This window comes from Micromonospora sp. RL09-050-HVF-A (assembly GCF_019374995.1).
Taxonomy (GTDB): Bacteria; Actinomycetota; Actinomycetes; order Mycobacteriales; family Micromonosporaceae; genus Micromonospora; species Micromonospora antibiotica.
Genome location: NZ_JAGKQP010000002.1, coordinates 57,672 through 288,357 on the forward strand (window position 1 = coordinate 57,672; position 230,686 = coordinate 288,357).

General features: G+C 72.4%; 204 protein-coding genes and 5 pseudogenes (2 of these 209 only partly in view). 115 read left to right on the plus strand and 94 right to left on the minus strand.

The annotated features are described in order from the left end of the window. The 3 genes from J7462_RS00530 to J7462_RS00540 form a co-directional block, all read right to left on the minus strand. A protein-coding gene (locus J7462_RS00530) for an alpha/beta fold hydrolase (RefSeq protein WP_219460150.1) crosses the window boundary here: on the minus strand, positions 1-1,221 show its 5' portion. Its footprint begins 696 nt before the window's first position; the window shows 1,221 of its 1,917 coding nt (coding positions 1-1,221); the start codon lies at positions 1,219-1,221; its stop codon lies off the left edge, out of view. Between the two features lie 107 nt (positions 1,222-1,328). Continuing rightward, positions 1,329-1,556: a hypothetical protein gene (locus J7462_RS00535; RefSeq protein ID WP_219460154.1), complete on the minus strand. Its 228-nt coding sequence runs from the start codon at positions 1,554-1,556 to the stop codon at positions 1,329-1,331. A 38-nt stretch (positions 1,557-1,594) separates the two neighbouring features. Continuing rightward, entirely contained in the window at positions 1,595-1,819 is a 225-nt protein-coding gene (locus J7462_RS00540; protein ID WP_219460158.1) for a hypothetical protein, read from the minus strand. A gap of 159 nt (positions 1,820-1,978) precedes the next feature. Between J7462_RS00540 and J7462_RS00545 the strand changes: the two genes are divergently transcribed. From J7462_RS00545 to J7462_RS00555, 3 genes are read left to right on the plus strand one after another with little or no spacing between them, the layout of a single operon-like run. Continuing rightward, positions 1,979-2,455: an XRE family transcriptional regulator gene (locus J7462_RS00545; RefSeq protein WP_219460161.1), complete on the plus strand. Its 477-nt coding sequence runs from the start codon at positions 1,979-1,981 to the stop codon at positions 2,453-2,455. Next, on the plus strand, positions 2,445-2,957 hold the full coding sequence (locus J7462_RS00550; protein WP_219460163.1) for a hypothetical protein: 513 nt from the start codon (positions 2,445-2,447) through the stop codon (positions 2,955-2,957). Before J7462_RS00545 ends, J7462_RS00550 begins: the two co-directional genes overlap by 11 nt. A 15-nt stretch (positions 2,958-2,972) precedes the next feature. Continuing rightward, positions 2,973-4,151 carry an MAB_1171c family putative transporter gene (locus J7462_RS00555; RefSeq protein WP_219460167.1) on the plus strand — a complete coding sequence of 393 codons (1,179 nt, stop codon included), beginning with the start codon at positions 2,973-2,975 and terminating at the stop codon, positions 4,149-4,151. Positions 4,152-4,513: 362 nt separating this feature from the next. Here the strand turns inward: J7462_RS00555 and J7462_RS31605 are convergent. Then, positions 4,514-4,802 (minus strand): annotated as a pseudogene (locus J7462_RS31605) (hypothetical protein). Between the two features lie 305 nt (positions 4,803-5,107). Here J7462_RS31605 and J7462_RS00560 point away from each other — a divergent pair. The 4 genes from J7462_RS00560 to J7462_RS00575 all read left to right on the plus strand — a co-directional run bounded on the left by J7462_RS00560 (position 5,108) and on the right by J7462_RS00575 (position 13,132). Continuing rightward, positions 5,108-6,550 carry a hypothetical protein gene (locus J7462_RS00560; RefSeq protein ID WP_219460170.1) on the plus strand — a complete coding sequence of 481 codons (1,443 nt, stop codon included), beginning with the start codon at positions 5,108-5,110 and terminating at the stop codon, positions 6,548-6,550. 72 nt (positions 6,551-6,622) lie between these two features. Next, positions 6,623-10,408 (plus strand): AAA domain-containing protein, encoded by a 3,786-nt coding sequence (locus J7462_RS00565; protein WP_219460172.1) that lies wholly within the window; start codon positions 6,623-6,625, stop codon positions 10,406-10,408. Further along, positions 10,405-11,595, plus strand: a complete 1,191-nt coding sequence (locus J7462_RS00570; RefSeq protein WP_219460177.1) for a hypothetical protein — start codon at positions 10,405-10,407, stop codon at positions 11,593-11,595. The genes J7462_RS00565 and J7462_RS00570 overlap by 4 nt, the downstream gene beginning before the upstream one ends. A gap of 19 nt (positions 11,596-11,614) precedes the next feature. Further along, the gene (locus J7462_RS00575; RefSeq protein ID WP_219460181.1) at positions 11,615-13,132 is read left to right on the plus strand and encodes a phospholipase D-like domain-containing protein; all 1,518 of its coding nucleotides are present in this window, start codon (positions 11,615-11,617) and stop codon (positions 13,130-13,132) included. 151 nt (positions 13,133-13,283) lie between these two features. Here J7462_RS00575 and J7462_RS00580 read toward each other — a convergent pair whose 3' ends face one another. The 3 genes from J7462_RS00580 to J7462_RS00590 form a co-directional block, all read right to left on the minus strand. Next, positions 13,284-13,841 (minus strand): dihydrofolate reductase family protein, encoded by a 558-nt coding sequence (locus J7462_RS00580; RefSeq protein WP_219460185.1) that lies wholly within the window; start codon positions 13,839-13,841, stop codon positions 13,284-13,286. A gap of 106 nt (positions 13,842-13,947) precedes the next feature. Then, positions 13,948-14,178 carry a hypothetical protein gene (locus J7462_RS00585; RefSeq protein WP_219460189.1) on the minus strand — a complete coding sequence of 77 codons (231 nt, stop codon included), beginning with the start codon at positions 14,176-14,178 and terminating at the stop codon, positions 13,948-13,950. A gap of 2 nt (positions 14,179-14,180) precedes the next feature. Further along, positions 14,181-14,480: a tetratricopeptide repeat protein gene (locus J7462_RS00590; RefSeq protein ID WP_219460192.1), complete on the minus strand. Its 300-nt coding sequence runs from the start codon at positions 14,478-14,480 to the stop codon at positions 14,181-14,183. Positions 14,481-15,340: 860 nt separating this feature from the next. Between J7462_RS00590 and J7462_RS00595 the strand changes: the two genes are divergently transcribed. After that, positions 15,341-16,264 carry an AEC family transporter gene (locus tag J7462_RS00595; RefSeq protein ID WP_219460194.1) on the plus strand — a complete coding sequence of 308 codons (924 nt, stop codon included), beginning with the start codon at positions 15,341-15,343 and terminating at the stop codon, positions 16,262-16,264. A gap of 115 nt (positions 16,265-16,379) precedes the next feature. On the opposite strand, the gene J7462_RS33110 is transcribed toward J7462_RS00595, so the two are convergent. Beyond that, the gene (locus J7462_RS33110) at positions 16,380-17,795 is read right to left on the minus strand and encodes a transposase (RefSeq protein ID WP_219460198.1); all 1,416 of its coding nucleotides are present in this window, start codon (positions 17,793-17,795) and stop codon (positions 16,380-16,382) included. A 547-nt stretch (positions 17,796-18,342) separates the two neighbouring features. On the opposite strand from J7462_RS33110, the pseudogene J7462_RS00605 reads away from it, so the two are divergent. Continuing rightward, positions 18,343-18,897 (plus strand): annotated as a pseudogene (locus J7462_RS00605) (AAA family ATPase); the annotation flags it as partial. Between the two features lie 762 nt (positions 18,898-19,659). Here J7462_RS00605 and J7462_RS00610 read toward each other — a convergent pair. After that, on the minus strand, positions 19,660-20,574 hold the full coding sequence (locus J7462_RS00610) for an alpha/beta hydrolase (RefSeq protein ID WP_308290673.1): 915 nt from the start codon (positions 20,572-20,574) through the stop codon (positions 19,660-19,662). Continuing rightward, positions 20,571-21,260 (minus strand): TetR/AcrR family transcriptional regulator, encoded by a 690-nt coding sequence (locus J7462_RS00615; RefSeq protein WP_219460204.1) that lies wholly within the window; start codon positions 21,258-21,260, stop codon positions 20,571-20,573. Before J7462_RS00615 ends, J7462_RS00610 begins: the two co-directional genes overlap by 4 nt. 359 nt (positions 21,261-21,619) lie before the next feature. On the opposite strand from J7462_RS00615, the gene J7462_RS00620 reads away from it, so the two are divergent. From J7462_RS00620 to J7462_RS00695, 16 genes and pseudogenes are all read left to right on the plus strand, one after another. Next, positions 21,620-22,195, plus strand: a complete 576-nt coding sequence (locus J7462_RS00620) for a hypothetical protein (protein WP_219460212.1) — start codon at positions 21,620-21,622, stop codon at positions 22,193-22,195. A gap of 49 nt (positions 22,196-22,244) precedes the next feature. Further along, positions 22,245-22,513 (plus strand): annotated as a pseudogene (locus J7462_RS00625) (transposase family protein); the annotation flags it as partial. Positions 22,514-22,875: 362 nt separating this feature from the next. Then, the gene (locus tag J7462_RS00630) at positions 22,876-24,378 is read left to right on the plus strand and encodes an RCC1 domain-containing protein (protein ID WP_219460215.1); all 1,503 of its coding nucleotides are present in this window, start codon (positions 22,876-22,878) and stop codon (positions 24,376-24,378) included. Between the two features lie 230 nt (positions 24,379-24,608). After that, positions 24,609-24,766: pseudogene (locus J7462_RS33525) on the plus strand (SDR family NAD(P)-dependent oxidoreductase); the annotation flags it as partial. A gap of 12 nt (positions 24,767-24,778) precedes the next feature. Next, a complete protein-coding gene (locus J7462_RS00640; protein WP_219460218.1) occupies positions 24,779-25,087 on the plus strand; it encodes a hypothetical protein in 309 nt (102 codons plus the stop codon). A gap of 1,637 nt (positions 25,088-26,724) precedes the next feature. Continuing rightward, positions 26,725-29,595, plus strand: coding sequence for a helix-turn-helix transcriptional regulator (locus J7462_RS00645; protein WP_219460222.1), 2,871 nt, complete (start codon positions 26,725-26,727; stop codon positions 29,593-29,595). A 74-nt stretch (positions 29,596-29,669) separates the two neighbouring features. Further along, positions 29,670-29,906 carry a DUF5988 family protein gene (locus J7462_RS00650; RefSeq protein WP_219460225.1) on the plus strand — a complete coding sequence of 79 codons (237 nt, stop codon included), beginning with the start codon at positions 29,670-29,672 and terminating at the stop codon, positions 29,904-29,906. Positions 29,907-30,038: 132 nt separating this feature from the next. Next, positions 30,039-31,541 carry an acyltransferase domain-containing protein gene (locus J7462_RS00655; protein ID WP_219460228.1) on the plus strand — a complete coding sequence of 501 codons (1,503 nt, stop codon included), beginning with the start codon at positions 30,039-30,041 and terminating at the stop codon, positions 31,539-31,541. Continuing rightward, positions 31,538-37,474, plus strand: coding sequence for an SDR family oxidoreductase (locus J7462_RS00660; RefSeq protein WP_219460231.1), 5,937 nt, complete (start codon positions 31,538-31,540; stop codon positions 37,472-37,474). The genes J7462_RS00655 and J7462_RS00660 overlap by 4 nt, the downstream gene beginning before the upstream one ends. A 17-nt stretch (positions 37,475-37,491) precedes the next feature. Then, entirely contained in the window at positions 37,492-38,511 is a 1,020-nt protein-coding gene (locus J7462_RS00665; protein WP_219460234.1) for a 3-oxoacyl-[acyl-carrier-protein] synthase III C-terminal domain-containing protein, read from the plus strand. A 3-nt stretch (positions 38,512-38,514) separates the two neighbouring features. Beyond that, positions 38,515-39,969, plus strand: a complete 1,455-nt coding sequence (locus tag J7462_RS00670) for a cytochrome P450 (protein ID WP_219460237.1) — start codon at positions 38,515-38,517, stop codon at positions 39,967-39,969. 10 nt (positions 39,970-39,979) lie between these two features. Next, the gene (locus J7462_RS00675) at positions 39,980-41,188 is read left to right on the plus strand and encodes a Rieske 2Fe-2S domain-containing protein (protein ID WP_219460240.1); all 1,209 of its coding nucleotides are present in this window, start codon (positions 39,980-39,982) and stop codon (positions 41,186-41,188) included. A gap of 61 nt (positions 41,189-41,249) precedes the next feature. Then, complete coding sequence (locus J7462_RS00680; protein ID WP_255597531.1) at positions 41,250-42,140, plus strand: 3-hydroxyacyl-CoA dehydrogenase family protein; 891 nt, start codon at positions 41,250-41,252, stop codon at positions 42,138-42,140. After that, positions 42,140-42,442, plus strand: a complete 303-nt coding sequence (locus tag J7462_RS00685; RefSeq protein WP_219460244.1) for an acyl carrier protein — start codon at positions 42,140-42,142, stop codon at positions 42,440-42,442. Before J7462_RS00680 ends, J7462_RS00685 begins: the two co-directional genes overlap by 1 nt. Then, a complete protein-coding gene (locus tag J7462_RS33115; protein WP_308290674.1) occupies positions 42,435-43,568 on the plus strand; it encodes an acyl-CoA dehydrogenase family protein in 1,134 nt (377 codons plus the stop codon). Before J7462_RS00685 ends, J7462_RS33115 begins: the two co-directional genes overlap by 8 nt. A gap of 73 nt (positions 43,569-43,641) precedes the next feature. Further along, positions 43,642-44,751, plus strand: coding sequence for an HAD family hydrolase (locus tag J7462_RS00695; protein WP_219460247.1), 1,110 nt, complete (start codon positions 43,642-43,644; stop codon positions 44,749-44,751). 43 nt (positions 44,752-44,794) lie between these two features. Here J7462_RS00695 and J7462_RS00700 read toward each other — a convergent pair whose 3' ends face one another. Further along, complete coding sequence (locus tag J7462_RS00700; RefSeq protein WP_219460250.1) at positions 44,795-45,463, minus strand: O-methyltransferase; 669 nt, start codon at positions 45,461-45,463, stop codon at positions 44,795-44,797. A gap of 94 nt (positions 45,464-45,557) precedes the next feature. Further along, positions 45,558-45,773: a hypothetical protein gene (locus J7462_RS00705; protein ID WP_219460254.1), complete on the minus strand. Its 216-nt coding sequence runs from the start codon at positions 45,771-45,773 to the stop codon at positions 45,558-45,560. Between the two features lie 163 nt (positions 45,774-45,936). On the opposite strand from J7462_RS00705, the gene J7462_RS00710 reads away from it, so the two are divergent. Further along, complete coding sequence (locus tag J7462_RS00710) at positions 45,937-46,773, plus strand: IS5 family transposase (protein ID WP_219460258.1); 837 nt, start codon at positions 45,937-45,939, stop codon at positions 46,771-46,773. 311 nt (positions 46,774-47,084) lie between these two features. Here J7462_RS00710 and J7462_RS00715 read toward each other — a convergent pair whose 3' ends face one another. The 4 genes from J7462_RS00715 to J7462_RS00730 form a co-directional block, all read right to left on the minus strand. Continuing rightward, entirely contained in the window at positions 47,085-47,921 is an 837-nt protein-coding gene (locus J7462_RS00715) for an IS5 family transposase (RefSeq protein ID WP_219460258.1), read from the minus strand. A 655-nt stretch (positions 47,922-48,576) separates the two neighbouring features. Further along, complete coding sequence (locus J7462_RS00720; RefSeq protein WP_308290675.1) at positions 48,577-50,277, minus strand: helicase-associated domain-containing protein; 1,701 nt, start codon at positions 50,275-50,277, stop codon at positions 48,577-48,579. Positions 50,278-50,649: 372 nt separating this feature from the next. Then, positions 50,650-50,934 (minus strand): acyl carrier protein, encoded by a 285-nt coding sequence (locus J7462_RS00725; RefSeq protein ID WP_219460261.1) that lies wholly within the window; start codon positions 50,932-50,934, stop codon positions 50,650-50,652. Then, the gene (locus tag J7462_RS00730) at positions 50,935-52,530 is read right to left on the minus strand and encodes an amino acid adenylation domain-containing protein (RefSeq protein ID WP_219460264.1); all 1,596 of its coding nucleotides are present in this window, start codon (positions 52,528-52,530) and stop codon (positions 50,935-50,937) included. A 292-nt stretch (positions 52,531-52,822) separates the two neighbouring features. On the opposite strand from J7462_RS00730, the gene J7462_RS00735 reads away from it, so the two are divergent. The 5 genes from J7462_RS00735 to J7462_RS00755 are packed head-to-tail and all read left to right on the plus strand — an operon-like array spanning position 52,823 to position 57,556. Continuing rightward, the gene (locus tag J7462_RS00735) at positions 52,823-53,782 is read left to right on the plus strand and encodes a hypothetical protein (RefSeq protein ID WP_219460267.1); all 960 of its coding nucleotides are present in this window, start codon (positions 52,823-52,825) and stop codon (positions 53,780-53,782) included. A 19-nt stretch (positions 53,783-53,801) separates the two neighbouring features. Then, positions 53,802-54,044: an acyl carrier protein gene (locus J7462_RS00740; protein ID WP_219460270.1), complete on the plus strand. Its 243-nt coding sequence runs from the start codon at positions 53,802-53,804 to the stop codon at positions 54,042-54,044. Between the two features lie 7 nt (positions 54,045-54,051). Further along, on the plus strand, positions 54,052-55,770 hold the full coding sequence (locus J7462_RS00745; protein ID WP_219460274.1) for an AMP-binding protein: 1,719 nt from the start codon (positions 54,052-54,054) through the stop codon (positions 55,768-55,770). After that, the gene (locus J7462_RS00750; protein WP_219460278.1) at positions 55,767-56,801 is read left to right on the plus strand and encodes a hypothetical protein; all 1,035 of its coding nucleotides are present in this window, start codon (positions 55,767-55,769) and stop codon (positions 56,799-56,801) included. The genes J7462_RS00745 and J7462_RS00750 overlap by 4 nt, the downstream gene beginning before the upstream one ends. Then, positions 56,798-57,556: a hypothetical protein gene (locus J7462_RS00755; protein WP_219460282.1), complete on the plus strand. Its 759-nt coding sequence runs from the start codon at positions 56,798-56,800 to the stop codon at positions 57,554-57,556. The genes J7462_RS00750 and J7462_RS00755 overlap by 4 nt, the downstream gene beginning before the upstream one ends. Before the next feature lie 120 nt (positions 57,557-57,676). Here the strand turns inward: J7462_RS00755 and J7462_RS00760 are convergent, their stop codons facing one another. From J7462_RS00760 to J7462_RS00775, 4 genes are all read right to left on the minus strand, one after another. After that, positions 57,677-60,949, minus strand: coding sequence for an FG-GAP-like repeat-containing protein (locus J7462_RS00760; protein ID WP_219460286.1), 3,273 nt, complete (start codon positions 60,947-60,949; stop codon positions 57,677-57,679). A 184-nt stretch (positions 60,950-61,133) separates the two neighbouring features. Continuing rightward, entirely contained in the window at positions 61,134-61,445 is a 312-nt protein-coding gene (locus tag J7462_RS33120; protein WP_219460289.1) for a DUF664 domain-containing protein, read from the minus strand. Beyond that, entirely contained in the window at positions 61,445-62,083 is a 639-nt protein-coding gene (locus tag J7462_RS00770; protein WP_308290676.1) for a class I SAM-dependent methyltransferase, read from the minus strand. Before J7462_RS00770 ends, J7462_RS33120 begins: the two co-directional genes overlap by 1 nt. Then, on the minus strand, positions 62,080-63,144 hold the full coding sequence (locus tag J7462_RS00775; protein WP_219460294.1) for an alpha/beta fold hydrolase: 1,065 nt from the start codon (positions 63,142-63,144) through the stop codon (positions 62,080-62,082). The genes J7462_RS00770 and J7462_RS00775 overlap by 4 nt, the downstream gene beginning before the upstream one ends. Positions 63,145-63,224: 80 nt before the next feature. On the opposite strand from J7462_RS00775, the gene J7462_RS00780 reads away from it, so the two are divergent. After that, positions 63,225-63,812, plus strand: coding sequence for a helix-turn-helix domain-containing protein (locus J7462_RS00780; protein WP_219460297.1), 588 nt, complete (start codon positions 63,225-63,227; stop codon positions 63,810-63,812). Between the two features lie 103 nt (positions 63,813-63,915). Here the strand turns inward: J7462_RS00780 and J7462_RS00785 are convergent, their stop codons facing one another. From J7462_RS00785 to J7462_RS00795, 3 genes are all read right to left on the minus strand, one after another. Continuing rightward, the gene (locus J7462_RS00785) at positions 63,916-66,762 is read right to left on the minus strand and encodes a tetratricopeptide repeat protein (RefSeq protein ID WP_219460300.1); all 2,847 of its coding nucleotides are present in this window, start codon (positions 66,760-66,762) and stop codon (positions 63,916-63,918) included. 1 nt (position 66,763) lies between these two features. Further along, a complete protein-coding gene (locus tag J7462_RS00790) occupies positions 66,764-67,225 on the minus strand; it encodes a hypothetical protein (protein ID WP_219460302.1) in 462 nt (153 codons plus the stop codon). A 201-nt stretch (positions 67,226-67,426) separates the two neighbouring features. After that, a complete protein-coding gene (locus tag J7462_RS00795) occupies positions 67,427-68,047 on the minus strand; it encodes a CatB-related O-acetyltransferase (RefSeq protein WP_255597984.1) in 621 nt (206 codons plus the stop codon). Positions 68,048-68,131: 84 nt separating this feature from the next. On the opposite strand from J7462_RS00795, the gene J7462_RS00800 reads away from it, so the two are divergent. After that, entirely contained in the window at positions 68,132-68,764 is a 633-nt protein-coding gene (locus J7462_RS00800; protein ID WP_219460308.1) for a TetR/AcrR family transcriptional regulator, read from the plus strand. 46 nt (positions 68,765-68,810) lie between these two features. Here the strand turns inward: J7462_RS00800 and J7462_RS00805 are convergent, their stop codons facing one another. From J7462_RS00805 to J7462_RS00825, 5 genes are all read right to left on the minus strand, one after another. Next, positions 68,811-69,374: a hypothetical protein gene (locus tag J7462_RS00805; protein WP_219460312.1), complete on the minus strand. Its 564-nt coding sequence runs from the start codon at positions 69,372-69,374 to the stop codon at positions 68,811-68,813. Between the two features lie 302 nt (positions 69,375-69,676). Next, a complete protein-coding gene (locus J7462_RS00810; RefSeq protein ID WP_219460315.1) occupies positions 69,677-69,790 on the minus strand; it encodes an LPXTG cell wall anchor domain-containing protein in 114 nt (37 codons plus the stop codon). Positions 69,791-69,849: 59 nt separating this feature from the next. Then, entirely contained in the window at positions 69,850-70,413 is a 564-nt protein-coding gene (locus J7462_RS00815; protein ID WP_219460318.1) for an IPT/TIG domain-containing protein, read from the minus strand. Further along, positions 70,404-70,553: an IPT/TIG domain-containing protein gene (locus J7462_RS33530; RefSeq protein ID WP_219460321.1), complete on the minus strand. Its 150-nt coding sequence runs from the start codon at positions 70,551-70,553 to the stop codon at positions 70,404-70,406. The genes J7462_RS00815 and J7462_RS33530 overlap by 10 nt, the downstream gene beginning before the upstream one ends. Further along, a complete protein-coding gene (locus tag J7462_RS00825) occupies positions 70,519-71,220 on the minus strand; it encodes a hypothetical protein (protein WP_219460324.1) in 702 nt (233 codons plus the stop codon). The genes J7462_RS33530 and J7462_RS00825 overlap by 35 nt, the downstream gene beginning before the upstream one ends. A 382-nt stretch (positions 71,221-71,602) precedes the next feature. Between J7462_RS00825 and J7462_RS00830 the strand changes: the two genes are divergently transcribed. Together J7462_RS00830 and J7462_RS00835 are read left to right on the plus strand one after the other, a co-directional pair. Further along, on the plus strand, positions 71,603-73,009 hold the full coding sequence (locus J7462_RS00830; RefSeq protein WP_219460326.1) for an NAD(P)/FAD-dependent oxidoreductase: 1,407 nt from the start codon (positions 71,603-71,605) through the stop codon (positions 73,007-73,009). A 432-nt stretch (positions 73,010-73,441) separates the two neighbouring features. Continuing rightward, positions 73,442-74,659 (plus strand): chitosanase, encoded by a 1,218-nt coding sequence (locus J7462_RS00835; protein WP_219460330.1) that lies wholly within the window; start codon positions 73,442-73,444, stop codon positions 74,657-74,659. Positions 74,660-74,722: 63 nt separating this feature from the next. Here J7462_RS00835 and J7462_RS00840 read toward each other — a convergent pair whose 3' ends face one another. Beyond that, complete coding sequence (locus tag J7462_RS00840; RefSeq protein WP_219460333.1) at positions 74,723-77,077, minus strand: AbfB domain-containing protein; 2,355 nt, start codon at positions 77,075-77,077, stop codon at positions 74,723-74,725. 362 nt (positions 77,078-77,439) lie between these two features. Here J7462_RS00840 and J7462_RS00845 point away from each other — a divergent pair, with 362 nt between their 5' ends. Then, the gene (locus J7462_RS00845) at positions 77,440-78,450 is read left to right on the plus strand and encodes a LacI family DNA-binding transcriptional regulator (protein WP_219460339.1); all 1,011 of its coding nucleotides are present in this window, start codon (positions 77,440-77,442) and stop codon (positions 78,448-78,450) included. Between the two features lie 208 nt (positions 78,451-78,658). Here the strand turns inward: J7462_RS00845 and J7462_RS00850 are convergent, their stop codons facing one another. Further along, positions 78,659-79,273, minus strand: coding sequence for a DUF1062 domain-containing protein (locus tag J7462_RS00850; RefSeq protein ID WP_219460343.1), 615 nt, complete (start codon positions 79,271-79,273; stop codon positions 78,659-78,661). 487 nt (positions 79,274-79,760) lie between these two features. On the opposite strand from J7462_RS00850, the gene J7462_RS00855 reads away from it, so the two are divergent. After that, the gene (locus tag J7462_RS00855) at positions 79,761-80,537 is read left to right on the plus strand and encodes a maleylpyruvate isomerase family mycothiol-dependent enzyme (protein ID WP_219460346.1); all 777 of its coding nucleotides are present in this window, start codon (positions 79,761-79,763) and stop codon (positions 80,535-80,537) included. Positions 80,538-80,679: 142 nt separating this feature from the next. On the opposite strand, the gene J7462_RS00860 is transcribed toward J7462_RS00855, so the two are convergent. The 7 genes from J7462_RS00860 to J7462_RS00890 form a co-directional block, all read right to left on the minus strand. Beyond that, positions 80,680-81,888 (minus strand): iron-containing alcohol dehydrogenase, encoded by a 1,209-nt coding sequence (locus tag J7462_RS00860; protein WP_219460349.1) that lies wholly within the window; start codon positions 81,886-81,888, stop codon positions 80,680-80,682. A 195-nt stretch (positions 81,889-82,083) separates the two neighbouring features. Next, positions 82,084-83,544, minus strand: a complete 1,461-nt coding sequence (locus J7462_RS00865; RefSeq protein ID WP_219460352.1) for an NAD-dependent succinate-semialdehyde dehydrogenase — start codon at positions 83,542-83,544, stop codon at positions 82,084-82,086. Positions 83,545-83,775: 231 nt separating this feature from the next. Then, positions 83,776-84,852, minus strand: a complete 1,077-nt coding sequence (locus J7462_RS00870) for an ABC transporter ATP-binding protein (protein WP_219460355.1) — start codon at positions 84,850-84,852, stop codon at positions 83,776-83,778. Next, positions 84,852-85,919, minus strand: coding sequence for an ABC transporter ATP-binding protein (locus tag J7462_RS00875; RefSeq protein WP_219460358.1), 1,068 nt, complete (start codon positions 85,917-85,919; stop codon positions 84,852-84,854). The genes J7462_RS00870 and J7462_RS00875 overlap by 1 nt, the downstream gene beginning before the upstream one ends. Next, a complete protein-coding gene (locus J7462_RS00880; RefSeq protein WP_219460361.1) occupies positions 85,919-86,836 on the minus strand; it encodes a carbohydrate ABC transporter permease in 918 nt (305 codons plus the stop codon). The genes J7462_RS00875 and J7462_RS00880 overlap by 1 nt, the downstream gene beginning before the upstream one ends. Further along, positions 86,836-87,789 (minus strand): carbohydrate ABC transporter permease, encoded by a 954-nt coding sequence (locus tag J7462_RS00885; RefSeq protein ID WP_219460363.1) that lies wholly within the window; start codon positions 87,787-87,789, stop codon positions 86,836-86,838. Before J7462_RS00885 ends, J7462_RS00880 begins: the two co-directional genes overlap by 1 nt. After that, positions 87,786-89,171, minus strand: coding sequence for an extracellular solute-binding protein (locus J7462_RS00890; protein ID WP_308290677.1), 1,386 nt, complete (start codon positions 89,169-89,171; stop codon positions 87,786-87,788). The genes J7462_RS00885 and J7462_RS00890 overlap by 4 nt, the downstream gene beginning before the upstream one ends. A gap of 443 nt (positions 89,172-89,614) precedes the next feature. Here J7462_RS00890 and J7462_RS00895 point away from each other — a divergent pair, with 443 nt between their 5' ends. The 3 genes from J7462_RS00895 (at position 89,615) to J7462_RS00905 (ending at position 91,859) form a co-directional block, all read left to right on the plus strand. Further along, a complete protein-coding gene (locus J7462_RS00895; protein ID WP_219460370.1) occupies positions 89,615-90,358 on the plus strand; it encodes a GntR family transcriptional regulator in 744 nt (247 codons plus the stop codon). Between the two features lie 93 nt (positions 90,359-90,451). Beyond that, positions 90,452-91,021 (plus strand): DJ-1/PfpI family protein, encoded by a 570-nt coding sequence (locus J7462_RS00900; protein WP_208570275.1) that lies wholly within the window; start codon positions 90,452-90,454, stop codon positions 91,019-91,021. A 19-nt stretch (positions 91,022-91,040) separates the two neighbouring features. Then, positions 91,041-91,859: an alpha/beta fold hydrolase gene (locus J7462_RS00905; protein WP_219460376.1), complete on the plus strand. Its 819-nt coding sequence runs from the start codon at positions 91,041-91,043 to the stop codon at positions 91,857-91,859. A 162-nt stretch (positions 91,860-92,021) separates the two neighbouring features. Here the strand turns inward: J7462_RS00905 and J7462_RS33125 are convergent, their stop codons facing one another. Further along, complete coding sequence (locus J7462_RS33125) at positions 92,022-93,212, minus strand: TIR domain-containing protein (RefSeq protein ID WP_219460379.1); 1,191 nt, start codon at positions 93,210-93,212, stop codon at positions 92,022-92,024. Continuing rightward, complete coding sequence (locus J7462_RS00915; protein WP_219460381.1) at positions 93,209-94,726, minus strand: hypothetical protein; 1,518 nt, start codon at positions 94,724-94,726, stop codon at positions 93,209-93,211. The genes J7462_RS33125 and J7462_RS00915 overlap by 4 nt, the downstream gene beginning before the upstream one ends. A gap of 26 nt (positions 94,727-94,752) precedes the next feature. On the opposite strand from J7462_RS00915, the gene J7462_RS00920 reads away from it, so the two are divergent. Further along, positions 94,753-96,327, plus strand: a complete 1,575-nt coding sequence (locus J7462_RS00920) for a hypothetical protein (RefSeq protein WP_219460383.1) — start codon at positions 94,753-94,755, stop codon at positions 96,325-96,327. A 29-nt stretch (positions 96,328-96,356) separates the two neighbouring features. On the opposite strand, the gene J7462_RS00925 is transcribed toward J7462_RS00920, so the two are convergent. Further along, positions 96,357-97,244, minus strand: coding sequence for a macro domain-containing protein (locus J7462_RS00925; RefSeq protein WP_219460386.1), 888 nt, complete (start codon positions 97,242-97,244; stop codon positions 96,357-96,359). Positions 97,245-97,623: 379 nt separating this feature from the next. On the opposite strand from J7462_RS00925, the gene J7462_RS00930 reads away from it, so the two are divergent. Beyond that, on the plus strand, positions 97,624-98,160 hold the full coding sequence (locus tag J7462_RS00930) for a hypothetical protein (protein ID WP_219460389.1): 537 nt from the start codon (positions 97,624-97,626) through the stop codon (positions 98,158-98,160). Continuing rightward, positions 98,157-99,683 (plus strand): hypothetical protein, encoded by a 1,527-nt coding sequence (locus tag J7462_RS00935; protein ID WP_219460392.1) that lies wholly within the window; start codon positions 98,157-98,159, stop codon positions 99,681-99,683. The genes J7462_RS00930 and J7462_RS00935 overlap by 4 nt, the downstream gene beginning before the upstream one ends. Positions 99,684-99,829: 146 nt before the next feature. Here the strand turns inward: J7462_RS00935 and J7462_RS00940 are convergent, their stop codons facing one another. The 7 genes from J7462_RS00940 to J7462_RS00970 all read right to left on the minus strand — a co-directional run bounded on the left by J7462_RS00940 (position 99,830) and on the right by J7462_RS00970 (position 105,220). Further along, positions 99,830-100,480 (minus strand): DUF4291 domain-containing protein, encoded by a 651-nt coding sequence (locus tag J7462_RS00940; RefSeq protein WP_219469873.1) that lies wholly within the window; start codon positions 100,478-100,480, stop codon positions 99,830-99,832. Between the two features lie 739 nt (positions 100,481-101,219). Then, positions 101,220-101,573, minus strand: a complete 354-nt coding sequence (locus tag J7462_RS00945) for a hypothetical protein (protein ID WP_219460395.1) — start codon at positions 101,571-101,573, stop codon at positions 101,220-101,222. Positions 101,574-101,655: 82 nt separating this feature from the next. After that, the gene (locus J7462_RS00950; RefSeq protein WP_219460398.1) at positions 101,656-102,423 is read right to left on the minus strand and encodes a hypothetical protein; all 768 of its coding nucleotides are present in this window, start codon (positions 102,421-102,423) and stop codon (positions 101,656-101,658) included. A 219-nt stretch (positions 102,424-102,642) separates the two neighbouring features. Next, positions 102,643-102,975, minus strand: a complete 333-nt coding sequence (locus J7462_RS00955) for a hypothetical protein (RefSeq protein ID WP_219460401.1) — start codon at positions 102,973-102,975, stop codon at positions 102,643-102,645. Positions 102,976-103,192: 217 nt separating this feature from the next. Continuing rightward, positions 103,193-103,363, minus strand: a complete 171-nt coding sequence (locus tag J7462_RS00960; RefSeq protein WP_208570549.1) for a hypothetical protein — start codon at positions 103,361-103,363, stop codon at positions 103,193-103,195. A gap of 137 nt (positions 103,364-103,500) precedes the next feature. Beyond that, positions 103,501-104,331: a M23 family metallopeptidase gene (locus J7462_RS00965; protein WP_219460403.1), complete on the minus strand. Its 831-nt coding sequence runs from the start codon at positions 104,329-104,331 to the stop codon at positions 103,501-103,503. A 115-nt stretch (positions 104,332-104,446) separates the two neighbouring features. Then, complete coding sequence (locus J7462_RS00970; RefSeq protein ID WP_219460406.1) at positions 104,447-105,220, minus strand: SDR family NAD(P)-dependent oxidoreductase; 774 nt, start codon at positions 105,218-105,220, stop codon at positions 104,447-104,449. A 101-nt stretch (positions 105,221-105,321) separates the two neighbouring features. Here J7462_RS00970 and J7462_RS00975 point away from each other — a divergent pair, with 101 nt between their 5' ends. Further along, positions 105,322-106,191, plus strand: coding sequence for a helix-turn-helix transcriptional regulator (locus J7462_RS00975; RefSeq protein WP_219460408.1), 870 nt, complete (start codon positions 105,322-105,324; stop codon positions 106,189-106,191). 80 nt (positions 106,192-106,271) lie between these two features. Here J7462_RS00975 and J7462_RS00980 read toward each other — a convergent pair whose 3' ends face one another. From J7462_RS00980 to J7462_RS00990, 3 genes are all read right to left on the minus strand, one after another. After that, positions 106,272-108,704, minus strand: coding sequence for a DUF4132 domain-containing protein (locus tag J7462_RS00980; RefSeq protein WP_219460411.1), 2,433 nt, complete (start codon positions 108,702-108,704; stop codon positions 106,272-106,274). A gap of 1 nt (position 108,705) precedes the next feature. Further along, positions 108,706-109,098, minus strand: a complete 393-nt coding sequence (locus J7462_RS00985) for a hypothetical protein (protein ID WP_219460413.1) — start codon at positions 109,096-109,098, stop codon at positions 108,706-108,708. Between the two features lie 181 nt (positions 109,099-109,279). Continuing rightward, positions 109,280-111,007 (minus strand): aminotransferase class V-fold PLP-dependent enzyme, encoded by a 1,728-nt coding sequence (locus J7462_RS00990; RefSeq protein ID WP_255597535.1) that lies wholly within the window; start codon positions 111,005-111,007, stop codon positions 109,280-109,282. A 277-nt stretch (positions 111,008-111,284) separates the two neighbouring features. On the opposite strand from J7462_RS00990, the gene J7462_RS00995 reads away from it, so the two are divergent. Continuing rightward, positions 111,285-112,067, plus strand: a complete 783-nt coding sequence (locus tag J7462_RS00995; RefSeq protein ID WP_219460416.1) for an inositol monophosphatase family protein — start codon at positions 111,285-111,287, stop codon at positions 112,065-112,067. 31 nt (positions 112,068-112,098) lie between these two features. Here J7462_RS00995 and J7462_RS01000 read toward each other — a convergent pair whose 3' ends face one another. Beyond that, complete coding sequence (locus tag J7462_RS01000; RefSeq protein ID WP_219460418.1) at positions 112,099-114,711, minus strand: CHAT domain-containing protein; 2,613 nt, start codon at positions 114,709-114,711, stop codon at positions 112,099-112,101. Between the two features lie 782 nt (positions 114,712-115,493). Between J7462_RS01000 and J7462_RS33130 the strand changes: the two genes are divergently transcribed. Genes J7462_RS33130 through J7462_RS01015 form a run of 3 tightly spaced genes read left to right on the plus strand, consistent with a single transcriptional unit; the run spans position 115,494 to position 117,319 of the window. Further along, positions 115,494-116,210, plus strand: coding sequence for a S8/S53 family peptidase (locus J7462_RS33130; RefSeq protein ID WP_308290678.1), 717 nt, complete (start codon positions 115,494-115,496; stop codon positions 116,208-116,210). A gap of 28 nt (positions 116,211-116,238) precedes the next feature. After that, positions 116,239-116,880 carry an RNA polymerase sigma factor gene (locus tag J7462_RS01010; protein ID WP_219460421.1) on the plus strand — a complete coding sequence of 214 codons (642 nt, stop codon included), beginning with the start codon at positions 116,239-116,241 and terminating at the stop codon, positions 116,878-116,880. Beyond that, positions 116,855-117,319 (plus strand): hypothetical protein, encoded by a 465-nt coding sequence (locus J7462_RS01015; RefSeq protein WP_219460426.1) that lies wholly within the window; start codon positions 116,855-116,857, stop codon positions 117,317-117,319. Before J7462_RS01010 ends, J7462_RS01015 begins: the two co-directional genes overlap by 26 nt. 127 nt (positions 117,320-117,446) lie before the next feature. Here J7462_RS01015 and J7462_RS01020 read toward each other — a convergent pair whose 3' ends face one another. After that, positions 117,447-118,475, minus strand: a complete 1,029-nt coding sequence (locus J7462_RS01020) for a hypothetical protein (RefSeq protein ID WP_208570537.1) — start codon at positions 118,473-118,475, stop codon at positions 117,447-117,449. A 389-nt stretch (positions 118,476-118,864) separates the two neighbouring features. On the opposite strand from J7462_RS01020, the gene J7462_RS01025 reads away from it, so the two are divergent. Continuing rightward, on the plus strand, positions 118,865-119,362 hold the full coding sequence (locus J7462_RS01025) for a cellulose binding domain-containing protein (RefSeq protein WP_219460430.1): 498 nt from the start codon (positions 118,865-118,867) through the stop codon (positions 119,360-119,362). A 177-nt stretch (positions 119,363-119,539) separates the two neighbouring features. Here the strand turns inward: J7462_RS01025 and J7462_RS01030 are convergent, their stop codons facing one another. The 6 genes from J7462_RS01030 to J7462_RS01055 form a co-directional block, all read right to left on the minus strand. Next, complete coding sequence (locus J7462_RS01030) at positions 119,540-120,223, minus strand: lytic polysaccharide monooxygenase (RefSeq protein ID WP_219460433.1); 684 nt, start codon at positions 120,221-120,223, stop codon at positions 119,540-119,542. Positions 120,224-120,564: 341 nt separating this feature from the next. Continuing rightward, entirely contained in the window at positions 120,565-121,140 is a 576-nt protein-coding gene (locus tag J7462_RS01035; protein WP_219460438.1) for a hypothetical protein, read from the minus strand. A gap of 363 nt (positions 121,141-121,503) precedes the next feature. Next, the gene (locus tag J7462_RS01040) at positions 121,504-122,040 is read right to left on the minus strand and encodes an ATP-binding protein (protein WP_255597537.1); all 537 of its coding nucleotides are present in this window, start codon (positions 122,038-122,040) and stop codon (positions 121,504-121,506) included. 141 nt (positions 122,041-122,181) lie between these two features. Beyond that, positions 122,182-122,577, minus strand: a complete 396-nt coding sequence (locus J7462_RS01045; RefSeq protein WP_219460441.1) for an Imm7 family immunity protein — start codon at positions 122,575-122,577, stop codon at positions 122,182-122,184. A gap of 23 nt (positions 122,578-122,600) precedes the next feature. Beyond that, positions 122,601-123,149 (minus strand): hypothetical protein, encoded by a 549-nt coding sequence (locus J7462_RS01050; protein ID WP_219460444.1) that lies wholly within the window; start codon positions 123,147-123,149, stop codon positions 122,601-122,603. 338 nt (positions 123,150-123,487) lie between these two features. Beyond that, complete coding sequence (locus J7462_RS01055; protein WP_219460448.1) at positions 123,488-124,222, minus strand: DUF2470 domain-containing protein; 735 nt, start codon at positions 124,220-124,222, stop codon at positions 123,488-123,490. A 73-nt stretch (positions 124,223-124,295) separates the two neighbouring features. Between J7462_RS01055 and rpsD the strand changes: the two genes are divergently transcribed. Further along, positions 124,296-124,904, plus strand: coding sequence for a 30S ribosomal protein S4 (gene rpsD / locus J7462_RS01060; protein ID WP_219460451.1), 609 nt, complete (start codon positions 124,296-124,298; stop codon positions 124,902-124,904). On the opposite strand, the gene J7462_RS01065 is transcribed toward rpsD, so the two are convergent. Together J7462_RS01065 and J7462_RS01070 are read right to left on the minus strand one after the other, a co-directional pair. Further along, a complete protein-coding gene (locus J7462_RS01065) occupies positions 124,892-126,751 on the minus strand; it encodes an ABC transporter ATP-binding protein (RefSeq protein WP_219460455.1) in 1,860 nt (619 codons plus the stop codon). The two genes, rpsD and J7462_RS01065, sit on opposite strands and share 13 nt — an antisense overlap. Then, entirely contained in the window at positions 126,748-128,469 is a 1,722-nt protein-coding gene (locus J7462_RS01070) for an ABC transporter ATP-binding protein (protein WP_308290680.1), read from the minus strand. The genes J7462_RS01065 and J7462_RS01070 overlap by 4 nt, the downstream gene beginning before the upstream one ends. Positions 128,470-128,568: 99 nt before the next feature. Between J7462_RS01070 and J7462_RS01075 the strand changes: the two genes are divergently transcribed. From J7462_RS01075 to J7462_RS01105, 7 genes are all read left to right on the plus strand, one after another. After that, positions 128,569-129,606 carry an iron-siderophore ABC transporter substrate-binding protein gene (locus tag J7462_RS01075; RefSeq protein WP_219460458.1) on the plus strand — a complete coding sequence of 346 codons (1,038 nt, stop codon included), beginning with the start codon at positions 128,569-128,571 and terminating at the stop codon, positions 129,604-129,606. Continuing rightward, the gene (locus J7462_RS01080) at positions 129,606-130,646 is read left to right on the plus strand and encodes an iron ABC transporter permease (protein ID WP_219460461.1); all 1,041 of its coding nucleotides are present in this window, start codon (positions 129,606-129,608) and stop codon (positions 130,644-130,646) included. The genes J7462_RS01075 and J7462_RS01080 overlap by 1 nt, the downstream gene beginning before the upstream one ends. Continuing rightward, positions 130,643-131,677, plus strand: a complete 1,035-nt coding sequence (locus tag J7462_RS01085) for an iron chelate uptake ABC transporter family permease subunit (protein WP_219460464.1) — start codon at positions 130,643-130,645, stop codon at positions 131,675-131,677. The genes J7462_RS01080 and J7462_RS01085 overlap by 4 nt, the downstream gene beginning before the upstream one ends. Continuing rightward, positions 131,674-132,486: an ABC transporter ATP-binding protein gene (locus J7462_RS01090; protein WP_219460469.1), complete on the plus strand. Its 813-nt coding sequence runs from the start codon at positions 131,674-131,676 to the stop codon at positions 132,484-132,486. Before J7462_RS01085 ends, J7462_RS01090 begins: the two co-directional genes overlap by 4 nt. 35 nt (positions 132,487-132,521) lie before the next feature. Continuing rightward, positions 132,522-132,917 carry a hypothetical protein gene (locus J7462_RS01095; protein ID WP_219460474.1) on the plus strand — a complete coding sequence of 132 codons (396 nt, stop codon included), beginning with the start codon at positions 132,522-132,524 and terminating at the stop codon, positions 132,915-132,917. Positions 132,918-133,001: 84 nt separating this feature from the next. Next, a complete protein-coding gene (locus J7462_RS01100) occupies positions 133,002-133,646 on the plus strand; it encodes a hypothetical protein (RefSeq protein WP_219460477.1) in 645 nt (214 codons plus the stop codon). Between the two features lie 156 nt (positions 133,647-133,802). Further along, the gene (locus tag J7462_RS01105; protein ID WP_219460483.1) at positions 133,803-134,684 is read left to right on the plus strand and encodes a fructosamine kinase family protein; all 882 of its coding nucleotides are present in this window, start codon (positions 133,803-133,805) and stop codon (positions 134,682-134,684) included. A 68-nt stretch (positions 134,685-134,752) separates the two neighbouring features. Here the strand turns inward: J7462_RS01105 and J7462_RS01110 are convergent, their stop codons facing one another. Continuing rightward, positions 134,753-135,145 carry a nuclear transport factor 2 family protein gene (locus J7462_RS01110; RefSeq protein ID WP_219460487.1) on the minus strand — a complete coding sequence of 131 codons (393 nt, stop codon included), beginning with the start codon at positions 135,143-135,145 and terminating at the stop codon, positions 134,753-134,755. Positions 135,146-135,320: 175 nt separating this feature from the next. Between J7462_RS01110 and J7462_RS01115 the strand changes: the two genes are divergently transcribed. The 6 genes from J7462_RS01115 to J7462_RS01140 all read left to right on the plus strand — a co-directional run bounded on the left by J7462_RS01115 (position 135,321) and on the right by J7462_RS01140 (position 139,692). Beyond that, positions 135,321-136,829, plus strand: a complete 1,509-nt coding sequence (locus J7462_RS01115) for an MFS transporter (RefSeq protein ID WP_219460491.1) — start codon at positions 135,321-135,323, stop codon at positions 136,827-136,829. A 13-nt stretch (positions 136,830-136,842) separates the two neighbouring features. After that, positions 136,843-137,421: a TetR/AcrR family transcriptional regulator gene (locus tag J7462_RS01120; protein WP_219460494.1), complete on the plus strand. Its 579-nt coding sequence runs from the start codon at positions 136,843-136,845 to the stop codon at positions 137,419-137,421. Between the two features lie 136 nt (positions 137,422-137,557). Then, the gene (locus J7462_RS01125; RefSeq protein WP_219460495.1) at positions 137,558-138,232 is read left to right on the plus strand and encodes a hypothetical protein; all 675 of its coding nucleotides are present in this window, start codon (positions 137,558-137,560) and stop codon (positions 138,230-138,232) included. 216 nt (positions 138,233-138,448) lie between these two features. Beyond that, positions 138,449-138,859 carry a hypothetical protein gene (locus J7462_RS01130; protein WP_219460498.1) on the plus strand — a complete coding sequence of 137 codons (411 nt, stop codon included), beginning with the start codon at positions 138,449-138,451 and terminating at the stop codon, positions 138,857-138,859. Between the two features lie 136 nt (positions 138,860-138,995). Continuing rightward, positions 138,996-139,256 carry a hypothetical protein gene (locus J7462_RS01135; RefSeq protein WP_219460501.1) on the plus strand — a complete coding sequence of 87 codons (261 nt, stop codon included), beginning with the start codon at positions 138,996-138,998 and terminating at the stop codon, positions 139,254-139,256. Between the two features lie 175 nt (positions 139,257-139,431). Continuing rightward, positions 139,432-139,692, plus strand: a complete 261-nt coding sequence (locus J7462_RS01140; protein ID WP_219460505.1) for a hypothetical protein — start codon at positions 139,432-139,434, stop codon at positions 139,690-139,692. Between the two features lie 6 nt (positions 139,693-139,698). Here the strand turns inward: J7462_RS01140 and J7462_RS01145 are convergent, their stop codons facing one another. The 5 genes from J7462_RS01145 to J7462_RS01165 all read right to left on the minus strand — a co-directional run bounded on the left by J7462_RS01145 (position 139,699) and on the right by J7462_RS01165 (position 144,194). Further along, a complete protein-coding gene (locus tag J7462_RS01145) occupies positions 139,699-140,649 on the minus strand; it encodes a hypothetical protein (protein ID WP_219460508.1) in 951 nt (316 codons plus the stop codon). A gap of 9 nt (positions 140,650-140,658) precedes the next feature. Next, entirely contained in the window at positions 140,659-142,080 is a 1,422-nt protein-coding gene (locus J7462_RS01150; protein ID WP_219460511.1) for a DHA2 family efflux MFS transporter permease subunit, read from the minus strand. A 190-nt stretch (positions 142,081-142,270) separates the two neighbouring features. After that, on the minus strand, positions 142,271-142,969 hold the full coding sequence (locus J7462_RS01155; RefSeq protein WP_219460515.1) for a class I SAM-dependent methyltransferase: 699 nt from the start codon (positions 142,967-142,969) through the stop codon (positions 142,271-142,273). Then, entirely contained in the window at positions 142,966-143,787 is an 822-nt protein-coding gene (locus J7462_RS01160) for a glycosyltransferase domain-containing protein (RefSeq protein WP_219460519.1), read from the minus strand. The genes J7462_RS01155 and J7462_RS01160 overlap by 4 nt, the downstream gene beginning before the upstream one ends. Before the next feature lie 176 nt (positions 143,788-143,963). Further along, entirely contained in the window at positions 143,964-144,194 is a 231-nt protein-coding gene (locus tag J7462_RS01165) for a hypothetical protein (RefSeq protein WP_219460522.1), read from the minus strand. A 289-nt stretch (positions 144,195-144,483) separates the two neighbouring features. Between J7462_RS01165 and J7462_RS01170 the strand changes: the two genes are divergently transcribed. Continuing rightward, on the plus strand, positions 144,484-150,966 hold the full coding sequence (locus tag J7462_RS01170) for a type I polyketide synthase (RefSeq protein WP_219460525.1): 6,483 nt from the start codon (positions 144,484-144,486) through the stop codon (positions 150,964-150,966). A 178-nt stretch (positions 150,967-151,144) separates the two neighbouring features. Here J7462_RS01170 and J7462_RS01175 read toward each other — a convergent pair whose 3' ends face one another. After that, a complete protein-coding gene (locus tag J7462_RS01175; protein WP_219460528.1) occupies positions 151,145-151,423 on the minus strand; it encodes an acyl carrier protein in 279 nt (92 codons plus the stop codon). Between the two features lie 419 nt (positions 151,424-151,842). Between J7462_RS01175 and J7462_RS01180 the strand changes: the two genes are divergently transcribed. The 4 genes from J7462_RS01180 to J7462_RS01195 all read left to right on the plus strand — a co-directional run bounded on the left by J7462_RS01180 (position 151,843) and on the right by J7462_RS01195 (position 155,899). Continuing rightward, positions 151,843-152,826, plus strand: coding sequence for a ketoacyl-ACP synthase III family protein (locus tag J7462_RS01180; protein WP_219460530.1), 984 nt, complete (start codon positions 151,843-151,845; stop codon positions 152,824-152,826). 199 nt (positions 152,827-153,025) lie between these two features. Beyond that, complete coding sequence (locus tag J7462_RS01185) at positions 153,026-153,751, plus strand: SDR family NAD(P)-dependent oxidoreductase (protein WP_308290681.1); 726 nt, start codon at positions 153,026-153,028, stop codon at positions 153,749-153,751. Beyond that, positions 153,714-154,973 (plus strand): glycosyltransferase, encoded by a 1,260-nt coding sequence (locus tag J7462_RS01190; RefSeq protein WP_219460533.1) that lies wholly within the window; start codon positions 153,714-153,716, stop codon positions 154,971-154,973. Before J7462_RS01185 ends, J7462_RS01190 begins: the two co-directional genes overlap by 38 nt. Next, positions 154,970-155,899 carry an acyl-CoA thioesterase II gene (locus tag J7462_RS01195; protein WP_219460536.1) on the plus strand — a complete coding sequence of 310 codons (930 nt, stop codon included), beginning with the start codon at positions 154,970-154,972 and terminating at the stop codon, positions 155,897-155,899. Before J7462_RS01190 ends, J7462_RS01195 begins: the two co-directional genes overlap by 4 nt. A gap of 39 nt (positions 155,900-155,938) precedes the next feature. On the opposite strand, the gene J7462_RS01200 is transcribed toward J7462_RS01195, so the two are convergent. Next, positions 155,939-156,958 (minus strand): methyltransferase, encoded by a 1,020-nt coding sequence (locus tag J7462_RS01200; RefSeq protein ID WP_219460539.1) that lies wholly within the window; start codon positions 156,956-156,958, stop codon positions 155,939-155,941. Positions 156,959-157,358: 400 nt separating this feature from the next. Between J7462_RS01200 and J7462_RS01205 the strand changes: the two genes are divergently transcribed. From J7462_RS01205 to J7462_RS01215, 3 genes are all read left to right on the plus strand, one after another. Continuing rightward, entirely contained in the window at positions 157,359-157,943 is a 585-nt protein-coding gene (locus J7462_RS01205; protein WP_219460542.1) for a 4'-phosphopantetheinyl transferase superfamily protein, read from the plus strand. Continuing rightward, positions 157,943-159,271: an NAD(P)/FAD-dependent oxidoreductase gene (locus J7462_RS01210; RefSeq protein ID WP_219460545.1), complete on the plus strand. Its 1,329-nt coding sequence runs from the start codon at positions 157,943-157,945 to the stop codon at positions 159,269-159,271. The genes J7462_RS01205 and J7462_RS01210 overlap by 1 nt, the downstream gene beginning before the upstream one ends. A 469-nt stretch (positions 159,272-159,740) precedes the next feature. Next, the gene (locus tag J7462_RS01215; RefSeq protein ID WP_208570499.1) at positions 159,741-160,583 is read left to right on the plus strand and encodes an AfsR/SARP family transcriptional regulator; all 843 of its coding nucleotides are present in this window, start codon (positions 159,741-159,743) and stop codon (positions 160,581-160,583) included. A 76-nt stretch (positions 160,584-160,659) separates the two neighbouring features. Here the strand turns inward: J7462_RS01215 and J7462_RS01220 are convergent, their stop codons facing one another. Together J7462_RS01220 and J7462_RS01225 are read right to left on the minus strand one after the other, a co-directional pair. Then, positions 160,660-163,974 carry a BTAD domain-containing putative transcriptional regulator gene (locus J7462_RS01220; RefSeq protein ID WP_219460549.1) on the minus strand — a complete coding sequence of 1,105 codons (3,315 nt, stop codon included), beginning with the start codon at positions 163,972-163,974 and terminating at the stop codon, positions 160,660-160,662. 240 nt (positions 163,975-164,214) lie between these two features. Beyond that, positions 164,215-165,084 carry a hypothetical protein gene (locus J7462_RS01225; protein WP_219460552.1) on the minus strand — a complete coding sequence of 290 codons (870 nt, stop codon included), beginning with the start codon at positions 165,082-165,084 and terminating at the stop codon, positions 164,215-164,217. Positions 165,085-165,219: 135 nt separating this feature from the next. Here J7462_RS01225 and J7462_RS01230 point away from each other — a divergent pair, with 135 nt between their 5' ends. Further along, the gene (locus J7462_RS01230) at positions 165,220-166,011 is read left to right on the plus strand and encodes an SDR family NAD(P)-dependent oxidoreductase (RefSeq protein ID WP_219460555.1); all 792 of its coding nucleotides are present in this window, start codon (positions 165,220-165,222) and stop codon (positions 166,009-166,011) included. A gap of 181 nt (positions 166,012-166,192) precedes the next feature. On the opposite strand, the gene J7462_RS01235 is transcribed toward J7462_RS01230, so the two are convergent. The 6 genes from J7462_RS01235 to J7462_RS33535 form a co-directional block, all read right to left on the minus strand. Further along, positions 166,193-166,783 carry a hypothetical protein gene (locus tag J7462_RS01235; RefSeq protein ID WP_219460558.1) on the minus strand — a complete coding sequence of 197 codons (591 nt, stop codon included), beginning with the start codon at positions 166,781-166,783 and terminating at the stop codon, positions 166,193-166,195. Further along, a complete protein-coding gene (locus tag J7462_RS01240) occupies positions 166,780-168,174 on the minus strand; it encodes a hypothetical protein (protein ID WP_255597538.1) in 1,395 nt (464 codons plus the stop codon). The genes J7462_RS01235 and J7462_RS01240 overlap by 4 nt, the downstream gene beginning before the upstream one ends. Beyond that, the gene (locus J7462_RS01245) at positions 168,171-168,971 is read right to left on the minus strand and encodes an ABC transporter ATP-binding protein (protein WP_219460559.1); all 801 of its coding nucleotides are present in this window, start codon (positions 168,969-168,971) and stop codon (positions 168,171-168,173) included. Before J7462_RS01245 ends, J7462_RS01240 begins: the two co-directional genes overlap by 4 nt. An 82-nt stretch (positions 168,972-169,053) precedes the next feature. Beyond that, the gene (locus J7462_RS01250; protein ID WP_219460561.1) at positions 169,054-169,857 is read right to left on the minus strand and encodes a hypothetical protein; all 804 of its coding nucleotides are present in this window, start codon (positions 169,855-169,857) and stop codon (positions 169,054-169,056) included. Continuing rightward, positions 169,854-170,423 (minus strand): RNA polymerase sigma factor, encoded by a 570-nt coding sequence (locus J7462_RS01255; protein WP_219460563.1) that lies wholly within the window; start codon positions 170,421-170,423, stop codon positions 169,854-169,856. Before J7462_RS01255 ends, J7462_RS01250 begins: the two co-directional genes overlap by 4 nt. Next, entirely contained in the window at positions 170,420-170,767 is a 348-nt protein-coding gene (locus J7462_RS33535) for a hypothetical protein (protein WP_219460566.1), read from the minus strand. Before J7462_RS33535 ends, J7462_RS01255 begins: the two co-directional genes overlap by 4 nt. A gap of 132 nt (positions 170,768-170,899) precedes the next feature. Between J7462_RS33535 and J7462_RS01265 the strand changes: the two genes are divergently transcribed. Then, entirely contained in the window at positions 170,900-171,340 is a 441-nt protein-coding gene (locus J7462_RS01265; protein WP_219460570.1) for a hypothetical protein, read from the plus strand. A 112-nt stretch (positions 171,341-171,452) separates the two neighbouring features. Here the strand turns inward: J7462_RS01265 and J7462_RS01270 are convergent, their stop codons facing one another. After that, positions 171,453-172,190 (minus strand): isocitrate lyase/phosphoenolpyruvate mutase family protein, encoded by a 738-nt coding sequence (locus tag J7462_RS01270; protein ID WP_219460573.1) that lies wholly within the window; start codon positions 172,188-172,190, stop codon positions 171,453-171,455. Between the two features lie 461 nt (positions 172,191-172,651). Here J7462_RS01270 and J7462_RS01275 point away from each other — a divergent pair, with 461 nt between their 5' ends. After that, positions 172,652-173,824 carry a PQQ-binding-like beta-propeller repeat protein gene (locus J7462_RS01275; protein WP_219460576.1) on the plus strand — a complete coding sequence of 391 codons (1,173 nt, stop codon included), beginning with the start codon at positions 172,652-172,654 and terminating at the stop codon, positions 173,822-173,824. 121 nt (positions 173,825-173,945) lie between these two features. Here J7462_RS01275 and J7462_RS01280 read toward each other — a convergent pair whose 3' ends face one another. Both J7462_RS01280 and J7462_RS01285 read right to left on the minus strand, forming a co-directional pair. Then, entirely contained in the window at positions 173,946-174,449 is a 504-nt protein-coding gene (locus J7462_RS01280) for a PepSY domain-containing protein (RefSeq protein ID WP_219460579.1), read from the minus strand. Positions 174,450-174,525: 76 nt separating this feature from the next. Next, positions 174,526-175,827 (minus strand): HAMP domain-containing sensor histidine kinase, encoded by a 1,302-nt coding sequence (locus J7462_RS01285; RefSeq protein WP_219460582.1) that lies wholly within the window; start codon positions 175,825-175,827, stop codon positions 174,526-174,528. A gap of 196 nt (positions 175,828-176,023) precedes the next feature. Between J7462_RS01285 and J7462_RS01290 the strand changes: the two genes are divergently transcribed. Together J7462_RS01290 and J7462_RS01295 are read left to right on the plus strand one after the other, a co-directional pair. Continuing rightward, entirely contained in the window at positions 176,024-176,494 is a 471-nt protein-coding gene (locus tag J7462_RS01290) for a septum formation initiator (RefSeq protein ID WP_219460588.1), read from the plus strand. A 477-nt stretch (positions 176,495-176,971) separates the two neighbouring features. Next, complete coding sequence (locus J7462_RS01295) at positions 176,972-178,513, plus strand: RICIN domain-containing protein (RefSeq protein ID WP_308290682.1); 1,542 nt, start codon at positions 176,972-176,974, stop codon at positions 178,511-178,513. A 36-nt stretch (positions 178,514-178,549) separates the two neighbouring features. Here the strand turns inward: J7462_RS01295 and J7462_RS01300 are convergent, their stop codons facing one another. After that, positions 178,550-179,665 (minus strand): HAMP domain-containing sensor histidine kinase, encoded by a 1,116-nt coding sequence (locus tag J7462_RS01300; protein ID WP_219460593.1) that lies wholly within the window; start codon positions 179,663-179,665, stop codon positions 178,550-178,552. Next, positions 179,662-180,321, minus strand: coding sequence for a response regulator transcription factor (locus J7462_RS01305; RefSeq protein ID WP_219460596.1), 660 nt, complete (start codon positions 180,319-180,321; stop codon positions 179,662-179,664). The genes J7462_RS01300 and J7462_RS01305 overlap by 4 nt, the downstream gene beginning before the upstream one ends. Positions 180,322-180,506: 185 nt before the next feature. Between J7462_RS01305 and J7462_RS01310 the strand changes: the two genes are divergently transcribed. The 12 genes from J7462_RS01310 to J7462_RS33540 all read left to right on the plus strand — a co-directional run bounded on the left by J7462_RS01310 (position 180,507) and on the right by J7462_RS33540 (position 192,856). Next, positions 180,507-181,418, plus strand: a complete 912-nt coding sequence (locus tag J7462_RS01310; RefSeq protein ID WP_219460600.1) for a trypsin-like serine protease — start codon at positions 180,507-180,509, stop codon at positions 181,416-181,418. 161 nt (positions 181,419-181,579) lie between these two features. Beyond that, on the plus strand, positions 181,580-182,572 hold the full coding sequence (locus J7462_RS01315; RefSeq protein WP_219460603.1) for a Gfo/Idh/MocA family protein: 993 nt from the start codon (positions 181,580-181,582) through the stop codon (positions 182,570-182,572). A gap of 9 nt (positions 182,573-182,581) precedes the next feature. Next, positions 182,582-183,505: an ABC transporter permease gene (locus J7462_RS01320; RefSeq protein ID WP_219460605.1), complete on the plus strand. Its 924-nt coding sequence runs from the start codon at positions 182,582-182,584 to the stop codon at positions 183,503-183,505. 3 nt (positions 183,506-183,508) lie between these two features. Continuing rightward, a complete protein-coding gene (locus tag J7462_RS01325) occupies positions 183,509-184,456 on the plus strand; it encodes an ABC transporter permease (protein WP_219460608.1) in 948 nt (315 codons plus the stop codon). Between the two features lie 21 nt (positions 184,457-184,477). After that, positions 184,478-185,995 carry an ABC transporter substrate-binding protein gene (locus tag J7462_RS01330; RefSeq protein ID WP_219460611.1) on the plus strand — a complete coding sequence of 506 codons (1,518 nt, stop codon included), beginning with the start codon at positions 184,478-184,480 and terminating at the stop codon, positions 185,993-185,995. Between the two features lie 26 nt (positions 185,996-186,021). Next, a complete protein-coding gene (locus J7462_RS01335; protein ID WP_208570568.1) occupies positions 186,022-187,044 on the plus strand; it encodes an ABC transporter ATP-binding protein in 1,023 nt (340 codons plus the stop codon). Continuing rightward, a complete protein-coding gene (locus tag J7462_RS01340) occupies positions 187,019-188,041 on the plus strand; it encodes an oligopeptide/dipeptide ABC transporter ATP-binding protein (protein WP_219460613.1) in 1,023 nt (340 codons plus the stop codon). Before J7462_RS01335 ends, J7462_RS01340 begins: the two co-directional genes overlap by 26 nt. Next, entirely contained in the window at positions 188,038-188,928 is an 891-nt protein-coding gene (locus tag J7462_RS01345; protein WP_219460615.1) for an N-acetylglucosamine kinase, read from the plus strand. The genes J7462_RS01340 and J7462_RS01345 overlap by 4 nt, the downstream gene beginning before the upstream one ends. A gap of 76 nt (positions 188,929-189,004) precedes the next feature. Then, a complete protein-coding gene (locus tag J7462_RS01350; RefSeq protein ID WP_208570571.1) occupies positions 189,005-189,688 on the plus strand; it encodes an N-acetylmannosamine-6-phosphate 2-epimerase in 684 nt (227 codons plus the stop codon). After that, positions 189,688-190,395, plus strand: a complete 708-nt coding sequence (locus J7462_RS01355) for a GntR family transcriptional regulator (RefSeq protein ID WP_141723122.1) — start codon at positions 189,688-189,690, stop codon at positions 190,393-190,395. Before J7462_RS01350 ends, J7462_RS01355 begins: the two co-directional genes overlap by 1 nt. Beyond that, positions 190,395-192,029: an FAD-dependent oxidoreductase gene (locus J7462_RS01360; protein WP_219460618.1), complete on the plus strand. Its 1,635-nt coding sequence runs from the start codon at positions 190,395-190,397 to the stop codon at positions 192,027-192,029. The genes J7462_RS01355 and J7462_RS01360 overlap by 1 nt, the downstream gene beginning before the upstream one ends. A gap of 188 nt (positions 192,030-192,217) precedes the next feature. Continuing rightward, a complete protein-coding gene (locus J7462_RS33540) occupies positions 192,218-192,856 on the plus strand; it encodes a helix-turn-helix domain-containing protein (RefSeq protein WP_357533999.1) in 639 nt (212 codons plus the stop codon). Between the two features lie 45 nt (positions 192,857-192,901). Here the strand turns inward: J7462_RS33540 and J7462_RS01365 are convergent, their stop codons facing one another. Beyond that, positions 192,902-194,407, minus strand: a complete 1,506-nt coding sequence (locus J7462_RS01365; RefSeq protein ID WP_372444180.1) for an endo-1,4-beta-xylanase — start codon at positions 194,405-194,407, stop codon at positions 192,902-192,904. A gap of 529 nt (positions 194,408-194,936) precedes the next feature. On the opposite strand from J7462_RS01365, the pseudogene J7462_RS01370 reads away from it, so the two are divergent. The 7 genes and pseudogenes from J7462_RS01370 to J7462_RS01400 form a co-directional block, all read left to right on the plus strand. After that, positions 194,937-195,206: pseudogene (locus J7462_RS01370) on the plus strand (monooxygenase); the annotation flags it as partial. Between the two features lie 166 nt (positions 195,207-195,372). Next, positions 195,373-196,953, plus strand: a complete 1,581-nt coding sequence (locus J7462_RS01375; RefSeq protein ID WP_219460620.1) for a phenylacetate--CoA ligase family protein — start codon at positions 195,373-195,375, stop codon at positions 196,951-196,953. Between the two features lie 2 nt (positions 196,954-196,955). Further along, positions 196,956-197,396: a DUF4188 domain-containing protein gene (locus J7462_RS01380; RefSeq protein WP_204926595.1), complete on the plus strand. Its 441-nt coding sequence runs from the start codon at positions 196,956-196,958 to the stop codon at positions 197,394-197,396. After that, entirely contained in the window at positions 197,393-198,481 is a 1,089-nt protein-coding gene (locus J7462_RS01385; protein ID WP_219460650.1) for a GNAT family N-acetyltransferase, read from the plus strand. The genes J7462_RS01380 and J7462_RS01385 overlap by 4 nt, the downstream gene beginning before the upstream one ends. Beyond that, positions 198,482-199,456, plus strand: a complete 975-nt coding sequence (locus tag J7462_RS01390) for a nitroreductase (RefSeq protein ID WP_219460653.1) — start codon at positions 198,482-198,484, stop codon at positions 199,454-199,456. Positions 199,457-199,571: 115 nt separating this feature from the next. Beyond that, complete coding sequence (locus tag J7462_RS01395) at positions 199,572-200,138, plus strand: hypothetical protein (RefSeq protein WP_219460656.1); 567 nt, start codon at positions 199,572-199,574, stop codon at positions 200,136-200,138. Between the two features lie 114 nt (positions 200,139-200,252). Next, complete coding sequence (locus tag J7462_RS01400) at positions 200,253-202,865, plus strand: M48 family metalloprotease (protein ID WP_219460661.1); 2,613 nt, start codon at positions 200,253-200,255, stop codon at positions 202,863-202,865. A gap of 72 nt (positions 202,866-202,937) precedes the next feature. Here J7462_RS01400 and J7462_RS01405 read toward each other — a convergent pair whose 3' ends face one another. Next, complete coding sequence (locus J7462_RS01405) at positions 202,938-203,732, minus strand: class I SAM-dependent methyltransferase (RefSeq protein WP_219460664.1); 795 nt, start codon at positions 203,730-203,732, stop codon at positions 202,938-202,940. A 279-nt stretch (positions 203,733-204,011) separates the two neighbouring features. Between J7462_RS01405 and J7462_RS01410 the strand changes: the two genes are divergently transcribed. From J7462_RS01410 to J7462_RS01425, 4 genes are read left to right on the plus strand one after another with little or no spacing between them, the layout of a single operon-like run. After that, complete coding sequence (locus J7462_RS01410) at positions 204,012-205,055, plus strand: aromatic ring-hydroxylating dioxygenase subunit alpha (protein ID WP_219460667.1); 1,044 nt, start codon at positions 204,012-204,014, stop codon at positions 205,053-205,055. Further along, the gene (locus J7462_RS01415) at positions 205,052-205,258 is read left to right on the plus strand and encodes a hypothetical protein (protein ID WP_219460673.1); all 207 of its coding nucleotides are present in this window, start codon (positions 205,052-205,054) and stop codon (positions 205,256-205,258) included. Before J7462_RS01410 ends, J7462_RS01415 begins: the two co-directional genes overlap by 4 nt. After that, a complete protein-coding gene (locus J7462_RS01420) occupies positions 205,255-206,298 on the plus strand; it encodes a PDR/VanB family oxidoreductase (RefSeq protein WP_308290684.1) in 1,044 nt (347 codons plus the stop codon). The genes J7462_RS01415 and J7462_RS01420 overlap by 4 nt, the downstream gene beginning before the upstream one ends. A gap of 54 nt (positions 206,299-206,352) precedes the next feature. Continuing rightward, positions 206,353-207,081 carry an IclR family transcriptional regulator gene (locus tag J7462_RS01425; protein ID WP_308290685.1) on the plus strand — a complete coding sequence of 243 codons (729 nt, stop codon included), beginning with the start codon at positions 206,353-206,355 and terminating at the stop codon, positions 207,079-207,081. A gap of 18 nt (positions 207,082-207,099) precedes the next feature. On the opposite strand, the gene J7462_RS01430 is transcribed toward J7462_RS01425, so the two are convergent. Next, positions 207,100-207,567, minus strand: a complete 468-nt coding sequence (locus J7462_RS01430) for a MarR family winged helix-turn-helix transcriptional regulator (RefSeq protein ID WP_208570586.1) — start codon at positions 207,565-207,567, stop codon at positions 207,100-207,102. A gap of 82 nt (positions 207,568-207,649) precedes the next feature. On the opposite strand from J7462_RS01430, the gene J7462_RS01435 reads away from it, so the two are divergent. From J7462_RS01435 to J7462_RS01450, 4 genes are all read left to right on the plus strand, one after another. After that, on the plus strand, positions 207,650-208,576 hold the full coding sequence (locus J7462_RS01435; protein ID WP_219460679.1) for an SDR family NAD(P)-dependent oxidoreductase: 927 nt from the start codon (positions 207,650-207,652) through the stop codon (positions 208,574-208,576). Positions 208,577-208,654: 78 nt separating this feature from the next. After that, complete coding sequence (locus J7462_RS01440; RefSeq protein ID WP_219460682.1) at positions 208,655-209,557, plus strand: amidohydrolase family protein; 903 nt, start codon at positions 208,655-208,657, stop codon at positions 209,555-209,557. Beyond that, on the plus strand, positions 209,554-210,006 hold the full coding sequence (locus J7462_RS01445; protein ID WP_219460685.1) for a MaoC family dehydratase: 453 nt from the start codon (positions 209,554-209,556) through the stop codon (positions 210,004-210,006). The genes J7462_RS01440 and J7462_RS01445 overlap by 4 nt, the downstream gene beginning before the upstream one ends. 61 nt (positions 210,007-210,067) lie before the next feature. After that, positions 210,068-211,594, plus strand: a complete 1,527-nt coding sequence (locus tag J7462_RS01450; RefSeq protein WP_255597540.1) for a long-chain fatty acid--CoA ligase — start codon at positions 210,068-210,070, stop codon at positions 211,592-211,594. Here J7462_RS01450 and J7462_RS01455 read toward each other — a convergent pair. The 6 genes from J7462_RS01455 to J7462_RS01480 all read right to left on the minus strand — a co-directional run bounded on the left by J7462_RS01455 (position 211,518) and on the right by J7462_RS01480 (position 217,358). Continuing rightward, entirely contained in the window at positions 211,518-212,411 is an 894-nt protein-coding gene (locus tag J7462_RS01455) for a PaaX family transcriptional regulator C-terminal domain-containing protein (protein ID WP_255597541.1), read from the minus strand. The two genes, J7462_RS01450 and J7462_RS01455, sit on opposite strands and share 77 nt — an antisense overlap. A gap of 28 nt (positions 212,412-212,439) precedes the next feature. Then, positions 212,440-213,252, minus strand: a complete 813-nt coding sequence (locus J7462_RS01460; protein WP_219460691.1) for an ABC transporter ATP-binding protein — start codon at positions 213,250-213,252, stop codon at positions 212,440-212,442. Beyond that, positions 213,245-214,069: an ABC transporter permease gene (locus J7462_RS01465; protein WP_308290686.1), complete on the minus strand. Its 825-nt coding sequence runs from the start codon at positions 214,067-214,069 to the stop codon at positions 213,245-213,247. Before J7462_RS01465 ends, J7462_RS01460 begins: the two co-directional genes overlap by 8 nt. Then, the gene (locus J7462_RS01470) at positions 214,066-214,866 is read right to left on the minus strand and encodes an ABC transporter permease (protein ID WP_219460695.1); all 801 of its coding nucleotides are present in this window, start codon (positions 214,864-214,866) and stop codon (positions 214,066-214,068) included. Before J7462_RS01470 ends, J7462_RS01465 begins: the two co-directional genes overlap by 4 nt. Before the next feature lie 75 nt (positions 214,867-214,941). Then, positions 214,942-215,916: an ABC transporter substrate-binding protein gene (locus J7462_RS01475; protein WP_219460699.1), complete on the minus strand. Its 975-nt coding sequence runs from the start codon at positions 215,914-215,916 to the stop codon at positions 214,942-214,944. A gap of 269 nt (positions 215,917-216,185) precedes the next feature. Next, positions 216,186-217,358, minus strand: coding sequence for a 4-hydroxybenzoate 3-monooxygenase (locus J7462_RS01480; protein WP_219460702.1), 1,173 nt, complete (start codon positions 217,356-217,358; stop codon positions 216,186-216,188). A gap of 258 nt (positions 217,359-217,616) precedes the next feature. Here J7462_RS01480 and J7462_RS01485 point away from each other — a divergent pair, with 258 nt between their 5' ends. From J7462_RS01485 to J7462_RS01520, 8 genes are all read left to right on the plus strand, one after another. Further along, on the plus strand, positions 217,617-218,435 hold the full coding sequence (locus tag J7462_RS01485) for a CoA transferase subunit A (RefSeq protein ID WP_208570595.1): 819 nt from the start codon (positions 217,617-217,619) through the stop codon (positions 218,433-218,435). An 88-nt stretch (positions 218,436-218,523) separates the two neighbouring features. After that, positions 218,524-219,294, plus strand: a complete 771-nt coding sequence (locus J7462_RS01490; protein WP_219469901.1) for a CoA-transferase — start codon at positions 218,524-218,526, stop codon at positions 219,292-219,294. A 12-nt stretch (positions 219,295-219,306) separates the two neighbouring features. Then, positions 219,307-220,059: a protocatechuate 3,4-dioxygenase subunit beta gene (gene pcaH / locus J7462_RS01495; RefSeq protein ID WP_219460705.1), complete on the plus strand. Its 753-nt coding sequence runs from the start codon at positions 219,307-219,309 to the stop codon at positions 220,057-220,059. Further along, positions 220,052-220,624, plus strand: a complete 573-nt coding sequence (gene pcaG / locus J7462_RS01500) for a protocatechuate 3,4-dioxygenase subunit alpha (RefSeq protein WP_219460707.1) — start codon at positions 220,052-220,054, stop codon at positions 220,622-220,624. The genes pcaH and pcaG overlap by 8 nt, the downstream gene beginning before the upstream one ends. After that, positions 220,599-221,939, plus strand: a complete 1,341-nt coding sequence (gene pcaB / locus J7462_RS01505; protein ID WP_308290688.1) for a 3-carboxy-cis,cis-muconate cycloisomerase — start codon at positions 220,599-220,601, stop codon at positions 221,937-221,939. Before pcaG ends, pcaB begins: the two co-directional genes overlap by 26 nt. Further along, positions 221,936-222,709 (plus strand): 3-oxoadipate enol-lactonase, encoded by a 774-nt coding sequence (gene pcaD, locus J7462_RS01510; protein WP_255597542.1) that lies wholly within the window; start codon positions 221,936-221,938, stop codon positions 222,707-222,709. The genes pcaB and pcaD overlap by 4 nt, the downstream gene beginning before the upstream one ends. Further along, positions 222,709-223,089, plus strand: coding sequence for a 4-carboxymuconolactone decarboxylase (pcaC, locus tag J7462_RS01515; protein ID WP_219469907.1), 381 nt, complete (start codon positions 222,709-222,711; stop codon positions 223,087-223,089). Before pcaD ends, pcaC begins: the two co-directional genes overlap by 1 nt. Position 223,090: 1 nt before the next feature. Continuing rightward, complete coding sequence (locus J7462_RS01520; RefSeq protein WP_219460714.1) at positions 223,091-223,870, plus strand: IclR family transcriptional regulator; 780 nt, start codon at positions 223,091-223,093, stop codon at positions 223,868-223,870. A gap of 89 nt (positions 223,871-223,959) precedes the next feature. Here J7462_RS01520 and J7462_RS01525 read toward each other — a convergent pair whose 3' ends face one another. The 4 genes from J7462_RS01525 to J7462_RS01540 form a co-directional block, all read right to left on the minus strand. Next, positions 223,960-224,118 carry a hypothetical protein gene (locus tag J7462_RS01525; RefSeq protein ID WP_219460715.1) on the minus strand — a complete coding sequence of 53 codons (159 nt, stop codon included), beginning with the start codon at positions 224,116-224,118 and terminating at the stop codon, positions 223,960-223,962. 166 nt (positions 224,119-224,284) lie between these two features. Beyond that, positions 224,285-225,529 (minus strand): cellulose binding domain-containing protein, encoded by a 1,245-nt coding sequence (locus tag J7462_RS01530; protein WP_219460718.1) that lies wholly within the window; start codon positions 225,527-225,529, stop codon positions 224,285-224,287. Positions 225,530-225,785: 256 nt separating this feature from the next. Then, entirely contained in the window at positions 225,786-226,757 is a 972-nt protein-coding gene (locus J7462_RS01535) for a PaaX family transcriptional regulator C-terminal domain-containing protein (protein ID WP_219460721.1), read from the minus strand. A 118-nt stretch (positions 226,758-226,875) separates the two neighbouring features. Continuing rightward, on the minus strand, positions 226,876-227,313 hold the full coding sequence (locus J7462_RS01540) for a DUF6223 family protein (protein WP_219460724.1): 438 nt from the start codon (positions 227,311-227,313) through the stop codon (positions 226,876-226,878). A gap of 220 nt (positions 227,314-227,533) precedes the next feature. Between J7462_RS01540 and J7462_RS01545 the strand changes: the two genes are divergently transcribed. From J7462_RS01545 to J7462_RS01560, 4 genes are all read left to right on the plus strand, one after another. Continuing rightward, positions 227,534-228,652, plus strand: coding sequence for a sensor histidine kinase (locus J7462_RS01545; RefSeq protein WP_219460727.1), 1,119 nt, complete (start codon positions 227,534-227,536; stop codon positions 228,650-228,652). Beyond that, the gene (locus tag J7462_RS01550; protein WP_219460731.1) at positions 228,649-229,311 is read left to right on the plus strand and encodes a response regulator transcription factor; all 663 of its coding nucleotides are present in this window, start codon (positions 228,649-228,651) and stop codon (positions 229,309-229,311) included. The genes J7462_RS01545 and J7462_RS01550 overlap by 4 nt, the downstream gene beginning before the upstream one ends. 108 nt (positions 229,312-229,419) lie before the next feature. After that, positions 229,420-230,328 (plus strand): DUF2336 domain-containing protein, encoded by a 909-nt coding sequence (locus J7462_RS01555; RefSeq protein ID WP_219460734.1) that lies wholly within the window; start codon positions 229,420-229,422, stop codon positions 230,326-230,328. Positions 230,329-230,563: 235 nt separating this feature from the next. Next, positions 230,564-230,686, plus strand: partial view of a TetR/AcrR family transcriptional regulator gene (locus tag J7462_RS01560; RefSeq protein WP_208570612.1) — the beginning only. It continues 525 nt past the right edge of the window; only the first 123 of its 648 coding nucleotides appear in the window; the start codon lies at positions 230,564-230,566; its stop codon lies beyond the right edge, outside the window.

The following is a 230,686-nucleotide window of genomic DNA, read 5'->3' on the forward strand; positions in this document are numbered from 1 at the left end:
GGCCCGCTGGTAGGTGACCGTGGTGAACCGCTCACCGAGCGGACCGGCGATCCGCTCCCAGTGCTCGGCGGTGGCGGCCATCCCGCTCTCCAACACCACCACCGGCCCGTCACCGGCAGCCCCGCCGGACCGTGCCTCGGCCCCGCCGGACCGCGCCCCGGCACCGGTGGACCGGTCGGGTGGCGGGTTGCCGGCGTACCGGTAGGACAGGACATTGCCGGCGGCGGTGGTGACGGTGCGCTCGTCGCCGCGCCCCCGCTCGATCAGCCGACGCCGCCGGACCCGGGCGACCTGGCCGGCGGCGAAGAGCACCAGCCCGGCGGCCGCCGCCACGGCGGGCAGGGTGTCGTCGCGCCGGATGCCGGCCGCGTCGCCGGTGCGTTCCCGGGGCCGGGTGGTGTAGGCGACCGCCGGATAGGTGGAGGTGAACGCCCAGAAAAACCGACCGAGCCCCATCACCCGTGCGTTGACCAGGTGGAACGCCCCGGCGGTGGCGAGCAGGTACGGGGCGGGGCGGCCCTTAGCGGCGTAGGCCAGCGGAAACGCGCACTCCATCGCCAGCACCCCGTGGGCGGCGAGTTTCGTCAGCCGGGGGTAGCGGCGCATCAGCTGCCAGACCTGCGGGTCGCCGTAGGTGAGGGTCCGGGTGATGCCGGGCAGGGCGCGTCCGCTGCGCCAGGTCTCGCTGGGCAGCTTGGCCCAGCCGGAGACCGTGTACGACAGCACCGACTGCAGGGCGACGAACCAGAGGCAGGCGTCGACCACGGCGGGCCGGCGCTGGCCGGCGCGGGCGGCGGTGGTGAGCGCCTGGACCAGGAAGGAGACCTGGTCGGCGCCGTCGCTGCCGTAGAGGTGCTGGGCGTGCAGCGCGGCCTGGCTGCCGGAGAGCACCGCGTTCGCGGCGACCCGTTGCCGGCGGCCCAGCGGCAGCCAGAGCGCGGCCGCCGCGACGGCCCGGCTGACATGCAGCGCGGTGGCCACCCGGTCGTTGGCGGCCAGGTCCAGCGCCCGGGTCAGGCGGGGGGCGTGCTCGTGGAAGGTACGCCGGTTGACCGCCCAGTTGTTCGCCCCGCCCCGCTGCCGGTCCCGGCTGCGGGTGAGGTATTCCAGGCTGGCGAAGAGGTGGGTCACCGAGCTGATCCGCTCGGTCCAGTTCAGCACGGCGGAGCGGTCGAACGTGGCGGGCGGCCGGAGCCGGCGGTGCCAGGGTGCTCTCTTCATGGGTCAGCGCTTCCTGATGGTGCGGGGAGGACCGGGGCGGGACGGGTGGGCCGGTGGACCGCCGCGGCGGTCCACCGGCCCCGGGTGCTGCTACCGCGATCGGGTCATCACTTCGGGACCGGCCTGGTCCCGCCGAGGTTGCGCCCGGCGACGTAGCCGGCGCCGAAGAGCGCCGCCACCGAGCCGACCAGGCCGACTCCGGCCGCCACGGTGACGATGGTCGCCGGAGTGGCAAGCACCGGCATCCCGCCGACGTGGTTGCGCGCCTCGTCGCTGTGGATCGGGATGGTGGCGAGGGCGGGGTCCGCGTTCACCCTGTTGGCGAGAACGGACATGGATCACCTCCTGACTGGGGGTACGGGTTGTCGGGCGACTACTTCGGCTGTGGCCTGGTGCCCTCGGCCATGTTGCGGGCGATGCCCACCATGTAGCCGGCGTGGAACGCCACGGCGCCGACGGCGACGCCGAGCGCCACCGCCGTCGGGGTGGCGAGCACCGGGGTGAGTCCGGCCAGCCCGTGGGCGTTCCGGTCGGCCTCGGTGAGCTCACCGAACATCTCCAGGGAGATGTCGTTGGTGTGGTCGACAAGTGCGGTCATCTGGTTCACCTCCTCCGGAAGCTCTCAGCCAGTGTGAAAGGCGGCGCGCGCGCCGTTCATCTCAGCTAAAAATCGTGAATCGCTAGGATGTCCGAGGGGGTCGCCGCCGTCAACCACGGGAAACGGGGTCCACCCGATCCGACGAGGGGAGGGCACCACATGGACCACCCGACCACGGGCACCCTCGCCGAGAAGATCAACAGACTCTTCGAGGTGGTCCGCCGCCCCGACCGGGAGCAGTACCGCAACGAGGAGGTGGCCACCGCCTGCCGCGCGGCCACCGGGGAGAGCTTCTCCACCACGTACCTCTGGCAGTTGCGCAACGGCCGGCGGACCAACCCCACCAAGCGGCACCTGGAGGCCCTCGCCCAGTTCTTCCAGGTGCCGGCGGCGTACTTCTTCGACGACGAGCAGGGCGCGCGGATCGTCGAGGAGCTGGAGCTGCTCGGCGCGCTGCGCGACAGTGCCGTGCGGCAGATCGCGCTGCGTGCGGTCACCCTCTCCCCGGAGGGGCTGGACACCATCAGCGACATGATCGAAGCCATCGGGCGGCGGGAGGCACGCCGCGCCGGCCCGGCCGGCGTGGAGCTGCCCGGGCCCGGTACGGGCGGGCCGGTGGGGCGCGATGGCGGTTGATCGGGGCATGTGGCGTCGGTGCCAGCGGATCGTCGACGCGCTGTCGATCCCGACGCCGTTCGAGCCGACCCGGTTCGTCGACGCGCTGGCCCACCAGCGGGGCCGACCGGTCGAGCTGGTGCCGATGCCCGGTGGGGCCAGCCAGTGCGGCGCACTGGTCGCCACCGACCAGGCCGACTACCTCTTCTATGCCACCAGCACCACCCGGCTGCACCAGGAGCACATCCTGCTGCACGAGGTCGGGCACCTGCTCTGCGGCCACGTCGACGACCGCTCGCTGGCCGCCCTGCCCGCCCTGCTGCTGCCGAACCTCTCCACCGACCTGGTCCGCCGGGTGCTCGGCCGTTCCGACTACTCGGCCGCCCAGGAGCAGGAGGCCGAACTGGTCGCCTCGATGATCGCCCAACGCGCCCGCCGGGGCCCGACCGGCGGCGTCGGCCCGGTCACCCCCGAGGTCGCCGACGGGCTGGCCCGACTCGGCTCGATCTTCGACACCGGCTGACCAGGGCCGGGCACCATGCTGACCTGGCTCAACTTCACCGCCCTGGCGCTCGCCGTCGTGGTCGCCGCCTACAAACTCATCCCGGTACCCGGCCGTCGGCGAGCCGCCGGCACCCGGTACCTCTCCGCCTTCTTCCTCTGTATCGGCCTCGGTCTGGCGGTGATGGCCCACCCGGTCCTGATCGCGATCAGCCACGTCGAGCCGGTGCCGAACCTCGGCCGGCTGCTCGGCAACGGCCTGGAGATGCTCGCCGCGTATTTCCTCGGCGCGCTCGGCCAGAGCATCGCCTGCCCGGCCGGCACCCGGCGTTGGCTGCGCCGGCACGGTGTCCTGCTGGTCGGCGCGGTCCTGGTGATGGCGGTGCTGCTGGCGAACGCCGACACCACCTTCACCTTGAACTTCGTCAACGCGTACTCGCGGGATCCGGTCGTCGTCGGCTACCTCGTGGTCTTCTTCAGCTACATCGCGGTCTGCCTGGTCACCTTCATCACCAGCGTGGGCGGCTACCTGCGGCACGTGCCGGCTGGCGTACTGCGGACCGGACTCAGCTTCGTGGTCACCGGCACCGCGCTGGGCATCGTCTGGGCGGCCTGGTCCGGGGTCCGGCCGGTGGTCACCCTCCTCACCGGCCGGTCCCTGGCCACCACGCTGCCGATCGGCGCCACCCTGGGCTCGATCTGCATGCTGCTCTGGCTGATCGGGGCGACCCTGACCGCCTGGGGCGACCGGATCACCGCGCCACTGCGGTGGCTACGTGCGCTACACCGGCTGCGCCGCATCGACCCACTCTGGCGGGCGCTGCGGACCGCGCTGCCGCAGATCGCCCTCAACACCAGCGGCGGCTGGCCGTTGCCCGGCGCGGAGTTCGCGCTCTACCGGCGGGTGATCGAAATCCGCGACGCGCAGTTGACGCTGCGCCCCTACGCCCATCCCGACGTGCCCCGCTGGGTCGACCCGGCGGCGGACCCGGCCACCGTGGAAGCGGCGGTGATCGCCGCCGCCCTCGTCGGTCACGCGCACGGCCGGGACTACCGTGCCGAACACCCCTTCCAGGACGTGGACGCCTCGCTGGCCTCGGAGAGCGCCTGGCTGGCCCGGGTGGCCCGACAGTTCGCCAGCTCGGCGGAGGTGGCCCGGGTCCGCCAACGCGCTGCCGCCGAAGCCACCAAACCCCAGAACGCCGACCAGGCGTAGGCCTCTCGCAACTGGGTTTCGGCTGGCCGCTGAAGCTGCGGGTGTCCTTCGCCCGCGTCAACCCCGGTGATCCCCCCGGGCACACCGGCAGAACCGACGGTCCGGTTTGCCGGAATGGCACGCAGGGATGTCAGCGTGGCTTCCTGATCACAAGCTGCATCGCCAACGGTGAATGCCCGTATTGACCGAGCACTGTCCCGGCCTGATCGCCGCGACGGACTCGCTGATCTGCTGCCGTGCTGCCATCGGCCGCCGGGCACGCCCGTGTGGGGAAGCGCGATGGTGGGGTCGCTCGCAGAGACAGCACCGTACTCTCGGAAGCGAACAGCCTGGCAGGAAACGACTTCGCCCGGCTACCACCCTCAATGGCCTTCATGCGGTTGGCGGCTGCGCGCCAGGAGGCAGCCGGCAAAGGCCGGTCAGCGCCACGGCTGCCAACGTCGCGGACGGACCGACGAGTGCGCGGGAGCCCATCACGGCTCCGAAGGACTGGTCAGCCATCAATGACCAGCGAGACCGCCACGACAGGGCCGACCCGATCGAGAGCGCGACTCCGATGGACAGGACCGATCCGGCGGAGCCGATGCTGCCGACGGAGGCAATCGAGCCGACGCTGCCGATGCCTGCTGTGGAGATGTCGTGACCCGGGATGGGCCATGAGTCGTAGGAAGGGTCCGCGCGCGGACGGGCCGCGAAGCCGGCCCGGCACCGGCAGCCGGGATGTCGGAGATGCCTGATCGACAAGCTGTTTCTGGAGGATCGATCTGCGGGATCGGAGTTCGGTTCCCTGACGGTTCACCAGCAAGGTAAAGCCCTGAACTGGTGATTCCACTGGGTCCGAGCTTCTAGACCTACTGTATCGGCCGAGGTTCCTACGTTGCGCACCGATCACGTTCGAGCCGAGATAGGCGGCGGGTCTTGTCAGGACTACCCTCCGTGGGCTGGAATCATCAGCGATGACCACCTTCCTGCAGAAGCGCGACCGTATGCGGCGGATCTTCCGCGGCGAGGACACCTTCGGCGAGGGGACCGCCGCCGAGCAGGCGACCCGGTTCCGGCTCGCGGAGATGTATCCGGAAGTGATCGAGATAGCCCGACGGAATTCGCGGGACGTGGACTGCCCACAAGTAGATCTGCTGGTGAGCCTGGCCGGGTTTTCACCGGAGACGACCGTGCTGGCCTTCGAGCTACTGCGACCAGCCCGGTTGCTGGTGATCTCCTCGGACAACTCCCGGTCCAAGGTGAACGTCATCTCCGAGATGTTGAGCGGACGGATCACCTTCTCCGACTTCCAGCACCAGTACGTCGATCCTGTCGATGTGAGTGAGATCTACGACATCGTGAAGAAGGCGGTCTTTCCTCGTCCCGGGGCGAGGCCGATCTCCGCGATCATCGACATCACCGGCGGGAAGAAGGTGATGAGCGCGGGTGCCGCGCTCGCCGCCGCCCAGTTGGACCTCAGGATGTGCTACATCGACAGTGAGTTCGACCCGGAGATGCGGCAGGCCGTGCCCGGTACCGAGCGGTTGTGTGTGCTGCAGAATCCGACTGTCATCTTTGGCGACAAGGGCATGGACGCGGCCCGGGAAATGTTCCGCTCCGGCGTGTACGCGGGTGCTGCGGCCCGTTTCGGTGAGCTCAGTCTCTCCATGTCGGAGCCGGCGCAGGCCCGGTTCCTGTGCGACCTGTCAGCGCTGTACCAGGCATGGTGTGACCTGGATACGCCGGCACTGCCGGACCTGGTGGCGCGGGTCCGGACCCGGCTGGTCGACCAGCGATCCGGGCTGAAGCCGGAAGTCGGGCAGCGGTTGCTGCAGCAACTCGACTTCGTCCACCGGCTCGTCGAGCGCGACCGCTCTGCCCTGCTGCTCAACTACTTCCTCCTCGGTGAGCACTACCAGCAGTTCCATCGGTACGACTTCGCCGCGCTGCTGTACTACCGGACCATCGAGGAGAGCCTCTCCGAGCGGATGCGCCGGGCATACGGTGGATTCGAAGGTGGGCATCCCGACTACCGACTGCTTGACGCGGACGTCGACGGTTTGACCGCCCGCTACCAGGCGGCCAGCCGGGAGCTCTTCGGCGGCCGGAGGGGGACCGCTGCCCTGCCGTGGAAGGTCGGGCTGATCGACGCCCTGCTGTTACTGCACTGTGTGGATGATGCGCTGCTGCCTGCGGCCAAAGTTGCTGACCTGGGTGGTGTGGGGCACATCCGAAGCCTGGTGGAGGTGCGTAACCGTTCGGTTCTTGCGCACGGTGACATGTCGGTGACGGTAGACCAGTCCCGGATCCTGCGAGCTCGGGCCCTGCAGAACCTGCGTGCCTTCTGGGCCTTGCACCACCCGGAAGAGCGGATCGACCAGTCGATCGGCATCCTCCGCTTCCTCGACGAGGCATGAGGCGTGTCCGACACCCTGTTGGCATGCCCCGGTAGCTGGACGGAGCAGAGGCAGCGCGTCTTGATCGGCGAGATGACGATCAGTCGGCCACCGCATCTGTCACCGCCGCCCGACCGCTCCTGGGACGGCGTGGCCCGAGACCTGCTTGCCGGCTTCTGGTTGGCCCGGCGTCCATCCCGACATGGCGACGAGCTCTTCCAACTCGGCGGCACCGAGTTCGAGCTGCGACTGCGGCGACGGCAGGGCAAGAATTCGGGAGTCTGGCTGGCCGAGGCAGTATCGATCACGACCGCCACTACGGTGCCGCGGACCTTCCGGGCAGTACCCGAGCAGGTGACCTTCGGGATGGTCTGGGACGAGCCGGAATGCGACCTGGTCGAGATCGAAACCGCCCTGCTCGACCGGAAGCGGCAGGTCCGCAGTTCGCGACAACGCCCGTCCAGGCAGGGCAACGGCGACCTCCACGCCCAGGTGCGCCTGCAGTACGGCGAGCTGGGCACGCTGATCGACCTACTCAAGCAGCGTGCTGAAGAGCCCGAGGAGACGATCGGAGGGCTGGCCCGTCCGACGCACCCGAAGCCGGGCCGACAGGCGGCGATCTTGGTCGACTCGACCGATGACGGTGTGGACGGCTTCCGCGGTAAGCGGGTCCGGCTGACCCGGGCAGATGGCGGGGCGTACAACACCGAGGTTCTGTCGGTGCGGCGCGGCCAGGTCCAGGTGGCCCAGCCGTCCGACTGTGTGTTCGAGCGGGATGAGGCAGTCACCCTGTCGGTCGTCCGCCCCTTCGGCATGCGGCAGAACGCCGAGGCGCTGGCCCGGTTCCGAGATGAGAACGTGGAAGGCGCCTGGGACGACCTGGCCCGGCTGCTCTGTAAGCCACAGGCGTTGTCCCTCCCAGAGCTGGCCCCGCCCCCTGTCTACTTCTGCGACGACGATCCGGATGTGCCGGCACTCAACGACGAACAGCGTCGGGCAGTGGTCGGTGCGATCGGCAGCCCGCACGCCTTCCTCGTCCAGGGGCCACCGGGCACCGGCAAGACCGAGGTGATCGGCGAGGTGATCCGGCAACTGGTGGCCCGCGGTGAACGGGTGCTGTTGCTGGCGCCGACCCACGTCGCGGTCGACGAGGCCCTGCGCCGGATCGGGCGGAAGCCAGGCATCCGGCCGCTCCGGGTTACCTGGAGCGACGACCGGGTGGACGAGGATCTGCACGCTTTTCTGCCGAGCCGGGTCGGTGCCGAGCAGGCTCGGCGGATCATGCGCCCCGGCGACCACGGGCAGCGGGGGCGGTGGGAGCGCGAACTGTCCAGAGTGCGGGAACGGTTGACCGAGGTCGCGACAGCCAGCGCGGCGGTGCACCGGTTGACGGCGGCCCTGGCCAACCTGACGGCGGCCAGCCAACTGGCCAGTGAGGCCGACGAGCGGCTCACCGTCGGGCGGGACCGGCTCCAGCCGGAACTCGACCGCTTGCGGGTGGCACAGGAGCGGCAGGAGGCCACGTTGTCGGCCGCCGCTGACGCGTTCAACCAGGCGGCGGAGTGGGAGGCCAAGGAGCGGGCCGAGATCGAACCGACCCTGAGGATCCTGCGTAAGGCGGCTACCGACCTCGTCGCCGTGAGCGGTGCTCTCCCTCACCTGGCACAGGCGTACCGGTACGCCGACGGGGCGTGGCGAGCGTCGATCACGCGGCACGAGAATGCAGTGGCCCGGTCGACTGCCGCGATCGTGCAAACGGAGCGTGCCGTCGCCCATGCCGAGGAGGCGCTGTTGTCCGCTCGGGAGGTGGCGATGCAGGCACGGATGCACTTCGACGTGGCGAAGCAGTGGGCGACTCCGTTCGACCGGGTGGCGGACCGGCTGGGCCGCGGCCGGATCGCCCGGACACGGCGAGAGGACGCCAGGGCCGAGCGGGACGTCGCCAGATGGCAGGAGGCAGTGGTCCACCAGCAGGCGAGACGGCGATGGCTGGTGGAGACGCACGAACGGCTGCTGCGCGACGGCCGTGCCGAACGGACCCGGCTGGGAGAACAGAACGTGGTCGCTCGGGACAGGCTGCAGACCGCAAACTCCCGGTGCACCGCTGCGGTGGATGCCGTCGAAAGTGTGGTCGCGGCGCTCGGTGGCCAGCTGCCTCGACCCCCTCTCGGCGATGCCGTGGCCGTCCGGCGGATCGGCGATGCGTTGAACGCGCTCCTGGCCGTCGACGGCCGGCCGGCGTACGGGTCGGACCGTCAATCACAGGTCGGTCTGGCACCGGTCGTCGACATGGTGGGGCGACTCCGGCTGGCGGCAGCGCAGCGGCAGGCACACGATGACAGCCTCCACGCGGTCCGTCAGGCGTTCGACGAGTCGGTGACGGCACTGCGTTCGAGGGCGGAGGCGCTGCACGCGGAACTCGTCGACCTGGGTTGGCAGGCGGACATGGCCGTCCAGGGAGTGGCGGCGGCCCGGGCCGTGGTGGAGACGGCCACCCGGGAACGTGATCGGCTGGTGGCGGCCGGCGAGGATCCGGTCGAGCTCGAACGGCAGCTACAGCGCCGCCAGCATGTGCTGGAGCGGCTGCCGGCCCTGGACGCGCGCTGGCGCGAGTTGGTTGCCGAGCGCACCGACGAGCAGTTCGTGGACGATGTCACACAGTCCCTGATCCGAGCCACCAATCTGGTCTGCGCGACCACCAAGGGCATCGTGGGCCGTGGCAGCGACATCGTTCGGCACACCGACTACGACACGCTGATCGTCGACGAGGCCAGCCGGGTGACCGAAAGTGAATTCCTGATCGGCGCCGTTCGCAGCCGCCGCTGGGTGCTGGTCGGCGACGAACACCAACTTCCGCCGTACGTCGAGCAGCGGGACGAGCACTTCCTGCACGCGCTCACCGCGCTGCACCGCCTCGCCCGCACGGCGGCACCGACCCTCGACCGGGCGGTTGAAGACCTCGCCGAGCTGTGGCAGGAGGACGAACGGGAACGCGCCTTCCGGACGGATTCGGTGGGTCGGGAGGCCGCCGCGTTGGAGGCGTCGGGGCAGTGGGCCACCGTCTTCCGGCACCGTTTCGCCGAGGTCCACAAGCGGTTCAGCCGGAACGGGGACGAAACGGAGATCGACCGGCGCCTCCTCCTGTCGATGCGCCGCTACCTGGCGCAGAGCCTGTTCCAACGCGTGGTGGGGGTGTGCAGCCCGCGACTGCGACAGCCTCTGGTACTGCAACGTCGGATGATCGCCCCACTGGCCCGGATCGTGGACGGACCCGTCTACGGTGGCCGTTATCGCTCGCCGTCCGACGCCGAACTCGCCGCCGCCGGGGTCACCCCGCTGGTGCTCCCGCGTCGGTTCGAAAGACCCGCCCTGTTTTTGGACACCAGCCACTACCAGGATGCCGCCGATGAGCAGGTACGCCATGGGTTCGTCAACGTCCGCGAGCAGGAGATGATCGTTCGGGCGTGCCAGATCTACAACGCGGAGCTGCGGGCCCCGATCAGTGTCAGCGTCCTGTCGTTCTACCGCGCGCAGGCCCGGGCACTGGAGAACCGGTTGCTCGGCCTGCGGCTTCCGATGCTCGACTGGGAGGTGATCGACGTCGTCGACCGCATCCAGGGCCAGCAGAGCGACCTGGTGCTGCTGAGCTTCACCCGGGCCAGCCTGTCCCGGGTGGGACCCGGGTACGGCAAGTGGTTGCAGGACATACATCGGCTGAACGTGGCCTGCACCCGGGCCCGCCGCGCGCTGGTGCTGGTCGGCCACGGCCGGACACTGCGGCAGTTGCGTACTGACGACCGCGCCCGTCGGTTCTATGCTCACCTGCTCGACCTGTTCGACACCGACGACAACTTCCAGCGGATCGAGCAGTTGGGATGATCACCTTCAAGTGGACGCCCCCGATCCAGGTGCCCGAGAATGCGACGGTGGTGGTGCGAGAAGCCTTGGTGCCGATGCTGTTCTGGACCTCGGTGCCGGTCGTCCGCCTCGTCTACGAGGAGTTGACGGTCGTCGATCGCCTAGTCGTCGAGTCGGCGATCATGCTGGCACCGATGCGGCCCGAGGACGTCGCGGAGGTGACCGGGATACCGGCCGAGGTGGTCACCCGGATCGCCGAGCGGCTGACCGGACTGGGCCTGCTCGACGTGGACGGCGGCGGGTACCGGGCGGTCGCCGAGGTGGCCGGCGCGGCGCTGGCGCGGCTGACCGTCCCCGAGTACCGGACCGTCACCATGACTTTCCTGTTTCTGCCGCACACCGGTGACCTGGTCGCCTACTCGCCGGGATCGCGCGGCACCACGCCACCGCCGTTGCACCGGGGCGCCCCGGCCGAATATGCACCGATGCCGGGGGAGATGTCCGACTTCACTGATCTGCTGCGATCACGCATCCGGGCCAGGGACGTCATCGGACTGCCGGACGACATCGTCGACGCTGTCGAGCCGGCCGAGCCCATGAGGATCGAGGCCGACTGCCCGGCGTACCGTTGCTCCGGCTGGATCAGCGGTGCCGGTGTCGCGCGGAAGCTGGTCCTCAAGGTGCGGGAGTCTGGCGGGAAGGCACCCGTGTCGCTGCCGCTGGACGGGGCGACCCGGCAGGCGGCCGAGTGGACGGCGCTCGCGGACCAGGCAGCTCACGCGGGCTCTGCCTGGGTCGACTCCGGGGGTACGGTGACAGTCGAACGGGAAGGCCCGCTCGACTGGGTGTACCGCCTCGACGCCGCCGCAGCCGAGGCCGCGGGGTCGGAGCTGCCGCTCACACCCACCGTTGGGCTTGAGATTCGGACGGAAACCTGCGTTCTGGGGGTCAACGTCCGGCTGATCGCGGCCGAACCGGCCGCCCGGCGGGTCTTCGCGAGACACGACGCCGTCCGCCGGCTTCGCGACCCCGGACCCGGCTCACTCGACCCCGACGCCCTGCGCGGCGCTATCGAGCAGGCTCGCGCCGCATACGAGTTGGCGGCGGACGACGTCACCGAGGACGACGTGGTTGACCTGCTGTGGACAAGCGGACACTGGCCGCAGGTCTACGCGCTGCGCCGTGACCGGGACTTCTGCTATGACTGAGGCGGCTACCGACCGGCAGGTGGTCACGCTCGCAGACCGGGTGGTGACCGGTGGTTTCTTCGTCCACCGATCGTCCGCGCCGCGACGGACCCCGTTCGACGGCGCAGTTGCCGACCCGGCGGAGCCGTACCGCCACTGCTGGACGTACCAAGGTGGGGGTTCGACGATCCGCGGAGAGCTGCTGTCGATGCTCGACGGCGCTCGCGAGAAGATCTTCGTTGGCACCCTGTTCCTCGGCGACCGCGCGGTCCGCGAGGCGCTGGTTCGCGCCGCGACAAGGCTGCGAGGCGGCGTGTACGTGCTGTCCGCCCTCGACGACAAGGGCCTGGACAAGGCGATCAACGAGGTCGACGACGGTATGTCGATCGACGACCAGACCGAGTACCGGAACTTCAAGGAACTGACCCGCCAAGGCATCTACGTGCGCGGCCGGCCCGGTGTGCACGCGAAGTTCGTCGTGGTTGACGACCGTGTCGCGCTGGTCTCCAGCGCCAATCTGGTGACCCGGTCCTTCGACGTTGTGGGCGAAAACGGCGTGGTCGTCACCGACCCCGCCCACGCCGGATACCTGGCCCGACTCTTCGCTCGGTTGTGGGCGGAGAGCCCATGGGAGATGCCCCCCGACCGGGATCACTACCTGGTCCAGTCCCGGGCGGTGGACCGGCACGGCACGATCGCTGAGCCAGCTGGCAACGGCCCTATCTGGACGTACGGCAAGCAGTTCGCGATCCTCCAAGCGATCCGGGAGACCGTCGACAACGCCCGCAGCGACTTGCTGCTGGCCACCTTCAGCGTGGCGAACATGACGTACCCGCTGCTGCGGATGACGGCACGACCGGAGATCCTGTTCGAGCCGATTCGTCGGGCAGTCGAGCGCGGGGTGCGGGTCCGGTTGCTGATGCGCGGTCGAAACCACATCCGCGCGGCGCGTGCGGAGGCCACCGCCTTCGCCGCCGCTGGCGTTGAGATCCATGCCGACCGGCTCACGCACGCCAAAGCGGTGATCGCCGACGGCCGCGACGGTGCTCTGTTCTCGGCGAACTTCCTCACCGACTATGGCCTGCTCGGTGGGGCAGAGGTGGGCATGCGGCTAGACGGCACGGCGGCGTTGGCCGACGCGGACCGCTACTTCCGCCACGTGATCGCCGAGGCAGACCTGGAGTTCGTCCGCGATCCGACCCTCGGTCGACTCGCGGAGTCGATCTACGCCGAGGCGCTCAACACTAAGTGGCGGCCGTCGGTGGTCGAGGTGCAGCGCGGTCCGGGGTTGGCGGTGTTGGCTGCCGGCGACGGGCCGGTGCTGTTCGAGCAGCAGCCGGACAGCGCGGAGATCCTTCTGTACAGCGGTCGTGATCAGCTGATCCTGACGCCCTCGCGGGAACCCGGCGGCTATCAGCTCGATCTGCTGCCGGGTAGTACGCGCTCCTCGGCGGAGCAGTTGGAGTTGTGGCTGACTGCCGCCCGCCCGGCCCGGGCTGCGGGACCCAGCCCTCGTCGAGGCCTCTGCGCCTCCCCGTTCAGGGTGCGAACGCCCTGAACGGTTGACGTCTTGCCCAACCGACTTACCAACTTCGTCATTGCCAGTTCGCAGTTCAGGCCGTCCTGCAGGGGTACGTCGCTCCACGGGGCGAGCCGGGGTGCATTGGTGGATGCTCCACCGGTGCTCGGTTGCAGGCGGACTCCGGCGATCAGCCGGCGCGGCGGTAATGCAGGGCCACTACACCATTGCGCATCGGCTTCGCCGAGAGCAGTTCGAGTCGGCGTGTGCTGGGCAGCCCGCCCTGGTACAGCCTCGGGCCGTGACCGGCGATCCGGGGGTGCAGGAGCATCCTGTACTCGTCGATCAGGTCCAGCCGGTCCAGCTCGGTCGCGAGGTTGCCACTGCCGAGGAGGACCCCGTCCGGGGTCGCGTCCTTGAGCTTCTGCACGCCCTCGCGCAGATCGCCGACGATGTGGTGGCTGTTGGTCCACGGGAAGTCCGTGCGCGTCGACGACACCACGTACTTGGCTTTGGCCTCCAACTTGGCCGCCCACTCCTGCATCGCCGGCGGCGCCTCCTGGTCACCGCGGGCGACGGCCGGCCAGGCGCTCTCCATCATCTCGTAGGTGACCCGACCCCACAGCATCGCCCCGGCCTCGTCCATGAGCCGGGTGAAGAAGGCGTGCGTCTCGTCGTCGACGACCCCCTCCTGATGGTCGGCGCAACCGTCCAGGGTGATGTTGAGGCCAAAGGTGAGCAGTCCCATGGCCGGCGAGTCTAACGCCCCCGGTGTCGCAGTTCGGGCGCGACATGCAGCCGAGAACAGCACTGAAGGACGATGCACATAGTCGTGCGTTGCCGGAGCCCGTGAATCACACATCCGCGAAGGCGGGTACCGCCTTCCGTCGGGCCCGGGCAATGCCCTCATGCGCGTTTTCCTGCTCGTCGTGGTCACCGGTCGCGGTGGCGATCGACAACGCAACGGCGTACCGGGCTACCGCCTCGGTGGTACGCCCCGCGGCCGTCAGGACGTCACCCAGGATGTTGAGTGCGCTCGCCTCCCCGTAACGGTGCCCGATCGAATGCAGAATGCGGATCGCCACGGTCAGGTCACCGATCGCCCGCGCGTGGTCGCCGCGAGTGCCGTGCACCGGCCCAGGTTCGTCAGCGCGACTGCTTCGCCGTAGACGTGGCCGGCCGACCGGAAGATGTCACGTGCCGCCGACAAATGCCCGGCTGCCTCGTCGTGCCGCCGGAGGCTGGTGCACACGTCGCCGAGGTTCGTCAGGGCCGCGGCCGCTCCGACTACGGCGCCAGTCTCGCGGAACAGAGCGGCGGCGCGGAGCAACTGGTCGTACGCCTCGTCGAAGTGGCCCGGGCGGGTGTTGGCGTTGCCGAGGTTCACCAGCGTGGACGCTTCGCCGTATCGGTCGCCGACGCGGCGATAGGCGGGGAGCGTTGTCGAGAAGGATGAGCAGCCTGCGGCCTGCGGTCTCGGCCCGGTACCTGGCGGCTCGGCGGTCGAGGTCGGTCGGGATGCTGGTGGCGGGAACGCCGAGGGACTCCAGGAGGTGTCCGAGCGCGGCCCGCCGACGGCGGCCGGCGTACGCCGATCCCGGGCAAGGGCATCCTCCGACCGCTGTGGGATGTCGGCAGGCGCACGGCCGCGGGCGATCCCGATCTGCTCGTGGCACGCCTCTGGGTGGAGCCGGCAGCGACGCTGCCACCAGGCGCCACCGGGTCGGTCCGCCTTGGCCCGCTGTCCCCGCCCCTCTGGAGACACCTGCAGCCGGGCATGACCATCACCATGCACGAGGGTCGGCCTGCGGTAGGAACGGCCACCGTCATTGGGGCGTCGAATACGTTTTGACCTTGGCCACGACACCGAGGCGGGAACGATCGGGTTCGGCGACACGCGTAGCGGGCGTTGTCCGGCAGGCGTACACGTAGGTGATGAGCTCGCCCCGTGGAGCTGCGGATGAGTGGATGTTTGCCCGGTCCGGACGGGATGCGACGCTGAAGGCATGGTCTCCCGATCGACGTGCACGTGGGTGGCTTCGGGCTGCCCGGCGACTTCCCGGGCCGTGGATGCGTCGATGTCTCTGACGACCGTGACAGCGTGGTGGAGGGCCAGGGGACCGAGTCCACCCTGCGGCAGGTCGATGACACCCACGCCCGAGCGGAGATCGGGCTTCTCGGCTCGTCCGCCCCGAACACTCGCCGGTCACTGGATCAGCGCGACGTCCGCCCGCCGGTGACACCCGGATGAGCCTGGTGTCGGCGTTCGTGCCGATCTGGATTCTCACCGTGGTCGGCTATGCGGCCTGTCGGTGGGGTCTGTTGGGCGAGGCGGGGGCGGCGGTACTCGGCCGGTTCGTGTTCCAGCTGGCGATGCCGGCCGCACTGTTCCTGGCACTGTCCCGGATGCCGCTGTCCGGGTTCGCCGGCCGCCCGCTGCTCGCCTTCGCGGCGAGCACCGCTGTGGTGGTCGGGTTCGGGTGGTTCGGTGCGAGCCGGCTGTTCGGTCGCGAGCCCGGCGAGCGGCCGATCTGGGGTATGGCCGCCGGGTACGTCAACTCGGCGAACCTCGGCATTCCCATCGCCACCCAGGTACTCGGCGACGTGGCGTTCCTGGCGCAGGTGGTGCTGCTACAGGTACTGGTGGTGGCACCCGTGATCCTGGTCGCCCTGGACCGGCACCGCGACCCCGCCGGGCAGATACGGGTCCGGCGGATCGCCTCCCTGCCGGTACGTAACCCGGTGATCCTGGCGTCGCTGCTCGGTGTCGCCTGCTCGGCTGCCGGCCTGCGGCTGCCGTCGGCGGCCGACGCGACACTCACCCTGCTGTCGGGCGCCGCAGCTCCGGCCGCCCTGGTCGCGCTCGGCGCGTCGCTGCACCACACGACGCCGTCGCGCAGCGATCGGGCCGCGCCGGCCGAGCTGGCCGTGATCACCGCGCTGAAGCTCGTCGCGCAGCCGGCCGTCGCGTACGCGGCAGGGCTGGCCCTGCACCTGCCCGCGCCGCAGCTGCTCGCCGTGGTGGTGTGCGCGGGCCTGCCGACAGCGCAGAACACGTTCATCTTCGGCCAGGAGTACGACGTCGGCGAGGCGGTGACCAGCCGCGCGGTGCTGCTGACCACGACACTGTCGCTGGCCACCCTGGCCGCGGCAGCGGCCCTGCTCAGGTAGGTCCGTCGGCGGAGACGTCCGGTAACGATGCTGAGCGATACCGACCGTGGCGCTGGCGGCCAGACCTGCCGATCATCGCCCGGCGAGCTGGTCCGGAGAATCTGGCCGGGGGAGCCTAGCCCAGGATCGCCTCGATCAGGCGCATGGTGCCGTCGCGCTCCCAGGTCGACTGGTAGTTGGCGACGGTCGGGCCGGGTGGATAGTGCGCGGGCATGTTCGCCCAGGTGCACCCGGTGCGTCTGCGGTGGTAGATCGCTTCCACGATCAGCCGGCGGTCGTGCAGCCGGCCCCGATGCGAGTCGCCGCCCGGCAGGATCGCCGCGACCTGCCGCCACTGCTCGTCGGTGATGCCGGCCAGAGTCGACGGCCCGTGCTGCTCGACCCGCTCGGGCCGGCGGGACGGTGGTCGCGGCGCCTCGACGGCTCTCGGCGTCTCGACGGCTCTCGGCGTCTCGACCGGTTCCGGCGGTCCCGCACCACCCTGCCGGCTCTCCCTGGCCGACAGCCGGGCCCGCGCCGCCGCCGCGATCTGTTCCCGGACCGGCAACGGCTGGGCCGGCGGATATCCGGTGAAGCCGGGTTCGAGGGCGGCGGTGAGGAGCCCGCAGGCCTGGCGGAGCTGCTCCCACTGCGGGGCGAGGGCCAGCAGGTGGGCGGTCGCCGGATCGTCGGGCTGCCCCTGCGGCCCGCCGAACGCCTGGAGGCGACCCAGGATCACCGGTTGACGGTGGGCGTACCAGGCCAGGACGCGGGCGATGGCGTCGTGCACCGATGACCGGTACTCCTCCTGGTACGGCCCGGCCAGGCTGAACGCGTACGCCTGCGTGTTGTAGTCGGCCATGTCGGCGGCGAGGTCCGGGCAGTCCGCCAGCACCTGCGGGAACTGGTCGGGGTCCAGGTAGTCCAGCCACCGGGTCGCCGGCTGGTCGCCGCCGTCAGGTGCCGGGTCCCCGGGCTGACCGGGCAGGTCCGGTTGCGCGACGGTGGCGGTCAGGTACCACTGCCGCAGGTGCTCGTCGCAGGTTGCGGCGAAGTACGGCAGGTACGCCCCGGCGATCTCGCCGGCGAGGGCCTCGGCGGCCACCGACCAGAGGGCGAACGTGAACCCGGTGTCCACCTCGAACACCTGCGCCAACCGGGCGACCAGCGCGAACATGTCGTCGATCTGGGCGACCTCCGCGACGAGCGTCGGATCGACCTCCCCGAACGCCACCGCCAGGGGGTGGTCGACCCACGGCGGCCGGACGGTGTCCACCAGCGCGACGATGAGCTGGTCCCGGTCCAGCTGCCCACTGGCGTGCTGCTGGAGCAGCGTGATCGTGGCCAGGCTACGGCGCAGCTGGTCGACGCCGGTGTGGGCGGCCTGCTCGTCGGCCCAGGCATGGAACATCGCCAGGCAGGTGCTGTTCTGCTGGGTGTCGGCCCAGGTGAGGCGCTGGAAGAACGCCGGCTGGTGCTCGGCGATCCAGGCGAAGGTCGTGGCGAACGTGTGTTGCCATGGTGCCGGCTGGACGTCCTGATGCGGATGCACGCCTGTCTCCCGGTCGGTGGGCGGGTCCGCACCAGCGTGCGCCGGATCTACCGGCCCGTTCCCCGGTCGCCGGCCGGTCCTGCGGGCAGTCCGGGTTGCCCCTGCGGGCAGCGCGGCCACGGTCGGTGCGGGCGCGGCGACGTCGAGACACGGTACCCACCGCCGAAGGCCAGCTGGACAGATCTGTCGAGACGAGTAGGTCCGAAGTCGGGCCAGTGGTCGTAGGCGATCCAGACCTGGTCACGGGCTGGCCGTGGCCCGGTTGTGTCAGATCGCGGCGGTCATCGCGAGGAACTGAGGCCGGATGCGTACGCCGAGCGGATGGGCACGCGATGATGGTGGCGTGAAGGCGATCTACCCTGACGACGGCGGTGGCGACCGAAAGGCGGATCCCGGGGCCGTGCCCGGCCTGCGCCCCGCGCCCGAAGTTTCGGCCGACGCCGCGTCCCGCATGCCTGAGGTCGATGGGTAGACGTTTGTGCTCCGCTCGAACGGGCTGGGCGGCACCGACTACGCCTGGGTCAGCGGGATCGTGAAGGATGGGGCAATGAGGGTCGCGATCTCGGGGACGCACGGAATCGGAAAGACCACCCTTGTCGAAGCGTTGTGTGCGTGTCTGCCGGGACATGTCATGCGCGACGAGCCGTACTACCTCCTGGAAGAGCAGGGGTACGAGTTCGATTTCCCGCCGTCGCGGGAGGACTACCGGGCGATGCTGGCCTGCTCGGTGCGGAGCATGCGGTCGCTGTCACCTTCCAAGATCGTGTTCGACCGTACACCGCTCGACTATCTCGCCTACCTGGCCGCGACCGGAGCGGACCCGGTGGAGGAGGCTGACGCCTCCGCGGTGCGTTCCGCGTTCGCGACGCTCGATCTACTGGTCATCGCGGTGATCACGCTGGAGAGCGAGCGGGTTCTGCCCGCTGCGGAGCTGCCCGGCCTCCGCTCGCGAATGAACGACGCGCTTCGGGAACTCGTCTACGACGACCCCCTCGATGCCTGGAACGACACTCCTGTCCTGGAGTTGGGTGGACCGCTCGACAACCGGCTGAAGGCGGTCCTTGACGTCCTCGAACCACCAGCGGCGGGTCCAGGTCCGGGGACGACCGAAGGCGGGGCAGGAAGGCCCTGGCCAGGGTTTTCACCATCAGCCGCGCCTGTCCCACCCGGTGACCGTCAGCGCGGCGGACCAGCCTAGGGATCATCAGCGACAGCCACGAGTCGTCCCGGAAGCGGTCGGACCTCTCTCGCCGGTGCCCACAGCCGTTGCCCGGGGTTGGGCATCTTGAGCGGTTGTCATCGAGCTCAAGGGTTCCCGAGCAGGTGCTCAGCGGCGCGTCATTGCTTCAGGCAGGACGGAACCCCGGTAGGGCAGCGGTTGGCCAAGACGCGCTGCCGGGCACGGGGGCTTCGGTGCTGACTGTTCCTGCGAGCATTCCGCTGTCCACGTGCAGCCTGACCTGCCTGATCGAGCTCATCCGCGATCGACGTCGCACATTCGGCGGCCGCCGGCGCTAGCTACCGGGGCGGCAGCGCGTACTGATGGTCCTGAGCACCTGCGCGACGGCGACATCCCCACCGCCTCGCGGTCGGCTTCGCAGTCTCGGTGACTACCGGGTGGCGCTACCTGCTCCAGGCCGTCGACGCGTTCGCCGCCTGCGCCGACGACCTCACCGCCACCATGCGCCGGGCCGCACGGTTGGCCTACGCGGTCCTCGACCGCATGCCGATCACGATCGACCGGGTCGCCGACCAGCGGCCCTGCCGGTCAGCGCACGTGCCACGGGGTGCGCCACCCCGACCGCGCAGACCGTCATCGTCCTCCCCGCCGCCGGGGACGGCCGTCGCCCACGATGAACATGGCTCATTCTTCGGTGCGATGGCGGGCGGCAGGAGCGCGGGTGGCCAGCGCGGTGATGAACGCGACGATCTCGTCGGGGTTCTCCTCGGCCATGAAATGCCCGCTGCCGGTGGCCCGGTAGGTAAGGTCCGGGGCCCATGCGCGCCAGAGCGCGGAGGCGTCGAAGCCGAGCTGGGAGCCCCAGTCCTGGGAGATGACACCGACGGGCATCGTGAGTTGCGCGCCGCGTTCACGGTCGGCGATGTCCATGTCGAGGTCGATGCTGGCCGTCGCGCGGTAGTCGGCCACGATCGAGTCGATCGCGGCGACGGAGCTGTCGACGTAGTAGTCGCGCTCTTCGCGGGTGAAGGTGGTGCCGGTGGGGTCCCAGGCGTCGAGGAAGGAGCCGAAGAACTCGGGACCGACGGCGGCGATCATCTTCTCGGGCAGGCCGGCTGGCTGGGCCATGAGGTAGAGGTGCCAGGCGACCTTGGCATTGACACCGTGCAGGACGGCCCAGGTGTCCAGGGTTGGCAGGACGTCGAGGATACCGAGGTAGCGCACTGCTTCGGGGTGGTCGAGCCCGGTGCGGACGGCGACGAGCGCACCGCGGTCATGGCCGATGAGCCCGAAGTGGTCAAAGCCGAGCTGACGGGTGATGGCGATGACGTCGTTGCCCATCGTGCGCTTGGAGTAGGTGCCCGGGTCGTCGGCGGCGGGCTTGCCGCTGGCTCCGTAACCGCGAAGGTCGGGGATGATGACGGTGTGGTCGGTCGCGAGTTTCCCGGCGACGTGGCGCCACATGTAGTGGGTCTGCGGGAAGCCGTGGAGCAGCACGACGGCCGGCCCCTGGCCGCCGACGGCGACGTTGAGGTCCACGCCGGTGTCGCCGGTGATCGTGCGGTAGGTGACGTTGTCGATCACGAATGGTGTGGTCACGAATCCTCCTGGGGTCGGTTGGTGGCGCGGGTTTCGGGATGGCCGGAGAAGAGGCCGGCAGGCAACGTGGTGGCGCTGGTGGAGGAGGCGACGAGCGCAGGGATGATCACGGTGTCCAGGAGCGCGGACAGGTAGGCGTCGTCGACCGCAAGGCCGTTCGCGTGACGGAGCAGCAGCACCGACCCGACGACCTCGTCGAAGGCGAACGGGCTCGCACCGGTGGGCAGCTCGCCACGAGCAACCGCGGCGTCGATGACCGCCTGCGGCAACCTGGCCCCCGTGGGACCCGCGGAACTCTCGATGGCGTCGCACAGCTCAGGGTCTTTCAGCCCCGCTTGAAGCAGCATCAATGCGGTGCCGATGTCGGCGGCAGCCATCGTGCGTTCCAGCCGCCGCACCAGGCTCAGGAGGTCCTCGCGCAGGGTTGCCCCCTGCGGTAGCGGGGACGTCGAGTGCTGGGCGGGCCCTGCCTTCACTGCGGCGATGACCATGTCCCGCTTGGATCCCCATCGCCGGTACAGACTGGCCTTCGACGTCTGGCAGCGTCGAGCTACCGCCTCGAAGGACAGGTCCTCGTACCTGTGCTCAGCGAGTACCTCGAGTACGGCCGCGGTGATCCGACGCTCAAGCTCGGCATCGCGCGGTCGGCCGCGGGCCCCTGACGACTCCTCATTCCGATACGCCACGTGTCGTATCGTATACCAGGATGTGGGGACCGTCGACCGACACCCCCGCCGGTACCTCGCCCGGAAGCGCTGATCGTGCAGCTCACCGCATCAGAGGGTGTGGCCGGGCGGCCTGTCTCCCGGCATCCGTGCTGGGAGGTGACGTCTGTCGGGTAGACGACGGCCGTTTCACCACCCAGCAATCCAGGGCGGACGCTGAGAGCGAGACGAAGCCCTTGATCGGAGGCACGAAGCCGCGGCAGCGGCGCGCCGGGGCGGAGGGTGGCACCGCTCGGTCACGCTGGGTGTTGGCTGACACGGCAGGTGGCAGCCCCGGACCTGAGCGCGGGCAGACCCGTGCAACGAGGAAGGCGGTTGCCATGCTCAACTCGTTTCTCCAGGCCCTTGCGACCAAACTGGTCGAGGAGATCCTCAAGCGGCTCGTCGAGTGGCTTTCGCCGAAGGTCCTGCACGCCGTGCCGCACCGTGCGTCGCCCAACTGCCCTCGCTGCGGCGGGTACGGCGTCCGCCGATGGGCCACCGGCGGCATGTGGGTGTTCCTGCCGTCGGTGCTGGCCTTCGCGTTGGGCTTCGGGTTCACCCTGCTCGGTGTGCCGCTGGCCGTGTTCACGGTCGTCGCCGCATTGGTAACGGACGGGGCCGGCGGGATCGTGCCCGCCCTGCTCGCGCCGCTCGGTCTTCTGGTCCCTGCCACCCTGATGATCGCAGGCGCGTTCGGTCTTGCCCACTACAACAGCTACCCACCGAAGTGGTGCGCCCGCTGCCACGCCCGGTGGCCGCGCCGTGAGCGAAACGAATACCTGCGGGCGTCAGCCCCGGTGTTGACCTGCGATTGCGGTCAGCGACTGCGGGTGCCCCGCACGGCTGCCGGAACGCGACTGCGCTGCCCCCGCTGCCGAACCGAACACGCCACCCCAGCCCCGGCCCGCCCCTGACACAGGGTCAGCGGTGCCACCGTACCGTTTGGCCCCTGGACCTGGCGGTGTGGGCGCACTCCGCACTCGGCCGGTCCGCCAGGAGGGGATCATCCCGTTCGCTGGGCTGGCCCCCGACCAGTTCCGCAAGCTGATCCGTCTCGTCGCCGAGCGTGACGGGGACGGGATCGCTGACGGTCGGCCGGGCCGGCAGTGGCCCTCGATCTGCCCGGCCGGGTGCTGCTGGTGGCCGTCTACTGGCGTAGGAACCTGGCGATGCGGCAGGTCGGGCCGTTGTTCGTAGTGTCGCATCCCGCCGCGCGCCGAGTCATCGACACGGGTGAAGATCTGCGCCGGCATTCGACGTCGAGCGGCCGGGGTCGGGCGCGCGGTGGTTCGACGCGAGAAGGACACGCGACCGTTCGCGAGCATCTAACTCATTCGACTCGGCTATTTATCTCCACGTTGTACGGGTCTATATTCTGGTTCACGAATCCCTGTTGCCTGAGCCGCCTGCCAGGGAGGTGATATCTACTCAAATTCTCGTGTTATCCCTGCCGCCCCTCACCCCTATCCCCGTTCTGGTCTTGCCTGTGCGGCCTGCCGGATTCGGGGCCCGTGCAGCTGTGCGCCTGATCCGCCGCCAAGGTCCGGGCAGTCAGGTGGCCAGGAATTGAATTTGTCTCGGTCAGGAGAGGGAGATGGGTAAATTCTGTTTTCCCGAAGACATGTCCGCCGTGATGATCGGCAGTGCCCGACGCGCTGCCGTCACCAGCGTGCTGGCGGTGCTGACTCTGGTCGTGGTGGTCGGTGACGCCTCGGTCGGTGGGGCGAACGGGAAGCCGGTCGGTCGAACCGCCGCGCCTGCGGTGGCCCAGCGACTGGTGGCCCAGCGACTGGTGGCCCAGCGACTGGTGGCCCAGCAGGCTCCGGCCGAACTCGGCGCAGTGACCGCCATCGCCGCCGGTTACGGACACAGTCTTGCCCTGCGCTCGGACGGCACCGTCCTCGCCTGGGGCCGAAACAGTGAAGGTCAGCTGGGTGACGGCAACCTCGACCCGAGTGTCACTCCGGTGCGGGTGTGCGCCGTCGGTCAGGCCGCCCCCTGCACCCGGTTCCTCACCGGTGTGATCGCCATCGCCGCCGGGTTCGTGCACAGCGTGGCCCTGCTCCGGGACCGCACGGTCGTCGCCTGGGGGCAGAACGTGACAGGTCAGCTTGGTGACGGCACCTTCACGAGTCGTTCGGTTCCGGTGCGGGTGTGTGCGGTGGGGGAGGTCGCACCGTGTAGCCAGTTTCTCAGCGGGGTCAGGGCCATCGCCAGCGGCGACTCAGACCACAACCTCGCTCTGCTGGGCAACGGTGCTGTCGTCGCCTGGGGTTTCAACGCCTTCGGTCAGCTCGGTGACGGCGGGTACGCCGGGAGTCCGGTTCCGGTGCGGGTGTGCGCGGTGGGGGAGTCCGCCCCCTGCGGCCGGTTCCTGACCGGGGCCAGGTCCATCGCGGTAGGTGAAGGGCACAGTCTGGCCGTCGTGGGGACCGGCCACGCCGTCGCCTGGGGCTTCAACGGCGCCGGTGAAGTCGGCGATGGCACCAGCGACAATTTCCGTACCATTCCGGTGCGGGTGTGCGCGGTGGGGGAGACCGCCCCCTGCGACCGGTTCCTGAACGGGGTGAGCGCCGTGGCGGCTGGCGCTTTCCACAGCATGGCGTTGCTGGGCAGCGGCAGTGTCGTTTCCTGGGGCTACAACGTCGAGGGTCAGGTCGGTGACGGCACACGCGATAACCACCGGCTCGTTCCGGTGCGGGTGTGCGCGCAGGGGCAGGTCGCACCCTGTGACCGGTTCCTGTACGGGGTGCGGCACATCGCCGCCAACGGTTTTCACAGTATGGCGCAGCTGAGTAGCGGTGGCGTTCTGGCGTGGGGCTACAACGGCTATGGACAGCTCGGCGACGGCACTCGCGTGAATCGTCTGACGCCGGTGCGGGTGTGTGCGGTGGGGGAAGTCGCGCCCTGCGGTCGATTTCTGTACTTGATTCGGGCGATCGCCGCCGGCATCGATCACAATCTCGCGCTACAGCCGAACTACACCGTCGTCGACTGGGGCTTGAACAACCACGGCCAGCTGGGCGACGGCACTACTAGTGACCGTCCCGTTCCGGTGCAGGTCCTGGCACCCCAGGGCCCGGCTGTCGTCAGGTGATGCCGGGTAGTGCCAGCGGGCGGATGCCGTCTCGGGCGTGATGTCGGGTGGTGGCGGCGATGTTGGTGACGCTGGTTGAGTTCCCCCCGCTTTGATGGAGCAGAGGAACGGTTCGGCGGAATCGACGTGCTCGTCAACAGCGCGGGCCGTGGCTGGTACGGCTCGATCGAGGGGGCCCCGACGAGACCATCCGCCGCACGTTCGACCTCAACCTGTTCGCCGTCGTCGAGGTGATCCGCGCGGTCCTCCCCGGCATGCGGGCACGCGGCGACGGCTGGATCGTGAACATGTCGTCGGTGGCCGGCCTCGTCGGCGCACTGGGTTCGGCTACTACGCGGCGGCGAAGTTCGCGATCGAAGGACTCACCGCGACACTGCGCGAGGAAGTCGAGCCGTTCGGGGTGCGCGTGCTCGCCGTAGCGCCGGCAGCCTTCCGCACCAGTGCCTTCTCCTACTTCCAGAACGAGACCGTCGACGCCTACGTGCCGATGGTCGAGGCCGTCAAGGCGGCGTTCGTGGACGCTCACGGCAAGCAGGCAGGTGACCCCGTTCGTGGCGTGCAGGCAGTGATCAGCGCGATGAACGCACCCGTTCCACCGCACCGGATCGTGCTCGGCAACTCCGGCTACGACGCCGTAGTCGCGATGCATGAGAACGCACTCGCGGAGCTGCGCGCGAACGAAAAGCTCTCACGCAGTGCGGACTTCTGAGCCTGTCGCCACAGCGGTGCCGGAGACCCGCGAGGGCTGCCATGCCGCGACCAGGAGGAGGGATCGAGTCACCTACACAGCCGACCCGATGAAATGCCCCGCATGTCTGTGCCGACCTGACCCTGGTCGGCGCCTCAAGCCAGTCCCGTGCTGCGCGGCCCGCATCGTGCCGCTGAGGTACCGCAGGGACACACCAGCACGCCCTCGCGTCCTGGCACCGAGAAACCGGAGAGTGGAAATGAATGACATCACGCTGCCCAACGTGGTCGAGAACTTCATCGCAGCCACCAACGCGCACGACGCGAACGCGCTGGCCGCGGTCTTCAGCGACGGGACCACCGTGCGCGATGACGGGAAAACCTGGACCGGCGGGACCGAGATCCGCGAGTGGATCCAGGGACACCTGATCACCCCAAGATCGTGCTCACACCGACCTCGTTCGCGGACGACCGGCTGGTGGCCTCCGGGGACGGCGACTTCCCCGGCGGGCCACTGTCCTTTTCGTTCGAGTTCGGCATCACGGACGACCAGGTTACCGACCTCGCGATCGCCCCCGCAGGCAAAGGTCGGCCGACACCCCCGCCGTCAGCTGTCGGAGCGGGTGGACGCTGAGGTGCAGCCACTACGCCGCGCTGGCCTGCGCAACACCGCGTCCCGGCGCGGGAGCGCTCGACCAACTCGCCCACGCCGTAGGCGGCGACTGCGGCAGCAGTCGGCCGAGGCAGGCGCGGGGCTGCCGACGCACCAGCATCCCGGAGTGTCTCGGTGACACAGTGCGCGCCGTACGCCGCCGGGTCCGGCGCAAGGGGAACGGCGGTGTGGGGCAGGTTGACCGCCACAACGATCATCGCGGCACCCTCGAACCCTGCCGGCTGCGGAGGAAGGAGGGCGGCTGGGTCTTCATCCGTCCGCCCTGGCCCGGTCCGCTGTCCTGCCCGGTCAGACGATGCGGACGGGGCCCGCCGCCTGCGTTCGTTCCACACGTTCACGGCGAGGGACGGGGGAGTGGTCGGTGGCCGTTACCGAAGGTGGGTGAAGATTCACTCAGGGCTATCGGATTCGACGGGCAGCGTTGTAGCATCGAACTCGACCTTGGGAGAGCAAGCCCCTTTTCGAAGTGGCGATTGGTGTGCTGATTCGGTGACCTCGCCGGAATCGACGTGAAGGCGGGTGGGAATTCGGGAATTCCTCGCGATGACGATGTGAATTCACCTCGCCCGTCTCGCGTCCTCCGGGTGCGGCGTAGGGCTGCTCGGTGGTACGGCACCGCCCGTGCGCCGACCCGGCGTCGGCCGACCATCACAAATTAACCTGACCGAAACGTATTGTGTGATCCGGCAACTGCCCTGTTGGTTCGCCGGGAGGCGACTCCCTGCGGACTCGACGAGCTTCCCTTGATTTTTCGACTAATTCCTATCAGGATGGCTCATCGTAGGGTGTCGGAACGAATGATCTCAGGCATTTCGTTGATCTGGTGGAGGTCGATCAAGGCCGCCTGCCAGCGTATTGCGGGCCCGGTGCGGCGGCCACCATAGAGTTGATTTCCCGGTCGACACGGTGTGACGGTAGTCGGCTCGGCCGGGAAAAGGATATCCGTCGTCGGGGAGATTCCCGGCGGCAATTCACCTTCGATGGGAATGCTGAGAATAGGCCCGGAGTCCGGGTCCGAGGTATGGGTCGGGCGAGCGCGTGAGCGGAACCTCACGCAGACAGCGCTGACCCGGCTGGCGCGGGGAACCGGCGCGGCGCTCCGGCTGGTGGGTGAGCCGGGCATCGGCAAGACCTCACTGCTCACCATCACCGCCCGGGCCGCAGCCGACCGCGGCTACCAGGTGTTCCACGCCGTCGCCGACCAACTTTCCCAGCAGTCACCACTGAGCGTCCTGCTCGCCTGCCTCGGAGTCCGCCAGCGGCCGGACGACCCGTCCCGGGCGGAGATCACCCAGACCCTGGTCGGCCAACCGCCAGCCTTCCCCGCCAACGGGTCGGCCCTGGCTGCCGTGGCCGAGATGCTGGCCTCCCTCGTCGACGACCTGTGTGCGACGGGCCCCACCGTCCTCATCGTCGACGACGCGCACTGGATGGACGAGGCGTCGACCGTGGTCTGGCGACGCCTTGCCGCCAGCGTCGAACACCTGCCCCTACTCCTGATCGCCGCGCACCATCAGGACCCGTCCCGTCCGACCCGTACCCCGGCCAACACCCTCCGGGGCCACGAACACCTGCTGAGCCTCATGCCGCTGGACGAAGCGGAGGTCTCGCAGCTACTGACCGGGCTGCTCGGAGCGCCACCCGGCCCGACCCTCAGCCGGTGGTCGGGCGCGGCGGTGGGTAATCCGCTCTACCTGCGTGAGTTGGCCGACGTCCTGGTGCGGGAGGACCTGGTCCAAGTCGTGGCGGGACACGCGGACCTACGTGACGACGACGACCGGATACCTCCCGCCCTCACCGCCGCGTTGACCAGCCGGCTCGGTCTGGTGCCGGACGCCGGGGACGTGTTGCGGACCGCCGCACTACTCGGCACCGAGTTCACCGTCACCGACCTGAGTGTCGTGCTGGGCCGGCCGGTGCGGGTCCTCGCCGACGTGCTGCAGCGGGCGGTCGCGGCCCGGATCCTCGCCGGCTCCGGGGAACGAATGACCTTCTGCCATCCGCTGATCCGCCAAGCCCTGTACGACGCCGTCGCGCTGCCGTTGCGTCGGGCGCTGCACCTCGACCTGGCCCGGGAGTTGGCCGCCGCAGCCGCCGAGCCGCTCACCGTGGCACACCAACTGGTGGCGGCGGGCGGCGTCGAGAACCGGTGGGTGCCCGACTGGCTCCACAGGTCCGTCCCCGCGTTGGCGGACACCGACCCGGGACTCACGGTCCGGCTGCTGCGCGCACAGCTCGGACAGCTTCCGGCAAAGGACCCGCACCAGCCTTCGCTGAGCGTCGCGCTGGCCCGCTCACTACAGATGCTGGGCCGGTGGGAGGAGGCCGCCGACCGGGCCCGCGAGGCCCTCGCGTCGTCGACCGGGCTGGACGCGCACGGCGAGCTGCACTGGCTGCTGATCCGCGCGCTCACCAACAGCGGGAAGACCGACGAGGCCGAGCTGATCCTGCGGCAGGTGCTCACCCGACAGGCGATACCCGAACCGTGGCGCGGACGCCTCCTGGGCACCCTGGCCCTGATCAGCCGGGCCGGCACCGGCGGGTCGGACGAAGCCGAGGCACTGGCCGGTGAGGCCCTCGACGCCGGTCGCCGCTCCGGCGACGACTGTGCGATCGCGGGCGCCAGCGTCGTGCTGTCCCTCACCCGCTCCGACCGGCGTGACCACCCGGCCGCACTGCGGCACGCCGAACAGGCACTCACCGCCCTCGTCGGTCACCCCGACCACCCGGAACTGGAAATGTTCGCCCTGCACTGCCGGGTGGTGAGCCTGCAGAACATGGCCCGGTGGAGGGAAGCCGACAGGGTGCTGCGGCTGTCCCATGAGATCCGCCGCCGGGCACACGACGTCGCCGCCGGGTCCATCGGCGTCACCGAGGCGATGCTGCACTACTGGCTCGGCCGCTGGGACGAGGCGTTGACGGCGCTGACCCCGGTCGCGGACGATCCCTGCGGGCCCTTCTATCCGGGTCTGCACCGGGGTGGACCTGCGCTACTGCGGCGGGGCGTCACCGCGCTGATCGCCGTCCGCCGTGACGACCGCGCGCTCGCCGAGGCGCACCTGCACCCCGCCACGCACGTGTCGGCCGACCGCAGCACCGACGAGGACAGCGAGGGTTTCCTCCTCGCCGCCCGGGCCGTACACGCCGAACAGCAGGGCGAACCGGAACGGGGCGCCGCCCTGCTCGCCACGATGCTGCAACACCGCCCCGACTCCGGCACGGGCCCCCACCACCCGTGGTTCGCCGACCTCATCCGGATGGCGGCGGCCTGCACGGACTCCTCGACCGTGACCGCTGCCCTCGAACTGACGCGGGTCTGGACCGAGGCCGAGCCAGTGCCGGGGCGGGCCGCGACCATGCGTCAGCGCTGCGTGGGCCTCGCCACCGAGAACCCCGAGCCGCTGCGTACGGCCGTGCAGCACTACCGGTCGGCCGGCCCCCGCACCGAGCTGGCGGCGACCCTTGAGGACCTCGCGGTGGTGCTGGCCGGCCACGGTGCGACCGACGAGTGCCGGGCGGCCGCCACCGAGGCGATCGACCTGTACACCCGGGTGGGCGCGACCTGGGACGTCCGACGCACCGAGGCGCGGCTGCGGGGCAGGGGCGTACGCCGAGGGGTCAGCGGCCCCCGCGCAGCCCGGCCGGTCTCGGGCTGGGCGGCGCTCACCGCCACGGAACGACGCGTCGCCGTGCTCGTCGCCGAGGGCCGTTCGACGCCCGAGATCGCCGCCGCGATGCTCCTGACCCGCCGGACGGTCCAGACGCACATCTCCCGCGCCCTGCACAAGCTCGGGCTGCGCAGCCGTAACCAGATCGCCCAGGAGGTGCTCCGCAACGCGGGTCCCGATGACGGATGACTCGACGAACCCGGGCCGGTTTTGTGGGTCAGCTGACGCATGTCTCGTTCGTCCTCCCCGGGGAAGCTATCCGCATGACCGTGTCCCCCCAGCCGGACGACACCACAAACCCCTGCACCACCGTCCTGATCGCACTCGAAGGCGGCCCGGCGAGCCTCCCGCCCGAGCTTCGCACCCAACGGGTCTCGCCGGACGCACCGAAGGTGAAAGTCCCGCACAACGGTGGCTACGAGCACTTCGAACGCCCCGACGACGGCGACGGTGAGCCGCTCGTCTTCCGCTGGGCGTACCGGTCGCGGATCGCGGAATAGCCGGCCGGAACCTGCCCGGCCGGGGGTGACGGCAGGGCACACCGGACCCGCAGGTCGCACGTCGTCGATTGTCCCTGCGCCGTCACGGCGCGCCAGAGCCCGTTCACCGGGACGGAAACGAGGGTGACGCACATGGTGGATTCTGTCTTCGTCATGCCCGGCACAGTGGCTGCTCCCCGTACGGGCATCCTGCGTGACCTGCACAGCCGCTACGAGACGGTACGGGAGGCACTGACCCGCATCGACAAGGCGGCCCGGGAACTGGGGTTGCCCGACATCAGCACCCGCCTGATCGAGGACGTGGCCGGCGAACGCCCCTACAGCCCCGAGGTGCAGTACCTGGAGATCTTCGCGGTCAGCCTCGCCACGTACCACCTGCTCCTCGCCGAGGGCGTCGAACCGGTGGCGATCGTCGGACAGAGCATCGGGGAACTCTGGGCCCTGGCCGCCGCCGGACACGTGTCGGTCGGCGACGCCGCGCGCCTGGCGGTGGCCAGGTCCCGGGCACTGACCCGGCAGGCGTGGCCGGGCATGATGCTCGCCGTCGGGGTGGACGGCCGCCGCGCGGAGTCACTCGCCGGGCTGATCGGCCACCCACACCTGGTGCTGGCCTGCGAGAACACACCCCGGCAGAGTGTCCTCAGCGGTCCGCGGCGGCAGATCGACGAGGCGGAGCGGGTGGCCGAGGCGCTCGGCTGGCCGAGTGTCCGCCTCGACGTTCCGCATCCCACCCACACCCCGGCGGTCGCGCAGGCCGCCCGGGACCTGCTGGCCACCGCCCCCCGGGTGTCCTACGGCGGTGGACGGTGGCGGGTGTCCTCACCGTGGCTGGGCCGGGACATCGGCGACGAGGACCCGGTCGAGCTGGTCGCCGGCGCGCTCACCGCCCAGGTGAGGATGTTGCACACGGTGCGTGCCCTGCACGCCGCCGGCGCGGACACGTTCATCGAATGCGGGGAGTGGCCGGTCGTCACCCGGTTCGTCGAGGCGTCGGTCCCGGGCATCCATTCGGTGGTGCCGCTGAGCGAACACGACCCGGTCGCGGCGGTCCGGGCGCTGGTCGCCGGCCGAACCGAGACGATGTCACCGCAGGCACGGACGCCAGCGTCGCCGCCTGTCCTGGCGGCCCCTCCACCCGTCACGTCCGCGCCACCGACGCCGCCGCGACCGGCTCCCCCCGTCGTGGTGCCGCCACCCGTGGCGACCGCACCCGCCCCAGCGGTCGCGGCAGTGCCGGTCGTCCCGGCGGCCCCAAGCGCCCCGGCCGCACCCCCTATCCCGTCCGTCCTGGCACCGCCGACCCCGCAGTCACCGGTCGCACCGGCCTCCCCAGCCACGGTGGCCCCCTCAGTCTCCACATCGGACACCGAGGGGCGGTACGCGGTGGTGCTGAACGAGATCCGGGCCCTGTACGGCGACTACCTGGGCTATCCGCCGGAGCTGCTCGGCGACGACGACGGCCTGGAATCCGACCTGGGCGTGGAGTCACTCAAGCAGGTCGCCCTCCTCGGCCGGGTCGCCGACCGGTACGGCCTGCCGGACCTGCGGGCCAACACCTCCCTGCTGACCGTCGGCACCCTGGGGCGGATCGCGCAGGCCGTCGTCCAGGCCCGGGGGGAGGCGACCGCCCGATGACCGACACACCAAGCCTGCACGGTCGGATCGCGTTGGTGACCGGCGCGGCCAAGAGCCTCGGCGCGGACATCGTCCGTCGACTGGCCACCTGCGGCGCACACGTCATCGTCAACTACTTCCACTCCGTCGAGCAGGCCGAACTGCTGCGCGCCGAGCTGGCGCAGGCCGGCCTCAGCGCGGAGTTCATCCGGGCCTCGGTGGCCAAACGCACCGAGATCGACAAGATGTTCGACCTGGTCCGGCAGCGGCACGGCGGCCTCGACTTCCTCGTCAACAACGCGGCCGGCGGGGCGTTCCTGCCCCTGTTCGACGTCGACGACACGTACTGGCAGCGGGCCTGGTCCACCAACGTCATGGGCGCCTACCACTGCTCCCGCCGGGCGGCCGAGCTGATGGTGGGCCGCCCGGGAGCAGGCATCCTCTGCCTGTCCAGCGTCGGCGCCCACCAGCCGGTCCCCGGGTACGGCCCCGGCGGCGTCACCAAGGCCGCCCTGGAATCCATGGTCCGGTACCTGGCACTGGAACTGGCCGACCAGGACATCCGGGTCAACACCGTGCTGCTGGGCTCCGTGGCCAGCGAGATCGTCGTCAACCTCGACGACCCGGCCGCCGCGCTCGGAGACTCGCCGCGCACCAGCGACCTGATGCGCCGCACCATCTCTACCCCCGAAGCGGCCCGGCTGCTCGTCCACCTCCTGCACCCGGACACCGGATTCATCACCGGGCAGACCCTCGTCGCCGACGGCGGCATCAGCATCGGCGGCATGCAGAGCCTGCGACTGCACAGCAAACTCGCCGCGCAGGTCGGTGTGCCCACCCGCACCCCACCGGTCCGCCCCACCGCAGCAGCCACGGCACCCGAGACGCACCCCGCGACCACCGAGGCCGCCGCCGTACCCGAGGCCGCCGCCGTGCCCGAACCGGCCCCGGCCGCGACACCACGTCCGGTGCGCGACCCGCAGCCGCGCCGACCGGAGGTCGGCCCCGGCCCCGGCGGGCACGACCCGGACGCCATCGCGGTGGTCGGCCTCGGGGTGGTCCTGCCCGGCACCAACAACCCCGCCGACCTCTACGACCGGCTCCGGGAGGGCGCCCTGCTGGCCAGCGAACCGTCCGCGTTCGACCTGCGGCACTTCTGGTCGGCCAGCGCGGCGGAGACCGACAGCTTCTACATCCGGGAAGCCGGCTACGTGCAGGGCTTCGTCCCCGACCCCGCCTCGATCACCGAACCCGACGGGTTCCTGGAACACCCCGGCTGGCCACGCACCACCCGATGGCTCCGACACTGCACCGTCCAGGCCCTGGCCGGAGTACACCGCCGGTCCGGCGACCGGTGGCTGGCGGCGACCACCGGCATCCACGACCAGACCGGGCTCGGCACCCAGGGCGTCGTCCTCGGCGACGAGTACCAACGCCTGATCCGCGACGCCATCCAGAGCAGCGGCGGCGACGACTGGCTGGCCGAACTCGCCGACCACGCCATCAGCGCCCACTACGGCGGCGACGGCGGCAACCCGCTGGCCTACCTGCCCGCCTCAGTCTCCCGCAACGCGCTACGCGGCCTGATCCCGGACGACGCCCAACACCTGACCCTCGACGCGGCCTGCGCCACCGGCCTGTTCTGTCTCGACGCCGCCGTCAAGGCCCTCCGCGAGGGAAGCTGTGACGTGGCGCTGGTCGGCGGCACGTCGGTGATCGAACCGATCGGCTTCACGCTGTTCTGCCGGGCCCAGGGAATCACCGTCAGCGGCCGGATCCGCCCCTTCGACCAGGCGGCCGACGGGACCCTGATCGGTGAGGGCGCCGTCATGCTCGCGCTGAAACCGTACGCCCGCGCGGTGGCCGACGGCGACCACATCCACGGCGTCGTCCTCGGCACCGGACTGGCCGCCGACGGCCGCGGCAAGGGCATCCACGCCCCGGCCGCCCGGGGACAGGAACTCGCGATCGGTCGGGCCTGGGCCGACGCCCGCGTCGACGCCTCCGACGTGGACTGGGTGGTGGCCCACGGCACCGGCACCCCCGTCGGCGACGAGGTGGAACTACGCTCCCTGCTGTCACGACTCGGCGAGCGGGACCGACCGTGCCTGTTGACGTCGAACAAACAGGTCTTCGGCCACACCGGTGTCCTGGCCGGGCTGGTGTCGGTGGCGCACGCACTGGTCGCCCTCGCCCACCGCACGATTCCCGGCCACACCGTGGTCACCGATCCCCACCCGCTGCTGGGCGACGGCACCCGCCTGACGGTGCCCGTCACCGATGCGCCCTGGCCCGTCGACGAGGCCCGCCCCCGGATGGTCGGGGTGTCCTCGTTCGGCCTCGGGGGAGCCGACGCCCACGTGGTGCTCGCCGACCGGGTGCCGTCGACCCGACCCGCGCCCCGACCGTCGGTGCCCGACCGCACCCCGGACACCGAGGACCTGGTCGTGGTGGGCTGGAGCACCCACCTGCCCGGCCTGGACCGCGACCGGGTGCCCGGCTGGCTCGCCGGCGACGGCCCGGCCCCGCAGCTCAGCTTCGGCAGCCCGTACCCGCTGCCGTCCCCCCTCGACGTGCGGATCCCACCCCGGACGATGCGGCACATGGACCCCGCCCACCTGATGATGCTCCAAGCCCTCGGGCCGCTCCTGGCCGACCTCGGCGAACCGGGAACCACACTGCGACCCACCACCGCGATCCTGGTGGGGGCGAGCCTGCCGACCACGCACAACGCCCGCGCCGCCCTACGGGTGCACGCACAGGAGTGCGCCTCGACGTTCGACCTGCTACCCGACCCCGGGCAGGCCCAGACCCTGCGGGAGTACCTCGCCAAGGCACTCGCCGACGCCGGCGACGTCATACCCGACGAGCTCAACGAGGACGACTTCACCGGCGCCGTCTCCTGCATCCTGTCCGGCCGGGCCGCCAACTACTACGACCTGCGGGGCTTCGGCACCAGCGTCTACGCCCACCGCGACTCCGCCCACAGCGCCCTCGACCTGGCCCTGCGTCAACTCCGCCACCGGGCCTGCGACCTGGCCCTCGTCGGCGCGGTCAGCCTGCGACCGATCAGCGGATGGGACCGGCACCTGGACACCCTCGTACCGGCAGGCCGGTCGGTCGCCGAGGGCGCCGCCGTCGTCGCCGTCGCCCGCCGCTCCACCGCCCGGGAACACGGCCTGCCCATCCTGGGCACCCTCGGCACCGCACCCGGGGGCACCGCCGACGACCCGGCGCACACCCTGCCCGCACCGGCCGGCACCGACCGCACCTACCTGGCCCTCGACGCCCTGCTGGCGGTGCTCCGGGCCGTCGTCACCGGCACCGACACCGTCGTGTCCCCGGCCGCCCCCGGATCACCCACGATCCGGTTCACCAGGCCGGCCGGTCCCGACCCGGACCCGAGCAGGCCCGTCCCGGAACCGGCCGAACAGCCGATCGGCCGCCGGCAGACCCTCCACCTACGCCCCCTGACCCCACCCGACCCGGACGGGCCGGCGATCCCCGCCGGGAGCATCGTGCTCACCGACGCCGCAGACCTCGCCGCCGCGGTCACCGGACCGGACATCGCCGTCTGGTCACCGCAGCCAGGAGTCGACGCCGCCACCCACGTACCACCCGACGCCGCCGCCGACGCGCTGGCCGACCTGCCGTTCGTCCCACGCCACATCCGGATCCTCACCCGGCTCGAAACCCCCGACGACGGCGCCGACGACACCCAGGCCGCCCGGTCGGAGGACCTCCAGGACCTGGCGTTCACCACCATCCAGGCCGCACTGCCCGCGCTGCGCGCCGGCGGGTCGCTCGCCGCGTTGCTGCTCGCCGCCCTGCCGCAGGGAACGACCCACCCGCTCGCCGGTCTGTTCAGCGGACTCGTCCGCTCGGTACGGGCCGAGGTCCCGCAGTGCAGCGGGAACACCCTGATCACCGACGCGTCGCAAGCCCCGACCGCGCTGGCACAGCTGGCCCGGGCGGCGACCGCCCGGGTGCCGACGCACACCCTGGCCTGCCACGGGCAGACCTGGTCCGAACTGGCCGTCGGCGACGACGAGACCCGACCACACCACACGGCAGAACCCGCCCTGCCACCCGGAGCGATCGTGGTCGCCTTCGGTGGCGCCCGCGGCATCACCCCCGAACTCCTCGACGCCGTGGCCCGCACCACCGACCGACCCCACCTGTACCTCGTCGGCCGCACCCCGCTACCCGAGACCGACGACGAACTGCCACCCCAGGCCGAGTTCATCGCCGCCGGACGCCGGGAACACCCCGACGCGTCGGTGCGGGAACTCAAGACCAGCTACGAACGCGCCCAGGCCCGCCTGGAGGTACGCCGCACCGTGAACCGGCTCGCCGAACTCTGCGGCCCGGACCGGGTCCACCACCGGGTGTGCGACGTCCTCGACGCGGACCGCACCCAAGCCGTCCTCGACGAAGTCATCGACCGGCACGGACGCATCGACCTGCTCGTCAACACCGTCCTCGACCTGCGCTCCCGGGCACTGCACGCGAAGACCCTTGCCGACTTCCGGGCGGTACGGGCCACCAAAGCCACCGGCTACCGCAACCTCAAACGCGCCCTGGCCGGCCGGCCGCCCCGGACCTGGTGCAACTTCAGCACCCTGGCCACCCTCGCCCCCGCCCCCGGAGACGTCGACTACTGCGCCGTCAACGAATACCTGGCGTACGCGAGCGCCTGGGCCGACCGACACGCACCCGAGGGACACCGCGAACTCGCCATCCTCTGGAGCGGCTGGCGGGAGGTCGGCGTCGCCAGCAGCACCGCCATGCAGGAAACCCTGCGCCGCAACCGGATGGACGCCTACATCAGCAGCCGGCAGGGCGCCGCCCAGTTCCTCGATGCGGTGACCCGGCCCGGCAGCGGGGCGGCGGTCTTCTACCTCCGGCAGGAGGAACGCGTACTGCTGGGGCAGCGGGGAATCAGCACCGACACCACCAGCGGCCGGCTGCCACTGCCCGTACCCGACGCACCACCACCGACCCCACCGGACCCCTCCCTGGCCACGCCGCTGCTCGACGGCGTACTGCTGCGCGGCCGCCGCTGGGCGGTGTTCACCAAAACCTGGGAACCACACACCCTCGCCGAACAGGACGGCCGGTGGATGCGCCACCACCGGGTCAACGGGGAGTACGTCCTCCCCGGCACCTTCGCCCTCGAGGCCGCCGCCGGCGCCGCCGGACACCTCTGCCCCGACCTCGTCGTCACCGGATTCCGGGACCTGGTCTGCCGGACGTCGGTGACGGTCAGGTCCGCCGGACCACCCCGCACCATCACCGTGGAGGCCCAACTCACCGACCGGTCCCCGGACCGGGCCGTGGTGGCAGTCCGCATCACCACCAACCGGGTCGGCCGCAACGGCAAGATCCTGCGCTTCAACGACCTGCTCTGCGAGACGACCGTCATGCTGGCCGACCGGCACCCCACACTGCCCGCGCCGACCGACCAGGTGACACACCGCCCCGAACCGGACTTCACCATGCCGGTCTACTCCGCCGACCTGCCGATCACCCTCAGCGGCCCGTTCGCCGGAACCGGCGAGTACGCCCGTGGACCGGACGGCACGAGCGCCACGTTCCGCCTGGACCATGAGGCGTGGAACCCGGCCCTGGCCGGGATGACCGTACCGGCGATCCTGCTGGACGCGATGGTGCACCTGCTGCTCCTGCCGCCACCCGGCGACCGGCCACCACTGGTCGGCCCGATGGCCGGCATCGAGGCGGTGGACCTCGGCGGACCGGGCAACGACTGCCAGCTCAGCGCCGCGCACCCGACGATCCGGCTGCACTGCCGGTTCGCCGACGGCGCGTTGACCGCGTCGACCACGGACGGCCACGTCCTGGCCCGGATCACCGGGGTCAGCGCGCACGCCACCGACCACAGCGGGAGGTTGATCCGGCCGCACGCCGACATCCCCCAGCCGGCCCTTCCCTGACAGTCGAGGAGACAGCGGTGTTGTGGCACGACATCACGATCGCCGGAACCGGTTCCTGGATACCCCCGATCCGACCCGAACACGACCCGTGGGACGCCACCCGGGCCGGTCCATCGTCGTTGGCCTCGGCCAACGGGTTCACCTCGGCGGCAGTCTCCACCGGGGAGACCGCCACCCAGATGGCGGCCCGGGCCGCCCTGCTGGCCCTGCGCCACGCCGAGGTCCCCAGCGCCGATGTGAGCCTGCTGGCCCACGCCACCTTCCAGGACGAGGACCACTACACGCCCGCGCCGTACCTGCTGCGGGTCCTCGGAGCCACCCGTACCACCGGCATCGAGGTCGGCGCGGCCAGTGACGGCGGCGCGGCCGCCCTGGTGACCGCCGCCGAACACCTCACCGCCCAACCCACCGCCCCGGCGGCCCTGGTCACCGCCGGAGCCCGCTTCCCCCACCAGCGGTGGGGCCACGTCCGCGACATCGGCTACGTCGCCGGTGACGCCGGCGCCGCCGCGGTACTCACCCGGGGCACCGGCTTCGCCCGGCTGCTGGCCACCGCGCAGGCCACCGAACCGGAGCTGGAGGTGCTGACCCGCGCCGGTGAGCGGGGCACCGCCGCCGGCGACGGCCGACGGTTCCTCGCCGAACAGACCGGACTCCTGCCGCACATCGGGGCGCTGCAACGCCGCACCCGCCACTGTGTCGACACCGTCCTCGACGAGACCGGCCTGGCCGCAGCCGACATCTCGCACGTGGTGGCCATCGCGATCGGGTCAGCCGTGCTCGACCTGGTGCTCTCCGGACCCCCGCTGCACCGCCGCGCCACCGACAGCAGCTGGACCTTCGGCCGCCACCTCGGCCACGCCGGCCCCTGCGACGTGCTGCTCGCCCTGGACCGGATGTTCCGCACCGGCGCGCTGCGGGTCGGGGACCACGTCCTCGTCGTGAGCTTCGGCCTCGGCTTCCGCTGGACCACCGCGCTGCTCGAGATCACCCGCCCACCGCCCGGTGCGACGACGTCGGACCGGAGAACGAGGTAACCCATGACCGAGACGACCACGACGACCACCGCGTCGATTCCCCTGGCACCAGGCGCACTACCGCTCCTCGGACACGCGTTGCCCCTGTTGCGGGATCCACTGGCCTTCATCCGTTCCCTGGCCGGCTACCCCAGGATGGTGCGGGTCCGGTTGGGCCCGACCTCCGCGGTGCTGATCTGCGACCCGACCCTGACCCGGCACATCTTCGTCAACGACCGGACCTTCGACAAGGGCGGCCCGATCTACGACCGGATTCGGGAGGTCATCGGCGACGGGCTGTCCACCTGCCCGTACCCGCTGCACCGGCGACAACGGCGACTGTGCCAACCGTCGTTCCACCCACAGCGCCTACACGGGTACGCGGCGGTGTTCGGCCGGGCCTCCCACGCCACCGCCGGCTCCTGGCACGACGGTCAGGTGCTCGACGTCACCCGGGAGATGATGACGCTGACCACCCAGGCCACCATGGAGACGATGTTCAGCGGGTCCCTCCCCGCGGACACCCTCCGCCGCGCCCTGGCCGACACCAACACCGTGGTCAGCGCCTTCTTCCGCCGGATGATGACCCCGGCCCTGCTACGCCGGCTGCCGACCCCCGCCAAACGACGCTACGACCAGGCCCGCAGCCGGCTCTTCGCCACCATCACCGAGATCGTCGCCGCCCGCCGGGCCGACCCCACCGACCACGCCGACCTGCTCTCCGCACTGGTCGCGGCCGTCGACGTGGAAAGCCGTGACCACGAGCAGCGGCTCAGCGACTCCGAACTGGCCGACCAGGCCCTCACCTTCTTCCTCGGCGGCATGGAGACCACCGCCATCACCCTGGCCTGGGCACTGCACCTGTTGGCCACCCATCCGGAAATCCAACACGCACTACAGGCCGAAACCGACACCGTCCTGGCAGGCACGCTCCCCGGCCCCGAACACCTGCCCCGGCTCGACCTGGCGACCCGGGTGGTCACCGAAACCCTCCGGCTCTACCCGCCGGCCTGGATGATGACCCGCACCGTCGCCCAGGAGGCCGAACTCGACGGGGTACGGCTACGCCGCGGCGACACCCTCGTGCTCAGCCCGTACCTGATTCACCGGCGGCCCGACCTGTACGCCGACCCGGACCACTTCGACCCGGACCGCTGGCGCGGCACCTCACCCGACCGGACCGGCTACGTCCCGTTCGGCGCCGGCGCCCGCAAGTGCATCGGGGACCAGTTCGCGCTCACCGAGGCGATCCTGGCCCTGACCGCGGTGGCGGCCCGCTGGGAGTTGTCCCCCGTCGGCGAGGAACCCTTCCGACCCAAGGTGGAGACCAGCCTCAGCTCCCGAGGGCTGCGCCTGCGGCTGCGGCGTCGCCTGACGGAGCCCTCCGGGACCGACGCGCCGCCGGTCGCCACGTCGCAGCCCCTACCTGTGCCGTCGCCCCCCGGACCGGGCCCTGACGCCTGCCCGGTCGCCCACTAGGAGAACAACCATGAGATCACTGGTCAAACAGCTGCTCCGCAACCGTGAGATCCGCCGGCACACCGCCGCACCCGCCGACCGGCTCCACCCGCCCACGCGTCCCGACCCGAACGGGTGGTTCTGCGTGGCCTTCTCCGACGAGGTCCGCCCCGGGGCCATCACCACCCGCCCGTTCATGGGGGGCGAGGTGGTCGTCTACCGGACCCCCCGCGGGTTGCTGCGGGCGGTCCGCCCACGCTGCCCCCACCTCGGGGCACACCTGGGCGTCGGTGGAACACTCGACGGTGAGGAGATCGTCTGTCCCTTCCACCGGTTCGCCTTCGACCCCTCCGGGGCCTGCGTACGGACCGGGTACGACCTGCCACCGCCCAAGGCGACCCTCACCCAGTTCCCCGTCTGCGAGGCCAACGGGTCGATCTACGTGTGGCGGCACGCGCTCGGCCTCGCACCGCAGTGGCAGGTGCCGATCTTCGGCCTGGACGAGCGGCAACCCTTCAGCCACAACACCTTCGACATCGCCGGTCACCCGCAGGACGTCATCGAGAACGCCTTCGACTGGGGGCACCTCCCGGCGCTGCACGGGCTGCGGGACCTGGTCATCGAGGGCACGCCGGTGATGGGGGAGCCGATCAGCACGGTCACCGCGACCGCCCGGGGAACGGTCATGCGCCAGAGCCGCCAGTCCTACACCCTCACCGTGATCGGACTGGCCACCATCGCGGCCCGCACCCGGTTGCCCAACGGCGCGGGCGATCTCCACGTCATGCTGCACGCGACCCCCACCACCGCCGGTCGGATCCAACTGCGGTTCGGCACCAAGCTGGAGCTTGCCGGTCTGCCGTTCCTGCCCGAGCGGGCCGCCCGCGCGACGGCGATGCCCGTCGCGCGGCTGCTCGGCGCGATCGCCCAACGGGTGGCCTCGGTCGACACCGGCGCGGACCTGCTGATGTGGCACCACCAGGAGCACGTCGAACAGCCGAAGCTCGCCCGGGGCGACGGCCCGATCGGGCGGTACCGGCAGTGGGCGCGGCAGTTCTACACCGACCCCACCCCGTCCGGTGATTCCACCGACGCCGCCGCCTCCAGGACGTCCACCACCAACGGTTCGCCGGCTGTCAACGGATCGTCGGTCGCCAACGGATCGTCGGCTGTCAACGGCTGGCCGGTCGCCAACGGATCGTCCCTCGACGAACGGAAGGCCGGCCGCTCCGAGGTGTGACCGTGGCCGTCGTGGCCTGCGAACCGTGCCGGTGCCGTCGCGGCAACGAAGGGAGACCCTCTTGACGGGGCAGAACACAACGCCGGGTGCCGCGCAACGACTGGTGGTGCTGGGCGCGGGAGTGATGGGGACGGGCATCGCCGCACTGGCGGTCGGGCACGGGATCGCCGTGTCCATGATCGACGTGGACCGCCGTCGCCTGGCCGAGGCCACCGACCGGGTCGACCGGCAGGTCCGGACGGCCCGGCTGATGGGTGCCCTACCGGAGGACACCCGACCCGGTCCGCTGGACGTCGGACTGTCCCTCGCGGACGTCCCGACCGGGCGGACCGGCACCTTCACCGCGGTGGTCGAGGCGGTCACCGAGGACCCCAACGCCAAGGCGAAGGTACTGGCGGACGTCTCCGCCCTGGTGGCACCCGGCATCCCGGTGGTGTCGAACACCTCCTCGATCCCCATCGGCGAACTGGCCCGGTCGGTGGCACGACCGGAAGACCTGATCGGCAGCCACTTCATGAACCCGCCCTACCTGATCCGGACCGTCGAGGTGATCCGCGGCCCGCGTACCGGTCCGCACACCCTGGACGCGGTACGCGGGCTGCTCACCACCCTGGGCCGGGAGTCGGTGGTGGTCGAGGACGCCCCGGGCTTCGTCACCAGCCGGATCCTGCACCCGATGATCAACAGTGCGGTCCGGGTGGTGGCCGCCGGCACGGCGAGCGTCGAATCCGTCGACAGACTCCTGCAGGGATGTCTGGGGCATCCGACCGGTCCGCTGCGTACCGCCGACCTGATCGGCCTGGACAACCTGGTCGACTCCCTGTGGGTGCTGCACGAACGCACCGGCGACGAGAACTGCCGCCCCTGTGAGCTGCTGCTGACCAAGGTCCAGGCCGGCCACCTCGGCCGCAAGAGCGGACGGGGTTTCTACCACTACGAGGGAGACCTGTGATGACTGTGCCATCCGACCAGGAGGTGTCGGACACCGGCGACCGGGTCGACACCGCCGCGCCGGAACTGGTGCGCTTCCTGACGGCGCGTACCGGGCGGACCTGGCCGCCGGACACGGACCTCTTCGCCACCGGTGGGCTGTCGTCGCTGTTCGCGATGGAGTTGGTCGTACACCTGGAGCAGACGTACGGGGTCTCCGTACGCGGCACCGACCTGCGGTTGGACAACTTCCGCACGGTGCGCCGGATGGTGGCCCTGGTCGATCGGCTCCGCACGAGCGAACCCGGCGACCACGGTGCCTGAGATCATCGCCGCCACCACGCCCACCGTCACGCCCGCCCAGGCCGCCACGCTCGTCGCCCGCCTGGTCGGCGACCGGGCGGGCGACTGGGACCGGGCGGGCCGGCTACCCGTGGACGTGGTGCGCGCACTCCACACTGCCGGCCTGCTCGCCCCCCAGATCCCGACCGGGTACGGCGGACCGGGCTGGAGCAGCCTGGACAGCGGCGAGTTCACCGCCCGGGTGGGCAGCCTGTGCAGCTCCCTGCGCAGCGTCATGACCTCCCAGGCGATGGCGGCCTGGACCATCGAACGGGTGGCCGACCAGACCCAGGCCAGGTCGCTGCTGCCCCGCCTGGCCGCCACGGACACGGCCGCCGTGGCCTTCAGCGAACCGCAGGCGGGCAGCGACCTGTCGGCGATGACCACCACCGTCACCATGACGGGCGACACCCTGCGCCTCGACGGCCACAAGGTGTGGGTGACCGCCGCCGACCACGCCGACCTGCTCCTGGTCTTCGCCCGCCTCGGCGACCAGGGAGCCGTCGTGGTGGTGCCCCGGGCCACCCCGGGGGTACGGGTGCACCGGCGGGCGGATCCGCTGGGCTGCCGGGCCGCCGGCCACGCCGACGTGTGGTTCGACGCGGTACGGCTACCCGCCAGCAGCCTGCTCGGTGCCGGCGGGCAGTCGCTGTCCCTGCTGGTGACCACGGCGTTGAGCTACGGCCGGATGTCGGTGGCCTGGGGGTGCGTGGGGATCCTGCGGGCCTGTGTGGCGGCAGCCGTCGCACACGCCCGTTCCCGCCACCAGTTCGGCCGCCCGCTGGCCCGACACCAGCTCGTCGCCCGGCACCTGGCCGACCTGTGGGCTGCCGAGCAGGTGGCCACCCGGGTCTGTGAGCACGCCAGCCGCTGCTGGGACACCGGCTCACCCGACGTGGTCACCGCCACCGTCCTGGCCAAGTACGTCAGCGCCGGGCACGCCACCCGGGCCGCCGCCGACGCGGTCCAGATCCTGGCGTCGGCCGGTGCGGTCGACGGGCACCCCGTCGCCCGGGCGTACCGCGACGCCAAGCTCATGGAGATCATCGAAGGCAGCACCGAGATGTGTCAGCTGATGCTGGCCGACCACGCGGTGAACCGCCGGTGACCCCACCGCCGCGCCGCCCGCCCGCCCACTCATCCCATACTGCCCAAGATCGGCAGTCCACGAAGGAGTCGAGGTGACCGACACCGTCCCGACGGTCCCGCCCGTGACCGTGAAGTGCCTGGTCTGGGATCTGGACGACACCCTCTGGCAGGGTGTCCTGCTGGAGGACGAACAGGTCGTGCTCCCCGACCCGATCCGGGCGGTGATCACCGGGCTGGACGCCCGGGGCATCCTCCAGTCGGTCTGCAGCCGCAACGACCACGAGCCGGCCTGGGCCCGGCTGCGCGCGCTCGGTGTCGCCGAGTACTTCGTGGCACCGCAGATCGGATGGGGACGCAAGTCCGACGCGGTCCAGCGGATCGCCGACCGGCTGGGCTTCGCGCTCGGCACCGTCGCCTTCATCGACGACCAGCCGGCCGAACGGGCCGAGGTCGCCTTCCACCTCCCGCAGGTACGCTGCTACGACGCCGACGCCGCCACAACCCTGTTGGACCGGCCCGAGTTCACTCCGACGTCGGTGACCGTGGACGCCCGGCGACGCCGGCAGATGTACCAGGCCGGTCAACGGCGGGCAGACGAGCAGGCCCGGTTCACCGGCCCGGCGGAGGACTTCCTGCGCTCGCTGGAACTGGTGATGCGCATCCGGCGCGCCGACGCCGCGGACCTGTCGCGGGTCGAGGAGTTGACCCTGCGGACCAGCCAGATGAACGCGACCGGAGTGCACTACCCGGACCAGGCGTTGCGGGCCCTGTTGGCCGACCCCCGGTACGAGGTCCTGGTCACGACGTTGACCGACCGGTTCGGGCCGCACGGCGCGGTCGGTGTGCTGGTCCTGGAGAAACACCCCGGAGTGTGGCACCTGCGGCTGCTCGCCACCTCGTGCCGGGTGGTGTCCTTCGGCACCGGCACCGTCCTACTGACCTGGCTGGTGGACCAGGCCGCCCGAGCCCACGTGCACCTGATCGCCGACTTCCGCCCCAACGACCGGAACCGGATGATGGAGATCGCCTACCGGTTCGCCGGCTTCGACGAGGAGCCCTGCGCATGCCGGGACCGCATCGCCGTCGACGGCGACCGGGCCGTCCAGCGACTGCACCTGGCGGCACGCCGGCAACCGGCACCGTCGACGTTCCAGCTGACCGCCCCCGACCTGGCCGGCCCGGCGACCGTCGGCGCGGGTTGACCGCCCGCGCCCGGCCCCCACCGGCCGGGCGGCGGTGTGGAGGTCAGCCGGCCCGCCGGCGGGCCAACGTGATGCCGTCGGCCATCGGAAGCAGACACACGTCCACCCGTTGGTCGTCGCGGATCATGGCGTTGACCCGCCGTACCCCGGCGGTGTCCGGATCACCGGCGGTCGGGTCGACCACCCGGCCGAAGAACAGCGTGTTGTCCACCACCACCAGTCCACCGGGGCGTACGAGTTGCACCGCCAATTCGTAGTACTGCGGATAGTTCGCTTTGTCGGCGTCGACGAAAACGAGATCGAAGCTGCCACCGGTGCCTTCGTCGAGCATTTTTTCCAGGGTTTTGACGGCCGCGCCGATGCGTACCTCGATGCGGTCGGAAACCCCCGCGCGGTGCCAGTACTCGGCACCGATCTCCGGCCACCGTGCACTGATGTCACAGGTCACCACCCGGCCGTGCGGTGGCAACGCCCGGGCCATGCACAGGGTGCTGTAACCGGTGAAGGTGCCCACCTCCAGCACCCTCGTGGCCCCGACCAGGGACACCAGCAGCGCAAGGAGTTGTCCCTCCTCGGCCATCACCTGCAGGGACTGACCGCCGGGCAGCTCACCGGTGTGCGTGCGTAACGCCCGAAGGACGTCGTCCTCCCTGAGTGAGAATTCCCGGACATAGGCCAGAAGCTCCGGGCCGACCCCGATCTGATTAGCCATGCCAGCAATTTTAGAGACAATTTGCCGCCGTACTCAAGGTGTGGCACAAGCCATTTTGGTGGCTCCCGAGAATGCGGCGGGGACGGTGGGTAGCTCAGGGTAGAGCGGCGTGGGCCTCGGTGAGGAAGTTGTCGCGGTCGTCCCCGTGGGCGATCGCCGCATCGCGGACGGTATCGATCGTGGCGGCCAGCGGGTCGTGGTTGGCCAGCGCGACCAGGGCGGGGAATGCGACAGCCTGCCGAAGCACCTCGGTGACACCGAACGCGCTGAACACCGGGTCCGGCGAGAGGGAAATCGTGGTGTGGGGCACCTCGGGGTCCGACGTCAGCCGACGGTACGCGGCGGCAGCACTCTGCTCGGTGAGGGCGCGCGGCAGTGGGCGGCCGGCCTCAGAGCGCGTTTGGGATGTGTGTTGGTCGGGTGTGTCGCACAGTGGGTGCGATCGATGAGCCGGGCTCGGTCGGTAGACGGGTATGGATCGTGTGCGGCGGTACCCGTCTGATCTGACCGATGCCGAGTGGGAGATCATCGAGCCGATGCTGCCGTCGCCTCAGTGGATGGGCAGGCCGGAGAGGCATCCTCGTCGGGCGGTCGTTGACGGCATCCTGTACGTGGTGCGTACCGGGTGCGCGTGGCGGTATCTGCCGGTGGACTTCCCGCCCTGGCAGACGGTGTACTCCCACTTCCAACGCCTGAACCGGCGGGGTGTGACCGAGCGGATCCTCACCGAGCTGCGGGAGCAGGTCCGCCTGGCCCACGACCGGGCGGCCGAGCCCACCGCCGGGATCATCGACTCCCAGTCGGTCAGGGCCGCGGACACCGTGCACTCCGACACCCGTGGCTACGACAGCGGGAAGAGGGTCAACGGCCGGAAGCGGTTCATCGTGACCGACACCCTGGGTCTGCTGGTCACCGTCTGGGTCCTGGCCGCGTCGTGGCAGGACCGTGACGGCGCGAAGGGCGCACTGCTCGCCACCTATGTGGCGACGCCGATCCGGCACGTGTTCGCCGACTCCGGGTTCTCCGGCCGCCTGGTCGACTGGGCCCGCGACATCCTGCGCACCACCCTGGAGATCGTCCGGAAGCCCCCCGACCAGCAAGGTTTCGTCGTGCACCGCCGCCGGTGGGTGGTGGAACGGACCCTGGCCTGGCTCACCGCCCACCGCCGCCTGGCCCGCGACTACGAAACCCAACCCGCGACCTCGGAAGCCATGATCCGCTGGGCCGCGATCGCCGGCATGCTCGCCCGCCTCACCCGAGGCGGACCCGCCACCCGCCAACAACGCCGCACCCTCAACACACCCGACTGACAGACATGCAAAACGCTCTCTCAGGTGGACCCGGCCCGGCCGACGTGGTCGGGTAACCTGTGGCTCAGCGGGCCGTTAGCTCAATGGCAGAGCTGAGGACTTTTAATCCAGAGCAATGTCCGCCAGCACTGAGACGATCATGCAACAACCTGCGCGAATGCCGCGCTCTTAATCGACTATGGATCCGTGATGCTCGCGGGTTGCTCGCTTGCCATACGGAACGTGCCCGCCACCTGTGACAGGCGCACGGCGCTGGTTGAGCTCAGGAAATGGGGTACCGGTTTTCCCTAAGAGAGCGTTTTGCATGTCTGTCAGTCGGGTGTGTTGAGGGTGCGGCGTTGTTGGCGGGTGGCGGGTCCGCCTCGGGTGAGGCGGGCGAGCATGCCGGCGATCGCGGCCCAGCGGATCATGGCTTCCGAGGTCGCGGGTTGGGTTTCGTAGTCGCGGGCCAGGCGGCGGTGGGCGGTGAGCCAGGCCAGGGTCCGTTCCACCACCCACCGGCGGCGGTGCACGACGAAACCTTGCTGGTCGGGGGGCTTCCGGACGATCTCCAGGGTGGTGCGCAGGATGTCGCGGGCCCAGTCGACCAGGCGGCCGGAGAACCCGGAGTCGGCGAACACGTGCCGGATCGGCGTCGCCACATAGGTGGCGAGCAGTGCGCCCTTCGCGCCGTCACGGTCCTGCCACGACGCGGCCAGGACCCAGACGGTGACCAGCAGACCCAGGGTGTCGGTCACGATGAACCGCTTCCGGCCGTTGACCCTCTTCCCGCTGTCGTAGCCACGGGTGTCGGAGTGCACGGTGTCCGCGGCCCTGACCGACTGGGAGTCGATGATCCCGGCGGTGGGCTCGGCCGCCCGGTCGTGGGCCAGGCGGACCTGCTCCCGCAGCTCGGTGAGGATCCGCTCGGTCACACCCCGCCGGTTCAGGCGTTGGAAGTGGGAGTACACCGTCTGCCAGGGCGGGAAGTCCACCGGCAGATACCGCCACGCGCACCCGGTACGCACCACGTACAGGATGCCGTCAACGACCGCCCGACGAGGATGCCTCTCCGGCCTGCCCATCCACTGAGGCGACGGCAGCATCGGCTCGATGATCTCCCACTCGGCATCGGTCAGATCAGACGGGTACCGCCGCACACGATCCATACCCGTCTACCGACCGAGCCCGGCTCATCGATCGCACCCACTGTGCGACACACCCGACCAACACACATCCCAAACGCGCTCTCAGCGGCGGCGAGAGCGTCGGCGATCCAGCCGAGCTGCTCCAGCCCGGCCACCCGCATCGCACGGCGGGCCGACCAGCAGGCCACCTCCCGCTGCCGATCGGCGGGCAGCGCGTCGATGCGGTCGAGTAGCCGGCGGTCGATCCGCGCCAGGGACTGCGCGTGTCCGAAGAGTCTGCGGACCCGATCCGACGGGGGAGGACCACCCCACCGCGCGGCTTTCTGTTCGGCCCGGAGCCGGCGGACCTTCTCGGCCCGAGCGGTCGCCTCGGCGGCCTGCCCCCGCAGGGTCTCGACCCACGGGAGTGTCCCGGAGCCGTCGAGCAGATGGTCCCAGATCAGGCCGAGGGCGACGGCGTGCCGGCCCCGTACTCCCTCATGCCGCAGCGTGACGCCGTCGGGACCGGTCGTCAGCCGTACCGTGGTGGGCTCGTCGTCCGGCAGGGCGGTCAGCGGGGCAGGGAAGAGCGGATCTGGTATTCAGCCCCCGCGCTCTCCTCGACGCCCGGTCACCCTCAGCCCTCAAACCCGGAACTCTGCCGACAGAGGAGTGAACCAAGGTGTTCCCCGGCTCGTCAGGCGCGATGGCGGCGGGTCTTCTCGATGACGTCGCGGCCGTCGGCGTCCTGCTGGCGGGGTGCGTAGCCGGCCTTACGTAGGGTGGCCATCGTGTCGGCCGTGGTGGCTTGGCTGGCGAGCACGGTCGGGGCGAGCAGCCGCAGGTTGAGCTTGTCCAGCCGCTTGTCGGCGACGATCTGGGCCAGCAGCGCGGTGTCGTCGCTGACCAGGGTGCTGGCCACGGGCGTGACCCGTACCGACCCGTGTCGGCGGGCGACATCGGCGAGCAGGTAGACCAGTGGTTGTGGCAGTCCGCCGTCGGCGATTTTCCTCAGGGCTCTGACCAGGCGCTGCTCGGTCCAGCCCGCGTCGTATGCGCCGCGTACCGTCGCTGGGCTGAAGCGCCAGGTCGTCGCTGTGCCCCGGGACTCGACGACGGCGGTCGCGCCGAGGAGTTCAGCCAGCTCCGGGCTCGGTGTTCCCGCCACGACAGCGGTCAGGTCCGCCTGCAGCCGGGCCGTACGGGCGACCTCACCCAGGTCGCCCACCGCCTTGGCGATGTCCGTGCCGGCCAGCAGCGCCTGCCCGGCCGGGCTCACGGCCCCCGCGCCGAGCGCCCCCAACGTCGCGGCCTCGTCCAGCAGGCCACGTACGGTCGTGGTACCGCCGAAGGCCAGCGGCTGCCACCACCATATCCACTGCGCCGCGTGTTCCAGATCTGTCGTCGCCCGGTCGCCCAACGCCTGCAGTACTGCCATCCGGGCGCGGGCCGACCAGTTCTGGTGGTGCTCCGCAACCCACGGCCCGGTCTGCGACGACGGCAGATAGTCCAGGTCGCGCCACGCCTTCAGCATCACCGCGAGCCGCTGCTGCAGGCCGAGCTTGAGCCAGCGGTCGTACGCGGCCGTCGGGACCACGCGTTCATCGAGGTCGGCCAGCCCGGCCTCATGGGCCACCGCCAGTAGCAGCCGGGCGGTCGGAACCGTCACGCCCAGCGTCTTCGCCGTCCGGGTCAACTCGCGCACGCCCACGCCGCCAGCCTTGACCGTAGCGAGGGGCTCCCGTCCCGCCCCGTCCAGCAGCGCCGACAACAGGCCGACCACAGCGATACCCTGGGCCTGTGCGTCGCGGCGCACTGACGCAGGCTGCGGCGTATGCCAGGCAACCAGCGGCTCCTGTGGCTGGAACGGAGCGCGGTAGTCCGCTTCTCGCACAGCGAGTGCGACCTGACCTGCCAGCTGATAGTCCTCCCAGGTCACGCGGTAGACCAGCCCGTGCTCCTCGGCCCAGTCCAGCGGATGCATCCGCCGGTAGCGGTCCGTGAACCGACTCCGGTGTGCCATGCTGCTGCCCCCGTAGCGACGGACCTGTCCACCGTCGCGGTCAGCCTCCTCCACCGCCGCCCGGGTCGCGGCCGGCATCCGCTTCACCAGAGCGTGCACGTTGTCCATGTCGTGGAAGAACTCCTCCACCTCCGCCAGCAGTTCCGCCTTACGGCCCTTCGCGGCCAGCCCCAGGTTGCGCGCCACCACCTTCAGGTCATCGGCGCTCAACGCGGCGGCGAGCTGACCAGCGGCCGGGCCGACACCCAGCGGCCGGGAGAAGACCTCTCGCACGACGCCGCTCACCGTGAGTCGGCCCCGCAGTCGCCTGACGAGCCCCGCATCGGTGGCGCGCTGCAGGTACGGCGTCGCGTCGGCGCCGACCAGCGCCGACACCTCCGCCTCGGTGACCAGGCCACCCAGCGCCAGAGCTGCCTCCAACACCTGAAGGGTCGGCAGGTCAAGGCCAGCAAGCTGATCAAATGGACTCACGACTGCACTCCCAGAACATCCGGCGACCCCTGGATCCAACCGCACGAACCCGTTGCGCGTGACGGGACCCGCCCGGCAAGGACACCGCGCGGCCAGGGGCGACCTGGGCCGGGTCCGGCTGCTGGTCGTAGGCCAGCGGCACGGTCGACGCGAACAGGTGCTCGGTCGCCAGGCGTGGGTTGCCGATTTTCCGGAGGCCGACCTCCACGAATTGGTGATCCGTTCGACCGCGACCGGACGGGTCCAACCGCACCGGAGCCGTCTACCGCGCCCGGATCAACCCACGGTCTGCCCGGTGCGCGAGGAGGGATCGTCCATCAGATCCTGGACCACGGTCCACAAGTGGCCGGCACCGGAGAACAACGCGGGGTCGAGCACCTCGTCGCCGAAGTCGACACCGAACTCCTTCTCCAACTCCGCCAGGAGCGCTGTCGCCCGCAACGAGTCCAGGCCGAGGTCGACGAGAGGCTCCGCCGGGATGTCCTGAGCCGAGGAGAGCGCCGCCAGGTAACGGCGCAGGATCGCCTCGAACGGCGCCGGCCAGGTGGTGGGTGACGACATCTAGGTCTCCGTCCTGGGCGGGGCCGCATCGGCATGGTCGAGGAACCGTCGGGTCAGCGCCGGATAGTCGATCTTGCCGTTGCTGTTCGTGTCGATCGCGTCCACCGCGAGCCATCGCGTCGGCAACATGTAGGGGGGCAACGTCCGGGCCAGTGCGGACCGTACCGCCGCGTGGTCCGGCGGCCGGTCGCCGGCGGCCACGTAGGCGATGCCGATCTCGCGCCCGGCGGCCTCGGGTGAATCCACCGCCACGATCGCCACGTCGGCGAACTCCGGCAGTTGCCGCGCCACCCGGGCGATCTCGTCCAGTTCGACCCGGTAACCGCGGGACTTGATCTGCCGGTCACCACGACCGTGGAAGTAGGCGAGTCCCTCCTCGTCGAGGCTGGCCCGGTCCCCGGTGCGGTACCAGCGGGTGGAGTCGTCACCCTCGACGGTGCCGAACACCGCCGCCGTCTCCGCCGGGCTTCGCCAGTACCCCGGACTGAGTCCGACCCCGGCGATGTGGAGGTCACCGACCACGCCGGTCGGCACCGGCCGCCGGTGTTCGTCGAACACTCCCAGGCGTTCACCGGGCAGCGCGGTGCCGATCGGCACGTCGGCACCCGGTGCCGGCATCGACCCGACGTCGTAGTAGCTGCTCGCGACGGTGGTCTCGGTAGGTCCGTAGAGGTTGGTGAACCGGACGTGCGGCAAATTCGCCATCCAGTGGCGCAGGCCGTCGACCGGAAAGGCGTCCCCGCACCAGATCAACCGGCGAAGCTCCGGCATGTCCCGTACCACCCCACGGTTGGCCATCGCCATGAGAACTGACGGCACGGACGACCACTGGGTCAGCCGCGACTCACGGATGAACCGCGCCAGCAGATCAGGTACGAGGTTGTAGTGCGCCGGGACAAGGTGCAGCGACGCGCCGGCCGCCACGGCCGAGTAGATGTCGAGCACGGAGAAGTCGAACGACAGGGCCGAGTGGCAGGAGAGCCGGTCCACGTTGGTCAGTTGGAAGTGTTCCCGTGCCCAGGAGGCCAGCCACAGCACGCTCTCGTGCGTGATCGGCACCCCCTTCGGCACCCCTGTCGAACCTGAGGTGAAGAGCAGGTACGCGAGGTCGGTGGGGGTCGGTTCGGTGGCCGGTGGCGTGGCCGGTGCGGCGGCGATCTCGGCCGCCACGACGTCCTGCGGTCGCCGGGCCTCCGGCGGCGGGTCGGTGAGCCAGACCGTCACGGCCGACGGACCGTCCCAGCACTGCCGGAGCAGGCGGTGGGTGGAGGCATCACCGATGGTCAACCGTGGCTCGGCCGCGACGATCCGGGGCCGCAGCCGGGCCGGCGGACCGGCGGTGTCCAGCGGAACGTAGACGCCACGGCATTTCAGGACCGCGAAGATGGCGCAGATCGCCGCGGCGGACCGGGGGAGCAGGAGGACGACCCGGTCACCCGGCCGGAGTCCACGGGCCGCCAGGACGTGGGCGAGGCGGCTGCTCTCCCGCTCCAGATCGCCGTAGGTCAGCACACCGCCCTCGTCGGCCACCGCCACACTCGACGCATCACGCTCGGCCTGTTCGCGGACCAGATCGACGAGGCTGCCACGTGCCACGGCCGGTATCCCCATGGCGGGCCTCCCCTCCGGACCTCGTAGTCGGTGACGCCGACGAAAATTCCTGCCTTTCTACCACACGAACATGTCTACAGAGGACGCGGAGAAGCACGGCCAGAGCACAGCGAACTCGCTGCCCGAGCAGTGCCCGAGACCCTGCTTGACACCCGGCACCCGCTCGCCGATTCTCTAGGTGACCACTGGTCGATGCCGTTCCTCGGGCCGGTCCAACTGCCGGCTGCCACCGGTGCGGCCCCGTGACGCAGGGCGGCCACGGGAAAGGAGTCCCACGGTGACGGCCGTTCTCGACGAACAGCTCATCGACGACCGGGAGACCACTCCCGAGAGCCTGTACCTGCGCTGGGAGCGGCAGAACTGGTCCACCCAGGACCTGGCGATGGCCGCCGACCGACCGGCGTGGCAGGCGCTGCGGCCCTTCCTCCACCAGGAACTCAGGGCCGCTCTCGTCGAACTCGCCGTCGGTGAGGTCGCCGTCGCCCGACTACTGACCCCCCTGGTGTACGCGGCCCCCACCCAGGCCGCCCAGTTCTACCTCTCCAGCCAGCTCGTGGACGAGAGCCGGCACAGCATCTTCTTCCTCGGCTACCTCCAGGCGGTGGAGGGATCCACCGAGCCAACCCACGCGTACGCGCGACGGTGCCGGGCGGACGCCTCCGCCGCCACCGTGGAGCTGTTCGACGCGTACCTGCTGGAACAGACCGAACGGGTACGCCGCGACCCGGACGACCTCGACGCCTGGTACGCCGCGGTGACCACCTACCACGTGGTGGCCGAGGGGGCCCTCGCGTTGGTCGTGCTCCGCTCGGTGGCCGAAGCGGTCCGCCGTTGCGGGCAGTTGCCCGTGCTGGCCGAGGGACTGCGCAACGTGATCCGCGACGAGTCCCGACACGTCGGTTTCGGCGTCTGGGCGATGCGCCACGCGGTGGTCGACGGCCGCCGCCGGCTCGTCGGCGACCAGGTCCTCGACGCCGTCCCGTACGTGGTCCACGTGCTGGTCGGACCGGAGCGGCGCAACCCGTCGGCGCTGCCGATGGTGGTGCGGGCCCGCGGCCGGCAACTGCGCGACCAGTGGGACACCGCCCGGGACGCGCTGCTGCGCCGCGTGCGCGCCGCCGGTCTCGACGACGTCGACGCACAGGTCACCGAGGTGTGGCATGCCGCCGAGGAGCGGGCCGTCGCCGACTACGAGAACCGTCACGGCGTGCCACATCCGATCCGGAGCCTGAGCTGAGGAAAAAGGAGAAATTCCGATGGCAGAGCCCGTCGAGGTGACGGTCCGCCAACTGGTGGCCAGCATGGCACCCCACCCGGCCGGGGACGTCACCGACGGCCAGCGACTCGTCGACGACCTGCACTTCGACTCGCTCGCACTGATCGAACTGGCGGTCGCGTTGGAGAGAAGGTTCGACCTGGCACCGATCTCCGACGACGAGGCGATGGACGTCGTCACGGTCGCCGACGTGGTGGCGCTGGTCAGCCAGGCGACCGGATGACGACACCATGAGCCTGACCGGCTGGCTCACCGAGCCGCGCACCGGCCACGGGCTGCGGGTGGCCACCGACGACGCCGGTTGGGCCCGGCACGACTTCCCCTCGCTCGCCGCCGCCGCACTGACCGTGGCCGGACTGCTGCGCGACACGGGACTGCGCCGGGGTGAGGTGGTCTCGCTCCTGCTGGTGTCACCGGAGACGTTCCTGGCCGGCTTCTTCGGGGTGCTGGCAGCCGGTGGTGTGGTCAACCCGATGCCACCGCCCGCCGGCCTCGGCGCGGGTGCGGCGTACCCGGAGCAACTGACCCACCTGATGCGGGTCGCCGGCACCCACACCGTGCTCGTCGACCCGCACCTGGCCGGGACCGCCCGCAGCGCCGCAGCCGCCGCCGGACTGGCGGTGACCGTGCTGACCGTCGCGGGTCCCGACCAGCCGGGCGACGTGCGGCCGGGCCGTCCCGCCACGCCTGCCGTCGACGACCCGACGCCACCGGCCGGGGACGAGGTGGCACTGGTCCAGTTCACCTCCGGATCGTCCGGCCACCCCCGGGCGGTGGCGATCCGCGCCGACAACCTCCTGGCCAACATCACCGCGATCCGCCGCTGGCTCGACATGGGCGCTGCGGACGTGACGGCCACCTGGCTGCCGACCTACCACGACATGGGGCTGATCGGCTGCACGTTGGCCCCGGTGCTCAATCAGAGCGACATCCTGGCCATGCGACCGGACCAGTTCATCCGTTCGCCCCGACGCTGGCTGTCCTGCTTCGGCGAGCAGGGGGCGACGCTGACCGCCGCACCCACCTTCGGCTACGCCTACGCCGCCCGGCGGATCGGCCCCGACGAGCTGGCCGGGATGGACTTCAGTCACTGGCGGGCCGCGATCGTCGGAGCCGAACGGGTCAGCCGACGCACCCTGGAGTCGTTCGCGGCGCTGCTCGGCCCGCACGGGTTCCGCACCCGGGCCTTCCTACCCGCGTACGGGCTGGCCGAGAACACCCTCGTCGCGACCGGCCTGCACCTGGCGCCACCACCGGTGGCGCTCCGGGTCGCCGGCGAGCTGAGCCCCGGCGAGCCGGTCGAGGTGACCGCCGTCGAGGAGGTCGGGACCGACCCGTCGGCCGACGACGACTGGCTGATCGGCTGCGGCGATGCCCGCGACGGTGTCGCGGTGACCATCGTCGACGACGAGGGCCGACCGCTGCCGCCCGCCGTCGTCGGGGAGATCGCACTGACCGGCCGGTCGATGGCCGCCGGATACCACGGGGCCGATGCCACTGACGCCGCCTTCGTCAGCGGCCGGCTGCGCACCGGCGACCACGGCTTCCTCCACGACGGCCAACTGTTCGTCCTCGGCCGGGCCGGCGACAGCCTCAAGGTACGCGGACGCAACCTCTACGCGGAGGACCTGGAGGCCCGCCTCGCCGGCGTCGACGGCCTCTCCCCGGAACGCGTCGTGGTCCTGGCCGGTTCCGCCGGCCACACACCCGTACTGCATGCGCTGATCCGGCAGCGGCCAGGTCCGTGGGCCGCGGAGGTCGCGCGGATACTCGGCCGGGAGGGCGGCCCCGGCGTACGGGTCCGGGTGCTCAGCGTGCCCGCGCCCGCGGTGGCGCGTACCACCAGCGGTAAACCACGACGGCGGCCCATGTTCCGGGCCGCCACGGACGGCTCCCTTCCCGGCGAGGTGCTCTACGACTCCGCCGACCCCGGGGCGTGGCCGCGGTGAGCGCGGTCACCGTGGCGGAGACCGACAGGTGGCTCGCCGCGCTGCGCCGCATCACCCTCGTCCCGCCGGCCCACCGCGAGGTCACCGTCGACCAGGCGGGCGCGCTGGGGCTGCTGCGTTGCTCCGCCGAGACGCTGGAGCTGCTGGTCGAAGCCGGGCTACCGGTCACCGGCGCGGGCGACGAACGGCGATTCTGCCACTACGACCTCATCAATCTGGGCCTCTACTCGGGCACCGGGAACAGCCTCCCGGAGATCGGCTGGGAGTTCGCGTTCCGGTTCTCCCTGAAGCCCGCCGCCACCTGGACGGAACCGAGGTCCTGGCGGATGACCGCGACGATGAGGTGTCCGGACGGCGGATGCGGCACGGGCCCCGGCTGGCTGCTGCACCGACCGGTGCCGGAGCGTAGCGGTGGCACGGCCTCCGGCTGGACCAGCGCCGCCGGGCCCGTGACCCTGACCGACGACGAGGTACGGCTCCCGGCCGTGCCCGACCTGGTCGCCGTCGAACTGGACCTGGTCACCGCCGGCCGGGCGGACCGGATCGTCTCCCCCCGGTTGGCCCGGCTCTTCGCCGGTATCCGCCATGGCGGGCCGCGTTTCCAGATGCTGCCGTCCAGTTGGCAGGTCGACCCGGACGACACGCTCGCCAACGGGGTGGTCAACTGCGTCTCCGCCAGCCTGTATCTCGAACGGGAGTGCCGGGCCATGGGCTACGAGGCGTACGCCCGGCGGGGTTGGCTGATCGGGATGATGGACCTCGACCACGCCTGGCTGGAGGTGCGCGACGACGACGGCCGGATCAAGGCGGTGGACCCGGTGATGGCGCTGCTGGCCCGCCTGCTTCCCGGCGACCGGACCGCCTACGAGGATTTCTGCATCGGCTCCAGCCTCAACCGGGTGTTGCCCTGCGCCTGCCGGGCGGAGGGCCCGATGGCGGTACACCACTGCGGGGGCCGGACCCGTCCGGTCGCGGTGAGCACCACCATCAAACCGCGGCGGCCCGGCCGACCGCAGGGGCAGCTGCCGTGACCGTCGGGTCCAGGGTGTACCGCGCGGGCACCGAGGCGCGCTATCCGGCCATCACCCAGCGGGGCACCCTGAAACCGACCCAGCTGGTGCACCTCCTCGACGAGGTCTCCGCCGGCTGGTGGCAGGAGATGGCCGGCCTCGACCGCTGGTCCTACTTCGAACGGCACCGGGTCCGTGCCGTGGTGCGGTACGTGGAGGCGTACACCCCGCCGGTGCGGGTGCTCCCCGGAGCGCCGCTCGACGCCGAACTGGCCGTCACCCTCGGTCCTGACCGGCGTGGCTGGTACGGCGGGCACGACGAGCTGACCCTGCGCGCCGCCGACGGCACCGTGGTAGCGGTGTGGACCAGCAGGTGGACCTGGCTGGACAGCGGCACCAGCGCACGACCCACACCGCGCACCGAGGCACCCCCGGGCTTCGGCGGCGACTCGCCGCTGCTGCCGGAGTCGCCGCGACGACCCCGCAGCGGCGGAGCCGAGACGGCGGGCTTCACCTTCAGCGACCGCGAGACGGATCTGAACGACCACGTCTTCTTCGCGTGCTACCTGGAGCGCGGCGAGAACGCGCTGGCCGACGCGGGGGTGCCGCCCGGCCGTACCGACACCAGCCGGTGCTGGTACCTGCGACCGGCGCGGGCCGGTCAGTCGATCACACCAGCGGTCACCAGGACCGAACGCGGGCATGTCGTCGAGCTGCGCTTCGGCCCGGGCGGTTTTCCGGCGGCGGTCTGTGAGTACACCAGCATCGAGCCGTGACCGACCCGGAGCCGTGGCGGGCCGGACAGGATCACGCCGAAGGCGACGCGATCCTGCGGAGGCGGGCCGGCTGGTCGGGGAGGCGCGGAGGTTGCCGCGCCTCCCCGACGGGTCAGCCCGTCAGTGCGGGCACCGGTTCGCGACGCAGAGCGGCAGGACGTTGGTCTGCCGGGATCCGTTGTCGTTGGGGGGAGCGGGGGTCGGGTCGCCCGGCATCACCGGGGGGTTACCCGGCGCCGGGCCACCGGCAGCCTCGTTGTTGAACCAGGCCCGTACTCCGCCCTGGTCGTCCAGGACCAGGTAGTCGGCACGGCGGTCGCCGTTGATCTCCGCCAGCTCGACCTGGCTCCGCGGGTACCCCACGCCCGAGGCGATCTCGCCCCGGGAGAGCCAGGCGCTGCCCGGCCCGCCCCGGTTGTTGATCCACGCCCGGACCTGGCCGTACTCACCCAGCACCAGGTAGTCGTCCCGGCGGTCGCCGTTGAGGTCGGCGAAGGTGACCGTTGCCCCGGCCGCACCGAAGCCCGAGGTGACCTCGCCCTGGGACGCCCAACTGACGGTGTTGCCGGTGCCGGCGTTGAGCCAGGCCTTGACCTGGCCCTGGTCGCCGACCACCAGGTAGTCGTCCCGGTTGTCGCCGTTCACATCGGCGAACCGGATCTGGTCGCGCGGGCCGGAGCCGGCAGCCACCTGCCCGATCGACGACCAGGCGACCGCATTGCCGGTGCCGGCGTTGAGCCAGGCCTTGACCTGGCCCTGGTCGCCGACCACCAGGTAGTCGTCGCGGCCGTCGCCGTTGAGGTCGGCGAACCGGATCTGCTCACGCGGACCCGAACCGGAGGCCACCTCGCCCCGCCAGTCCCAGCCGACACCACCGCTGTCCCGGACGTTGAACCAGGCGCTGACCTGCCCCTGGCCGCCGACCACGAGGTAGTCGTCGCGGCCGTCGCCGTTCAGGTCCGCCCACCGCACCTGCTGACGTGGAGCGCCGCTGCTGGCGATCAGCCCCTGCCAGGCCCACGGGTCCGGGCGGCCGTACCGGTCGTTGAGCCAGGCGGTGACCTGGCCGCTCGCGCCGACCTTGAGGTAGTCGTCGCGGCCGTCGCCGTTCAGATCGGCCAGGTCCAACTCGGCACTGGTTACGCCGGCCCCACCGGCGACGGTGCCCTCGTAGCCCCACGGTCGACCGCCGGTGCCGATGTTGTTGAGCCAGGCGCGGATCCCGGCCTGCTCGTCGACCACCAGGTAGTCGTCCCGGCCATCACCGTTGAGGTCGGCGAAGCGGACCTGGTTGCCGTTGGCGCCGACGCCCGAGGCGATCTCACCGAGCCCACCCCACGGGGAGCCGGCACCACCGATGTTGTTCTGCCAGGCCCTGACCCGACCCACGCTGTCCACGACCAGGTAGTCGTCGCGGCCGTCGACGTCGATGTCGGCGAACCGGATCTGGTCGCGGGTCGCACCCACGCCCGAGGCGATCTCACCCTGGGCGGCCCAGGCCACCCCGTCGCCGACGCCGACGTTGAACCACGCCTTGACCTGACCCTGGTCGCCGACCACCAGGTAGTCGTCGCGGCCGTCGCCGTTGAGGTCGGCGAACCGGATCTGCTCGCGGGGCCCGGATCCGGAGGCGACCTGCCCCCGGCTCTGCCAGCTGACGCCGTTGCCGACACCGGCGTTGAGCCAGGCCCTGACCTGGCCCTGGTCGCCGACGAGCAGGTAGTCGTCGCGGCCGTCGCCGTTGAGGTCGGCGAACCGGACCTGCTCACGCGGGCCGGCCCCGGCGGCGACCTCGCCGACGTAGTTCCAGCCCTCCGGTCGAGGACCGGTCGGCGGCGGGGTCGTGCTGGGCGGCACACCACACGCCCCGGGATCGCCCGTACGCGGCGGCCGGATCAGTCCTTCGGTCAGCGCGCTGTCGATCGCGCCGTCGAAGGCGTCGGCCATCTTGCGGTACCCGGTGTTGTTCGGGTGCAGCCCGTCGGTCATGTCGGCGGCAGTCACCGCGCTCATGCTGACCAGCCGCACCGGCCGTCCGACGGCGCGCAGTTCGCCGACCAGGCTCACCACCTGCGCGTTGTACTGCTGCACCCGCGCGTTGATGTCCGGCGACAGCGACGGCACCAGGGTGGCCACGAAGACGGTGGACTCCGGGCCACGCCGGAGAGTGGTGTTGATCAACGTGCGCAGCTGCCCCACGGTGGCCGGGATGTCGACGGCGCTGCGCAGGTCGTTCGTCCCGATGTGCAGGGTGACCACGTTGGGGCGGTAGCGGGCCACCGGGCAGTCACGCACCAGGCTGTTGATCTGGTTGATCTTCCAGCCTGGGTGACCTTCGTGGTTGGTGTCCGGCAGCTCACCGGTGTCCACCGAGCCGACGAAGTCCAGTGCGCCCGGCTGGTCCGACAGCAGGTCCCACAGCCGGGCCCGGTAGCCGGTCCCGGCCGGGCTTCCGCCGACACCCTGCGTGATCGAGTCACCCAATGGCATGACGCGCAGCGACAGCGGTGGCGGTGGCGGCGTGGGTGCCGGAGGCCGCTGTACCGCCGCCCATATGTCGCCCCAACGGGCTGCCACCCAGTCGGCGGTCGCGGAGATGGTGTCGGCGAGGGCGGGCCACCACGAGTTCCTCCACTTCGCCGCGATCGCCTTCATTTGCTTCAAGACCCACTCTCGCCCCTCGCCGGACCTGATCCAATCACCGAATCGGGACTCCCAGAACGCCTGGAACGTGCCGGCGGCGGCCCCGGCCAGGCCGGCGGCGAACGCGTAGAGATACTGGTGCCAGTCGTCCAGCCGGTTCTCCCAGTGGGCCTTGATGATCCAGGTGGTGAACCCGGCGAGGAACCCTCCCACCGCCCCGCAGGTCAGCACGAAGGCCGGAACAATGAGCCCGCAGATCGCCGTCAGGGCCCACTGCAGGCCCCACCCGATCGCGGCCAGAATCAGGTCCTGATACCAGGTCAGATCGGGATGGTCGTCGTCCGCCTCCAGGGTGAACACCAGGCTGGTGCTTGTCAGCGTGACCTGACCGTCGACATCGACCCAGTGTAGAGCCCCACCTCCCGGCGGTAGATCCGGCTGGTAACGCTCGATCTCCTCCCGGATCGTGTCGCTGAACAGCGGATTGCGGTTGTTGAGTTCGTTGACCCTGGCCGCCAACACGGCGCGGTCGACCTCGGCATCCAACGGGATCTCGACCGTTATGGTGTCGGGCACCGCATCGGCCAGCCGCGCCCCGAATGTCGCCAGTTTCGCCTGGAAAGCCGCCTTCGCCGCGGCTCTGGCCGGTTCTCCCACCCCCGCCCGGCCCGGCCCGGCCAGGCCGGCCACCAGTGCTGATATCAGAATTGTTGCCAGGAAGAGGAATGTCCTTCGATGTCTACGGAGCATGGCACGGAGAATAATTTCGATCGACATCGAAGTCCACTGTGCTGTGTGGCACGTCCACTCGGGCCGGATTAATTGTGTTTCCGAGCGACTGTCGAGGATATTTAACGGGCATTTTACCGCCCAGCCATTAATTATCGGCGCTTTCAGGCTGGCTGAGGGAGCTGAGAGTTGGCCGCAGTGGCTGTCAGCGGCCGGTGGACCCGTCGATCCTCTCGCGGATGATGTCCGCGTGCCCCGCGTGGCGTCCGATCTCCTCGATCATGTGGACCAGCACCCATCGCTGCGACGGCGGCAGGGCGCCACGGCCGGGCGGCCGGCGTGCCGGCTGGGTCAGCTCGGTCCAGGTCTCGAACTCGGGCTCCGGTACGCCGGCGACCTTGTCCATGATCGCATTGCGGAGGTAGTCGATGAAGCCGACCAGAGTGTCCTTCTCCCCGGGGGCGGTCCATCCGGGCCCGGTGTCCTTGCGTTTCCTGGTTCGGGTGGTCGGCGGCATCAGCTTCTCCGATCATGTCGTTGGATGAGCAGAACGTTGTCGGTGACGGTGGCGCTCCGGCCTTCCGGTCCGGTGGCCCGGCGGCGCGGCATGTCGGCGCGTACGACGGACCACCGGGCCGGGTCGAGGGCCAGCTCGGCTGCGGTCTCGCCGGGTGAGGGGTAATGCGTGTCGGGATCTCTGTTCCACGACCAGGGCGCGGTCGAGCCGTGGTCGACGATCAGGAGATGACCGCCGGGGCGCAGCGCGTGCGCCGCGGTACGCAGTACTCGCCCGCGGTCCAGCGCGAAGGGAGTGTGCAGATACTGCGCGGAGATCAGGTCGAACTGCCCGTCGGGGAAGCTCCGGGCCAGATCGTGCTGTTCGCCGGTCACCCGGCCGTCGACGCCGAGTTGCCGGGCGCGTGCCCACACCCGTTCCACGGCGGCGGTTGAGATGTCCACAGCGGTGACCTGCCAGCCGTGCCGGGCAAGCCAGATGGTGTCGCCGCCGGCGCCACATCCCAGGTCGAGGGCATCGCCGGGAGGCAGTGTCCCGGCTGTCTCCTCCAGCACCGGGTTGGGGTTCCCAGCGGAGCCGCCGCGCCGGGCGCGGTGGTGCTGTTCCCAGAACGACTCGGCATCGAGTGCACCGGTCACCGGTCCGCCCCCCTCGCGAAGAACGTCACCAGTTCGGTGGTGACGAATTCCGGGTTCTCCTGGATCAGCCAGTGCCCGGCCCTGGGCACCTCCACGGCGCGGGTGATGGTGGGCATGAGGGGCCGGACCGTCGAGCGGGTGAAGTCGAGCGTGCCTTCGGCCGTCAGCAGCATCGTCGGCATGGTGATCGGCTTCGCGGCCTTGTTGTCCCGTTCGTCCTGGTCCAGGGTGCGGTAGAGCTCAAACCCGCCGGTCAGGACTTGCGGGCGCTGGTACGTGCGGGCGTACTCGTCAATCTGTTGTGCGGTGAAGGGAGCCTTCGCGCCCGGCCCGCCGAAGCTGACCCCACCGTAGGCAACATACCCGTAGAAAAGAGACAGGTAGTCACGGACGTCGTCGTCGACCAACAACTCGGGGAACCCGTCCTGGTGGTGGAACGACATGTGCCAGCTCGCCTGCCGGTAGGCGCTCGCGCTGAGGGCGGGGCCGGGCATCGGATAGTCGAGGTGGGCGTACTTGACGACCTCGTCCGGGAACTGTGTGGCGTACTGGAACGCCACTCCGGCACCGAGATCGTGGCCGGCCAGGTTGATCTTCTTCAGCCCGAGCTTGTCGACGAGCAGCCGGTGGACGTAGCGGGCCAGGGTCGCCTTGTCGTAACTGGACGGCGCACCCTCGCTGTCGCCGAGTCCCGGCAGATCAAGCGCATACACGGTGTACTTCTCGGCGAGCGCCGGCATGATCTCGCGCCACGAGTACCACGACTGGGGCCAGCCGTGCAGGAGGACGAGCGGCTCGCCGGTGCCGCCGGTGACGTAGTGCATCGTCACGCCATCGACGTCGGCTGTCTCGTGGGTGAATTGACGGTTGAACGGGGCATCATCCCGGGTGGCCGCATCGTGACCTGCCGTGATGGTGGCGCTCGCCTGCTGTGCCGTCGTGTTCTGCGTCCTGCCGCCGGTGGTCGTGCACGCTGTCGCCAGGACGAGCGCGGCCGTGGCGGCCGCGACGGTGCGCGACCACCGTGTTGCCGGTGTCGAAGTTGCTGCTGATGTGAGCATCGGTTACCTACCTCCGCCACCAGCATGACCAGCAGCGTTGCCTATTTGCGAGAAACGTTGCGGATCCGCATCATGAATCCATGAACGTCACGTCGCACGACGTCCTCGCGGGCGTCGGCCCGCGCCTGCACGCACTACGCAAGGCCCGGAACATCTCCCTGGCCGCCCTGGCGGCAGAGACCGGCCTGACCGCAAGCACGCTGTCGCGTCTCGAGAACGGGAAACTGCGCCCGACGCTGGAGCAACTCCTGCCGCTGGCGCGGGCGCACGGCGTCCCGCTCGACGAACTGGTCGCGGCCCCGCCCACCGGCGATCCACGCATCCACCTGCGGCCGGTACGGCGGTCCGGCTTCACCGTCGTGCCGCTGACCAGACGTCCCGGAGGCATCCAGGCCTACAAGGTGATCTATCCACCGGCCGGCAGATCGGCTACGACGACACTGCAGACCCACGATGGGTACGAATGGTTCTACGTACTCAACGGACATGTCAGGCTCGTCCTCGGTGACCAGGAATACCAGCTGGGCCCCGGCGAAGCCGCAGAGTTCGACACCCGCATCCCGCACCAGATCGGCAGCGCCGACGCTCAGGCCGCAGAGCTGCTCACCCTCTTCAGCGCCCAGGGCGAACGCGCCCACCTGTCGCCCTCCCTGACATCGCCCACCTGAACGACCCGGCTCCGGAGCAGACACCTCACCCGAGCCAGGCCGAGGGTGGCGCGACCAGCCACGGCATCCTTCGCAGAAACGCCCAGGAGCTCGGCTACCCCGCCTACCTGCCGTCCGGCACGCCCGGACCGCCCCGCAGCGACCTGCCCGACCGGGCATCGGCGAACATGAGCCCCATCAGAACGACGAACGCCGCCTGATGGAACTCCGGCGGGAAGATCCCCGGCGGGATCGTTCCCGGGTGAAGATTGCCGAGCCACCGCTGCACCAGCGCGACGCTCTCGTGTTCGTCGACGCCGGCGAACACCTCGACCGCCCGTTCATAGTGGCGTCGAACCTCGTCGGCCGGCCCCGTGTCGAGCAGGGCCAGGCAGAGGCCGAGCAGCGCTTTGCCTTCGCGGTACCGGTCGCCGACCGTCCGGAAGATGCCGGCGGCCCGGGAATGGGCGACGGCCGCGTCCCCGCACCGCCCCGCCGCCCGCAGATTGTTGCCGAGGTTGTTCGAGGCGACACCCTCGCCCGGCCGGTCACCAGCCTCGCGACACGCCCCCACTGCCTGTTCGTAGGCCTCGGTGGCATCGTCGAACCGCTCCGCGTCCTGCAGGGCCACACCGAGGTTGCTCAGCGCGATGCCCTCGCTGCGCCGGTCGCCGGCCTCGCGGTACGCCTGCGCCGCCCGGGTGTGGGCGGCCGCCGCCTCGGCACACCGTCCACCTCTGCGCAGAGTCAGGCCGAGGCCGGTCAACGCCAAGCCTTCGTCGTCCCGGTCACCGCTGTCCCGGAAGAGCTCGACGGCCCGGGTGTGTGCGACGACCGCCTCGTCGAACCGCCGCACCGCCCGCAGCGCCGAGCCCAGATGGTGCCGTGCCTCAGCTTCGTGGTGCCGGTCGTCGAGCTCGCTGAAGATGTCAGCGGCTCGGGTGTGCACGGCGATGGCCCGCTCGTGCTGCTGCATCCCCTGCAGGTCCGCGCCGAGGTTGTTCAGGGCGAGGGCCGCACCCTGCCGATCCCCGGTCTCGCGACAGATCCCGGCGGCCCGGGTGTGGGCGGTGACCGCCTCGTCGAACCGCCCCACCGCCCGCAGCGCCTGGCCGATATTGTTCAACGCCGTGCCCTCGCTGTGCCGGGCGTCGATCTCACGATAGATGTCCAACGCCCGGGTGTGGGCGGCGATCGCCTCGTCGAACCGCTCCACCGCCCGCAGTGCCAGGCCGAGATTGTTCAGCGCCACGCCGACGTCGTGCCGGTCACCGGTCTCCCCGATGAGCTCGACCGCCCGGATGTGGGCGGTGACGGCCTCGTCGGACCGGCCCGCCTCGTTGAGGGCCGCGCCGAGGTGGCTCAGCGCCATGCCTTCGCCGTGCCGGTCCCCGGCCTCCCGGCAGAGGGCACGGAAGCTGTCGGTGACCGTGATCAGCTCCGACAGATACCGACGGAACGACAGGAACGTGTACAGGAGCGACGCCAGTCCGATGCTGGCCGTGCGGTGCCCGTGCGTCGCCGCGGTCGTACAGACGGCAATCAGATTGGGCCGTTCGATCTCCAACCAGGCCAACGCCTGTGCCCGCGTGGAAAAGGTGACCGTGACCGGGGGCGGCTGCATCTGCCCGGCCGCGGCGTAGGTGGTCTCGATCCGGGCCAGGGCGTCCGCCGGGACGGAGCGCGCGGCGAGCGCGGCGGCGACCGACGGAGGCTCCAGTTGGACACTGGCGGCGGCGGTGGTCGCGACGTAGTAGGTGAACAGCCGGGCACGGGCGGCATCCGGAGCATCGGCTCCGGCAGCCGAGTCCGACTGCTCCTCGGCGTAGAGGCGGACCAGGTCGTGCATCCGCCATCGCCCCCAGCTGGGGCCGGCCGCGACGAGGTGGGCCCGGGCCAGGTCCGCCAGCAGCGTCTCGGCCCGCTGCGCATCGGTGTCGACCAGGCATGCGGCGGCCTCCGTACCGACCTCGGGGCCGGGGTTGACCGGCAGCAGTCGGAACAGGCGGGCCTGGGTGGGGTTCAGCTGCCGGTAGGAGAGGTCGAACGCGGCGCGCACCGCACGGTCCTCCCGGGTCAGCCGGTCCAGCCGGGTGTGTGCGGCGGCGCGCAACGCCCCCGCGAGGGAGGCCAGCGTACGGGTGCCGGGATCGGCCAGCAGACCGGCGGCGATGTGCAGCGCCAGGGGCAGGCCCGCGCACAGTTCGGCTATCTCGGCAGCGGCCTGCGGCTCGTCGTGCCCCCTGCTGTCGGCCGGGCCGCGCAGCTGTCCCAACTGGTCGACCAGGAGCCGAACGGACGTCTCGACGTCCAACACGTCGAGGTCGTGCAGTCGGGCCCCGACCGCCAGGGTGTGTCGGGAGGTGATCAATGTGGCGGTGCTGTCGTCGCTCGGCAGCAGCGGGGTCACCTGGGCGGCGGTTGCCGCATTGTCGATCACCAGCAGCAGCCGCCGGTCCTGTGCGGCATAGGCGGCCAGCACGCTGCGGAACAACGCACTGCGGTCCTGCTCGCCCGCGGGGATGTACTCACCGGGCAGCCCCAGTGCCTGCAGCAGGCCGAGCAGCGCCGCGCCGGGCGACAGGCTCCGTTGCGGGTCGTAGCCGGACAGGTCCACGAACAGCACTCCGCCCGGGAACCACCCCGGCTGTCGTCGGGCCCGGGTGGCGGCCTGCACGACCAGCTCGGTCTTGCCGACCCCGGCCAGACCGGCCACCGCCGAGACCGGTCCCGCTCCGGTGCTCCCGCCGGGAGCCAGCTCCCTGAGCAGCAGCTCGACCTCGGTTTCCCGACCGGTGAAGGACTTCGTGGCCCGGGGGAGCCCGGCGGGGGTGACCTGCGGCGGCAGGGTCACGTTGATGGTGTGACCCTGAATCACCACGTTGAGGAACACCCCACCCGTGATCGTGTTCGAGGTCGCTCCGTCCGTCCGCCGGCCGAAGAGCCGGCGTCCGAACCTGTCGCCCTTCACGTCACCCCGCCCGGGACGGGTCGGCACCGTCGTCGGCAGCCGGCGGGTCGGCTGGCTGCCGGACGACGTCACGGGCCTGGATGACCGGGCCGCGGTACGTGCCGGCCGTGATCGTGTTGGTCACCGCACCGTCGGCGGCCGCCCGGGATGCCGGGGCGGGCGGAACCCCGAGCGTCAGGTCACGGGCCTGGATGACCGACTGGGTGAACTCGCCACCCTGGATCGTGTTGTCGACCCGACCGGCCGGCCCGGCCCCGGCCTGCGGCGTGGCCCTAGGGGTCGCCGCCGCGGTGTAGGCCGTCAGCGCCAACCCCAGCACGGTGGCGAAGATCCCCAGCGTGCTGGCCCACTTGTCGGCCTCCGTCACGCCGACCCGGACGAACGCCACGCCGAGGCCGACCAGGCCCAGCGAGCAGAGTGTGCCGGCCGCCCACCCGGCGATCTTCGTGTTACGACGGGTCATCGTTGCATTGTCTAGGGTCACCGCCACTGGTGGAACACAGCCGGGGCGGCGGGCGACGTTCGGCCGGCGGCCGGTGGTCGCCGCTTCGGCGACGAGACCGCGGAGGATGAGGGCGAGCCCCGCCTCGAAGGCGGTTTCGTGGCCGATGGGCGGCAGGCCCGCGCTGTGTCGGCCACGGCGCATTCCCGCAGGGGGCGGACTTCACCGGGCCGGTGCCAACCCGTTCTCGACGGCGATGCGTTCGATCTCGGCGGGTGTGCCCGTCATCAGGGCGCGGCAGTGCCGGTTGACCAGGTCGGCGGGCCAGTCCCACCACGCGGCCCGTCGCAGCCGGTGGATGTCGTCGTCGTCGAAGCGCTGCCGGATCGGCCGCGCCGGGTTACCGCCGACGATCGTGTAGGCCGGCACGTCGGTGGTGACCACCGCACCGGCGGCGATGATCGCCCCGTCGCCGATCCGTACGCCCGGCATGACCGTCGCCCGGTAGCCGAACCACACGTCGTTGCCGATGACGGTGTCACCCCGGCTGGGCATGGCGGTCACGACGTCGAGGGTCCGCTCGGCCCATTCGCCGCCGAAGAGGGTGAACGGGAAGGTCGACGGACCCGTGACCGGGTGGTCGCCCCCGGCCATCAGGAACCGGGTGCCTGCCGCTATCGCGCAGAACCTGCCGATGACCAGCTGTTCCGGTCCGAAGTGGTAGAGCACGTTGCGCTGCTCGAAGCCGGCAGCGTCGTCGGGATCGTCGTAGTACGTGTAGTCCCCGACGGTGATCTTGGGGGAGGTGACCAGCGGCTTGAGGAACACCACCCGGGGATGCATCGCCACCGGGTGGAGGGTCGTCGGGTCGGGCGGCATGGCGGACCTCGCTCGTTAAGGCTACGGCTGTAGCGATAGCATCGTGGCATGGCGTCGCCACGACCGACAAGCGATCACCCCGACGAGGCGGTGACCGACCGCGCGCGCCGACCCGGCGGACGCAGCGCAGCGGTCCGCCGCCGCGTACTCGACGCCGCGCTCGCCCAGCTGGTGCAGCACGGCTACGACTCCCTGAGCATCGACGTGGTGGCCGAGCGCTCGGGTGTCCACCGCACGACGGTCTACCGACGCTGGCGGGATGTCGGTGGCCTGCTGGCCGACGTCCTGAACGAGGCGAGCGTCGACGCCTGGCGCCCACCCGACACCGGCTCACTCGAAGGTGACCTCGTCGCGGCCAACCACGAGGTGTACGCGGCACTGACCACCGACCCGGTGACCGTCGCGCTCATCGGCGCGTCCTTCCGGTCCGACCAGGCCGCCGAGGCCCTACGCGCCTTCTGGGTCGACCGCTACGACCGTTGCGCCGACATCACCCGGCGTGCCGTCGAACGCGGTGAGATCCCGGCGGGCACCGACAGCCGTCAACTGCTCGTCGCCGCAACCGCCCCGCTGTACCACGAACTCCTCCTCCTGCGGGCGGCCAGCGACGCCGACCTTCCCGAACGCGTCGCCCGCAGCGTCGCCACGGCCGCCCGCGCGGGCGCCTACGCCCACCGGTAGCACACACACCATCGAACCCGGGCCGGACCCGCAGCGATCACGCGGGTCAGTCGGGACGACGCTCACCCCCGGCGTCGGCCAGACCGTCGACGAGCAGCTGCGCCTCGTCGGTCGAGATGGCCATCGTGGTGCTGAGCAGGTCGACGGCCTGCTCGCGGTGCCCGGCCTCCACGAGTGCCGCGATCCGCAGCCAGGCGAACGCGTCGACCATCGCGTCGGGTGTCGGGGATCGCCCGTACAGCGGGGCGGTGGGGTCCTGAGTCGGCCGGTCCGCCGCCGGACGATCCGCGGTGGCGGGGGAGGCCGTGTCCGCGGCGGACGCCGCAGCAGTCGGCGGGTCGGACGGGACGTCGTCAGCGGCGGGGGCCCGGGCGGCGGCTTCGTGTCTGCGGGCGTCGGCGATCCGGGTGGCCGCGTCCCACTGGCGGGTGTCCGCGCTCGGGGACGCGGCGGCGGCCCGGGCCCGCAGCTCGCGTACCTGGGAGCCCAGCAGGTCCCGGCTGCCGCCACGGCGACGCAGGATCATCGTGATCACCGTGATGAGCACGACCGCGACGACGAACCCCAGCACCAGCTCCAGCAGGCTCACGTCGGTACCACCGGGACTCATCAGGTCACACGGTCCCGGCCCGGATCACCGCAGCGCGCAGGTGCTCGTCGGAGGCGGCGCTGGCCGGCCGGTGGGGGACACGTCCGACGACAGGCTCCGGGCTGCCCGGGCCACCGTGGCCCATTGCAGGTCCCGGTGGAACGCGGCGGTGCGCGGTCCGGCCGAGGGACGCGGCCGGCAACGCCACCGTCGGCACCGCTGCGGTCTTCCACCACATGCGGGGCATGGTAGTGCCGCAGCGGCACCTGCCCGACCGTGCGTCCCGGCCAGGGTCCGGTCGGACCCTGGCCGGGAGCATCCGGTCAGCCGATCCGGCCGGCGCGCTGCCGGCGGCGGGTCAGCAGGAGGAGGACGATGCCCAGGAGCGCGAGCATCACCCCGACGGTCAGCGGCGCGACGATGGCGTCACCGGTCACCGGCAAGGATCCGCGCCACGTAACGGAAGGTAAACCCGTTGGACGTGCCCCGCCGGTGCTTACCACGACAGTGGTGTCACCGGCCGCGCAGGGCGGCGTACGGAAGGTCGACGAGCGACCGTCCGGTGCCACCGTGACCTGCTGGCCGGGATGGTCGTGGCGCGGATGGTGACCGTGGTGCCGCCCGGCACGAACCCGGAACCACTGACCGTCACCGTGGTGCCGCCACCGGTCGGCCCCTGCCCGGGGCTGACGGTGTCGATGCGCGGCGGGACGGGTTCGTAGGTGAACCCGTCAGGCGCGGTGACGTCGTCGCCGGGCAGCAGGACGGTGACGTCCACCGCGCCGGGCGAACCGGGTGGGGTGACCACGGTCAGCGAGGTGCCGTTCGGGTTCACCACGAGGTTGGTGCCGGCCGGGTTGACGGTGAACCCGGTGCCGGGCACCCCGTCGAAGGTCACCCCGGTCGCTGCGGTGAACCCGGTCCCGGTGATGGTGACCGTGGTGCCACCCGAGGTCGGCCCGCTCGTCGGGGTCAGCCCGGTCACGGTCGCTCCACTGCCGTCGGGGAGATAGGTGTAGCCCAGCGGCGCTGCCGTACCGCCGCCGGTGGTCACCACCACGACGGCCGGTCCGACCGTGTGGGCGGGGTGACCGCCGTCAGCGCGGTGCCGCCGGGACTGACCGTGACATCGGTGGCGGGCACCCCGTCGAAGGTGACTGTCGTGTCACCGGGGACGAAGCCGGTGCCGGTGATCGTCACCGTCTGGCCGCCCGACTGGGCCCTCGTCGGGGTTGATCGTCGCGGTGGTCGGTGCCGCCGCCGGATGCTCGCAGATGGCCTCGGCCACGATCACGATGCCGACCGGGATGGTGACCGGGACGACGAGGACGGTGCCCGACAGGGTGAGGACGGCCCGCACGGTGATCGCGGTGGCGCCGGTGGCGGTGGTCGTCTCGACGCGGGTCAACGAGGCGTTCAGACTCGCGCCCAGCAGCCCCGGCACCACCACTGCCGCGCTGCCCACGACGGCGGGAGTGTTCGCCGTCAGCGTCACCGTCGTGCCGAACAGCTCCAGCCCGACGAGCGTGGTGTCGGCGCTGGTCGCGCCGACCTGCGGGCAGACGGCGGTGGCGGTGACCTCGGCGGCGTCCAGCACGTCGATGCCGAGCACGGTCAGGTTGAGTCCGTTGACGCTGGAGGACGCCGACGACCCGTCCGCCGCCCGGGTGGCGGTGACCTCCTCGACGGTGCCGCTGGCGGTCACGCCGAGCGCACCCGGTATCGAGATCGCCAGTAGCGTCTCGGTGTCGGTGCCCCCGGCGGCCGGCGCGGTGGCGGTGCCGATGGTGGCGCCGGCGGTGATCACTGCTATCCCGGCCACCTCGGCGGACAGGTCGACTGAGCACGGTGCGTCCGCCCCGGTCATGCCCCGGTCGACCTGGGCGGGATCGCGTCCCCACCCGATGGCGCGTCCCCGTCGACCGCGGCGGGCGGCAGTTTGTTCACAGCATTGGAATACCGGAGTTAACCCGGTTCTCGGTTTATCGCGGAATCAAGACGATCGTCGATACCTTCATGTACGATCGTCTATCGGTGACGTGCGAGGACGGGGTCTTCTGTGCTGCATGGCCGGTACCACCCCTGATGTCGGCTGCGGCCCTGGTCGCACCAAATGGAAGCGCTCCGCCGGTGTCCGCCCGGGCCAGCTGTCGCGGCTGGCTGAGCCGCAGTTCGACTCCCGGAGAAAGACGTCGTCGTCGCATCGTCGGCGACCCCATACACGGCCAGAACGGCGAGGTGGCAGTGACATGAAGGTTCTCGTAATCGGCGGTGGCCCGGCTGGTAGCACCGCAGCGACAGCGATGGCCCAGTCCGGACTCGACGTGCAGCTCATCGAGAGCTCCCACTTTCCGCGATACCACGTGGGTGAGTCGCTCACGCCGTCGTGCCGGGTGGTGCTGGACGTCATCGGCATGTCGAAAGTCATCGACGACTATGGTTTCGTGAAGAAGAACGGCGGCGTCATCCACTGGGATGACGACCAGTGGGCGTTCGACTGGCAAGAACAGTCCGGAGTGCAGTCGTGGCAGGTGGATCGCAGCGAGTTCGACACGCTGCTGCTGGAGCACGCCCGCCAGAACGGGGTTGCCGTCACCACCGGCGTCACCGGTCGTTCAGTTCGGTTCGCCGACGGCCGGCCCGTGGCCGTGGAGTGCTCCTCGGAGCACGGTGAATCGTTCACCGTGGATGATTTCGACTTTCTGGTCGACGCCACCGGCCGTAACGGGCTGCTCAGCACCCGTCACTTCGGCAACCGTGAGCCGCTGAGCAACCTGCGGAACGTCGGCATCTGGGGCTACTGGACCGGCGCCAGGCTGCTGCCCGAAACGCCGACCGGAGGAATCAACATCATTTCCTCGCCAGAGGGTTGGTACTGGGTGATCCCCATGGCGGGCGGACGGATGAGTATCGGTTACGTCACCACCAAGGACGCCTTCGCCCGTGACCGTTCCGAGCATCCGTCGTCGGACGACCTGTACCGGCACCTGATCACCGCCTCGCCGACCGTGGCGGACCTGACCGCCGGGGCGGCGTTCCTGGGCACTACCAGGGTCGAGACCGACTACTCGTACATCGCGGATCAGTTCTGCGGGCCGGGTTACGCGATCGTGGGCGACGCCGCATGCTTCCTGGACCCGCTCCTGTCCACCGGCGTGCATCTGGCGCTCTACAGCGCTCTGACCGCGGCGGCGTGCGTCGCTTCGATGGACCGTGGCGAGGTCAGTGAAGCGGAGGCCCTCAGGTTCTTCGAATTTGCCTACCGTCGTGCGTACATGCGTCTCTTCGCGCTGGTGAGCATCATGTACGAGCGCTATCTCGGTAAGGACGGCTTCTTCCTCACGTCCGACCGGTTGATCGGAGACGAGCAGGCCGTGCAGGCGGATGAAGGCGTCTCGTCCCGTTCCTTCGCGGAGATCATCGGTGGCCTGTCCGACCTGCGTGAGGCGGCCAACTCGTCCACCCGCGTCATCACCGATCAACTGCGTGACGAAGCGGTGCGGGTGCAGATGCGGGCCGTGCGCGCACCGGACTCCGTCGGGCCCGACTTCACCCCGGTCCGTGGCAACCCGCTCTCCGATGCGGAGTCGGCTGACTACCGCCTCGTCACCAGCCCGCACCTCGGCCTTGAGCGGGTCCGTGAGACGCCTGCCTGAAGGCGCTCACGGTCGCTCCCACCCTGTCCCGACGGTCCGCGCCTGACCCGGGCTCGGCAGGCTGCGCGTGACCCGGGCTCGGCAGGCTGCGCCTGACCCGGGCTCGGCAGGCTGCGCCTGTCGTACGGGTCGTGACGTGCCGACTGTGCGCGCCCGGGTCCATGGGGGCGTGGCTGACCGTGGTTGCCCTGGTCGTGCGGCCAGGGCAACCTGGGGGCTGTGCGGCCAGGGCGACCCGGGGCCGTGCGGGAGGGGGACGCCGGGTTGGGCCGGCGTTGCGGACTCGTGCGGTCTTCCTCCCTGTTTGACAGCCGATGGACGTACTGCTAGTTGTTAATAGAGTTTCCTAATTCTTGCGGTGCCCGCCTGGGCGAACGTCGCGTCCGGGCACCGACCGGCCGGCGGCCTGCCGCCCTTCCCCCGAGGAACGCCATGGTGCGCAGAAGAACAGTCGCCTACGCGGTGGGCACCCTGCTGACCGGCATCGCGGCGGTCGGCTACGGCCTGCCGTCGGCCAGCGCCGCAGCCGCCGGCCCGATCACCGGTCTGGCCGGCAGGTGCGTCGACGTGGCCGGTGCCAACCCGGCCAACGGCACGGCCGTGCAGCTCTACGACTGCAACGGCACGGCGGCCCAGACGTGGACGGTGGGCAACAGCGACAGCTCGATCCGTGCGCTCGGCAAGTGCCTCGACGTCACCGCCGCGTCGACCACCAACGGCACCAAGATCCAGCTGTACGACTGCAACGGCACCGGCGCCCAGAAATGGACCGCCGCCGCTGGCGGCGCCCTGGTCAACCCCGCCTCGGGCAAGTGTCTCGACGTGACCGACCACAGCACCGCGAACGGCGCCCGACTACAGATCTGGACCTGCGGTGGCACCGCCAACCAGCAGTGGACCCTCCCCGGCGGCGGCACCCCGACCCCGACCCCGACCGCCACCGCCCCGGCCGGCACCAACCTCGACGACCCGGCGAAGAAGGACGTCGCCATGCAGCTCGTCTCGGCGGCCGAGAACTCCTCGCTCGACTGGCGTGCCCAGTTCTCCTACATCGAGGACATCGGCGACGGTCGTGGCTACACCGCCGGCATCATCGGCTTCTGCTCCGGCACCGGCGACATGCTCGAACTGGTCCAGGCGTACACGAACACCAAGCCCGGCAACGTGCTGGCCGGCTACCTGCCGGCGCTGCGCGCCGTCAACGGCACCGCGTCGCACGCGGGCCTCGACCCGAACTACCCCCGCGACTGGCGCACCGCCGCCAACGACCCGGTGTTCCGCGCCGCCCAGGAGGCCGAACGGGACCGGGTCTACTTCACCCCGTCGGTCCGCGACGGGAAGAACGACGGGGTCCGGGCACTCGGCCAGTTCGCCTACTACGACGCGGCCGTCATGCACGGGTACGAGGGCATGCGGCAGATCCGCAGCCGCGCCCTCACCCGGGCGAAGCCCCCGGCGCAGGGCGGCAACGAGCGGACCTGGCTCAACGCGTTCCTCGACGAGCGGGTCGTCGAGATGAAGAAGGAGGAGGCCCACTCGGACACCTCCCGCGTCGACACGGCCCAGCGGGTGTTCCTCGACAACGGCAACTTCGACCTGAACACGCCACTGGTCTTCGCCGTCTACGGCGACCAGTTCCGCATCGGCTGAAACGTGTCGTGCCACGGTGTGGTCCAGGGCGTCGGCGCGGTGCCGACGCCCTGGACCGTTCCCTCAGGGTGCCCAGGGTGTCGCGATGTTCCAGGTGCTGTCCGCGGCCCACAGCACGGGTGTGTTCCACGCCGAGCCGCCCGTGCCGTCACTCAGCCAGACCTCCGAGTTGAAATGCCGCAGGTACCTGCCCCGGAAGTTGTAGGACTCCAACGAGACCCCACCCCCGCCGACCCCGACCCGGGCACACCAGGTGGCATCCGCGCGCAGCAGCGCCGAGCCGTCGTCCGGCGAGTTGCGTACGCGCGACTCCTGGTGCCGGAGGAACTGCCCGGGGAAGTTGACCGACTCGAACGAATAGCACGCCGCGTCGGCCAGACCCGCCCGGACCGTGTACGTCGCGTCGTTCCTGAGCACCGCCGAGCTGTTGGCGTCCACGACCTCGGTGTAGGCGAGGCTGTCCCGGTGCCGCAGGAACCGGTTGGTGTACCCGGGAGTCGTCACCTGTAGGGAACGGCGGGTGTTCAGCGGCAGCGCCACCGGTGCCGAGCTGCCGACCGTCCTCGACGCGGCGATGAGGGCCAGGTTCGCGGCCCGCACCCGGGCCTGGTCCATCTTGACCACCTGCCGGTCGTAGGTGAGGAATCCGTTCAGCTCACCCTCCTGGTCGGTGATCTCGGTGTAGACCGAGGCGCTGAGCCCCTTGCCGATCATGAGGTTCTGCGTGCCCTGCACCAGGCCGACGTAGCGGTCGGTCAGCACGGTCGCGTTCGGCTGCCACTCGTAGGCGAAGAAGCTGCCGTTCGGGCTCCACTCGTGCCCGGGCGCACGCAGGCCGAGGCCGCCGAACTCACCGAGCACGGCGATCCGGCTCCCCGACGGCACCGGTGAGCCCGGCCCCAGATAGACGTGCCAGTCGTCGATGTCGCCGTTGCCGGGATCGCCCAACGACTGGCAGCAGTTGTGGCCGCTGTGCGCGTTGACCAGCCGGGTCGGGTCCTGGGTCTTGACGGCCTGGGCGACCCGGCGGGTGTCGGCCAGCGCCCGCTCACCCCACCCCTCGTTGTAGACGGTGTAGGTGACGACGGCCGGCGAGCTGCGATGCTCGTTCACGATCTCGCGGGCCTCGGCTTCGAGCTGCGCCTGCTGCGCGTCGGTCGCGTTGATGTCCTGCGCGGTCAGGGACGGGACGTCCTGCCACACCAGCAGACCGAGCCGGTCGGCGTGGTAGAACCAGCGCTGCGGCTCGACCTTGATGTGCTTGCGCACCATGTTGAAGCCCAGGTCCTTGTGTTTTTGCAGGTCGAAGGCGAGCGCGGCGTCGGTGGGCGCGGTGTAGAGCCCGTCCGGCCAGAAGCCCTGGTCCAGCGTGCCGGCCTGGAAGACAAACTGGCCGTTGAGCTTGGGCCGTAGGACACCGTTGACCACGCCGGTGCTGATCTCGCGCATCCCGAAGTAGTGGGTGGTCCGGTCGACCTGACCGCCCGCGGCATTACGCAGGGTGATGCGCAGGTGGTAGAGGAACGGGTCGTCGGGCGACCAGCGGCGGGCGTTCGGCACGGGCACCGCGAACTCGGTGAAACCGCCGGTGGCGGAGCCGACCACGGTGGTGCCGTCGAGCGCTTCGGCCAGGACACGGTGACCACTGACGTCCCCCCGGGTGGCGACCCGGACGCGCAGGGTGTCGTCGGCCAGCCTCGGTGTGAGGTCGACGCTGCTGATCGAGGCCGTCGGCACCGGTTCCAGCCACACGGTCTGCCAGATGCCCGAGCTGGGCGTGTAGAAGATCCCGCCGGGCTGCTTGGTCTGCTTGCCGATCGGCGGCAGACTGCCGTTCTGCCGGCTGTCCGTCGGGTCCCACACCTTCACCACGATCTCGTTCGCGCCGCCCCGCAACGGCGCGGTGACGTCGAGGGTGAAGGCGTCGTAGCCACCGGTGTGACCACCGACGGCCACCCCGTTGACCCAGACGGTGGTCTGCCAGTCCACCGCGCCGAAGTGGAGCAGCACCCGGCGTCCGTGCCAGCTCTCGGGCACCGTCACCACCCGCCGGTAGAACAGGTAGTTGCGGTTGTCGCCGGCGGCGCGCTGCACCCCGGACAGGGCGCTCTCCACCGGGAACGGCACGTTGATCCGCTCGGGCAGCTCGGTGCCGAACGCCGGGGCGTCGTCGGTGGCGGACTGGCGTAGCTGCCATTCGCCGTTGAGGTTGAGCCAGTCGGACCGGGTCATCTGCGGTCGCGGGTACTCCGGCAGTGGCGTGCCGACGAGTGCCTGGGCGGTCCAGGGGGTGGTCAGCGGTGGGTTCTTGGCCGGCACGGCGCGCGCCGGGCTGGCCGGCGCGGCGAGCAGGCCGGCGATCAGGGTGAGAACGAGTAGCAGGGGGGCGGCGAGGCGGACGGGATCGGGACGTGTCATGCCGTCTCCATCGGACGGGCCGTCAGGGCCGAACTGCGCCGCCGGCGGCTGGCAGTGGGTGTCGGGCGGCCGGTCAGGTCACGTCCGGTCCCCAGGCCGGGCGCGGACGTCGGGGGGAAGTCCCGGGCGGCAGGTGGCAGTCGGCAGAACTTCCGGGCGGTGTGTATAACGTTATAGATCCCCGACGGACAACACGTCAATCCCCATCCGTCGATGCGTTGCCGCCCGCGCGTCCGCCACCCGGATCGGTAGCCTCATCTCCGCACCGCCGCGCTGTGCCCGGTGGACGTCGGCGTCGCTGCGGCGGCTGCGTGGCGGCGGTGCCGGCAACCGGTCGACGGCGCAGGAGGCGGGGACGGCAGATGGGTGTCAGCCTGAAGGACATCGCCGAGCGGGCGGGAGTCTCCCTCGCCACCGTCTCCAACGTGGTCAACGGCTACCGGCCGGTGGGGGAGGGCACCCGGCAACGGGTGCAGCGGGCCATCGACGAACTGGGCTACACCCCCAACCTGAGCGCCCGGCACCTGCGCCGTGGCCGTACCGGGTTGATCGCGCTTGCCGTTCCCGAGCTGACCAATCCGTACTTCGCCGAACTGGCGGACGTGGCCATCCGCGAGGCCGCCGGACTCGGGTACACGCTGCTGATGGAGAACACCGCCGCCGAGCGCGGTGCCGAGCTGGCCCTCCTGGAGGGGGCGCAGCGGCACCTCATCGACGGTCTCATCCTCAGTCCGGTGGCGATCGGTCGGGAGGAGGTGCTGGCCCGGCGGGCCCGGATGCCGTTGGTCCTGATCGGGGAGGGGGTCTACGACGTGCCGTACGACCACGTCGCGATCGACAACGTCGCGGCGAGCCGGACGGCGACCGCGCACCTGGTCGCGCTGGGCCGTCGGCGGATCGCGTTCGTCGGCGCACCGCCGGGGGGCGACCGGCAGTCCGCGCACCTGCGCATCCGTGGCTACCGGGAGGCGCTCGACGCGGCCGGGATCCCGTTCGACCCCGGTCTCGTCGTACCCACGGAGCAGTTCGGCCGGGCGGACGGCGAGCACGCGATGCGCCACCTGCTGAGCCTGGACCATCCTCCCGATGCCGTGCTCGCCTACAACGACCTGACCGCCATCGGCGCCCTGCGAACGCTCACCCGGTCCGGGGCGGGAGTGCCCGACGACGTGGCGGTGGCCGGCATCGACGACATCGAGGAGGGACGCTTCAGCAATCCCACCCTGACCACCGTCGCCCCGGACAAACGCGCGATCGGCCGGTCGGCGGTGCGCCGGTTGGTGTCCCGCATCGAGGGGGAGGGGGGTCCGCCGATGCACGTGCAGCCCTCCTTCCACCTCGTCACGCGGGAGAGCACCGGGCCGGTGCGCTGACCGGTCGTCCCTTCCGGGGTGCGCCACGTCGACCCCGGAGCCCTACCCCGAGGCCGAGTTCGAGCGGACCTACCGGTGGCTGGTGAAGTGGGGCCTGATCACCCCCGAGTCGACGTTCACCTCCCTCGTGGACAACCGGGTCGTCACGGTCCGACCCCCGCGCGGGGCCGGCCCGGACGACGACGTCCGGGCCAGCCCCGCGCGGGGGTCAGCCCCCGTCCGACGCCGAGACCGCCGGGCGGGAGCCGCGCCGGCCACCACCGCCTCCGACCGACGCACCCCCGCCGGGACGTGCACCGACAGCCCCGGGTGACCGGGGCGGGGCGACGACCAGGAAGGTGAAATCCTCGCGGGCCCTGGCTCCGACGGGCAGGGGCAGGCGGATGCGCCCGGAGTCCACCATGCCCCGCAGGGCGGGACGACTCAGGCCGAACCCGGCGGTGAGCAGCTTCTCGATCCGGACGGGCGCCGGCAGCTCGAACCTGACGACGACCTCCAGTGGCGCGGCGTCCGCATCCTGGAGGTCGTAGAACGGCAGGTCGGTGTCCAGCTGCCAGGTGCCGGTCCAGTCGAGCTGGTGGCCGGCCCGATGGGCGAGTGTCGCGTCCATGGTCAACTGTCGCACCACGGCCGGATCGTTGTTCTCGAACAGCCGCAGCCGATCGTTGTCCAGCGCCCGCACGTTGACGCGTTCGTGGACGGGAATCTTCGACGTGCGACCGCACCGGTCGCAGCAGATCAACAACCACACGTCGAGCAGCTTGTGGTTGGCGTTGACCCGGACCTTGCCGGTGGGGTGGTGCCGGGTGGACCTGCACGACACGCAGGACCTGACGATGGTGGGTAGTCCGAGCTCGCTGACCACCCACAGCGCTTTGCGGTCGATGCCGGGCCCATGGCCGTGGGCCGGCACGCGGAGATGGCGGGAACTGTTCATGACTTCGGCGATTCCAGGGTCTAGGCAGGAGACGCCCGGGGGTGCGATGGCACGCCGGGGGTGCATCCCGGATCCGGTGGCGGGCAGCCGGCATCTCGGCGGGGAGCATGCCGGCTGGCGCGACGTCGCAGATCACGTCGCGTGAAGGAAGCCCGCACCGGTCACCCGGTGCGGGCTTCGAGTGGCACGACGAATGAGACGGGGAGCTGACTCGAACCCGTCGTCATCGCGCACGTGCGCCACTGGTCACCGACCCATGCGCGTCAGCATGGTCAACCCGCGCGACGAGGGACAACCGGTTTTCCGTGCGACCCCGCCGCCCGGAAGACGAAATCCCCTGTCGGTTGTGGCCGGGAGCTAGTAGAAAGCTGCCGTGGAAGAGACTCTGGAGTTCGCTGACCTGTTGCGCCTGATGGACGAACGATCATGCGCGTTCCGGGCGGCGGTCGCGACGGCACCCAGCCTCGACGTGCGGGTACCGACCTGCCCGGAGTGGACGCTGTTCGACCTGGTGCAGCACCTGGGCGAAGGGCGACGCAGGTGGGCCGCCATCGTGGCCGCCGGCCCCGCCGACGCTCCACCGGCGATGTCCGCCCCGGTGGTTCCCCGGGAGCGCGACGCTCTGCTGGACTGGTTCGCCGCGTCGACGGAGCAACTGCTCGACGCGCTGCGCGATGCCGGCCCGGACCGCGGTTGCTGGACGTGGTGGGGTCCGTCGCAGTCGCCGCAGACGACCGGTGCCGTCGCCCGGCACCAACTCCAGCAGGTCGCCGTGCACACCTACGACGCCCAGGCCGCCGTGGGCACCCCGCAGCCGCTGCCGGACGAGGTGGCCCTCGACGGTGTCGACGAGTTCCTGACCACCTGCGTCGCGACGACCATCGCCTGGCCGCACCAGCCCGCGGTCGTCGACTACCACGCCACCGAGGGCCGGTCATGGCGAACCTGGTTCTCCGCCGACGGCGCCCGGACCGCCCGCCTCCCCACGCCGGTCGCCGTCGAGGACCCGCAGATGGCCTACGTCTCCGCCCGGGGCACGGCCCATGAGCTGGTCATGTTCTGCTACGGCCGGATTACGATGGATTCGCTGCGGGTCGACGGCGACCGGCGTGTCTTCGACCAGTTGATCGCCTGGGAGCCGGAGGAGTAGCACGCGACGACGGACCCACCCGCCGTGCGCCGGCCTCGGCGCACGGCGGTGGACCCTGCCGGCCCGGCCCGGACAGCGGACGGGGCCGCGCCGCGACGACCTCCCCGACGGGGGCCGCCGCCCACGCAGCACCGGCGCCGGGTCAGGCCCGGTCCCCGGCCCAGGCCGCCTCCAGGATCGCGGTCAGGCTCGCGGTGTCGGTCGGGCCCGGGTGGTTCTGGATCAGGCGGGTGACGCCACCTGCCATCTCCGCGAAGCGGGGAAGATCGGCGCGGGCCACCCCGATGTCGGCCAGGGTGGGCGGGATGCCGATGTCGGCAAGGAGCCCGTCGAGCCAGCTGAGGAACGTGTCTGCGGCCTCGGCATCCGAGGCGTCGGCGACGTCGAGCCCGCACACCCCGGCGAGGACGGCCAACCGGTCGCCGACAGCGTTTCTGGCCGCACGCAGCGCGTAGGGCAGCAACAGTCCGACACCCAGACCGTGCGGCGTGTGCGTGGCCGCGCCGATGGGGTACTGGAGCGCGTGCGGGGCCGCGTTGCCCGCGTGGGAGAAGGCGAGCCCGGCGAGCACCGACCCGTAGGACATGTCCGCCCGCGCGTCGGTGTCGCCGCCGTCCCTGACGGCACGACGCAGGCTCCGGGCGATCCGCTCGGCGGCCCGGAGCGCGTAGTGGTCGGTGACCGGGTTGCGACCGAGGAACACCTGCTCCACCGGATCGCGCGGTCCGTGGGCCCGGGGCCGCGCCGTGTAGCTCTCCACCGCGTGGCAGAACGCGTCGATGCCCGAGTGTGCGGTGACGGTCGCCGGGCAGGTGTAGGTGAGTTCGGGGTCGACGATGGCGAAGTCGGGCACGATGTGGACGCTGGAGACCCCCACCTTCAGCGCACGGTCCGGGTCGGTCAGCACCGAGACGGGGGTCAGCTCGGAGCCGGTCCCCGACGTCGTGGGGACCGCGACCAGCGGAATCGTCGGCCCCGGCACCCGCGCCTCGCCGTAGAAGTCGCGCGGCGTCCCACCGTGCCGCCGGATGACCCCGACGATCTTGGCGAGGTCGATCACCGTGCCACCCCCGACGGCGAGGATCACGTCGGCGTCCACCGCGGCGGCGGCCGAGACCGCCAGGTCGACATCGGTGAGTGGTACGTCCGGGGTCGCGTCGGAGAACACCTCGACGACCTCGACCCGCTCCCGTACGGCGGCCACGATCCCGGCCACGCCCGGCTGCCCCAGCAGGATCCGGTCGGTCACGATGAGGACCCGCGAGCCACTCTCGGCCACCACCCGGGGGATGTTCTGCGCGACCCCTTCGCCGACTATCAACTGGCGCGGTCCGCGGACGGTCTCAAGCATGTCGGTGCCTCTCCGGAACGTCGGCGGCGATGTGCTGGGCGGACCGCCAGGTCACCTGCGGGACCCCGACGGCGTCGGTGAGGTCGGCCGCCCGGGCGGCCTGAGCGGCCCGGACGCCTCCCGGGCGGGGACCGGGCAGGGCGGACGGGCACCGGACGCGACGATCTCCGGTGGATGCCCGGGGCGGGAGGCCGGTCACGGGAGGTCGATCGCCGCGTAGGTGAGGTCGAGGTACTCCAGGATGCCCTCGTGCGACCCCTCCTTGCCGATCCCGGACTGCTTCACGCCACCGAACGGGGCCGACGGGTCCGAGATCAGGCCACGGTTGATGCCGACCATCCCGGTTTCCAGCCCCTCGGCGAACCGGAGCGCCCGCCGCAGGTCACGGGTGAAGACGTACCCGACGAGGCCGTGCTCGGTGTCGTTGGCCCTCGCCAGCACCTCGTCGTCGGACGTGAACGAGATGATCGGCGCCACCGGGCCGAAGATCTCCTCCCCCAGGATCCGCGCCTCCCCGGGCACGTCGACGAGGACCGTGGGCGGATAGAAGTGCCCCGGCCCGGCCGGACGCTCACCACCCACCAGGACCCGGGCGCCGCGATCGACCGCGTCGGTGACCAGCTCGTCGATCCGGGTGACCGAGGCATCGTCGATCAACGCACCGACGTCCACACCGTCGTCGAGACCGGGGCCCACCGACAGCGCACCCATCCGCTCGACGAAACGCGCCGTGAACTCCTCGCGTACCGGCTCCTCGACGTAGATCCGGTTGGCCGCGACGCACGACTCCCCGATGTTGCGCATCTTGGCCACCATGGCACCGTCCAGCGCGACGTCCAGGTCGGCGTCGGCACACACGATCAGGGCCGCGTTGCCGCCCAGTTCCATCGAGGTACGCAGCACGTTGTCCGCGGCCTGCCGGAGCAGCACCCGCCCGACCTCGGTCGAGCCGGTGAACGACAGCTTGCGGGTCCGGGCGTCGGCCAGCAGCGCGGAGACCACCGCGCCGGAACGCCTGGTGGTGACCACGTTGACGACCCCCGGGGGTACGCCGACCTCCGCCATGATGCGGGCCAGCAACAGCATGGTCAGCGGTGTCTGGGCGGCCGGCTTGGTGATCGTCGTGCAGCCTGCGGCCAACGCAGGGGCGATCTTGCGGGCACCCATGGCCAGCGGAAAGTTCCACGGCGTCACGAAGACGCACGGTCCGACCGGCTTCGGCACGGTGAGGATGCGGTATCCACCAGCAGGGGCGGTGCTGTAACGCCCCTCGACCCGTACCGCCTCCTCGGCGAACCACCGGAAGAACCCGGCGCCGTAGGCCACCTCCGCCCGGGCCTCGGCGAGCGGCTTGCCCATCTCCAGCGTGATCAGCCGGGCCACCTCCTCGGACCGTTCGGTCAGCACCCGGTACGTCGCGGTCAACAACTCCGACCGTTTCCGTGGCGGGGTCGCCGCCCACTGCGCCGCCGCCCCGCTCGCCGCTTCCAGGGCGGCCAGCCCGTCGGCGACGTCGGCGTCCGCCACCTCGGCGATGGTCCTGCCGGTGGCCGGGTCCTCGACGGCGAAGGTGACGCCGCCCGCGGCGTCGCGCCAGGCGTCGCCGATCCGCAGCCGCCGGTGCTCGGGGGCCAGGACGTCCATCGGGTCACTCATTGCGTCGCCTCCTGTGCTCGTCGTGGTGCTGTCCGGGTTGCCCGGCGATCGCGCCGCGCGCAGTCGGACGGGTCACCCGCCCCCGGCGGGGCGCGGTTCGAAGATGGCTTCGTCTGCGGTGCCGCCCGCACCACCGACCGCCCTCGCGGGCGCTGGTCGTCAGGCCGTGCTCACCGGTGACGCGCCGCGGGGTACGTGGCGGCGCCTGGTGCCGGTGCCCGCCCGACGTGGCTACCGCCCGGCCTCGGACAGCGACAGCCCGGTTCCCGCGTCGAACAGGTGCGCCCGGTCCAGGTCGACCGCGACGAGCACCTGTTCGCCAGGCGTACCGGTGATGGTGGGTCGGGACTTGACCTTGAGGATCTGCGCACCGACCCGGACGTCGACCACCGTCCGGTCGCCGAGCGGCTCCAGCCCGTAGAGCTCTCCCGGCAACGTGGCGCTTGCGCGCCGCTCGACGGACAGGTCCTCCGCACGCAGACCCAGCAGCAGCGGGCGGCCGTCCTGCGCGGCGGCCCAGCGGGGCCGCGGCAGCGTCCAGCCTGCCGCACCGACCAGGCGGTCCCCCTCGGCGTGGCAGGGGAGCAGGCTGATCGGCGGGCTCCCGACGAATCCCGCGACCCACTGGTTGGCGGGACGCTCGTACACCTCGGTCGGGGTGCCTACCTGTTGCACCTTCCCCTCCTTGAGGACCGCGACCTGATCGGCCATGGACAGCGCCTCGACCTGGTCGTTGGTCACGTAGACGAAGGTCGCCCCGAGGCTGCGGTGGATGCGGGTGAGCTCGGTACGCATCTCGACGCGGAGCTTGAGGTCGAGATTGGTCAGCGGCTCGTCCATGAGGAACGCGCGAGGGCTGCGCACCAGCGCCCGGGCCAACGCGACCCGCTGCATCTCACCGCCGGACAACTGCGCGGGACGACGGTTCAGCAGACGCCCGATGTGCAGCAGGTCCGACATCCGCTCGACGGCGGCGGAGATCTCGCCCGACGGACGGCGCCGGGCCCGCAACGGTGATGCGATGTTTTCGTACACCGTGTGTCGCGGGTAGAGGGCGTAGTTCTGGAAGACCATCGCGAGATCACGGGCGGCCGGGGCGTCGGTGGTCGCGTTCCTGCCGTCCAGGTGCACCGTTCCGGCGTCGAGCCGGTCGAGGCCGGCGATCGCCCGCAGGGTCGTCGTCTTGCCCGCCCCGGAGGGCCCGAGCACCACGAAGAACGCGCCGTCCGGCACGTCCAGCGTCACCCCGTCCAGGGCCTGGACCTTACCGAAGGACTTGCACAGCCCCTGTACCGCAACGGTTCCCATCAGGCCACCAGCTCTTCCGTGCGTACGTCGTAGACCGCCGGTGTCCCGCCGGTGTGCCGCAGCCCGACCTGGGCGTCGGCGGCGAACCGGACCGTCGGTGGCATCCGGACCCGGACGTCGCGTCCGCCGCTGTGGTCGACCACGTAGATGATCTCGTCGCCCAGCCACTCCGCCGACACCACGCGGGCCGGAACCGACCGGTCCGCCCCCGGCGCGGTGACCTCCAGCGCCTCCGGCCGGACCCCGGCGACCAGTGGGCGGTCGCGGGGCAGGCCGGGCGGTGGCGTGAGGACCAGTCCGCCCTGACCGCGCAGCTTCCCGTCGGCCACCTCCACCTCGATGAGGTTCATCGGTGGGGAGCCGATGAACGCCGCGCAGAACAGGCTCGCCGGCCGGTCGTACACCTCGAGCGGGGTGCCTATCTGCTCGACACGGCCCTTGTTGAGGATGGCGATGCGGTGACCGAGCGACATCGCCTCGACCTGGTCGTGGGTGACGTAGACCATCGTCGCCCCCAGCTCCCCCTGCAGGTGCTTGATCTCGGTGCGCATGTCCGCCCGCAACTCGGCGTCCAGGTTGGTGAGGGGTTCGTCCATCAGGAAGGCGCGCGGCCGGCGCACCAGGGCGCGGGCGAGCGCGACCCGCTGCTGCTCTCCGCCGGAGAGCTGACGGGGCCGCCGGTCCAGCAGCGGACCGAGCCGCATCAGCCGGGCCGCCTCCTCGACCCGCGCCTGCACCTCGTGCTTGGGCAGTCCCTCGGCCCGCAGCGGGAACGCCAGGTTGTCGCGGGTCTTCAGGTGCGGGTACAGCGCGTAGAACTGGAACACCATGGCGATGTCGCGTTCGGCCGGCGGCAGGTCGTTGACCAGCGTGTCGCCGATGCGGATGTCGCCGCTGGTCTGCCGCTCCAAACCGGCGACGGCCCGCAGCGTGGTGGTCTTGCCGCACCCCGACGGGCCGAGCATCACGAACAGCTCGCCGTCGCCGATGGACAGGTCGACGTGCTCGACGGCGACCGTGCCGTCCGGGTAGCGCTTGTGCAGGGCGCTCACCTCGATGCCCGCCATCAGCGTCGCACCGCCCCGAGGGTCACACCGGCGACGAGGTGCCGGCGGACCAGGTAGGCGAAGACGAGCACCGGCAGGGCGAACACCACCGAGGCGGCGGCCACCAGACCCCAGTCCACGGTGGTGCCGCCGATCAGGCCGGCGATGGCCGGTGGTGCCGTCCGTACGTCGTCGCTGGAGGTGAGGAAGATGGCGAACACGAACTCGTTCCACGAGAAGATGAGCGCAAAGACCGCCGTCGCGGCGATGCCGGGCACGAGCAGGGGCAGGGTGAACTTCCCGAACGCCTGCAGGCGGCTGTAGCCGTCGAGCATGGCGGCGTCCTCGTACTCGGCGGGCACCTCGTCGACGAATCCCTTCATCATCCAGATCGTGAACGGGACGTTGAAGGCGGCGTAGATGAGGATCAGACCGAGCTTGCTGTCGATGAGTCCGACCTGGCGGTACATGAGGAAGATCGGCACCACGACCACCACCGGCGGCATGAAGCGGGTGGACAGGATGAAGAACAGCTGGTCCTTCTTGGCCTTCAGGGTGAAGCGGGAGTAGGCCCAGGCCGCCGGCACCCCCAGCACGGTGGCCAGCACCGTGGACACCCCGGCGACCACCACGGAATTGAGGAACGCCACGGACAGTGCCGAGCGTCCACCGTCGGCGCCGACGAAGACGTCCCGGAAGTGGTCGAGGGTGACCGTGAAGCCGAAGAACTCGGCCGGCACGGCGTAGACGTCCCGGTTCTCCTTGATGGACGTCTCGATCATCCAGAGCACCGGGAAGAGCATCACGACGGCCAGCACGGTCAGCAGCACGACCTCCAGCACCGACCGGCCACGGCCCCGACGGCGTACCCGGCGTGCGGGGGGCGGGCGGTCCGGGGTCGGGCCCGCGGACACGGCCTCGTCGACGGAGACGGCCATCAGCCCTCCTTGAGCTTGTTCAGGTAGCGCAGGTAGAGCTGCGTCAGGACGATGACGACGAGGACCATGAGGATGCCGTACGCCGAGGCGGTGCCGGTGTTGAAGCCCAGGAACGCGACCTTGTAGACGTGGAACGACAGCGTCTCGGTGGAGACCCCCGGTCCTCCGCTGGTGAGGATGTAGACGAGGTCGAACAGCCGGAACGCCTCGATGGCCCGGAACAGCACGGCGATGAGCAGCAGTGGCCAGACCAGCGGAAGGGTGATGGTGCGGAACCGGAACCACTCGGACGCCCGGTCGATCGAGGCGGCCTCGTACAGGTACTTCGGGACGGCGGTGAGGCCGGCGAGCGCGATGAGCATGATGAACGGCGTCCACTGCCAGGTGTCGACGACGATCAGGGAGACCAGTGCGGTGCGCTGCCGGGTGAGCCACTCCACCTGCCCCAGACCCAGTGAGCCGAGCATGCTGTTGACCACGCCGAACTGCGCGTCGAGCATGAACCGCCAGAACAGCCCGACCACGACCGGCGACAACATCATCGGCACCAGGAACAGGGTGGTCAGCACTCCGCGCCCGTGCGTACGGCGGGAGATCAGGTAGGCGATGGAGAAGCCGAGCACGGTCTGCAGGGTGACCGCGCCGACCACGTAGATCAGCGTGGTCAGGGCCCGCTGGTGGACCTGCGCCGAGGTCAGGATGGCGGTGTAGTTGCCGAACCCGACGAACCGGGCGGGCCCGCCCCGGGTGGCCGAGTAGTCGGTGAACGACAGGTACAACGCCCACAGCAGCGGGAACACCGACATGCCGAGCAACAGCAGCAGCGCGGGGGAGACGAAGACCACGGCGAGGCCACGGTCGCTGAGCCGGCGGCGGGACCGGCCCGGTGCAGGTGGCGTCGCGGACACCACCTGCCCGGGGCGGTCGGTCGTCAGCGGGACGGGGTCTTTCACAGCCCGCCGCCGCCCTTGCGGTTGCTGGAGTCGAGCACGCCCTGCTGCTCCCGGGCGATGTCGTCGAGCGCGGCCTTCGGGTTCTTCGCACCGTTGAGGGCCGCGTTGACGCCGGTGTTCTCGATGTCGACCAGCCGCGCGTACTCGGGCACGTTCCACATGTCCCGCATCCGCGGCACCGAGTCGGCGTACACCTGGTTGAACGGCCCGGCGTTGAGGAACTCGGGTGACTGCAGGGCATCCGTACGCGCGGGCACGCCACCGGCCGCGGCCCACTTCTTCTGCACGTCGGCCTGCTCGAACCACCGCATGAAGTTCAGCGCCTCGGCCTGCTGCGCCGAGGGGGAGTAGGCCGACACGTGCATCCCCATCCCGCCGAGCGGGACCAGGTTCGTCTTCTGGGTGGGCAGGGTGGCGAACCCCAGCTTGCCGAGGATCTGCTCCCGGCTGGTGCCGAGCGTCGACTGCTTCGGGTCGAGCAGGCCGCCGCTGGCGGCGATCCAGTTGAACGCGATGCACGCCTTGCCCTGGGCGACCGCGGCGTTAACCTCGTCGATGAACCAGTTGCCGGAGCCCTTGGCGGTCAGCGGCTTCATCTTGTTGACCAGGACGTCCATCGCCTCGTGGCCCGCCGTGTCGTTGAGGACGCCGTCGATCTTGCGGTCCTTGGCGTTCCAGAGGTTGCCGCCGTAGACGCCGTTGACCGTGTTGTAGGTGACGGCTGCCGCGTCGGAGCCGTTGGCCTGGTGGAAGGCCAGCCCGCTGACGCCCGGGTTGTCCGCCTGGCACTTCGCGGCGACCGAGATCATCTCGTCCCAGGTCTGCGGGGGCTTGTCGCCGATCAGGTCCTTGCGGTAGATCATCGTCCAGGTGTCGCCGAGCAGCGGCAGCCCGTACAGGCTGGCGTTCTCGTCGCGCTTGCCGGTCTCGGCCTGCGGGAACTGGCCGTACGCCGCGAGCAGGTACGGGTTGTAGGCGTCGACGTCGATGTTCTTCTTGACGAAGTCGGTGAGGTCGAGGATGTTGCCGTTCGTCACGGCCTCGCCGATGTGCTGCGAGTCCAGGATCGCGATGTCGAAGTCGGTCTTGCGCGCGGCGAACTGGGTGAACATCGCGTCGTGCCAGTTCGCGTTCGGCACGGTGTTGACCTTGATGGTGGCGTTCGGCCGTTCCTTCTTGTACTCCGCGTTGGCGAAGTCCTCCAGGGCGTGGGCGGGGGGCCAGTCGAACCAGATGAAGCTGAGGGTCAGCGGGTCCTTGGTGAGTTCCGGGATGGTCGCCGGTGCCTTCGGGGCGCTCGTCTTCGTACCGTCGTCCTGGCCGTCGCCGCAGGCGGCCAGGGTCGTGGCCAGCAGGAGCATGGCCGCCGTCGCCAGCCGCACCTTTCGGCCGGAAACGGATGTTCGTCCAACTCGCTTCGGATGCCGCATGGGGGTTCCTGCTTTCTGGGGTGGTGGGGACTTCTAGAGCCTCGCTAGGTGCCTCGCCGAGCAGGTGCCGGGTCGTTCAGGCGTGGTGCCGGGCCGGCGCGATGGTCGACCCGTGGACGGTGGTCACGGACCGCCGCGACGTGCCGGTCGTCAGCTGTCGAGAAGGGGTACGTCGGCCCATCGGTGGCCCGGTGGCGAAGCGGGCCGGACGTCGAGCATGCTCATGGGAGCTCCAGATGATCGAGTGGAGCGATGGCAGGCGTTACGGCGACGGTGCAGGATGACGGGCGTCCGTCACGTTTCCTATACGATCGGGTGGGGGGCGTCAGCATGTCGCAGCGTCGTGACTGATGTCAACAGGTTCCCGCAGGCGCAAGAGAGGACCCCACGTCACGATGGACGACGAAGCGACGGCCGCGCGGGGCCGTAGGGTCGTGCCGGGCGCAACGTCGCCGGGACGAGCTGGCGGCCGCCTTGCCGACGAGGTGTACGACACGCTGCTCGGACAGCTGATGTCGCTCCGGATCGAGCCCGGCTCCCGCGTCACGATCGACGTCCTGGCGCGCGAGTTGGGGGTCTCGCAGACGCCGATCCGGGACGCGCTGAACCGGATGGAGGCCGAGGGGCTGGTCGTGCGGGTGCCCCACGCCGGCTACCGCATCCCGCCCCAGATCACCCGGCACCGCTTCGAGGACATGCTCGAGGTCCGCCTGCTGCTCGAACCGGCGGCGGCGCGCAGATCCGCCGAACGTGCCACCCTGGCGCAGGTCGCCGGCCTGCGGCGGATGCTGGAGGAGATGGCGGAGCTGGAGGGTGGCAGCGGACCCACCGCCTACGGCGCGTTCGGGCTGCGCGACGCCGCCTTCCACGATCTCGTCGCGCAGAGCGCGGAGAACCAGGTCATCCGGGAGTCGCTCGCCCGGCTGCACAGCCACGTTCACCTGTTCCGGCTGCACCACGACACGCAGGTCACCCACCTGGCCATGGCCGAGCACGAGGACGTGGTGGCGGCGATCGCCGCGCGGGACCCCGACGCCGCCGCCTATGCGATGCGTCGGCACATCCTGCGCTCCGGCGAGCGTTTCCGGCGGCTGTTCGACGAGATCGAGGGCGCGGAGGCGATGGCCGTGCAGGCTTGACGGGCGGGCGGGGCGGAGGAATGCTAGCTCAATCGGATTGGATCGGATTGGATCGCGTCCACCTCACCGCCACCACATTGCGAGGAGAAGCAGATGCCCAGAGCGCTGCTCCTGACCGGCGACGCCGCCGAGGAACTCGACACCATGTATCCCTACTACCGCGTGCAGGAGGGCGGCTGGGACGTCGACGTCGCGTCACGCACGCTACGTGACGTGCAACTGGTCATCCACGAGTTCGACCCCAACTCCGACGCCTACGTGGAGAAGAACGGCAGGAAACTGCCGGTCGACGTGCCCTGGGCCGAGGTCGACGTCGAACGCTACGACGCCCTCATCATCCCCGGCGGACGGGCACCCGAGTGGATCCGGGTCGACGCCGACGTCCGGCGCATCACCGAACACTTCTTCGCCCGCAACCTCCCCGTCGCGCTGGTCTGCCACGGCGCGCAGGTCCCCGCGGTGTACGGGCTGCTCAAGGGTCGCAAGACGGCCTGCTTCCCGCCCATCACCGGTGACATGGAGAACGCGGGCGCGACCGTCATCGACGCGCCCGACGTCGTCGACGGCAACCTCGTCTCCTGCCGGGGATGGCCCGACATGCCGCAGTTCGGCCGGGCGATGATGGAACTCTTCGCGAAGTCCGTCGACTCGCCCGCGGCGTGAGCGCACCCGGCCCGTCCCGATGACGACACCGCGGACGGTCACCGTCGACGGCTCTCCCGTCCACGTCTTCGACAGTGGCGTCGGGCCGGCGGTGCTGATGCTGCACGGCTCCGGACCCGGCACGACCGGGTCCGGAGCCTGGGCGGCGACGGCCCAGGCCCTGGGCCCGTCCTGGCGCGTGCTCGCCCCTGACCAGGCCGGGTTCGGCGGCACCCCCGTCCCGGCGGGCTCCCGGGGTGGACTCCGGCTGTGGACCCGGCAGGCCGCTGGACTGATGGCTGCTCTCGGTATCGAGCACTACGCCGTGGTGGGCCACTCCATGGGCGGGGCCGTGGCGCTGGCCCTGGCGGCCGCGTACCCCCGGCAGGTCACCCGGGTCGTGGCGGTCTCGACGATGGGTGCCCCCGGGGCACCGCTGTCGGCCGACCTCGACGCGCTCTGGGCCGCCCCCGCCGGCCCGGTCGGGGCACGGGACATGCTCAGTCGACTCTTCCTCGACCAGACGCTGGTGACCGACGCGGCCGTCGCCGCCCGCGCGGACGCGATGCGGGCGGGAGCCGCCGCGTACGCGTCGTTGTTCCCGCCGCCCCGCGCGCGCTGGGTCGACGACCTCACCCTCGGGGTGCGGACGCTGGCCGCGATCCGCGCGCCCGTCCTGCTCGTCCACGGTGCCGATGACCGGGTCACCCCGCTCGCGACGGCGACCCGACCCCTGCTCGACCACCTGGCCGACGTGCGTCTGCACGTGTTCGGCCGCTGCGGACACGTGCCGGCGATCGAGCACCCGCACGAGTTCCGGCACCTGCTGTCGTGCTTCCTCAGCCCGGACCGGACGTAACGCGCCGGCCGCCGCGGCAGGTCCCCGCCCCGGCGGGCAGGTGACGCGGCCCTGTCGGGTGCCGCCGCGCACAGCCTGAGGTGCCACCGGGATCACCGATGTCGCATCGTCGTGCGCAAACGACCGGCCTCCGGACCCGGCAACAGGGTGCCGGTGTGCCGGTCAGGCCGGGCGGCGGGTGAAGGTGTCGAGCCCTTCGAACCGGGTCGGACGCCGCCACTCGGTGCCCCGGTCGTCGACGACGCAACCGGCCCGGCGAAGCCGCTCCACGAGTTTCGCCCGGGACGGCTCGCGGCCGTCGAAGTCGATGTAGTTGATCCCGCCGAGATCGGCGATCGGCCGGATCGCCCCGGCCCGGACGATGACCGTCCGGTCGGCGAAACCGTACAGGGCGCCGCCCAGCTCGATCAGGACGTTGGGTCGGGGCTGACCGGCCGGGGTCAGTTCGTGGCCGTCCTCCTGATCGCGACGCAGATTGGGATGTAGGTGGACCACGTCGTCCGGGGTCAGCAGCACGACCACGGCCTGCGCCCGGGACAGCCCTTCGCGGATCACCTCGTGTAGGACCGGTGCGGGTCCCCGGTCTGCCGCCGCGACCAGCGACTCCCATTCCATCGGGCGCAGGCCGAGGAGGCTGAGCAGCTCGAACATCCGCCCGACGAAGGCGTCGTCGCGGCCGTGGACGACGAAGACCCGCTGACGGTGCTCGTGGGAGGTGTCCGGGGCGTCGGGTAACGCCGCCGACATCGCGGCTGCCGAAGGGGCACGGGCGACCAACCGGAATCCGCGTCGGGCGTTCGCCGCGCGGAGGTTGACGCCGGTGCCGGTCCATTCGACCAGGCCGATTTCGTGCAGGCGCAGCGCCACCGCCGCGAACTCGGTCAGCGTCAACTCGTCCCGGACATCTGCGGGCAGCGCTGCGTACAGGGCCGCCACGCTCTGCGGGTCGCCGCTGGCCGCCGCCGCGCACAGCCGGGCGTGCACGACCACGTCAGCCTCGGCGACCTCGACCTGCTCGACGTGCAGCAGCGCCCCGGCGGCCAGGCCGAGCAGTACCCCGGGCAGCGAGCCGACGTCCAGCAGTTGGAGCACCGCCGCGCCGACCAGCCCGGTCACCGCCGAGACGGCGACCGCCGGGAGAAGGTTGACGCGCCAAGCCCCCGACCGCATCTCGAACGCCGCCAGCGGATGCTCCTGCTCGATCAGTCCGCGCATCCACACGCGGGTGTCGTCCGGATCGAGACCGAGGGTGTCGCCGAGCCGGTTGACCGATGCGGCGTCCACCGGCACCGTGCCATCGACGGTTGGCTCCGTCGCGCCGAGCAGGGCCAGTGGCCAGGAGCGGGCGGTCACTCGACAGCGTCCTGGTCGAACACGTGCCAGGTGTCGAAGACCCTGGTGAGAACGGCGTTAACGACGCTCGCCTCAGTGCTCAGGAGCGCGCCGTCGATCACCAACCGCTCACCATGCCGTTGCCGGAGCCGCTCCACCAGTACCGACACTCCCACCTTGCCTCCCACCGCGAGGAAACGAAGCCCGGGTCGGCGGTCGATCGCGAACACCGCCAACCACAGCTCGACGCCACCGAACGGCGAGTCGAGCGGCGTCGGCGCCAGCCGGACGGTGGCGCCCTGCCTGAGCCAGTCGGCTACGTGCCAAGCTACCGGAAGATCCATCAACACGAGGACCGGCGAGGACCGCCGCAGCAGCGCGTCGGCCTCCGGGACGGCGAGCGTGAGGTGGGTGGTCAGCGCCACGACCGGCACCGGTCCGAGCCACGTCTGCACCTCACCGGGTGTCATGCCGTCCGGCAGCAGTCCGAGCCGTACGACCGGCTCCGTTCCACCGCCGTCGATCAGAGCCGCCACCAGATCGGGCAACGGAGGCGTCGCCGGAAGCCGGAACTGTTTGGCCAGTACGTCTTGTCTCATCCAGACGGCGCAGACGAATGACCCACCAAAGGACCGGCTGGCCTGCTCGGCATCGGTCAGGATGCTGACCTCGGCGGGCAGCCGATCGCGCAGGACGACCTTCTGCCGGTCGTATTCGAGGCCGTCGTCGAGCAGCGGACGCCGTCCGGTCACGATGTTCAGCCGGGCCGCCAGGTCGGTGTCCACTGCGCCGACCGCAGCCCGCAGCGCCTCGGCCACCTCAGCCTGGTCGGCCCACGCGACCGACGGCAGGCCGACCCGGTCCAGGACGTGCCGCGCGTGCTCGTACGTGGCCCGCATCAGCTCCCCCTCCGGAGCGCCAGCCAGGTCCCGCACCATCCGGCCGAGCTCAGGACCGGCGCGGGCGGCGCGGAACCGATCCAGCCGGACGTCCGGGGTGAGGTCGTCTGCCGCCAGGTGCTCCCGGGAGAGGCGGCGGAACCCGCTGGAGATCAGGGTCGAGACGCCGGCAGGCGCCATGCAGCAGCGCAGCACCGCGGCCGCGACCGTGGCCCGCTGAGGCTCGGGCACGCCGGGACCGGCGAGTCGCAGGCCGGTCTCCAGGTGTCCTGTGTAGTCGGTGTTGTCGGACAACAGCCGCCGGGTGAGATCGACGCCGACCACGCCGGCCGCCAGGGTGGTAGCGAACACCTCGTGGACCTGCCGGGACCGGACGACCATCTCGTGAAACACCTCGCGGAGCCGGTAGCGGGACACCCCCCGCCCGGACAGCCGGGCGGACAGCGCGGCGACCAGTCCGTAGCCGGTGGAACTCTGTAGCTCGTGGTGGAGTCCCTCGTGGGTCTCGACCAGCAGTTGTTCGTCGTCACCGCGGATCTGGGGCGCGGCGATCGACCACGATCCCGCACCGTCGTACCCGCCGAGCAGCACGGCGGCCAGGCCGTCCCGCGAACAGGCGAAGGTCTGGGGGATCACCGGTCACCAAGGTGCATCATCGGTACATGGCCGGCGAAACCCTGAGCTGCGGACGAGATCACCTCTCCGATGTCCTTCGCTTCGATCAGTACGGCGCCTACGACGGGTCGGACAGTTGGGCCCTGACGATGGGAAGCCTGACCGGGCCGGCCCAGGTGTCCATGACAGAGTTGCACGAGGCGCTCCATCACGAGTTGCAACGGTCGTCCGGATGGGGGCTGCTGGCGACCGGTGCGGGAATTCTAGCCCGCTCCGGATTCCGGCGGCACACGCTGCGCGAGGTCTTTCTGCGTCTGGTCGACCAGTCGAGAGACAGCCACGAGACGTACGCGACGACGCTCTCCGCCATCGTGACCGGTGTCGACGCCGCACGCGAACTGCTGGTCGGTAACCGCGAGTACCTGGCGTACCTGGATCGAGGGCTTGCCCTCGTCGACGTGGCGGGCGACTGGCCCTGGCAGTTTCGGATCAGCGCCATCGACGCGGTGCTGCGAGTCTGCATGCGCCCTGCGATGTCACTCGACCTGGTGCACCGCGGGTTCCGCCAACTCGCCAGTGACGACGTGGCGGCTGGCCGGGACAGCCCGGACCGGCGTCTGGCGGTGTTCGAGCAGACAGGCGGGCCGCAGTCCTGGACACAACTGTTCGCGGCGGTGCGCGCCGAGTTCCCGGAACGGGGCGGTGACGACGGCGCGGCACGTCCGAGGGCCGGCTCGCCGGGATTCGAGCGGCTGCGCCAGTTCGAGGAGGAGGTCCTCGGTCCCCGATGCCACGCCCATGTGTGCGAGGTCCTGGACCGGGCCGGCCTCGGCTCGGTCGGGTCCCACCAGCAGTCCGCGCTGGCCACCGCGTACCGGGACGCCGTCGCCGAGGTCGACCCGGAGACAGCTGCGTTGATCACGGTGGCCCGGGAGCGTCTGGCGGCGCACGAGGACGGGCTCGAACTGCACCGGCAGCGGGTTCTGCTCCGGGCGCCGCTGACCGCCGAGTTCGCCTCCGTCGCGGAGTCGGCCGGCGGCGAGGACCATGTCTGTGGGCTCTGGCTGGACGGCGCCGTGGCGAAGGGCCAGTTCACGTTCGGCGAGCAGGCCGTGCCGGAGCGGTTCGCCGCGATCGCCAGCGTGAGCGGTGCCACGATCCGGCTCGGGCTACTGCCTGACGGGGCTACGCCGACGCAGTGCCAGGGCATGGTGGCGAACCGGCCGCTACTGGCCCTGACCACCCATCACACGCTGGCCCGGCACGGTGACCTGCTGGCAATGCTGCAAACCGTCGAGCCGGTGTTCGTGTTGATGGACCTGCCGGTGGAGCGGCATGTCGCGCAGTGGACGGCCAGCGGGATCCTGGTCCGCACGGCAACCCGCGACATCGGCGACGTCACCTTGCTGATGCTCGCAGTCACCCGCAACCACCCGTTCCGATTCCTGTGCATCGGCACCCCGGCAGGCATGTATCTGCTCACCGACCGCCTCCGCCGCCGCCACCCCGGGCAGGTCGTGCTGGAGCCGACGCTGCTGGAGGAGCACCCGGCGGCGACCGGCTTCGCTGTGGACTTCGTCCTGAACGCCTGGCACCTGCTCAAACAGGGGGGCCCGACCTGACGTCCGGGCCTTCGACCGCCGTCCCCCGGTCACAGAGCCCGGAGAAAGGCCCGGACCTCAAGAAGATTCACGGAGTGCAGGTCGTCGGGATGAACGATGATGCGTAGCTCCCGGCAGATCGGCGTCTTTCGGGACCGCGCCAGGAAAGAGATGAGAATCAATTTCAGTAGGGACTCGCGGTCGAGCTGATCGATGCGCGCCAGCCCCGAACCGATGATGGGCATCGCGAGCGGGCGTCGTTCGGCGCGCTCGTAGACGGCGTCCCAGAGCCGGTTCAGGCTGACCCACATATCGTCCACTGACGAGCGTGGTACGAGGTCGTTGCCGAGACGGCTGTACGCCACGGCGAAGATCTGCTGCCCCGGCCGGCCGGCGACGGCAACTGTGCCGATCGGGTACCGTTTGCGCTTGCCGGGCTTGCTCCCGGGTGGCTCTGTCGCGATCGGTGCCGCACGCCGCAGGGCGGCTGCCAGTTCCTGGTCGAGACGCCGCTGGTCGTCACCGTAGCGCCGGTGCAGAAGCTGCCCCTGCACGGCGGCACCACTGATGATGCGGTCGTCGCCCACCGCCGTGTCGAAGGTGTCGGTGAAGCCGACCACGAGGTGGGTCTCCTGCTCGAACAGGTCACCGACCTCGACCCGGACCGTGGTGTCCGGCGTGCTGAACTCGCGCTCGATCCGGGAGCGGGGATAGGCCTGGGCGACAGCCCAGGCGAAGCAGCAGAAAAGAGTGACGGCCGTGACGGCGACTGGCGCCGGGAATGCCTGGTTGAAGAACATCTGCCCGAGGAACTGCACCACTGCCGACACCAGGCCGACGGCCGCGAGAAAGTGAGCGAGCAGGGTGCGTAGTCCACGGCGGGTGCGGAAGATCGCGCGGCTGGCACAAGCCGGGCCGACAACCGAGAGGTTCTTCATGATGACATTGTGTTCAGCTCGCACCAACGGTTGCCCTGCCGTGGTCGCTGGGGCCGCCATGGCACGGGAGGCCGGACCGGCGGAGCCGAAACCAGGGGCACCGTTCAGTCGATGGTGCACCGTAGGAGACCAGTCGTCTTCGACCCGGCTCGCCGGCCCCGGCAACGGGCACCGGTGCGGTGAAGTCTCTGTCGGCATCTAGACACCGTCGCCGCCGCAACGGCCGGAAACCACCGTGACCTCGGCCGACACGTCCACCCCCCGTCGCGGCGAGCGCGCGGCCCCGGTCGCGATCGTGGGACAGTTCTGGTCGTCGGCCGGAGCGCTCGGCCGACGACCGCCTACCGCAAACGTTCATCGAAATATGGGGAATCAGAGCATGAGTGCCGACTCGGACTGGGGCGACTTCCTGACCACCGACACGCCGATCGGGGACACCACCCCGACCGAGGCGGTGGTGGCGCTACCGGAACCCTCGGCGTCCATCGTGGAAAGTGAGATCAGCGGCGCGGTCGGCGACCAGGACTGGTCGAACTGGCACGCGGACAGCGGTGACGACTGGGCCGACTCCGCCCAGGACTGGGCCGACTACGCCGTGGAGAACGCCGCCGCCGGCAACATCGACGTCGCCGAGAGCGCCATGGCGCGGGCGGCCGACCACGCCGACATCGCCGAGAACAACTACACGGTCTCCGCCGACTACTCCGACGCCGTCGTGGACCACGTGGAGACCGCAGCCGCCGAGGTCGACTGGGCCACCAGCGGCACCGACACCAGCACCTCCTACGACACCAGCACGTACGACGCGACCTCCTACGACGCCAGCACGTCGTACGACACCTCCTACGACGCCGGGGGCTACGACGCCACCGGGTCCAGCTTCGACACCAGCGTCTCCTACGACGTAGCGGAATGAGCTGGGCTGACACCGGTGGACCCGGAGCCGTGCCGCCGGTCGTCGCGGCCGGGCTGGAGCCCGGCCGGCTGGCGGCCGGCGCGCAACGACGGCTCGGCGCCCCGCCGAGCGTGGCCCGCCAGCAACTGCTGCGCAGTCTCCGTGAACTCGCCTTCGAGCTGAAGACCGAGCAGCTCAGCCTGCTGGAGGCGGTACGCGGCTCCCGCCTCGGTGGCGTCACCCTCTCGCCGACCCAGGTGCCGGTACAGCTGCGCATCACCCTGGAGGCCGACGGCCCAGGGGCACTGGTGGGCGTGCTGCTGGTCGACCGATGGCCGGGCCGGCTGGGGCGGAACTGGGGCGTGACCTCGGTGTACGTCGGTCTCTTCGAGTCCGTGCTGAGCGCCTTCGACGCCGTACTCGGTCGGCTCGACCCGGCGGCGGCCACCTCGTTCAGCCCATGGTGGCGGCAGACGGGCCCGGGTGACGTGGCGATGATGCAGCACGCCGCCGGCCTGGCCAACCGCGCGCAGGCGGCACTGTCCCGGCACGCGGGCCGGCTGCTCGACGGCGACGGGCAGGCGCACCGGCAGGCGGTCGTCACCCGTACCGGCGGCGCGACCTTCACCTTCGAGACGGCCGATGCCGTTGCCGAGGTCCCTGCCAACCTGGCCGACGGCATGCTGATGGTCGGCACGCTGATCGTCAGCCGGCCGGGCGGTATGCCGCCGAAGCTCGTCGGGCAGGTGCAGTCGCTGGTGTTCCGGGTCGAGGAACGCCTCGCGGCGGGCGGGGCCGACCGGATCACCGTCGAGCCGGCGGACGTGCCGGCGGTGACCTTCCTGCACCAGCAGGCCCGGCTACGTGGACTGCTGCCGGTGCGGACCCTGCGCACCTGCACCACCTGCCGGCTGGAGAAGGTCGCCAACCCCGAGATGGAACGCATGCAGGAGCGCACTCGACGAACCCGGGACCTGGCCAGCAGCATCGGCGGGCTGGTCACGCCCTACGTGCTCGCCGGCCGGCTGGTGCAGCTCAACAACAAGGGCCCCAAGTTCGCCTGCCCCCGCTGCCAGGGGATGGACGCCGACGAGACGGTGGTGACCTACTGCCAGAAGTGCGGTGACCGCCGCGCCGAGACCGCACTGCGCACCTGCCCGAAGTGTCAGTTCGACTTCCGCAGCCTGATCGGCGGGGAGCAGGTCTGGCGGCCCCGGGTTGCCGTACCGGCGCTCCCGGGGCCGCAGCCCACCGGCCACCGGCCACCAGCGGCGCGGCCTGCCACCCCACCGATGGACGCGCCGGGTGTCCCGGCCGAGCCCGGCGTGGCCCGGCCCGTGGTCGGCGTCGCGGCTGCGCCCCCACCGGGCGGCGCTCCACCCGTGGCCGGGGTCACCGTTCCACCCGCCGCCGGGGCGCACGGTCCGGGCCCGTCCGCCGCGCCGCCGTCCTCGGTACGCCCACCCGCCGGGCAGCCGCCACCGGGCTACCGGCCCGACCCGGAGGCGGAGCAGTGGCCCCGGCCGCCGGGTTTTCCGCCCTGAGCCGGACGTGACGCCTGGCGCCCGTCGGCGGCGGTCCGGGCCCGCGGTGGAGCACCGTGCGCCCCGGGCCAGGGGAGCACGGTGCGGCGGCGGTCGAAGCCGCCGGAACGTCGGCGGGTGATCTGCTGCGGCCAGGCCGCAGGGCGTCAGTTGCCCCTGGCGGTGCCGTCGAGCGGGACTCCCGGCGCAGCGGCGACATCGGGGCTGGCCGCGAGGCCGACGGCGATCCGGTCCGGGAGCGGATAGCCGCGCTCGGCGGGCAGGCGTGCTGCCGCTGCCTGCTCGTCACCCCGGCGCAGCAGGTCCCGGATCTGCTCGACGGCGGGGGTGACGTCCTCGACGGCGACGATCCAGTCGTCGACGTACCGGTGGACGGCCTCGCAGGACAGCCCGACCTGTAGCGACCGGTACGGCAACGCGGCCAGACGCAGCGACCGCTCCGGGTCCCACTGCACCCGGACCGGGCTGGTCTTCACCTGCTGCGCCCAGGTCGCCGCGTCGCCGTGCAGGTCACGGTCGTAGTGGCTCAGGCAGGCGTGTGCCAGCGCCCACTCGAAACCCGCCCGGGTGATCTCGATGGACAGCACGCGTTCCTGCCCGGGCTTGGTGGCCCAGCCGCAGCGGTACATCATCCACAGGAACGACGGTTTGATCCACGTCATCCGGTCCCGTTTGAAGGGGGCCACGAAACGTCCGGCGGACACCGCCGGCAGCGCGATCTGCGGCGGGTACGCCTGGTACACGGTGATCGTCGTGGTCGAGTAGCGAGCACGGATCTGACGTACGGGTACGGACATCCGCCGATCCTCGACGATCAGGAACCGGTAGGTCCACCGGATTCGCGCCTCCACCGAGCCGCATCATCCCCAGTGGACCGTGCCGTCGCGCCGATCGCCGCCACGAAGGAGAGTGTCTGTTGCTCGCACCTTGCGTACTGAAAACCCGGGTCGGCTGAGTCGTCGCTCGGCCAGACGTCACCCCCGGCCCCGACGCCATCTCCACCAGGGACGCCGACTTCTGACGCATCGACCGGACCGGAGACGACGACTCCACCGCCGACACGAAGCAGTCCACCTCCCACCCGGACGCCCTCCACGACGGCTCCGACACCGTCCAGGACCCCGTCGGTGCGCTTCGCGATCACGAGTGCGACGGTCGTGCCGAACTGCTCGGACGTCTCCGGCACGGGGGACGAGCCGGCAGCGGGACGAACCGCCGTGATCTTCGTGCGCGCGGCCGGTGTCCAGGGCTACTCCTACGAACAGCCGCTCCACTTCCCCACCCCGCACACCTGGCCGGCGAACCGCGTCGTGGTCGGCGACGACAGGTCACCGGGGCAGAGCTTCGAACTGCGCGTCCACGCCGTCAGCGACGCGTACGCGAAGACGCTCAAGCAGTCCGACGGCAGCCCCTACCTGGTCACGGTGGTGCCCGGCCAGCTGCTCACTTGGACCGCTGTGACACGCAACGACAAGCCCGGAAACTGCCGAAGGTGCCGGGTGCCACCTTCCCCCGGCACCCCTGCCGCGTCCGCCCTCAACGACCCTCACCCGGATGGCGGCTGCGGGTCAGGAGGTAGCCGGCGTAGGCGGCCAACGCCACGGCCGCCACCGTCGCCGTCGGACCGACCAGCGTGCGGGCGCTCTCGCGGGAACCCATCGCGGCCCCCGAGGAACGGTCGGCCAGCAGCGACCAGCGGGACCGCCACGACAGGGCCGACCCGACCGAGAGTGCCGACCCGATGGACAGGACCGATCCGGCGGAGCCGACGCTGCCGACGGAGGCGATCGAGCCGACGCTGCCGATGGACAGCACCGAGCCCCGCGACCCGATCGACAGCACCGAGTCGGTGGACCACAACGACAGCCGCGACGATCCGGTAGAGGTCATGGGAGCATTGTCCCGCACCCCGGTCGCACCCGAGGACCGTTCGGACCCGTCCCCGGTCGATACGCGGGGAGACCGCGTGCTGCTAGGCGTCCGGTCGCGGCACCCACCAGTCACCCAGTGACTGGTGCAGGACCAGCAGCACGGCACCGATCAGAACCGACGCGAGAGCGCCGACGCCGAAGCCGAGCACGCCCCGGTCCCGTGGGTACGTCGGGCTCCGCGTGGTCACCGCCGCCGTGGACCTCGACCACGGGTGGTCCCGGGCCATCCAGAACAGCAGTCCGAGGCCGTACGGGGCGAGGCAGATCAGCCAGAACCAGAACCACCGGGTGCCCCGGACCGGAGCCGGGCCGGCGGCGACGACGACGAGCGCGACGACTGCGACGAGGAGGCCGGTCCCGCTGACGACGGTCATCGGTGAGTGGACGCCACCGGCGCGGTGTTCGAGCCCGGCGACCCGCAGCTGCTGCGCGATACCGACGGCACCGGGTCCCGAGTAGGTCTCCTGCTCGACGGTCCCGGTGGTGCTCACCTGTCCGAACCGGTCGGTGTTCGTCCAGTGCACCCGCCCGTCGGGTGTTCTCCACGCGAACAGCGGCCCGGAGGTGCCGGAGGCCCACAGGGTGGCGGAGCCGAACCAGGGTGGCGAACGGTCCACCTGCCACCGGTCACCCCACTGGTACGCGACCACCCGGCCCGCGACCACGTCCACCCTGGCCCGGTCGTAGCCCTGCTGGCGCGGAGCGGTCCACCACGTCGTCGCCGCCCCGAGCAGCCACAGCAGGACCAGGGCGATCCGTAACGCTCCCCACCACCGGCCGGACGACACGCCGGGCACACCCTGACTCATGGGCGCAGTGTCCCAGCCCCGCGCCAGTTGCGGGAGTCGATGCGTGGTGCGGTCAGCGGGTGATGCCGAGGGTGGCGATCAGGTCCTCGTGGAGTTCGAACCAGACGTGGTGGCACGAGTCGACCTGCACGCCGGTGATCCACGCCAAATCGTCGCCGGCCCGGGTGAGCGCCCGGGTGACCCGGTCGTGGTAGCCGGCGAAGCGGGCCAGGCACGCAGTCAGGTGTCGTTCGAGGTCGCGGAGTTCGTCGGCGAGGCCGGCGAGGTGACGTAGCGTCCCGGTGGCCTCGCCCGGTGTCGCAGCTGCCAGGCGGTGAAGACCCGGGTCGCCCCGCCGTTGAGGGTCAGGAAGAGTTCGTGGGTGTCGGCGACGGTGCCGTGGGCGCGGACACGGTCGAGTTCGGCGCGCAGTTGCGCCTCGTTGCGCCGGCGTCCCGCCGTGGTGAGCGACCATCCGGCCTGCTCGGCGAAGGACGATCTGCCGACCCAGCCGTACGGGCAGCACCCGGTCCGTAACCCTGGGAAGCTCGAAGGGTGGCGGCGCAGTCCCACCGGTCGGAGCCGCTGACCTACGCCCCCCGTCGGCGCGGCGGCGGGGGCGTCGACATCACGTCTGCGGCCCCCGACCGTCGCCTGCGCCGACCGGGACGTGAGCAGAGCGACCGGGACGTGACCGAAGGCTACCGAGACGTGACCGAAGGTGGCCGGGACGTGACCGGCGGCGGCCGGTGGAGGCGCGCACGAGCGGCCGGCCCGTCCGCGCTCGCCGTCAGGCCGGCTCGGGCACGCCGCCCGGCTCGCCGTCGTCGGGCATCGGCTCGACCGGTGCCTCCGGCAGCTCGCCGGGCGTATCGGGGAGGAGTTCGCCGGCGTCGTCCGGCACCGGCTCACCGGGGTCCAGGGGTGGGTAGACGTCGGGGTCGAGGTCTGGATTTGTCATCGGGCAATTATCCGCCATGGTCGCATCGGGCACCCACTTGCCTCGGCCCACCCTTCATGGTCGTCCCGGTCCGCCTTCGGCGGGGACGACGGCGGCGCGGGCGGACGGCCGGTGACCGGAGGAGATCCCGGGCCAGCTCAGCCGATGCCGTCGACCGCGGCCCGGAGCGCGTTGATCGACGGGTCCCAGCTGAAGTTCAGCACGGGAAGGCCGGCGGCGGCGGCGTTGCTGTCGCCACCCAGGACCACCGCCCGCGGCTTACCGGTCCCCTGGGGGACTATGAGGTACCAGCTACCTTTCACGTTCGCGATGAACACCTCGTCTACCTCCTGGTCCGGCGGGTTCGGGTTGGCGACGTCTCCGACGTGGTTCTCGAAGTCCACCGTCGCGGAGAAGTTCGTCGGGCTTGCGGTGTTCAGCCAGAGACTCGTGTGCACGTGCGGTCCGACACCGTGGTCACTGCCGTTCGCCGAGGAGCCGGAGTACGCGATCGGCTGGTCTCGTGACACACGTTGACCGACGGAGACGGTGATCGTCGACAGGTGCAGGTGCCGGCTGTAGTTGCCGTCGTCGTGGGCCATTCCCACGACGCGCCCGGTGGCGGTGGCGGTGTCGGTCTTCACGAAGCGGATCGTGCCGTTCGCCGCGGCCATGACGGGAGTGCCGGTGCCGACCGCGTAGTCGGTGCCCGGCTCACCCGAGGGCGGCGTCCGGTTGCGGTGGTCCTGCCAGGAGCTGGAAATCCGGACGTTTCCGCACGGTCGCAGGTAGCCACCGGCAGCCCGGGCGGAGTCGGGCAGCAGCGCGAAGGCGGCCGACAACCCGGATGCCGCCAACGCGGCCGCCGTGATGAAGCCCCGCCTCGACAGCCCCCGCAGATAGGCGACGCCATCGAGATCCTCGGGCCGCGGAGCGCCGGCCCCGGCGTTCCGCGGAGGGTCAGGGTGCGGCTCACCACTGAGGATCATCAATGTAACCTAAGGTCATCTCCGTTGCGGGGCAAGGGATTCACCCCGATCGTTTGGGAGCGTCGATGACCTTCCGGCGAGCACACCCGGCGTCTTCGGGCCTGCGTGACGGCACTCAACCGGGACGGGTCGCCGTGATACCTCCGTCGACGGCGATCTCCGCGCCGTGGACGTAGCCGGCCTGCTCCGAGAGCAGCCACGCCACCGCGTCGGCGGTCTCGTCGGGGGTCCCGGGTCGTCCGGCGGGGGTGCCGGCGGTCATCCGGGCGATCACGTCGCCGTCGCCGGCGTTGATCGGGGTACGCGTCGCCCCGGGGGAGACGGTGTTGACCCGTACCCCGTGGGGACCGAACTCCGCGGCCCAACTGCGGGCGAGTTGGATCTCCGCGGCCTTGGTCGCCGAGTACAGCCCGACGAAGGGGTGCCCGACGTGGGCCATCCACGAGCCGATGACCACGATCGCGCCGTGACCGCGTGCCGCCATCGCCGGAGCCAGGGTGGCGGTCAGGACGTGCGGGGCGCGGACGTTGACCGCGAGCGTGGCCTCCAGGTCGGTGTCGGTGAGGCGTACGGTGTCGACGGCCGGGCACAGCGCGGCGTTGTGGACCAGCGCGTCCAGGTGCCCACCGGCGGCCTCGCTGGCGGCGCGGGCGAAGTCCCGCAGCACTGCGGGCGGGCCGGTCAGGTCGGAGGCGACGAACACGGCGTGTCCGCCGGTGCCCTCGATGTCGGCGACGACGGCGGCACCGCGGGTCCGATCGCGGCCGGTGACGACGACGCGCCATCCCCGCGCCGCCAGTATCCGGGCGGTGGCGGCACCGATGCCGCTGGTGGAGCCGGTGATCAGGACGGTGCCGATCCGCCCGGCAGGAGTCTCGGGGTGGGTCATGGTCACCATCCCAGGGCAGGCACGCGGCCCGCACCAGGGCGCGTGCTGCCCGGTCACCGCATGACCAGGCTCGCGCCGAGGTCCGCTCCTACACTGGGTGGGTGCCTGCCGACCGCACTGCCCTGGGGGCGTTCCTACGGTCTCGGCGGGACCGCCTGACCCCCGCCCAGGCCGGCATCGAGGCATTCCCCGGCCCACGGCGGGTGCCGGGTCTACGCAAGGAGGAACTCGCCGTGCTCGCCGGGCTGAGCCCGGACCACTACAGCCGCCTGGAACAGGGACGCCAGCACGTCGTCACCGACGAGGTGGTGCAGGCGTTGTCGCGGGCGCTGCAGCTCGACGAGATCGAACGTGCCCACCTGCGGGATCTGGCCGCGCCGACCTCGCGGCGGCGGTGGGTGGGGCCGGAGGTCGCGCAGCGACCCGACCCGGGGATGCTGCGCCTGATGGGAGCGCTGAGCCACGTCCCGGTGCTGCTGCTGGGACGCCGTACGCAGGTGCTGGCGCGCAACGGGCTGTTGAGCGCGGTGCTGGGGTCCGCCGCCGAACCGGGGTCGTCGTTCGCGCGGTGGCTGTTCCTGGACCCCGACGCGCGGGTGCGGATCGTCAACTGGGCCGACTTCGCCGCCGCCGCGGTCGGAGCGCTGCGCTACGAGGTGGGACGCCACCCCGACGACCGGCGACTCGTCGAGCTGGTGCAGGAGCTGCGGGACGGCGATCCCGACGTGGCGCAGTGGTGGGACGACCAGCGGGTCACCTTCCGTACCTCGCTGACCAAGCAACTGGTCCACCCGACGGCCGGACCGCTCAGCTTCGGCATCGAATCCGTCGTCGGGCCGCACGATCCCGAGCAACGGCTGGTCGTCTACACCGTCGAACCCGACTCACCCACGGCGCGGGTGCTGCCCCTGCTGGCCAGCTGGACAACCGAGCCGCAGGCGGCACCCGGTGCGGGCCGATCCACCACCTGAACGAGCCGCCGGCTGATCGGCATAGGCGTGGTGAACGCGGCGATGCGGCGAGAACGACGTCGCGGCCCGCCCCCGCCCGGTCATCGGGCGAGCTGCCGCAGCACCGTGGGGTCGGTGATCGTGTCGTCGGCGGCGAGCATGATCGCCTTCGACAGGATCATCGACAACATCGGGTCGTCCTCGAACGGCAGGTGCAGCCGGCCGGTGCCCCCGCGCGCGGGGACGATGCACAGGTACACGTCGTGGGGCTCCATCAGGATGTTGCCGGAGCCGAGGTGGATGCGGTAGCCGCGCAGGTTCCCGCGTACGTGCAGGTAGCGGTCCGTGAGGGTGACCCGTTCGGCGATGGCCAGGCGGGGGAGCAGCCGGGCCAGGGCGTCGCGACGAATCTCCGCCGACGGGGTCAGTGCCCCGACCACGGTCCGGTGCCAGTAGTCCCGGAACCGGTCCTCGCCCCGGTCGGCCCACTGCGGGTCGGTGGCGATGGAGGTGACGCCGACGAACAGGTCCACGTCCCGCATCGCCTCGGTGAACACCAGCGGCGGCACCTCCGCGACCGGCACAGGTCGCCAGGTCGCGCCGTCGGAGCGGGCGAAACGCACCTGATCGGTGGCACAGAGGTCCACGTCGTGGTGGTGGGGATCGCCTGTGCCGACCAGGTGGTGGTGGAAGGACGCCCGCCACGCACCGCCGCCGAAGAGCTTCGTGGCTTCGCTGTCGTACCCGCCGTCCCAGGTGCCCAGGTAGCCGGCCTGCCAGCCACGGGCGCGCATGAGCGCGTTCGCCTGGCGGTAGCGCAGGATGTGCGCGGCGAACCGGTTGGAGTAGGAACCGGTCCGCTCCTCGGCCGGGGTGAGCAGGTAGACCTCGCGGAACGCCTGCTTGAACGGCTGCGTCAGGCCCGTGACGAGCACCCGGTCACGCCAGGCGAGGGCCTCGTCCATCCCGGCGCGGACAGGGTGCCACAACCGGACCCGGCCCCCGCGTGCCGGCCGCCCGTCGAGACCGACGACCACCCACCCGTCGGCGTCCTCGCGGGGCAGGCCCGCCGACCAGTCGTACCCGTCGGTGCTGGTCTCCCAGAGCAGCCGCCGCCCGTACGCCCCGGTGACCGGGTGGTCCAGGAAGCGGGACACCCAGTCCGGGTACGCCCAGGTGCGCTCCTCGGACAGCAGCGCCTCCAGCCGTTGGCGCTCGGCGGTCAGCGTCGCGTTGACGGCCTTCACCGAGTCGCGTAGCTGTTTCAGCTCGTCGGCGTGCGTCTCCTTGAGCACCGCGGGAACGCCCTTGAGCCCGACGTCGCCACGGGAGAAGGTCAGGCGGGCCTGCTCACCCTCGATCCGTACCGTCGCCTCGTACGGGCCGACCGGGGTCCGCCGGGTCCCGGCCGGGTCGAGCCCGTGGTCGTCGACGGCGAGTTCCAGCACCTCGCTCAGGGACCACCCCCGCAGCGCGCCGAGGCGGGTCAGCGCGGTGTGCACCCGACCGCGTACCGCCTTGTTCTTCACGGTCACCGCGAGCCGTGCCAGGGTCCGCAGCGGCGTCTCACCGTCGCGCCCGGCGAGCAGTTGCACGGCCGCGATCGCGGTGCGCTGGGCATGGGGGAAACCCGCCGCCTGGCGGGGTGCTGCCGAGGCGGCAGCGGTGACCCGGGCCAGCAGGTCCGTCGCCGCCGCTTCCGACTCCCGCGACAACGCCCACACCAGGCCCCGCAGGAGGCGGTCCGAGTCGTCGTGCACCGGGTGCCGGTGGGCGGCGAACACCTCCAGGATCCTACGGACCGCCCTCCTCCCGTCGGGGGCGGTCGTGAGCTGCTGGTCCAGGCCGCGCAGCCAGGTCGCCGACGCCGCCGGCCTGCCGAGCGAGGCACAGTGCACCAGCAACCCGGGCACGCCCGGCGCGGCGAGGACGTCCCCCAGGTCGGCGCGGACGAGCGGACCGAACTCGTCCCCGTGGTGCAGCAACCACGACGGCACACGGCGACCCGTGGCACGGTCGAGCGCCTCCCCGATCAGCGTGACGACCCGACGTCGGGGGCCGGCCGTCGGGAAGTTGCTGGCGGCGAGCTCGTCGAACAGGCCCGAGAGCACCGGCGCGAGATCGGCCAGGTCGGCGGGAGCCAGGTGCGCGGCGATCGCCGCCGGCAACTCCAGGCGGACGCCGAGGTCGTAGTCGAGCCCCTGTCCGACAGCCTCCAGACACCACAGAAGATCCGCCCGGGTCCAGTCGTGCTCACCGTCGGCGAGACTACGTACGACGTCGTTCAGCACCGACGGCATCGAACTGGCCACCACCTCCCGGTGCATGGCCAGCGCCGCACAGCGGCGAAGCTCGGACGGCCACGACCCGGTGACGGCCCACTGCGGGGTGCGGGTCACCGACGACGTCCAGTGGTGGGTGCTCGCCAGCCGGAGCAGCGGCCGAACCTGGGCATCGGCTTCGGCGACCCCGGTCTCCACCCGCCGGCGATCCGCCGCGCCCAGCGGGGGCAGCAGCAGTGCCCAGTCAGCCACCTCAGCCACCCACCAGGGCGACGAGCCGCACGAAGGCCACCTCGGGCTCCGCGAGCAGGTCGATCTCCTCGGCCAGGTCCTCGACCTGGCGGTCACCCACCAGCAGCACGAAGCCGTTGCGGGCGAAGGCGGCACAGGCCGCGTCCGCCTGGCGCTCCCAGTCCAGCCGCCTACCCTGACCGACCCGGTAGCCGTTCCACGTCGCCTCCGCGTCGGTCGGCCGCACCAGACCCCGGAAGAGGTCCGTCCGGTCGGCGTTGAACCGCGCCACCTCCTCGCGGACGCGCAACCGGACCAGCTCGCGCGCGGAGATGCGCTCCGGCAGGCCGGCCAGCGGCCATTGGTCGATCGCCCTGCCGGTCGCCGTCTCGTCCCGAACCGTCACCGTGGCCATTGCGCCGTGCTCCTTGCCTTGGGTGAGCGGCATCATGGCACGACGGTCCGACGGGACCGTCCGGTCAGCCCGCCGGGCAGCGCTGTCGCCGCGCGCAGCAGCGTGCCGGCAGCCGGGTACCGCGGCGTACGCCCGGGGGGGCGATCTCGACGCGTGACACGACCAGCGCCACCACCGACACTCACCCTGCTCGGCGCGAGGACGGCCCGTTCGGGGCGGTCACGCAGGCCGGCGGTAGGTGGAACCAGCGCAGCGCCTCCACGCCGGCCGGCAGGCCGGTGGGTCCCTCGTCGACGTGGTCCCCACGCCCGGCCAGGATCTCGCGCGCCTCGTGCAGGTGACCGGCCAGGGCGTCCTCACCGGCCCACCGCCGCGGCGGGACCGGCTGGTCGTCGCCGGTGAACAGGCCGCCCAGCTCGGCCAGGCGCAGCGACTGCCCCGGGCCCCGGTGGTGGTGCCACAGACCGCTGCGGGCATCGAAGTGGTAGTCGGGCAGCAGGCGGTGCCCAAGGCGGGCGACCAGGTCGACCGCGTCGATCAGATGGTCGGCGACCAGGTCGGAGACGAAGTAGCCGAAGCTGATCCGGGTCCACCCGGGCTTGATCCCCTCCCAGCCCAGGGCGATCTGCTCCCGGAACGCCCGGGAGCGCTCCTCGTCGATGCCCAGCAGGCGGTGCCCGTAGGGGCCCGCGCAGGAGCACCCCCCACGGGCCTGGATGCCGAACAGGTCGTTGAGCAGCGCGACGACGAAGTTGTGGTGCAGATGGCGGCTGCCGTGGCGGATCTGCACCGACACGATGGGCAGCCGCCGCGCCCGGGGATTGCCCAGGACCACGATCCCCGGATTGGCCGACCAGCGGCCCAGCGCCCGCGACCACAGCCGCTCCTCGCGGGCCTGGATGACGTCGGCGCCGACGGACTGCTTGAGGGCGAACACCAGGCCCGCCCGGATCGACTCGACGATCGCCGGAGTGCCGCCCTCCTCGCGGGCCACCGGATCGTCGAGGTACCGGTGCCCGGCGGGGTCGACGAACGCCACGGTGCCCCCACCGGGGACCACCGGGACCCGGTTGCGCATCAGATCCCGCCGCACCACCAGGACACCGGGGGTCTGCGGGCCGCCGACGAACTTGTGCGGGGACAGGAAGACCGCGTCCTTGCCGTCCGCCGCGCCCGGCGTCGACTCACCCATCCGGATCGGCATGTACGGGCCGGCGGCGGCGTAGTCCCAGCACGACAGTGCCCCGTGGGCGTGCAGCAGGGCCGCGATCGCGTCGGCGTCGGACAGGATGCCGGTGACGTTGGAGGCGGCGGAGAAGCTGCCGACCCGCAGCGGTCGGTCCGCGTACCGGACCAGCCGGTCGGCCAGTTCGACGCGGTCGATGTGCCCGTCGGCGTCCGCGCCGATGACGACCACGTCGGCGTACGTCTCCCGCCACGGCAGCTCGTTGGAGTGGTGCTCGTAGGGGCCCACGAAGACCACCGGGCGCTGCGCCACGGGGATGCCGTCCAGCAGCTTGTGCCGGTGCGCCGGGCCGGCGGGCAGCCGCAGTTCGAGGAGCCCGACCAGCTTGTCGACCGCCGCCGTGGCCCCGGAACCGCAGAAGAGCACCGCATGCTCGTCGGTGCCGCCGACGGCGTCGAGGATGGTCCGTCGGGCGTCCTCGCGCAACCGCCCCGTCGCCCGACCGGTCGCGGAACTCTCGGTGTGGGTGTTGGCGTAGCGGGGCAACACCCGGTCGCGGATGGTGTCCTCCACGAAGTCCAACGCCCGGCCGGAGGCGGTGTAGTCGGCGTAGGTGATCCGGCGTGGCCCGTAGGGCCCGTCGAGCAGCTCACCCTCGCCGATGACCCCGTCGCGGATCCGCGCCAGCAACCGGTCCACCCTGGACGTGTCCACCGTACCCATGTCGCGCTGCCTCCCCACGGCGATGGCGACGGGGCGGGTCGACGGCGCGTCGGCGGGCGTCGGTGTCCCGACCGCTGTCCACAGTGTGCCCGACCGGCCGCCCCCGCCGCTCGCCGCCCGGGATGCCGACCCGCACGCCCCGGGGCCACGCCGGGCGGCGACCGGGAGCCGGCCGGTCGGGCAACCGGCGTCCGTGCCCGCGCCGGGATGCTGGCGCCCGCGCCCGTACGGGTGCGACGATTTCGACCGGCCCTGCCGACGACCCGAGGAGAACGCGATGGCCACCGGTGCCGAGCTGGACGACTGCCGGCGGGTCGCCGAGGAGGCGGCTCGCCTCGGTGGCCGGGAGCTGCTACGGCGCTTCGGCGACCACGGCCGCGTCGACTACAAGACCGCCTCCACCGACCTGGTCAGCGAGGCGGACCGGGCCAGCGAGGCGCGCATCGTCGAGCTGCTGCGCACCCGCCGGCCCCGCGACGGCATCCTCGCCGAGGAGGGCAGCGACCACCTCGGCGACTCCGGGCTGCGCTGGGTGCTCGACCCCCTCGACGGCACCGTCAACTACGTCGCCGGAATGCCGTTCTGGTGCGTCAGCGTCGCCTGCGAACAGCAGACACCGGACGGCTGGCAGCCCGTCGTCGGGGTGGTCCACGACCCGGTGCACGACGAGACGTTCCGTGGCGTCCGGGGCCGGGGCGCGTTCCTCGACGACACGCCGCTGATCCGGCCCGCCGGGATCACGCTCGGCGAGGTCGTCCTCGCCGCCGGGTACGCCTACGACGTCGCCCACCGCCGGGTGCAGGCGGCCGTGGTCACCGACCTGGCCGGTGACGTACGCGGGGTGCGGATGCTGGGCTCGACGGCCCTGGCTCTGGCCTGGATCGCGGCGGGCCGCTGCGACGCCTACGTCGAGGACCGCACGTTCCGCTGGGACTGGGCCGCCGGTCTGGTGATCGCCGTCGAAGCCGGTGTCGCCGTCGAGGTGAGCGGAAGTCGGGTGCTCGCCGCCCCACCGGAGCTGATCGACGGACTGCGTCCCCGGGTCGCCACGCTGGGCTGACACCGCGTCCGCCGGGCGGCTCGGCGCGGCCTCAGCCGGCACCGAGGCAGACGAACGCCGCCGCCGTGGCCCCGGCGGTGCCGTCGCCGGGCACGGCGAAGGCCTGCTGGGCGTCGGCGAGCGCCTGCGCCGGGCGGACCCCGCCCCGCATCCGTCGGTGCAGGTCCAGCATCAGCGCGGTGGTGGGTTCGGCCGGCACCGGCAGCACGGTGGCGATCAGGCACCGTGCGCCCAGGGCGAGCAGCACGGCGGTGAAGCCCATCACCTCGTCGCCGGGCCGCACCCCGGTCAGCCCCGAGTCGCAGGCGGAGAGCACCACGCAGCCGGGCGGCCGGGCGACCCGTTCCCACTCGTAGGCGAACAGCGGTCCACCGGCCAGCTCCAACGTGGAGAACTGCGGGTTGTCGGCGCGGAAGGTGCCGTGGGCGGCGATGTGGACCAGGCCGGCCCCGTCCAGGGCCGTGGTCAACGCGTCGGCGGTGGCGTCCGCACCGGTGAGCAGGGTGGCGTCGGGCAGGACCTGCCCGAGTCGGCGTACCTCGGCCAGGCCGGCCGGCAGGCGCGGCCCGCAGGCCAGCACCGAGGGCCCGGCCGGCGGACACCGGCCGTCCGCCCGCAGCCAGGCGGTGGCCGACGGGGCGACGGTCACCGCGCGCCCGGCGCAGGTCGGCAGACCCGACCACGGCACCGCGTGCAGGGCCCCGACCGGCACGATCACCAGGGGGCGGTCGCCGAGGTGCCGGCGCAGCGGCTCGAAGAGCTGCCGGTCCAGCGTGGCGGCGGCATGGCGGGCCCCGGCCTGCGCGGTGGGCGTGTCGCCGGTGGTGACCAGCCGGCGCAGGGCGAACCGGTGCCACCGGGTCAGGTGCACCGCCTCCGCCAGCGGGCCGAGGTCGTGCAGGCTGGCCCGGCCGTCGCGGACCAGCACCGCCCGCAGCCGCTCGCCGTGGGCGACCAGCTCGACCAGCACGCGGGAACCGAGCCGCCCGGCGAGCACCCCCACGCCGGGCGGGGTCACCACGCCACTCCCGCCGGGCACCCGGCGGGCCAGGTCCTGGATGCGCTGTTCCAACCGGGCCTGCCGGCTGCGTAGGGCATGGGCCGGCCGGCCGGCCAGCACCTCGTCCTCCAGCAGGCTGCTGACGAGCCGCAGCTCGGTGAGCGCCGCGAACAGGTCCGGGTCATCGGGAGGCAACGCCGGGCGCATCCGCAGCGTGTTGGCCCGCCAGCGTTCGGCCCAGGCCAGCGTCCGGGCCGGGGAGCCGGCGCGGACTGCGATGTCGAGGCCCTCGGCGGCCAGCTCCTGCCCGTACGTGCCGCTGTGGGCCCGCAACTCCGTGGCCCCGAGCGACGTGCGGTGCCGGTCGAGGACGGCCAGCCCCCGGCGCAGTGCCCGGGCCGCACCGGCGTCGTCTCCGGTGAGCCGCCGCGACCGGGCCAGGGCGTACCACCCCTGGGCACGGCGGGGGGCGGTGCCGCGCCGGCGGGCCAGGGCGGCCACGTCGAGCAGGGCCACGGCCCGGTCGACGCGACCCGCTGCGGCGGCCAGCAGACCGGCTTCGATGCGGGTGGTCAGCGCCGGACCCGACCACCCGGTGGCGTCGAGCTGGCCGGCGGTGCGCACCATCGCGGCGAGCAGGGCCGGCGTGCGGGTGCCCCGGCGGAACTCGGCGCGCAGTTCGACGTGCCTGGCGAAAACGGCCCAGGTGCGTCGGCCCTGCCGCCGGAACCGGACCCGGGCCTGGGCGGCGGCGGCGGTCGCGGTGTCCAGGTCGTCGGCGAGCAGCGCGGCCCGGGCCTGGGCGAGCAGCGCCTCGGCGAGGTCCGAGGCCATCCCTCTGCGGTGCAGCTCGCGGACCGCGGCGGCGGCGACCTCGACCGCCTCGTCGAGCAGCGGCACCGACAGCAGCAGCTCGAACCGGTCCAGCAGCAGCGCCGGTCGGGGCACGGCGAGCCGCCGGTACTCCTCGTCGACGTCGGCGAAGCAGCGCAGCGCCATGGCGATCTCGCCGCGTTGCCCGGCGGCGATACCGCTGTTCCAGCGGGCGTCGGCCGCCGCGAGGTCGAGGCCGAGCCGGCGGAAGGCCGCCGCCGCCCGGGAGAGGTCGTCGTCGGTGCCGCCGGGGGAGCCCCGGTGGGCGTTGAGCAGACCACGGTTGTTGCGGGCACGGGCCTCCAGCAGCGGGTCGCCCTCGCGCTGGGCGATGTCGATGGCGATGCCGTAGTCGCGCACCGCCTCGGCGTAGCGTCCGCGGTAGTGCAGCACCACCCCCCGCTGCATCCGGGCCCGACCGGCGTCGGCACCGGTGAGCTGGGGCAGCGCGGCGGTCACCGCCCGCAACGCCGCAGCGGTACGGCCGGCGTTGGCCAGCACGTACCCGAGGCTCATCCGGGCCAACGCCTGGGTACGGGGGGTGCCGGCGGCCCGTACCGCCCGCCGGAGGTGGCGCAGTGCGCCGGTCAGGTCGTTCAACTCGCGCAGGGCCAGACCGATGGCCCGCTCGGCGGTGGAGCGTTCGTCGTCGTCGGCGGTCTGGCCGGCGAGCACCCGGTGGGCGATCGTGATCGCCTCGGGTGGGTATCGCTGGACGGCGTCGAGTGCCGCCTGGGCCGCCGTGGCACCGGAACCGGTGCTGTCGGACATGCCCTAGAGAGTCCACGACGGACAGCCGCGAGTCAACGTCGAGAATCCGTCGCGGGAATTTCGTCAATGGGTGTCCTGCTTGGTTTCACAATTGACAACCGGCGATGGTCCGGAATAATTGGCGGTCGGGGAATTCGCCGCGTCCACCATCGGTGGGCGCGCTTCTCTCACGAGCATGGAGGATCCGTGCCGCCGTCCGACCACCCCACCGTGCCGGGTCCGGCCGGCCGGCTGTCCCGACGGCGGGTCCTGGCGCTGTCCGCGCTGGCCGTGGCGGCACCGCTCGGCGTCGTGCCGCGCCCTGCCCCGGCGGTCGCTGGCGACGCGGACGCCAACGCCTACCAGAAGGCGTTCGAAGCGGCGCTGGCCGCCGACCAGAATGTGCGTCGGTACACCGTGCCGGGGCGGGAGATCCTCTACCGGCCCCGGCAACTGCTCGCCGCCGCCGCCGACGCCAAACGGGTCACCACCTGGCTGCGTGCCCACGACTATCCGGTGACCGTCGGCGCCGGCTTCGCCGGTGTCACCCGGCTGTTGTTCGACCGGGAGACCGACATCCCCGGCGTCGTGGGGAAACTACGCGACCCCCAGCAGTGGCCCGGTCAACCGGTGCCGGCGGTGCAGCCGCACCACGTGCTGCTCGGCCTGGGCAACATCATGGGCAACCCGGGCACGCCGCCCGCCCGGCGGCGGCGCTGCCGCCGCCCGACCCGACCCGGCTCGGTGAGGGGGCAGGCGTCACCGTCGGGATCTGCGACACCGGGATCTGGCAGCAGGCCGGCGTGTGTCACCCGCAGTGGCTCGGCGGCACGTACCTGCCGCAGCCCGACGACGAGGACCCGCTCTACGTCCACACCGACGTGCTCGCCCCGCAGGGCGGGCACGGCACCTTCGTCGCGGGGGTGGTCCGGCAGGCCGCGCCGGGGGTACGCGTCGACCCGGAGCAGGCCCTGGACCCGACCGGGGTGGGGGACGAGGCGACCGTGGTGGCCGCCCTGAGCCGGCTCGCGCCGCAGGTGTCCGTGTTCAACCTCTCCCTGGGTGGCTACACCCTGGACGACCAGCCGTCGCTGCCACTGGCCAACGCGTTGGCCGCGCTGCCGACGACGAGCGCCGTGGTCGCGGCGGCCGGCAACGCGGGCACCAGTCGTCCGCTCTGGCCCGCCGCCCTGGACCGGGTGCTGGCGGTCGCGGCGGTCGCCCAGACGTCCGGCGGTCTGGTGCCGGCGGTCGACAGCTGCTTCGGCCCCTGGGTGGACGCCTGCGCCCTCGGCGAGCGCCACAGCACCTACGTCGAGGGGCAGCTGCCGCTACCCGGGCGGCCGGTACGCCAGTTCCACGGGTTCGCCGTCTGGGCCGGTACCTCGTTCGCCACCGCACACGTCTCCGGGCGGCTCGCCGCCCTGATGACCGCCGGGGGCCTCAGCGCGGACCAGGCGCGTACGACCCTGCTCGCCGCCCCCCGGTGGCACCCCGACTACGGGGTGCTCGTCGGATGAGCCGTGTGACGCCCCGGGCGGTGGCCCGGTGACCGGTGCCAGCACGACCAGCCTGTTGTCCGCCGCCGCCGGTGGGGACGAGTCGGCCTGGGCCGAACTGGTCCGCCGCTACACCCCGGTCGTCTACTCGGTCATCCGGGCGTACGACCTCAGCCGGGCCGACGCGGCGGATGTCAACCAGACCGTCTGGCTCCGCCTGGTGGAGCAGCTCGGCCGGGTACGCGAACCCGAGGCGTTACCGGGCTGGCTGGCCACCACGGCGCGGCGCGAGTGTTACCGGTTGTCCCGCCTCAGCCGTCGGGCCCAGCCCGTCGACCCGTACGACCAGTCGTTGCAGACCTATCACGGGCTCTCCCGGGAGCTGGCGGCGATGGCGCCCGCCCCGGACGACGAGCTGCTGCGCGCGGAGCGGCGGCAGGCGTTGCGCGAGGGTTTCGTGCAGCTCCCGCCGCGCTGCCAGGCGCTGTTGGCACTGCTGACGACCGACCCGCCGATGAGCTACCGGGAGGTTGCCGAGCGGCTCGGCATTCCGATCGGCAGTATCGGACCCACCCAGGCCCGCTGTCTGCGTAGGCTGCGGAGATGTCCGGCGATCGTCGAGTTTCTCGGAGCGTCCGCCATCGGCACGAACGGGGGTGAGCCGGATGGAGCCGTGGCCGCCGGTCGATGACGACGCGCTGACGACGGAGCTGGGCGCGGCGCTGTGGGACACGGGGCCGGTCTCGGAGGCCTACCTGAGCGCGGCGTTGGCCGCGTTCACCTGGCGTACCGCCGACGCGGAGCTGGCCGTCGCCGAGCTGACCTTCGACTCGGCGGTCGACGCCGAACTGGTGGGCATGACCCGGTCTGCCGCGTCCGCGCGGACGCTCTCCTTCCGCAGCGGGTCGGTGCTGGTGGAGATCGAGGTGAGTGACGCCGGGATCGTCGGGCAGCTCTCCCCGTCCGGTGGCGGACGGGTGAGCGCCCGCACGGCCGCCGGCACCTACGACGAGGCGTCGGTGGACGCGATGGGCTTCTTCTCGTTGGGCGCCCCACCGCCGGGTCCGGTCCAGTTGTGCGCGCGTACCGTCGGGTATGCCCTGTCCACCGCCTGGGTCTGTCTGCGCTGACCGGCGCTCTGCTCCCGGGAGGGCGGCGCGGGCGGTGCCGCGCGTCCGGTGTCCGACCCCGACCGACGACGGTGGGGCGTGGGCCGGACGGCCCACGCCCCACCGTCGCAGGTGGCGACGACCCGGGTTATCCCCGCTGCCCGTCCGCCAGCAGGTACTGCACCCCGCCGAGGTCGGCGCGGGCGGTGCCGTCGGCGTCCGGCCCGAACTGGGTCACGTTGAGCGCGGTCTCCTTGGCCAGGGCGGTCTCGGCCGAGAAGGCCAACGAGAACTCGAGGCGCTCACCGGGCTTCAACACCAGCCCGCTGATGCTGGCCTTCGTCGGTTCGACGATCTCCAATTCGGTCTTGCCGACCTGGCGGATGCCCGTGCCGACCTTTCCGGTGGACTGCCAGCGCTCGAACAGGGTCGGGCCGAGGTCGACGAAGACCCGGGCGCCCCGGGCCTGCTCCGCCGGCTGGGTGAAGACCAGGTCGTTCTTGGTCTCCGCGGTGGTCACGTTGCCGATGGCGAACGGCCGCACGACCCGCGGTCCGCCAGCGACGAGCCGGACCGAGTCGACGTTGCGCCAGACGATGTTGTTGTTGTGCTGGGTGTTGACGCTCGTGCTCGGACCCTCGAAGGTCATCGGGTCGGTGGGTGACACCCAGCGCGCCAACAGGCAGAAGTGACCCGGTCCGGGCACCCCGGTCCACGGGATCGTGACCGTGGTGACGCCGGGGTAGACGGGCACGCTGACCGCGCCGATCTGGGTCCAGTGCGTCGGCCAGGTGGCGCCGCCGCCCGGGGTCGTCCGGTAGACCCGCAGCACCCCGTTGTCGATGCCCGAGCCGTACGGTCCGTTGTTGCGCACCTTCAGGAAGAGATAGTTGGTGACCCCGACGATCGGGTTCTGGCTGACGGCACACTCGACGGCGGTCGGGCAGACCTTGATGTCGGGGCTGGCCCACAACGGGCCGTACGAGTGCGGCTGGACGCCGGTGTCGGCGGCGACGTCCTTCATGTAGACGTCGGTGCGGGCCGCCGCGGCGGCCTTGCCCTGCGGTGCCTCGCCGGGTGCCGCGGCGGCTGCGGTGACCGCCAGCAGCCCGGCCAGCGCCGCACCCGTGAGTACGGCCAGCGTGGAGCGGCGGACGCGCTTTCCTACCTTGCCCATGACAGGTTTTCTCCCATCGGCGGGGGACGTCGATCACGACGTGTTTCGATGTCGTGTCGGCGCGATGACGTAGTTGAGGAGTTGGCCATGCGCCGGGAAATACCGTCCCGGGTGCCTGCCGTCAGATGGCGCGAGGACCGGCAAAACGACAGCCATCGATGTGTGTGTGGGGGGTCGACCGCCCGTCTCGATGGCCGCGATCGATCCCGTGGCCCGCCCCCGGGGGTGTCCGGCCCGTCGGCGGCGGGGCCGGCGCGATGCCTTTGACAATCGACTGTGGTGAATTAATGTTGGGGCTCGCGAACGTGCGCCGGGCGGTCATCGGGGCGGCTCGCGCCCCGTGTCCCGCCGCCCCGCCGTGCGCCGACCCCCGGGAGGGAACCGCCGCCATGAGACTGAGGAGCAGTCATCTCGGTGCCGCTGCGGCGACCCTGACGCTGGCCGCCGCCCTGGACGGCGTCAGCGTCCCGACCACCGTGCCCGCCAGCATGAGCCCACGACCCGGCACGGCGGTGCCGGGCAGCCCACCACTCGGTACGGCGGTGCCGGGCAGCCCGCCGCCCAGCGGGGCGGCGTGCACCGTCCGGTACTCGGTCTACACCTGGGACACCTTCCTGACGAGCAGCATCACCATCACCAACACCGGTGCCAGCGCGATCACCTCCTGGAGGCTGACGTTCCCGCTGCCGGCCGGGCAACGCATCACCACCGACTGGAACGCGGTGTACTCGCCGTCCAGCGGCACCGTCACGGCCCGTGGACTCGACGACCACGTCATCCTCGGGCCGGGGGCCTCGATCGCCATCGGGTTCGTGGCCGAGCACACCGGTGACACCGGCAGCCCGTCCTCGTTCACCCTCAACGGGACGCCCTGTTCGCTCACCTGAGGCGGAGTCCCGCCGGCCGGGCCGGGTCCCCGCCGTGGCGGTCGGCTGCGTGCCGGAGAGCGTCGGTTGACGGCGGCCCGCCGCCACCACCAGCGTCACGCGGTGCCGCTGGAGGACCCCGAGACGGGCTCCGGCCCAGGACGGTGACGTCCTGGGCCGGGAGTACCGCGTCGCCGATCAGGCGATCTTGACGTCGCTGCACCACATGTAGGTCTGGTCAGCGTGCGACGCCTTCCAGATGAAGAACAGGACGTGGCTTCCGCTGCGCGAGGACGGAATCGAGACGTTGAACGAGATGTTCTGTGCCGGCGCGTACCGCCCGGTCGTGGTGATCAGGTCCAGGTTGCCCCACCCGACCCGCTGGGTGGCCGGGTTGAACCCCTGCTTGGTGACGTAGACCCGGAAGAAGTCCGCACCGTGGCTGGCCTGGTCGTACATCTGGACGGTGAGGTTGCGGCCGACGGTGGTCGCCTTCCACGCCCCGGGCGTGTTCAGCGAGTTGTTCCGGGACAGGGCGTTGCTGCACAGCTGCCCGTCCGGGGTGCTGGGCTGGTACTGGCCGGCCAGGCCGTCGCGCAACGCGCTCATCCAGTTCCACATGGTGTCCGGGTTGGCCTGGAACGCCTGCCAACACATCGGGTCCTGCTGCTGCATGGCCGGGTTGGTGTGCTGGCTGCCCCAGGTCTTCCAGCACTGATACGCCCGGGTCGCCGGGTTGATGATCGTCCCGTGGGCCTGGGCGGGGCTGGTCAGGGGCAGGGTGCCGACCACCATGGCGAACATCAGGACGAGCGCCTGGAGGGACCGGCGGACGGTTGACCGGGGGCGTCCGCCGGATCGGTCGGACTGGTGTGAACGCACTGTTCATCCTCCATTCGTCGGTACGGGACATCGAGTGGTGAATGCTCCCGAATCCACTGTTGCACCCATGCAGCCAAATATCAATGTTGATCGATATTTAGTCGGATTGGATCGAGCTGTCGGATGTGGAGCGAGCTGTCCGAGATCGCCGCATCGCCGGCGGGCGGCCGGGCCGTGGACCCGAGGTCACCGCAGGTCCGGGTCCGGGCGGCCGGACGGCGTGGTGTCGGGCCGACCACCGGGGGCGGCAACCGGGCGTCGGCCACCCGGCACGGTGACCCCGGGTCGGCCGCCGGGCGGTCACCACGTGGCGGGGCGTGCCGGCCTGTCGGCCGGACGGGTCACAGCTTCGCTGCGGCGTCGTACCTCCGGCGCAGGTCGGCCATCTCCGAGGCACCCAGCGCCTCCTGCTGCGCGATCGTCGCGTACGCGGGCGGGAACATCTCCCGGAGCCGGTCGACGAACCTGACCTCCGCGGTCGCCTCGACGACCTGGATTCCCGGCGGATCGGTGGACATGTCCATGATCAGTGGGCCGGCCAGCTTGACCGCCACGTCCCAGGGGCGCTTCTGCTCGGCGATGCCGCACAGATGGAAGCCGTAGATCTTCTGGACGTCGGTGAACGTGGTGGCCCCGGCCGGTTCGAAGCCGTAGACGCGGACCCCACAGATCACCGGCGGCTTCTCCGTGGTGGCGCCCTGCTGGGCGTCGTGCCCGGCATGCTGGTGCTGCCCCGGATCCGCCTTTTCGAGCGTGGTACGCATCCGGGCCACGATCTGCGCCTGCAGATCCGCCGGCTCCGCCCCCGTGCTGCTCCGGTTGGCCAACACGACAGTGCCGACCGACACCACCAGCAGGATCACCGCCACCCACACCAGGCGGTGCCGGTACCACGCGGAACTCTCTGGGGAACTCATCGCTTCTCACCTCGTCGCCGGTTGTGGTGCTCTGGCAGGCCCGTCAGGCGACCCCGGGCAGGCGTCGAGCGTGTCGACCGTCGGGGCGCGTGGCGGCGGATACGTGTGGCGGGCGGGAGTGCCCACCCGGCGGGGTGCCCGTCAGCACGGCGATGGCCCGTCGAGGCGGTGTGCGAGCGTCCGTCGAGGCGGCGCGCTGTCGATGCCGTGCTGCTCCCGTGCTGGCCGTTCTCAGTGCGGTTGCCCCCGCGCTGCGGCGATATGAGCTATTCCAACACGTCTGGATGCACTCTGGCAACATTGACGGATCTCAGTGGGCTTTCGACCCGCTCGGGTACTTGCGGCACGGCCGGTCGGCGGGGGTCAGTGGACCGAGGGCGGCCAGCGGTGGGTGCGCCACTCGTACCAGGTCGGGAATCCCGCCGGGGGGTCGTCGATGGGCTCGCCGCCGTCGAGCTCGCCCGGCGTGGGGACGTCGAAGCGGGCGGCCCACTCGACGAGTTCCCCGTCGGACATGGGCCACGTCGTGTGCGGTTCCTCGGCCTGGCGTTGGTCACGTCGTTTCCGCTGCTCGGACGGGCTGAGAGCGAAGTAGTGCAGTTCCACCGTCGCGCCGACGTCAAGCGCCGCGCGGCGCAGGGCGGAACGCTCGTTGCGGTCCCACAGGCCGTAGTCGAGCACGACGTTGGTGCCGAGTTCGAGGGCGCGCAGCGCGATCTGGATGAGCCTTCCCTCGATCACGGCTCCCGCCAGGGGCGGATTCCCGGGCCCGTAGAGAGCCTTCACCCACTCGTCCTTGGTCAGCCGAAGTGCTTTCCGTTCGATCTCGATGCGTCGGGCAGCCGTGGTCTTCCCGGTGCAGGGCAGGCCCACGGTCAGGAACAGTGTCGGTTTCTCCATCAACATCCTCCGGCCGGACGCCCCCATCATCGCGCACCGCCACCCGGGCCGCTCCCCCGTTGGCCGGTGTTCCCCGCCGTGCTGACGTACGGCGACGGGTGGACGGGCGGTGTCACATGGTGCGGGCGGGCCTCGCCATGGTCAGCCGAGGTACTCGTCTTCGAGGGTGGGGATCACCGGGGACAGCAGGCGGTCGGCGTGTTCGGTGACCGTTGCGCGCGCCAGCCGGAAGACCCGGAAGGCCAGTTCGTGCCCGGGGTCCTCGTCGTCGTGCACGTACAGCAGCCCGTAGGACCCGGGGGCGAGCTGACCGATCCTGGTGAACAGGTCGAGGATGTCGGCACCCGACGTGCCCCGGTGGTTGGGGAACCCGCCGAGATGGACGTGGTACGCGCCGTTGACCGGGCGTAGGTCGATCAGCCCGTGGCCGGTGAGGCCGTCGAGCAGGTGCTGGATCTCGTCGAGGCGCAGGGGTGGGTCGTCGTCGACCGCCTCGGCTGTCGAGCGGAGGGTGATCCACCCGTGGTACTCGAACATGGTGGCAGTGTAGGTGCACCTCCTCAGGTCGCGGTGCCGTCGCCTGGCGTGCCGGTGCGGCGTAGCTCGCGTAGTACGCCGTGGCGGCGCAGGGCCCAGGTGAGGCGTGGAACGCTCGGGTGCCGGATGAACAGCACGGCGACGCGGCGGGCCAGGCCGACCCGGTCGGCGTCCACCTGGTTCTCGACCGCCTGCCAGACCAGCTCGCGCACCCTGGCGTCGTCCAGCACCGCCCGTACCTCACGCCGCACCCTGGGGTCCTCGGCCGCCGAGGTGATGGCGGCAGCCTGACCCGGTCGGTCGGCACGCGGTCGAACCACCGCCGCGAGGAGCGGTCGGCGTACCTCGTCGCGTTCCAGCAGCAGCAACACCGCTTCCCGGATCTCGGTCGTGTCCAGACTGGACCGCAGCAGCCGCAGCAGGCTGCGTTCCACCTCGCGGTCATGGTCCGCAACGGAGAGTGTGGCCAGCAGCAGCGCCACCTCCTCGAGGTCGACGACGTGGCGTACCCCGTCGCGGAACTCCGGCAGGCCCCAGGCGGCCTGCAACGCCGTCACGAGATCGCGGTTCACGACCAACCGCTACCCGCAACCGGCGACCGGTGAAACCCCGGACCGATCGGGTCCACCCCGTCGGGCCGCGGGCCGGCCAGGTGGCGGTGTGAGGGCGGCCGCCGAGCAGGTGGTGCAGGTGGGTAGCTGGACTGCGGGGCGGCTCCGGACCCCCATCGGCGCAGGAAGCCCTCGAACCGTGGCGTTGCCGCCTCCGTGCAGGGGACGTTCCCGGTGAACCGCACCACCGTATCCGGCAGACCGGGTTGCAGGCGTGCCAGGAGCCGTCGTGCGTCGAGGACGTCCTGGGCGTGCCGGATCCGGGATGGGCGGTGGGCGTCAGCGTCGTCGCGACGGGCTCAGGCGGCTGCCTGCCGGGGGCAGAGCATCGGGTGCAGCAGCCGGGACAGCTCGGCGACGTCGGCGACGGGTCGCGCGAAGCTCACCCTCGCCCGTCGGGCCGCGCCGGGCTGGCCGTACGCGACCAGCAGGCCGTACCGGTCGATCCGGACCACCCGTGGCGACTCGGCACCGGTGAGCTTCAACTGCCGGCGCAGGTGGGCCGCGACCTGCTCGGCGTGGTGGTCGGCGAGGTCGGCCAGCAACCCCGCCTCGGCCGCGTGCAACGGGTCGGGCTCGGCCTGTGCGTACGCCTGCGGGTCGATCGGGCGCGTTGCGCCGGCGCGTTCCCAGCGGGCCTCGGTCACCTCGAACCGGTGCAGCTGGAACCTGCTGCCCACGTCGAGCAGGTCGCCGGTGGGCCGGGTGGCGGCGAAGTCCATCGCGGCCTGCCGGGCCGCGTCGCCGTCGAGGCGCTCGGCCCAGCCGGAGACCCAGGCCCGGCCGAGCGAGGGGGCACCGGCGGTGGGCGGCAGGTCGAGCACGTCGAGGACGGCGGCGACGGCGGTGTCCCCGGCGGGCGGTGTGAGCGCCGTGGCGAGGTCGCCGGGCGCCGGCACCAGCAGCAGCACCCGGCCGGCCGGGTCGGTGGCGTGCCGGACCTGGTGCGGGCCGGTGCTGCCGGCCAGCTGGGCGAGGGCCGGCAGCCCGCCCGCGACGAGGGTACGCACGATCTCCGCCGGGCTGGGTCGCATGATCCCTGACTCCTCAATGTAGGTTAGCCTTACCTAAGTTGCAGGCTAGACCATTCGATCGGAGACGTCGAACGTGAACCACCCCCGCCCCAAGGCCCGGCTCTCCCGCGCGCTCGGCATCCCGCTCACCCGCAAGTGCGTGCGGTACTTCGAGCGACGTCCCTACCCGCCGGGTGTGCACGGTCGCAACCGGCGCAAGACCTCCGACTACCAGGTCCGGCTGCTGGAGAAGCAGCGGCTGCGCCACCAGTACAACGTCAGCGAGGCCCAACTGCGCCGGACGTTCGACGAGGCCGCCCGGGGCGCCGGGAAGACCGGTGAGTCGCTGGTCGCCCTCCTGGAACGGCGACTCGACGCGGTGGTGCTCCGGGCCGGGCTGGCCCGCAGCATCTACCAGGCACGCCAGCTCGTCGGACACGGCCACTTCACCGTCGACGGGCACAAGGTCGACCGGCCCTCGTACCGGCTGCGGCCCGGCCAGGTGGTCGCGGTACGCGAGCGCAGCCGCGCCCTGCCACCGTTCCAGCTCGCCGCCACCGGTGCGCACGCCGACGACCGACCCCGCCCGTACCTGTCGGTGGAGCTGACCGGGCTGCGCGCCACGCTGCTGCGCGAGCCCGCCCGGCACGAGGTGCCGGTGGTCTGCGACGAGCAGCTCGTGGTGGAGTTCTACTCCCGCTGAGCGGTCAGCGGCGGCCCGTCCCTCCGCACCTGCCGCCGCTGCGGCACCGGCGGGTCGCCGCTGCCCACCACGGGCCCCGCAGCGGCGTCGGTGCGGGTCGGCCCGGGACCGTCGGCGGCCCGGGCGGTCCACGCCGCCCACAGCCGGGCGTAGCTTGCCCCCGCACCGACCAGATCGGCGTGCGGACCACTCTCGACGATCTCGCCATGGTCCATGACGATGATGTGGTCCGCGGCCACGGCCTGGGTGAGGCGGTGGGCGACGACCAGGGCGGTGCGTCCCGCCAACGCCGCGGCGGCGGCCTGTTCGAGGTCGCGCGCACCCGCGCTGCCCGCCTCGGCGGTCGCCTCGTCCAGCACCACCACCGCGGGGTCGAGCAGCACCACCCGGGCCAGCGCCAACTGCTGCGCCTGCGCCGCAGTCAGCGGGTGGCCGCCCTCACCGACCACCGTGCCCAGGCCCTCGGGGAGCGCGAGCACCCAGGTCAGGGCACCGACGCGGGCCAGGGCCGCGGTGAGTTCCTCCGGCGTGGCGTGCGGGCGGGCCAACCGCAGGTCCTCGTCGAGGGGCCCGGCGAACACGTGGGTCTCCTGACTGACCAGGGCGACCGTCCGGGCGGGCAGCTCGGTGACGGGTACGCCGCCCAGGGTGGCCGTTCCGTGCCCGGGGCGCAGGGCCCCGGCGGCGATCGACGCGACCGTGGTCTTCCCGGCGCCGGTGGACCCGACCAGCGCGACGACCTGGCCCGACCCGACCCGCAGGGAGACGTCGCGCAGCACCGGCGTGGCCCCGTCGTAGCTGAAGCCGACGCCGGTCAGGACGAGGTCGTGCGCCGTCGGCGCGGTGCCGCCGCCACGGCCTTCGGGGTCCGTGCCGAGCACACCGACGAGACGGGCCAGGCTCGCCCCCGCATCCTGGGCCTTGTCGAAGGTGACCATCAGGTGCAGCACCGGGCCGAACAGGCGGTGCAGCAGCAGCGCGGCCGCGGAGACCTCGCCGAGAGTGACGGCGTCCCGGCGGACGAGCAGGAATCCCACCGCCAGCACCGCGCCGAGCCCGGCCAGCTCCGCCCCGTGGATGCGGCCCACGAAACGGGTGTAGAGGGCGAACACGCTCGTCGAGATGTCCCGCGCGCGGGCCGAGACCGCCGTGATACCGGCGAGGTGCCGGTCCTCCAGCCGGTAGGCGTGCACCGTACGGATGCCCTGCACACTCTCGACGAACTGCTGCGACCGCTGCGCGATGGCGACCCGCTCCGCCGCGTAGGCCGGCGCGGCCCGGGGGAGGTACCACCGCAGGCCGAGCACATGGAGCGGGACGGCGACCGCGCCGGCCAGCCCCAGCTGCCAGTCGATGCCGATCATCGTGCCGAGGCTGATCGCCGCCAGCAGCAGGGCCGAGATCAGGGTGGGCAGAACCTCGGTGACGGCCCGGTCGATGGCGCTGACGTCCGCACCGACCCGCGAGACCAGGTCGCCCCGGCCCGCCCGGTCGAGCACCGCCGCCGGCAGGCGCAGCGCGGCGTCCAGGGCGCGTTCACGCAGGTCGGCGAGGATCCCCGCACCCAACCGGCGGATCAGGTGGGCGCTGACGCCGGTGGCCACCCCGCCGACGACCGCCGCGGCCACGATGACCACGGCGACCGGCACGAGCGCGTCGGTGCCGCCACCGGCCCGGACCCGGTCGACCAGCAGGCCCAGGGCGTATGCGGGGACGATCGCCGTGGCGGCGGCGAGCAGCCCGACGACCAGGGTGCCGCCGGTGCCGCCCGGGCGGGCCCGTAGTTGCGCACCGAGCCACGCCCTGCTCGCGTGCGGGCCGGCCACGGGCAGGATCGGGTGGGTCACCGCAGCACCGTCCGGCGGTAGCTGTCGTCGTGGCTGACGAGTTCGGCGTGCGTACCCTCGGCGGCGACGGCGCCGTCCCCGATGAACACCACCCGGTCGGTGGCGGCCAGCAGCGTCGGGCTGGTGGTGATGACGACGGTGCCGTAGCCGGCATCCGAACCGTGCCGCAGGGCGCGGATGCCGTCGGCGACGGCCCGTTCGGTGACCGCGTCGACGGCGGTGGTCGGGTCGTGCAGGACCAGCAGCGGCGGCGCGGCGAGCAACGCGCGGGCGAGCGCGACACGTTGACGCTGGCCGCCGGAGAGGTTCGCGCCGCGTTCGGTGACCGGCATGCGTAGGCCCTCCGGGTGCAGGTGTGCCACCTCGGCGGCGGCAGCGGCGCGCATGGCCTCGTCGAGCCGTCCGCCGTCGTGCCGTCCGTCGTCGTGCCGCCCTCCGTCGTCGCGCAGGGCGATGTTCGAGGCGAGGGTGCCGGTGAACAGGTCGGTGCGGTGCGGTTCGCTGTGCAGCACCTGCCGCGCCCGGCCCCGGTCCACGGCCTCGAGCCGTTCGCCGCCGAGCAGGACGTCACCCGTGTGACCGTCGGGCACCGCCAGCAGCCGCGCCAGCGCCTCGGCGTCCGCCGGTCGGCGAGCCACCACACCGACGAACTCCCCGCCGCGCACGTGCAGGCGCAGCCCGGCGAGCGGGCCGTACGTCACGTCGGTCAGGCGCAGCTCGTGGCCGCTGCTGCGGGGCACGGCGGCACCCGGCGGCAGGACCACGTCGGCCCCGACGACGGCGGCGACCCGCTCCGCCGCCGCGCGGGCGGCAGCGGTCCAACTGGGTACGACCGCGAGCACGCCGAACGGTTCGACGAGGAACTGCGCGGAGCCGATCACCGTGATGAACTGGCCGACCGTGATGCGGCCGGTGAGCGCGAACCAGCCCGCCATGAGCGCGATGCCTCCGGACAGCAGGGCGCTCAGCATCGTGGACGCGCCCAGGTAGGCGTTCTGGGTCCGGGAAGCGCGCAGCGTGGCCGCCAGGGCGTGGCGGCTCACCCGGTGGTACCGCTCGACCGCGGCGTCCTGCGCGCCGATGCCGCGCAACGCCCGCAGCCCGGTCACCAGGTCGGTGGCGAGCGCGGTGGCCCGGCCGGCCTGATCCTGTTGCTCCTTGACACGTCGGGCGATCAGCGGCGCGGTGCGGTTGAGGACCGCCAGCACGACCGGGATGGCGACCAGCACGGTCAGTCCGAGCGGTGGCGAGATCAGCAGCAGCGCGACCGCGCTGACCGTGACCGCCACCAGGGCGCTGGTGATCCGGGGGATGTGGTCGAGCAGGTAGGAGGTGTACTCGGCGTCGGTGGTGGTGACCGCGAGCAGGTCGCCGGTGTGCCGTTCGGCCCGGAGCACGCGTGGGTGCAGGATCCGCGCCGCCAGCTCGACCCGCAGTTGGTGACCCTCCTCGGCGATGGCCCGTTGCAGGCGTCGCGCGCCGAAGCGGTAGGTCACCGCCAGGACCAGGTAGACCGCCGCCAGGACGGCGATCCAGACGAGCAGTGCGGTCAGGTCGCCGGTGGCGACGCCCCGGTCGACGATGACGCCGATGAGGATCGGCACCAGGGCCGCGCAGAGCTGGTAGACGCCGGCCAGTGCCGTTCCGCTCCAGAGGCGTCGCCCGTTGCGGGCGACCGCCCTACGCAGGATGACGGTGCCAGCACTGATCTTGCTCACTGCCTCATACCCCCTGGTCAACGGCTCAGGAACGTGGAGTACTTTACCGATCAAGTATTAGGTAAGCCTGTCCTTACTATGTGAGTTGGAGTACTCCGTATGCGCCCCTCCCGGTTGCTCACCGGAATCGTCGCGGTCGCCACCACGCTCGCCCTCGCCGCCTGCGGCGGGTCGTCCGACCCCGACGGGAAGCCCGCCGCGTCCGGGCCCGCGACGGCGACCTTCCCGCTCACCGTCACCCACGCGCTGGGCACCACCACGATCGACAAGAAGCCGGAGCGGGTCGCCACCGTCAACTGGGCCAACCACGAGGTCCCCCTCGCCCTGGGCGTCGTCCCGGTCGGCTACGCCAAGGCCAACTTCGGCGACGAGGACGGCGACGGGCTGCTGCCCTGGGACGCCGCACGACTCAAGGAACTCGGCGCGTCGACCCCGGTGCTGTTCGACGAGACCGACGGCATCGACTTCGAGGCGGTGGCGAACACCAGGCCGGACGTCATCCTGGCCGCGTACTCCGGCCTGACCAAGCAGGACTACGACACCCTGACGAAGATCGCGCCGGTCGTCGCGTACCCGCAGGCGCCCTGGGCCACCTCGTGGCGCGACAGCATCAAGCTGGAGAGCAAGGCCCTCGGCCTGGCCACCGAGGGTGACGCGCTGATCGCGAAGATCGAGAAGCAGATGAAGGACGAGGCCGCCCGCTACCCGAAACTGGCCGGCCGGTCGGCGATGTTCCTGACCCACCTCGACCCGACCGACCTCAGCAAGATCAGCTTCTACACCACGAACGACACCCGGGCCCAGTTCTTCACCGACCTCGGCATGACGCACCCGCAGAGCATCGCGAAGGCCTCCGCCGCGACCAAGGAGTTCAGCCTCACCCAGAGCGCCGAGCAGGTGCAGAACCTCAGCGACGTCGACATCATCGTGACCTACGGCGACGCCGACGGCACCACCCTGGCCACCCTCCAGAAGGACCCGCTGCTGTCCAAGATCCCCGCGATCAAGCGCGGCTCCTTCGTCACGCTGCCCGGCAGCACCCCCGTCGCCACCGCCGCCAACCCGACACCCCTGGGCGTCTCGTTCGTCCTCAAGGACTACGTCGATCTGCTCGGCAAAGCCGCCGACAAGCTCTGATGACCGGTGCAGCCACCTCCGGGCCGGACGTCGCCCTGCTGCGACGTCCGGCCCGGACCCGCCTGACCTGGCTCCTGGTCGTCCTCGCCGCGCTGACCCTGGCCCTGATCGCGTCGGTCGCCTTCGGTTCCCGGATCGTCGGCTGGGCCGACATCACCGCCGCACTCGGCGGCACCCACGACACCCTCGACCAGGCGGCCGTGGTCAAACGCCTGCCCCGGACGGTGCTCGCGGCCCTGGTCGGCGCGGCACTGGCCCTGTCCGGGGCCGTGATGCAGGGCGTCACCCGCAACCCGCTCGCCGACCCGGGGATCCTCGGGGTGAACATGGGCGCGATGCTGGCCATCGCCGTCGCCATGACCACCGTCGGCCTGTACACCGCCACCATGTACATCTGGGTCGCCATCGCCGGAGCGGCGGTGTCCGCGCTGTTCGTCTACGCGGTCGGCTCACTCGGTCGCGGCGGCGCCACCCCCCTCAAGATCGCCCTGGCCGGGGCGGCCACCTCCGCCGCCCTCGCCTCGCTGGTGGTCGCGGTCGTGCTGCCGCGTGGCGACATCGCCGAGAACTTCCAGTCCTGGCAGGTCGGCGGCGTCGGCGGGGCCAGCTGGGACAGCATCGGCCAGGTCCTGCCGTTCCTGCTCGCCGGGCTGGCCATCTGCCTGCTGTGCGCCCGGGCACTCAACTCCCTCGCGCTCGGCGACGAACTCGCCGCCGGCCTCGGCGAACGCGTCGCCCTGGTCCGCGGGATCGCCGCCGCCGGCGCGGTGGTGCTCTGCGGCGCGGCCACCGCGGTCGCCGGACCGATCGCCTTCGTCGGCCTCATCGTCCCGCACCTGTGCCGGCTGCTCGTCGGACTCGACCACCGTTGGCTGCTGCCGTTCGCGACCCTGGTCGGCGCGGTGCTGCTGACCGTCGCGGACGTCGCCGGACGGGTGGTGAACCGCCCCGACGAGATCGAGGCCGGGATCATCACCGCCCTGATCGGCGCCCCCTTCTTCATCTACATCGTCCGCCGGCAGAAGGTACGCGAACTGTGAGCACCACGACCCTGAGGGCCGTCACCCGCGGCCGGGTCCGACGCAGCCGACGACGCCGTGCCGTGCTGACCGCACTCTCGGCGGCGGTGGCCGCGCTGGTCGTCGTCTCGCTGATGGTCGGGCAGACGTTCTACCCGCCCGGCGACGTGCTGCGGGTGATCCTCGGCGAGACCGTGCCCGGCGCGTCGTTCACCGTCGGTGAACTCCGGCTGCCCCGCACCGTCCTGGCCCTGGCGACCGGGCTCTGCTTCGGCATGGGCGGCGTCACCTTCCAGACCATGTTGCGCAACCCGCTGGCCAGCCCCGACATCATCGGCATCAGCTCGGCGGCGAGCGCCGCGGCGGCCTTCGGCATCATCGTGCTCGGCCTCGGCGAGACCGGCGTCTCGATCTTCGCCATCGTCGCCGCGCTCGGCGTCGCCGTGCTCATCTACCTGCTGTCGTTCACCGACGGGGTGGCCGGCACCCGGCTGGTGCTGATCGGCATCGGCATCGCCGCCATGCTCAACAGCGCCACCTCGTACGTCCTCAACCAGGCCGGCCAGTGGGACCTGCAGGCGGCGACCCGCTGGCTCAACGGCAGCCTCAACGGCTCCACCTGGGACGAGACCGTTCCGGTGCTGGCCGCGCTGGCCCTGTTCGGCCCGGTGCTGCTGAGCCAGGCCCGGAACCTGACCATGCTGCAACTCGGCGACGACACCGCCGCAGCGCTCGGCACCCGGCTGGAACGTACCCGGCTGGTCTCGATCGTCGCGGCCGTCGGCCTGATCGCGTTCGCCACCTCGGCCACCGGGCCGATCGCGTTCGTGGCCTTCCTGGCCGGGCCGATCGCCGCCCGGCTGGTCGGCGTCGGCGGCTCACCGCTGGTGCCGTCCGCCCTCGTCGGCGCGTTGCTGGTGCTGGTCGCCGACTTCCTCGGCCAGTTCGCCTTCGACATCCGCTTCCCGGTGGGGGTGATCACCGGGGTGCTCGGTGCCCCGTACCTCATCTACCTGCTCGTCCGCACGAACCGCGCCGGAGGCTCGCTGTGACCACCGACCACGCCCTGACGACGGAGAAACTGACCGTCGGCTACGGCGACCGCGTCGTCATCGAATCGCTCGACCTGCTCGTCCCGCCCGGCCGGATCACCGCGATCGTCGGCGCCAACGCCTGCGGGAAGTCGACGCTGCTGCGGTCGATGTCGCGACTGCTCGCCCCGCGCGCCGGTCACGTCATGCTCGACGGCCGGCAGGTGCACCGGACGCCGGCCAAGGAGCTGGCCCGCACCCTCGGCCTGCTGCCCCAGTCACCGATCGCCCCGGAGGGCATCACCGTGGCCGACCTGGTCGGTCGGGGCCGCAACCCGCACCAGCGACTGCTGTCGCGCTGGAGCGGGGACGACGACCGTGCGGTGGCCGCCGCCCTCGACGCCACCCACACCGCCGACCTGGCCGACCGGTCGGTCGACGAACTCTCCGGCGGGCAGCGGCAACGGGTGTGGATCGCGATGGCGCTGGCCCAACAGACCGAACTGCTGCTGCTCGACGAGCCGACCACCTTCCTCGACGTCAGCCACCAGGTCGAGGTGCTCGACCTGCTCACCGACCTCAACGCCACCCGCGGCACCACGATCGTGATGGTGCTGCACGACCTGAACATGGCCGCCCGCTACGCCGGCCACCTCATCGCGCTGGCCGACGGTGGCCTGTACGCGGCGGGGCCGCCGACCGAGGTGCTGACCGAGGAGTGCGTCCGGGCCGTCTTCGGCCTGGACAGTCGGGTCATCGTCGATCCGGTCTCCGGCCGGCCGTTGATGCTGCCGATCGGTCGCCATCACGTCTCGGCCGCTCGCACCTAGCCCCACGACGAGCCCTCCCGGTCGGCCGGTACGGGTTGCGGAGGTCCCCTGTCCCACCCTCGCCGTCGTGGATCTGCACCCGGTGGTTCGGCCCGAGTGCGCTGCGGGTGGCCCGCCGCTACCGGCTGGACCTGCACCTGGAGGTCGGCGGACGGCCCGATTCGCGCGGGTACGCCACCACGGTGACCCGCGACCTCGACCGGGCGCTGCGCGACCGGGGCCTGGGCCACGCCGAGCAGAGTGGCAGCAGCATGCGCCGGGACGCCTCCGGTGGCTACGTCACCCACGCCGTCAGCGTGGACATCGCGGTCTTCGACGATCTCGCCGCCGGCACCGACCTCATCCGGCACACGCTGCTGCGCCACGATCCGGCACCGGAGACCGTGCTGCGTCACCAGGGGGGCACCGACGCAGTGGTGGCGCTGCGGTGACCCCGGCGGGTCGGCAAACGGCCGACCCGCCGCCGGCCGGACGGCACTATGCTGCGACCAGTCCCCGTCGAGCAGGGAGATGACGTGTCGCGTCGTACCGGTAGGCCCTCGTATCTGCTGGCCGCGTCGCCTTCACCACGCCGCCGGCCGTCCCGGCTCGCCGTCGTCGCCGCGATCGGGCTGGTCGTCGCCCTGGTCGGTGGCGGCATCGGATACACGGTCGGTCGACCGGACGCCACCGAGTCGGCCATCGCCGACCTGCGCCGGGCCGAGGCGAAGCGGGACGCCCAGCAGATCACCGAGCTGACGGCCACCGCCCGACGCCTCCGCGACGAGATCACCCCCGTGCTCGACGCCCTGCGGGCCGGGCCGACCGCCGACCAGCAGCAGGCACGCCAGTGGCAGCAGACCGTGCTGCGGGCGGCGGAGCCGTTCGCCGACCCACCGTCGGGCAGCACGGCGACCAACGTGGCACGCGGTGGTCTGCGTGGTGCCGTGGAGCAGACGTCCCTGGCCGTCGAGTCGTACCTCCTCGCGGTCACCGGGCCACCCGGGCAGCGGGCGGCGCTGACGGCACTGGCGAAACGGCAGGCGGAGCAGGCCGCCGCCGCCTGGTCCGTCGCCGCTACCCAACTCGATCAGGTCAACGTCGACGCCGGCCACGGCCACCAGCACGTCTACCTGGACGGCGACCAGCACGACGGCGCGCAGGAGGGCACCGGCGGGTGACCGGGGCCGGGCCGGGCCAGCCACCCGGTTCGGTCCGGCGTACCCGCGCCACCCGGGTCGTGCCCGTGCGGCGTCGACCGGCCGGCGGGGCTGCGGTGCGCGACGGGGAATGCCATGGTGGACCCGCCGCACCCCCGACCCGGACGGAGCGCACCGATGCCCGCGACGGAACTGCTCGCCGAACGGTTGGTGCGGGCCGGGATCGGGGACGTCGTCACGGTCGAGCCGGTGAGCGGTGGCCTCGCCGCGCTCGCCGGGATCGCCCACCGCAGGGACGCGCCACCGGTCTTCGTCAAGACCTTCGCCGATCCACCCGACGGCGACGCGTTCGTCGCGGAGGCCGACGGGCTGACGGCCCTGCGGGAACTGGGCGGCCTGGCGACCCCCGACGTGCTCGTGGCGAACCACGAACTGCTGGTGCTGTCGCTGTTGTCGCCGAGGCCGCAGGACGGGGCCTTCTGGGAGCGGTTCGCTCACGCGCTCGCCCACCTGCACACCAGCACCGTCCATCCCCGCTTCGGCTGGCACCGCGACAACTGGTTGGGGCGTCGCCGGCAGGTCAACACCTGGGCCGACGACGGCTTTGCCTTCTTCGCCGAACGCCGTCTGCTGCGCTGGCTCTCCGAGCCCCGGGTCGAGGCGGCGCTCGGTGCCGCCGACCGGGCCGCGATGCAACGGCTGTGCGCCCGGCTGCCCGAGCTGCTGCCGGACCGGCCGGCGTGCCTGACGCACGGCGACCTCTGGTCGCAGAACGTGCTGTCCACCGGGGACGGACAGGCGGCGTTGATCGACCCGGCGGTGTCGTACCTGTGGGCTGAGGTGGACCTGGCCCACCTGTGGACCACGGCTGCGCCACCGCAGTCGCGTCGGTTCTTCGCCGTCTATGCCGAGCTGACCGGCCTCGACGCCGACTGGCGGGACCGCATGCCGATCATCCAACTGCGGCAACACCTGGCGGTGCTGGCCCAGTTCGACGACGACTGGGGTGCCGCCGAGACGATCCGCGCCACGCTCGCCCCGTTCCGGTCGCGGGCCTGACCGGCCGCGATCGTCGAGCACCGGGAACGTCCCGGGAGCCGGCGGCCGACCCGGGCGGCCGGGCGCCGTCACGATCCCGACGGCACCGCGGGCGGCTGCCGATCCGGCCAGAACGGCCATTCCTCGAACGACCGGCACCGCCCGTCGTCGGCGAAGCGCATCACCCACAGGTCGCGGTACTCCTGCCTGACCGGGTCGCCGTAGTGCACCTCGTGGCGGGACACGGCGGTGTCGCCGTCGACCGCGACGATCGCGCTGGTCATCCGGAACACCTCGTCGGGGCCCTTGCGCTGCGCCTCCCACATCCGGGCGATGGCCGGCAGACCCACCACGGGGGTCAGGTAGGGCCCCTGCTGGTAGCTCGCGTCCTCGGTGAAGAGCGCGCCGAGGGTGTCCGTACCCGGCGTCCGCCAGGCCCGCTCGTAGGCGACGAGCCAGTCGTCGACATGCTTCCTGTCCATGCGCCCCACCCTGCCATCCGGCAGACGATGGAGTGCCGCACACCGCCCACACCGCGGGCAGCGGACCGGCGGCGCTGCCGCCGCGATCGCGCCGGGAGCGGCCGGGAAGGCCGACAGGCGGGAGTGCGGTACGTCACCCTGACAAACTGTACCGGCTGGTCGGTACAGTTCCGGCATGATCACGCCCTCGACCCCGGTCGCCGCAGCGGCGCTGTCGACCCGCCGACGGTGGGCGGCGCTGGCCGTGCTGGCCGCGGCGGTGCTGCTGCTCGCCGTCGACGGGACGGTGCTCTCCCTGGCGGTGCCGGCGCTGACCGCGAGCCTGGCACCGACCGCGGAACAGGTCCTCTGGATCGGTGACATCTACTCGCTGACCCTGGCGGGGCTGCTGGTGCTGATGGGCAACCTGGCCGACCGGTTCGGACGCAAACGGGTCCTGCTGATCGGTTCGGTGGCCTTCGGTGCGGCATCGCTGCTGGCCGCGTTCGCCCCCAGCGCGCCCGCGCTGATCGGGGCGCGTCTGCTGCTCGGTGTGGCCGGCGCGACGCTGATGCCGTCCACCCTGTCGCTGATCCGCAACATCTTCCCCGACAGCGGCGAACGGACCCGGGCCATCGCCATCTGGTCCACCGCCTTCGGGGCCGGGTCGGCGATCGGGCCGCTGGTGGGCGGGTTCCTGCTGGAACACTTCTGGTGGGGCTCGGTGTTCCTCATCAACGTGCCCGTGATGGTCCTGGTGGTGGTCTCCGGTCTGCTGCTGCTCCCGGAGTCCCGGGACCCGCGACCGGGCCGCTTCGACGTGCTCTCCGCCGTGCTGTCCATGACGGCGGTCGTGCCCCTGGTGTACGCCGTCAAGCACGTGGTCGGGGCCGGCCTCGACGGCGTGACCGTGGCCTGCCTGCTGGCCGGGCTGGTCGCCGGCGTGCTGTTCGTCAGGCGGCAGCGGCGGCTGGAACAGCCCATGCTCGACGTCGAACTGTTCGGCAACCCGGCGTTCGTCGGGGCGGTCGTCGCCAACGTGATCGCCATCTTCGCACTGGTCGGCATGCTCTTCTTCTTCTCGCAGTACCTCCAGTTCGCCCGGGGGTTCAGCCCGTTGCAGGCGGGTCTGGCCGAGTTGCCCGCCACCCTGGCCTCGATCGTCGTCGTCGTGATCATCGCGTTGGTCGTGGCCCGGTTCGGCCGGGGCCGGGCCATCGCGCTCGGCCTGGGCCTCGCCGCCGCGGGGCTGGGCGCGGTGGCGGCGGCCGCGCACGCGCCGTACCTCTGGCTCGGGTTGGCGCTGGTGCCGATCGGCCTCGGCATCGGACTGGCGATGACGCTGACCGGCGACGCCATCCTCTCGGCCGCGCCACCACGCAAGGCCGGTTCCGTCTCGGCGATCACCGAGACCGCCAACGAACTCGGTGTGGTGCTGGGCATCGCGGTGCTGGGCTCCCTGCTGTCGCTGGTCTACCGCCACGCGGTGAGCGTGCCGGCCGGACTGCCGGCCGGGGACGCGGCCCGGGTCCGTGACTCGCTGGGCTCGGCGTTGCAGGTGCTCCCGCCGCAGTCCACCGCCGGTGCGCGGGACGCCTTCATCACCGGAGTGCAGGTCAGCTCGTCGGTCGCGGCGGTGCTGACCCTCGGCGCGGCCGTGCTGGCGTGGGCGCTGATCCCGTCGCCGCGCCCGCCCCGGCCGTAGGTACGGTGTCGCCGTGGGACGTACCGCCGGCCGGTCGCCGCAGGCCACCCGACGTGCCCTGCTGGACGCCGCCGCGGACGCCGTGCGCGCCCGGGGGATCCACGCCTCGCTGGACGACATCGCCCGCTTCGCCGGGGTGTCCAAGGGTGGGCTGATCTACCACTTCGCCAGCAAGGACGAGTTGATCGCCGAGTTGGCCCGCGATCAGCTCGCCGCCTTCCAGGCGAGCATCGACGCCGCGCTGGACCCCAGCGACACCGCACCGGGACGACTGACCCGGGCCTACCTGCGCGCGGCGGTGGCGCCCGCCGACGACGCCACGGTACGCGCATCGCTGTCGCTGATCACCCAGCTCATGACGGTGCCCGCGGTCGCCGAACTCGCCCGGGCCGACGCGGAACGGCTGGAGGCGGCCCTCGCCGCCGACGGGCTGCCCGCCGAGGTGCTGGCGCTCGTGGTGGCGGCGGCGGACGGCATGAGCACCGCGCCGTTGTGGGGCGCCCCGACGCACACCCCGGCCCACCGACGGCTGGTGGAGCGGCTGCTGCACCTGACCCGGAACCCGCACCTGTGGGAGACGCTCACGCCCTGAGCCGGGCGACCCGCACGGCCCGTCACGGCCGCGATGTCGGCGGCTGTCGACGTCCCGCCACCGGCGGTATCCTCATCCACTCTCGTCGATCGGCGAGGTGGTTTCGTTCCGCTCCGCACACCCTTTCGGAGGCACGATGAGGTTCCGTATCGCCCGTACGCTCGGCGCGCTCGCGCTCGTGCTGGGAGCCGTCGCCGTACCGGCGACCCCGGCCGCCGCGCACGACACCGCCGACGCGATCGCGGTGTACCCACCGATCCAGGACTCGTCCACCTGGAACAGGTTCGGCGGGTCCGGGCCGGCCAACCACCACATCGTGTTCGGCAACTGGGGCTACACCAACGACTGGGCGGTCGACATCTACCGCAACCCGGGAGCCACCGTCGTCTCCCCGTTCGGCACCAAGACGGCGGCCGGGCACCCGGTCGCGGTCACCGTGGTCACCGTCCGTCCGGGCTGCGCGACCGGCAACCTCGCCGACGGCGGCTACCGGATCGGACTCGAAGCCCGGGACACCACGACCGGTGGGATCATCGGCCGGGCGGACGTGATGCACGTGAACGACAAACCCGGCGGTGTCGTCGTCGGGGCCTCGGTCGGCCCGTGGACCAAGCTCGGTGAGACCGGCCGGTTCCGGTACTCCAGCTGCTACCAGGTCAACGGGGACAGCGGCGCGCACATCCACCTTGAGGTGATCAACCAGCACCGGTACTCCTGCTACGTCAACCGCGCCGCCGACACCGCCCTGACCGACCTGACCGTGGTCGGCCGGATCGGCGTCCACTACTCCGGCCAGCGCGCCGCCTGCTGACGACGGCCGGTGGCGCGACGACCGATCCGTCAACCGACGGTCGGCGTCGCCACCGCCCGCCGGGGCCGGGTCCGTGCCGGACGCTGTCGGTTGGCCGGCAGTGTCCGGGCACGGACAGTAGCCGCCATGTGACTTCGGGTCCCACCCATGATGGGTCACGTCGACGTGCCGTCGCGACAGGCCGGCGGACGGGACACCCCGGTCAGGAGGATGGGCATGCCGTTCGAGGTCGACTTCAACTGGGCATCGCAGGCCGTCATCGAGACGGTGGCCGTGCCGTTCCCGTCCCTGGAGACACCACCCGGCGTGGTCGTCGCCGACCCCGCGGTCCCGCAGTTGGCGTTCCAGCACTCCGGCCCGGTGACGGTCACGATGCTCGGCAGCGGCCGGTGGAACCGCGACACCAGCTACCGGTTCAACGCCGGCTGCAACCAGGAACCGCACCAGGCAGCGGCGATCGGGGAGGTCGGGGTGCTCGCCGCCGCGCAGGCGCAGCAGTTGGAGGACTGGTTCCTCCAGCGGTATCCGACCGTCAACCCGGTGGTGCTGAAGAACGGCGGGAAGTGGAACCTCACCCTCACCCGCAACGGTGCGGTCTTCAACTTCCACGTCGGCGTCCACGACTGACACCTCCCGTGCCGGCGCAGGGCGGCCCGGCCGTCCCGCGTCGGGTCCCCGGGGCCTGCCCGAACGGTGGATCAGCGATCGGCCACTGTGGATCTACGATCGGTCACAGTCCCGTCACCCCTGCGGAAGGACCCCCATGCCCCAGCCGATGCGCCGCCGGTTCACCCGACTCGCGGTGGTCGCCACCGCGGCGGCCGCCGTCAGTTTCACCGTCCAGCCGGCCCCGGCCGCCGCCGTGCCGTTCGACTGGAACGGGGCCTTCGCCACGTACGAGGAGTGCGAGCAGTGGCGCATCGACGCCAGCTACTGGGGCGAGGTGGCCAGCAACTGCGTCTACCGCACCCTGCCCGACAGCCAGTACAACGGCTGGTACTTCCGGGCCTCGATCGCGGGCTGAGCCCCGACGACGGGCGGCCCCGGCCCACGGCCCGCCCGGGCGTACCGGACGGGTTCACCGCACCCGTCCGGTACGCCCGGGCGGCCACCGAGGCGGGCAGCAGCGCGACCATCCGTCCGAGTTCGATCTGCCGCAGCATCTGCACCATGTCCGCGAACGGTGGCCGCTGCTCACCGTGGCGGACGTAGACGTACGCGCCGGGGACGACCTGCTGGTGCCCGGCCTCGATGTCGGCCAGCCGCAGCCGTGGCGGCGCGGTGAGCGGGTGACCGGTCGGCAGCGCCAGGGTGATGATCGCGCCCGAACCGGTCCTTCTCCCCGTGCCGCCCACCGCGTGACGATGGGCGTCATGGTCGTCGTCACGACCCCCACGGGCACCATCGGTGCCGCCGTCGCCGCCCGCCTGCACCGCAGCGCCGCTGAGCGGCAGGGGTGACGCAGGTCAGCTCTGCTGGTAGTTGACGGCGGCGAACCCGCACGGCCGGTGCAGGTGCAGGTAGTAGGCGCCCTCGCCGTACTCGTCCAGGTCCGCGCCGCCGACCAGACCGACGTAGTCCATCGGCTGCCGGCACCCGGGGCAGTCGGGGTGGTCGGCGTCCTGGATCCAGTCGGGCCGGCCACCAAGCGTCGAACCGCCCCGGTCCCACGCGCTGGCCTGATAGGGGCTCTCCTGGGCTTCCCCGGGGACCGGCAGCAGCGCGGGCGGATCCTCCGTCCCGGCGGGACCGAGATGGTCGGGGCGGGTGTTACCGGTCCACCAGCCGGTGCCGCCGTCCGGCGTGACCCGGCTGTACAGCGTCGTGTAACAGGCGCAGAAGTGGCACGTCTCGATCACCAGGCGACCGGACCAGCCGGTGTGCGCCAACGCGACACCGACGGCGGGGTCCGCCGGGTCGAGGTCCGCAGCCGTCCACAGCGGCGACGCGCACCACGGGCAGATCGCCACGTCCGGCCGCCGTGGTGCCTCGCGCATGAGCCACCGGTACGCGGTGTCCCCGCACAGGTCGCGCCGGTGGCCCTGCGGGTCGACCGTCCAGCCGCCCTCGGACGCGTAGTCCAGGATGTCGACGTGCAGCGTGTCCGCGCCGGGCGGGGGCTGAGCCGACCAGCGACGTAGGGCGTCCTCGGCCAGCGGGTGGGCGGTGTGCGCCAGGACGACCAGCAGGTGGTTGAGCTGCTCCGGTGTCCGCCCGCCGTCGACACGCGCGACGACCCGGCGGACCACGTCGGCGTCCGCCGCCCGGTACAGCTTTCCCGGCCACAGCACGTCGTGGTCGAGAAGCGAGCTCAGGTGCGGCGTCAGCCTGCCCGGCTCGGTGTCCGCGATCAGGGACAACTCCTCGACCGCGTCGTCGTCACCGGCGGACACCTTCCGGACCAGCTCCTCGATCATGGCCCGATGCTAACCAACCCGACCGACGGCACCGAACCGCGTGGCGGCCCGCGAAGCGGTGCCCCTCGCCCACCGTCCGGTGCTGAGCAGCGCCAGGGCGGCGATGCCCACGCCGAGACCGGACACCAGCCACCACACCGGCCGGGTGGAGTCGGTGAACGAGGTGCCGTCACCGACCGAGCCCACCATCGTGCCGGCGATCGCGACCCCCAGGGTGGTGCCGGTCTGACGGCCCGCCGAGGCGAGTGAGGTGGCCAGGCCCGCCATCGAACGCGGCATCCCGGAGACCGCGGTGTTGGTGACCGGCGGGTTGAGGGTGCCCTGGAAGATTCCGAAGAGCAGATAGCTCGCGAGCACGGCGACGAGCGGGGTGGCCGGCCCGATCAGCAGGGACGTGAGGCCGCCCAGCGTGAGCGCCGTCCCCGAGGCGAGCAGCGGCAGGCGCGGCCCACGGGCCCCGACCACCGTCCCGGTGTACGGCGAGAGCAGCGCGATCGACGCACCGAGCGGCAGCAGGCTGAGCCCGGCGGTCAGCGCCGACATGCCGCGGACGTGCTGGAGGTAGAGCGTGGTCACGAACAGGAAGGCCCCGAAGGCGCAGAGCGCGAACAGGGCCATCAGGATCGCCGAGCTGAACGGCACGCTGCGGAACAGCCGCCACTCCAGCAGTGGATCGACCCGGCGGGCCTCGTACCCGACGAGGCCGACCGTGGCCAGCGCGGCGGCGACGAGCAGCCCCAGGATGACCGGTGCCGTCCAGCCCTGCCGGTTGGACCCGATGACCGCGTAGACGACGCTGCCGAGCACCACGATCACCAGGAGCTGGCCGACCGGGTCGAACCGGCGGGGCCGCGGCGCGCGCGACTCCGGCACGTACCTCGCGGTGAGGGCGAACGCGACGAGCGCCAACGGCACATTGATCCAGAAGACGGAGCGCCAGCCGAAGCCGTCGATCAGCGCACCGCCGAGGACGGGGCCCAGCGCGAGCGACAGGCCGGACATCGAACCGAAGACGCCGATGGCCCTGGCCCGTTCGGCGGGGACGGTGAAGGTGTTCGCGACGATCGCCATCGCCACGGGGTTCAGCATGGTCGCGCCGATGGCCTGCACGGCCCGCGCCGCGATCAACCAGCCGATGCCCGGCGACACGCCACACAGCAGCGAGCCGACGCCGAACATGAGGAGGCCGGTCTGGAAGACCCGCCGCCGACCGACCCGGTCCGCCGTGGAACCGGCCAGCAGGAGGAAGGCGGCCAGCACCAGTGTGTAGGCGTCGATGATCCACTGCAGGCCGGTCACCGTGGCGGCCAGGTCGTCGCGGATGCGGGGCAGGGCGGTGTTGACGATGGAGATGTCCACCACCACCAGGACCATGCTGGCGCAGCAGATCGCCAGCACCAGGGTGCGACGGCGTGGGCTGAGCTCGCTCACCAGGTTCTCCCGATACGTACGGTCATCATCTGATGTCACGTCGTGACCGGGGTGATGCTAGGTATTCGAGTGCGCTCCAGGTCAAGCCGGAGCCGGGCGTCGCTGCGGCGGTGCGGGGCTTGTTCCCGGTCCGCACCCGGCTGCGGGTGACCGGCCGGGGCGCTCGGCGGGCGCGGTGGTCGGCCCGTTCCTACACGGTGAATGCCGGTCCGGGCCGGCCGATGCCGATCCGGCCGTTGGTCGGGCGGTGCTCGAACGTCACCCCGATCTCGTCTTCCCAGCACCGCATGATGTCCTGTTCACCACGCCGGTCGATGTCGTCGAGCACGACGGCGAAGTCCTCGGCGAACCGCGCGGCGAAGAAGGGCCCGGCGGGATGACGGGCGTGCGCGTTCGCCGCCTGGTAGGCGGGAGGTCCGTCGACGAGGAGCAGGTCGACGGCCCGGCCCGCGGTCATCTCCGCGAGACGGCGCTGCTCGTACCAGGTCGACTCCTCGTCCGGCCAGCGGGACTCCACAGGCACCAGGGGGGCGTGCACCACGGTCACCACGTCGCCGAGGCCCTCGCGCGCCAGCTCCTGACCGAGCAGTTCCGCCCAGCGTTCGTCGTGCTCCACGGTCCACAGGTGCCCGCCCCGCTGCCGCAGGAGCCGGCCGATGTAGAAGGTGGAGACGCCACTGCCCAGCTCGACGACGGACCGACGCTGGTTGACCAGGATCTCGTTGAGCACCGCGACGACTCCGCTCGGCCGCATGGCGCTCGCGCTCCACGGCAGGTACGTCAGCGACAGCGGGGCCAGTGCCTGCATGGCCAGCAGGTCGTTGCGTTGGAGTTCGTTGCGTTGCAGGGAGGGGCGGTGGCGCTCCTCGTATTCCGGCCGGGCGCTCACCGCGGCAACACCCCCGCCAGCCAGGAGGGCAGCTGCCCCTCGTCGAGGAGGTCGAGGACCACCGTCTTGGCCAGGGCGGAGGCGAAGTGCACCTGGGCGGCGCCGCTTGGTGACTGCAACCGCGACTCGAGCCTCGTACGCTCCCGTCGGTAGCTGGCCGCCTGCCGGCCGTTGGTGCGGAAGTCACTCGTCCAGCGGGACAGCTCACAGAAGTTCGCGACCGCCGGGGCGAAGTTCTCGAACAGGACCGCGCCGTGGTCGAGCCCGACGGTGTCCGGTTCGAGGAGCTGGACGAGCATCCAGTGGTACTGGTCGCTGGTGGCGTGCAGCCGGTCCGGGTCGACGCCGTGCGCCCTCAGGCGACCCAGGAGGGGAAAGTGCTCGCTGGGGGGCTTCGGGTACTTCGCGGAGAGGGCCACGATGTCGCCGGCCGGCCCGATGAAGCCACCGCTGTTGAGATAGGGGTACGGGCGCACGGGCGGGCTGTCGTGCAGGGCGAGGCCGACGTTGCCCAGCGGCCAGCAGTTCGACTCGGCACTGAACACGACACGCTGCGGGAAGCCCGCGTACGTGTCGAGGATGTGATCCGCCCCCCGCAGGAAGAGCGTGTCGTACGCGTCGGTGAACATCACCAACTCGTCGGGCGCCACGTGCCGGTCGAGGTATTCGGTCAGTAACGCGCGCTTGTCCCTCGGCCGGAAACCCTTCTGCGTGCCCTCCAGGACGACCAGCCTGAGTCCCGCAGCCGCGCAGGACGGTTCCAGCAGTCTGCGTAGGAAGGGATGTTCGAGGTCGGTGGCGATGGTGATGACCCTCATCTTCGGCGTCCAATCGTGCTGGCGGATCGTGGCGTGGGACCGCACCGGACGCGCGCTGGGACGGCTGCCCGAGCTGGGCGGGGGTCGACCGGCTGCCAAACTATCTATCCACCATGGTCGCTGTCGAGCAGCGCCACCCACCCCCGCCGCCCGCAAGAGCTGTTGTCGAGCCGTTCTCAAGCGCAGTGGTCGACGGGGTTCCCGCACCGCCGCCCGGGGGCCTGGCGACGTACGAGGTGGTCGAGGAGCCGGCTCGCCGCCGCCGCGACGTGCTCGCCGGCCGCGAGGGAGCGCCGCCCGGTCGTGGCGAGCTGCTCGAAGGTCCGCAGGTCCAACTCGCTGGTGTCGAGCCCCAGCCGGTATCCGCCGGCCAAGGTGACCAGCAGACGCCGGGCGACCTCGGTCACCGCGGCGTCCAGCAGTCGGCCCAGGCACTTGCGGACCTGCAGGACGTACGTCTACAGCGTGGTCGGTGCGCTGACCGGCGGATTCGCGCCCCAGAGGACCAGTGGACCGAGGATCCGAATTTCCATCTGCACCCGCAAAAAAAGGGGAATTGGGGCCTCACGCCGATGGTCCCGACCGAGAGGCTAGCGTGTCTGACCATTGATGTCCGTAGTTTCTCAAGCCATTTCCTAGTGGTGGCCGGGAGACTCGGGTCGCAGCCGTCACACGATGCCGAGAGAGGCGGGCCGGATGACCGGACGGGGCGAGTCGGCACGGTCGCAGGTCGGGAAACCGACCGGGACTCCGGTCGCCGTGGTGGGCATCGGCTGCCGCTTCCCGGGGGCCGACGGACCGGCGCAGCTCTGGCAACTGCTCAGCGGTGGCGGTGACGCGATCACCGAGGTGCCGGCCAGCCGGTACGACATCGACGCCTACCACGACCCGCGACCGGGCACGCCGAACCGGATCATCAGCCGCCGGGGCGGCTTCCTCGACCAGATCGACCAGTTCGACGCCGGCTACTTCGGGGTGGCGCCCCGGGAGGCGGAGCGGATGGACCCCCAGCAGCGCCTGCTGCTGGAGACCGCGGCCGAGGCGCTCGCCGACGCGGGCCTGACCCGCGAGCGGTTGTCCACGACCCGCACCGGTGTCTACATCGGCGGCATGTCCTCCGCCTACGGGCACCTGCTCAGTGACGCGTCGGTGCTGGACCTGCACGCGGCGACTGGCGGTGCCCGCAGCTTCCTGGCCGGACGGGTGTCGTTCGCCTTCGATCTGCGCGGCCCCAGCATGGCGGTGGACTGCGCCTGCTCCTCCAGCCTGGCGGCGCTGCACCTGGCCTACCAGAGCGTCCGCAACGGGGAGACCCAGCTGGCGTTGGCCGGCGGGGTGAACCTGGTCCTCTCTCCCGAGGAGACCATCCCGTTCTCCGCGGCCAGGATGCTCGCGCCCGACGGCCGGTGCAAGTTCGGCAGCGCCCACGGCGACGGCTTCGTCCGCAGCGAGGGGGTCGCCGTGCTGGTGCTCAAGCCGCTGGACCGGGCCGAGGCGGACGGCGACGCGATCCACGCGGTGATCTACGGGTCCGCGGTCGGCAACGACGGCCAGTCCGGCGGGTACCTGCTCACGCCGTCCCAGCCGGGCCAGGAGGAGACGCTGCGCGCGGCGTACGCCGACGCGGGCGTGTCGGCCGGGCTGGTGGACTACGTCGAGGCGCACGGCACCGGGACGGCGGCCGGTGACCCGGTGGAGCTGAGGGCCCTCGGCGTGGTGACCGGCGAGGGTCGGGACGGGCGGTCGCCGTGTCTGGTCGGCTCGGTCAAGACGAACATCGGCCACACCGAGGCGGCCGCCGGGCTGGCCGGGGTGATCAAGGCGGTGCTCGCCCTCCAGCACCGGGAGATCCCGCCGAGCCTGCACGCCGAGGAGCTGACCGGCGCGGTCGACTGGACGGGCCTGCGGCTGCGGCTGGTGCGCGAACGCACCCCGTGGCCGCAGACCGACCGGCCGGGCCTGGTCGGGGTCAGTTCGTTCGGCATCTCCGGCACCAACGCCCACGTGGTGCTCGGCGGGTACCCACCGGCCGCACCCGCACCCGCACCTGCCGACGGGGACGAGGCGCAGCTGCTGGTGCTCTCCGCACCCGACCCGGACGCGCTCGCCGCGCTCGCCACCGGGTACGCACGCTTTCTCGAACCGGGTGGTGCCGGGCGGGAACTGCCGCTGCGCGACGTGTGTTTCAGCGCGGCCACCCGGCGCGACCACCATGAGCACCGGCTGACCGCCGTCGGCACGTCGCCGGACGAGCTGGTCGAGCGGCTGCGGGCGTACGCCGCCGGTGAGTCCCGGCCCCGGCTGGGCGTCACCGCGTCGGCGCCGGTGGAGGGCGACCGGCCGGCGGTCGTCTTCGTCTTCCCCGGCCAGGGCTCGCAGTGGGACGGCATGGGGCGCGAGTTGCTGGCCGGCTCGCCGGTCTTCCGCGACATGCTCACCCGCTGCGACGAGGCGGTCCGGGCCGAGACCGGCTGGTCGCTGCTGGCCCGGCTGACCGGCGAGGCGGACGCCCCGGCGTCGATCGACACGATCCAGCCGACCCTGTGGGCGATGCAGACCGCCCTGTGCGCGCTGCTGCGCGACTGGGGCGTCGAGCCGGACCACGTGGTGGGGCACAGCATGGGCGAGGTGGCCGCGGCATGCGCGTCGGGCGCGCTCAGCCTCGCCGACGCCGCAGCGGTGATCTGCCGGCGTAGTCGGCTGCTGAAGACGGTCGCCGGGCAGGGCGCCATGTACTCGGTGGAGCTGTCCGTCACCGACGCGCAGGCCGCGCTGGCCGGCCACGAGCACCTGGTGGGCGTGGCGGTGAGCAACAGCCCCGGCTCGACGGTCCTCTCCGGCGACCCGCAGGCCCTGACCGCCATCGTCGCGGACCTCGAGGGGCGCGGCGTGTTCTGCCGCCAGGTGAAGGTGGACGTCGCCTCGCACAGCCCGCAGATGGAGCAGCTGCGCGAGGAGCTGCTGGCCTGCCTCGGCGACATTGCGCCCCGCGCGGGGCGTACCCCGTTGCACTCCACCGTGGACGACGCGCCGTGCGACGGCTCCGGGTGGGACGCGGCCTACTGGGTACGCAACCTGCGTGAGCCGGTGCGCTTCGGCGGCGCGGTGGCACACCTGGCCGGGCGGGGCGAGACGGTGTTCGTGGAGATCAGCCCGCACCCCGTCCTGTTGCCGGCCATCCGGGAGGCCCTGGCCCTCGCCGGGTCCGGCGGTGCCGCCGTCGGCTGCCTGCGCCGCGACGAGCCGGAACGGGCCAGCCTGCTCGACACCGTCGGCGCCCTGCACCGGGCCGGGTGCCCGGTCGACTGGCACCGGGTGTCCGGCGGGCCGCCGCCCCGCTACGTGCGACTGCCGTCCTACCCCTGGCAGCGCCAGCGGTACTGGCTCGTCCCGCCCGTAGCCGGCCGGCCGGCCCCGCACCGGGTGGAGCGGGTCGTCGACCTCACCCGCGAGCGTTACCTGCTCGACCATCAGGTGCAGGGCACCGTGGTCGTGCCCGGCACGGCGTACGCGGAGATGGTGCACGCCGCCGCCGACGGGATCTGCGGCGGGCAGACGCCCGTCCTGCGCGACATCCGGTACGTCGACGCGCTGTTCCTGCGCCCGGACCAGCCGGCACCCGCCCTGGCCACGACGTTCACCCCGCGCGGGCCGGACACCTGGGACTTCGCGGTGACCGGTGCGGAGGCGACCCACGTCACCGGCACGGTGACCCGGACCCCACCCGCCGGGCGGCGCACGCTGCCGCTGGACACGATCCGGGCGGCCTGCCCCGACCACCTCACCGGCGCGGACTTCTACCGGCGTTTCGCCGAGCGGGGCAACGAGTGGCGGGGCGCGTTCCAGGGCGTCGCGGAGCTCTGGCTGGGCGACGGTCAGGCGTTGGGCCGCATCCAGGTGCCCGCCGGGGTCGACCCGAGCGGGTACACCTGCCACCCGGCGCTGCTGGACGCGTGCGGGCAGGTGCTCGCGTCGCTGATCCCGGCCGGGGACCGGTCGTCGGCGTTCGTCCTGGGCAGCATCGACGAGTTGTCGATCCACCCGGATCCCGGCACACCCGCCTGGGCGCACGCCGTCGCGGTCACCGCCTGGCGCTCCGACTCGGTCTGCGGCGACCTGGTGGTGTCCGACGCGGACGGCCGGGTGATCGTGGAGATCAACGGACTGCGCCTGCAGTACCTACAACCGCCGGACTCGGTACGTGACCCCGACGGCTGGTTCCACGAGCTGCGGTGGCAGCCGCTGCCGGCGCTGTCCGACGTGCCGCGGCCGGGCGACCGCCGCCTGGTCCTCGCCGACCGGACCGGCGTCGGCGGCGCGCTCGACGCCGAGGTGCGGGTGTTCGCGGGCACCGGCTACCGGCGGCTGGCAGCCGACCACTACGAGATCGACCCGACCGCACCGGCGCAGTACCGCCGGTTGCTCGCCGACGTGCGGGCCGACTTCGACGGCCTGACGCCGACCGAGGTGGTGCACCTCTGGGCGCTGGACGTGGACCAGCCCGACGACTCGGCCCCGGTGCAGCGGCAGGCGCAGGACGCCGAGCGTCTCGGCTGTGCCAGCATCCTGCGCCTGCTGCGGGCCCTCGCCGACGCCGGCCTGGCCGAGCCGCCCCGGCTGACCCTGGTGACCCGGGGCGCGCACCGGGCGGGGGACACGGACCGCAGCGTGTCGATGTGGCAGGGTGCCGTCTGGGGGCTGGGCAGGGTGCTCGCCCACGAGCACCGGGATCTGCGCTGTGCCCTGGTCGACCTGGACCCGGCGGGGTCGCCGGCCGAACTCGCCGCCGCGTTGGGCCGGGAGTTGGCCGGTGCCGGCCCGGAGGACCAGGTGGCGCTGCGGGGCGACCGGCGGTACGCGGCGCGGCTGCGGTCCAGCTCCGTCGGCGTCCGTCGGCCGGACGGCGTCGAGGTCGCCCACCAGGTGCAGGCCACCGTGCCCGGCATGCTGGACGGGATGCGCCTGGTGCCGGTGCCGCGGCGCGCGCCGGGGCCGGGCGAGGTGGAGGTGCGTGCCGACTACCTCGCGTTGAACTACCGCGACGTGCTGGTCGCGATGGACATGTATCCGAGCCTGTCCGACCGACCCGCGACCGTGATCGGTGAGTGCGCCGGCACGGTCACCCGGGTCGGACCGGGCGTGGCCGGGCTGCGGCCCGGTGACGAGGTGGTGGCGGTCGCACTGGAGACGCCCGCCGCCAGCTACCTGTGCGTCAACGCGCACCTGGTACGCCGGCGGCCGGCCCGGCTCACCCCGCAGGAGGCGGCCACCGTGCCGGTCGCCCTGGTCACCGCCTACCAGTCGCTGGTGCACCTGGCCCAGGTGCGGCCGGGCGAGCGGGTGCTGATCCACCACGCCACCGGCGGGGTCGGCCTGGCCGCGGTGCAGGTGGCCCGCTGGCGTGGCGCCGAGGTGTACGCCACCGCGGGCAGCCCGGAGAAGCGGGCGCTGCTGCGGATGATGGGTGTCGCGCACGTGTCCGACTCGCGCAGCACCGGGTTCGCCGACGAGATCCGGGAAGCCACCCGGGGCGAGGGCGTCGACGTGGTGCTCAACACGCTGGCGGGGGAGGGCCTGCTCAAGAGTGTGGAGCTGCTGGCCGACCGGGGGCGCTACGTCGAGCTGAGCCGCCGTGACCTGGTCGAGGGCACCCGGTTGGACCTGCGGCTGCTGGCCCGGGGCGCCTCGTTCTTCGTGGTAGACGTGGTGGATCTCGGGCTCAGTGACCCGCGCCGGCTCGGCGCGATCCTGGAGGAGACCCTGGCCCTGGTGCAGGCCGGTCTGCTCGAACCGCTGCCGCACCGGGTCTTTCCCGCTGCCGAGCTGGTCGGGGCGTTCCGGCACATGGCCCAGGCCCGGCACATCGGCAAGGTGCTGGTGTCCACGGCGGAACTGACCGTGCCCGCAGCGGTCGAGGTCGCCGCCCCGCACCGGCCGGTCCGGCTCGATCCGGCCGCCGGCTACCTGGTCACCGGCGGGCTGGGCGACCTCGGCCGGGTGGTCACGGACTGGCTGGTCCGCGAGGGTGCCCGGCACGTCGTGCTGACCGGGCGGACCCCGCTCGACCGGACCGGCGGCGAAGGCTGGCTGGCTGACCTGCGACGGCACGGGGTGCGGGTGGCGTACGAGGCGGTCGACGTGGCCGACGAGGAGGCGATGCGGGCGGTCCTGCGCCACCACGAGCAGGACGGCCCGGCGATCCGGGGCGTGGTGCACGCGGCCGGAGTCATCGAGTACGGCGCACTGTCCGAGCTGGACGACGGGGTGCTGTCGGCGGTCCTGCGCCCGAAGGTCACCGGTGCGGCCGTGCTGCACCGGCTGTTCGCCGAGCGGCCGCTGGACTTCTTCGTGCTGTTCTCCTCCGGCTCGGCGGTGCTCAGCTCCCCGATGCTCGGCGCGTACGCCGCCGCGAACGCCGCCCTGGACTCACTGGCCGACCAACGCCGCCTCGCCGGGGCGACCGCGCTCAGCGTGAACTGGGGTTTCTGGTCGGTCGGCATGCCGGCGCGGGTCGGTCGTCAGCAGGGTCGGGCGATCAATCCCGCCGGGATGGACACGTTCAGCCCTCGGGAGGGCATCGAGGCTCTGCGCCTGCTGCTGGCCAGGGACGCCACCCATGGCGTGGTGCTGCCTGCGGACTGGCGGCGGTGGGCGACGGCGCATCCGGACGCGGCGGCCTCGCCGCTGCTGCGTGACCTGCTCGCCGAGCCCACCACCGCTGCGACCCCGGCACCCGCAGTGCCGTGGTCGCCGTCGCCCGCGACGCCGCCCACGCACCGACCCACGGACACCGGCACCCCGGTCCCCGACGTCACGGCCCACGTCCCCGCTGCCCCCGTCACCGCCGTCGCCAGCGCCACGGGTTCCGTACCGGTGGGACCGGGCGTCGGTCAGGTGGCGGCTCCCGGGGTGGCGGACACGCTGACCGACCAGGACGCGGTGCAGCGTTACCTGGCAGGGGTCCTCGCGGAGGTGCTGGGCATGCCGTCGGCCCAGGTGCACCCCCGGCGTCCGCTCAAGCGGCAGGGCCTGGACTCGCTGATGGCCGTGGAGGTCCGCACCCGGGTCCAACGTGACCTGGGCATGATGCTGCCGATCGCGAAGATGCTCGGTGGCCACAGCGTCGCCGACCTGGCCGGCGAGGTGTTCAGCCAGCTGGGCGACCCGGGCCGCCACTGACCGGGCGTGGCCCGCCGTACCACCTGCCGCCCGTGCGGCCCGACGCCGTCCGCCCGACGCGGTGGCCCCGGGGCGGACTGGTCCGGTACGGGCGGTGGCGGTGACCGCGAGCGTGCCGGTCACCGCCACCGTGGTCGTGCGGTAGAGCCTGTCGTCGAGCCGGGTGTCGGACCGCCCGTCAGCCGCGCGCCGCGTCGGCCTGCGGGATCAGCTCTGCCCGCTTGGCCACCTCCGCGGCGAACTCGCCCAGCGTCATGATGGCCAGCGTCTCGATGTCGTCGTCGTCGAACGTCACGCCGAACTGGTCCTCGACCCGCAGCGCGAGCTCGGACACGGCGAGCGAGTCGAGGTCGACGCCGGACGGTCCGAGCATCGAGTCGGGGCCGGTGTCGTCGGTGTAGAAGTTCATCTCCCGCAGCGCCTGCATGGTGAACGCGAGGACCTCGTCGGCTGACATGGTTCAGCTACCTTCTCTCGGGTGGCAGGGAGTGGCGGGGCGGCGTCCTCGGTGGACCGGTCGCACATTCTCCGGACGAACTGCCGTCAATCGACGACGTCGTGTGTGGTCACCGACGACCCGCAGCGCCATCACGCCAGCCGACGACAGATCTCCCCGATGCGTGGCCCGAAGTTAGCAACGGCCACTCGCGGCGGTCAATGCGACACCGGTCGCCTCCATGCGTGCTGAAGTCGCAACGGCGGCCGGATTCAAGCAGTTCTCAGTCCGGCGTCAAGGTCACGTGCGCCGTGCCCCCGTGGACGGCCACTACAGTCCTTGAAGAATGGCGGACGTGGTGCCATGGCCGGCCGATCCGGGAGACGCGGTTGAAGATCACCAACGTTCACCTGTCCGGGCTGGGTGTCTTTCAACCGCCCGTGACCGACGCCGGACAGGCCGCCCGGCGCGGGGATTACAGCCCGGCCTCCTACCTGGAGAACCGGCTGACCGGCGTCGGCATCGCCGGGGACGTCTCACCGCCGGAGATGGCCGTGCACGCGGCCCGGCAGGCGCTGACCCGCGGCGCCGTCGACCCGACCGGGATCGGCCTGGTGCTGCACGCCTCCATCCACCACCAGGGTCCGGAGATGTGGCTGCCCGGCCCGTACATCCAGCGGGAGGTCGTCGGCACGTCGACCCCCGCGTTCGAGGTCCGGTTGGGCTGCAACGGCGTGTTCGCGGCGCTGGAGATCGCCGCCGGGCACCTGGCCGTCGCGGCGGCGGGCCGGACGGTGCTGGTGACCACGGCGGAGAACCTCGGCACACCGCTGATCGACCGGTGGAACTCCGCGCCCGGCTTCATCCTGGGCGACGCCGGCAGCGCGCTGCTGCTGGACCGCGACACCGGTTTCGCCCGGCTGCGCGCCGTGGGCAGCGTCGTGGTGCCCGAGGTGGAGCCGCTGTACCGCGGCGGCGAGCCGCTGTATCCGCCGCTGGCGGCGCAGGGCCGCACGATCGACATGCGCGAACGTGCCGAGCACTTCCGCAACAATGTGATGTCGCTGACCGACGCCGCCGAGATCAGGACCCGCGCCCGGCTCGACCTGATCGAACGGACGCTGGACGAGGCCGACCGCAAGCTGACCGACATGACCCGGGTCATCTGCGGAAACTCCGCCGCCTACATGGTGCAGCACGACCTGGTGGAGCCGCTGGGCATCACCATGGAGCGCACCACCTGGCAGTTCGGGCGCGGCGTCGGGCACACCGGCGCGAGCGACCAGCTGCTGTCGCTCAACCACCTGCTGGTCACCGGGCAGCTGGCCGCCGGTGACCACCTGCTGCTCTACGGCGGTGCGCCGGCCACCCTGTCCTGCGCGGTCCTGGAGATCCTCGACGTCCCGGCGTGGGCCGGGGCATGACCGGGCCCGCACGTACCTGGCTCGTCACCGGGAGCTCGGCCGGTCTCGGCCGGGCGCTGGTGACCGAGCTGCTCGCCCGGGGTGAGACGGTGGCGGCCACCGCCCGCGATCCGCGTACCCTGGCGGACCTGCGACCCCCTCGGCGCAGGCGCTGTGGACGGCCCGACTGGACGTCACCGATCCGGAGCAGATCCGGCAGGTGGTCGACGACGCCGCCCGGGCGCTCGGCCGGATCGACGTGGTGATCAGCAACGCCGGATACGCGCTGGTCGGCGCGGCCGAGGAGGCCAGCGGCGAGCAGGTCGACAGGCAGCTCCGGACCAACCTGACCGGCCCCATCCACCTGGCCCAGGCGGTGCTGCCGCACCTGCGGGCGCAGGGCGGCGGGCGGATCATCCAGATCTCGAGCATGGCCGGGCAACGAGGGTCGCCCGGCACGGCCGTCTACTGCGCCACCAAGTGGGGCGTGGAGGGGTTCTTCGAGTCACTGGCCGCCGAGGTGAAGGGCTTCGGCATCGGCGTGACGATCGTCGAGCCCGGCACCGTGAGCACCGGATTCTTCGGGCGGAGCAAGGAGCTGACCGCCGAGTCGCCCGCCTACGCGGGCACCCCGGCGGCGATCCTGCGTCGCCGGGCGCAGGACGGTCGCCTGTCGTGCCGCGGCGACCTGGCCAGGATGGCCGCCGCCGTGGTCGACGTCGCCACCGGGCCGACCGTCCCGCTGCGGCTCGCGCTCGGCAGCGACGCGTACGCCGCGATCCGGCGCGGACTGACCGCCCGGCTGGCGGACCTGGAGGAGCAGCGGGAGATCGCGTTCTCCACCGACCTGACCGCAGGCGACGGGTCGACGCCGTCGACGCCGCACCGAGGACCGGAGGGGAACGACGATGCGCATCACCGTCCTGGCGCTCGGCAGTCGCGGTGACGTCTATCCGCTGACGGCACTCGCCGCGGAGCTGGCCCGCCACGGCCACGAGGTACTCGTCGGGGCGTCGATGAACCTGGTCGACCTGCCCCGGCAGCTGGGGCTCGACGTGGTGCCGGTCGGGTGGAACCAGCAGTCGATGATGCAGACCGAGCGGGGCCGGGAGTGGGTCACCAAGAGCACCCTCGACTCCTTCCTCCAGATCACGATCGAGGCGTACCGGGACTACGGTCGGCGGTTCGGCGACGAGGCGATTCAGCTCACCGCCGGCTGTGAGGCCATCGTCTGTGCCGTGGTCAGCGAGCAGTGGGCCGCGACGTTGGCCGAGGCGCACGACGTCCCGCTGATCGCGTACGACCTCACGCCGTCGCGGCCGAACGACGTGGTGCCGCATCCGCTGGTGTCCGTCGACCCGCTGCCGACCCCCGAGGCGAACCGGGCGACCTACCTGCACTACACCCGGCGGGCCTGGCGGTACCGGCGGGACCTGATGTTCGATTTCCGTCGCCAGCTCGGGCTGCCTCCGATGCCGCCGCACCCGAAGCAGCTGCGGCGGCCGCTGGAATTGCAGGGCTACAGCCCCACCCTGGTGCCGGGCCTGACCTGGGACGCCTACCGTCCGATCGTCGGTGACCTCCGGCTGACCCCGGACGACCTGCACCGCGCCGGGATGTCCACCCTCGATCCGGAGCTGGCGCGGTGGCTCTCGGCGGGCGAACCACCGGCACTGTTGACGTTCGGCAGCACGCACGTGGCGGATCCGGCCGCGATGATGGCGGGCATCGAGCGGGTCTGCCGGTCGCTGGGGGTGCGTGCCCTGGTGGCCACCGGCTGGGGCCTGGCCGGGGTCGCGCCGTCCACGTCACCGCAGCTGCGGGTGGTGCCCTACGTGGACTACGACCTGGTGCTGTCGCACTGTGCCTTGGTGGTGCACCACGGCAGCGCCAGCATCACCGCCGCCGGGGTGCGTGCCGGCATCCCCACCATGGTCTGCTCCTCCTACGCCGACCAGCCGTTCTGGGGCCGCCAGCTGGAACGGCTCGGCGTCGGTGTGCACGTGCGGTTCACCGACCTGTCCGAGGACGTGTTGCGCTCCGGCATGTCCCACCTGACCACCGCTGCGTTGCGGCGGCGCGCGGTACAGCTCGGCGAGCAGATGCGCGCGGAACCCCACGGCACGCTCGTCGCCGCCGACGAGGTCGACAAGTACCTCGCCGGATGAGCGGCGGAGCAGCCGCCCCCGACCGGGCCCGGGCGGTCGTCGAGGAGGTGGTCGGGCTGCTCGACCTGGTGACCGTCGACCCCGCCACGGTCACCACGGACCGGCTGGTGCCCGTCGCGGGGGTGTTCTCCGGTCGCGGCACGACGCGGGGCACCACCCGCCGGTACGGGGGGCTCATCGCCGCGCAGGCGCTGACCGCCGCCGCGCACACCGTGCGGTCCGGTCGACCGGTGCACTCGCTGCACGCCTACTTCACCCGGCCGGGCGACAGCCGCAGGCCCGTCACCTACCTGGTCGAGGCCCTGCGCGACGGCCCGTCCATGTCCGCCCGACGGGTGGTCGCCCTCCAGCGTGACACCCCGATCTTCTTCCTGACCGCCTCGTTCCACGATCCCGGCACCGGGCCGGCGCACGGGCGGCCGGCGCCCGAGGTCCCGCCACCGGACGAGGTGCCGACCCTGGCCCGGCTGCTCGCCGACGCCCCCGGCCGGTTGGCCGCGGTGCAGGACATGCTCTTCGCGTTCGACGTCAGGTACCTCGGCCCGCCGCCCGGCGGGCCGACCGACGGGGAGCGGGCGGGTGAGGCGCACCGCCGGGCCTGGGTGCGGGTGGCCGGGAGGCTGCCCGACGACGGGCCGCTGCACGCCGGCGCGCTGGTGCTCATCTCGGATCTGCCCCTGCTGCTCAGCGCGATGGTGGCCGGGCACGCGACCGAGTGGGGTCCGGGTGACCTCGGCGTCAGCATCGACCACACGGTGTGGTTCCACCGGCCCTGCCGGGCCGACGAGTGGCTGCTGTACGACTGCGACAGCCCGTGGGCGGCCACCGGTCGTGGCCTGGCGACCGGCCGCCTGTACGCCCGCGACGGCGACCTGGTGGCCACGGTGGCCCAGGAGGGCCTGCTGCTGACCCGGCCCGCCCGCTGAGCCGGGGAACGACGGACCCGGGACGGCCCGCCGCCGCCCTCAGACCGGTACCGCCTCGATCGCGCCGTCGGTGACGCCCGTGACGGCGAAGCCGGCGTCGGCGAGGAGCTGGCCGTACTCCGCCGCGGTGCGGTCCCGGCCCTCCATCAGGACCAGCATCAGCAGATCCACGATCCGGTTGCGGGGCGCCCCCCAGGTGCCCGCGCCGGCTCCGGTCTGCTGCGGCTGTGCCGGCAGCAGCTCCTCTAGCACCAGCAGCCGCGCCCCGGTCGGCATCGCCGCGCGCACCCGGGCCAGCACCCGGGCGACGTTGCCGTCGTTCCAGTTGTGCAGGACCCGCCGCAGCACGTACCGGTCGCCGTGGGTGGGCACCCGGTCGAAGAAGCTGCCGACGACGATCTCGACCCGGTCCAGGACCCCGGCGGCGGCGAGCCGGGCACGTCCCCGGGCCGCGGCCTCGGGCAGCTCGACGAGGACTCCGCGCAGCTCGGGGCGGGCCCGCAGGAGGTCGGCGAGCAGGCCGCCGTCGCCGCCGCCGAGGTCCACCACCGTACGGGCGTCGTCGAACAGCCGGGCGGGGGGCGGCGGCGGTTCCGGGGCGGTGGCCATCGCCCCGTTGAACGTCGCGGCCAGCTCCGGATGCCCGCCCAGGTACTGGTAGAAGGGCTCACCGAAGCGGTCGGTGAAGGCCGGCCGGCCGGTGCGGACGGTGTCGAGCAGGCCGCCGAACGAGGCGAAGACCTCCTGGCCGTACAGGACGGCCGTGTCGCGGACCGAACCGGGGACGTCGGTGCGCAGGTATTCCCCCATGCCGGACAGGACGAAGTCGTCGGGACCCGTCTGGCGCAGGACGCCGGCGTCGGCGAGCGCGGCGAGCAACCGGCGCAGCGCGACCGGGTCCAGCCCGGCGGCGGCAGCCAACGCGGCGCCGCCGGTGGTGCCCGTGGCGATCCGGTCGGCCAGGCCGAGCAGGGCGAAGACCGAGCATGCCTGCGCCGTCCAGGTGGCACAGAGGACGTTCAGCAGCCGCTTGCGGAAGTACTCGTCGTCACGCGCCACGGACGGCTCCCCGCGCCACGGCCCGCACCGGGGCCGGGCGACCCGACCGGGCCCACCCCGACGGCCGTCCCCACGGCGGTGCGGCCGGCCCCGTCGCCGGGGGCAATGCCCTTCCGTGCCCTGTCGCTGCCGCGGCATAATCGTTCTCCACCGAACCTCTAGTGAATGTCGAGAGAAGTGCGGCCCGGGCCCGCCCACGCCTCGGTATCGTCAATTCGACCCGGGTCATCCTCGCATTAACCAGGGCGTGCTGACAATTATCGGAAATGCGGGCGGTGGGGGATTGAATGGGTGCCGTCGGAGCCGCCCGGACCGGGCCGCGCCCCGCCCGGGGTCGTCGCGGGCGGCGCAGGGCCCGGCGGGTGCCCGGGGCCGTCCCCGGCCGGCACGGCGTGCCGTGGTGACGCCGGACCTGGTGGTACGGCTGCGCCGCACGGCGGGCGACGGCCGGCCGGCCGCCCGTGCGCTGCTCGTCGAGACGGTCGCGGCGATGGCCGGTGCCCCGCCGGCCGCGATCGCGGTGGAGCGTTCGGCGGCGGGTGCGCCGGTGCTGTGCGGCGTCGCCACGGGCTGGCACGCCAGCCTCAGTCACACCCGTGGCCTGGTCGCGGTGGCGGTGTCCCGGATCGGACCGGTCGGCGTCGACGTCGAGGAGGTGCGTCCGCTGCCCGCGCTCGGTCTGAGTCGACGGTGGTTCGCCCCCGAGGACACCGACTGGCTGCGCGGCCGACCGGCGGACCGCCTCGGCGTCGACTTCCTGGCCCTGTGGACCGGCAAGGAGGCGGTGGCCAAGGTGTACGGCACCGGGTTGCGCGGTGGCCGGCTGCTGCGCCGGCGTACCGCCCCACCGGCACCACCTGCCTGGCGGCCCGCCGTCGACGATCCCGGGGTCCTGGTGACCCACCGGGAGTTGTCCGGCCACGTGTTGGCGCTCGCCAGCGCGCCGGCGTGCCCCGGGCACCCACGGCCGGTCCCCGGCCGCTGATGCGGACCGCTCTCGTCCTCGGTGGCAGCGTCGCCGGCATGATCGCCGCCCGGGTCCTGGCCGACCACGCCGACCAGGTGTGGATCGTGGAACCCGACGTGTTGGTGGACGCGCCGGTGATCCGCCGGGGTGCGCCGCACGGCAGCCAGGCGCACACCCTGCTCGGCCGGGGCCGGACCGTCATCGACCGGCTGCTGCCCGGCTTCGTCCGGCAGCTGGTGCGCGAGGGTGGCCAACTGGTCGGCAGTGGTCCCGGCGGCGCGCAGTGGTTCCTCGACGGCCGGGCGAAGGTCCCGGTGCGCGGCGGCAGCGTGGTCAGCGTGTCCCGTCCGTTCCTGGAGTGGCACATCCGCCGGCGGGTCCTGGCGCTGCCGAACGTGACCCTGGTCGGGGGCACCGCCGTCGGGTTGACCGCGACCGCCGGCCGGGTGGACGGCGCGTTGGTCCGCCCGACCGGCGGCACCGACGCCCAGCGGCACGGCGCGCAGCTGGTGGTGGACGCCACCGGCCGGTCCAGCCGGCTGGCCGACTGGCTGGGTCGGCTCGGTTATCCCGCCCCGGCCAAGCGTCGGATGGCCCTGGACCTCGGCTACGCCACCTGCCTGTTCCACCGGGAGCCGGGCCAACGGCTGGCCGGCCACGTGGCGGTCTACTCGGTCCACACGCCGAGCCGGGCGCGCAACGGTCCCAGCTCGATGACCCCCGTCGAGGGCGATCGCTGGCTGACGCTGGTCAGTGGTTACGGCGACCGGCGACCGGGCCGTGACCTGGGCGAGTTCCTGGCCCGCTGCCGGTCGAACCCGGCCACCCCGCTGCGGCTGCTGCCGGACGCGTGCGAGCCGGCCAGTGAGGTGTACGTGCACCGCTTCCCGGACAGCGTCCGCCGTGAGTTCGACCGGCTGGACCGGTTCCCGTCGGGCCTGGTGGCGATCGGCGACGCGGTCGCCTCGTTCAACCCGACCTACGGTCAGGGCATCTCGGTGGCGGCCAGCCAGGCGGTCGCGCTGGACGAGTGGCTGGCCGAGCCCGGCGCGGTGGACGGGCCGGCGTACGCGTACTTCCGGCGGGTGCGGGCGGTGGTGGACGACGCCTGGGACTTCTCCGCCGCGCAGGACCGTTACCTGCCGCACGTGACCGCCGCCCGGCCGTTCGGGTGGCGGCTGCGCCGGGGCCTGGCCGAGGCGGTCCAGCACGCGACCGTGACCGACGAGGTGGTGCACCGGGCCTTTCTGGAGGTCGTCAACCTGACGACCGGGCCCGCGCGGCTGCGTCGTCCGGACATCCTCTGGCGGGTCGGTGCCGCCGTGTTGCGCCGGCACCGGGCCTGACCCCCGCCGCAGGCGCGGCAGTCGGACCTTCCGCACGACCAACCCCTTATGAGTGAAGACTGTCAATGGTGTTGATGTGTGGACAAAAGGGCTTTCTGCCGCTCGGTGTGGTGTTGTCGGGCGGCGGTGCGGGGTGCCGCCGAACCGATGTGCCGTCGCGGGCCAAAGCCCGGGTGACGACCCGCCCGGGGCCTGGCCGGTGGGCCCGCCGGGCCGGCCTTCTCGGCCCCTCCCGGCGGTCTGACCTCGGGCTTTCCATCGCTCCTCGAAGATGGCTTGAGCAATCTGCGACGGTCGCCCCAAAACCGGCTAGCCTCTCAGTCGAACCGCGCACGATCACGGAACGAAAAGACGTGAATTCTGCTTGGAACTGACGCTTATCTATGGTGATGGGTAAGGCTGTCGCTTTCATGCGGATCCCCGCAACGGCACGTCGAGAAGAGGGCGGACCGCTCTCGGGGGAGGGGCCATGGAAATCCAGATCCTGGGACCGCTCGTGCTCGCCCACGCCGGGGCGGTCACCACACCGACCGCCCCGAAGCCCCGCAGCGTGCTGGGCCTGTTGCTCCTCAACGCCGACCAGACCGTGCAGGTCTCCGCGTTGATCCAGGAGCTGTGGGGCGGGTCCCCGCCGGTAAGCGCGCTGACGACGCTCCAGACGTACGTCCTGCAGATCCGCAAGTGCTTCGCCGGCCTGCTCGGCGTGCCGGTCTCCGAGGTGGCCAAGCGGGTGCTGGTCACCGTGCCCGGCGGCTACGTCCTGCGGGTCGGTGCCGACGAGTTCGACCTGCGCCTGTTCGAACAGCTCGCCTCGGCCGGCCGGCGGGCCCTGGCAGCCGGCGAGAACGTCGACGCGGCGGCGCTGCTGGTGCGCGCCTGTGCGCTCTGGCGTGGTCCGGCCCTGGCCGACGTGCGGGCCGGCACCGTGGCCGAGCCCCGGCTCAAGGCGCTGGAACAGGTCCGGCTCAACACCCTCGAGCAGTGCATCGAGGCGCGGATGCGGCTCGGCCACCACCAGGACGTGCTGGCTGAGCTCACCCTGCTGATCGCCGAACACGGGCTGAACGAGAACCTGTGCGCGCAGCTGATGGTCGCGCTGCACCGCAGCGGCCAGCGGCGGGAGGCCCTGGCGGTCTTCCACCGGCTGCGTACGGCGATGGTTGAGGAGTTGGGGCTGGAGCCGTCCAAGCGGCTGCACCTGCTCCAGCAGGCGGTCCTCGCGGACGATCCGGCGCTGGAGGTGGCACCCCGCGACGACGGGCTGACCCAGCTGCTCGACCACCTCGTCCTGCAGCGTCCCCGCGTGCGGTAGCCGTCGCGCAGGCACCGCCCTCGTGCGACGCGGGGAGCCAACGGCCGGTCGAGGAGGAGCGGGCCTGGTGGACCGCTCAGGCCGGCACCGGCACGTACGCCGACTCGTCGCACCACGGCACCGCGCCGACGGCCCGGGCCAGGTCGAGCCCGGCGGCCCGGTGCGCGGCGGCGGCCGGGTCACCGAGCACGGCGGCCAGTTCGGCGAGGGTCTGGTCCACCGGTCCGAGTGAGATCGAGCCGCACTCCAGCCCGGCGAAGCGCCCCGCCCACGGCGTCAACTCCCGGTAGCAGCGCCGGGCGGCGGGCGCGTCGCCGAGGCGGGCCGCGACCTGGCCACGCACCGTCATCCAGTACAGCCACAGGTAGTCCGGGCGGATCGGCGCGTCCGGCCGCCACACCGCCCGGGCCGCGTCGTGGTCACCGGCCGACAGCAGGGCGTGGGCCAGCACGTCGTGGGCGTCGTCCGGCACCCGCGCGTGCACCTGCCGGAGCTCCTCGATCACCTCGTGCCCACGCCCGACGGCGGTCAGCACGGTGAACCGGCCCATCAGTCCCATCGCCGCCGCGTTCGGGCCACCGACGCGGCCCATCCGGTCACTGATCTCCGCGTACCGGCGTGTCGCCTCGTCGAGGTCGCCCCGGAACAGGGCGCGCAGGCCGGTGAACCAGCCCATGACGGCGAGGATCAGGCCGAGCTGCCCGGTGGTGGCCTCCTCGACCGCCCGGTCGACGTGGTGGTGGGCCCGGTCGAAGTCGGTGTCGGCGAGCGCCGCCTGGTAGAGGATGTGGTGGGCCTGGCAGCGGTACGCGGTCAGCCCTGCCGCTTCGGCCGTCGCCAGCAGTTCCCGGCCGACCCCGGGCAGTTCGGCGCGGTACGCGGGGGCGACGGTGACGAAGTAGCGCGCATTGAGCGCGCGGCAGAGCACCGCCGGGTCGTCCTGCCGGCGGGCCAACGCGAGGGACTCCCGGGTGACCTCGTCGGCACGGCCCAGGTCGGCGCCCTCGATCTCGAACGCGAGGGTGCTCAACAGGCGCGAGCGCAGCACCGGACGGTCCCGACCGACCCGGGTCAACTCCTGCTCCAGCAGGCCGACCAGCGGCGCGTCGACCAGGCGGTCGGGCCGGATGGTCCAGGTGACCGGGGCGTCGATGCAGGTCAGCGCGGCATGGACGGCTGCCGGGTCGCCGACGCCGGTGGCCAGTCGTACCGCCTCGGCGCGGGCGGCGCGGGCGCCGACCACGTCCCCGGCGAGCGCGCTGGCAGCGGCCAGCTCGCGGTGCAGGTCGAGCCGGGTCCGGGCGTCGGTGGCCGGGGCCAGGCCGACGGCGCGCAGCGCACCGGCCCAGAGCGCGGCGGCCTCCCTCGGTGCGCCGAGGTCGCCGGCGCGACGGGCGGCGGTGGCGAGATGACCGATGGCGTCGACGGCGGTGGACCGGGTGAGGGCCGCGAGCGCATGCCGCCCCAGCGCCGCCGCGTCGTCGCTGCCCTGTTCCCGCAGCACGGTGAGGATGCGGGCGTGGATCCGGGTGCGGCGCAGCAGCGGCACGCTGTGGTAGAGCGCGTCGCGCATCAGGGCGTGGGCGAACCGCACCCGACCCGGCGCGGGTTCGACGAGCAGCCCCGCGGTCACTCCGGCCTCCAGGCCGTCGAGGACCGGCTCCTCCGGGCCGCCGTCGAGTGCGAGCAGGGTGTCGACGTCGGCTTCGGCACCGAACACCGCAGCGTGTCGCAGCACCGTCCGCGCGTCGGCAGGCAGTCGCGCCAGTCGGCGGGCCAGCACGTGGCCGAGGCCGGCGGGCACGCCGTCGAGCGCCGCTGCCGGTCCTTCGGCCGCGACCAGTTTGGCCAGCTCGATGGTGAACAGGGGATTGCCCGCCGACCGTTGTCCGACCGTGTGCGTAAGCTCGGGATCGGTGCTGTCCACCCCGTGCCGGCGCAGCAGCTCGGCGACGGCTTCCCCGTCCAGGCCGTGCAGCGCGAGATCGACCGCCGGCACCGCGGCCAGCGCCGCCCGTGCCCCCACCAGGTCGTCGGTGACCTCGTCCGGCCGGTACGTCGCCACGATGAGCATTGGCGCGGCGGTGAGGGCGGCGACGAGGTGCCGAAGGATGCGCAGGGTCTCCCCGTCGGCGCGGTGCACATCCTCGACCGTGAGGAGCACGGGGGCCTGCGCGGTCAGTCGGGCCAGGTAGGCGGCCAGCGCCCCGCGCAGGTGGAACTCGTCGTACTCGCCACGGGCCCGGCCGGTGGGTTCGGGGTCGAGCAGCAGGCGCAGGCCCGATGCCTCCGCCTCGTCGAGGGGGAGGAGCCGTCCGGCGGCGGTGACCACGTCGCGCCAGGCCCACGCCGGCGGTGCGCCCTCCACCTGCGGGCAGTGCCCGACGACCGGCTGCCAGCCGTCAGCGGTGAGGATGTCGGCGAGTTGTCGTGCCAACGTCGACTTCCCCGCCCCCGCCTCGGCGCCGATCCAGCAGATGCCCAGGCCGGTCACGGCGGCCCGGGCGGCGGCGGCCCGGAGCCGGGCCAGTTCCGCCGCCCGGCCCACCGGGCGCGTCTCGGGTGCCCCGACGATGGGGGCGGGCAGGAGCCTGACGGTCGCCCCGGGCGGCGCGGGAGCGGCGCTGTCCAGGCGTGGGCTCTGGCGCAGCAGGTCCGTCTCCAGGCTCCGCAACTCACGGCCGGGGTCGATGCCCAACTGCGTGGCCAGCGTGGCCCGCACGGTACGGAGCACGTCGAGCGCGTCGGCCTGCCGGCCGAGGCGGTACAGCGCGACCGCGAGCAGCACGGCGGCCCGCTCCCGCAGGGGGTGGTCGCGCACGTGCGGGTCGAGGTCACGGACGACCTCGCCCGGCCGGTGCAGGACGAGCAGGAGTTCCGCCCGCTGCTCGACGGCGGACAGCCTCAGCTGGGTCAGCCGGTCGTGCTCCCGGTCCGCCCACGGCTCCCCGACGAACTCGGCGTACGGGCTGCCGCCGTGCCAGCAGGCCAGGGCCTCGTCCAGCCCGGCGATCGCCACCGCGGGTCGCTGCCCCGGCTCGGGCGTGGTGGCCCGCAGTGCCGCCTCGAACCGCCAGGCGTCCACGTCCGGGGTCGGCAGTCGCAGGGCGTACCCCGGGGCGGCGGTGAGCAGGGTCCGGGCGGGGGTGCGCGACGGACGGTCCGGCTCCAGCGCCCGGCGCAGGTTCGACACGTACACCTGGAGGGCGGCCTGGGCGCGTGGGGGCGGGTCCCCCGACCAGAGATCCTCGATCAGCCGGTCGACCGAGACCGGGTGGCCGCCACCGGCGGTCAGTCGGGCCAGCACCGCGCGTTGCCGGGGAGCGCCGAGGTTGATCGTGACGCCGCCACGGCTGGCCCGCACCGGGCCGAACACGCCGATCGTCGTCACCCGGTGACCCTAGCCGGGCACGCGGGGCCGGGGGATCCCGCGTCCGACGCCCGTGGCCGCTCCGGTCGGGCCCGGTCCGTGACCGGGTGTCCCGCTGGTCCGTGGCCGGGCGTCCCGTTGGTCCGTGGCCGGGTGTCCGGTCGGTCCGGTGTCCGAACGGGACGTCGGCGGCGGCCCGGCACCGCCGGGCCGCCGCCACACATCAGGGGATACGCCAACCCCGTCGCGGTGCGGTGCAGGTCAGCGGGTGGAGATGCCCCCGCTGAGCGCGGGGGAGGTCAGACCGGCCTCGTTCGAGACCACCACGACGTGGACGAACGCCTGGGGCATGTGGGTGAAGTGCCAGGTACGTCGTCCGGTGTCCGGGGTGCCGTAGATGACCGCCCGGGCGACGCCGACCTCGGTGGTGGGGATCGGCGCACCCCAGGTGGGTATCGGGGTCGGCAGCGCGGGTCCACCCGGCGGGGTGGTCGGCAGCCCCGGATCGGTGGGGGTGTCGTCCGGGGTGGTCTGAAGCCAGCTCAGGTCGATCCGGTAGTTGTCCTCCCGCACCGAGTTGTCGGTGAAGGTGACGTCCAGCGTCCGCTTGCCCTCCTGGTACCCGGCGGACAGCGTCAACGCGCTGGGCGCTGCCGGGGTGACGCGGTACTGCGGGCAGGACAGCGGGGCGACTTCGGGCACCGGTTGGCTGCCGTCGGGCACGTTGTTCGCGGTGACACAGAATCCGTGCACCCCGGCCAGCGCCGAACTCGGCACCGTGAAGGAGAAGCCGACGAACGCGCCCCGCTCGACGTGCCACAGGTTCGCCGGGCGGGTCACCGCAGGTGGTACGTCGGTCTGCACCGTCACCTGCACCGGGCCGCCGTTGGGATCACTGGCCCACCCGCTGACCCGGACCGCCCCGCCGACGTACTCCCACGACTCCAGCCAGCCCATCGGATACTTGTCGCTGCCCACCGGTGGCGGTGTCGGCTCGGCCGGGCTGTCGTCACAGGCCGGCGGCGGGTCGGGCACGTCGCAGTAGGGGCGGGCGAGCGCGGTCCCGTTCGCGACCACGGTCAGACCGGCGCTGAGGGTGAGCGCCAGGCCGATGGCGAGGAGTCTCTTCATGCCCACAGCAACGCAGGCACCACTTGTGCCGGACTTGGCGCGGCGGTCGGTGGCCGCGTTCAGCCGCCGCCAAGTGTCAGGAGCTTTCCTCGGTCGTCGCGCCGGGGCGCGCGGCGGCACGCAGAGAGGAACACCATGGGCAGCATTCTCGTCACCGGCTCGGTGGACGGCATCGGCCAGCGCACCGCGGCGCAACTCGTCGCCCGTGGGCACCGGGTCGTCCTGCACGCCCGCAACGAGGAACGGGCGGTGGTGGCCAAGGCGGCGGTTCCGGCCGCGGCCGGGATCGTGGTCGGCGACCTACGCTCCATCGAGGAGACCACGGCGCTCGCCCGGTCGTTGGCCGCGTTCGGCCGCTTCGACGCCGTCGTGCACAACGCGGGAATCGCCCGGCTCGACGCGCCGACGCGGGAGTTGACCCGGGACGGACTGGAGTCGACGTTCCAGGTCAACGTGCTCGCGCCGTACCTGCTGACGGCGCTGTCACCGCCGCCCGGGCGGCTGGTGTTCGTGTCGTCGGCGATGGCCGCCGACGGGCTGGCCGACCTGACCGACCTGCGGTACGACACCCGCCCCTGGCACGGCGTCGAGGCGTACTCCCGGACGAAGCTGCTGGACCTGGCGCTCGCCTTCGCGGTGGCCCGCCGGTGGCCCGGTGTGCTGAGCAACGCGGTCGATCCCGGCTGGGTGCGTACCAGGATGGGCGGCGACGCCGCACCGACGAGCCCGGACGACGCCGCGCGGGAACTGGTGCGCCTCGCCGTGGACGTCGACCCCGGGGCCCTGGCCAGTGGACGGTACGTCAGCGCGCGGGACTGGCGACCGGAGCGCTCGCGGATCGACCCGCTGGGGGACGAACTGCTCCTGCGGTGCGCGCAGCTCACCGGCGTCGAGTTGCCCGGACCGGGCCGGGCGGGAGGGGCCTGACGCCGGTCGGCCGGTGCGCCGAGGCCCACGGCGGTGGGCAGCGCCCGGCGACGGTCGTCACGCCGGTCGGTTGCCGGTGCGTCGGCGGCTCAGCGCGCCTGGTCGAGCCGGAGCGCCGCCCGCGCGACCGTCGACCGGCACGCCACCCCACGGTGCGGGTGGCGTGCCGGTCGGCGGCGGACTACTCGGCCGGGTCCCGGCGGGCCGGGCCGGCGACCGCATAGGTGACCAGCCCACCGATGGCGAGCACCGCCGCCACCACCGTGGCGGCCCGGCTGTCGGGCGGTTGGCCCTGCCACGTCGCGACCGCTCCCCAGGTGCCCGGCTGTGGGTAGAGGGCGGCGATGGTGGTCCAGCCCAGTGGCAGGAACCAGGACCGGGCGGCGCCGACCACCGTGGCGCACAGCGCCATCAGACCGAGCAGCCCGGTGGCGTCGCGGACCACCAGCGCGACCGGCCCGAACCGGGCTCCGGTGTGCCGCGTGGCGAGCAGGACCACCAGGATGATCAGCAGGCCGGCGAGCAGGTGCACCGCGCGCCGCCAGGCCCAGCGCACCGACGCGGTCCGCTCCAGGTTCTCGTCCGGGCCGGCGAGGGTGGGCGCGAGCGCCGTGACCATCAGCAGGACGGTCAGGACGACCATCATCGGGGTGACGTCCCGCTCCTTGGCGAAGGCCAGGTACAGCGCCCAGAGCACCGCCACCCCGCCGACTGCGGCGGCCAGCGCCAGCGGCACGTGTCGCGACCGTAGGTAGAGCAGCGTCCAGGTCACCGGGCACTCCGCGACAGCATCCCGGTGGGATCCTGGCAGGCCCGCAGGGCGTCGCGGACCGTAGTGACCCGGGCCAGCGCCTCCGCTTCGGGCAGGTCACGCAGGCCCCGCCACAGGGTGACCGCCTCGGGGTTGATCCCGGGGTCCTCCTCGATCATGCCGGGAACCACCCCCACGGACGACCGCGGCTCACGGCCCAGGAGCCAGTAGGCCGCCGCCCGTTCGACCACCTCGTCGCCCTCTTGGCACTTGCCGTCGTACGGGACGCCCAGGTGCCCGACGATCTCGGGGACCACGGCGGCCGGGTGGGCGAGCCGGCCCCGCTTGTCGATTCGGATCTCGATCGTGACGACACCCGGCTTGGTGACCGGTGTGACCTGGTCGAACGTGATCGTGCGGGTGTCCTCGTGCACGACGGCCGCCGCATCAGGCATTTTCGCCAGCGCCGTGAGGCCCTCCCGGGCCAGCGGGGTCACCGTGTCGAGCACCTTGGCGTGGACCCGGCTGACGCACACCGTCGGGGTGTCGTCGGTGCACACCAGCTCCTGCGCGACCGGGTCGACCGGCCAGTTGAGCGTGTCCCGGTCGTGGGGGAGGACCGTCGTGGCCACCACGAACCCGAGCAGCACCGGCAGCACCGCCATCGCCCGGACCCGCCAGCCGTCGGCGACGTACAACAGCAGGCCGGTGGCGGCGAGCGTGATCATCGAGATCGCCAGCGCGCCGCTGACCCGGTTGTCGATCGTCTGGTAGTCGTGGAACGGGCCCGAGCCGTGGGCCGGGGAGATCGCCGCGGCCACCCGATCCGGCGTACCGACGGTGACGAAGAAGACCAGCAGCACCCCGCCCACCGCCAGCGCCGGTGCGGTCACCAGGGCGGGCAGCAACCGCCCGATCCCCAGTCCGAGCCACCCCGCAGCGACCAGGGACAGCGCACCGACCGTGGTGACGACGACGAAGTGCAGCAGGGGCAGGTACGACGCGGTGGTGACGATCCAGGCGATGCCCGCCACGGTCACCAGGAGATAGGCGGTCACGAGGGTGAGGGCCATCGTGCCGAGCACCGGCAGCATCCGCCCGGCGCGGGACCGGGCGGTGGTGGCGAACAGTTCGCCGACCTTCGCCCGGTGCTCCCGGCGACCCTGCCAGGCGCCGGCTGCGAGGGCCAGCGGCCACAACAGGAGCAGGTACTCCCGGATGGCCAGGGCCAGGGCCATCCAGCCACTCGACCAGCGGCCGGTCGCCACGTACAGCGCGCCGACCCCGACCACCACCGTGACCAGCGCAGCGCCGACCGCGGCGGAGCGGCGCAGTTCGATGCCCATGATGCTCATCCGGGCCCCCCGCTTTCCTTCGGGCTGCGGTGCGGCGTGGACGGTCCGCCCGCTCATCGGGCGGCCTCCGCGCGGTGCTGACGCAGCAGCGCGGAGTAGCCCCGCTCCGCCGGGCTGTCGCCGGCGTGGCCCGCGTCGCCCTGCGCGGCGAGCACCTCGGGCGTGCCCCGCCACACCAGGCGGCCCTCGTTCACCAGCACGACGTCGGTGCAGGCCGCCGCCACGTCCTCGACCAGGTGGGTGGAGACCAGCACGCAACTGTCGGTGCCGAGGTCGCGCAGCAGCTCACGGAAGTCGAGTCGCTGTTCCGGGTCGAGGCCGACGGTCGGCTCGTCGAGCAGCAGCAGCCGCGGGTCGTTGACGATGGCCTGGGCGATGCCGGCCCGACGCAGCATGCCGCCGGAGAGCGTCTTGAGCCGGGCGTCGGCCCTGGCGGTGAGCCCGACCCGGTCGATGGCCCGCTGCACCGCCGCCGGGATGGCGGACCTGGGCATCTCCTTGAGCCAGGCCAGGTAGCCGACGAACTCGCGCACCGTGAACCGGGGGTAGTAACCGAAATGCTGGGGCAGGTAACCCAGGTCGCGGCGCACCGGTCGCAGCTCGGCGCGGCCGTTGACCGGGTGCCCGAGCAGCGTCAACCGGCCACCGGCCGGGGCCACGACGGTCGCCAGGGCCCGCATCAGCGTGGTCTTGCCCGCGCCGTTGGGGCCGAGCAGCCCGTGCACGCCGGTGCCCAGGGCCAGGTCGAGGCCGTTGACGGCCAGGTGCCGACCGGCCCGGACCTGTAGGGCCTCCGCGTGGATCGTCCAGGGATAGGTGGTGGCGGTCGTCTCGACCGCGCTCACGGCACGCATCGTCGTCATCTCCTTCAGTGATCGCCTGGGGGCGGCGTGGGATACGGCCCGGAGGGCCGGGTGGCGGGTGGCGGGTGGGGGGTTACCCGTGGTGGGAGAGCCGCCGGAATCCGTTGGCCCGCAGGAGGGCCATGATGGTCAGGACGACCGTGGCCAGGGCCCAACTGGGGGCGCTCTGCGCCGACAGCAGCACCGGCAGCCGGGCGGCGACGAGGCTGGGGGCGACCACCGCGAGCGTCCAGACCGTGACCAGTCCGATCGCAGCGTGGCGTACCCCGACGAGGGTGCCCAACAGGAGCGTGGCGGCGGTGAACGCCAGGCAGGGCAGCAACATCAGGGCAAGCGACATCCCGGTGCCGGCACCGACCACCGCGAGCACGGGAATGACGAACGCCAACACCGCAGCCGTACGCCGCAGCAGCATCGTCAGACCGCTGGCGGGCGTGGCGGCGATCAGCTCCCAGGCCGGGTCGGCCCGCCGGTGCCAGGCGACGGCCACCCCGGGCAGCGGTGCCAGTGGTGCGATGAGCAGCACCAGCGAGGGGGTGCCGACCCACAGCGCACCGAGTACGGCCGCACACGCGAGCACCGTGCCGGTCATCGCCAGCCACGGCAGCAGCGTGCCGACGAACCAGCGGTGTCGCAGCACCGACCAGGGCCGGCTGCGGCCGACGGGCACCGCCGCCGTCGCGATCTCGCGGTCCAGCACCAGCGCGACCTGGTCGATCACGGCCCGGCTCGCCCCGGTGGTGCTGCCGGCCAACCGGGCGCGGCAGTCGGCGCAGTCCTCCAGGTGCACCTCGATCGCCCAGACGCCGGGTTCGTCGAGTTCCGGATCCCCGGCGGCGTAGCGTTCGATCTGGGACAGGCTGGGGTGGGTGGTCATGACAGCGCCTCCCGGAGGGCGATGCGGGCTCGGCGGACACGGGATTTCACGGTGTTCTCCGGTACGCCCAGCAGCACCGACGCCTCCCGCGAGGAGAGCCCGTCGAGGACGGTGGCCCGCAGCGCGGCCCGGACCTCGGGTGGCAGGACGAGCAGGGCCTGTTCCAACTCCTGGCCGATCCGCGCGGCCATCACCTCGTCCTCGGCGGCCGGGGCCGTGCTCGGCATCAGCTCCACCTGCGGCAGTCGGCCCTTGCGCGCCCGGTGGCGGAACGCGTCGACCAGGCGGTGGGCGGCGATGGTCCACAGCCAGCCCACGGCGCTGCCCTGCGCCCCGGCGCTGTCCCTGCCCCGGGGACCGGCGAAGCTGCCCGCCGCCCGCCAGACCGCCAGGTAGGTGTCCTGGAGCACCTCGGCGACGACGTCGGGGTCGGCGCAGCGACGGCGCAGGCGCACCTCCAGCCACGGCGCGGTACGCCGGTAGAGCTCGTCGAACGCCCGCCTGTCTCCGCGGGCGACGCGTCGTACGAGTTCACCCTCGTCGGCCGCGTCCAGGTCTGTTCTCACACCCGGTCAGACGACGGGTCCACCGGGAATGGGTCCGGCTTCCGTGTGATCGTCGTCACATCCAAAGATCGCGACCGGTGCGGCGTGGTCCGGCCACCCGGGGTGGGGAGGGCGCGGTCGCCGGTCCCGGCCGGGCGGGTCATCCGGCCGCCGCCAGCGCGTCCCCGCAGGTGGGCATGGGTGTCGTCGTCGAACGCGACGAGCCGGATCCGTTCGAGGTTCGTCGGGGTGGCCCGGACGGTCGCGACGGCGACGCGGGCGGCCCGGTAGCCGTACACGCCGGTGGCGATGGCGTCCACGTTCTCCCGCGTGATGTCACCCTTGACGACCTCGATCACTGCCATCGCACAATCCTGACACATCAGGGCGAAGCCCCGCCGGGTCGCCGGTCCCCGCCGGCACCGTCCGGCGACCTCGTGGGCGGCCGTGCCCGGGGCTGCCGGCCGGCGGGGGCCGACCCACGCTAGTTTGCTCGGATGAGTCTGCTCGATGACGTCGCCCAGCGCGACGGTTGGCGGTGCTGGGTGTGCGACGAGCCGGTCGACGCCGACAGGTCGGTGAACGACCCCCGGGGGCCCAGCGTCGACAGCCGCACCGCCGACCGGAAGGCCAAGGTCGTCGAGCGGCTCGCGCACCGTGCCTGCAACACCCGCAAGGGCGCGGTCAAGGTGGTCGTCGCCTGGCCGGACCGGCTGCGCGTGGTGGAGCCCGCACCGCTGGTCGCCGTCGCCGAGCGGCTCGAACGCAAGGGCGGCCGGGAACTGGTGGCCCGCTGCCCCAGCCGCCGGGACGCCCAGGAAGCGGCCGACTGGCTGGTGGACCGGTTCTCCCGGTTGGTGCCCGGGCTGCCGGTGACCGCCAGCGTCGAGGCGGGCGGCGGACAGTACCTCGTCGCCCTGGCCGCCCACCGCCGCTGACCGGCGACCCGGCTGGCCGGCGCCGCGATGGCCGTTGGCAGGTGGCCGAACGACGGTGGCAACGGTCGGCCGGGCGGGGCGGCGGCCCCGGTGGGTGCGCCGTCCGTCGGCGTCAGAAGGCTCCGGGCCCGGCGTTGACCTGCGCGTAGGAGGGAAGGTCCCCGCGTACCGGATGGCCGTCGCGGACGGCCAGGGCCGTCTCCACCGTGGCGGCGAGGGCGGCGCGGAAGAGCAGGGAACCGGTGCTGATCCGTCGTACGCCGAGCTCGGTCAGGGCGGCGACGGTGTGCCGTCCGGGCAGGAAGAGGACGTTCACCGGGACGTCGACCGCCGCCACGACGGCGGCGATGTCGGCGGGCTCCGCCAGACCGGGAACGAACACGGCGTCGGCGCCGGCGTCCGCGTACCGCCGGACCCGACGCAGGGCCTCCGTCAGGTCGCCGGGGCGTTGCCAGTGGGTGTCGGTCCGGGCGTTGACGAACAGGTGGGGGACCTCCCGCTTCACCGAGCGGATCAGCGTGGCGTGCGTGTCGGCCGGACCCATGGCGTCCTCCATGTTCACCCCGACGGCTCCCGCCTGCGCCACCGCGACCGCGGCGTCGACCGAGCCGGTCTCGATGTCGACGGTGACGGTGACCGGGAGGGTCGCCAGGCTCCGGGTGAGGCGCAGGGTGTCGGCGTCGGCGGCGTTGACCCCGTCGGGCAGGCCGTTGGCGGCCGCGACGCCGAGGCTGGTCGTACCGAGCGCCGGGAACCCGGCGTCGACCAGGGCGCGGGCCGAGGCGACATCCCACACGTTCGGCAGGACCAACGGACCGCCGGTGCGGTGGAGTGCGGCGAAGTCCCTCACGCCCGCGCCGCCGTGGTGGCCGGTGGGCCGGACGGAGAGTCGTTCAGGACGGCGTCAGGACAGCTGGTCGGCATGTGGTGCACCCTACGACCCGCACCGCGCGACGACCGGCCGGCCGGGAGCACGGCCCCCCGCACGCCGCCGCCGACCCGCGAGGACCCGCTCTCCGGCGGCCGTGCCTGGTCACCGGCGATCGACGGGCGGGGCGTGCGTCGAGGCCCTAGGGTGGCGGCTCTGGCCGGCCGATCGAGGGAGAGACCGTTGTCGCCGTCGTACCACCCCGCCCGTCGGCGCAGCGCCGTCGTCGCCCTGAGTCTGGTCGTCGGGCTCGTCGGCTGCGCCGCGCCCCGGGCCGAACGGGCGCAGCCGCCACCCGTGCGGGTCGAGGAGACCCAGGAGAGCCTGCGCGACGGCAGCGCCTCGCCCGCCCCGGCCGGCCCCGGCCGGCCTGGTCGGCACCGGTGCGGCGGCTGGACCAGGAGTTGGCCGAGGTCGGGCAGTTCATCGTGGTGCCCGACGAGCGGGAACTGCGCGCCGTGGACCGCGCCACCGGGCAGGACCGGTGGCGGCACCCGTTCACCACCGGTTACCGCTACGTGGTCGTCGGCGGGTCGATCGTGGCCGGCGACAACGACGACGGCGGTGTGGAGGTGCTCGACGCGGCCACCGGCGTCACCCGGTGGCGGGCGGCGGAGACCCAGGACGTCGTCGTCGACGACCGGGCCGTCTACGCCCGGGAATGCGCCGGCACCGGCAGGTCGGCGACCTGCGCGATCATCGGCCGGGACGTGCAGACCGGTCGCCAACTGTGGAAACTGCCCTCCGACCGGTTCGCCCGGGTGAGCGACGTGACCCTCGGCGCGCGCACGCCGTACGCGCCGGCTGCCGGCCGGTACGTGGCGGTACGGCTGAGCACGTCCGACCGCCCGGCCACCTACACCCCCGTCGCCCCGACCACCGGCCGGACCGGTGCCGGGCGGCTGCCGAACCGGGCCTGGTACGGGTTCGTCGCCGGTGACCTGCTGGTGAGCACCGACAACGATCCGCCCAAGGGTGACCAGCGTTGCACGGTCAGCATCACCAGCGTCCAGGCGGCCAGTGGTGGCCGGGGCTGGTCCGGGGTGGTCTTCAGCGGGCGCCGGGAGAACGGCGAGTGCGCCAAGCGGCTGGTCCACGACCGCAGCGGGCAGACCCTGATCGGCAGCGGCACCCGGCTCGTCGCGGTCACCGCCGACGAGCGACCGCAACTGGTGGACCTGCGCACCGGCGCGACGGTCTGGAAGGGGGCCGTCGCCGGCGTACCGATCGATGGTGACGACCGGTCGGTGCTGGTGCGCGACAAGGCCGACACGGGCGGGTTGGCGTTGCTCGACCTGGCCACCGGCGCGTCCCGGTGGACCGCGCCGGATCCGGCGCTGCCCGGCACGTCGGCGAGCTGGCGGTCGGCGGTCACCGGGGGACTGGTGGCGGTCAGCGGGGCCGAGGACGGCCGACCGCAGGTGCTGGTGTACGACGTCGGCACCGGTCGTGAGCTCGGCCGCTACCCCGGCTGGCTCGCCGGGGCGGGGCGGGACTGGGTCGCGGTCAGCCATTCCGGCACCGGCGGTCTCGCGGTGGACCTGCACACCTTCTGAACCTGACGACCGGGCACCGGGCGGCGACGTGCCCCGGCGGAATCCGCCGGGGCACTCAGCTCACCGCCGTCGGCGGCCAGGGTGGCGTCGGGGCAGTGCGGTCGGCTCGGTCGCCGACCGGTCAGTCGTCGTCACCGTCGTCCGAGTCGTCATCGTCATCGTCGTCGTCCTTGCCGGACCTGTCGTCGTCGTCCGCCTTCTCCTGCTCGGACTTGACGACGGCGCCGTTCTCCCGGTCGACCTCGACCTCGTGCTCGGTGTCGCCGTTGATGATCTCCACGCTCCAGACCGGGCGGCCCTCCTCCTGCTCCCGCTCGATCTCGGTGATCTGACCAGCGCCCACCTTGGCCAGGGCGATCTCGCCGGCACGCTGCTGGCTGACCGCGTCGTCGGTGGTCGGGGCGGTGCTGCCACCGGGAGCCGGCGAACCGGTCGTCGGCGTGCCACCGGGCGTGCCGGGCGTGGCGGCGGTGGCACTCGGGTCGACCGGGGCGGGAGCGGTCGTCTCGGCGGTGGGCGTGGCGACCGGCGCCCGTTCCGCGGCGGACACGCCGAGCGCCGTGCCGGTGACGGCGAGGACGACGGCGCCGCCCGCGGCCGCCAGGAGCAGGGATGTGCGCTTCATGGTGCGTACCTCCGGGGTTTCTCGGTTGTTGCAGTGAGCGTGCCCCGGCGGTGGATAGCGGCGCGCTGTGCCGACCCTAAGCTCCGGTTAAGGACGACCCGGGCGGTCCGAGCCGGAGTGTCACGACCGCGCCGCCCGCCGCGCCACCGCCCAGGTCGAGCTGTCCGCCGCTGGCCTGCGCGGCGCGGCGGGCGATGTCCAGCCCGAGACCGGTCGACCCGGCCCGGCTGGCGCCCCGCTCGATCAGGCCGGCCGGGATCCCCGGTCCCGCGTCGGCGACGGTCAGGGCGGCGCCGGCGGCCTCCCGGGTCAACCGGACGGTGAACCCGGTGCCGTCCGGGGTGTGCGCGAAGACGTTGCCCAACAGGGCGTCCACGGCTGCGGCCAACTCGTCGGCGGGCACCCCGACCGGCAGCGGCCCGGCCGCGAGGTCGAGGTCGACCGTGCGGCCGGTGTCCTCGGCCAGCACCGACCAGAAGGCGACCCGTTCGCCCACGATCGCGGCGGCGTCGGCGGTGACCGTGCCGGGACCGGTGTCGTCGGGGACGCTGCGCCAGCGGGCCTGCCGGATCAGGCCGGTGACCGCCCGCTCCAACCCGTCCACGGCCGCCGCCACCCGGGCCGCGTCGTCCGGGTCGCGCAGCGACTCCGCCTCCAGCCGGAGCGCGGTCAGCGGCGTACGCAACCGGTGCGACAGGTCGGCCACCTGCTCGCGTTCCTCGCGCAGCAGCACCTGGATCCGGGCGGCCAGGTGGTTGAGCGCACCGGCGACCTCGCGCAGTTCCGGTGGGCCGGCGGGTTCGGCGCGGGCGGTCAGCTCGGCGTTGGCCAGCCGGTGCGAGACCGAGGAGAGTTCGGTGATCGGCCGGACCAGGGTGCGGGCCAGCCGGTCGGCGACGGCGAGGCCGAGCAGCACGAGCACGATGCCGAGCGCGGCCAGCACCAGCCAGGCGCGGGCCACCCCGGCGGTGATGTCGGCCCGGGGCACCACGGTGCGGATCACCCCGGTGCCGTCGGGTCGGCCCTGCACCGCGATCACGATCTCCCGACCGCCGTCCAGCTCCGCGGTGAGGCTCTGGCCCCGGGCGGCGAGGGCCACCGCGGGGGTACGCGGTTCCTGCGCGCCGAGCACCGTGCCGTCGGGCAGGTAGACGCTGACCGGTCGACCCGACTCGGCGGTGAGCTGCTCCACGGTCAACCGGATCGTCGCGGTGTCGGCGGTGCCGACCACCGGCACCAGCCCCTGCACGTCGGCGGTGGCCCGGACGGTGGCCCGGTCCTCGGCGACCGTGCGCACCAGCAGGGCCAGCGGCACCAGGAAGGCGACCAGGGTCAGGCAGGTGGTCGCCGCGACCAGGAGCGCCAACCGCCGTCTCATCCGTCCTCCTGTCCGGCCGCACCCCGGCGGCCCCGCCGCAGGGGCGGGCGAGCCTGCTCACGGCCACCGCGCCGGGTGGGGCAGGTGCACCACAGCTTGGCAGGCTAGCCGGTCCGCCGGCGGCCGGGTCACTCGTTAACCCTCGTTTATCCTCGCGCCGTGCGGGGCTTGGCGGCCGATCCGGCATAGTCGGGGCATGGGTCGTCGCGCGTTCCTCGCCACCGCCGGCTGGCTGGCCGCCGCCGTGCTCGCCACCCTGATCGGGGTGGCCGCGATCCGGTTGGTCGGCGAGAGCATCACCGGCACGCCCGGTGGGGTGCGCAGCCAGGCCGAGGTCGAGCGGGCGTTGGCGGCGCCGGCCCCGGCGACGCCGGCCACCGCGTCGCCGGGCCCGGCGGGTCCCGGGCCGTCGTCGGCCGCGGCCTCCTCGACGCCCGGCCTGCGCCGCAGCTTCTCTACCCCGGGGGGTACGGCGGTCGCCGAGTGCGTGGGGGCCGACGTGCGGCTGGTCTCCTGGGCGCCGGCCCAGGACTACCGGGTCAAGGACGTGGACCGGGGGCCGGACGACGACGCGGAGGTGACCTTCGCCGGCCCGGCTGGGGAGTTCGAGGTGAAGGTCGGCTGCATCGGCGGCGAGCCGGTGGCCCGCCCGGGGGGCGGTGACTGACGGCCCTGCGGGCCGGGCAGGCGCACGGTCAGGTCGGTTCGACCCGTCGACACGGCGAGCATCGTCGATGCCTTGACACTCCTGATGCGATCGCTAACACTGGTCTGCAATGCGCACGTAACAACCAGGATACTTCGGCGGCACTCCCGCGAAGTGCTCTGGAACTGCTCGTTCGGCACGTCACCCAGACCGGGGTCGGGAGTTCCCGGGACGGACCCGCCCGCCGCTATGTTAACGCTAACATGCGGGCGACTCGTAACGGCGGTGTCCGGCCCCGGCGGCAACCGTGGGCCCGGTCGACCACCGCGGGCGGCCCCGGTGTGGGGCGGCCCGGGGAGCGGGGGTGGTCGGTCGCACCGGTGTCGTGCCACGGGTGGGGGCGACCGTCGGCCCGACCGGAGGTCTCCCGTCGTTGTCCGTTGCCGAGGCCACCCGGACGACCCCGTCCGTGGTCCGACCCCAGAGAGGCCAGGTCACGTGATCGACCAATTCCTGCCCCGGACCCCGGCGCGTGCCGGCGACGTCCCTGCACCGTCCCGCCGTGTCCGGTCGCCACGTCGGCTGCTGGTCGCGCTGCTGGCCGCGGCGACCGCGCTGGTCGGCGGGGTGGTGGTCGCGTCGTCGCCGGCCACCGCCGCCACCAGTGCGTTCCGGGGCATGAACTGGGCCGTGCTGGGGGACAACTTCAGCACCGGCCCGCTCGTCGTGCAGGGTCTCAGCGCATCCGACAGCAACGCGACGGTACGCGCCAAGGCCAACGCCCTCTACGACGACATGGCCGCCACCATGGGGATCAACACCGTGCGGCTGCCCGTCAACACCCACACGGTGGGAACGGCGTGGTGGGAGGCGTACCGGGGGGCCATCGACGCGGCCACCGCCCGGGGGTTCAAGGTCATCCTGGCCTACTGGGAGGACGGCGCGGCCTCTGGCGGCCGGATCACCAACCTCGCCGCGTGGAACGCGATGTGGACCACGGTGACCAACACCTACGGCACCAACCCCAACGTCTACTTCGAGCCGATGAACGAACCGCACGGTTACAGCTCGGCGGACTGGCGCAACGTCGCGGCGAACTGGCTCAGCTCCCACCCCTCGGCACCGCCCGGCCGGGTGCTGATCGGTGGCACCGGCTTCAGCCAGGACCTGCGGGACATCTGCAACGACAGCCGCTTCAACGCCACGCTGCTCTCCTTCCACTACTACGCCTTCTTCTACGGCGCGATGACCTACGACGCCTTCCTCGGTCACATTCAGGCCCGCCTGGGCAACTGCGCCTCCCGCGCGGTCGCGACCGAGTACGGCGCGCCGATGAACGACGGCCGCAACTACGCCGACGCGAACAGCACCGACAACTTCGTGCGCTACATCCGGGCGATGGCCCAGGTGATGCGGGACAACCAGATGGGCGGCACCTACTGGCCCGCCCTCGGTGGCAAGCCCGGCACCATCGGCTACGACTGGTACTCGATGTACGCGCTCACCGGCACCGGCACCGACCTCAACCTGACCGTCCGCAACCCCTCCGGCGCCGACCGGGTCCGCTACGGGTGGGGTGACGCCGTCGGCGGTGGCCCCACGACGCCGCCCCCGAGCACCGGGACGTACTACCGGGTCACCGTGCGGCACAGCGGCAAGGCCATGGACGTGCAGCAGCCCAACACCGACAACGGCGCGCGGGTCGGCCAGTACACCTACGCCGGCAACGCCTGGCAGCAGTGGCAGTTCGTCGACGCGGGCAGCGGCTGGTGGCGGCTGGTCAGCCGGCACAGCGGAAAGTGCCTCGACGTGACCAGCGCCTCCACGGCCGACGGTGCCGAACTCATCCAGTACACCTGCGGCAGTGGCACCAACCAGCAGTTCCAGATGGTCACCAACGGCAGCTACTTCCAGCTCCGGGCCCGGCACAGCAACAAGTGCGTGGACGTGCCGGCCTCGTCAACCGCCGACGGCCAGGTGCTCAAGCAGTACACCTGCAACACCGGCGCCAACCAGCAGTGGTCCCGCACCACCGTCTGACGACGTGACGCCGGGGGTCGGAACCGGGCGGGCGGCTCAGCCGTCGGCCGGTCCGGCCCCCGGGCCGTCGTCCACCGTGGGGAACGAGACCTGCACCCGCAGCCCGTCCCCGCCACGGGCGGACGCGGTGATGATGCCCTCGTGGGCCCGGGTGATCGAGCGGGCGATCGACAGGCCGAGGCCCGCGCCGCCGCTGTGGTCGATGCGGACACCGGACCTGCGCCGGAACGGCTCGAACAGGGCGGCGACCTCGTCCGGTGGCACGTCGTCGCCGGTGTTCTCGACGACCAGCGCGGGCTCCGTGCCCACCCGGACCTCCAGGGTCCCGCCGGGCCGGTTGTACTTCACGCCGTTCTGCACCAGGTTGGCGACCAGCCGCTCCAGCAGCACCTGCTCGCCCACGACCAGCCGTGGGCTCAGTTGGCTGGTGATCGTGACGTCGGCCCCGTCGGCCCGGGCCCGGTGGGCGTCGAGCACCGTGGTGACGATCCGGTCGAGCCGCAACGGGGTACGGGTCAGCAGGCCACGGTCGCTCTCGCTGAGCACCAGCAGCCCCTCGATCAGGCGTTCGTTGCGTTCGTTGGTCTCCAGCAGTTGCGCGGTGAGCAGCGCGAGCTGGTCGTCGTTGAGGCTGCGGGCCATGCCGACCTCGATCAGGGTGCGCTGGACGGCGAGCGGGGTCCGCAACTCGTGTGACGCGTCGGCGGCGAACCGGCGCTGGGCCTCGTAACCCACCGCGATCCGGTCCATCATCTCGTCGATGGTGCGGCCCAGGACGGCCAGTTCGTCGCGGCCCGGGCCGGGCTTCAGCCGGTGCCCCAGATTCTGCGGGCCGACGTTGGCGATCACCGGGACCAGGTCCCGCAGCGGACGCAGGCACCAGCGGGCGGCCGGGTAGCAGGCCGCCAGCATGCTCAGCAGCACGACCGTCAGGGCGATCGCCTGGGGAATGCGGGGCCGCCGGAACACCTGCACGCAGGCGAACGAGGCGTCACCGTCCGGCGCCTGCCACGCGGGCCTGGCGCACCAGGACGGGCCGAACTCCCGCCACAGTGACAGCAGCAGGTCGGCGGCCGGCGTGACCAACGGGGCGGCGAGCAGGAGCACCCCGAAGGCCAGGAGCATCCGCCGGGCCGGGGAGGGGAACCTCATGCGCCGAGCCGGTAGCCGACGCGGGGGATGGTGTGGATCACCGGCGGGTCGCCGAGCTTGCGGCGCAGCGTCATCACGGTGGTCCGTACCGTGTTGGTGAACGGGTCGGTGTGCTCGTCCCAGGCCTGCTCCAGCAGGTCCTCGGCGCTGACCACCCGGCCAGCGGCGCGCATCAGCACGTGCAGCACGGCGTACTCCTTGGGGGACAGCGAGAGCGGCAGCCCGTCGCGGGAGGCGGTGTGCCGGGTGACGTCCAGCACGATGCCGTCCTGCTCCAGCACCGGGGGCAGCGCCGGCGTCGAGCGTCGCGACAGCGCCTGCAACCGGGCGGCGAGTTCGGCGAAGGCGAACGGTTTGGTCAGGTAGTCGTCCGCGCCCAGGCCGAGACCCTCGACCCGCTGGCGGATGCCGGCCGCGGCGGTCAGCAGCAGCACCCGGGTCCCGGTGCCGGAGCCGGCGATCCACCGGCACACGTCGTCACCGGTATGGCCGGGCATGTCCCGGTCGAGCACGGCCACGTCGTAGCGGTTGACCGCGAGCCGTTCCAGGGCGCTGTCGCCGTCGTAGACCACGTCGACGGCCATGGACAACCGGCGTAGCCCTTCGGCCACCATGTCGGCCAGCACCCGCTCGTCGTCAGCCATCAGCACCCGCACTACGTCTCCCGCCGCTCGTTCCAGGGTGTCCGGGACCGTCGGCAAGGCTGACACCCGCCGGATAAAGAACCGATAAGGGTGCCGCTGACGCGGCACCCACGGCTGGCCCCTCAGCATCGGAGCAGTTCCTGCTCCCGATCGCACAGGTTGGTGACACCTTGCTCCGACTCGCCACGAATTGTGTCATGGTCGCGCTGGCCGCCACCGCGCTCACCCTCGCCCCCGTCGGTGTCCGGCCGGCGGCGGCGATCGCCCACGGTGAGGACGCGGCCGACGGCGCGTACCGGTTCTCGGTGCGGCTGACCATGGTCGACCTGCCGGTTGCCGGTGGCGGCACCCGGGACAGTTGGTGCTCCGGCGCGTTGGTCGCGCCCCGCTGGGTGATCACCGCCGGGCACTGCTTCCGCAGCCCCGGCGGGCAACGCGTCAGCCGGGTCGTGGCCCGCCGGACCCTGGTCACGGTCGGCCGGACGACCCTCGACAGTCGGGCCGGCCACCAGGCCGAGGCCATCGCGGTCCGCCAGTCGGACGCCGCCGACGTGGCCCTCGTCGAGTTGGGCACCCCGATCACCGGCGTCGCGCCGCTGCGGATCGGTGACACGCCGCCGGTGCCGGGTGAGGTCGTCCGGCTGACCGGCTACGGCCTGACCACGGCAGACGGGCCGGCCCCGGCGGACCGGCTCCAGACCGGGCAGTTCACCGTCGGCCGGGTGGGTGCCGACGTCATCGAGACCTCCGGCCGGCGGCCCCGGGCGGACACCAGCCCGTGCCCGCACGATTCCGGTGGACCCTACTTCCGGGAGCGGGCGGACGGCACTGCCGTCCTGGTGGCGGTGGTCAGCACCGGCCCGGGATGCCCGCATCCGGGACCCGACTTCAGCGCCCGTACCGACACTCTCCGGGACTGGATCACCGACACGACCGACCCGGCCAACCGGCCTTCCCGCTGGGTGCCGGTGGGTGTCGGCGCGGTCCTGGCGCTCCTGCTGCTCCCGGTGGCGCTGGTGACGCGCCGCCGTCGCCGGACGGCACCGGTGCCGGCGCGGGCCGGGCGCGGCGTCGACCGGGTAGGGCGGCGGCCCGGCCGGGTGCGGTAGTCGTCGACCTCGATGCGGTACGGGCGGATTCCGCAATCCCGCAGGTCGGAGCCGAGTGCAGGGGCGAATTCGAGCCTTGCGCGGCCTGCCCCGCAGGTGTACAACTATCGCAGCTAGGTACACACCTAGCTTTCGGTGGTATGTAACAGTGGGAGCCGGGTGTGGACCGCTTAAAGATCGGTGTCGTCGGGATCGGGGTCCAGGGGCAGTTGCACGCCCGCGCGTTGCGCGACGTGCCGCAGGCCGAACTGGTCGCGGTCGCCGACATCTCGCCGCGCAACCGGGACTGGGCCGAGACGCACCTCGGCGTCCGGGCCGTCCCCGACCTCGGCGACCTCCTCGACGCGGTCGACGCGGTCAGCATCTGCACGCCGGACCACCTGCACGAGGACGCGACCCTCGCCGCGCTCGCGGCGGGCAAGCGGGTGCTGCTGGAGAAGCCGATGGCGCTGTCCAGCGCCGGTTGTGACCGGATCATCGCCGGCCGGCCCGACCCCGACGCGCTGATGATCGGTCAGGTGCTGCGCTTCGACCCCCGGGTGCTGCGGCTGCGGGAGGTGGTGCGGTCCGGCGAACTCGGCGACATCTGGCACGTCAAGGTGTGGCGGTGCACCTCGCAGGCGGTCGGCGAGGGGATCTGGGACCGTACCTCGGTCGCCTGGTTCCTCGGCATCCACGACGCCGACCTGCTCCGCTTCGTGACCGGCCGGGAGGTCGAGGTCACCGGAGCCGTCGGCCGCAAGGTGCTGTCGCCCAGCCACGACGTCGTGCACGCCACGATCCGATTCGACGACGGCGCCATCGGCACGATGGAGAACAACTGGACGCTGCCGCACTCCCGGCCGTCGCGGGCCGACGCCGGCCTGCGGATCGTGGGCGAGCACGGCATCCTGGAGATGAACCTATCCCACAACGACCTGATGTACGCCCGCCGCGACGGTGTGGCCAGCTTCATGGACACGTACTTCTGGCCCAGTCGCGACGGCGGCGGCGCCTACAACCTGCGTACCGAGTTGGCGGCCTTCGTCGACGCCGCGCTGAGCGGCGGACCGACGCCGGTCAGCGGTGAGGAGGGCCGGGCCGCCGTCGCCGTCGTCGAGGACATCGAGGCGGCCCTGGCCGGCGGCCCGGTGTCGCCGCCGCCCGGCAGCTGAGAGGTCGGGATGCTGCATTACGCGCTACGTCGCCTCGCGATCTCGGTACTGGTGCTGTTCGGCGCGGCGACGGTGGTCTTCTTCGCGATGCGGGCGGTCTCCGGCGACCCGGCGACCGCGGTGCTCGGGCCGGACGCCGACCAGGCGGCCGTCGAGGCGCTGCGCCGGGAGTACGGACTGGACGCCCCACTACCCATCCAGTACGTCCAGTTCCTCCGCCGTGCCGTCACCCTCGACTTCGGTGAGTCGTTCCGGCTCCACGACGCCGCGACGAACCTGGTGCTCACCCACCTGTCGGCGACGGCCGCCCTGGCGCTGACCGCCTTCGCCATCGCCCTGGTCCTCGGGTTCGCGCTGGGCACCCTGGCGGCGACCCGGCCCAACGGTGTGCTGGACCGGGTGGTCTCGGTGCTGTCGATGCTCACCCAGTCCCTGCCGACGTTCTGGGTCGGCATCATGCTGATCCTGGTCTTCTCCCGGTTCCTGCACCTGCTGCCCAGCTCCGGTGCGGCCTCCCCGGCCGCGATGATCATGCCGGCGGTGACGCTGGCCCTGCCACTGCTCAGCGTGGTGCTCCGGTTGGTCCGGTCCGGACTGCTCGACGTGCTGCACGAGGACTACGTGGTCACCGCCCGGGCCAAGGGTCTGTCCGAGACCCGGGTCGTCGGCTGGCACGCGATGCGCAACATGCTGATCCCCGTCGTCACCGTGGCCGGCCTGGAGTTCGGCAGCCTGCTGGGTGGGGCGGTGATCGTCGAGACCGTCTTCGCCTGGCCCGGGGTGGGTCGGCTGATGACCGACGCCATCGCCGCCCGCGACTACTCGGTCGTGCAGGCGTGCGTGATCACGGTCGCGGTGATCTTCATCGTCATCAATCTCATAGTCGACCTGCTGTACGTCCGGCTGGACCCCCGGGTCCGCGAGAGCGTCTGAGAGGTGACCAAGGTGTCTGACGGCGTACCCGGCTCGGCCGTGCTCGGCACACCGGTCGTGCCCACCGGCGGCGGCCGCCCCGACGGGTCTGACGCCCCACCGGTCGTCGTGCCCCGCCGCCGGCGTCGTCGGCTGCGACTGTGGATCCCCCTCGGGGTGATCGCCGGCTATCTGGTGGCCGGGGTGATCGGGCCGCTGATCGCCCGGTACGACCCGATCGCGACCTCCGTCGCCGACCGGCTGCTCCCGCCGGGCAGCCGGATGTCCGACGGCGGCCTGGCCCTGCTCGGCACCGACCAGGTCGGCCGCGACCTGCTGCCCCAGATCATGCAGGGCGCCCGGATCTCGTTGCTGGTCGGCGCGGCGACCCTGCTGCTGGCCGGCACGGTGGGCGCCGCCCTCGGCATCCTCTGCGGCTACCTCGGCGGGGTGGTGGACGCGACAGTCATGCGGCTGGCCGACATCCAACTGGCCTTCCCGTCGATCCTGCTCGCCGTCTTCGTCGCCGGCGTGCTCGGTTCCAGCGTCACCAACGTCGTGCTCACCCTGTCCATCACCACCTGGCCGATCTTCGCGCGGGTGGCCCGGGCACAGACCCTGGCCACCAGGTCCCGGGACTTCGCCAACGCGGCGCGCACCCTCGGCGCGGGGCCGTGGCACGTCGTACGGCACTGCGTGCTGCCCGCGGTGGCCAGCCCGCTGCTGGTCATCGCCACCGTCCAGCTGGGCTTCGTCATCGTCGCCGAGGCGTCGCTGAGCTTCCTGTCCCTGGGCATCCCGGCCGGCACGCCGAGCTGGGGGACCACCATCGCCAACGGCCGCGACTACCTGGCCAGCGCCTGGTGGATCGCCACCCTGCCAGGCCTGGCCCTGGCCGTCTTCGTGGTCTGCGTCGGCGTGCTCGGCGACGAACTGCGGGACCGCTCCGATCCGAACCTCTCCACCCGTTAACCGTCAGCGAAATGGGAAGACATGAGATCTCCGACCACCCGAATCGGTGCGCTGGCCCTCGCCGGCGTACTCGGACTGACCGCCTGTTCCTTCGGCACCGACGACCGGGCCGGTAGCGGCGGCGACGGCGCCACCACCCTGCGGGTAGCCAACCCGACCCCGGTGGTCTCGCTGAACCCGTTCGCCGCGAACTCGGCCGACCAGCCCACCCTGACCGTCGTCCAGGAGGTCTTCGAGACCCTGGTGGTGCGCGCCGACGGGAAGATCGCCCCGAAGCTCGCCGAGAGCTGGACCAATCCCGACCCGCTGACCTGGCAGTTCGTGCTGCGAAGCGATGTGACGTTCGCCGACGGGACGCCGCTGACCAGCGCCGACGCCAAGGCGTCCCTCCAGGCGCTGATCGACGGCAAGGGGCCGCTGGCCGGGCTGTGGGCCACCGTCGACGACATCCGCACCCCCGACGAGCGCACCCTGACCATCCACACCAAGAGCCAGCTCGGCACCGTGCTGAGCAACCTCACCCTGCTCTGGATCGCCCCGGCCGCCAAGATCGCCGACAACGCGTTCTTCGACGCCCCCTACGGCACCGGCCCGTTCAAGGTCTCCTCGTTCACCGCCGGCCAGGCCGTCAGCCTGGTCCGCAACGAGAAGTACCGGGGGGAGCAGCCGAAGCTGGCCGGCATCTCGTACCGCTACATCCCGGAGGTGTCCGGCCGGGTGACGGCGTTGGCGAACAACGAGATCGACGCGACCTGGGGGTTGCCACCGGACCAGCTGACCGGGCTGCGGGGCAACGGCGACCTGACCGTCACGTCGTTCCCGACGTACGCCAACTACTACATCTGGTTCAACAGCTCCCGTAAGCCGTTCACCGACGCCCGGGTCCGGCAGGCCATGTGGCACGCGGTCGACTTTGCCAAGATCAATAAGTCGCTGTTCGACCAGGCCGGAGCCTCGGCCACCGGCCCGCTGCCGGCGGCCATCTTCGGCTCCGCCAGCCAGAACCCGTACGCCTACGACCCGGCCAAGGCCCGCCAACTGCTCACCGCGGCCGGCTACCCGAACGGGTTCAGCACCACCATGATGTGGAGCAGCGGCTGCTGCACCAACGGGAACTCCTTCGCCGACGCGATGATCAGCGACTGGGCCAAGGTCGGCATCGTGGTCAAGCCCCAGGAGCTGGAACGGGCCACCTGGCTGGACAAGCTGCTCAAGCTCGACTGGGACAGCACGATGACGACCGGCAGCACGGTCACCGGCGACGCCGACTTCACCCTGGCCCGGCTCTACCTGTCGACCGCCAAGCGCAACGGCTACGCCAACCCGGAACTGGACCGCATCCTGCTGGCCGCCCGGGCGGAACTCGACCAGGACAAGCGGGCCGCGCTGTACGCCCAGGCCGGAAAGATCGTCTGGGACGACGCGGTGGGCATCTTCCCGCTCGACCTCAACGGCAACGTCGTGCTGCGCAAGGGCGTCGAGGGATTCACCCCGACCCCGAACGACCTGCCGGACTTCGCCGGCATCTCGCTGCGCTGACCCGAGAACCGGACCCGGAGGACCCGATGGTGGCACCACCGCACGCCCCGCACCCACTGCTGACGGTCGACGATCTCGTCGTCTCGTTCGACGGCCCGCTCGGCACCTACCGTGCGCTCAACGGTGTCTCGTTCTCCGTCGGCGCGGGCGAGACACTGGCCATCCTGGGGGAGTCCGGGTCCGGCAAGTCGGTCACCGTCCGCGCGGTGATGGCGCTGCTGCCCCGGCACAGCGCGACGATCGAACGCGGCACCATCCGGTACGACGGCGAGGAACTCTCCGCGCTGCCGGTACGGCGTACCCGCGAGTTGTCCGCCACCGAGATGGCGATGGTCTTCCAGGACTCGTTGACCGCGCTCAACCCGGTCGTGCGGGTCGGTCAGCAGATCGCCGAACTGTTCCGGGTCCGGCAGCGCACCTCGCGACGGGAGGCCTGGCGGCGCGCGGTGGCCGGCCTGGAGCGGGTCGGCATCCCGAATGCGGCCCGCCGGGCGCACGACTATCCCCACCAGTTCTCCGGCGGGATGCGGCAGCGGGTGGTGATCGCGATGGCCCTCGCCCTGCGACCCCGGCTGCTCATCGCCGACGAGCCGACCACCGCCCTGGACGTGACCGTCCAGGCGCAGATCATGGACCTGCTGCGCGAACTGCGCGAGGCCGACGGGATGGCGATGATCCTCATCACCCACGACCTTGGGGTGGTCGCCGACGTGGCCGACCGGGTCGCGGTCATGTACGCCGGCACGGTCGTCGAGTCGGGTCCGCTGCGCACCGTGTACGACGCCCCGGCCCACCCGTACACCCGGGGGTTGATGGCCTCGGTGCCCGCACCGGACCGCCCCGGCGAGCGGCTGACCCCGATCGAGGGGATGCCGCCCTCGCCGCTGGCGACGCCCGCCGGTTGCCCGTTCCACCCCCGGTGCCCCGTCGCCCGGGCGGACTGCCGCACCGACCGGCCGGCGCTGCGGGTCGTCGCCGCTGGCCACGAGGCGGCCTGCCACTACGCCGAGGAGGTGATGGCCGGTGTCGACGTCCGAGGCGCGGCTTGAGGTCAGACAGCTACGGGTCAGCTATCCGGCCCGGGGCGGCCTGCTGCGCCGGGCATCGGAGGTGCACGCCGTGGAACGGCTCAGCCTGACCGTCACCACCGGCCGCACCCTGGGGCTGGTCGGCGAGTCCGGCTGCGGCAAGTCGACCCTGGCCCGGGCCATCGTCGGCCTCCGCCGACCCACCGGCGGCGAGATCTGGTACGCCGGCGAACGGGTCGACGACGCCGACGCGGCCCGCCGACGCCGGTTGACCACCCAGATCCAGATGGTCTACCAGGACCCGTACTCGTCGCTGAACCCGCGCAAGAAGGTGTCCTTCATCGTCACCGAGGGCTGGCGGGTGCACCGTGGTCAGGTGCCGCGCGACCAGTGGACGGACCGGACGGCCGAGCTGCTGGCCCGGGTCGGGCTCGCCGCCGAACTGGCCGACCGCTATCCGCACCAGTTGTCCGGTGGCCAACGCCAACGGGTCGGCATCGCCCGCGCCCTGGCCATGTCGCCGCGGATCCTGGTCTGCGACGAGCCGGTGAGCGCGCTGGACGTGTCGGTCCAGGCGCAGACCCTCAACCTCCTCGCCGACCTGCGCGCGGACCTGGGTCTGGGCTACCTGTTCATCGCGCACGACCTGTCGGTCGTCCGGCACATCAGCGACGACCTCGCGGTGATGTACCTGGGCCGGATCGTGGAGACCGGACCGGCCGCGACGGTGTACGGGACCCCGGCCCACCCGTACACCCGGGCGCTGATCTCGGCGGCCCCGGTACCCCGTCCATGGGCGGCACCACCGGCGGAGCGGATCCTGCTCACCGGCGAGGTGCCGTCGCCGGCCTCGCCGCCGTCCGGTTGCCGGTTCCGGACCCGGTGCGGGCTCGCCCAGCCGCGTTGTGCCGAGGTCGAACCGGAACTCCGCCCGGTCGCCGGGCGTGAGGTCGCCTGCCACTACGCCGAGTCCAGCCTGGCCGGCGGCGGGCCACCGGTCGCGGCGGTGCCCCGATGAGCGGCACCGGCCCCGTGCGGGTCGGCGTCGACCTCGGCCAGGGCGGCTGCCGCGCGGTGGCCCGGTACGGCCGGTCCACCGGACACGCCGCGACCCCGGGGTTCTGGACCGGGGACACCGACGCCCGGATCGCCGACGCGGTGGCCGGCGCGCTGGCCGACCTGGGCCCTGTGCCCGACGCCCCGGTGCTGGTCGGAGTCGGCATGACCGGTCTCAACGGCCAGCCGCCGGCGGTCGCCGCACTGGCCGCCCGGCTGCGTGCCCTGGACCGGTACGGCCACCTACGGGTCACCGACGACAGCGTGACCGCATACCTGGGGGCGCTCGGTCCGGTCCCTGGCGCGGTCGTAGCTGCCGGCACCGGGGCGGTGGTCCTCGCCGCCGACGCCACGGGCCGTACCGCCCGCGCCGACGGCTGGGGTGCCGACCTCGGCGACCGGGGGTCGGGCCACTGGATCGGCCGTACCGCGATCCGGCTCGCCCTACGGGACCGGGACCGGGACCGGACCGCACCCGGCCCGCTGGCCGACGCGGTGAACACCGCCTGGGGGCCGGTGGAGACGCTGCCGGCCCGTTGGCGCGACGACCCACCCACCCCGGAACGGATAGCAGGCTTCGCCGGCACGGTCGCCGAACTGGCCCGCGCCGGTGACGACGGTGCCCGACGGATCTGGTGCCGGGCCGGTGAACTGCTCGCCGAGTCGGCGGTCGGGGCGCTGCATCGGATCGGGCTCGGCACGACCCCGGTGCCGGTCGCCGGGACCGGCGGAGTCTTCCGCGCCGAGGACCTGCTGTGGCCGTCGTTCACCGCGGCCCTACGCGCCGGGGCCCCGCCGCCCGGCCGGTACCGGCCGCCGGGGACCCGCTCGCCGGCGCGCTGGCCCTGACCGACGGGCCGGGCGTCCCTTCCCCGTTTTCCGGACTCATCGTTCAGATCGACATCGAAGCAAAGGCAGAACACCGATGAACGTGGCCGACGCCATCCGTGGACGCCTGGTCGTCTCGTGCCAGGCCCAGGGCCCCAGCCCGTTCACGGACACCGGGCACATGATGGCGATGGCGGCTGCGGCCGTACTCGGCGGGGCCGCCGGTCTGCGTGGCCAGGGAGTGGCCCACGTGCGGGGCATGGTCGACCTCGGGGTGCCGGTGGTCGGACTGGTCAAGCGGAGCACCCCCGGCAGCCCGGTCTACATCACCCCGGGCGAGGCCGACGTGACCGCACTGACCCGGGCCGGGGCGCAGATCGTCGCGGCCGACGCCACCGGTCGACCCCGGCCCGGCGGGGAGAAACTGGCCGACCTCGTCGCGGCGGCCCACACCGGCGGAGCCCTGTTCATGGCCGACGTCGACAGCCTGGACGCCGCCCTGGCCGCCGTCGATGCCGGCGCCGACCTGGTCGGCACGACGCTGTCCGGCTACACCGCCGGCCCGGTGCCGGACGGGCCGGACATCGCCCTGGTGGGCGAGCTCAGTCGACATTGTCCCGTTCCGGTCATCGCGGAGGGGCGATACCGTACCCGTACCCAGGTCTCGGCGGCGTTCGACGAGGGTGCGTGGGCAGTCGTCGTCGGCACCGCCATCTCGGACCCGGTCAACACCACGCGCAGGTTCGCGCAGGCCTGCCCGCATCCCCGGTTGGATTCGTGATGACCACCAAACTGAGCCAGATCCGTACCGAACTCCGGCACCGCGTCGCCGGCCTGCCGGCGCACTCGGCGCTGCCCCGCGAGCGGGACCTCGCCGAGGAGTTGGGCGTGAGCCGGACGACACTGCGCCAGGCGCTGCGTGAACTGCTCGACGCCGGCCTGGTCTACACCATCCGTGGCCAGGGCACCTTCGTCTCCGACACCCGGATCGCCAAGGGCACCAGCCTCAGCGGGTTCACCGAGGACATGCTGGCCCGTGGCCTGCTCCCGAGCAGCAAGCTGATCGAGGCGGACGCGATGGTCGCCCGCGACGCGGCGGCCACCGACCTCGGCCTGCCCGAGGGGTCACTGCTCTACCGGGTGGAGCGGCTGCGGCTGGCCGACGGCTCGCCGATGTGCCTGGAAGAGGTGCACCTGCCGGCCGACCTGTTCCCCGGGCTGCTCGTGGAGAACCTCGACAACGGGCTCTACGAGACCATGAAGGACCGCTACCACATCCAGGTCACCGTGGCCCAGCAGATGATCGCCGCCGTCGTACCGTCCCGGCGGCAGTGCGAACTGCTGGAGATCCCGCCCTCGGCGGCCCTGCTGGAGGTGCGCCGGATCGGCTACGACGGACGGGGCCGGGCCGTCGAACGCGCGGTGTCGCTCTACCGGGGCGACCGCTACCACTTCTCCCTGACCGCACGACGAGGCGAGGCCGACTGATGTCCACCACCACGGCTGAGGAGCACACCGACATCCTGGTCGTCGGCGGGGGCGTGGGCGGGATCGCCGCCGCGCTGGCCGCCTGCGAGGGTGGCGCCCGGGTCACCGTCGTCGAGCCGTACGGGTGGATCGGCGGGCAGCTCACCTCGCAGGCGGTGCCGCCCGACGAGCACCCCTGGATCGAGACACACGGCTCGACGGCCAGCTACCGGCGGTTCCGGCAGGCGGTGCGCGAGCACTACCGGAGCTGGTATCCGCTGGCATCCGACGGGTCGGCCCGACCGGTCAACCCGGGTAACGGCTGGGTCAGCCCGCTGTGTCACGAACCCCGGGTGGCGCTGGCCGTGCTTCAGGCCATGATCGCCCCCTGGCGCGCGGCGGGGCGGCTCACCGTGCACACCCGGGCGCAGGTCGAGCGGGCCCACACGGACGGGGACACGGTGACCGCCCTGGCCGTCCGACTCGCCGACGGCACCGTCCGCCACATCGGTGCCAGCCTGGTCCTGGAGGCTAGCGAGACCGGTGAGCTGCTGGCCCTGGCCGGCATCGAGCACCGCACCGGCACCGAGTCGCAGGCGCAGACCGGCGAACCGAGCGCCCCGGACCGGCCCGCTCCGCTGAACATGCAGGCCGCCACGGTCTGCTTCGCCCTCGAACACGTCGACGGCGACCACACGGTGGACCGGCCGGCCGACTACGACCACTGGCGGACCCGCACGGCACCCGGCTGGCCGGGTCCGCTGTTCAGCTGGACCTACCCCGATCCGCGGACCGGCCGACCGGTCACTGGTCGCTTCACCCCGAACCCCCGGTCGACGGCGGCGTCGATGGAGGAGGGGCTGGTCGCGCCGGAGCTGTGGACGTACCGGCGGATCCTCGACCGGCAGGCGTTCCGGCCCGGCCTGTTCCGCAGCGACGTGACGCTGGTCAACTGGCCGATGAACGACTATCTCGACGGGCCGTTGTTCGACGTACCGGACGCCGCGCGGCACGTCCGGCGGGCCAGGGAAGCCAGCCGTGCCTTCCTGTACTGGTTGCAGACCGAGGCGCCCCGCCCGGACGGCGGCACCGGCTACCCCGGTCTGCGGCTACGCCCGGACGTGACGGGCACCGTCGACGGCTTCGCGCAGGCACCGTACATCCGGGAGGCCCGCCGCCTGGTGGCGCTGACCACGCCGACCGAGCAGGACCTGTCGGTCGCGGTACGCGGAGCCGCCGGTGCGGTCGGCTACCCCGACACGGTCGGCACCGGTCACTACCGCATCGACCTGCACCCGACGACCGGCGGCGACGGCTACCTCGACGTGGCGGCGCACCCGTTCGAGATTCCCCTCGGCGCGTTGCTGCCCACCCGCGTCACCAACGTGATCGCCGCCGGCAAGGCCGTCGGCACCACCCACATCACCAACGGCTGTTACCGGGTGCACCCGGCCGAGTGGTCGATCGGGGAGGCCGCCGGCGCGCTGGCCGCGTACTGCCTGGACCGGCAGACCTCGCCGCACGGGGTCCGCGACAGTGCCAAGTCGCTTGAGGATTTCCAGGCCGAGCTGGTGCGGCGGGGGGTCGACCTGCACTGGCCGACGGCCACGGCGGCAGCCCTGGGAACGGCGGGCGGCGGACCGCTGCCGAGCTGACCCGGACGCCCCGGCCGGGAACCGGGGAGCGGGACCAGCCCCGACCGCCGCCCTGCCGGGGAGTGGCCCCGACCGGCTCGTCGCAGACCCAGCATCGCCGGCCGTCACGCCGCCTGACGTTCCACGACCGCCGTCAGTCGGCGGCCACGACCATACTTCGCGTATGGCCACCTACTCTCCGTTGATATATGGCTCGGCCTGAGCGGCCACTTCCCGCCGACGGAGGCCCGATCGTTGGGTTCGCACAGGATTTGCGACTCCTACGGGAGAAGGCAGGATCACCGAAGTACCTGTTGATGGCACGGCGGACGGGCCGGTCGCGTACCGCGTTGGCTGAAGCGGCCGGCGGTGACCATCTCCCCAGCTGGGACACCGTCCGGGCGTTCGTGGAAGCGTGTGGCGGTGATCCGATGGAGTGGTTGCCGAGATGGGAACACGTGCGGGCGGTGGCGCGGGAAGATCGGGTGAATCCGACCTCTGCCACCACAGGAGCACCGCCACCGGGGGTGCCGTCGGTGTCTGCGGACGACGTCGCCATCCTGCTTCGCCTCTGGCAGGAGCAGCGTGATCAGGCCCGCCAGAGCGAGAACCACCGGGCGATCGTCAGTCCGTCAGGGCGCTGCACGGGCACGGCGTCGACGGCGGCAGCGGTGCCTTGGAGCCACTGTCGGCCGTTCACCCAGCACCGGGAGCGCACCGACCCGCGGCGTACCGCTGGTCGTCGGGGGAGACGCCTCGGCGCGAGGACGCGGCGGTCATCCGCCGGATCGTCCTCGCGCCGTCAGGACTGCTGCCACCGTCGCGTCAGGGCCGGTGGCGGTCCCTGACCTGTCCTGGACGGGCGGCCCGCGCCCGTCCAGGACAGGTGGTGTTCAGGAGGCGGTGCAGACCGGGGTCAGGCCGGTGGCGGACCCGGTGCCCTGGAAACCGAACTCCGTGTACTGGCCGGCGGCGACCGAGCCGTTGTAGTTGACGTTGCTGAACTGGACGCTGCCGCTGGTGCCGGTGCGCTCGGCGCTCCACACGTTGGTGATCGCGGCGCCCGACGGCAGGGTGAGCTGGACGTTCCAGCCCTGGATCGGCGCGCTGCCGGCGGTGACCCGGACGGTGGCGACGAAGCCGCCGGTCCAGGAGTTCAACGACACCGTGGCCGTGCAGCCGTTCGTCGGCGGCGGCGTGGTCGGCGGGGGAGTCGTCGGCGGCGGCGTGGTGGGCGGCGGGGTGGTGGGCGGCGGCGTCGTCGGCGGCGGCGTGGTGGGGGGCGGGGTGGTCGGCGGCGGCGTGGTGGTCGGCGGGGTGGTGGTCCGGCCCTTGTTCAGTTCGTCGAGGACGGCGTAGTACGCCGCCTTCTTCTGGTAGTTGCCGTTGCCGCCGGTGAACAGCAGGCCCCGCTCGGAGGAACGCCACGACTCGCTGTCGGAGATGCCCCAGACGGTGATGCCGGTGCACTTCGCGACGTTCAGGCAGGCCCGGACGACCTTGCGGTAGTTGTCCGCCTGGCCGGCGCCGATGTCGTTGTTGCTCAGGTCGTCGTCGATGTCGACCTCGGACAGGTGCACCTCGACGCCGAGGTCGGCGAAGCGCTGGATGTTGGCCTGCAGGTCGTTGCTGATGATGCTGTTCGGGTTGTCGTTGAAGTGCGACTGGAACCCGACGCAGTCGATGTACTGCCGGTAGGTGCGGACGATGTCGTACAGCGCGTTGGCCTTGCGGTTCGGGCCACCGCCCTTGACGGTCAGCCCCTCGACGTCGTAGTCGTTGATGCAGAGCTTGGTGGAGTAGCCACCGGCCTGCACGACCTGCTTGGCCCGGATGAACGAGTCCCGGATGACGTCGGTGTCGCCGGCGTCGAAGAAGTCGCCGTCACCGTTGGCGTCCCGGTTCATGGTGTGCGGCCACTGGTTGCGGCGGCGACCGGTGTTGTTGTCCTCCAGCGACTCGTTGACCACGTCCCAGTAGGCGATCTTGCTGCCCCAGCGGTTGATGGCGTTGCCGATGAAGGTGTTCAGCGTGCTCTGGCTGGCCCCCTGCAGCGCGCCGGCCTGCGAGTGCCACACCAGCGTGTGCCCCCGGACCACCATGCCGTTGCTCTGCGCATGGTTGACCAGCTGGTCCGCGCCGCTGGTGTTCTGCAGCCCACCGCTCGACGTGGCGATCCGGTCGGGCTTCATGTCGTTCTCGGGGGTCAGCTGGCCGAATTCCTGACTGAGGATCGGGTATAGCCGGTTCGGTGAGGACGCGGTGCCGAAGAACAGCCCGGCCTTGGCCGCCGCGGCCCGCAGCGTGGTCTCGGCGGCGACGGCCGGGGTGCCGGACTGGACCGCCACCGCGCCGCCGACCAGCAACATCACCGCCGCCGGCAAGGCCGTTCTGCTCACTATCCTGCGTCGCCTCAGGCTGCTGCCCACGGACCCTCCTCGTTACATGACGTCAATAATTGATGCATGTGTATGCCCATCGAAGGGTCAGTATCGATAGCGGTCTACCATACTGTCAACAACTTTCGGAAATGTTCCGGAAAACTTGCCGGGTGGGCTGACCTGGCGGAAGTCGGATTCGCGCAGGTGGACGCGCCGGGACGCGGAGTGGCCGGCCGGAAGACACCCGGTTACGTCCGCCGTCCGGCGGACGGACGCCGAAACATTCGAAATTCGGGGCCGGACGGCCGAAAAGGCGCTGGACAGGCCGCCGGCCGGTGGATAGGTTGCCGCTGCCCGTGACGTAGCCCGAGGAGGTGAGACCCATGAACGCCGTACCCACGTGGGTGCTCCCCCTGCCCGTCGCGGTCGGGCGACCGACGTAACCGTCGCCCGGGAGCGCCCCACCCACCAGGCTCTCCCGGAAGGCGCTTCCCGTGCACCAGTCGCCGCTCGCCACCACCCCGCCCACCGCAGCGGTCGGGCCCGCCTGCTCGGCCGGTGGCTGCGTGACCTCGACCTGCGTCAGGGTCGCCGCTACGACCGGCTGCGCCACGGCCGGGGCCTGCTGCTGGACCGCACCGGCCGGCTCGGCGTCGCCGGCTGGACCGACCGGGTCGACCACCTCAACGACCCCACGGTGGACCTGGACGTCCCGTGCGTCCTGCTGCGCCCGGACGGTCACGTCGCATGGGCCGGCGACGACCGACAGGACCTGGACGGTCACCTGACCCGTTGGTTCGGCCGACCCGCCACCTGAGCACGACCGCCGACCGGGACCGCATCGCCCGGTCGGCGGGTGTCGTGCCGGGAACCCACCGGGGGCACGCCCGGACGGTCGGGGCGGTCGACCGAGTAGGAATACTCAGGTACCCACCGCATCCGGCCTCAAGACCCGACGCGGCGACCCGGACAGAGTGGTCGGCATGGCCGAGCTACCGCACCGACCCGTCGTCCTGCGTACCGTCGAATCGCCGTTGCCGGCCGTGGTGGCGCACGGCCGGCAGGTCGGCCTGGGGGCCCTCGGCCGCGCGGTGGCCGTGCTGGCCCGGCTCGCCGCCCGACACCCCGCCGGCTGGCGCTGGGTCGCGCGCCGGCACCACCCGGCGCTGGACGGGCTGGCCGCCGCGCACGCCCGGGCGGTGTGCGCGCGGGCCGCCCGGCAGGTCCCCGCCTACCGGGCCTTCCTGCAAGCCCGCCCGGCGGGCGTGCGCCGCCGGCTCGTCGACTTCCCGGAAACCGACAAGGCCAGCTACGTCGTCGCCCACCACGCCGCCGCGCGCTGCCGACACGGGCGGCTGCCCACCCGGGGGGTGGTGGTCGACGAGTCGGCCGGCTCGGCCGGGCAGCCGTTCAACTGGCCCCGCAGCGACCGGGAACTGCGCGCCGTGCACCGCGACATCGCCGGCTACACCGGACTGGTCTTCCCGATGCGCCGACCGTTCGTCATCAACGCCTACTCGATGGGAGCCTGGGCGACCGGGACGACCACCGGCGCGGCGATGGCCCGGATCGCGGTGGTGAAGAACACCGGCCCCGACCTCGGCAAGATCATCGACACCCTGCGGGAGTTCGGCCCCGACTTCGACTACCTGGTGACCGCCTACCCGCCGTTCCTCAAGCACCTGCGGGACCGGCTCGACGCCGAGGACTTCCCCTGGCCGCGCTACCGGGTCGCGGCCAGCTGCGGCGGCGAGGGGATGACCGAGGCGCTGCGCGACTACCTGGAGCAACGCTTCACCCTCGTCCGGTCCGCGTACGGGGCGTCGGACCTGAGCATCGGCATCGGCGCGGAGACCCGGTTCACCGTGTGGCTGCGCAGGCGGTTGCAGACCGACCGGGGGCTGCGCGACGCCCTGCTCGGCACCGACGAGCAACGGCTGCCGATGGTGTTCCAGTACAACCCGTTCGCCACCTACCTGGAGACCAACGAGCGACGGGAACTGGTCTGCACCGTCACCGGCGGCGACGTGCTCCAACCCCGGCTGCGGTACAACGTCGGGGACGAGGCGCTGCTCGTGTCGTACCGGCGGGTCGTCGAGCTGGTCTGCGCCGACCCGGTACGCCGGGCCGAACTGCGCACCGCGGTCTCCGCCGAGCGGATGACGCTGCCGCTGCTGCTGCTCTTCGGGCGCAGCGACTCCACCATCTCCTACCTCGGCGCGAACCTCTACCCGCAGGACGTCGAGTACGGCCTCTACGTCGGCAACCCGTACGCCGCCGAGATCAGCCGGTTCTGCCTCGCCCTGGTCGAGGACGCGACGCTGGAGACCCGGCCGGTCATCCACCTCGAACTGCGCCGACCGCTGGCCGACCCGCAACGCGCCGCGCTCGTCGACGCGTGCCGCCTCGGCGTACGCCGGCACCTGACCTCGGTCTCCCGCGACTTCGCCCAGTCCCTGGTGGAGGACGCCACCGCCGGGGACCTGCGGGTCGAGCTGCACGAACCCGGCACCGGCCCGTTCGCCGGCCAACAGAAGATCAAGAACAGCTACCTGGTGAGGTGACCATGCGTACCCGTGACTTCTCCCGTGCCCCCGCGCAGGCCCGCGCCGGCGCCATGTTCATCGGCGGCACCCGCTACACCAACCCGCTGGTGCTGCTGCGGCTCGCCCCCTCCTGGTTCCGGATGCTGCGCGACATGCGCCGGATGAACGGCTACTGCTGGCACACCGTCTACTGGCAGTTCCCGCTGACCCTCGGCACCATCGCGTTCTTCACCGACCGCGACGCGATGCTGCGCTTCGCCCGCACCCGGCACCACCGCCGGCTGATGGTCTGGCTGACCGACGGCACCCGCAACGCCACCGCCGGCTTCATCCGGCTCTACACCGCCAGCCCCGACGGCTACTCCAACGGCACCTGGCGGGCCGAGGGCCCCCAGATGGGGCACATCGACACCTTCACCCCGCTGGGCGCGGAGACGACCGGGCCGGCGGTCCGCCGATGAGCCCCGCCCGGCACCGGTTCACCCGGGTCACCGACCGGCGCGGCCTGCGGCAGTTCCTCGCCTTCGGCGACCGGCTCTACGCCGGTGAACCCCGCCACGTGCCCACCCCCCGCCAGCAGATCCGCCGCTGGTGGCGCGACGGCGTGCCGCTGTACCTGCTGCGCGACGCCGCCGGCACGATCGTCGGCCGCACCACCCTGCACACCGACGCGGACTTCGACGCCAAACTCGGCCGACGGTGCCAGCTGTTCGGGCTCACCGAGTTCACCGAGCGGGCCGGGAGACCACTGTTCGACGCGATCACCGCCCACGCCGACACCGACCGGGACCTGCTGTTCGGCCCGGTGGCGCTGCTGCCTAACCAGGCCGGCGGGGTGATCACCTCCGGGCACGCCGAGCGCGGCTTCGTCGACAGCGCCTGGAACCCGCCGTGGTACCCGACCGCCTACGAGGCGTACGGGTTCCGCCGCCGGTTCGAGGCCGACACCTGGATCTGCCCCGTACCGGCCCCACCGGAGCCCCTCCCGCCGGTGCACGTCGACCCGGACGGCACCCGCATCGTGCTGCACCGGGGCGACGTACGCCACCTCGACGACCAGCTCGACCTGCTGCGCGGGATGCTCAACGCCTCCTTCGCCCAGCTCGGCTACTACACGCCGATCTCCGCCGCGCAGCTACGGCGGCAGACCGACGGGCTGGCGTACCTGCTGGACGAGTCGCTGCTGCTCTACCTGACCCGCGACGGCGAGCCGGTGGCGTTCGTGCTCTGCGTACCCGACATCTCAGAGTTCCTGATCGCCGTCCGGGGCGACCTGCACCTGGTCAACCAGGCCCGGTTGCTGGCCGCCCGCCGCCGCTACCGTCGGGAGGCGGTGCTGATCGTCAAGGGGGTCCTTCCGCAGCACCAGGGGCGCGGCTACCAGCGGCTGCTCTCCACCCACCTGCACCGCAACCTGTACACCGGCGGCTACACCACGCTGCGCAGCACCTACGTCGAGCGGGACAACACCGCCTCGGCCGCCCAGTACCGCCGCCTCGGCGGTCGCCCGCTGCACGGCTACACCTTCTACGCCAAGGAGCGGTAGGTGGACCACGACGCGTTCCGGCGGCTCGAACGGTGGTGCTGGCGGGCCCCGAGCGCGCACAACACCCAACCGTGGCGACTGCGCTACGAACCCGACGCGATCCGGATCGGCTGGGACCCCGCCCACACCCTGCCCGCCGGCGACCCCACCGGCCGGGACCTGCGGCTGTCCCTCGGCGCGTTCGTCGAGACGTGCCTGATCGTCGCGGCCGACGCCGGCCTGCGGCTGGACTATCTCGCCGACCACGACGAACACCACAGGTGGGTGGGACTGCTGCGCCCCGCCCCGGACCGCTACCCGACCCCGTTCCGTACCACCGACGTGTGGGAACGCCGGACCGACCGGGGTCACCTCGCCGCCGGGGTGGACGGGGACACCCTCACGGCGGTGGACGCGGTCGCCCGGCCGGCCGGCGGCAGCGTACGGACCGTGCCGCAGGCCGGGCGGCTCGGTGCCCTGCTGCGCGCCGCCGACCGTCGGCTCTACGCGGACCCGGCGGTCGTCGCCGAACTGCGCCGCTGGCTGCGGCTGGACCCCACCCACCCGGGCTACCACGCCGACGGGCTCACCGACCGCTGCCTCGCCCTGTCGCGGCCCGCCGCCACCGGGCTGCGCGCGGCACTGGCCGGGTACCCGGTGCTGCGCCCGCTGGGCCTGCCGAGGCTGCTCGCCGCCGCCGCGGGCGACCCGCTCGCCCAGGGCGGCACCGTGCTCGTCCTGGTCGCCCCGGCCCACCTCGACGAGCCCGGCCAGGTCGAGTTCGGCCGGGTGCTGCTGCGCACCTGGCTGACCCTGCACACGGCGGGGCTGGCGGCACACCCGCTGAGCCAGCTCATCGACGTCCCCACCACCCGGACGGCGCTCGGTGCGCTGCTCGACGTCGCGCCGCAGCGTCTGCTGCACGTCGCCCGGGTGGGCCGGCCCACCCGGCCCGCACCCCGCTCCGCCCGCCGGGTCGCCGCCGGTCGGGCCTGACCGTCGGCACCCCCCGACCGGCGTCCCGGGGACTGTCCGGTTGCCGACCGCGCGTGGGCGTCGACCGGCGTACGGTGGCCGCGCAGACCCGTCGACCCCGTCCGAGGCAGGCCCGATGACCCATGGCACGTCGATGTCGGCCGGCCGGGACGCGACCTTCGACGACCTGGTCCGGCTGGCCGTCCGGGCGGTCGCCCCCGACGAGGAACCGCTGCTGGGCCTGCTCGCCCCCGACTACCACCGCCGCCCCGGCCACTGGCGACGCGATCCGGGCGCGCTGACCCGGGTGGGTGGTGGCGAGGCGGGCGGCGGCGGTTTCGAGGCGGTGGTCGAACCGCTCCTGCCGTACCTGCTGGTGCTCACCGGGGTGGCGGTGGAGGCGCTGCGCGACGGCGTGCGCGACCAGGCCACCGAGGCGGTCCGCGGTGGCCTGCGCGGGCTCGGCCGGCGGTGGCGCACCCGGGGCCGGCGGGCCGTCGACCCACCGCCGCCCGAGGTGCGGCTGCGGCCGGGTCAGCTGCTGCGGATCGAGGAGGCGGTCACCGCCGCCGCCCGCGATCCCCGTTGGACGCTCACCGAGGACCAGGTCGCGGTGTTGCGTGACGCCGTACGCGACGCGTTCGCCCAGCGCTTCGGTGTCGCCGGGCCCGACACTGCCGAGGATGATGTCGACGGTCGCTGAGGGCGGGCGCGGCCCGCCGGCCCGGCCGGCGCGACGACACCGCCGCCGCCCTCGGCGACTCCGCCACTGCCTTCGGCGACCCTCGGCCGGTTCGTCGCCGCGGTCACCGCCGTCGTGGGCACGAGCATGTTCGGATGGTCGACGGTCCTCGTCGACGGCGACGCGACCAGGGTGCGCGCCGAGTGCCTGGCGGACGTGCTGCGGACCCGACCGTTCCCGATCGACGCCCGGGCCGGCACGGTCGACGAGACGGGCCTGGCTGCCATCCGGCGCTGCACCGCCGGCCTCGGACCGGACGTGGCCGGGCAGCTGCTCGCCGGGCTCGCGGTGCTGCTGGCGGTGACCATGCTGGCCTACCTCGTCGCGCCCTGGTGCGAGTGCCGACTGCGGGGCCTGCGCCGCCTCGACCGGGTCCCCGGCACCCAGGCGCTGCGGGCCGACCTGGCCGAACTGGTCGGGGTGGCGGGGCTACGCCGGTCGCCGACGTTCGTGGTGTCCCGGTCCGCGCGGATCAGCGGCAACACCTTCGGCGCCGGGCCCCTGCGGTACGTCCGGTTGGACCTCGGCCTGGTGCACGCCCACCGGGTGGCCCCCCGGGTGTTCCGCGCGGTCGTGCTGCACGAGCTGGCCCACGTCCGCAACAGCGACATCCACCTCACCCGGCTGACCATCGCCCAGGCCTGGGCGTTCCCGCTCGGGGTGCTCGTGCCCGTCACCGTCACCTACCTGCGTGCCGACGCCGGCTGGCAGCTGCTCGCCGACTCCTGGCGGCTGGCCGCGTTCGCACTGGTCGTGCAGGTGTCGGCGTGGTCGGTGCTGCGGGCCCGGGAGTTCACCGCCGACGCCCGGCTCCCCGCCGCCGACGCCGACGCCGTCCGGGCGCTGCTCGCCGCCGACCACCGGCAGGTGGGGCGGTGGGCCCGCCTCGGTGCGTTGTTCCGGTTCCACCCCCTGGCCCGGGCCCGCGCCGACGCGCTGGACCGTCCCGGCCGCCGGTTCGCCGCCCGCCCGGTCGAGGCGCTCGGCGCGGGCCTGGCCGCCGGGATCGCCGCCCCGTCGGTGCGGGACCTGGCGACCAGCCTGCCCCGGGTGCTGCCGGGCGCGGACCCGGTCACCGACAGCGCCTTCGTCACCGGCATCCTGCTCGGCGTGCCGCTGGCCCTGGTGGCCACCGGGGCGCTGTGGCGGGCGGCCTGGTGGGCACGGCACACCGGCCGTCCGGTGGCCTCCGGCGCGGCGTTCGGCGCGGCACTGGCCTGCGGCCTGCTCGTCGGCCGCCGCCTGGCCTGGCGGGTGGCGTACGCGACCGACCTGCGGGCCTGGTGGATCGAGGTGCTGCTGGCCGGGCTGTGGATCGCCGGTGGCGCGCTGCTCGGCCGGTGGGTGGCCGACGGCGCCCGGGCCCACCTGCGGCACCTCGCGGCGGCGGCGGTCACCCGGATCCGGTGGGCGTGGGCCGGCGCGGCCGTGGCCACGTCGGTGCTCACCGCCGGGTACGTGGCGACGTTGCTGGTGCTCGACGCCTGGTCCACCGACGACGGGTGGAGCATGCTGCACCTGGTCGCCGCCCGTGAGGGCACCGGGGCGGCGACCCCGCTGACCCTGCTGGACATGATCGGCTTCTACGTGCGGATCACCGCCGCCTCGGCCCCGTACCTGATCGCGCTGCCGTTGCTCGCGGCGTTGTTCCCGGTCCTGGCCGGCCGGGGTGCGACGCGGCGGGCGCTGCGGACGGGGGTGGCCGTCGGGGTGGCCGGGGCGCTGGTGCTGCCGCTGGTGCCCCTCGGCGTCGGAGCCGCGGTGCGTGACCCCGGCCTGGCGACGGCGACCGCGGCGACCCTGGTGACCAGCCACACCCTGTTGCCGGTCACGTTCGTCGAGGTGGGCGTGGCCGTGGCGGCGGTCGCCACCCGACGCCTGTCGCTGTCGCACGCGCTGCTCGCCGCCCTCACCGCGGGGGCGCTGATGACGCCCGCGGTGGTGGTCGCCGACGTGCTGGTGTCCTGTGTGGCCGGTGCCCCCGGGTGTGCCCCTGCCGTCGATCCGACGGTGGTCGTCCGCGCCCTCACCCACGCCCTGCTCGTCGCGCCGGTGGCGGCGGTGCTCGCCGCCGCCGTGGGGACGGCCGTGCCGGCCGCGCTCGCGGTGCTCGGCCGGCGTCGGTGGTGGCCGGCGGTGGTGGTGCCCGTGCTGCTGGTGGCCGCCGGGGCGGTCGCGGTCACCCCGCACCGCCCGACGCCGGTCGGTGACCGTGGCCGGGACCCCTGCCTGGTCGGGGTCTGGCGGCTCGTGGCGGGTCGGTTCCACGAGCCGGTGGCCCCCGACTCGCCACTGGGCGTGCTGACCGGCCTGCACACCGACGGTGCCCTGGACCTGTCCAGCGGGCCGGCCGGCGGCCACGCCACCGCCTACCGGGCGGACGGCACCGCGACCGACCTGTACGACCTGTTCGTCGCCGAGGGCACGCTCAACGGGCACACCGTGCGCAGTGTGCAGCGGGGCACGGTCACCTACCGCTGGTCGGCCGGGAACGGCCGGTACGCCCAGCGTGACCAGGTCGCCGCCAGCGACCGGGTGCTCCGGGTCGACGACCGTGAGCTGCCCCTGACCGGCCCGGCGGAGGACTTCGGCGGCTCGTACCGCTGCACCGCCGACCAGTTGGTGATCACAACGGCCGACGACGCCGGCTCGCACACCGAACAGACCTTCGTCCGTAGCCCGACCTGAGCAGCGGATCAGCCGCCGGGGGTGGGTCGGCGCGCGGGACCACCCCGCCTACCTCGGGCTGGGACGCCGTCGTCAGGCCGGGCCGGGCAGCCGGGGAACACGACCGCTGATCTGGACGAAGTGGAAGCCCTCGACGACCACCCGGGGGTCGGCGAACGCCTCGATCGTCGCCGTGAGGTCGGCGTCGGTCAACCCGTGGGCCAGCAGGCTGCCGCGCAGTTGCGGGATGCCGGCCCGCAGCAGCCGGCAACCCGGACCGCCGCCGCGCCACCGGCCCGTCGTGGTCCGGGAGTCGACCTCGACCAGGCCGGCCGCTGCGAAGGCCGCCGGGGCCCGCTGTGCCCAGGCGAGGTCGAGACCGCTGCCGACGAGAGCCGCCGTGTGGGCCGCCAGGTAGCGGGTCAGCAGATCGGCGGTCGCGTCGTCCGGCGCGGACGAGACGAAGTCGCCGGGCGGGAGCGCGAACTCACCGATGAGCAGTACACCGCCGGGTGCCAGGGCGGCCACCATCCGCCGCAGGGCCTCCTCGCGCCGGGGCAGGTGACCGAGGAGCAGCCGGGCGTGCACCAGGTCGAAGGTGCCCGGCGGCTGGTCGGTGACGACGTCCTGGCGGTGGACGACGAGCCGGGGGTGCGGCGGGACGTGCTGCGGGGCGACGTCCGTGGCGACCACCTCGGCCGCCCGTTCGGCCAGCCACAGCGCGACGCTGCCGGCACCGGCGGCCACCTCCAGGCACCGCCGGCCGGTCAGGTCACCCCACTGCCCGAGCGCGGCCCGGGTCGGTCCGTCCAGCAGGTCCGCCAGCGCGTCGTGGTGGGCGCCGGCCTGGTCACTGGCATTGTCGAACGCATAGCCCTTCGTGCTCACCCCACCATCCTGCCGGACGGCGAGCCGTTACGCCCCCGACCCACCGCCCCTGGCCCACCGTCCCAGCCCACCGCCCCTCGCCCACTGCCCCTGGCTCACTGCCCCGGTCCATCGCCCGGTCCACCGCCGTGGGCCGGGGAGCCGACGTGCCCGGCCGGCACCGCCTCCGGCGGGTCCCCGACACTCCGCATTCCACTGAGTGCAAGCCCTGGTCCACGCCGGACCCCGGGACGGAATGATTCGACTCCATCGATGTTCGCCCGGCGGGAGGTCGTTCGGATGGAGTTCGCCCGGGACCAGTGGTACGTGGCGGCCCACGGCGGGGAGGTCGGCCGGGACCTGCTCGCCCGTACGGTGCTCGGTGAACCGTTGGTGCTGTACCGCACCGGTGCCGGGGAGGCCGTGGCGCTCGCCGACCGGTGTGTGCACCGGCGCTTCCCCTTGTCGCAGAGCCGCCTCGACGGCGACACGATCGTCTGCGGCTACCACGGCTTCACCTACGACCCCACCGGCAGTTGCGTCTTCGTACCCGGTCAGCAGCGGATTCCGCGTACCGCGCGGGTCGCGGCCTACCCGGTGGTGGAACAGGACTCCTTCGTCTGGGTGTGGATCGGGGACCGGGAGCGGGCCGACCCGGCCACCATCCCCCGCGCGCCCTGGCTGGCCGACCCCCGGTACGCGGTGGTCCGGGGCATGGCCCCGCTGGACGCGCGGTACGGCCTGCTGGTGGACAACCTGATGGACCTGTCCCACGAGACCTACCTGCACGGCGGTTACATCGGCACCCCCGAGGTGGCGGACACCCCGATCACCACCGAGGTCGACGAGGAACGGGGTGTCGTGCACGTCAGCCGGCACATGGACGACGCCGAGTGCCCGCCGTTCTACGCCCGCTCGACCGGCATCCAGGGCCGGATCACCCGCTGGCAGGACATCGAGTACCACCCGCCGTGCCTCTACCTGCTGCACAGCCGGATCGCCCCGCAGGGCGTCTACCCGCCCGCGCAGGGGGAGGACAGCGACGCCTTCCACGCCGAGATCGTCTACGCCATCACCCCGTCGACCGCGCACACCACGTACGACTTCTGGGCGGTGGCGCGCGACTTCGCGGTCGACGACGAGTCGGTCAGCGCGTACCTGCACCAGAGCAACCACACCGTGGTGATGCAGGACGTGGCGGCGCTGAACACCCTGGAGCGGGTGATCGCAGCCGAACCGGAGCGATACCAGGAGCTGAGCATCAACATCGACACCGGTGGGCTGGCCGCCCGACGGCTGCTGGCCCGGCTGGTCGGCTCCGGGACGGTGGGAGCGCCCCGGTGACCGCACCCGCCGGGCAGCGGGTCTACCGGGTCCACTGGGTGCCGGGCACCGACGTGCTGCGCGGGACCTGCCACTGTGGCGCCGAGCGCCTCGCCGACGAGCCGGTGGCCTTGTGGGAGTGGCTGCTCGGCCACCCGCGGGGCCACGCGACGACGACCGTGCCGGCATCCGGCCCGCCCGCCCGGCTGGCGGTGCCGGCATGACCGGGGACAGGCCGACGAGGGACGGGCCGGTCGGGGACGGGTCGGTCGGGGACGGGCCGGTCGGGGACGGGCCGACGAGGGACGGACCGGGCGGGGACGGGCTGGTCGGGGTGGAACTGACGGTGGTGGCCCGGGAGCGGGTGGCGGCGGAGGTCGTCGAGATCGGGCTGGCCCGCCCGGACGGTGGTGACCTGCCCCGGTGGACCCCGGGCGCGCACGTCGACCTGGCGCTGGGCCCGGAACTGGTGCGGCAGTACTCCCTCTGCGGTGATCCGGCCGACCGGTCCGTCCTACGGATCGCCGTGCAGCGGGAGCCGGACGGTCGCGGTGGCTCCCGGCTGGCGCACGCCCGGCTCACTGTCGGCGGCACCGTCCGGGTGCACGGGCCCCGCAACACCTTCCCGCTGGTCGCGGCGCGGCGCTACCTCTTCGTGGCCGGTGGCATCGGGATCACCCCGATCCGCCCGATGGTCGACGCGGCCGACGCCGCCGGTGCCGACTGGCGGCTGGCGTACGGCGGACGCAGCCGCGCCACCATGGCCTTCGCCACGACCCTGCGGGAGCGGTACGGCGACCGGGTGTGCCTCTGTCCGCAGGACGAGACCGGGCTGCTCGACCTGACCGGGCTGCTGGGCCGAACGGGCGACGGCCTCGTCTACTGCTGCGGCCCGGAATCCCTGGTCCGGGCAGTGGAGGAACACTGCGCCGACTGGCTGCCCGGCCGACTGCACGTCGAGCGGTTCACCCCCCGGGGCGACGCCGACGGGCCGGAGACGGCGATCGAGGTCGAACTCGCCCTCTCCGGGCGCACGGTACGCGTGCCCCCGGGGGTGCCGATCCTGCGGGCGGTGGAGGAGGCCGGGGTGCCGGTCCTGTCGTCCTGTCGGGAGGGCACCTGCGGCACCTGTGAGACCCCGGTGCTCGCCGGGGTGCCGGAGCACCGCGACAGCCTGCTCACCGCGCAGGAGCGGGCCGCCGGGGACACCATGATGATCTGTGTCTCCCGGGCCCGTACGCCCCGGCTCGTCCTGGAGCTGTGACCGGCCGGCGCGGGCGGGGAGGATGGTGGGATGCGCGGCCAACCGGGACGGTCGGTGACCAGCAGGGTGCTGGCGCTGCTGGACGCGTTCACCCCGGCGAACCCGGCCCTGACGCTGAGCGAGCTGGCCCGGCGCACCGGGTTGCCACTGTCCACCGTGCACCGCCGGGCGGCCGAGCTGCTCGCCTGGGGGGCGTTGGAACGCGGCGTCGACGGGCGGTACCGGATCGGCCTGCGGTTGTGGGAGGTGGGTTCGCTGGCGCCCCGGGGGCTGGGGTTGCGGGAGGTGGCCCTGCCGGTGATGGAGGACCTGTACGAGGTGACCCACGAGAACGTGCAGCTCGCCGTCCGGCAGGATCTCGAACTCGTCTTTATCGAGCGGATCGCCGGCCGGCACGCGGTGCCGGTGCTCACCCGGGTGGGTGGCCGCTTCGCCCTGCACGCCACCGGCGTCGGTCTGGTCCTGCTCGCCTACGCGCCGGTCGGGGTGCAGGAGCGGGTGCTGGCCGCGCCGTTGGAGCGGTACACCGAGCTGACCGTCACCGATCCGGGGCGGCTGCGCCGCTGTCTGGCCGAGGTGCGCCGGGTCGGGTACGCGGTCAGCGACCGGCAGGTGACCATGGACGCCCTGTCGGTGGCCGCGCCGATCCGCGCCCCGGAGGGGGTGGTGGCGGCGCTGTCGTTGGTGGTGGACCGGTCCCGGGCGGACCCGCTGGCGCTGGCCCCGCTGGTGCAGGCCGCGGGCCGGGTGCTGTCCCGGGCGCTGGGCGGCGCGCACCGGTGACCACCGGCCGGACCGGCGTCAGTCGGGGAAGGCGAGCAGTCGCAGCAGGTGGGCCAGCCGTTCGTGGTCGCGGGGCGTCATGCTGGCCAGCGAGTCGAGCCCCACGGCGCGGACGGCGTCCTGGGCGCGGGCGAACAGGGCCCGTCCGGCGTCGGTGGCGGTGAGGACGTTGGCCCGGCGGTCGGCGGGGTCGGCGTGCCGCTCGACCAGTTGGCGCTGCTCCAGCCCGTCGATCAGGGCGACCACCTGGCTGGGGTCGAGGTGCAGGAATTCGGCGAGTTCCCGCTGGGTCGGGCGGACGTCGTCGGCGGCCAGGGCGAGCACCGAGTAGGAGCGGGCCTTCAGTCCGTGTGCGGCGAGGGCGGTGTTGGCCGCCGCGAGCGCGCGCGCGTTGGCGCGGGCCAGCAGGAAGCTCAGGTCACCGGCGAGCGTGCTGTCCCGCAGCCGGTCGCGTCCGGTCGGCCGGGTCCGTTCGGCGGGGGACATGGCGACGATGGTAGCAAGGTTCCCGAATAATTGACATTCTCAACGGTTCGTGCTCAGATCGCATCGACGAAAGGGAGTGCCCATGTCACTGGACGGCAAAGTCGCCATCGTCACCGGGTCCGGGCGTGGCCTCGGTCTGGCCTACGCCCAGGAGCTGGCGCGGCGGGGGGCCTCCGTCGTGGTCAACGACGTCGACGCGCGCGCCACGGCCGACGCGGTGGCGGCGATCGAGGCGTCGGGCGGGCGGGCCGTCGCGGTGACCGCGCCCGTCGGCCCGACCGAGACCGCGCAGGAACTCGTCAGCACGGCGGTCGCGCACTTCGGCCGACTGGACATCCTCGTCACCAACGCCGGCGTGCTGCGCGACACCGTGCTGTGGAAGATGACCGACGACGACTTCGACACCGTCGTCACCGTGCACCTGCGCGGCACGTTCACCACGGTGCGCGAGGCGGTGCGGCACATGCGGCAGGCCGACGCGGGCGGACGGATCATCTGCATCGGGTCACCCACCGGTCAACGCGGCACCTTCGGTCAGACCAACTACGCGGCGGCCAAGGCGGGCATCGTCGGCATGGTCCGCACCTGGGCGCTGGAGCTGAAGCGGGCCGGCATCACCGCCAACACCGTCGTCCCGGTCGCCGCCACCGCGATGACCGCCACCGTCCCCTACTTCGCCGCTGCGGTGCGGGCCGAGGCGGCCGGTGAGCCGATGCCCGCGTTCTTCCGGCACGACCTCGGTTTCGGCACGGCCGCCGACGTGGCCGGTCTGGTCGCGTTCCTCGCGTCCGACGCGGCCGCCCAGGTGACCGGGCAGGTGATCGGGGTGGGTGGTGACCGCCTCCAGATCTGGACCCACCCGGAGGCGGCGGTGACCGCCTACCGCGAGGGCGGCTGGACCTACGACGCGCTGGTGGAGGCCTGGCCGACCACGTTCGACGGGGCCGCGCAGAGCGTCGGCGAACGCTTCCCCGAGCTGCCCGTCCAGTTCCAGCCGGCCAATCCCTGACCCGGCCCACCGTCACCTGACCGACGAGACCGTCCGCCCGCCCGCCGGACCGGACCCGCCCGACGGAGGTTGCCGCCCATGTACCAGCCCGCGATCGACCTCGACGCCGTCACCGCGATCGACATGCACGTGCACATCGAGGTCGACGACCACGGTCACGCCTCGCTGCCCGCACCGCTGGTGGCGGCCGTGTCGAAGTACTTCCGCACGGACGGGCCCCGGCCGGCGGTCGACGCGGTGGCGCGCTACTACCGCGAGCGCGGCATGGCCGCCGTCGTGTTCACCGTGGACGCGGGCACCCAACTGCGGCATCCGCCGCTGTCCAGCGTCGACATCGCCCGCGCCGCCGCCGAGCACGCCGACGTGCTGATCCCCTTCGGTTCGGTCGACCCGCGCACCGGCGGGCCGGCCCTCGACCTCGCCGCCCGGCTGATCGAGCAGGAGGGGGTACGCGGCTTCAAGTTCCACCCCACGGTGCAGGGCTTCGACCCCGGCGACGACGCGTACGCGCCGCTGTGGGCCCTGATCGAGCGGGCCGGGCTCCCGGCGATCTTCCACACCGGGCAGACCGGCATCGGCGCGGGCCTGCCGGGCGGCTACGGGCTGCGGCTCGGCCTGTCCAACCCGATGCTGCTCGACCCGGTCGCCGCCGACTTCCCCGACCTGCAGATCGTCATGGCCCACCCGTCGGTGCCCTGGCAGGACGAGGCGCTGTCGGTGGCCACCCACAAGCCCAACACCTGGATCGACCTGTCCGGCTGGAGCCCGAAGTACTTCCCGGCGGAGCTGGTACGCCACGCCAACTCGGTGCTCAGCCGCCGGGTGCTCTTCGGCACCGACTACCCGCTGCTCACCCCCGAGCGGTGGCTGCGTGACGTGGCGGCCACCGACCTCAAGCCGGACGTGCTCCCGGGCATCCTCAAGGACAACGCGGCCCGGCTGCTGGGCCTCGCCCGGGAACGACGAGAGGAAGCGCCATGACCACGACCATCACCTACGACCAGCTCGCCGACCTCGCCGGCACCGACCTGGGGCACACCGGCTACCGCACGGTCACCCAGGACCAGGTGAACCTGTTCGCCGACGCCACCGACGACCACCAGTGGATCCACGTCGACCCGGAACGGGCCAAGGCCGGCCCGTTCGGCGCACCGGTCGCGCACGGCTTCCTCACCCTGTCCCTGGCGGTGCCGTTCTGGACCGAGCTGCTGGAGGTCAAGGGGGTGACCACCAAGGTGAACTACGGCCTCGACCGGGTGCGCTTCCCCGCGCCGGTCGTGGTCGGGGCGCGGGTGCGGATGCGGGCCACCGTCGTCGAGGTGGTCGAGGTCCGGGGTGGCTACCAGCTCACCGTCGACCAGAGCATCGAGATCGAGGGCGGCGTCAAGCCGGCGGTGGTCGCCCGGGGGTTGTACCGCTTCCACGGCTGAGCCCGGCGGCGTCCGCGCCGGGTGACCCACCACCACCACCTCCACCACCAGGAGACTGCTGATGCACCAGCACGGAATCGGTGCCTGGGTGGCCAGGCGTCGGCTCAGGTCCCCGGACAAGGTCGCCCTCGTCCACGGCGCGGACGCGACCGTCACCTACGCCCAGTTCGCCGACGCGGTGGACCGGGTCTCGGCGGTGCTGCGGGGGCGTGGTGTCGGCGTCGGTGACGCCGTCGCCTACCTGGGGGAGAACAGTCCGGAGTTCCTCCAGGTGATGTTCGGGGTGGCGCAGGTCGGCGCCGTCTTCGTGCCGGTGAACACCCGGCTGGCACCTCCCGAGGTGGGTCACCTACTGACCGACAGCGCGGCCCGGGTGCTGATCCACGACCCGGAGTTCGCCGCACCGGTGGCCGCCGCCCTGCCTGCCGCGCGGCCTCCGCAGACCGTCGTCACCGGCGAGGGCACCCCGCAGCGGCCGGGCCTGACCCGGCTGACCCGGGCGGTCGACGCCGGGCACCCCGGTCCTGCCCCCACCGGCCCGGACGATCCGGCGGCGATCGTCTACACCTCGGGCACGACCGGGCGGGCCAAGGGTGCGGTGCTGACCCACGGCAACCTCACCTGGGTCGCCCTCAACTGTGTGGTCGACTACGACGTCGTCTCGACCGACGTGGCGCTGATGATCTCGCCGCTGTTCCACGTCGCCTCGCTGGGGATGGGCGCGTTGCCCGTCATCCTCAAGGGCGCCACGATGGTCGTCGAGCGGGGCTTCGAGCCGGGCCGGGCGCTCGCGCAGATCGCCAGGCACCGGGTCACCATGCTCAGCGGGGTGCCGACCACCTACCAGCTGCTGGCCGACCACCCGGACTGGGCCACGACCGACCTGTCGACGCTGGCGAAGCTCACCTGCGGTGGCTCCGCGGTGCCGACCCGCATCCTCGACGCCTACGAGGCGCGCGGCCTGTCGTTCTCCCAGGGGTACGGGATGACCGAGGCGTCGCCGGGCGTGACCGCGCTGCCACCGGCGATGACCCGGGCCAAGCAGGGCAGCGTCGGTCTGCCGCACTTCTTCACCGACGTGCGGATCACCGACCCGGGCGGGGCGGTGCTGCCCGCCGGTGAGGTGGGTCAGATCGAGGTGGCCGGGCCCAACGTCTTTCCCGGCTATCACGGGCTGCCGACGGCGACCGCCGAGGCGTTCACCGCCGACGGCTGGTTCCGCTCGGGTGACCTGGGCCGCCTCGACGACGACGGCTGCCTCCACGTCTCCGGCCGACTCAAAGACATGATCATTTCGGGTGGCGAGAACATCTACCCGGCCGAGATCGAGCTGCTGCTCGGCGAGATCGACGGGGTGGTCTCGGCGGCGGTCATCGGGGTGCCCGACGACCGCTGGGGTGAGGTGCCGTGGGCGGTGGTGACCGTACGGGAGGGGGCGTGCGTGGACACCGCCGTCGTGCGGGCGCACCTGGACGGTCGGATCGCCCGCTACAAGCTGCCCAGGAACGTGGTCATCGTGGACGAGTTGCCGCGGACCGCGTCGGGGAAGGTGCGGAAGACGCAGCTGCGGGCGCGGTTCGCCGGCTGACCGTGGGCCGGTGGGTGACGAGGGCGGCGAACTCCGCCGTGGACGCCTCGGTCAGCGCCCGGTGCGCCCGACGGTAGGTCTGCACCGATCGGGCCGCCGGCCACTGCGCGTCCATGAACTCCGCCGGTAGCCTCGGGTCGGCCCGCAGCAGCGCCAGCCAGTCCGCCACCAGCATCGTGCGCAGGGTCAGCGCGCCCGCCGCCGCCGTGGTCGCGGCCGGGTCGGCCCACCGGTCGATGAACGCGAGGTGCTCGCGCCGGATCGCCTCGATGTCCCAGGCGGCGCGTACGCTCTCGCCGATCGGGAAGCCGGCGAGTTCGCGGGCGTGGAAGGCGACCACGGCGTGCGGGGCGAGGTCCTGGCGCAGCGGTTCCAGCGACCCGGCGAGGTCGACCTCGCCGGGGGCCAGCCACAGCCCGTCGCGGATCGGCGCGAAGCCCTCCCAGGTGAGGGTGGAGCGCAGCCGGTGCCGCAGCGTGCGCTGCCCCTCCGGAATGGAGAAGGTGACCAGGGTCCAGCCGCTGCCCTGCGGGTCGAACGGCCTCGGCCCGCGCACCCGGTACGTCGCCTCACGCAGCACCGCCGCGCCGTGCTCGGTCAGCGAGAACAACGTCTCCCGGCCGCTGCGGCCCCGGGCGAGGATGCCGCTGCGCACCAGCCGGTCGAGGGTGGCCCGGGTCGCCGGTGCGGCGACCCCGGCCCCCTCCAGCACGGTGATCAGGACACTCGCCCGGATCGGCCCGGTGTCGGCGTCGACGACGTGTTCGCCGAAGAAGGCGAGCACCAGTTGCTTCGGCTGACGCCTACCCACAGTCATCCCCTCCGACGGGTGTCGCCCGGCGCGCTCACGGCGCGGGTCGCGGGGCCACATTGTGCCCGCGTTTGGCCCGCTGGATCTCGCCGTAGACGTGTGTGCGCAGCTCGGTGAACCGGGGCAGGGCGCGGGTGGTGATCTGGTCGCGCTCGGCCGGCAGGTCGACCGCGACGTCCTCGCGGACCCGGGTCGGCGCGTGGGACAACACGAGCACCCGTTGCCCGAGGTAGACCGACTCGTCGATGTCGTGGGTGACGAACAGCACCGAGATCCCGCGCCGGGCGTGCAGCTCACGCACCAGGTCCTCCAGGTCGGCCCGGGTCTGCGCGTCCACCGCGGCGAACGGTTCGTCCATGATCAGGACCTCGGGCTGGTACGCCACCGCCCGCGCGATCGCCACCCGCTGCTGCATCCCGCCGGAGAGCTGCCACGGGTGGCTGCGGGCGGCGTGCGCCAGACCCACCGCGTCGAGCGCGTCGGCGACCAGGGTGTCCCGCTGCGCGCGGGAGAGCTTCTTGTGCCGCAGCGGCAGCTCGACGTTGCCGCGCACCGTCAGCCACGGGTAGAGGCTGCGGCCGTACTCCTGGAACACCACGGCCATGGCGGGGCTGGGGCCGGTCACCGGCGTCCCGTGCATCTCGACCACACCGCCGGTGGGGCGCAGCAGGCCGGCGAGGCACTTCAGCAGGGTGGTCTTGCCGCACCCGGACGGTCCGACGATGCAGACGAGTTCGCCGGCGTCCATCGTGAAGCTGAGGTCCCCGATCGCCTCGACGTCGCCGGTGGGGGACTCGTAGACCTTGCGTAGCTGCTCCACCCGCAGCAGGGTGCCCCGGTCAGGCACGGTTGACCTCCCTGATTCCGTGGTACCAGCGCAGCACGCGCCGTTCGACGAGCCCGAAGACGACGGCGAGGAGCACGCCGACCCCGCCGAGCAGCATGATGCCGCTCCACATCTCGGCGATGAGGTAGTTGCGTTGGAAGTAGGCGATCCGGTAACCCAGCCCGGCCGACGAGGCGAACATCTCGGAGATGACCATCAGGATGAGCGCGACCGAGAGGCCCTGCCGCACACCGGCCATGATCCGGGGGCTGGCGGCGGGGAGGACCAGGAACCACAGCCGCTCCCACCAGGTGACCTGGAACGACCGCGCGGTCTGCGTCAGCACGCTGTCGATGCCCCGGACCCCCTCGATCGTGTTCAGCAGGATCGGCCAGACCGCGCCGGAGACGATCACCACGACCTTCATGGTGTCGGTGATCCCGAGCAGGATCATCATCACCGGGATCAGCACCGGCGGCGGGATCGCCCGGAGGAACTCCAGCAGCGGTTCGAGCAGTTCCCGCAGCCACGGGGTCAGGCCGATGACGGTGCCGGCGGCGACGCCGAGCACGATCGACGCGGCGACGCCGAGGCCGAGGCGGGCGAGGCTGGGCAGCACGTCCTCGACGAACGCCGGCCCGATCCAGGTGTCGACGAAGGCGTCGGCGATCGTCACCGGGTCGGGGAAGAACCGGCTCGTCGTCCTGGTCGCCACTAGGCCCCACAGCACCAGCAGCAGCATCGGCAGCCCGAGCGCGTGCAGCACACCCGCCGCGGTGCGGTGACCGACCGCGCGGCGGCGCGGCGGGGCCACCGTCCTCCCCGGGTACGCGGTCACAGCGCCCGCTCCCCACGGACGGACTCGTGCCAGGACAACGTCCGCTGCTCGACGAACCGGAACACGAGGTTCACCGCCAGCCCGAGCAGTCCGGTGACCACGACGAGGGCGTACAGGCCGACGGCGTCGCCGGCGGAGCGGGACAGCTCGATCATGCGGCCGAGGCCCGGGTTGCCGATCACCATCTCCGCGGTGACGGCCAGGATGAGCGCCACCGCCGCCGCCAGCCGCAGGCCGGTCAGCAGGTACGGCAGGGTGGTCGGCAGGACGAGGTGCGTCCACCGTTCCCAGCGGCGCAGGCCGAAGCTGAGCGCGGTGTCCCGGGCGACCGTGTCGACGTCGGCGACCCCGTAGATCACCTGCACGAACACCTGCCAGAACGACGCGTAGACGATGATGACCAGGGCGGCCTGCCGTTGGATGCCGAACATCAGCACGGCGAGCGGGATGAGGGCGACCGACGGGATGGGGCGCAGGAACTCGACCATCGTGTGGGTGGCCCGCCGTAGGAACGGCACCAGGCCGACGACCGTACCGAGACCGACGGCGGCGATCGTCGCCACCGTCAGGCCGATCGCCCAGGAGGTCATGGTGCTGCCCAGCCGCCGCCAGAACGCGAGGTCGACGAGTTGTTCGGACAGCCGGGCGAGCACGTCCGTCACGTAGGGCAGGTACTGCGGGTCGATCAGGCCGAGTGCCGGGACGCTCTGCCAGACGGCGAGGAACCCGGCCAGGCCGGCGACGCCCAGCAGCGCCCTGCGTGGCGCGCGGGGGCGTCGGGTGGGGGGCAGGCGCATGTCACCTCCGTGGTCGCGGGGGGCGCGGCCGGCCCGTCCCGGTGCGTCGGCCGGGACGGGCGGTGCCGCCCCGGGTCACTGCTGACGGATGAGCCGGTCGAGGTCGGGCTGCCGGTCGAGTACCCGGTACTTCTGCGCGAGTTCGGCGAGCTTCTGCAGGCTCGCCCGGTCGACGTCCCAGCCGAACGCCGGGAGCCGGACCGACTCCGCCACCGGCGGCGGCAGCTGGAGGTTGTCCTTGATGGCCTGTCGTACGGCCGGCTGGTTGGCGGGGTCCTGCGCCCACTCCAGGGTCTTCCTCATCGCCGCGGAGAAGTCCTCGACCAGCTTGGCGTCCTTGTCGGTGCGGGCGGTCGTGGTGATCGTGGTGAGGGTGGCCAGGCCGGGGACGACCGCCTGGTAGGGGGCGACGACCAGGGTGTCGCCCCGGCTCTTGAGCTGGGTGACGAAGGGTTCGGGCACCCAGGCGGCGTCGATGTTGCCCGCCGCCAGTTGGGCCGGGGCGTCGGGGAAGGCCACCTCGACGAACTTGATCTTTTTGGGGTCGCCGCCGTCCTGCTCCACCGCCGCCATGATGGTGACGTCGCCGGCCGCGCCCAGGCTGTTGACCGCGACCCGTTTGCCGGCGAGGTCGGCCGGTCGCCTGATGCCGGACTTCGCCGAGGCGACCACGGCGTTGATGTCGTCGCCGTCGGCGTACGAGGAGGCGTAGTTGCCGATGATGACGACGCCGAGGTTCTGCAGGTCGGCGCGGAACGGGCCGAAGGGCTGGCCGATCGCGAAGTCGATGTCGCCGTTCATCAACGCCGGGATGGCCTGCGCGCCGCCCTGGGCGGGGACCACCTCGACCTGGAGCCCCCGCTCGGCGAAGATGCCCGCCTTGATGCCGCCCCACAGCGCGGCGGTCTCGGTGATCGGCAGCGCCGCGACCCGGACCTTGCGCAGGTCGCCGGAGGTCGGCGCGGACGGGGTGGACGCGTCGGAGTCGGTACATCCGGTGAGGGCGATCGCGGTGACGGCGATCAACCCGAGAGCCATGACCTTCTTCATTGACGAGGCCCTTCCTGGGCGGGGGTGGTGGGGTGCGTCGGAAGCCGGCGGGATGCCTCGGATCTGCGGGGGACGACCGCTGCGTGAGGGGCGTACGCCGCTGTGTTGGCCATGGTCAGCCACCCCGGCATCGAAAGTCAAGAATTTCTGACGCCCGTCATGGATAAGTTGAACGACGGTGCGTCATGGTGGCGTCGCCCCCGTCGCACCTGACGGCAGGGGCATCGCGGGGTGCCCACCACCCCGGGCTGAGCTGCGGTCCGGGCCGGTCAGACCTCGGGCAGGCCCACGTAGTTCTCGGCCAGGCTCGTCGCGTAGGCGCGGGAGGTGGCGGCGTACCGCAGCGTCGCGGTCTGCAACTTCGCCTCGTACGGGTCGTCGTGCGCCAACCGGTGCAGCATCGAGGTCATCCACCAGGAGAAGTGCTGCGCCCGCCACACCCGGCGCAGCGCGGTGGTCGAGTAGCCGGTCAGCAGGTCGGTGCGGCCCTGGTCGTACCACGCGGCGAACGCGTCGCCGAGCAGCGCCACGTCGGCCAGCGCCAGGTTCATGCCCTTCGCCCCGGTCGGCGGGACGATGTGCACGGCGTCCCCGGCCAGGTACAGCCGCTCCCACTGCATCGGCTCCACCACGAAGCTGCGCATCGGGGTGATGGACTTCTCCAGCACCGGCCCCTCGGTGAGCGACCAGCCCGGCACCGTCTCCAGCCGGACCCGCAGCTCCGCCCAGATCCGCTCGTCCGGCCACGCGGCGAGGTCCTCGTCGGGGGCGACCTGGAGGTAGAGCCGGGAGACCTGCGGTGAGCGCATGCTGTAAAGGGCGAAACCCCGCTCGTGGTGGGCGTAGACGAGTTCCTCCACGGCCGGCGCGGCGGCGGCGAGCACCCCCAGCCAGGCGAACGGGTACGCCCGTTCGTAGCTGGTCAGCACCCCGTCGGGCACCGCGCCCCGGCTCACCCCGTGGAACCCGTCGCAGCCGGCCACGAAGTCGCAGCGCAGCTCCTCCTCGCGGCCGTCGCGTCGGTAGTGGACCACCGGGTCGGGGGAGTCGAGCCCGTCGAGCCGGGTCACCTCGGCGTCGAACAGGATCGTGCCGCCGGCCGCGAGGCGGGCGGCGATCAGGTCCTTGACCACCTCCTGCTGCCCGTAAACGGTGATCGCCCGCCCGGTCAGCTCGGTCATCGGCACCCGGTGCGACTCCCCGGCGAAGCGCAGCTCGATGCCCTCGTGCCGCAGCCCCTCGCGGAGCAGCCGCTCGCCGAGGCCGGTGCGACAGAGCAGGTCGACCGAGCCCTGTTCGAGCACCCCGGCGCGCAGCCGCTGCTCGACGTGCTCGCGGCTGCGGCTCTCCAACACCACCGAGGCGATGCCCTGCCGGTGCAGCAGGTGCGACAGCATGAGTCCCGCCGGCCCGGCGCCGACGATGCCGACCTGGGTACGCATCCCGGTCCGTCCTTCCTGGACGCCTGACCGCCACCTGGCTCCGGCCACGGGCCGCCGACGGTGTTCGCTGACCGAACGGGTGTTCTCTTCTAGAACGTTGGCACGTGCCCCGGCTCCCGTCAACGCCCTGCCCGGACGCCTGTCGACCGGCGCCGGGGGCGAGGCAGGACATTGACGGATGTCGCCGCCGGCCGTACGTTCGACATGAGCACGAAAGTCCGCATGGCGAACACCAGTCCGAGGCGAGGTGGCAGGCCCATGGCGAAGCTCGTCCCGCTGGCCGACGCCGTGGCGGAGTTGGTGCACGACGGCGACGTGGTGGCCCTGGAAGGGTTCACCCACCTCATCCCGTTCGCCGCCGGTCACGAGATCATCCGCCAGCGACGCCGGGAGCTGACCCTGGCGCGGATGACCCCCGACGTCATCTACGACCAGCTCATCGGGGCGGGATGTGCCCGCCGCCTGGTCTTCTCCTGGGGCGGCAACCCGGGAGTCGGTTCGCTGCACCGGTTCCGCGACGCCGTGCAGCACGCCTGGCCGGGTCCGCTGGAGCTGGAGGAGCACAGCCACGCCGGGATGGCCAACCGCTACGTGGCCGGCGCGTCCGGGCTGCCGTTCGCCGTGCTGCGCGGCTACACCGGCACCGACCTGCCCCGGCACACGGCCAACATCCGGCCGGTCGACTGCCCCTTCACCGGCGAGACCCTGACCGCCGTGGCGGCCCTGCGCCCCGACGTGACGGTGGTGCACGCCCAGCGCGCCGACCGGGCCGGCAACGTGCAGCTGTGGGGCATCACCGGCGTGCAGAAGGAGGCGGTGCTGGCCGCCCACCGTTCGCTGGTCACCGTCGAGGAGATCGTGGCCGAGCTGACGCCGGTGCCCGGCCAGGTGGTGCTGCCCGGCTGGGCGGTCACCGCCGTCGCCGAGGTACCCGGCGGCGCGCACCCCTCCTACGCCCAGGGCTACTCGGTGCGGGACAACGACTTCTACCGGGCCTGGGACGCGGTCAGCCGGGACCGCGACACCTTCCGGGCCTGGCTCGACCGGCACGTGCACCGGGCCGGGGCGGCGGCGTGAACGCGCGGCCCGCCACCGGGCACCGACCGCGCCCCGGGGTGTCGAGGTGAGCGGCCCGCGTCCGGGCACCGACTGGACCGCCGACGAGATGATGACCGTCGCCGCCGCCCGGCAACTGCGCGACGGCACGGCCTGCTTCGTCGGGATCGGGTTGCCGAGCACCGCGGCGAACCTCGCCCGGGTCACCCACGCCCCCAACCTGGTGCTCATCTACGAGTCCGGCTGCCTCGGCGCGAAACCCGACCGGCTCCCGCTGTCCATCGGCGACGGCGTCCTCGCCGACACCGCCGACGCGGTGGTGTCGGTGCCCGAGGTGTTCAACTACTGGCTCCAACCCGGCCGGATCGACGTGGGTTTCCTCGGTGCGGCGCAACTCGACCGGTACGGCAACCTCAACACCACCGTCGTCGGCGACTACGCCACCCCGGCGGTCCGGCTGCCCGGTGCCGGTGGGGCGCCGGAGATCGCCGCCTCCTGCGGCGAGGTCGTGGTGATCGTGCGGCAGAACCGCCGTACGTTCACCGAACGGGTCGACTTCGTCACCTCCGTCGGGTACGGGACAGGGCCGGGGGGCCGGGAACGGCTCGGCCTGCGCGGCGGCGGCCCCCGACTGGTGATCACCGACCTCGGGGTCCTCGAACCCGACCCGGTCAGCTGCGAGCTGACCCTGACCCGGCTGCACCCCGGCGTGACCCGGGAGCAGGCGCGGGCGGCGACCGGCTGGGACCTCGCCGTCGCCGACCCGCTGACCACCAACGACCCGCCGACGGCCCACGAGTTGGCGGTGCTGCGCGCGCTGGAGGCGACCAGGCACGGCACCCCTGCCGACCGGCCACCGGCCCCAGGCCCGACCGTCTGACGGGAGACGACGATGACCGAGGACACCGCCCATCGGGCCGGCAGGGCGCCCGTGCTGCCGGCGTACCGGCGTGACGACGTCGACGTCCACCCGCCCCTGCTCAGCCCCGACTACCGGTCGACGGTGGCGCGGGCACCACGGCGACCCCTGGCCCACCTGCCGCAGCGGCTGACCGAGGTCACCGGGCCGCTGCTGGGCCACGACCGGGTCGGTGACCTCGACCACGACCTGACCCGCCAGCACGACGGGCCACCGCAGGGGCAGCGGATCATCGTGCACGGCCGGGTCCGCGACGGCGACGGCCGCCCGGTGCCCCACACACTGGTGGAGATCTGGCAGGCCAACGCCGCCGGACGCTACCGCCACACCAGCGACACCTGGCCGGCCCCGCTCGACCCGCACTTCGACGGCGTGGGACGCACGCTCACCGACGACCAGGGACGGTACCGGTTCGTCACCGTGCAGCCCGGGGCCTACCCCTGGCGCAACCACGACAACGCCTGGCGGCCGGCGCACATCCACTTCTCCCTCTTCGGCCGGGCGTTCACCCAACGCCTGGTCACCCAGATGTACTTCCCCGGCGACCCGCTCTTCTTCCAGGACCCGGTGCTGCACTCCGTCCGTGACCCCGCCGCCCGGCAACGGCTGATCGCCCGGTACGACCACGCCGGCACCGAGCCGGAGTGGGCGCTGGCCTACGCGTTCGACATCGTGCTGCGGGGCCGGGAGGACACCCCCTTCGAGGACGGCGACGACGATGCGTGACCGGCTGGGCGTCACCCCCGCGCAGACCGTCGGGCCGTACCTGAGCATCGGGCTGCGCTGGCCCGACGGCCCGTACGTCGTCCCCGACGGCACCCCCGGCGCATTCTGGATCCGGGGCCGGATCGTCGACGGCACCGGAGCGCCGGTGGTCGACGCGCTGGTGGAGAGTTGGCAGGCCGACCCGGACGGCCGGTTCGACCATCCGGACGACCCGCGTGGGGCCCGGCCACCGGCGCTCGCCGGGTTCCGGGGATTCGGGCGCAGCGAGACCGACGACCAGGGGTGCTACCGGCTGCTCACCGTCCGACCGGGGGCGTTGCCCGACCCGGACGGCGGCGTCGAGGCACCGCACCTGACCCTGTCGGTCCTCGGCCGGGGGCTGCTGCACCGCCTGGTCACCCGGCTCTACTTCCCCGACGAGCCGGCGGCGAACGCCACCGACCCGGTGCTGACCGGCATCGACCCCGACCGCCGCGACACCCTGCTGGCCGCTGCCGCGCCGGACGGGTTCCGCTTCGACATCCACCTGCAGGGTGACCGTGAGACCGTCTTCTTCGCCCTCTGACGGCCTGCTCTCCGGCCTGTCCGGCAACCCGGACGTGGACGGCGAACTCGACGATCTGGCCCTGCTGCGGGCGCTGCTCGACGCGGAGGCCGCACTCGCCCGGGCCGGTGCGGACGCCGGGGTGCTGCCGGCACGGGCGGCCGACGCGATCGTCGCCCGCTGCCACGCCGAGCGGTACGACCCGGCGGCACTCGGCCGGGCCGCCGACGCCGCCGGAAACCCGGTCGTCCCGCTCGTGCGGGAGTTGACCGCCGCCGTGCCCGGGCCCGCCCGGGGGTGGGTGCACCACGGAGCGACCAGCCAGGACATCATGGACACCGCGCTGAGCCTGGTCGTCGTCCGGGCACTCGGACCGGTGCTGCGCCACCTCGACGAGGCCGTCGCCGCCGCCGCCCGGCTCGCCGACACCCACCGCGACACCGTGCTGGTCGGCCGGACCCTCGGACAGCAGGCGGCACCCACCACGTTCGGGCTCACCGCCGCCGGCTGGCTGACCGGCCTCACGCAGGCCCGTGACCGGCTCCGACAGGCCGGCGACGGGCAGCCCGCCCAACTCGGCGGTGCGGTCGGCACCCTGGCCGCACTCGGCCCGGCCGGCCCCGAGATCGCCGCCCGGTTCGCCGTCCGGCTGGGGCTGCCCGCGCCCGCGCTGCCCTGGCACACCCGCCGACAACCCCGCCTCGACCTGGCCGCCGCCCTCGGGGGCCTACTCACGGCCACCGGCAAGGTGGCGCTCGACGTCGGGCTGCTCGCCCGAACCGAGGTCGGTGAGGTCGCCGAGGGCGGCACCGGCCGGGGCGGTTCCTCGGCCATGCCGCACAAACGCAACCCGGTGGACTCGATCCTGATCGGTGCCGCCGCGCGCCGTGGTCCGGGCCTCGTCGCCACGTTGTACGCCGCAGCGGTGCAGGAGCACGAGCGGGCCGCCGGTGGCTGGCACGCCGAATGGGAGCCGCTGCGCGACCTGCTGCACCTGGCCGGCGGCGCCAGCGGCCGGTGCGCCCGGCTGCTGGCCGGGCTGCGGGTCGATCCCGGGCGGATGCGGGCGAACCTCGACGCGACCGGTGGGCGGGTGCTCGCCGAGGCCGTCGCCGCCCGGCTGGCCCCCGCCGTCGGCCGCGACGTCGCGCACGACCTGGTCGCCCGTGCCGCCGCCGCACCCGCGTTCCGCGCCGCGCTGCTCGCCGACCCCGAGATCCGCGCCCACCTGTCCGGGAGGGAGATCGACGAGGCGCTCGACCCGTACCGCTGGCTCGGGTCGGCCGGCGTGTTCGTCGACCGGGCGTTGGCCGCCGCCCGGGCAGCGCAGGCATGACCGCCCGGCTGCACCTCACCGTCGACGGTCCGGCCACCGCGCCGGTGCTGCTGCTCGGCGGCTCCCTCGGCACCACCGCCGCGATGTGGGAACCCCAGGTCCCGGCGTTGGCCGAGCGGTTTCGGGTCATCCGGTACGACCACCTGGGCCACGGTCGGTCGGCGGTGCCGGCCGGGCCGTACACCTTGGATCTGCTGGGCCGGGAACTGCTGCGGACGCTGGACCGTCTCGACGTGCCGTGGGTCCACTACGCGGGGTTGTCCCTCGGCGGCATGGTCGGCATGTGGCTCGCCGCCCACGCGCCCGACCGGGTGCGGCGGCTGGCCCTGCTGTGCACCTCGGCGTGGCTCGGCCCGGCCGGGCCGTGGCGGGAACGGGCGGCGACGGTGCGCGCCGGTGGCCTGCCGGCGATCGCCGACGCGGTGGTGGCCCGCTGGTTCACCCCGGCGTTCGCCACCGCCCGGCCGGACGTGGTGGCCGCGCACCGCACCATGCTGACCGCGACCTCCCCGGCCGGATACGCGGCCTGCTGCGAGGCGATCGCCGCGATGGACCTGCGCCCCGAACTGGGCCGGATCGTCACACCGACCCTGGTCGTCGCGGGCGCGGACGACCCGGCCACCCCGGTGGCGTACGCCCGGGAGATCGTCGGACGCGTCCCCGGTGCGCGGTTGGTCGTCCTCGACGCCGCGGCGCACCTGGCCAACGTCGAGCAACCCGCGCGGGTGGGCCGACTGCTGCGGGAACACTTCGAGGAACCGGGTGGATGATGGACGACCACGAGCGGCACGAGGCCGGCATGACGGTACGCCGGCAGGTGCTCGGCGACGCGCACGTCGACCGCGCGGTCGCCGGCACCGACGGGTTCACCGCCGACTTCCAGGACTTCATCACCCGCTACGCCTGGGGGGAGGTGTGGACCCGGCCCGGCCTCGACCGGCGTACCCGCAGCTGCATCACCCTCGCCGTGCTCGCCGCCCTGCGCCACGAGGAGGAGTTGGCGATGCACGTACGGGCCGCGCTGGGCAACGGGCTGACCGAACAGGAGGTGGCGGAGGTCCTGCTCCAGGTGGGCGTCTACGCTGGCGTACCGGCGGCGAACCGGGCGTTCACGGTGGCCCGGGAGGCCCTGCGGCGGGAGGCTGGGTGAGGTGGGCGGTCAGGCGGCACGGTCACCGGAGTTCGTGCAGTCGTTGGAGCGTGGGCTCGCGGTGATCCGGGCGTTCGACGCCGAGCATCCGCAGCTCACCCTGAGCGACGTGGCCCGCCGCACCGGGCTGACCCGGGCCGCGGCCCGCCGGTTCCTGCTCACCCTGGTCGAGCTGGGGTACGTGCACACCGACGGCCGGCTGTTCTCGCTGCGGGCGCGGATCCTCGCCCTCGGCTACGCCTACCTGTCCGGCCTGAGCCTGCCCGAGATCGCCCAACCGCACATGGAAGCGCTGGTCGCGCAGGTGCACGAGTCCTGCTCGGTGTCGGTGCTCGACGGCGAGGAGGTGGTCTACGTCGCCCGGGTGCCCACCAAACGGATCATGACGGTGGGGATCAGCGTCGGCACCCGGTTCCCCGCGTACGCCACGTCGATGGGTCGGGTGCTGCTCGCCGCGCAACCTTCGGACCGGCTGGACGACTACCTCGCCACCGCGCAGCTGCAACAGTTGACCCGGCGCACCGTCACCGACCCGGCGAAGCTACGGGCGATCCTGACGAAGATCGCCGCCCAGGGGTACGCGATCGTGGACCAGGAGTTGGAGGAGGGACTACGGTCGCTGGCCGCGCCGGTCCACGGTGCGCACGGCACGGTGGTCGCGGCGGTGAACCTGTCCGCCCACGCCAGCCGGGGGTCGTTCGAGCTGATCCGGCGGGAACTGCTCCCACCGCTGCTGGCCACGGCCCGGCGGATCGAGGAGGACCTGCGCGGATCGTCCTGAACCGGCCGCCACCGCCCCGGGCCCGTCGGCACCGGTGCCCTGTCGTCACTGGACCCGGTAGAGCCGGCTCGCCGGGTCCACGACGGCGGTCAACTGCCGGCCGGGCACGAGTCCCGGATCGACGGGCCGGTCACGTCGGCGGCGAGCAGGACCGTGCCGGGCAGACAGATGGCCACGAAGAACAGCCGGCAGAGCAACGCGCCGACCGGACCGATGCGGGATTCCGCCTCCCGGGGTGCGCTCGTCATTCCGGCACCCTGGAACACCGCTCGTCGTCCGGGCACCCCGCAGCGCCGTCCGTCGTCCGGGCACCCCGTAGCGCCCACCGTCGTCCGGGCACCCGGGGGTCGTGCGGGTGGGTCGGCACCAGGCCCCGGCCCACCCGCACGGACTGCTTCCCCGGCTGCGCGACGGTCAGCTGCCGGTGCAGGTGGCGGTGGCGCCGGCGCCGGTCCCGGTGCCCTGGAACCCGAAGCTGGTGCCCTGCCCGGCGCCCAGCCGTCCGTTGTAGCTCTGGTTGGTGACGGTGATGGTGCCGCTCGTGCCGGTGGCGACGCCGTTCCACACCGAGCTGACCGCTGCGCCGCCCGGCAGGGTCAGGGTGACCCGCCAGCCGGTGAGCGCGGCGGACCCGGCGGTGACGCTGACGTTGGCGACGAACCCGCCGTTCCACTGGTCCTGTATGGCGTAGACGGCGGTGCAGCCGGCCCCACCGGGCGGGGGAGTGGTGGGCGGGGGAGTCGTCGGCGGCGGGGTGGTCGGCGGGGGAGTGGTGGGTGGTGGGGTCGTGGGCGGCGGGGTGGTCGGCGGCGGGCCGTCGAGCGTCAGGTTCTTCTGCTGGACGGTCCACTGGGTGCGGCACAGCCCGCAGTTCGCGCCGACGAAGTTGCTGCCGGCGGTGGTGTCGCCCTTGAGCCGCCACTTGAGGTAGAGCACCGCCACCCGGCCGAACTCGCCCCCGTTGGGCTGGTCGTAGGTGCCGCCGTGCCCGACGTTGAGGTTGCCCATGAAGGCGGGCAGTCCGGTGGGCAGCTTGCCCCAGTCGTCGATGGCGTTGGGGTAGGCGATGTCGCTGGGCCCGCCGACGAAGTAGGCGATCGGTTTGGTGAGCCGTCGCAGCTGGTAGTCGTCGGCGTCGTTGAGCAGGCCGCTGCTGAAGATGCCGGTGGTGGTCACCCGGGGGTCGTTGGAGACGGCGTACGCCTCCAGACCACCGCAGGAGAAGCCGGCGACGGCGACCTTGCCGGTGTCGATCCGGTTGTAGTACTTGCTGCCCTGGCGGGAGTTCTCCGCCACCGCCCAGTCGATGGACTGGGTGAGCATCTGCGAGTTGGTGGAACCGGAGGCGTTCGGGCCGCCGTTGGCGATGGCCAGGAAGCCGTGCGAGGCGATCTCGCGCAGAAAGTTGCCCTGCGAGAGACCGTTGGCCGAGCAGCCGCCGTTGCCCCACACGAGGATCGGCAGGCGTTCGGTCGGCAGTGTCTGGGGTCGGAAGATGGTGTGGTTGGGCAGGCTGGTCGCGGTTTCGTAGTCGGCGGGATAGGGCCCCGATCCGCCGACTGCGGCGTCGGCCGGCGTCGCGCCGAGGGCCATCAGCACGGCTGCTGCCGGCACCAGCGCGGCGGTCAGGCCCGCGTACAGCTTCGATCTCCTTGGCATGCACCCTCCTGCGGGTGTCGGCGGTGGCACCCCCTGCGGTGGCGGGTCTGCCGCCGGGCCCGACCAGGGTGGTCAGCGCCGGCAACGGGCGGGCCGACGTGGACGCGTCGACCGGCCGGCCGCAGTCCCCACAGGCGGTCGCGGTATGCAGTTACTATCACTGCGGTAACGAAAAGTGTCAATGTCTTGCCCGTCTGGCGGACCGGTCCGACGCCGTCCGTGCGTTGCCGGCCGGGGCACAGCCGCACCCCCGGCGTCAGCCGGTGCGGCGGAGGGCTCCGCACGAGCCGCCGGTCGGCTCCGGGCGGGCGGCGTCGCGGGCGGCGTGGAAGTGGGTGATCCACCCGGCGGCGTCCGGCCAGTGCGGGGTGGTCACCTCGACCAGGCGGGCCTGGGCGAGTGCGCCGAGCCCCGCGTGGATGTCCAGGAAGGTCTCCCGGGCCTGCTGGCGGGGCCAGGGCGTCGGCAGCAGGTGCGTGGGCAGGTCCGGGTCGGTGTCGGCGAACCTGCGCCAGGAGTCCATCGCGGAGGTCCGCGCCACCAGCGCCGTGGCCGGGTCGACCGTGCCCCGGCGGGCGGCCACCCGCAACGGCGCGAACCGCGCGACGAAGGCCGCGTAGCCGGCGGCCAGCCCGGTCAGGTCGTACGCCGCAGCCGGGCCGTGCGGGCCGGCCTCCTCGTCGAAGCGGACGTGCAGCACCGACCAGCGGGCCCCCTCGACGGGGTGCAGCAGCGCCTCCAGCTCCGCCCTGACCGGTGCGGCGTGACTGCCCGGCGTGATCCACACGCTGTCGTAGAGCCGCACGAAACCGTGCGCGGTCAACGCCCGGCGCACCGTGTGCCGGGCCGCCTGGCCGCAGCTGGGGAGGGAGAAGGAGACCTGCACCCAGTCCCCGGTCCAGGGTGGCGGCTGCGCGCCGAAGTCCAGGAAGTGCCGCATCCGGGAGCGGTGTCGGGCGATCGCCGCAGGTGTGAGGTGGTAGACCGGCGGCCGGGTGTCGCCCCGGATCGCGATCAGGCCCCGCTTGACCAGCCGGGACAGGGCGGCCCGGGCGCTGGGCTCGGTGACCCCGAACTCCCGCAGCATCGCGATGACCGCCCCCGACGGCAGGTCGGCCACCGCGGAGTCGAGGTATTCGCCGAGCAGGGTGGCCAGCAGGTGCTGCGGGCTCGACCCGTGCTGGGCCCGGGGGGTGCGGACGTCGTCGACGGGCTGTTCGGCGTTCACCCCGTCAGATTGCCGCACCGCCGGACGTTCGACGCCGCTGGCCGGCCCGGCGGCTCACCCGGTCGCCGGGTCGCCCTGCCCCACCGGGAGGCCCGGGGCCGCCGCGCCGGTGGCCGGCTCACCCGGCCCGGCGGCTGCGGGTCAGCGCCAGCCCGCCCAGCCCGACGGCGAGCAACCCCAGCACCAGGGCCAGGTAACCGCCGCCGCGTCCGTTGCCGGTGCCGATGCCGCTGTCCGAAGTGGCCACCACCAGAGCGCCCAGGGCCGTGCCGACCACCCCTGCCGTCAGGGCCAGGACGGCGCCGCGCCGTCCGCCGCCGGGCCGGACGGTGGGCCGGCCCAGCGCCAGCCCGCCGATGACCAGCCCGGCCAGACCCAGCAGCGCGGCGAGCGTCGCCCCGAGTCGCCCGGCGCTCATGGTGGTGACGTCGACGGCGGCCTGCCGCGCCGAGGGGTGCGCCGATGCCGGGGCGGCGAACCAGGTCCCGCCGAGAACGGCGGCGGTGACGGTCGTCGACACCAGTCGGGACGCCCGGGAATTGCCTGCTGCACGCATGATGATGCTCCTCTGTCCACGACGCGTGGTCCCGCGCGCCGGTCTCCCCGATCATGTCGCCGGGCCCGGCCGTCGTCGTCCGGCGAACGTGGACGGTTCGCACTGCCGCCGGGGCGTACCCGGGCACCGCCGACGCGGTAGGGGTACCGCGTCCGTGGTAGCCCCCGGGTCGTCCGCCAGCAGGACCCGCCGGGCGGCGGCACCCGGTTAGGGTGCGCGGATGAGCACAGCACGCCGCGGTGTCCGGGACTGGGCGATCGCCGGCGCGGTGGCGGTCACGCTGGTGGTCGCCGGGCTGGCCGGTCATTCCGGCGACCCGGGTCGCTCCCCGGTCGGCTACGCGTTGCTGGCGGCCGGTGGCCTGACCCTCGCCGCCCGCCGCCGCGCCCCGGTCGCCGTGCTGGTCGGCACCGGGGCGTGCGCGGTGGGGTGCCAGGCGGCCGGCTTCGACGTGCCCGCCGTCGCCTTCCTGTTCGCCGTGTACGCCGCCGTCCGGGCGGGGCACCGCACGGCCACGGTGGTGGCGGCGGTGACGATGCTGGTGGCGCTGCCGCTGGTGGTTCTCGGCCCGCCGCAGCAACTGGCCCTGGGCGCGGCTCTCGCCCGGTCCCGGGGGGTGCTCGAACTGGCCTGGCTGGTCGCCGCCGGTGCGGCGGGGGAGGCGTTGCGGCAGGCCGAGCGGCGGGCGGACGAGGCCGAGCGTACCCGGGAGGAGACCGCACGGCGTCGGGCCGACGAGGAGCGACTGCACATCGCGCGGGAGCTGCACGACTCGCTCACCCACCAGATATCGGTCATCAAGGTGCAGTCCGAGGTGGCCGTGCACCTGGCCCGCAAGCGCGGCGAGGAGGTGCCGGAGGCCCTGCTGGCGATCCGGGCGGCCGGTCGGGAGGCGACCCGGGAGCTGCGGGCCACCCTGGAGGTGCTACGGGACGACGGTGGGTCCACGCCGCGCGGTCTCGACCACGTCCCGGAACTGGTGCGTCAGGCCCGGGCAGCCGGGCTGGACACCACACTGACCGTCGGGGGAGACCCGCACGACGTTCCGACGGCGGTCGGTCGGACGGCGTACCGGATCGTCCAGGAGTCCCTCACCAACGTCACCCGGCATGCCGCCGCCGCCACGGCGTCGGTCCGGATCGACTACCGTCCGGGTGCGCTGGCCATCCAGGTCGACGACGACGGCAGCGCCCTCCCGACCGGCGTGCCGACGCGCGGCGTCGGACTGCTCGGCATGCGTGAACGGGTGGCCGCGCTCGGCGGCCGGCTGCGCGCCGGACCGCGCGGGGACGGCGGGTTCACCGTCCGCGCCGAGCTTCCCACGGGTGGCACGCCGTGATCCGGGTCCTGCTGGTCGACGACCAACCGCTGCTGCGTAGCGGCTTCCGTGCGTTGCTCGACATGGAGGACGACATCGAGGTGGTGGGGGAGGCCGCCGACGGTGTGGCGGCGGTGACGCTCGCCCGCCGGCACCGGCCGGACATCGCGCTGCTCGACATCCAGATGCCGGTGATGGACGGCATCGAGGCGACCCGGCGCATCGTCGCGGACCCGACCCTGACCGGGGTGCACGTGGTCATCCTGACCAACTACGGCCTGGACGAGTACGTCTTCGACGCGTTACGCGCCGGTGCGGCCGGGTTCCTGGTCAAGGACGTCGTGCCGGAGGACTTCCTGCACGCCGTCCGGGTCGCCGCTCGGGGTGACGCCCTGCTCGCGCCGTCGATCACCCGCAGACTCATCGACCGGTACGTCGCCGCCCGCCCCCGGGTCCACGCCGGCGTCGGGTTGGCCGGGCTGACCGGCCGGGAGCGCGAGACCGTCGTCCTGGTCGCGCGGGGGCTGTCCACCGCGGAGATCGCCGCCCGGTTGGTGATCAGCCCGTTGACCGCGAAGACCCACATCAACCGGGCGATGACCAAGCTCCACGCCCGCGACCGGGCCCAACTGGTGATCATCGCCTACGAGTCCGGCCTGGTCGCCCCCGGCGGAGGATGAGCGCCACGGCGGCCCGGGTGTGACGTACGGGCGGGGTCGGGAGGGTGGCGGGTCGGGGCACCGGTCGGCCTCGCGGCGTGCCCGGTGGGCCGTGACATGATGACGCCCATGGGCAAGCAGCAGGACGTCGGCGGGACCGACCGTCGCAGTGGGTCGGGTGCCGCGGCGCAGGAGGCGACGGACGGTGGGGTCGAGGCCCGGCTCGCCCTCGCGCAGGACCCCGGCACGGCCCATCTGACCCTGATCGACCTGGCCGCCGACCCGTCGCCGGTGGTCCGCCGGGCGGTAGCCACCCGGGCCGACGCGCCCGCCCAGGCGCTGCGTCCGCTGACCCGCGACCCGGACCGTGAGGTGCGGGAGGCGGTGGCGAGGAACCCGGCGACCTCGATCGCCAACCTCCTGCGCCTGGTCAAGGACGCCGACCGGTGGGTCCGCTGGGCGGTCGCCGGCAATCCGGCCTGCGACGAATCGGTGCGTCGGGTGATGGCGCAGACCGCGGACAAGGAGCTGCGTGGTCTGCTCGCCGAGTCGCGGGAGCTGGAGCCGGAGCTGGCCGCGCGGCTGGTCGACGACGTCTCACCCGAGGTGCGGGAACGGCTCGCCACCCACACCCACGACCCCGAGGTGATCACCGCCCTGCTGGCCGATCGGACGGCCCGGGTACGCAAGGGGCTGGCCCGCAATCCGCGGACCACCGCCGTGCACCGCGGCGCGCTCGCCCGGGACCCGGTGCCGGACGTCCGCGCCGCGTTGGTGCTGACCGTCGAGTTGGACGAGGCGGATCTGCGCGACCTGGTCGACGACCGGTCGGTGCAGGTGCGGATGGCGGTGGCGACGTCGGAGTTCGTCCCGCCGCACCTGCGGCAGGTGCTCGCCGACGACCCCGACGAGATGGTGGCCGGTGCGGCCCGGGAGTTCCGCCCCGGGGCGGCGACCTCCCCGGTGGTACGCGTGCCGCGCGTCGGTCACCGGGCCGGGACGCCCGGTCGCGGCCGGTCGGGCGACGCCCGGCGCTGAGTCCGCCCGGCGCCGGGTCCGGCCCGTTCCGCCGTTCCCGCCTGCGGCGGCCCTGTGCTCCGACACCGCTGTGGTGGAGGTCGTCGGTGGTCGTGACCACGGGCGTCGCCGCCGGTATTCCCGGCGACGGCTGGTGGCCGCCGAATCTCGGGCGGATTGACCGGGGTGGCTCTCTTCGTTTCCTTCCGACCGGACGGTAGCATTGTGTGGCTGTACTCGGGATAGGAGGCCACCAATGGCGCGCGCGACGTCTCGCCCGGAGTCGACCCGACGCCGGCAACGCTGGCCCGACGGGTACGACCCGGAGAACACCCGTAACTCGTTGATCACCAGTGCGCTGGGGTTGATCGAGCAGCGT

What these genes read in the sequence shown, in the direction of transcription:
- J7462_RS01135 (WP_219460501.1), top strand. Translation starts at nt 138,996, where the DNA reads ATGCCCCAGCCGATGCGCCGCCGGTTCACCCGACTCGCGGTGGTCGCC.
- J7462_RS01195 (WP_219460536.1), top strand. Translation starts at nt 154,970, where the DNA reads ATGAGCGGCGGAGCAGCCGCCCCCGACCGGGCCCGGGCGGTCGTCGAG.
- J7462_RS01015 (WP_219460426.1), top strand. Translation starts at nt 116,855, where the DNA reads ATGGAGCCGTGGCCGCCGGTCGATGACGACGCGCTGACGACGGAGCTG.
- J7462_RS00990 (WP_255597535.1), bottom strand. Translation starts at nt 111,007, where the DNA reads ATGGGTACGGTGGACACGTCCAGGGTGGACCGGTTGCTGGCGCGGATC.
- J7462_RS01555 (WP_219460734.1), top strand. Translation starts at nt 229,420, where the DNA reads ATGGGCAAGCAGCAGGACGTCGGCGGGACCGACCGTCGCAGTGGGTCG.
- J7462_RS01280 (WP_219460579.1), bottom strand. Translation starts at nt 174,449, where the DNA reads ATGAAGCGCACATCCCTGCTCCTGGCGGCCGCGGGCGGCGCCGTCGTC.
- J7462_RS01210 (WP_219460545.1), top strand. Translation starts at nt 157,943, where the DNA reads ATGCGGACCGCTCTCGTCCTCGGTGGCAGCGTCGCCGGCATGATCGCC.
- J7462_RS00685 (WP_219460244.1), top strand. Translation starts at nt 42,140, where the DNA reads ATGACTGTGCCATCCGACCAGGAGGTGTCGGACACCGGCGACCGGGTC.
- J7462_RS01290 (WP_219460588.1), top strand. Translation starts at nt 176,024, where the DNA reads ATGGGTCGTCGCGCGTTCCTCGCCACCGCCGGCTGGCTGGCCGCCGCC.
- J7462_RS00715 (WP_219460258.1), bottom strand. Translation starts at nt 47,921, where the DNA reads ATGGATCGTGTGCGGCGGTACCCGTCTGATCTGACCGATGCCGAGTGG.
- J7462_RS01345 (WP_219460615.1), top strand. Translation starts at nt 188,038, where the DNA reads ATGAGCGGCACCGGCCCCGTGCGGGTCGGCGTCGACCTCGGCCAGGGC.
- J7462_RS00870 (WP_219460355.1), bottom strand. Translation starts at nt 84,852, where the DNA reads ATGGGAACCGTTGCGGTACAGGGGCTGTGCAAGTCCTTCGGTAAGGTC.
- J7462_RS00925 (WP_219460386.1), bottom strand. Translation starts at nt 97,244, where the DNA reads ATGAAGAACCTCTCGGTTGTCGGCCCGGCTTGTGCCAGCCGCGCGATC.
- J7462_RS00995 (WP_219460416.1), top strand. Translation starts at nt 111,285, where the DNA reads ATGGCCACCGGTGCCGAGCTGGACGACTGCCGGCGGGTCGCCGAGGAG.
- J7462_RS01175 (WP_219460528.1), bottom strand. Translation starts at nt 151,423, where the DNA reads ATGTCAGCCGACGAGGTCCTCGCGTTCACCATGCAGGCGCTGCGGGAG.
- J7462_RS00580 (WP_219460185.1), bottom strand. Translation starts at nt 13,841, where the DNA reads ATGGGACTGCTCACCTTTGGCCTCAACATCACCCTGGACGGTTGCGCC.
- J7462_RS00775 (WP_219460294.1), bottom strand. Translation starts at nt 63,144, where the DNA reads ATGCTCACATCAGCAGCAACTTCGACACCGGCAACACGGTGGTCGCGC.
- J7462_RS01490 (WP_219469901.1), top strand. Translation starts at nt 218,524, where the DNA reads ATGATGACCGTCGCCGCCGCCCGGCAACTGCGCGACGGCACGGCCTGC.
- J7462_RS01115 (WP_219460491.1), top strand. Translation starts at nt 135,321, where the DNA reads ATGATCACGCCCTCGACCCCGGTCGCCGCAGCGGCGCTGTCGACCCGC.
- J7462_RS00895 (WP_219460370.1), top strand. Translation starts at nt 89,615, where the DNA reads ATGGACGACGAAGCGACGGCCGCGCGGGGCCGTAGGGTCGTGCCGGGC.
- J7462_RS01265 (WP_219460570.1), top strand. Translation starts at nt 170,900, where the DNA reads ATGAGTCTGCTCGATGACGTCGCCCAGCGCGACGGTTGGCGGTGCTGG.
- J7462_RS01430 (WP_208570586.1), bottom strand. Translation starts at nt 207,567, where the DNA reads ATGTCCCCCGCCGAACGGACCCGGCCGACCGGACGCGACCGGCTGCGG.
- J7462_RS01105 (WP_219460483.1), top strand. Translation starts at nt 133,803, where the DNA reads ATGCCCGCGACGGAACTGCTCGCCGAACGGTTGGTGCGGGCCGGGATC.
- pcaD (WP_255597542.1), top strand. Translation starts at nt 221,936, where the DNA reads ATGACCGCCCGGCTGCACCTCACCGTCGACGGTCCGGCCACCGCGCCG.
- J7462_RS00660 (WP_219460231.1), top strand. Translation starts at nt 31,538, where the DNA reads ATGACCGACACACCAAGCCTGCACGGTCGGATCGCGTTGGTGACCGGC.
- J7462_RS01360 (WP_219460618.1), top strand. Translation starts at nt 190,395, where the DNA reads ATGTCCACCACCACGGCTGAGGAGCACACCGACATCCTGGTCGTCGGC.
- J7462_RS00945 (WP_219460395.1), bottom strand. Translation starts at nt 101,573, where the DNA reads ATGACCTCTACCGGATCGTCGCGGCTGTCGTTGTGGTCCACCGACTCG.
- J7462_RS01540 (WP_219460724.1), bottom strand. Translation starts at nt 227,313, where the DNA reads ATGCGTGCAGCAGGCAATTCCCGGGCGTCCCGACTGGTGTCGACGACC.
- J7462_RS00860 (WP_219460349.1), bottom strand. Translation starts at nt 81,888, where the DNA reads ATGCTTGAGACCGTCCGCGGACCGCGCCAGTTGATAGTCGGCGAAGGG.
- J7462_RS01190 (WP_219460533.1), top strand. Translation starts at nt 153,714, where the DNA reads ATGCGCATCACCGTCCTGGCGCTCGGCAGTCGCGGTGACGTCTATCCG.
- J7462_RS01245 (WP_219460559.1), bottom strand. Translation starts at nt 168,971, where the DNA reads ATGCGTGCCGTGAGCGCGGTCGAGACGACCGCCACCACCTATCCCTGG.
- J7462_RS00875 (WP_219460358.1), bottom strand. Translation starts at nt 85,919, where the DNA reads ATGGCGGGCATCGAGGTGAGCGCCCTGCACAAGCGCTACCCGGACGGC.
- J7462_RS01025 (WP_219460430.1), top strand. Translation starts at nt 118,865, where the DNA reads ATGAGACTGAGGAGCAGTCATCTCGGTGCCGCTGCGGCGACCCTGACG.
- J7462_RS01040 (WP_255597537.1), bottom strand. Translation starts at nt 122,040, where the DNA reads ATGGAGAAACCGACACTGTTCCTGACCGTGGGCCTGCCCTGCACCGGG.
- J7462_RS00545 (WP_219460161.1), top strand. Translation starts at nt 1,979, where the DNA reads ATGGACCACCCGACCACGGGCACCCTCGCCGAGAAGATCAACAGACTC.
- J7462_RS00535 (WP_219460154.1), bottom strand. Translation starts at nt 1,556, where the DNA reads ATGTCCGTTCTCGCCAACAGGGTGAACGCGGACCCCGCCCTCGCCACC.
- J7462_RS01215 (WP_208570499.1), top strand. Translation starts at nt 159,741, where the DNA reads ATGGAAATCCAGATCCTGGGACCGCTCGTGCTCGCCCACGCCGGGGCG.
- J7462_RS33535 (WP_219460566.1), bottom strand. Translation starts at nt 170,767, where the DNA reads ATGGCAGTGATCGAGGTCGTCAAGGGTGACATCACGCGGGAGAACGTG.
- J7462_RS00970 (WP_219460406.1), bottom strand. Translation starts at nt 105,220, where the DNA reads ATGACCCACCCCGAGACTCCTGCCGGGCGGATCGGCACCGTCCTGATC.
- J7462_RS00800 (WP_219460308.1), top strand. Translation starts at nt 68,132, where the DNA reads ATGGCGTCGCCACGACCGACAAGCGATCACCCCGACGAGGCGGTGACC.
- J7462_RS01420 (WP_308290684.1), top strand. Translation starts at nt 205,255, where the DNA reads ATGACCGGGGACAGGCCGACGAGGGACGGGCCGGTCGGGGACGGGTCG.
- J7462_RS00825 (WP_219460324.1), bottom strand. Translation starts at nt 71,220, where the DNA reads ATGACCGGGGCGGACGCACCGTGCTCAGTCGACCTGTCCGCCGAGGTG.
- J7462_RS00790 (WP_219460302.1), bottom strand. Translation starts at nt 67,225, where the DNA reads ATGACCCGTCGTAACACGAAGATCGCCGGGTGGGCGGCCGGCACACTC.
- J7462_RS01310 (WP_219460600.1), top strand. Translation starts at nt 180,507, where the DNA reads ATGGTCGCGCTGGCCGCCACCGCGCTCACCCTCGCCCCCGTCGGTGTC.
- J7462_RS01300 (WP_219460593.1), bottom strand. Translation starts at nt 179,665, where the DNA reads ATGAGGTTCCCCTCCCCGGCCCGGCGGATGCTCCTGGCCTTCGGGGTG.
- J7462_RS01160 (WP_219460519.1), bottom strand. Translation starts at nt 143,787, where the DNA reads ATGAGGGTCATCACCATCGCCACCGACCTCGAACATCCCTTCCTACGC.
- J7462_RS01130 (WP_219460498.1), top strand. Translation starts at nt 138,449, where the DNA reads ATGCCGTTCGAGGTCGACTTCAACTGGGCATCGCAGGCCGTCATCGAG.
- J7462_RS00900 (WP_208570275.1), top strand. Translation starts at nt 90,452, where the DNA reads ATGCCCAGAGCGCTGCTCCTGACCGGCGACGCCGCCGAGGAACTCGAC.
- J7462_RS00960 (WP_208570549.1), bottom strand. Translation starts at nt 103,363, where the DNA reads ATGACAAATCCAGACCTCGACCCCGACGTCTACCCACCCCTGGACCCC.
- J7462_RS01380 (WP_204926595.1), top strand. Translation starts at nt 196,956, where the DNA reads ATGCGTACCCGTGACTTCTCCCGTGCCCCCGCGCAGGCCCGCGCCGGC.
- J7462_RS00965 (WP_219460403.1), bottom strand. Translation starts at nt 104,331, where the DNA reads ATGATCCTCAGTGGTGAGCCGCACCCTGACCCTCCGCGGAACGCCGGG.
- J7462_RS00700 (WP_219460250.1), bottom strand. Translation starts at nt 45,463, where the DNA reads ATGGCTAATCAGATCGGGGTCGGCCCGGAGCTTCTGGCCTATGTCCGG.
- J7462_RS33120 (WP_219460289.1), bottom strand. Translation starts at nt 61,445, where the DNA reads ATGCCGCCGACCACCCGAACCAGGAAACGCAAGGACACCGGGCCCGGA.
- J7462_RS00570 (WP_219460177.1), top strand. Translation starts at nt 10,405, where the DNA reads ATGATCACCTTCAAGTGGACGCCCCCGATCCAGGTGCCCGAGAATGCG.
- J7462_RS00710 (WP_219460258.1), top strand. Translation starts at nt 45,937, where the DNA reads ATGGATCGTGTGCGGCGGTACCCGTCTGATCTGACCGATGCCGAGTGG.
- J7462_RS01470 (WP_219460695.1), bottom strand. Translation starts at nt 214,866, where the DNA reads ATGCGCCTGCCCCCCACCCGACGCCCCCGCGCGCCACGCAGGGCGCTG.
- J7462_RS33540 (WP_357533999.1), top strand. Translation starts at nt 192,218, where the DNA reads ATGGCTCGGCCTGAGCGGCCACTTCCCGCCGACGGAGGCCCGATCGTT.
- J7462_RS00675 (WP_219460240.1), top strand. Translation starts at nt 39,980, where the DNA reads ATGAGATCACTGGTCAAACAGCTGCTCCGCAACCGTGAGATCCGCCGG.
- J7462_RS00930 (WP_219460389.1), top strand. Translation starts at nt 97,624, where the DNA reads ATGAGTGCCGACTCGGACTGGGGCGACTTCCTGACCACCGACACGCCG.
- J7462_RS00985 (WP_219460413.1), bottom strand. Translation starts at nt 109,098, where the DNA reads ATGGCCACGGTGACGGTTCGGGACGAGACGGCGACCGGCAGGGCGATC.
- J7462_RS01450 (WP_255597540.1), top strand. Translation starts at nt 210,068, where the DNA reads ATGCACCAGCACGGAATCGGTGCCTGGGTGGCCAGGCGTCGGCTCAGG.
- J7462_RS01045 (WP_219460441.1), bottom strand. Translation starts at nt 122,577, where the DNA reads ATGTTCGAGTACCACGGGTGGATCACCCTCCGCTCGACAGCCGAGGCG.
- pcaH (WP_219460705.1), top strand. Translation starts at nt 219,307, where the DNA reads ATGACCGAGGACACCGCCCATCGGGCCGGCAGGGCGCCCGTGCTGCCG.
- J7462_RS00560 (WP_219460170.1), top strand. Translation starts at nt 5,108, where the DNA reads ATGACCACCTTCCTGCAGAAGCGCGACCGTATGCGGCGGATCTTCCGC.
- J7462_RS00655 (WP_219460228.1), top strand. Translation starts at nt 30,039, where the DNA reads ATGGTGGATTCTGTCTTCGTCATGCCCGGCACAGTGGCTGCTCCCCGT.
- J7462_RS01285 (WP_219460582.1), bottom strand. Translation starts at nt 175,827, where the DNA reads ATGAGACGGCGGTTGGCGCTCCTGGTCGCGGCGACCACCTGCCTGACC.
- J7462_RS00550 (WP_219460163.1), top strand. Translation starts at nt 2,445, where the DNA reads ATGGCGGTTGATCGGGGCATGTGGCGTCGGTGCCAGCGGATCGTCGAC.
- J7462_RS01145 (WP_219460508.1), bottom strand. Translation starts at nt 140,649, where the DNA reads ATGATCGAGGAGCTGGTCCGGAAGGTGTCCGCCGGTGACGACGACGCG.
- J7462_RS00840 (WP_219460333.1), bottom strand. Translation starts at nt 77,077, where the DNA reads ATGACACGTCCCGATCCCGTCCGCCTCGCCGCCCCCCTGCTACTCGTT.
- J7462_RS01410 (WP_219460667.1), top strand. Translation starts at nt 204,012, where the DNA reads ATGGAGTTCGCCCGGGACCAGTGGTACGTGGCGGCCCACGGCGGGGAG.
- J7462_RS00780 (WP_219460297.1), top strand. Translation starts at nt 63,225, where the DNA reads ATGAACGTCACGTCGCACGACGTCCTCGCGGGCGTCGGCCCGCGCCTG.
- J7462_RS00630 (WP_219460215.1), top strand. Translation starts at nt 22,876, where the DNA reads ATGGGTAAATTCTGTTTTCCCGAAGACATGTCCGCCGTGATGATCGGC.
- J7462_RS01455 (WP_255597541.1), bottom strand. Translation starts at nt 212,411, where the DNA reads ATGACTGTGGGTAGGCGTCAGCCGAAGCAACTGGTGCTCGCCTTCTTC.
- J7462_RS01020 (WP_208570537.1), bottom strand. Translation starts at nt 118,475, where the DNA reads ATGGGCAAGGTAGGAAAGCGCGTCCGCCGCTCCACGCTGGCCGTACTC.
- J7462_RS00595 (WP_219460194.1), top strand. Translation starts at nt 15,341, where the DNA reads ATGAGCCTGGTGTCGGCGTTCGTGCCGATCTGGATTCTCACCGTGGTC.
- J7462_RS00650 (WP_219460225.1), top strand. Translation starts at nt 29,670, where the DNA reads ATGACCGTGTCCCCCCAGCCGGACGACACCACAAACCCCTGCACCACC.
- J7462_RS00725 (WP_219460261.1), bottom strand. Translation starts at nt 50,934, where the DNA reads ATGTCGTCACCCACCACCTGGCCGGCGCCGTTCGAGGCGATCCTGCGC.
- J7462_RS00950 (WP_219460398.1), bottom strand. Translation starts at nt 102,423, where the DNA reads ATGAGTCAGGGTGTGCCCGGCGTGTCGTCCGGCCGGTGGTGGGGAGCG.
- J7462_RS01170 (WP_219460525.1), top strand. Translation starts at nt 144,484, where the DNA reads ATGACCGGACGGGGCGAGTCGGCACGGTCGCAGGTCGGGAAACCGACC.
- J7462_RS00830 (WP_219460326.1), top strand. Translation starts at nt 71,603, where the DNA reads ATGAAGGTTCTCGTAATCGGCGGTGGCCCGGCTGGTAGCACCGCAGCG.
- J7462_RS01445 (WP_219460685.1), top strand. Translation starts at nt 209,554, where the DNA reads ATGACCACGACCATCACCTACGACCAGCTCGCCGACCTCGCCGGCACC.
- J7462_RS00670 (WP_219460237.1), top strand. Translation starts at nt 38,515, where the DNA reads ATGACCGAGACGACCACGACGACCACCGCGTCGATTCCCCTGGCACCA.
- J7462_RS01240 (WP_255597538.1), bottom strand. Translation starts at nt 168,174, where the DNA reads ATGAGCGGGCGGACCGTCCACGCCGCACCGCAGCCCGAAGGAAAGCGG.
- J7462_RS01225 (WP_219460552.1), bottom strand. Translation starts at nt 165,084, where the DNA reads ATGAAGAGACTCCTCGCCATCGGCCTGGCGCTCACCCTCAGCGCCGGT.
- J7462_RS01545 (WP_219460727.1), top strand. Translation starts at nt 227,534, where the DNA reads ATGAGCACAGCACGCCGCGGTGTCCGGGACTGGGCGATCGCCGGCGCG.
- J7462_RS01350 (WP_208570571.1), top strand. Translation starts at nt 189,005, where the DNA reads ATGAACGTGGCCGACGCCATCCGTGGACGCCTGGTCGTCTCGTGCCAG.
- J7462_RS01485 (WP_208570595.1), top strand. Translation starts at nt 217,617, where the DNA reads ATGGCGAAGCTCGTCCCGCTGGCCGACGCCGTGGCGGAGTTGGTGCAC.
- J7462_RS01475 (WP_219460699.1), bottom strand. Translation starts at nt 215,916, where the DNA reads ATGAAGAAGGTCATGGCTCTCGGGTTGATCGCCGTCACCGCGATCGCC.
- J7462_RS00935 (WP_219460392.1), top strand. Translation starts at nt 98,157, where the DNA reads ATGAGCTGGGCTGACACCGGTGGACCCGGAGCCGTGCCGCCGGTCGTC.
- J7462_RS00760 (WP_219460286.1), bottom strand. Translation starts at nt 60,949, where the DNA reads ATGCTCCGTAGACATCGAAGGACATTCCTCTTCCTGGCAACAATTCTG.
- J7462_RS01530 (WP_219460718.1), bottom strand. Translation starts at nt 225,529, where the DNA reads ATGCCAAGGAGATCGAAGCTGTACGCGGGCCTGACCGCCGCGCTGGTG.
- J7462_RS00805 (WP_219460312.1), bottom strand. Translation starts at nt 69,374, where the DNA reads ATGAGTCCCGGTGGTACCGACGTGAGCCTGCTGGAGCTGGTGCTGGGG.
- J7462_RS00835 (WP_219460330.1), top strand. Translation starts at nt 73,442, where the DNA reads ATGGTGCGCAGAAGAACAGTCGCCTACGCGGTGGGCACCCTGCTGACC.
- J7462_RS01110 (WP_219460487.1), bottom strand. Translation starts at nt 135,145, where the DNA reads ATGGACAGGAAGCATGTCGACGACTGGCTCGTCGCCTACGAGCGGGCC.
- pcaC (WP_219469907.1), top strand. Translation starts at nt 222,709, where the DNA reads ATGGACGACCACGAGCGGCACGAGGCCGGCATGACGGTACGCCGGCAG.
- J7462_RS00795 (WP_255597984.1), bottom strand. Translation starts at nt 68,047, where the DNA reads ATGCATCCCCGGGTGGTGTTCCTCAAGCCGCTGGTCACCTCCCCCAAG.
- J7462_RS01435 (WP_219460679.1), top strand. Translation starts at nt 207,650, where the DNA reads ATGTCACTGGACGGCAAAGTCGCCATCGTCACCGGGTCCGGGCGTGGC.
- J7462_RS01385 (WP_219460650.1), top strand. Translation starts at nt 197,393, where the DNA reads ATGAGCCCCGCCCGGCACCGGTTCACCCGGGTCACCGACCGGCGCGGC.
- J7462_RS01250 (WP_219460561.1), bottom strand. Translation starts at nt 169,857, where the DNA reads ATGACCACCCACCCCAGCCTGTCCCAGATCGAACGCTACGCCGCCGGG.
- J7462_RS00905 (WP_219460376.1), top strand. Translation starts at nt 91,041, where the DNA reads ATGACGACACCGCGGACGGTCACCGTCGACGGCTCTCCCGTCCACGTC.
- J7462_RS00880 (WP_219460361.1), bottom strand. Translation starts at nt 86,836, where the DNA reads ATGGCCGTCTCCGTCGACGAGGCCGTGTCCGCGGGCCCGACCCCGGAC.
- J7462_RS00740 (WP_219460270.1), top strand. Translation starts at nt 53,802, where the DNA reads ATGGCAGAGCCCGTCGAGGTGACGGTCCGCCAACTGGTGGCCAGCATG.
- J7462_RS00745 (WP_219460274.1), top strand. Translation starts at nt 54,052, where the DNA reads ATGAGCCTGACCGGCTGGCTCACCGAGCCGCGCACCGGCCACGGGCTG.
- J7462_RS01355 (WP_141723122.1), top strand. Translation starts at nt 189,688, where the DNA reads ATGACCACCAAACTGAGCCAGATCCGTACCGAACTCCGGCACCGCGTC.
- J7462_RS00845 (WP_219460339.1), top strand. Translation starts at nt 77,440, where the DNA reads ATGGGTGTCAGCCTGAAGGACATCGCCGAGCGGGCGGGAGTCTCCCTC.
- J7462_RS01335 (WP_208570568.1), top strand. Translation starts at nt 186,022, where the DNA reads ATGGTGGCACCACCGCACGCCCCGCACCCACTGCTGACGGTCGACGAT.
- J7462_RS01440 (WP_219460682.1), top strand. Translation starts at nt 208,655, where the DNA reads ATGTACCAGCCCGCGATCGACCTCGACGCCGTCACCGCGATCGACATG.
- J7462_RS01375 (WP_219460620.1), top strand. Translation starts at nt 195,373, where the DNA reads ATGGCCGAGCTACCGCACCGACCCGTCGTCCTGCGTACCGTCGAATCG.
- J7462_RS00540 (WP_219460158.1), bottom strand. Translation starts at nt 1,819, where the DNA reads ATGACCGCACTTGTCGACCACACCAACGACATCTCCCTGGAGATGTTC.
- J7462_RS01125 (WP_219460495.1), top strand. Translation starts at nt 137,558, where the DNA reads ATGAGGTTCCGTATCGCCCGTACGCTCGGCGCGCTCGCGCTCGTGCTG.
- J7462_RS01000 (WP_219460418.1), bottom strand. Translation starts at nt 114,711, where the DNA reads ATGTCCGACAGCACCGGTTCCGGTGCCACGGCGGCCCAGGCGGCACTC.
- J7462_RS01480 (WP_219460702.1), bottom strand. Translation starts at nt 217,358, where the DNA reads ATGCGTACCCAGGTCGGCATCGTCGGCGCCGGGCCGGCGGGACTCATG.
- pcaG (WP_219460707.1), top strand. Translation starts at nt 220,052, where the DNA reads ATGCGTGACCGGCTGGGCGTCACCCCCGCGCAGACCGTCGGGCCGTAC.
- J7462_RS00865 (WP_219460352.1), bottom strand. Translation starts at nt 83,544, where the DNA reads ATGAGTGACCCGATGGACGTCCTGGCCCCCGAGCACCGGCGGCTGCGG.
- J7462_RS01320 (WP_219460605.1), top strand. Translation starts at nt 182,582, where the DNA reads ATGCTGCATTACGCGCTACGTCGCCTCGCGATCTCGGTACTGGTGCTG.
- J7462_RS01055 (WP_219460448.1), bottom strand. Translation starts at nt 124,222, where the DNA reads ATGCGACCCAGCCCGGCGGAGATCGTGCGTACCCTCGTCGCGGGCGGG.
- J7462_RS01330 (WP_219460611.1), top strand. Translation starts at nt 184,478, where the DNA reads ATGAGATCTCCGACCACCCGAATCGGTGCGCTGGCCCTCGCCGGCGTA.
- J7462_RS00920 (WP_219460383.1), top strand. Translation starts at nt 94,753, where the DNA reads ATGGCCGGCGAAACCCTGAGCTGCGGACGAGATCACCTCTCCGATGTC.
- J7462_RS01075 (WP_219460458.1), top strand. Translation starts at nt 128,569, where the DNA reads ATGCGCCCCTCCCGGTTGCTCACCGGAATCGTCGCGGTCGCCACCACG.
- J7462_RS00555 (WP_219460167.1), top strand. Translation starts at nt 2,973, where the DNA reads ATGCTGACCTGGCTCAACTTCACCGCCCTGGCGCTCGCCGTCGTGGTC.
- J7462_RS01525 (WP_219460715.1), bottom strand. Translation starts at nt 224,118, where the DNA reads ATGACGAGCGCACCCCGGGAGGCGGAATCCCGCATCGGTCCGGTCGGC.
- J7462_RS01395 (WP_219460656.1), top strand. Translation starts at nt 199,572, where the DNA reads ATGACCCATGGCACGTCGATGTCGGCCGGCCGGGACGCGACCTTCGAC.
- J7462_RS00620 (WP_219460212.1), top strand. Translation starts at nt 21,620, where the DNA reads ATGCTCAACTCGTTTCTCCAGGCCCTTGCGACCAAACTGGTCGAGGAG.
- J7462_RS00565 (WP_219460172.1), top strand. Translation starts at nt 6,623, where the DNA reads ATGACGATCAGTCGGCCACCGCATCTGTCACCGCCGCCCGACCGCTCC.
- J7462_RS01230 (WP_219460555.1), top strand. Translation starts at nt 165,220, where the DNA reads ATGGGCAGCATTCTCGTCACCGGCTCGGTGGACGGCATCGGCCAGCGC.
- J7462_RS00940 (WP_219469873.1), bottom strand. Translation starts at nt 100,480, where the DNA reads ATGTCCGTACCCGTACGTCAGATCCGTGCTCGCTACTCGACCACGACG.
- J7462_RS01080 (WP_219460461.1), top strand. Translation starts at nt 129,606, where the DNA reads ATGACCGGTGCAGCCACCTCCGGGCCGGACGTCGCCCTGCTGCGACGT.
- J7462_RS00645 (WP_219460222.1), top strand. Translation starts at nt 26,725, where the DNA reads ATGCTGAGAATAGGCCCGGAGTCCGGGTCCGAGGTATGGGTCGGGCGA.
- J7462_RS01035 (WP_219460438.1), bottom strand. Translation starts at nt 121,140, where the DNA reads ATGAGTTCCCCAGAGAGTTCCGCGTGGTACCGGCACCGCCTGGTGTGG.